General features: G+C 42.3%; 176 protein-coding genes and 2 tRNA genes (1 of these 178 running past the window's edge). 83 read left to right on the top strand and 95 right to left on the bottom strand.

What is annotated here, in order from left to right:
• From BMW98_RS04150 to BMW98_RS04115, 8 genes are all read right to left on the bottom strand, one after another.
• A protein-coding gene (locus tag BMW98_RS04150) for a vanadium-dependent haloperoxidase (RefSeq protein ID WP_090258205.1) crosses the window boundary here: on the bottom strand, positions 1-53 show its start. The gene continues 1,276 nt to the left of window position 1, outside the view; only the first 53 of its 1,329 coding nucleotides appear in the window; it begins with the start codon at positions 51-53; the stop codon falls past the left edge of the window.
• A 162-nt stretch (positions 54-215) separates the two neighbouring features.
• Positions 216-1,883 carry an amidase gene (locus tag BMW98_RS04145; RefSeq protein ID WP_090258204.1) on the bottom strand — a complete coding sequence of 556 codons (1,668 nt, stop codon included), beginning with the start codon at positions 1,881-1,883 and terminating at the stop codon, positions 216-218.
• 76 nt (positions 1,884-1,959) lie between these two features.
• Positions 1,960-5,241, bottom strand: a complete 3,282-nt coding sequence (locus BMW98_RS04140) for a VCBS repeat-containing protein (protein WP_090257159.1) — start codon at positions 5,239-5,241, stop codon at positions 1,960-1,962.
• Positions 5,242-5,246: 5 nt separating this feature from the next.
• Positions 5,247-8,558, bottom strand: a complete 3,312-nt coding sequence (locus tag BMW98_RS04135; RefSeq protein ID WP_090257158.1) for a VCBS repeat-containing protein — start codon at positions 8,556-8,558, stop codon at positions 5,247-5,249.
• A gap of 12 nt (positions 8,559-8,570) precedes the next feature.
• A complete protein-coding gene (locus BMW98_RS04130; protein WP_090257156.1) occupies positions 8,571-9,155 on the bottom strand; it encodes a hypothetical protein in 585 nt (194 codons plus the stop codon).
• Between the two features lie 3 nt (positions 9,156-9,158).
• The gene (locus tag BMW98_RS04125; protein WP_245733474.1) at positions 9,159-12,470 is read right to left on the bottom strand and encodes a VCBS repeat-containing protein; all 3,312 of its coding nucleotides are present in this window, start codon (positions 12,468-12,470) and stop codon (positions 9,159-9,161) included.
• An 80-nt stretch (positions 12,471-12,550) separates the two neighbouring features.
• Positions 12,551-14,041 (bottom strand): RagB/SusD family nutrient uptake outer membrane protein, encoded by a 1,491-nt coding sequence (locus BMW98_RS04120; RefSeq protein ID WP_090257152.1) that lies wholly within the window; start codon positions 14,039-14,041, stop codon positions 12,551-12,553.
• Between the two features lie 14 nt (positions 14,042-14,055).
• A complete protein-coding gene (locus tag BMW98_RS04115) occupies positions 14,056-17,037 on the bottom strand; it encodes a SusC/RagA family TonB-linked outer membrane protein (protein WP_090257151.1) in 2,982 nt (993 codons plus the stop codon).
• A gap of 373 nt (positions 17,038-17,410) precedes the next feature.
• Between BMW98_RS04115 and dgt the strand changes: the two genes are divergently transcribed.
• The 7 genes from dgt to BMW98_RS04080 all read left to right on the top strand — a co-directional run bounded on the left by dgt (position 17,411) and on the right by BMW98_RS04080 (position 29,576).
• On the top strand, positions 17,411-18,727 hold the full coding sequence (gene dgt / locus BMW98_RS04110; RefSeq protein ID WP_090257149.1) for a dGTP triphosphohydrolase: 1,317 nt from the start codon (positions 17,411-17,413) through the stop codon (positions 18,725-18,727).
• 73 nt (positions 18,728-18,800) lie between these two features.
• Positions 18,801-21,221, top strand: coding sequence for an efflux RND transporter permease subunit (locus BMW98_RS04105; protein ID WP_090257147.1), 2,421 nt, complete (start codon positions 18,801-18,803; stop codon positions 21,219-21,221).
• A 28-nt stretch (positions 21,222-21,249) separates the two neighbouring features.
• Positions 21,250-24,555: an isoleucine--tRNA ligase gene (gene ileS / locus BMW98_RS04100; RefSeq protein ID WP_090257145.1), complete on the top strand. Its 3,306-nt coding sequence runs from the start codon at positions 21,250-21,252 to the stop codon at positions 24,553-24,555.
• 5 nt (positions 24,556-24,560) lie between these two features.
• Complete coding sequence (locus BMW98_RS04095; RefSeq protein WP_090257143.1) at positions 24,561-25,157, top strand: lipoprotein signal peptidase; 597 nt, start codon at positions 24,561-24,563, stop codon at positions 25,155-25,157.
• Positions 25,158-25,282: 125 nt separating this feature from the next.
• A complete protein-coding gene (locus tag BMW98_RS04090) occupies positions 25,283-25,633 on the top strand; it encodes a hypothetical protein (protein ID WP_090257141.1) in 351 nt (116 codons plus the stop codon).
• 117 nt (positions 25,634-25,750) lie between these two features.
• Positions 25,751-28,594 (top strand): M16 family metallopeptidase, encoded by a 2,844-nt coding sequence (locus tag BMW98_RS04085; RefSeq protein ID WP_090257139.1) that lies wholly within the window; start codon positions 25,751-25,753, stop codon positions 28,592-28,594.
• Positions 28,595-28,706: 112 nt separating this feature from the next.
• Positions 28,707-29,576 (top strand): pirin family protein, encoded by an 870-nt coding sequence (locus tag BMW98_RS04080; protein ID WP_090257138.1) that lies wholly within the window; start codon positions 28,707-28,709, stop codon positions 29,574-29,576.
• 95 nt (positions 29,577-29,671) lie between these two features.
• Here BMW98_RS04080 and BMW98_RS04075 read toward each other — a convergent pair whose 3' ends face one another.
• Positions 29,672-30,754 (bottom strand): alkene reductase, encoded by a 1,083-nt coding sequence (locus BMW98_RS04075; RefSeq protein WP_090257136.1) that lies wholly within the window; start codon positions 30,752-30,754, stop codon positions 29,672-29,674.
• Positions 30,755-30,921: 167 nt separating this feature from the next.
• Between BMW98_RS04075 and BMW98_RS04070 the strand changes: the two genes are divergently transcribed.
• The 3 genes from BMW98_RS04070 (at position 30,922) to BMW98_RS04060 (ending at position 34,567) form a co-directional block, all read left to right on the top strand.
• A complete protein-coding gene (locus BMW98_RS04070; RefSeq protein ID WP_090257135.1) occupies positions 30,922-31,368 on the top strand; it encodes a hypothetical protein in 447 nt (148 codons plus the stop codon).
• Between the two features lie 2 nt (positions 31,369-31,370).
• Positions 31,371-31,865: a hypothetical protein gene (locus BMW98_RS04065; RefSeq protein WP_090257133.1), complete on the top strand. Its 495-nt coding sequence runs from the start codon at positions 31,371-31,373 to the stop codon at positions 31,863-31,865.
• A gap of 302 nt (positions 31,866-32,167) precedes the next feature.
• Positions 32,168-34,567, top strand: coding sequence for an ABC transporter permease (locus BMW98_RS04060; protein WP_090257131.1), 2,400 nt, complete (start codon positions 32,168-32,170; stop codon positions 34,565-34,567).
• 239 nt (positions 34,568-34,806) lie between these two features.
• Here BMW98_RS04060 and BMW98_RS04055 read toward each other — a convergent pair whose 3' ends face one another.
• The 6 genes from BMW98_RS04055 to BMW98_RS04030 all read right to left on the bottom strand — a co-directional run bounded on the left by BMW98_RS04055 (position 34,807) and on the right by BMW98_RS04030 (position 52,542).
• Positions 34,807-36,429, bottom strand: a complete 1,623-nt coding sequence (locus tag BMW98_RS04055; protein ID WP_090257130.1) for a S8 family peptidase — start codon at positions 36,427-36,429, stop codon at positions 34,807-34,809.
• On the bottom strand, positions 36,430-36,933 hold the full coding sequence (locus BMW98_RS04050; RefSeq protein WP_090257128.1) for an asparaginase domain-containing protein: 504 nt from the start codon (positions 36,931-36,933) through the stop codon (positions 36,430-36,432).
• 26 nt (positions 36,934-36,959) lie between these two features.
• Entirely contained in the window at positions 36,960-38,204 is a 1,245-nt protein-coding gene (locus BMW98_RS04045; RefSeq protein WP_162844673.1) for a TlpA family protein disulfide reductase, read from the bottom strand.
• 118 nt (positions 38,205-38,322) lie between these two features.
• Positions 38,323-39,843: a TlpA family protein disulfide reductase gene (locus tag BMW98_RS04040; protein WP_090257126.1), complete on the bottom strand. Its 1,521-nt coding sequence runs from the start codon at positions 39,841-39,843 to the stop codon at positions 38,323-38,325.
• A 65-nt stretch (positions 39,844-39,908) separates the two neighbouring features.
• A complete protein-coding gene (locus BMW98_RS04035) occupies positions 39,909-40,937 on the bottom strand; it encodes a PorP/SprF family type IX secretion system membrane protein (protein WP_090257125.1) in 1,029 nt (342 codons plus the stop codon).
• Between the two features lie 7 nt (positions 40,938-40,944).
• Positions 40,945-52,542, bottom strand: coding sequence for a PKD domain-containing protein (locus BMW98_RS04030; RefSeq protein ID WP_090257123.1), 11,598 nt, complete (start codon positions 52,540-52,542; stop codon positions 40,945-40,947).
• 456 nt (positions 52,543-52,998) lie between these two features.
• Here BMW98_RS04030 and BMW98_RS04025 point away from each other — a divergent pair, with 456 nt between their 5' ends.
• From BMW98_RS04025 to arsB, 12 genes are all read left to right on the top strand, one after another.
• A complete protein-coding gene (locus BMW98_RS04025) occupies positions 52,999-53,988 on the top strand; it encodes an AAA family ATPase (protein WP_090257121.1) in 990 nt (329 codons plus the stop codon).
• 134 nt (positions 53,989-54,122) lie between these two features.
• Positions 54,123-55,637 (top strand): autotransporter outer membrane beta-barrel domain-containing protein, encoded by a 1,515-nt coding sequence (locus tag BMW98_RS04020; RefSeq protein ID WP_090257119.1) that lies wholly within the window; start codon positions 54,123-54,125, stop codon positions 55,635-55,637.
• 75 nt (positions 55,638-55,712) lie between these two features.
• Positions 55,713-58,586, top strand: coding sequence for a TonB-dependent receptor (locus BMW98_RS04015; RefSeq protein ID WP_090257117.1), 2,874 nt, complete (start codon positions 55,713-55,715; stop codon positions 58,584-58,586).
• Between the two features lie 99 nt (positions 58,587-58,685).
• Positions 58,686-59,588 (top strand): TIGR01777 family oxidoreductase, encoded by a 903-nt coding sequence (locus BMW98_RS04010; protein ID WP_090258203.1) that lies wholly within the window; start codon positions 58,686-58,688, stop codon positions 59,586-59,588.
• Between the two features lie 34 nt (positions 59,589-59,622).
• Positions 59,623-60,327 (top strand): LOG family protein, encoded by a 705-nt coding sequence (locus BMW98_RS04005; protein WP_090257115.1) that lies wholly within the window; start codon positions 59,623-59,625, stop codon positions 60,325-60,327.
• Positions 60,327-60,974 carry an HAD family hydrolase gene (locus BMW98_RS04000; protein ID WP_090257113.1) on the top strand — a complete coding sequence of 216 codons (648 nt, stop codon included), beginning with the start codon at positions 60,327-60,329 and terminating at the stop codon, positions 60,972-60,974. The genes BMW98_RS04005 and BMW98_RS04000 overlap by 1 nt, the downstream gene beginning before the upstream one ends.
• 11 nt (positions 60,975-60,985) lie before the next feature.
• Positions 60,986-61,813: an AraC family transcriptional regulator gene (locus tag BMW98_RS03995; RefSeq protein ID WP_090257111.1), complete on the top strand. Its 828-nt coding sequence runs from the start codon at positions 60,986-60,988 to the stop codon at positions 61,811-61,813.
• A gap of 71 nt (positions 61,814-61,884) precedes the next feature.
• Entirely contained in the window at positions 61,885-63,021 is a 1,137-nt protein-coding gene (gene chrA / locus BMW98_RS03990) for a chromate efflux transporter (protein WP_090257109.1), read from the top strand.
• Positions 63,022-63,119: 98 nt separating this feature from the next.
• Positions 63,120-63,455 (top strand): ArsR/SmtB family transcription factor, encoded by a 336-nt coding sequence (locus BMW98_RS03985; protein ID WP_090257107.1) that lies wholly within the window; start codon positions 63,120-63,122, stop codon positions 63,453-63,455.
• Between the two features lie 52 nt (positions 63,456-63,507).
• Positions 63,508-64,398: an arsenite methyltransferase gene (locus tag BMW98_RS03980; RefSeq protein ID WP_090257106.1), complete on the top strand. Its 891-nt coding sequence runs from the start codon at positions 63,508-63,510 to the stop codon at positions 64,396-64,398.
• 14 nt (positions 64,399-64,412) lie between these two features.
• On the top strand, positions 64,413-65,039 hold the full coding sequence (locus BMW98_RS03975) for a low molecular weight phosphatase family protein (RefSeq protein WP_090258202.1): 627 nt from the start codon (positions 64,413-64,415) through the stop codon (positions 65,037-65,039).
• A complete protein-coding gene (gene arsB / locus BMW98_RS03970; protein WP_090257104.1) occupies positions 65,039-66,094 on the top strand; it encodes an ACR3 family arsenite efflux transporter in 1,056 nt (351 codons plus the stop codon). Before BMW98_RS03975 ends, arsB begins: the two co-directional genes overlap by 1 nt.
• A gap of 3 nt (positions 66,095-66,097) precedes the next feature.
• Here the strand turns inward: arsB and BMW98_RS03965 are convergent, their stop codons facing one another.
• From BMW98_RS03965 to BMW98_RS03945, 5 genes are all read right to left on the bottom strand, one after another.
• Positions 66,098-66,607, bottom strand: coding sequence for a hypothetical protein (locus tag BMW98_RS03965; RefSeq protein WP_090257102.1), 510 nt, complete (start codon positions 66,605-66,607; stop codon positions 66,098-66,100).
• A gap of 83 nt (positions 66,608-66,690) precedes the next feature.
• The gene (locus BMW98_RS03960; RefSeq protein ID WP_090257100.1) at positions 66,691-67,938 is read right to left on the bottom strand and encodes a hypothetical protein; all 1,248 of its coding nucleotides are present in this window, start codon (positions 67,936-67,938) and stop codon (positions 66,691-66,693) included.
• Between the two features lie 73 nt (positions 67,939-68,011).
• Positions 68,012-68,647: a hypothetical protein gene (locus BMW98_RS03955; protein WP_090257098.1), complete on the bottom strand. Its 636-nt coding sequence runs from the start codon at positions 68,645-68,647 to the stop codon at positions 68,012-68,014.
• 21 nt (positions 68,648-68,668) lie between these two features.
• Positions 68,669-69,643, bottom strand: a complete 975-nt coding sequence (locus BMW98_RS03950) for a FecR family protein (protein WP_139177408.1) — start codon at positions 69,641-69,643, stop codon at positions 68,669-68,671.
• 47 nt (positions 69,644-69,690) lie between these two features.
• On the bottom strand, positions 69,691-70,281 hold the full coding sequence (locus BMW98_RS03945) for an RNA polymerase sigma-70 factor (protein WP_090257096.1): 591 nt from the start codon (positions 70,279-70,281) through the stop codon (positions 69,691-69,693).
• 84 nt (positions 70,282-70,365) lie between these two features.
• On the opposite strand from BMW98_RS03945, the gene BMW98_RS03940 reads away from it, so the two are divergent.
• From BMW98_RS03940 to trhA, 11 genes are all read left to right on the top strand, one after another.
• Positions 70,366-70,983, top strand: coding sequence for a hypothetical protein (locus BMW98_RS03940; protein ID WP_090257095.1), 618 nt, complete (start codon positions 70,366-70,368; stop codon positions 70,981-70,983).
• A 2-nt stretch (positions 70,984-70,985) separates the two neighbouring features.
• The gene (locus tag BMW98_RS03935; protein WP_262501581.1) at positions 70,986-71,279 is read left to right on the top strand and encodes a winged helix-turn-helix domain-containing protein; all 294 of its coding nucleotides are present in this window, start codon (positions 70,986-70,988) and stop codon (positions 71,277-71,279) included.
• 60 nt (positions 71,280-71,339) lie between these two features.
• Complete coding sequence (creD, locus tag BMW98_RS03930; protein WP_090257094.1) at positions 71,340-72,749, top strand: cell envelope integrity protein CreD; 1,410 nt, start codon at positions 71,340-71,342, stop codon at positions 72,747-72,749.
• Positions 72,736-73,722 carry an endonuclease/exonuclease/phosphatase family protein gene (locus tag BMW98_RS03925; protein WP_090257093.1) on the top strand — a complete coding sequence of 329 codons (987 nt, stop codon included), beginning with the start codon at positions 72,736-72,738 and terminating at the stop codon, positions 73,720-73,722. Before creD ends, BMW98_RS03925 begins: the two co-directional genes overlap by 14 nt.
• Positions 73,723-73,970: 248 nt before the next feature.
• Positions 73,971-76,835 carry an excinuclease ABC subunit UvrA gene (gene uvrA, locus BMW98_RS03920; protein ID WP_090257092.1) on the top strand — a complete coding sequence of 955 codons (2,865 nt, stop codon included), beginning with the start codon at positions 73,971-73,973 and terminating at the stop codon, positions 76,833-76,835.
• A gap of 403 nt (positions 76,836-77,238) precedes the next feature.
• A complete protein-coding gene (locus tag BMW98_RS03915) occupies positions 77,239-78,555 on the top strand; it encodes an NAD(P)/FAD-dependent oxidoreductase (protein WP_090257090.1) in 1,317 nt (438 codons plus the stop codon).
• Positions 78,556-78,636: 81 nt separating this feature from the next.
• A complete protein-coding gene (locus BMW98_RS03910; RefSeq protein WP_090257088.1) occupies positions 78,637-79,686 on the top strand; it encodes a sensor histidine kinase in 1,050 nt (349 codons plus the stop codon).
• A 10-nt stretch (positions 79,687-79,696) separates the two neighbouring features.
• The gene (locus BMW98_RS03905; protein WP_090257086.1) at positions 79,697-80,419 is read left to right on the top strand and encodes a LytR/AlgR family response regulator transcription factor; all 723 of its coding nucleotides are present in this window, start codon (positions 79,697-79,699) and stop codon (positions 80,417-80,419) included.
• A gap of 188 nt (positions 80,420-80,607) precedes the next feature.
• On the top strand, positions 80,608-82,251 hold the full coding sequence (locus tag BMW98_RS03900) for a mechanosensitive ion channel family protein (protein ID WP_090257084.1): 1,644 nt from the start codon (positions 80,608-80,610) through the stop codon (positions 82,249-82,251).
• Positions 82,248-83,051, top strand: a complete 804-nt coding sequence (locus BMW98_RS03895) for an ion transporter (RefSeq protein ID WP_090257082.1) — start codon at positions 82,248-82,250, stop codon at positions 83,049-83,051. Before BMW98_RS03900 ends, BMW98_RS03895 begins: the two co-directional genes overlap by 4 nt.
• The gene (gene trhA / locus BMW98_RS03890) at positions 83,048-83,701 is read left to right on the top strand and encodes a PAQR family membrane homeostasis protein TrhA (RefSeq protein ID WP_162844672.1); all 654 of its coding nucleotides are present in this window, start codon (positions 83,048-83,050) and stop codon (positions 83,699-83,701) included. The genes BMW98_RS03895 and trhA overlap by 4 nt, the downstream gene beginning before the upstream one ends.
• Here trhA and BMW98_RS03885 read toward each other — a convergent pair.
• Complete coding sequence (locus BMW98_RS03885; RefSeq protein ID WP_090257078.1) at positions 83,688-84,695, bottom strand: RluA family pseudouridine synthase; 1,008 nt, start codon at positions 84,693-84,695, stop codon at positions 83,688-83,690. The genes trhA and BMW98_RS03885 overlap by 14 nt on opposite strands.
• A gap of 1,242 nt (positions 84,696-85,937) precedes the next feature.
• Between BMW98_RS03885 and BMW98_RS03875 the strand changes: the two genes are divergently transcribed.
• Complete coding sequence (locus BMW98_RS03875) at positions 85,938-86,828, top strand: 1-aminocyclopropane-1-carboxylate deaminase/D-cysteine desulfhydrase (protein WP_090257075.1); 891 nt, start codon at positions 85,938-85,940, stop codon at positions 86,826-86,828.
• Here the strand turns inward: BMW98_RS03875 and radA are convergent.
• The 4 genes from radA to rbfA all read right to left on the bottom strand — a co-directional run bounded on the left by radA (position 86,817) and on the right by rbfA (position 93,036).
• Positions 86,817-88,190, bottom strand: coding sequence for a DNA repair protein RadA (radA, locus tag BMW98_RS03870; protein WP_090257073.1), 1,374 nt, complete (start codon positions 88,188-88,190; stop codon positions 86,817-86,819). The two genes, BMW98_RS03875 and radA, sit on opposite strands and share 12 nt — an antisense overlap.
• Before the next feature lie 235 nt (positions 88,191-88,425).
• A complete protein-coding gene (locus BMW98_RS03865) occupies positions 88,426-91,353 on the bottom strand; it encodes a DEAD/DEAH box helicase (protein ID WP_090257070.1) in 2,928 nt (975 codons plus the stop codon).
• A 76-nt stretch (positions 91,354-91,429) separates the two neighbouring features.
• On the bottom strand, positions 91,430-92,656 hold the full coding sequence (locus BMW98_RS03860) for an FtsX-like permease family protein (RefSeq protein ID WP_139177404.1): 1,227 nt from the start codon (positions 92,654-92,656) through the stop codon (positions 91,430-91,432).
• Entirely contained in the window at positions 92,653-93,036 is a 384-nt protein-coding gene (rbfA, locus tag BMW98_RS03855) for a 30S ribosome-binding factor RbfA (RefSeq protein ID WP_090257067.1), read from the bottom strand. The genes BMW98_RS03860 and rbfA overlap by 4 nt, the downstream gene beginning before the upstream one ends.
• Before the next feature lie 78 nt (positions 93,037-93,114).
• Between rbfA and BMW98_RS03850 the strand changes: the two genes are divergently transcribed.
• Complete coding sequence (locus BMW98_RS03850; RefSeq protein WP_090257066.1) at positions 93,115-94,143, top strand: DUF6427 family protein; 1,029 nt, start codon at positions 93,115-93,117, stop codon at positions 94,141-94,143.
• Here BMW98_RS03850 and rpiB read toward each other — a convergent pair.
• The 4 genes from rpiB to BMW98_RS03830 form a co-directional block, all read right to left on the bottom strand.
• On the bottom strand, positions 94,136-94,579 hold the full coding sequence (gene rpiB / locus BMW98_RS03845) for a ribose 5-phosphate isomerase B (RefSeq protein WP_090257064.1): 444 nt from the start codon (positions 94,577-94,579) through the stop codon (positions 94,136-94,138). The genes BMW98_RS03850 and rpiB overlap by 8 nt on opposite strands.
• Complete coding sequence (gene tatC / locus BMW98_RS03840) at positions 94,576-95,409, bottom strand: twin-arginine translocase subunit TatC (RefSeq protein WP_090257063.1); 834 nt, start codon at positions 95,407-95,409, stop codon at positions 94,576-94,578. Before tatC ends, rpiB begins: the two co-directional genes overlap by 4 nt.
• On the bottom strand, positions 95,410-96,684 hold the full coding sequence (locus tag BMW98_RS03835) for a serine hydroxymethyltransferase (RefSeq protein WP_170836504.1): 1,275 nt from the start codon (positions 96,682-96,684) through the stop codon (positions 95,410-95,412). It abuts the gene before it with no gap.
• Positions 96,685-96,761: 77 nt separating this feature from the next.
• The gene (locus BMW98_RS03830; RefSeq protein ID WP_090257060.1) at positions 96,762-97,244 is read right to left on the bottom strand and encodes a response regulator; all 483 of its coding nucleotides are present in this window, start codon (positions 97,242-97,244) and stop codon (positions 96,762-96,764) included.
• A 230-nt stretch (positions 97,245-97,474) separates the two neighbouring features.
• Between BMW98_RS03830 and BMW98_RS03825 the strand changes: the two genes are divergently transcribed.
• Together BMW98_RS03825 and BMW98_RS03820 are read left to right on the top strand one after the other, a co-directional pair.
• Entirely contained in the window at positions 97,475-98,020 is a 546-nt protein-coding gene (locus BMW98_RS03825; protein ID WP_090257058.1) for an RNA polymerase sigma factor, read from the top strand.
• Positions 98,020-99,024 (top strand): hypothetical protein, encoded by a 1,005-nt coding sequence (locus BMW98_RS03820; RefSeq protein WP_090257056.1) that lies wholly within the window; start codon positions 98,020-98,022, stop codon positions 99,022-99,024. Before BMW98_RS03825 ends, BMW98_RS03820 begins: the two co-directional genes overlap by 1 nt.
• A gap of 47 nt (positions 99,025-99,071) precedes the next feature.
• Here BMW98_RS03820 and BMW98_RS03815 read toward each other — a convergent pair whose 3' ends face one another.
• The gene (locus tag BMW98_RS03815; protein WP_090257055.1) at positions 99,072-102,110 is read right to left on the bottom strand and encodes a CHAT domain-containing protein; all 3,039 of its coding nucleotides are present in this window, start codon (positions 102,108-102,110) and stop codon (positions 99,072-99,074) included.
• Between the two features lie 99 nt (positions 102,111-102,209).
• Here BMW98_RS03815 and BMW98_RS03810 point away from each other — a divergent pair, with 99 nt between their 5' ends.
• Both BMW98_RS03810 and BMW98_RS03805 read left to right on the top strand, forming a co-directional pair.
• Complete coding sequence (locus BMW98_RS03810; protein ID WP_090257054.1) at positions 102,210-102,653, top strand: SRPBCC family protein; 444 nt, start codon at positions 102,210-102,212, stop codon at positions 102,651-102,653.
• A gap of 87 nt (positions 102,654-102,740) precedes the next feature.
• Complete coding sequence (locus BMW98_RS03805) at positions 102,741-103,958, top strand: aspartyl protease family protein (protein ID WP_162844671.1); 1,218 nt, start codon at positions 102,741-102,743, stop codon at positions 103,956-103,958.
• A 52-nt stretch (positions 103,959-104,010) separates the two neighbouring features.
• Here the strand turns inward: BMW98_RS03805 and BMW98_RS03800 are convergent, their stop codons facing one another.
• The 3 genes from BMW98_RS03800 to BMW98_RS03790 all read right to left on the bottom strand — a co-directional run bounded on the left by BMW98_RS03800 (position 104,011) and on the right by BMW98_RS03790 (position 108,081).
• Positions 104,011-106,521: a zinc-dependent metalloprotease gene (locus BMW98_RS03800; RefSeq protein WP_090257052.1), complete on the bottom strand. Its 2,511-nt coding sequence runs from the start codon at positions 106,519-106,521 to the stop codon at positions 104,011-104,013.
• A 160-nt stretch (positions 106,522-106,681) separates the two neighbouring features.
• Positions 106,682-107,578, bottom strand: a complete 897-nt coding sequence (locus BMW98_RS03795) for a UbiA family prenyltransferase (protein WP_090257051.1) — start codon at positions 107,576-107,578, stop codon at positions 106,682-106,684.
• Between the two features lie 59 nt (positions 107,579-107,637).
• Positions 107,638-108,081, bottom strand: coding sequence for a hypothetical protein (locus tag BMW98_RS03790; protein ID WP_090257050.1), 444 nt, complete (start codon positions 108,079-108,081; stop codon positions 107,638-107,640).
• Between the two features lie 203 nt (positions 108,082-108,284).
• Between BMW98_RS03790 and BMW98_RS20320 the strand changes: the two genes are divergently transcribed.
• The gene (locus tag BMW98_RS20320; protein WP_139177402.1) at positions 108,285-108,575 is read left to right on the top strand and encodes a hypothetical protein; all 291 of its coding nucleotides are present in this window, start codon (positions 108,285-108,287) and stop codon (positions 108,573-108,575) included.
• A 24-nt stretch (positions 108,576-108,599) separates the two neighbouring features.
• Here the strand turns inward: BMW98_RS20320 and BMW98_RS03780 are convergent, their stop codons facing one another.
• On the bottom strand, positions 108,600-109,196 hold the full coding sequence (locus BMW98_RS03780; protein ID WP_090257048.1) for a nitroreductase family protein: 597 nt from the start codon (positions 109,194-109,196) through the stop codon (positions 108,600-108,602).
• Position 109,197: 1 nt separating this feature from the next.
• Positions 109,198-111,465: a TonB-dependent receptor gene (locus BMW98_RS03775; protein WP_090257047.1), complete on the bottom strand. Its 2,268-nt coding sequence runs from the start codon at positions 111,463-111,465 to the stop codon at positions 109,198-109,200.
• A gap of 101 nt (positions 111,466-111,566) precedes the next feature.
• On the opposite strand from BMW98_RS03775, the gene BMW98_RS03770 reads away from it, so the two are divergent.
• The 3 genes from BMW98_RS03770 to BMW98_RS03760 are packed head-to-tail and all read left to right on the top strand — an operon-like array spanning position 111,567 to position 116,266.
• A complete protein-coding gene (locus BMW98_RS03770) occupies positions 111,567-114,698 on the top strand; it encodes a S41 family peptidase (protein WP_090258200.1) in 3,132 nt (1,043 codons plus the stop codon).
• The gene (locus tag BMW98_RS03765; protein ID WP_090257046.1) at positions 114,698-115,018 is read left to right on the top strand and encodes a Rieske (2Fe-2S) protein; all 321 of its coding nucleotides are present in this window, start codon (positions 114,698-114,700) and stop codon (positions 115,016-115,018) included. The genes BMW98_RS03770 and BMW98_RS03765 overlap by 1 nt, the downstream gene beginning before the upstream one ends.
• Positions 115,019-115,027: 9 nt before the next feature.
• Positions 115,028-116,266, top strand: a complete 1,239-nt coding sequence (locus tag BMW98_RS03760; RefSeq protein ID WP_090257045.1) for a DUF418 domain-containing protein — start codon at positions 115,028-115,030, stop codon at positions 116,264-116,266.
• Positions 116,267-116,636: 370 nt separating this feature from the next.
• On the opposite strand, the gene BMW98_RS03755 is transcribed toward BMW98_RS03760, so the two are convergent.
• The gene (locus tag BMW98_RS03755; protein WP_090257044.1) at positions 116,637-117,611 is read right to left on the bottom strand and encodes an isoaspartyl peptidase/L-asparaginase family protein; all 975 of its coding nucleotides are present in this window, start codon (positions 117,609-117,611) and stop codon (positions 116,637-116,639) included.
• A 96-nt stretch (positions 117,612-117,707) separates the two neighbouring features.
• Between BMW98_RS03755 and BMW98_RS03750 the strand changes: the two genes are divergently transcribed.
• The 5 genes from BMW98_RS03750 (at position 117,708) to BMW98_RS03730 (ending at position 124,585) form a co-directional block, all read left to right on the top strand.
• Positions 117,708-119,963, top strand: a complete 2,256-nt coding sequence (locus BMW98_RS03750) for a family 20 glycosylhydrolase (RefSeq protein WP_090257043.1) — start codon at positions 117,708-117,710, stop codon at positions 119,961-119,963.
• A 186-nt stretch (positions 119,964-120,149) separates the two neighbouring features.
• On the top strand, positions 120,150-122,573 hold the full coding sequence (locus BMW98_RS03745) for an ABC transporter permease (protein ID WP_090258199.1): 2,424 nt from the start codon (positions 120,150-120,152) through the stop codon (positions 122,571-122,573).
• Positions 122,566-123,183 (top strand): hypothetical protein, encoded by a 618-nt coding sequence (locus BMW98_RS03740; RefSeq protein WP_090257042.1) that lies wholly within the window; start codon positions 122,566-122,568, stop codon positions 123,181-123,183. Before BMW98_RS03745 ends, BMW98_RS03740 begins: the two co-directional genes overlap by 8 nt.
• 66 nt (positions 123,184-123,249) lie before the next feature.
• A complete protein-coding gene (locus BMW98_RS03735; RefSeq protein ID WP_090257041.1) occupies positions 123,250-123,615 on the top strand; it encodes a YccF domain-containing protein in 366 nt (121 codons plus the stop codon).
• 76 nt (positions 123,616-123,691) lie between these two features.
• Complete coding sequence (locus tag BMW98_RS03730; protein WP_090257040.1) at positions 123,692-124,585, top strand: phospholipase D-like domain-containing protein; 894 nt, start codon at positions 123,692-123,694, stop codon at positions 124,583-124,585.
• Positions 124,586-124,587: 2 nt separating this feature from the next.
• On the opposite strand, the gene BMW98_RS03725 is transcribed toward BMW98_RS03730, so the two are convergent.
• The 19 genes from BMW98_RS03725 to BMW98_RS03635 all read right to left on the bottom strand — a co-directional run bounded on the left by BMW98_RS03725 (position 124,588) and on the right by BMW98_RS03635 (position 147,814).
• Positions 124,588-125,466: a phosphorothioated DNA-binding restriction endonuclease gene (locus BMW98_RS03725; RefSeq protein ID WP_090257039.1), complete on the bottom strand. Its 879-nt coding sequence runs from the start codon at positions 125,464-125,466 to the stop codon at positions 124,588-124,590.
• A gap of 115 nt (positions 125,467-125,581) precedes the next feature.
• The gene (locus BMW98_RS03720) at positions 125,582-127,390 is read right to left on the bottom strand and encodes an acyl-CoA dehydrogenase family protein (protein ID WP_090257038.1); all 1,809 of its coding nucleotides are present in this window, start codon (positions 127,388-127,390) and stop codon (positions 125,582-125,584) included.
• 48 nt (positions 127,391-127,438) lie between these two features.
• On the bottom strand, positions 127,439-127,789 hold the full coding sequence (locus tag BMW98_RS03715; RefSeq protein ID WP_090257037.1) for a four helix bundle protein: 351 nt from the start codon (positions 127,787-127,789) through the stop codon (positions 127,439-127,441).
• Between the two features lie 53 nt (positions 127,790-127,842).
• A complete protein-coding gene (locus BMW98_RS03710) occupies positions 127,843-129,018 on the bottom strand; it encodes an acetyl-CoA C-acyltransferase (RefSeq protein WP_090257036.1) in 1,176 nt (391 codons plus the stop codon).
• A 37-nt stretch (positions 129,019-129,055) separates the two neighbouring features.
• Positions 129,056-129,412 carry a four helix bundle protein gene (locus BMW98_RS03705; RefSeq protein ID WP_090257035.1) on the bottom strand — a complete coding sequence of 119 codons (357 nt, stop codon included), beginning with the start codon at positions 129,410-129,412 and terminating at the stop codon, positions 129,056-129,058.
• 45 nt (positions 129,413-129,457) lie between these two features.
• The gene (locus BMW98_RS03700; RefSeq protein WP_090257034.1) at positions 129,458-131,842 is read right to left on the bottom strand and encodes a 3-hydroxyacyl-CoA dehydrogenase/enoyl-CoA hydratase family protein; all 2,385 of its coding nucleotides are present in this window, start codon (positions 131,840-131,842) and stop codon (positions 129,458-129,460) included.
• Complete coding sequence (locus tag BMW98_RS03695; protein WP_090257033.1) at positions 131,839-132,276, bottom strand: MarR family winged helix-turn-helix transcriptional regulator; 438 nt, start codon at positions 132,274-132,276, stop codon at positions 131,839-131,841. Before BMW98_RS03695 ends, BMW98_RS03700 begins: the two co-directional genes overlap by 4 nt.
• A 102-nt stretch (positions 132,277-132,378) precedes the next feature.
• Positions 132,379-135,018, bottom strand: coding sequence for an SLBB domain-containing protein (locus tag BMW98_RS03690; protein ID WP_162844670.1), 2,640 nt, complete (start codon positions 135,016-135,018; stop codon positions 132,379-132,381).
• Between the two features lie 141 nt (positions 135,019-135,159).
• Positions 135,160-135,360 (bottom strand): hypothetical protein, encoded by a 201-nt coding sequence (locus BMW98_RS03685; protein ID WP_090257031.1) that lies wholly within the window; start codon positions 135,358-135,360, stop codon positions 135,160-135,162.
• An 18-nt stretch (positions 135,361-135,378) separates the two neighbouring features.
• A complete protein-coding gene (locus tag BMW98_RS03680) occupies positions 135,379-137,217 on the bottom strand; it encodes a tetratricopeptide repeat protein (RefSeq protein WP_245733525.1) in 1,839 nt (612 codons plus the stop codon).
• A 376-nt stretch (positions 137,218-137,593) separates the two neighbouring features.
• Positions 137,594-139,219 carry an Ig-like domain-containing protein gene (locus BMW98_RS03675; RefSeq protein WP_090257029.1) on the bottom strand — a complete coding sequence of 542 codons (1,626 nt, stop codon included), beginning with the start codon at positions 139,217-139,219 and terminating at the stop codon, positions 137,594-137,596.
• Positions 139,216-140,085 carry a class I SAM-dependent methyltransferase gene (locus tag BMW98_RS03670; RefSeq protein WP_090257028.1) on the bottom strand — a complete coding sequence of 290 codons (870 nt, stop codon included), beginning with the start codon at positions 140,083-140,085 and terminating at the stop codon, positions 139,216-139,218. The genes BMW98_RS03675 and BMW98_RS03670 overlap by 4 nt, the downstream gene beginning before the upstream one ends.
• A gap of 7 nt (positions 140,086-140,092) precedes the next feature.
• Positions 140,093-141,958 carry a tRNA uridine-5-carboxymethylaminomethyl(34) synthesis enzyme MnmG gene (gene mnmG, locus BMW98_RS03665; protein ID WP_090257027.1) on the bottom strand — a complete coding sequence of 622 codons (1,866 nt, stop codon included), beginning with the start codon at positions 141,956-141,958 and terminating at the stop codon, positions 140,093-140,095.
• Between the two features lie 88 nt (positions 141,959-142,046).
• Positions 142,047-142,475 (bottom strand): rRNA maturation RNase YbeY, encoded by a 429-nt coding sequence (ybeY, locus tag BMW98_RS03660; RefSeq protein WP_090257026.1) that lies wholly within the window; start codon positions 142,473-142,475, stop codon positions 142,047-142,049.
• Positions 142,476-142,478: 3 nt separating this feature from the next.
• Positions 142,479-142,880 (bottom strand): ATP-binding protein, encoded by a 402-nt coding sequence (locus tag BMW98_RS03655; RefSeq protein ID WP_090257025.1) that lies wholly within the window; start codon positions 142,878-142,880, stop codon positions 142,479-142,481.
• Between the two features lie 3 nt (positions 142,881-142,883).
• Entirely contained in the window at positions 142,884-146,258 is a 3,375-nt protein-coding gene (locus BMW98_RS03650; protein WP_090257024.1) for a DUF4175 family protein, read from the bottom strand.
• 86 nt (positions 146,259-146,344) lie between these two features.
• Entirely contained in the window at positions 146,345-147,103 is a 759-nt protein-coding gene (locus BMW98_RS03645) for an exodeoxyribonuclease III (RefSeq protein ID WP_090257023.1), read from the bottom strand.
• On the bottom strand, positions 147,100-147,465 hold the full coding sequence (locus tag BMW98_RS03640) for a hypothetical protein (RefSeq protein ID WP_090257022.1): 366 nt from the start codon (positions 147,463-147,465) through the stop codon (positions 147,100-147,102). The genes BMW98_RS03645 and BMW98_RS03640 overlap by 4 nt, the downstream gene beginning before the upstream one ends.
• Position 147,466: 1 nt before the next feature.
• A complete protein-coding gene (locus BMW98_RS03635; protein ID WP_090257021.1) occupies positions 147,467-147,814 on the bottom strand; it encodes a carboxymuconolactone decarboxylase family protein in 348 nt (115 codons plus the stop codon).
• A 31-nt stretch (positions 147,815-147,845) separates the two neighbouring features.
• On the opposite strand from BMW98_RS03635, the gene BMW98_RS03630 reads away from it, so the two are divergent.
• Positions 147,846-148,538 (top strand): ComF family protein, encoded by a 693-nt coding sequence (locus tag BMW98_RS03630; RefSeq protein ID WP_090257020.1) that lies wholly within the window; start codon positions 147,846-147,848, stop codon positions 148,536-148,538.
• Between the two features lie 48 nt (positions 148,539-148,586).
• Here BMW98_RS03630 and BMW98_RS03625 read toward each other — a convergent pair whose 3' ends face one another.
• Positions 148,587-150,176, bottom strand: a complete 1,590-nt coding sequence (locus tag BMW98_RS03625) for an SUMF1/EgtB/PvdO family nonheme iron enzyme (protein WP_090257019.1) — start codon at positions 150,174-150,176, stop codon at positions 148,587-148,589.
• A 302-nt stretch (positions 150,177-150,478) separates the two neighbouring features.
• On the opposite strand from BMW98_RS03625, the gene BMW98_RS03620 reads away from it, so the two are divergent.
• The 3 genes from BMW98_RS03620 to BMW98_RS03610 are packed head-to-tail and all read left to right on the top strand — an operon-like array spanning position 150,479 to position 152,945.
• Positions 150,479-151,636 (top strand): sensor histidine kinase, encoded by a 1,158-nt coding sequence (locus BMW98_RS03620; protein ID WP_090257018.1) that lies wholly within the window; start codon positions 150,479-150,481, stop codon positions 151,634-151,636.
• 3 nt (positions 151,637-151,639) lie between these two features.
• On the top strand, positions 151,640-152,362 hold the full coding sequence (locus BMW98_RS03615) for a LytR/AlgR family response regulator transcription factor (RefSeq protein WP_090257017.1): 723 nt from the start codon (positions 151,640-151,642) through the stop codon (positions 152,360-152,362).
• 1 nt (position 152,363) lies between these two features.
• Positions 152,364-152,945 (top strand): hypothetical protein, encoded by a 582-nt coding sequence (locus BMW98_RS03610; protein WP_090257016.1) that lies wholly within the window; start codon positions 152,364-152,366, stop codon positions 152,943-152,945.
• On the opposite strand, the gene mfd is transcribed toward BMW98_RS03610, so the two are convergent.
• Entirely contained in the window at positions 152,942-156,286 is a 3,345-nt protein-coding gene (gene mfd, locus BMW98_RS03605; RefSeq protein ID WP_090257015.1) for a transcription-repair coupling factor, read from the bottom strand. The two genes, BMW98_RS03610 and mfd, sit on opposite strands and share 4 nt — an antisense overlap.
• A 274-nt stretch (positions 156,287-156,560) precedes the next feature.
• Here mfd and BMW98_RS03600 point away from each other — a divergent pair, with 274 nt between their 5' ends.
• Entirely contained in the window at positions 156,561-157,187 is a 627-nt protein-coding gene (locus BMW98_RS03600; RefSeq protein WP_139177398.1) for a cytochrome c oxidase subunit 3, read from the top strand.
• Between the two features lie 64 nt (positions 157,188-157,251).
• Here the strand turns inward: BMW98_RS03600 and BMW98_RS03595 are convergent, their stop codons facing one another.
• The 5 genes from BMW98_RS03595 to BMW98_RS03570 form a co-directional block, all read right to left on the bottom strand.
• Positions 157,252-158,475, bottom strand: coding sequence for a hypothetical protein (locus tag BMW98_RS03595; protein WP_139177396.1), 1,224 nt, complete (start codon positions 158,473-158,475; stop codon positions 157,252-157,254).
• A gap of 377 nt (positions 158,476-158,852) precedes the next feature.
• A complete protein-coding gene (locus tag BMW98_RS03585) occupies positions 158,853-159,608 on the bottom strand; it encodes a LytR/AlgR family response regulator transcription factor (RefSeq protein WP_090257011.1) in 756 nt (251 codons plus the stop codon).
• Positions 159,609-159,646: 38 nt separating this feature from the next.
• Positions 159,647-160,663: a sensor histidine kinase gene (locus BMW98_RS03580; RefSeq protein ID WP_090257010.1), complete on the bottom strand. Its 1,017-nt coding sequence runs from the start codon at positions 160,661-160,663 to the stop codon at positions 159,647-159,649.
• Between the two features lie 11 nt (positions 160,664-160,674).
• The gene (locus BMW98_RS03575) at positions 160,675-161,919 is read right to left on the bottom strand and encodes a hypothetical protein (RefSeq protein WP_139177394.1); all 1,245 of its coding nucleotides are present in this window, start codon (positions 161,917-161,919) and stop codon (positions 160,675-160,677) included.
• 131 nt (positions 161,920-162,050) lie between these two features.
• On the bottom strand, positions 162,051-163,133 hold the full coding sequence (locus tag BMW98_RS03570; protein ID WP_090257008.1) for an amidohydrolase family protein: 1,083 nt from the start codon (positions 163,131-163,133) through the stop codon (positions 162,051-162,053).
• Positions 163,134-163,217: 84 nt separating this feature from the next.
• Here BMW98_RS03570 and BMW98_RS03565 point away from each other — a divergent pair, with 84 nt between their 5' ends.
• Both BMW98_RS03565 and BMW98_RS03560 read left to right on the top strand, forming a co-directional pair.
• A complete protein-coding gene (locus BMW98_RS03565; RefSeq protein WP_090257007.1) occupies positions 163,218-163,976 on the top strand; it encodes an SDR family NAD(P)-dependent oxidoreductase in 759 nt (252 codons plus the stop codon).
• A 39-nt stretch (positions 163,977-164,015) separates the two neighbouring features.
• Positions 164,016-164,270, top strand: coding sequence for a hypothetical protein (locus BMW98_RS03560; protein ID WP_090257006.1), 255 nt, complete (start codon positions 164,016-164,018; stop codon positions 164,268-164,270).
• Positions 164,271-164,348: 78 nt separating this feature from the next.
• Here the strand turns inward: BMW98_RS03560 and BMW98_RS03555 are convergent, their stop codons facing one another.
• The gene (locus tag BMW98_RS03555; protein WP_090257005.1) at positions 164,349-164,804 is read right to left on the bottom strand and encodes a hypothetical protein; all 456 of its coding nucleotides are present in this window, start codon (positions 164,802-164,804) and stop codon (positions 164,349-164,351) included.
• 73 nt (positions 164,805-164,877) lie between these two features.
• Here BMW98_RS03555 and prfA point away from each other — a divergent pair, with 73 nt between their 5' ends.
• Entirely contained in the window at positions 164,878-165,951 is a 1,074-nt protein-coding gene (gene prfA, locus BMW98_RS03550) for a peptide chain release factor 1 (protein WP_090257004.1), read from the top strand.
• On the top strand, positions 165,951-166,370 hold the full coding sequence (locus BMW98_RS03545) for a secondary thiamine-phosphate synthase enzyme YjbQ (RefSeq protein ID WP_090257003.1): 420 nt from the start codon (positions 165,951-165,953) through the stop codon (positions 166,368-166,370). The genes prfA and BMW98_RS03545 overlap by 1 nt, the downstream gene beginning before the upstream one ends.
• Here the strand turns inward: BMW98_RS03545 and BMW98_RS03540 are convergent.
• Together BMW98_RS03540 and BMW98_RS03535 are read right to left on the bottom strand one after the other, a co-directional pair.
• Positions 166,367-167,398, bottom strand: coding sequence for a patatin-like phospholipase family protein (locus BMW98_RS03540; RefSeq protein WP_090257002.1), 1,032 nt, complete (start codon positions 167,396-167,398; stop codon positions 166,367-166,369). The two genes, BMW98_RS03545 and BMW98_RS03540, sit on opposite strands and share 4 nt — an antisense overlap.
• Before the next feature lie 161 nt (positions 167,399-167,559).
• Positions 167,560-167,775, bottom strand: coding sequence for a helix-turn-helix transcriptional regulator (locus tag BMW98_RS03535; RefSeq protein WP_090257001.1), 216 nt, complete (start codon positions 167,773-167,775; stop codon positions 167,560-167,562).
• 186 nt (positions 167,776-167,961) lie between these two features.
• On the opposite strand from BMW98_RS03535, the gene BMW98_RS20390 reads away from it, so the two are divergent.
• On the top strand, positions 167,962-168,099 hold the full coding sequence (locus tag BMW98_RS20390) for a hypothetical protein (RefSeq protein WP_162844669.1): 138 nt from the start codon (positions 167,962-167,964) through the stop codon (positions 168,097-168,099).
• Between the two features lies 1 nt (position 168,100).
• On the opposite strand, the gene BMW98_RS03530 is transcribed toward BMW98_RS20390, so the two are convergent.
• Complete coding sequence (locus BMW98_RS03530; RefSeq protein WP_090257000.1) at positions 168,101-168,652, bottom strand: hypothetical protein; 552 nt, start codon at positions 168,650-168,652, stop codon at positions 168,101-168,103.
• Positions 168,645-170,063, bottom strand: coding sequence for a pyridoxal phosphate-dependent decarboxylase family protein (locus tag BMW98_RS03525; RefSeq protein ID WP_090256999.1), 1,419 nt, complete (start codon positions 170,061-170,063; stop codon positions 168,645-168,647). Before BMW98_RS03525 ends, BMW98_RS03530 begins: the two co-directional genes overlap by 8 nt.
• Positions 170,064-170,156: 93 nt before the next feature.
• Between BMW98_RS03525 and BMW98_RS03520 the strand changes: the two genes are divergently transcribed.
• The 3 genes from BMW98_RS03520 to BMW98_RS03510 are packed head-to-tail and all read left to right on the top strand — an operon-like array spanning position 170,157 to position 171,998.
• Complete coding sequence (locus BMW98_RS03520; RefSeq protein WP_090256998.1) at positions 170,157-170,750, top strand: LemA family protein; 594 nt, start codon at positions 170,157-170,159, stop codon at positions 170,748-170,750.
• Positions 170,750-171,190 carry a TPM domain-containing protein gene (locus BMW98_RS03515; RefSeq protein ID WP_090256997.1) on the top strand — a complete coding sequence of 147 codons (441 nt, stop codon included), beginning with the start codon at positions 170,750-170,752 and terminating at the stop codon, positions 171,188-171,190. The genes BMW98_RS03520 and BMW98_RS03515 overlap by 1 nt, the downstream gene beginning before the upstream one ends.
• Position 171,191: 1 nt before the next feature.
• On the top strand, positions 171,192-171,998 hold the full coding sequence (locus BMW98_RS03510) for a TPM domain-containing protein (RefSeq protein WP_162844668.1): 807 nt from the start codon (positions 171,192-171,194) through the stop codon (positions 171,996-171,998).
• Positions 171,999-172,265: 267 nt separating this feature from the next.
• Here the strand turns inward: BMW98_RS03510 and BMW98_RS03505 are convergent, their stop codons facing one another.
• Positions 172,266-172,931 carry a LytR/AlgR family response regulator transcription factor gene (locus BMW98_RS03505; protein ID WP_090256995.1) on the bottom strand — a complete coding sequence of 222 codons (666 nt, stop codon included), beginning with the start codon at positions 172,929-172,931 and terminating at the stop codon, positions 172,266-172,268.
• The gene (locus BMW98_RS03500; RefSeq protein ID WP_090256994.1) at positions 172,928-174,448 is read right to left on the bottom strand and encodes a sensor histidine kinase; all 1,521 of its coding nucleotides are present in this window, start codon (positions 174,446-174,448) and stop codon (positions 172,928-172,930) included. Before BMW98_RS03500 ends, BMW98_RS03505 begins: the two co-directional genes overlap by 4 nt.
• A gap of 162 nt (positions 174,449-174,610) precedes the next feature.
• Here BMW98_RS03500 and BMW98_RS03495 point away from each other — a divergent pair, with 162 nt between their 5' ends.
• Positions 174,611-175,027 carry a VOC family protein gene (locus BMW98_RS03495; protein WP_090256993.1) on the top strand — a complete coding sequence of 139 codons (417 nt, stop codon included), beginning with the start codon at positions 174,611-174,613 and terminating at the stop codon, positions 175,025-175,027.
• Positions 175,028-175,179: 152 nt separating this feature from the next.
• Positions 175,180-176,424, top strand: a complete 1,245-nt coding sequence (locus BMW98_RS03490) for a metal-dependent hydrolase family protein (protein WP_090256992.1) — start codon at positions 175,180-175,182, stop codon at positions 176,422-176,424.
• Positions 176,425-176,436: 12 nt separating this feature from the next.
• On the opposite strand, the gene BMW98_RS03485 is transcribed toward BMW98_RS03490, so the two are convergent.
• From BMW98_RS03485 to BMW98_RS03475, 3 genes are all read right to left on the bottom strand, one after another.
• The gene (locus BMW98_RS03485) at positions 176,437-176,775 is read right to left on the bottom strand and encodes a hypothetical protein (RefSeq protein ID WP_139177392.1); all 339 of its coding nucleotides are present in this window, start codon (positions 176,773-176,775) and stop codon (positions 176,437-176,439) included.
• 155 nt (positions 176,776-176,930) lie between these two features.
• Positions 176,931-178,889 carry a M56 family metallopeptidase gene (locus BMW98_RS03480; RefSeq protein ID WP_090256990.1) on the bottom strand — a complete coding sequence of 653 codons (1,959 nt, stop codon included), beginning with the start codon at positions 178,887-178,889 and terminating at the stop codon, positions 176,931-176,933.
• A complete protein-coding gene (locus BMW98_RS03475; protein WP_170836503.1) occupies positions 178,876-179,250 on the bottom strand; it encodes a BlaI/MecI/CopY family transcriptional regulator in 375 nt (124 codons plus the stop codon). The genes BMW98_RS03480 and BMW98_RS03475 overlap by 14 nt, the downstream gene beginning before the upstream one ends.
• Positions 179,251-179,517: 267 nt before the next feature.
• Here BMW98_RS03475 and BMW98_RS03470 point away from each other — a divergent pair, with 267 nt between their 5' ends.
• The 4 genes from BMW98_RS03470 (at position 179,518) to yjjX (ending at position 187,332) form a co-directional block, all read left to right on the top strand.
• A complete protein-coding gene (locus tag BMW98_RS03470; RefSeq protein WP_090256988.1) occupies positions 179,518-181,980 on the top strand; it encodes a S9 family peptidase in 2,463 nt (820 codons plus the stop codon).
• A gap of 107 nt (positions 181,981-182,087) precedes the next feature.
• Positions 182,088-185,393, top strand: coding sequence for a WD40/YVTN/BNR-like repeat-containing protein (locus BMW98_RS03465; protein WP_090256987.1), 3,306 nt, complete (start codon positions 182,088-182,090; stop codon positions 185,391-185,393).
• 243 nt (positions 185,394-185,636) lie between these two features.
• Positions 185,637-186,812: a tetratricopeptide repeat protein gene (locus tag BMW98_RS03460; RefSeq protein WP_139177390.1), complete on the top strand. Its 1,176-nt coding sequence runs from the start codon at positions 185,637-185,639 to the stop codon at positions 186,810-186,812.
• Positions 186,799-187,332, top strand: coding sequence for an inosine/xanthosine triphosphatase (gene yjjX / locus BMW98_RS03455; RefSeq protein WP_090256985.1), 534 nt, complete (start codon positions 186,799-186,801; stop codon positions 187,330-187,332). Before BMW98_RS03460 ends, yjjX begins: the two co-directional genes overlap by 14 nt.
• 126 nt (positions 187,333-187,458) lie before the next feature.
• Here yjjX and BMW98_RS03450 read toward each other — a convergent pair whose 3' ends face one another.
• Together BMW98_RS03450 and BMW98_RS03445 are read right to left on the bottom strand one after the other, a co-directional pair.
• Complete coding sequence (locus BMW98_RS03450; protein WP_090256984.1) at positions 187,459-188,994, bottom strand: M20/M25/M40 family metallo-hydrolase; 1,536 nt, start codon at positions 188,992-188,994, stop codon at positions 187,459-187,461.
• Between the two features lie 159 nt (positions 188,995-189,153).
• Positions 189,154-190,224 (bottom strand): hypothetical protein, encoded by a 1,071-nt coding sequence (locus BMW98_RS03445; RefSeq protein ID WP_090256983.1) that lies wholly within the window; start codon positions 190,222-190,224, stop codon positions 189,154-189,156.
• Positions 190,225-190,296: 72 nt separating this feature from the next.
• Between BMW98_RS03445 and BMW98_RS03440 the strand changes: the two genes are divergently transcribed.
• The 3 genes from BMW98_RS03440 to BMW98_RS03430 are packed head-to-tail and all read left to right on the top strand — an operon-like array spanning position 190,297 to position 193,401.
• Positions 190,297-191,208: a M20/M25/M40 family metallo-hydrolase gene (locus tag BMW98_RS03440; protein ID WP_222843599.1), complete on the top strand. Its 912-nt coding sequence runs from the start codon at positions 190,297-190,299 to the stop codon at positions 191,206-191,208.
• 4 nt (positions 191,209-191,212) lie between these two features.
• On the top strand, positions 191,213-192,691 hold the full coding sequence (locus BMW98_RS03435) for a DUF5687 family protein (RefSeq protein WP_139177388.1): 1,479 nt from the start codon (positions 191,213-191,215) through the stop codon (positions 192,689-192,691).
• A gap of 11 nt (positions 192,692-192,702) precedes the next feature.
• Complete coding sequence (locus BMW98_RS03430) at positions 192,703-193,401, top strand: ABC transporter ATP-binding protein (protein WP_090256981.1); 699 nt, start codon at positions 192,703-192,705, stop codon at positions 193,399-193,401.
• A 179-nt stretch (positions 193,402-193,580) separates the two neighbouring features.
• Here the strand turns inward: BMW98_RS03430 and BMW98_RS03425 are convergent, their stop codons facing one another.
• The 11 genes from BMW98_RS03425 to BMW98_RS03375 all read right to left on the bottom strand — a co-directional run bounded on the left by BMW98_RS03425 (position 193,581) and on the right by BMW98_RS03375 (position 205,175).
• Positions 193,581-193,937: a helix-turn-helix domain-containing protein gene (locus BMW98_RS03425; RefSeq protein WP_090256980.1), complete on the bottom strand. Its 357-nt coding sequence runs from the start codon at positions 193,935-193,937 to the stop codon at positions 193,581-193,583.
• Between the two features lie 2 nt (positions 193,938-193,939).
• A complete protein-coding gene (locus tag BMW98_RS03420) occupies positions 193,940-194,233 on the bottom strand; it encodes a type II toxin-antitoxin system HigB family toxin (RefSeq protein ID WP_090256979.1) in 294 nt (97 codons plus the stop codon).
• 134 nt (positions 194,234-194,367) lie between these two features.
• Entirely contained in the window at positions 194,368-195,282 is a 915-nt protein-coding gene (locus BMW98_RS03415) for a class 1 isoprenoid biosynthesis enzyme (protein ID WP_139177386.1), read from the bottom strand.
• Between the two features lie 205 nt (positions 195,283-195,487).
• Entirely contained in the window at positions 195,488-195,997 is a 510-nt protein-coding gene (locus BMW98_RS03410) for an SRPBCC family protein (RefSeq protein ID WP_090256977.1), read from the bottom strand.
• Positions 195,998-196,036: 39 nt separating this feature from the next.
• Positions 196,037-197,767, bottom strand: a complete 1,731-nt coding sequence (locus tag BMW98_RS03405; RefSeq protein ID WP_222843598.1) for a DUF885 family protein — start codon at positions 197,765-197,767, stop codon at positions 196,037-196,039.
• Between the two features lie 160 nt (positions 197,768-197,927).
• A complete protein-coding gene (locus BMW98_RS03400; RefSeq protein WP_090256976.1) occupies positions 197,928-198,548 on the bottom strand; it encodes a porin family protein in 621 nt (206 codons plus the stop codon).
• An 86-nt stretch (positions 198,549-198,634) separates the two neighbouring features.
• Complete coding sequence (locus tag BMW98_RS03395) at positions 198,635-199,555, bottom strand: Cbp1 family collagen-binding glycoprotein adhesin (RefSeq protein ID WP_090256975.1); 921 nt, start codon at positions 199,553-199,555, stop codon at positions 198,635-198,637.
• A 48-nt stretch (positions 199,556-199,603) separates the two neighbouring features.
• Positions 199,604-200,110, bottom strand: coding sequence for a hypothetical protein (locus BMW98_RS03390; RefSeq protein ID WP_090256974.1), 507 nt, complete (start codon positions 200,108-200,110; stop codon positions 199,604-199,606).
• Positions 200,111-200,262: 152 nt separating this feature from the next.
• Positions 200,263-201,621, bottom strand: coding sequence for a sigma-54-dependent transcriptional regulator (locus BMW98_RS03385; protein WP_090256973.1), 1,359 nt, complete (start codon positions 201,619-201,621; stop codon positions 200,263-200,265).
• 41 nt (positions 201,622-201,662) lie between these two features.
• Positions 201,663-204,131, bottom strand: coding sequence for an ATP-binding protein (locus tag BMW98_RS03380; protein ID WP_090256972.1), 2,469 nt, complete (start codon positions 204,129-204,131; stop codon positions 201,663-201,665).
• A 120-nt stretch (positions 204,132-204,251) separates the two neighbouring features.
• Positions 204,252-205,175, bottom strand: coding sequence for a DUF4382 domain-containing protein (locus BMW98_RS03375; protein WP_162844666.1), 924 nt, complete (start codon positions 205,173-205,175; stop codon positions 204,252-204,254).
• A 393-nt stretch (positions 205,176-205,568) separates the two neighbouring features.
• On the opposite strand from BMW98_RS03375, the gene mutS reads away from it, so the two are divergent.
• From mutS to BMW98_RS03345, 6 genes are all read left to right on the top strand, one after another.
• Positions 205,569-208,169 carry a DNA mismatch repair protein MutS gene (gene mutS, locus BMW98_RS03370; protein ID WP_090256970.1) on the top strand — a complete coding sequence of 867 codons (2,601 nt, stop codon included), beginning with the start codon at positions 205,569-205,571 and terminating at the stop codon, positions 208,167-208,169.
• Positions 208,170-208,257: 88 nt separating this feature from the next.
• Positions 208,258-208,330, top strand: a tRNA-Gly gene (locus tag BMW98_RS03365).
• Positions 208,331-208,459: 129 nt separating this feature from the next.
• Positions 208,460-208,543 (top strand) — tRNA-Leu (locus BMW98_RS03360).
• Between the two features lie 210 nt (positions 208,544-208,753).
• Positions 208,754-209,020 (top strand): helix-turn-helix domain-containing protein, encoded by a 267-nt coding sequence (locus tag BMW98_RS03355; RefSeq protein WP_139177384.1) that lies wholly within the window; start codon positions 208,754-208,756, stop codon positions 209,018-209,020.
• Positions 209,020-209,322, top strand: coding sequence for a hypothetical protein (locus BMW98_RS03350; RefSeq protein WP_170836502.1), 303 nt, complete (start codon positions 209,020-209,022; stop codon positions 209,320-209,322). Before BMW98_RS03355 ends, BMW98_RS03350 begins: the two co-directional genes overlap by 1 nt.
• 17 nt (positions 209,323-209,339) lie before the next feature.
• On the top strand, positions 209,340-210,866 hold the full coding sequence (locus tag BMW98_RS03345) for a type IV secretory system conjugative DNA transfer family protein (protein ID WP_090256967.1): 1,527 nt from the start codon (positions 209,340-209,342) through the stop codon (positions 210,864-210,866).
• Positions 210,867-210,880: 14 nt separating this feature from the next.
• Here the strand turns inward: BMW98_RS03345 and BMW98_RS03340 are convergent, their stop codons facing one another.
• Both BMW98_RS03340 and BMW98_RS03335 read right to left on the bottom strand, forming a co-directional pair.
• The gene (locus BMW98_RS03340) at positions 210,881-211,294 is read right to left on the bottom strand and encodes a hypothetical protein (RefSeq protein ID WP_090256966.1); all 414 of its coding nucleotides are present in this window, start codon (positions 211,292-211,294) and stop codon (positions 210,881-210,883) included.
• A 52-nt stretch (positions 211,295-211,346) separates the two neighbouring features.
• On the bottom strand, positions 211,347-212,720 hold the full coding sequence (locus tag BMW98_RS03335) for a hypothetical protein (protein ID WP_090256965.1): 1,374 nt from the start codon (positions 212,718-212,720) through the stop codon (positions 211,347-211,349).
• 213 nt (positions 212,721-212,933) lie between these two features.
• Between BMW98_RS03335 and BMW98_RS03330 the strand changes: the two genes are divergently transcribed.
• From BMW98_RS03330 to BMW98_RS03300, 7 genes are all read left to right on the top strand, one after another.
• Positions 212,934-213,374, top strand: coding sequence for a hypothetical protein (locus tag BMW98_RS03330; RefSeq protein ID WP_139177382.1), 441 nt, complete (start codon positions 212,934-212,936; stop codon positions 213,372-213,374).
• Positions 213,367-214,035 carry a hypothetical protein gene (locus BMW98_RS03325; protein WP_121505224.1) on the top strand — a complete coding sequence of 223 codons (669 nt, stop codon included), beginning with the start codon at positions 213,367-213,369 and terminating at the stop codon, positions 214,033-214,035. The genes BMW98_RS03330 and BMW98_RS03325 overlap by 8 nt, the downstream gene beginning before the upstream one ends.
• Before the next feature lie 27 nt (positions 214,036-214,062).
• The gene (locus BMW98_RS03320; RefSeq protein ID WP_090256962.1) at positions 214,063-214,824 is read left to right on the top strand and encodes a hypothetical protein; all 762 of its coding nucleotides are present in this window, start codon (positions 214,063-214,065) and stop codon (positions 214,822-214,824) included.
• A 92-nt stretch (positions 214,825-214,916) separates the two neighbouring features.
• Complete coding sequence (locus tag BMW98_RS03315; protein ID WP_090256961.1) at positions 214,917-215,678, top strand: hypothetical protein; 762 nt, start codon at positions 214,917-214,919, stop codon at positions 215,676-215,678.
• Positions 215,679-215,792: 114 nt separating this feature from the next.
• Entirely contained in the window at positions 215,793-218,540 is a 2,748-nt protein-coding gene (gene mobF / locus BMW98_RS03310) for a MobF family relaxase (protein ID WP_090256960.1), read from the top strand.
• Positions 218,464-218,880 carry a hypothetical protein gene (locus BMW98_RS03305; RefSeq protein ID WP_139177380.1) on the top strand — a complete coding sequence of 139 codons (417 nt, stop codon included), beginning with the start codon at positions 218,464-218,466 and terminating at the stop codon, positions 218,878-218,880. Before mobF ends, BMW98_RS03305 begins: the two co-directional genes overlap by 77 nt.
• Before the next feature lie 20 nt (positions 218,881-218,900).
• Entirely contained in the window at positions 218,901-219,371 is a 471-nt protein-coding gene (locus BMW98_RS03300) for a hypothetical protein (protein WP_090256958.1), read from the top strand.
• A gap of 481 nt (positions 219,372-219,852) precedes the next feature.
• Here the strand turns inward: BMW98_RS03300 and BMW98_RS03295 are convergent, their stop codons facing one another.
• From BMW98_RS03295 to BMW98_RS03260, 8 genes are all read right to left on the bottom strand, one after another.
• Positions 219,853-220,059: a hypothetical protein gene (locus BMW98_RS03295; protein WP_090256957.1), complete on the bottom strand. Its 207-nt coding sequence runs from the start codon at positions 220,057-220,059 to the stop codon at positions 219,853-219,855.
• A gap of 79 nt (positions 220,060-220,138) precedes the next feature.
• Positions 220,139-221,707: a hypothetical protein gene (locus BMW98_RS03290; protein WP_090256956.1), complete on the bottom strand. Its 1,569-nt coding sequence runs from the start codon at positions 221,705-221,707 to the stop codon at positions 220,139-220,141.
• A 674-nt stretch (positions 221,708-222,381) separates the two neighbouring features.
• Positions 222,382-224,880, bottom strand: coding sequence for a heavy metal translocating P-type ATPase (locus tag BMW98_RS03285; protein ID WP_090256955.1), 2,499 nt, complete (start codon positions 224,878-224,880; stop codon positions 222,382-222,384).
• 16 nt (positions 224,881-224,896) lie between these two features.
• Positions 224,897-226,198, bottom strand: coding sequence for an APC family permease (locus BMW98_RS03280; RefSeq protein ID WP_090256954.1), 1,302 nt, complete (start codon positions 226,196-226,198; stop codon positions 224,897-224,899).
• Positions 226,199-226,209: 11 nt separating this feature from the next.
• Entirely contained in the window at positions 226,210-228,552 is a 2,343-nt protein-coding gene (locus tag BMW98_RS03275) for a multicopper oxidase domain-containing protein (protein ID WP_090256953.1), read from the bottom strand.
• Positions 228,553-228,643: 91 nt separating this feature from the next.
• Positions 228,644-229,402: a hypothetical protein gene (locus BMW98_RS03270; RefSeq protein ID WP_090256952.1), complete on the bottom strand. Its 759-nt coding sequence runs from the start codon at positions 229,400-229,402 to the stop codon at positions 228,644-228,646.
• 28 nt (positions 229,403-229,430) lie between these two features.
• Positions 229,431-229,883: a DUF2231 domain-containing protein gene (locus BMW98_RS03265; protein WP_090256951.1), complete on the bottom strand. Its 453-nt coding sequence runs from the start codon at positions 229,881-229,883 to the stop codon at positions 229,431-229,433.
• A 15-nt stretch (positions 229,884-229,898) separates the two neighbouring features.
• The gene (locus tag BMW98_RS03260) at positions 229,899-230,357 is read right to left on the bottom strand and encodes a YybH family protein (RefSeq protein WP_090258196.1); all 459 of its coding nucleotides are present in this window, start codon (positions 230,355-230,357) and stop codon (positions 229,899-229,901) included.
• Positions 230,358-230,686 lie beyond the last annotated feature (329 nt).

Raw genomic sequence — 230,686 nt, 5'->3', positions numbered from 1 at the left:
CCTACAAAACAAAATGCTGCCACCACTAACATTAAAAAATTAAACTTCTTCATCTTTTCCGTCATCGATTATAACCTCCAATTTTGGCTAAAGCTTTGAAAGCCACAAATTAAATCGAGAAAAATTCGATGAAATCGTGAGATTTTTCTTCTCAAAAATTGACTCAATAATTAATCAGTAAGCCTAGCCAAAATATGGTCTAAAAGCTCCCTCGTTTATTGCCCCACTTTGTAAAACAATGGCGGGTGCTTTTCATCAAAATCAGTGAATAGTTGATAGGTTTTGGCCAGGTTTAAAATCTTGCCCTCTTCATACAAATTGCCGATTAAAGTTAAGCTGGTTGGCCTTCCCTTTTCATCGAATCCGGTAGGTACACTCACCACGGGATGCCCCGTAAGATTGGTAATATACAATTGGCGCCCTCTGAAAGAAGGTGCAATAATGACATCATAGTCCTTAAATCTCTGGTGAATATCTTCAATCAACCTTCTTCGTTGTCGGTTAGCTTGCAGGTATTCTACGGCAGGAATAAAACGGGCCTGACGAAGAGAGTTCGCCCGAGAACCCGCGTGCTGCTCTACCATTACATCTACCTCACCGCTTCTCACCAAATCGTCAAAAAAGGCTCCTGCTTCAGCCCTTAAAATTATGTCGAAAACGCTATACGGAAAATCTTGCGGCAAGCTTATCGCTTCTGGCTCCACGCCCATCTTTTCTTTCATCAATTTTAGTGCTTCGCGCAGGTTGTTGCCCATAGCCGAAGAATCACCATCAATGTCTTCCTTCAAATAGGCTACTTTCAAGGTAGAAGTTGCTGTAAAATCAGGTTCAAACGGTACTCGATTGGTAGTAGGGTCTAGCGGATCGTAACCATAAATGGCTGCAAAAACTAATTCACAATCTTCAGCAGAGCGGCAAATTGGACCAACTTTGTCCATGGACCAACTCAAACTCATTACGCCATGGCGGCTTACTCTGCCGTAAGTTGGTCTTAGCCCGGTAACGCCATTTCTGGTAGAAGGGGAAGTAATGGAACCCAGCGTTTCGGTACCTAGGGAGAAGGCAACCAAACCAGCAGAAGTTGCTGAACCAGAGCCAGCAGAAGATCCGCTTGCCCCTTGGCTAAGGTCCCATGGGTTCTTGGTCTTTCCACCAAACCAAACGTCTCCACGCGCCAATGATCCCGAAACCAGTTTCGCAATTAGCACAGCACCCTGCTCCTCTAACTTTTTTACAACTGTTGCAGTATGGTCTATCTGTTGCTCTTTATAAGGTGCGGCACCCCATGTTGTTGGGTAGCCCTCTACAGCCATCAAATCCTTTACGCCATAGGGAATACCATGTAAAACGCCTCGGTAATTGCCGGCAGCAATTTCATTATCGGCCTTTTTGGCTTGCTCCAATGCCAGGGCTTTAGTTACAGTTATTACACTTTCCAACTGACCATCGTACTGTTCAATCCTATCTAGGTAAATATTGGTCAGTCTTTCCGAAGTGAGTTTTCCATTCTTGATTAGCGATGCCAGTTCGCTAACGCTCATAAAAGCAATCTCTTCATCGGTTGCGGGTAGGGCAATGTTATTTGCAACTTCAGGCTGATAGATGCTTTGTTCGCCAGCAGGAATTTGGAAACCACTTGGGTGAGGGTTGAACAGTAGGGCAGGAAATGTCTCGTTGTCTACTTCATACTCGCGCATTTGCTCATAACCACGCTTATTTCTGCCCAAATAATTGTACATGGTATCGATAGCTGGCTTTTGGAAGTCAAGACCATAAAGCCGTTGACCAGCCTTTATATCTTTAGTGCGAAAACCATATTCGGGAGACTTGCACGAAACAATGAGGAGAGATACTAGGGCGAAAAGTGTAATTCTATTAAGCATTCGGTTGAAATTGATGAGCCTATTAATCTCACCAATTTCTACCAAAAACGCTTAACCGTTGGTCATGAAATCGTTATCAATTGCTATTTGGTGCTAGCAAGATAGGTTTGTCGTTGTTTCTAACCGCAATTACATGCTTCACTCCGTTTACCTCTATGCTTTGGGCATGGCGATATTCACCCCAGGTTTCAGCTGTGTTCAGGTAAGCATCAATTGTACTGCTAAAGTGTCCGTTGCCTTTGCCCAACAGCAGGGTTATTGGTTTGGCATCTGCTCGGCCATAATCGTTTCGGTAGCTATAGTTGTTGCCAAAAAGCAGCAAATCTAGCGTTCCGTCACCATCAAAGTCATCTGAAATTATATCCATTACTGGACTATACTGCGCTTCTTGTGGCAGCGCAATTTGCTCGAATTCTCCATTGCCTTTATTAAGGAAAACGGCTGACTCAAACGTTACTGCCTCCTTTTCTACTGCGCGTTCCATGCTTTCGCCCAAAAGCTCCTGCGGGCCTTCTAGCTTAGAATAGGTTTTATAATCAGGGTGCTTTTTCTTAAAGGCACTTACCTGTTTTATCAGATCGTCTCGCGTGGCAAAAGGGGTTAGTTCACCTTCCTGATGGTGGAAAATAACCGGATCAACCTGGCCATTCTTATCTACATCGCTTACGTAGAGTTTCAACGGGGCTTCAGCAGAAGCCTTCAGTTTAGTATTCAAGCCGAGATTTCCAGCGACAATGTCCATTTTGCCATCATTGTTCACATCGGCTAAGTGTAGGCTGTACCACCAACCGCTAGTGCCTTTTAGCGACTCACTTTCCACTCTTTCGAAGTTCCCGGTACCATCATTTTCCAACAGTAAAATGGACGTCCACTCTCCGGCAACCAATAAATCGAGGTCACCATCATTGTCATAGTCGTACCATTTTGAATCGTTTATCATGCCCAAATCCTTCGGCAATCTATTAGCCGACTCATCCCTAAACCGTGCTTTGCCATCGTTAATCAGCAAATACTGATTTGGGTTGGTGCCATAAGCTCCGTTTACCACATTGCTTCCAACAAAAAGGTCTATATCACCATCGCCATCCACATCGGCAGCGGATACCGTTTTGGCCTGAGCCCCCAACTGAGGCAAAGACATAGGCGAGAAAGTGAGTTTTCCATTAAAATTGAGGAAGAGTTTGTCATTGTTATACAGATGCCCGTCTTTATGCTCGTTGCCAGCGCTAGTCACATATAAGTCCAAGTTACCATCACCATTCGCATCAAAGAAGGTAGCGGCAACATCTTCCGATATGCTTAATTGCTCCATCGTTGGCACCTTTTGTTTTGAAAAAGTGCCGTTGGCATTCTGCAACCAAACCTCCCCTGCCTGTCCTCTCGCACCACCAAAGTAGGCATCATCCAAACCATCTCCATTAATATCGGCAACAGCTAGCGCAGGGCCTTCGGTATTGTATTTTCTAGGAATAAGGTATTCCTGTTTGAAGTCACTATAAGCATCTTCTTGATGCGAATATGCCATAGGAAACGTTGTGTTGGTTAATAACGCACGATTCGAAGCGCTAAGGTTAAATGCTTTTGTAGCGGTGGTGTTTTGCGTTATTTCGAGTAGTTGGTTGGCCTTTACATTTTCCAACTTTTGGTAAGTGCCATTTGGCCAATAAACTTCTACGCTACTCAGGGTTTGAATACTACCCAAACCAAAATGCAGCACTGGCGCTACTGAAGATTGAAAGCCCCGCGTTGGGTTGTTCTCTCTTATAAATGTTTGGCCTTGACTCTTTGCAACTACTTTGGCACCCAAGGCCATGGTATTTAAGCCATCTCCTTTTAGCGCTATTTTTAGGTAGTTGTTATCGGTAGATTTGTTCTCATAAATGAAGGCTTCTTGCTCAGTATTATTAATGATCAGATCTAAGTCTCCATCATTATCCAAATCGGCATAGGTCGAACCATTTGAGTAAGACGGCTGATCAAGCCCCCATTCCTCAGCCATTGGCTCAAGGTTGAACCGCCCAGTATTGCGAGCAGTAAGATTAGCAATTTTAACCGTTGGCAAGGTCTCTATTAAGAAAGCATCGCGCTCCTCTTGGCTCAAGGTTTTATCAACATTGGAGAGGTAATTCAAAAAGTCGAGGTCGTTTGGGCGCTTGTAAATACCGTTGGTAATGTGCAAGTCCTGAAAGCCGTCATTATCCATGTCGAAAATTAATGGCGACCAGCTCCAGTCAGAAGCATAAGTATTGGTATACAAGCTGACATCAGAAAACTGGCCGTTACCCAAGTTGCGCTGCAAAGTATTCCGCACGTATTGGTGATTATAACCAAAACCCAGTTTAATATCGTAAACCTCACTTTTGTCTTCGACCACCGACTTGCGCCAAATCTCAGGGTCTGAAGGCAACATGTCCGTAGTTACAATTTCAGGGCTTCCGTCATTATTCAAATCGGCCAATTCATTGCCCATTGAAAAACGACTGGTGTGTCGAATTCTATGCTGCAGATCATCTTTGAAAGTGCCGTCTTGCTGATTGATGTAGAGGTAGTCGTTCTCGGTAAAATCATTGGAAATATAAATATCAGGCCACCCATCATTGTTTACATCGCTAATACCCAGCCCCAAGCCAAAGCCAATTAAGCTGCTGTAAATCCCCGACTGCTCAGTTACATCTACAAAAGTATTTTCGCCTTGGGCCAGCTGGCTTTGCATGAGTTTATCGCCACTTTCGAATGACTTTTCACGACTATCCGCTTTAGAGAAAACCTCTGGATTCTTTACCGAATGGTTCAGTAAGTACACGTCCAAGTCACCATCTCTGTCATAATCAAAAAAGGCTGCTTGGGTAGCAAAGCCTTCGAAATCGAGGCCGTAATCTGCTGCCGACTCTGTAAACGTTCCATCCTGGTTATTGATGAACAACTCGTTTTTCCCTTGGGCTTCTTTGTAGTTTCCTACGTTGGACACATAGATATCCAAAAAACCATCGCCATTTACATCGGCCATGGTTACACCACTAGACCAAGTCCCCGTGCCTGCAACACCTGCTTTTTCGGTAATGTCTTCAAACTGAAAATCGCCTTTGTTGAGGTAGAGTTTATTTGGCCCTTGATTGGCTGTGAAATAAAGGTCGACCAAGCCGTCATTATTGATGTCGCCAGCCGATACCCCTCCACCATTGTAGTAGTAGAGGTATTCCAAAATATTAAACCCTTTGGTTGGTTTTAGGCTGTTTTTAAAGTCGATTCCCGTTTGTTCGGCCGAAAGCAAAGCAAACCTTTTGGGTTGTTCGGGTGCTTTTTGGCAGGCAAAAGCGCTGAGCAAAATGCTCAAACAAAGCAATGTTGTTTTCTTCATTTGCCTTAGAATTTAAAGGCCCTAAGTGCTTCATCGTTCATGGCTACAAGCAGTACCTTATTGCCATTAATTTCGGTTATGGTAAAGTCCCTTACCTGCCCCACGATTGACAATCCCGTTTCTGCCTTACCCAAGCTTTTAAAGCCGCCTTGACCATCGCCCAAAAGTAAAACACCATAGTTGGCATCGTACTTACCTGCCTGAGGCTTAGCCTCATAAAGGTTCCCACCCAAAAGCACATCAAGGTTTCCGTCTTTGTTAAAATCGTGCACCTCAATAGCATATACCGGAGCAAACTGTGCCATTGCTGGTAGCGCCTGAACCGTAAAGGTTCCGTCTCCATTGTTCATCATTACGGCAGAACTCAAAAAGCTCACCTCAGATTTTACAGCTTGACTCAACTGCTCTTCTGTAAAAATGTCTCCTATGGTTTGGTCATTATAAGCCTCGTATTTGAGGTAGCGCTTTTTAATGATAGGAATCTGCATTTGCAGCTCGTGTTTGAGCACATATGGCAAGTCTTGGCCATCGACCACTCGTGTGAAAATCTGCTCTGGACTTCCGTTTTTGTCAAAGTCATTCACATAAAGACGAATAGGCTCTTCTTCCGAAGCCCTGAAGCGGGAGTTCAAACCGTGGTTGCCTAACACAAAATCCAGGTCGCCATCACCATCTAAATCTGCCGCCTTTAACTGATTATACCAACCAGCGTACTGCGCTAAACCAGCTTCATTTGTAATGTTGGTTAGTTTGCCATTGTCGTTTCTAAAAACGGTTGGTGCCATCCATTCTCCCACTACAATCAAGTCTTTGTCACCATCTCCATCAATGTCTTCCCAGGTGGCATCGGTTACCATACCAAATTCCTCCATTTCGGGAGCAACCTCATTAGTGGCATTGGTAAACCCACCCTTTTTATCATTCATGTAAATAAAGCTAGGTGCGGGCACGCCATACAAAAATGGCCTTACGCGAGACCCCACAAACAAATCCAAAAATCCATCGCCATTAATATCATAAGGAATAGCCACCGCGGTACTCCATCTTTGGCTACTCAAGAATGTGTTGGCCGATTTTGCCAAGTTGCCTTTGCCATCGTTAATGTAGAGCCTGTCAGCTAGGTCGGCAGAACCAACACCGTGTTCATTTCCTCCACTGGCCACAAATAGGTCAAGGTCACCATCATTATCTATGTCGAAAAAACTAGCCGATAGATCTTCCGAAAGCTTGTTCTTTTCAAAATCGGCAATGTTTTTCGCCTTGTAAGTTCCATCGGCATTTTTCAAGAATAGGCTTCCTGAAAAACCCTTTGCCCCACCAATGTAAAGGTCTTTTAGTCCATCTCCATTTACATCTCCTTCGGCCAGTTTAGGACCTTCCGTTGAAAGCATGTGGTAAGTAAGCCTGTCTCTATCGAAATCTACAAACTGGTTTTCTTGATGCGTAAAGTCGATAGATTTACTAAGATCAACTTCGCTAAAAATGCTCAATTTAGCCTCTAAAGTTTTTGGTGCCGCAGGCATTGCTTCTGCCCAACTCAGCTTCAAAGTTTGGTTTGCGGGTACGTCTGTCTTTCGAGTAACGGAACCATCAGGCCAAACAACCTGCACCAAATCCAATTGGCTATGTTTACCAACGCCAATCACAGGATGGCTGTCTACAGTAGACTGAAAACCTCTGATCGGAATTTGCTCTAAGTAGTAAGTGTCTTGCCCAGCGCTAACGGTAATTTTGGCCCCCACTGAAAAAGGATTCATCTCTTTTCCGACCAAATCGAATTTCAAATAGCCGTTTTCTGGCAGCAGTTCGTTTGTTTTGTTTTCGAAGATATTCGAAGGCACATTCACGTTATTCACCACTAAGTCCAGGTCACCGTCATTGTCCAAATCGCCATAAGCAGCACCGTTTGAGTGTACTGGTTTGCCCAAGCCCCATTGGTCGGCTACATTCTCAAAGTTAAGGTTGCCCTTGTTTTTGTAGGCATAGTTTGGAATTGGGGTTACCGGAATTGGGTCAATCAGAGCGTCATAATCCACACCATCACCGCTAATAATCGCCTGCTTGGTTTCGCTATTGTCAATAAAGTTCAGGTAATCTAAATCTGTAATATCTTGGTAAATACCATTGGCCACAAATAAGTCTTTGTAGCCATCATTGTCCATATCGAAGAGTAATGCGCCCCAGCTCCAATCAGTAGCCTCCACACCAGACAATCGACCTACTTCGCTGTAAGTGCCATCGCCATTGTTTAGGTGCAGCATGTTTCTAGAAAACTGATAGTGATAGCCATTCTGTACACCGTAATGGTGTCGGTCCCAGCTTTCAAAAGTAGTCACCTGCTTTAATCGCTTGTCAGGCTCTGGCAGCATATCCGTTACAAAAATATCAGGCTTGCTATCGTTATTGATATCGGCCATATCGGCACCCATAGAAGCCGCACTGATTGACTGCATGCTGTTTTCGAGGACCTCTGAAAAAGTGCCATCTTGATTATTGATGTACAGATAATCACGCTCGAAGAAGTCGTTCGAGATAAAGATATCCAGCCAGTTATCATCATTTACATCGCCCACAGTAACCCCAAGCCCAAAGCCAATAACGCTACCGTAAATTCCGGCTTCTTCACTCACATCTACAAACTTTCCATTGTCATTACGATAGAGTTTATCGCCCCCCACAGGATCGCGCTTAGGGCGCTCATTTCTCTGCAGGTTGAAACTACCAATGGCCTTGTAAGAGTTGTTCAGTAAATAAACATCCAAATCGCCATCACGATCATAGTCAAAGAAGGCAGCATGGGTTGAAAAACCCTGATCTGCCAAGCCATACTTCTCGGCATCTTCGGTAAAGGTGCCATCTCCATTGTTAATAAAGAGTTCGTTTTGCTTGTTGTCGCCAGAAATATCGCCAGAGTTACAAACGTAAATGTCTACAAAACCATCTCCGTTTACATCGGCCATACTCACACCGGTACTCCAGGCCTTCTGACCTGCAACACCGGCCGACTCAGTAATGTCCTGAAATTTCATTCCGCCCAGATTCTTGTACAATCTGTTCGGCACTCTGTTACCGATAAAGTAGATATCACTCAATCCATCGTTGTCGATATCAGCAATACCTACACCTCCGCCATTGTAATAGTTGCGGTAAGTGTAAATGTTAAACTTGTCCTCGTTAGTCAGTTCGTTGGTAAAATCAACGCCTGACGAACTTGCTGGAAGACTCTCAAAAAGTGGTGGTTGCTCATTTTCGCTTACGCTTGAGCATCCTAGGGTAAGAGCCATTAGTCCAAAAAATGTAAGCTTCTTGTATTCCATAAAAAAGTTAGTCTAAGCGGCCTGCTCTTTCAGCCTGTTCAGTTCTGTTAAATCGCTAATTTCTACACGCACCGTAGAAACGTTTTTCTTGTAAAGTCGAATCTGTCGATTTCCATCAACCTTTACCCAAACACGTAAGGTCTCGTCTTTATTCACTATTTCGGTAAAGTCGTTTCCGCCATACCATTCTAAAAATACCTTTTGAACATCTTCAATGAGCACCTCAACACTGGCCTCTTCGTTCCAAAGTGCCCAGTTTTTATACTGAAACTCCACCGGCATAGTAACTATTCGGTCATTTACATATTTGGGGTAAAAGCTCATATTGGTCGGGTGCTTAAAGTAGTCGGATGGATCGTATTTAATCGAAAGCTCACCTGCACCATTCACCAGCACACGTTGGTTATTTAATTCCCAGCAATGGGCAAAAAACTCCTTTTTCGGCATGTCAAAAGATATGCCTAGGAAAAGACTATCGAGTCGTATATTTCTGCTCAGCTCTTTATCCACAAGCTTTTGATATTCCGATTTTGGCTGACAACTGAAAGCCACAATAGAGTAAACAATTATTAATGCTCCTAAAATTCTTCGATTCATACGCTACTTATTTCTCCTATAGGCCAAGGCCTCTTCATTACTTCTTACAAAGAGGTAAATTTTCTCTCCACCAATTTCGATAGGCTGGATACTGCGGGTATCATTCTTCACCAAAAGTCCGGCTTGCTGTAAACTTAGCGCAGTAAATGTTCCACTCCCGTTCCCCATTAAAGTTAAGCCATACGAGGCATTATTAATACCCATTTCAGGCTTCATTCGGGTTTGATTTCCTGCCAACAGTATATCGAGGTTTCCATCTCCATCCAAATCCTCAATATGGCTTGCAAAAACTTGCGAGATTTGTGCCTCCCATGGCAACTGCTTTTGCTCAAAACCATCGGCTGTTCTAATGAAAACCGCATGCCCTAGCTCTTTTACCTCAGACACAACTGACTTGCTAAGAATGGCCGGGTCAAACATATCTTCAATTGTTTGATCTTTGTACAACTCGTGTTTTATATACTTCTTCCTGAGCATTGGCAACTGCTTGGTAATGTCCATTAGCATGGCAATTGGGTATGCCTGCTCACCACTGTACATGGTAATTATCTGCTCAAGGCTACGGTTCTGGTCGTAGTCATTCACATACATTTTTAGTGGCTTATCAGCAGATGCCTTCAGTCTGGTATTCAAGCCTTGGTTACCAGCCAATAGATCAAGTTTGCCGTCACCATTAAAATCGGCCACAGACAAGTGGTGCCAAAGGCCGTTGGTTTGGTCCAAACCATAAGCCTCTGTTCTATTGGTAAAAATGCCGTCACTATTTTCAAACACGGTAATAGGCATCCACTCCCCTGCTACAACAAGGTCGCTATCACCATCATTGTCTATGTCAAAAACAACTCCATCAGTAATCATTCCCACTTCCTGAAAGGCTGCTACGGCATCTCCGCGTACTTTTTTAAATGCACCTGACTCATTTTGATACAAATGGAGCCCCGCCTTCATACCATAAGCAAATGGAATACTCCTCGTGCCTGAAACCAAATCCAAGTCGCCATCGCCATCAAAATCTATTGGCAGTATAAACGATGAGCTTTCAAAAGCTGGGTTGAACTCGTTATAAGAAGCTAATTCGAAATCGCCCTTACCATCGCCCCAATAGATTCTGTCTCTCAGGTTCCTATCATTGTATGCGAATTCATACCCTCCGCTGGCTACAATCAAATCCTGATTTCCATCACCATTCAAGTCTGCAAAATTAGCGGCTACATCTTCGCTCAACTCATGTTCTTCAAATGCCTCCACGCTAGCTTTCCTCAAATCGCCATTACTTTGCTGAAAGTACAACTTACCGCTAAAGTCTTTGGCACCACCTACAAACAAGTCTTCTAAACCATCACCATTTACATCGGCTACGGCTACAGCAGGCCCTTCATTAGAACTCATCTGAAAAATGAGTCTATCCCTGTCAAAGTCAGAGTACATATTTTCGGTATGCACAATTGCTTGGTTTAATTCAACCTGTGCAAACATTGGCTTTGCAGGGGATTCAGTAGGCACCTCTTTTATTTGCAACTCCGATTTGTCGATAACCAAAGTAGCATTCAGCTGCGGTTGGTCAATGATGGATACTGTACCATCCACCCATGAAATTTCTACCGCATCTATGGTAGCCACTTGGCCAAGACCAAAATGCAGTTCGTGTGTCATAGAAGACATATATCCCTTTACTGGGCTGAACTCTCTAGTTTGTCGCTTACCATCCGCAATCACGGTAACCTTCGTTCCGAAATACCTATGCGACTGCTCGGCCTTAAACTTAACCTTTACAAAATTATTGGCCGTTTTTTCACGGCTTAGGTTCTTGTAAAGTAACAATGGACTGTTAATATTATTTACCACCAGCTCCAAGTCTCCATCGTTATCTAGGTCAGCATAAGCTGCACCATTAGAAAAAACCGCTTCATCCAAACCAATTGCTGCTGCTTTGTTTTCGAAGTTGAAGTTGCCCTTATTTTCATATAAGTAGTTTTGCAACGGCACGGAAGGAATGGCGTCAATTAGCTTGGTAACCACCAAACTATCCTTTCTATACTGATCGAAGAGCAATGTATTATTGGCATAAAAGTTAATGTAGTCGAGGTCAGTCAAATCTTTATAGATGCCATTTGCTACAAAAATATCTTCGAGCCCATCATTATTGTAATCGAACAGTAAAGCTCCCCAACTCCAATCTGTTGCCTCAATACCGCTGAGTCTAGATATTTCGCTGAACATCGGCTGGTCAGTACCTTCAAGTCCCCCTCTGTTCCATTGTAACGAATTGCGCGTAAACTGGTGGTGATACCCGCTCTTGACATTAGACTGATATTTATCCCAGTTTTCGAAAATTGTTTTTGTCTTAATTCTCTCAGGATCTTCCGGCAACATTTCTGTCACATAAATTTCTGGATGACCGTCATTATTAAGGTCTGTAATATCGGCTCCCATTGAGCCCATGCTCGTCTCCGAAACAAGCTCTTCTAATCGCTCAGAAAAAGTGCCGTCTTGGTTATTGATGTATAAGTAGTCTCGCTCAAAAAAGTCATTCGAAACAAAAATGTCCGGCCAAAGGTCATTGTTCAAATCTGCAATTGTAACGCCAAGCCCATAGCCAATGGCACTACCATATATTCCCGCTTGCTCACTTACATCTGTAAATTTGCCAATGTCGTTTCTATATAGTTTGTTTCCTCCTAGGGTATCTCTAACCTCTCGTTGGCCTTGTCTTAAATCGTAAATACCGACAGAGCGAGTACTGTTGTTGAGCAGGTACATATCCAAATCTCCATCTTTGTCATAATCAAAGAATGCAGCGTGGTTCGAGAGTCCAATATCGGCTACTCCAAACTCTTTGGCTCTTTCAGTAAAAGTTAAATCTCCATTGTTTATAAACAGCTCATTGTACCTATTCTCCCCTTCTAAAGGTCCAGATTTACAAACGTAAATATCTATTAGTCCATCACCATTTACATCGGCCATACTAACACCGGACGACCATACTCCCGCACTGGCTACACCAGCCTTTGCCGTTATATCTTCAAATTGAAGGTTGCCCTTATTCAGGTACAGTTTATTGTCAACAAGATTTCCTGCTAGGTAAATATCTTCTAGGCCATCGTTGTTAATATCCCCAATAGCCACTCCTGCACCGTTATAAAAATTTCGGTACGTATACGCATTTAGTTGTTCGTTGTATTCGAGTTTGTTTTCAAAAGTTATACCCGAATCTCCGGAAGGAATAAGTTCAAAAAGTTGATTGTTCTCTTTAGGCGAACAAGACCAAATGCCAAAAGAAAGCAACAGAGTAAAGCTTATGATCTTCTTTAGCATAACTGAAAAAATGAATTCTAAAGGATAAAAAAAAGGACTCGCGATTGCAAGCCCTTTTTGCTTTATCATAATCGTTTTTACTAGTATCCAGTGTTTTGTGTCAACCCGTTGTTCACATCAAGCTGACCTTGTGGAATAGGGAAGATATTTCTGAATTCATCAGAAGCTTCTTTTTCCCACCAAGCCTCGTTGTACTTGCCAAAGCGAATCAAGTCAGATCTTCTGTAACCTTCAGCAAACATTTCGCGACCTCTTTCTGCCAATAAAATATCAGCATCAACTGTAGTTAAGGCGGCAACACCTGCTCTTGTTCTTACTTGGTTGATGGCATCTAAAGCTGCAGCATCATTTCCAAGCTTCCACTCAACTTCCGCTTTCATTAGCAATAAGTCTCCGTAGCGGAATAGTGGCCAGTCGTTACTCAAGCTTTGTCCAGCACCAGACTGAATCTCGAATTTACCAACACGTACACCCGCCTGACGGAATGAGTTAGGCTCTAACTCGTTAATTTCAGGGGTGAAAGTCAATGCTGGACCATCAGGATCATCTGGCTCTGCACTAGAGTCCATCAAGCGCTCTCCGCTAGATGAATACTGAGGACCTTCTAAGAATCCATTTTTTCTTGTATCAGCATCCTCATAAGCATTATAGAACTCTTCCAAAGAAGCATAACCATTCCAAGGCTGCTCCTGAAGATCAAAAGTAAACTGAGTCAAGTAGTGACCAGTCATTTGTGCTAGGTTGAAACCACCAGCGTTGTTTTGATCATAAGGAAGTGTAAGAATGTTCTCTGAAGAACCACTGTTGTTAGTAGCAAATGGAGCAAAGAAGTTGCTTTCCAAACTGAACGGACCATTGTTAACGATCATATCAATTTGGGTTTTAGCAGCTGACCATTGCGCTGTTCCTGTATAAATTTCGGCATTCAAATATAGTTTAGCCAAAATCATTCTTGCAGACCACTGGTTCAAAGTGGTTTTAGTATCATCAGTAGTAAGCGATGCTATGTTATCCAATACAGAACTTTCAATGAAGTCGTAAACCTCTTGTCTTGAATTAGTATCTGGAGTTGGATCGGTATCTGTTTCCAAAATAATTGGCACATTACCGTAAGAGTCGATCAACCAAAGGTAAACTAAGGCTCTAAGCACTCTTAACTCAGCATTCAAAGCATCTACATCAGGGTATTGCTGCAAAAGCAAGTTGATGTCACCAATTGCAGTATAGCAATAATTCCATCCGCTTTCAATCGCTCCATCCTGAGCATTGTACTGGTGTCTGTGCATTCTTAGCCACAAACCACCATCAAACCAGTCACCACCTTTTTGGGCGATGATCATTTCATCCGAAGCAATTTCTTGCATTGACCAAAGAGAGCCATGACCACCCCAGTTACCAATAATACGTTGGTAAGCAGAAGCTTTAAGGACATCAATCAAAGCAGGGTTATCGCTATTCGACACCTCTTCTGGGGTTAATCCCGAAAAGATTTCTTGCTCTGGTTCTTTACACGCACTTACAACAAGTAGTAGTGCAGCGAACCAACATAAGCTTTTATTAAATCTAGACATATCTGTTCTTTTTCTTACTTGATGTTAACATTGAAACCAATGGTGAACGTCCTTGTTGGCAAGTACGTATCACGTCTTTCAATACCAGGAGTCAAAGCTGCACCAATAGCATCACCAGATTGCTCTTGGTCAACCCATCTTACCTCAGGATCAATACCGGTGTAATTTGTAATGGTGAACACATTTTGTGCGGCCACATAAACTCTCAGGTTAGATAGGTACTCTGATCTTGTAGGGATATTGTAACCCAACTGAAGGTTATCTAATCTTATAAAGGTTGCATCTTCAATATGGGTATCGTTGAACTGCGGAGATGAAGTGATATACTCCGTTTTATCAGTTACAACACTATTCCAAGTGTTCGATCCAGTATCTTGGTTCTCATAGAAATCTCTGAATGAGTTGAACAAGTCGTGTCCAAAGCTACCTCTCAAGAAGAAAGAGAAATCCCAGTTACCATACATAAACGAGTTATTCCAACCGAAATCACCTTTTGGTAAACCATTACCAATAATTTCGAATTGATCAATCTCATCAATTTCAGCTGAAAGTGTCCAAACACCGTTCTCATCAATACTTAATAGTCTAGGACCCCAGAAGTTACCAAGGGTTGAACCCACTCTGTTTTCAATTGTTGCATTGTCATTCTGACCAGGAGAACCAGGAGCAGAACCACCAGGACGAATAAATTCGAAACCTAAACCATCAGTAACTGACAACGACTCAATTTGCGTTTTGTCATAAATGGTAAAGTTCACTGAAGGTGTCCACATTACTGGACCAAGGTTTACACCATTAAAGCTAGCTGCAAACTCAAAACCGCCAGACTTAAGATCTGCAAGGTTTACCCATGTAGTTGTAGCCGTATTGAAGTTTCCTGGATCGAATGGGTTAGGAGCACCCACCGGAACAGTGATAGGGAACAATAGATCTTCTACATTTCTCTGGTAGTAATCTACTGTACCAGTAATTTTGCTATCGAATAAAGCAAAGTCAAAACCAACGTTAAACTCTTTCTTAGTTTCCCATTTCAATTCTGGGTTAGGGTTTTGCTGCTGGCTTGGTGCTACATAAGTATCATCAGTAGTAGTTACGTCACCGTCCAAATCAATTCTACCACCATTTTCAAAAATAGGCAGTGCCAAATCAGAATCTGGAGGAAGTGCACCTGTAATACCGTAAGAAGCTCTAAGCTTTAAAGAGTTTACTGGGCCTAAGTCTGCAATTTCGGTAAGTTCCGCCCCTGCTGAAATCGCTGGGAAGTAACCTGTCTTTTCATTTTCACCAAAACCTGAGAAAGACTCAGATCTAACACTAGCAGAAAGGAAATAAGCACCTTGGAAGTTAAAGTTCGCTCTAAAGAATGCAGAGTTTAAAATATCTCTTGACTTATAAGAGTAAATATTAGTCTGGTTACCTAATCTAATAGCACCAGCACCCAAGTTGTTCCAGGTAAACTCATCGAACAAGAATTGTCTTACTCTAGTACCAAAACCTTCGTAAGTTCTAGTCTGCTGCTCTAAACCACCTAGTAAGGTCATGTTTAAATCATCAGACAATGTAGTTGAGTAGTTCAGAGTACCAGTAACGATCTGCGTAAAACGATCATCGGTAGTTCGCTGTGCAATACCTCTGTTACCAAAACCCGTTTGAAGGTCTTTTCTAGAGTAGTACTCACCATTTAAGCCTGTAAACCTATCTTGCGTGTATTGTGCAGAAACCGTAAGGTTCTCGAGAATGTCAAACTCAGCTCTATAAGTTGTAAGGAAAGTCTTGCTTGTTCCTCCGAACAGTTGCTGCTTTCTAATTGCCTCAGGGTTATAGAAGTCAAAAAGGTCTCTTTGGAAGTAAGGACCAACTTGCTCTAACCTGTCGCTAGCATAAACAGGAGCTGTTGGGTTGTAAATCATAGCATAACGGAACAACTGGTTGTTCTTTCTGTTGTACTCTCCATTAGTCAATGAAAGATTTACATTAAGTCTCAATCTATCATCTATAGCACTATGGTTAAGGTTCAAACGAGTATTTAAACGCTCGTTATCCACACCTTTAATAATACCGTTATTCTTACGCCAGTTAACTGAAGCTCTATAAGATGTTCCACCAAAAGAACCACTAACAGAAGCATTAGTAGAGTACGAAAGCCCTGTTTGAGTAATAACATCCATCCAGTCTGTATCAGAACCAAAGTCTGTACCACCGCGTGAAACGAACTCGTCAGCACTTAGTACCTCCATCTTATTCAACACCTTGTTATCAATAGACATGAATGAACCGAATGAAATATCGGTAACACCCTGCTCAGAACCGGCCTTAGTGGTAGTTATAAGGATTACACCAGAAGAACCTCTGGCACCGTAAATAGCCGCAGCCGAACCATCCTTCAATACATCAATAGAAGCAATGTCATTCGGGTCAACGTTAGAAAGGTCTGCACCAGGCACACCATCCAATACGATAAGCGGAGAAGAGTTAGCACCGAAAGTAGAAACACCTCTTAGGCGGATATTAAAACCACCGTTAGGGTCACCACCCGGACGAGTAACAGAAAGACCTGCAACCTTACCAGCCAAAAGCTGAGTAGGGTTCGAAACGTTACCTTTGTTAAAGTCTTCTGGCTTTACACTAACAACTGAACTTGTGATCTCTTTCTTTTCTTGAGATCCGTAACCAACTACAACAACTTCATCAAGCTGTCCGTAATCTGGCTGCAATACAACATTAATAGTAGTTTGGTTACCAACAAGGATTTCTTGCGATACATAGCCTACAAAAGAGTAGACTAAAGTTTCGCCCGAACTTACCTCAATGGAATAGTTTCCATCAAAGTCTGTTGCTTGACCTCGCGTGGTACCTTTTACCGTAATGTTTACTCTGGGGATTCCGAGTCCGTCATCCCCCCCCGTAACAACTCCTGTTACGGTTCTGGTTTGTGCCATGAGCGCCCCTTGGAAACCCACCGACAAAACAAGAAGGATTAGTAAAAACTTTTTCATACAATCATTTTTAATATTACTTGGCTATTGGCTTTCGACACCAATAAAGTGCAATCGAATGCTTAAAGTACAAGGACTGTTGGGTAATTCATAATGATTCATTCTTAAAATTAACGCAATCGTTTGCAAAATTTAACAAATCATATAGTCAATGGCAAATCAGGGAGTTAGCCCTTTCAGCTTAAGCGAAGGGTTAAAATTGGGGTTGAGGAGTATGTTAAAAAATTGTTAAAAAACAGTAGATATTTGCGCCACCTCTGAAAAGGTTTGCATTAAGGAAACATCCAATTATTGACTTACCCTTACTCCCAAAGACCAATAAATATTTTGGTAGCGCGAGCGACTTCAATATTTTTGAAGCTTAATCAGTAAAATGAACTGGCAACAACTATTTGCATCCGATATAAAAGAGGGCAACAGCCCACTCCGCTCTCCATTCGATAGAGATTTTGACCGCATTATTTTCTCCCACCCCTTCCGCAGGCTGCAAGACAAAACACAGGTGCATCCCCTACCAGAGCACGACTTTGTGCATAATAGGCTTACCCATAGTTTAGAGGTTTCTTCAGTTGGTAGATCCTTAGGGCGTGCTGCTGGTCAGGTTATTATAGAAAGAAACCCCTCCTTGGCCAAAACGCTTTCAGCATCGGACATCGGAGTTGTAGTGGCTTCTGCATCGCTTGCCCACGACATCGGCAATCCACCATTTGGGCACTCTGGCGAAACCAGTATCTCTGACTTCTTTATTAATAAGGAGTCATCTTTGAAAACATTGTTTAATGAAGAAGAATGGGCTGACCTTATAAACTTTGAAGGCAATGCGCAAGGCTTTAGGCTAATAGCCCGCTCTGGCAACGATGGGCTCAAACTTACTAATTCAACCATTGGGGCATTTACCAAATACCCACGGCCAGCACTGGTACAAGATGCCATGAAAGGCAGACGCAGCCAGAAAAAATTCGGCTATTACCAGTCAGAAGCTGAAGTTTTTCACAAACTGGCGGGAGCACTTCAACTTAATTCCTTTTCCGAAGTACAATGGGGCCGACACCCGCTGGCACTCTTGGTTGAAGCTGCCGATGATATCTGTTACCATATTATAGATTTGGAAGACGGCTGCAACTTAGGCCTAGTATCTCACCAAACCACTATTGATTTACTTGCACCCATAATTGGTAAAAGGTTTGATGCTCAGAAACTTCACTCGATTGCAAGTAAAAAGGAGCAAATAGGGTTGCTAAGAGCGCTTACCATTGGCGAACTGATTCAACAATGCGTACAACTGTTTTTAGACGAAGAGCAGAATATTCTCAGTTCAGACTTCGACAAGTCGCTAACAGACCTAATTCCGGCAGCAGAACAATTATCGAATATCATTGGTGTAAGCATTGATAATATTTATAGATCGGAGAAGGTTGTTGAAACGGAAGCGGCCGGCTATCGCGTTATCAATGGATTATTAGAGGTGCTAGTGCCCGCTGCACTTTCGGTTGTTCAGCAAAACTCAAAAGCAAAGGACAAAATTTACCTGCGACTGCTACCTACCGACACCCAAAATGAACTAAAAACAGCCACTACAGCTTATGAGACAATGCGCGTGCTACTCGACTTTGTTTCGGGGCTTACAGATTCTTACGCTGTTAATTTATATAGAAAGATAAATGGCACCTCTCTGCCCGGAATAGGCTGATTTGCTGCGCAATAAACTGCCTCATAAATATGATTAAAAGGCAGAAGTATTACCTTTGTGTCCTTGTTTTAAAATGTGGTCTAAACTTCCTCATATCGTACTGAAATACAGGCTGATATTAATCATCAGTTTATTGCTATTCACAGCCTTTATGGGCTATATGGCAAGAGACGTAAAAATGGCCTTTAATTTCAACACAGCGGTACCCGATACCGATGTGAACTATCAATACTTCCAAGAATTTAAACAGAAGTTCGGGGAAGATGGCAACGTACTGGTTATTGGTACCAAAGACAGCGCGCTTTACGAGCTCGAAAACTTTAACCGCTACAAAAAACTCAATGAGGACATCAGTAATTTGCCCGGTATTACCAATGTAATTTCGTTGGCTACTCTACAAAACATTGTCAAGGATTCTGAAACGCGCTCTTTCGGCCTTGAACCACTCATTAAAGACTACCCTAAAACCCAAGAAGAACTAGATTCTTTATTGGCAAAAGCACTAGACCTTAAATTCTATTCGGGTCAGTTGCTCAACCCTGAGAACGGAGCCACGCTTACGCTCATTAACATGGAGCGTGAGGTGCTAAACTCCAAAGAGCGGAACAATGTAATAGATCAGCTTAGGGTAATTGGCGCTGAGTTTTCAGAAGAATCAGGCATTGAGCTCCACTATTCAGGAATGCCATTTGTGCGTACCGTTATGCAGCAAATGACAAGCGTAGAACTAAAGCTTTTCATCGCACTGTCTATCGGTATTACGGCACTTATCCTATTCTTGTTCTTCAGGTCATGGACAGCCGTTGTAGTTCCACTAGTTGTAATTGGCTTTGTGGTTACTTGGGTGCTGGGTACGTTGGGTATTCTCAACTATCAAATCAACGTACTTACGGGAATAATCCCTTCTATTATAATAGTTATAGGTATTCCGAATGCTGTTTACCTGCTCAACAAATTTCACCAAGAGTTTGCCAAGCACGGTAACAAAATAAAAGCGCTCAGCCGCATGATCCGTAAAATTGGGATGGTAACACTTATTACCAACTTTACAACGGCCATCGGTTTCTTGGTACTGGTAACTACCGACATTAAACTATTGAAGGAGTTTGGCCTGGTAGCCGGAATCAACATTTTGGCAACGTTTATTGTCAGCATGGTTTTGATTCCCGGAATCTTTGCCTACCTACCGGCACCAAAAAAGGAGCAGCTTAAGCACCTAGAGTTCCCAATTGTCACCAAGTTTCTAACACTGTTAGACCTATTGGTGCACCGTCATCGGTATAGGGTTTTTGCTGTTACGGCCATCATAATCACGGTTGCCGTAATCGGCTTAACCAAGCTATATTCTGTAGCCTACATGGTGGATGATATTCCGGAGCATTCACAGCTTAAAAAGGACCTCTATTTCTTCGAAGATAATTTTGCAGGGGTAATGCCGCTCGAGATCATCATAGACTTTGGCGAGCCTAAATCAACGCTAAATGCCAGAAATCTACGTAAGGTTGAGCGACTAGAAGCAGCACTTGAGCCGCTGGAGCATGTGTCGCAACCAATCTCTATTGTCACTTTTGCCAAAGCGGTAAGACAGGCGTTTTACAATGGTAACTCCCGTTTTTATGGTTTACCAAGCCCTAGCGACAGAAACGTAATTTTAAGTTACCTAGCCAACCAGCAAGACAACGCCAATTTCTTGTCTTCATTTGTTGACAGTACCGGCCAAACCATGCGTGTATCACTAAAGGTTGCCGACCTTGGTTCCGTAAAAATGGACTCGCTGATTACGAATGTTATTGAACCAGAAATTGACAAGGTTTTTGGAGACGAAGTAGAAACGGCCGTTACTGGCTCTACCCTACTTTTTGTTAAAGGCAATAAGTTCTTGATCGAAAACCTAAAGCAGACTTTGCTTTTAGCCTTCGCTATTATAGCCGTGATTATGGGAATCTTATTCGCCAATGTGCGCATGATACTCATCTCGCTCATTCCGAACTTTATTCCATTGATAATGACGGCCGGAATTATGGGCTATTTTGGCATTCCGCTAAAGCCAAGTACCGCGCTGATCTTTAGTATCGCCTTCGGTATTTCTGTAGACGATTCCATCCACTTTTTGGCAAAGTACCGCCAAGAGTTGTTCAACAAGAACTTCTTTGTGCCAATTGCCATAAGCAACAGTATTAAAGAAACAGGTTCCAGTATGCTATATACTTCCATTATCCTGTTTTTTGGTTTTATTATTTTCGTATTCTCCAACTTTGGAGGTACCGTAGCTTTGGGGCTTTTAACCTCGCTCACCTTGTTTTTCGCTATGTTAACCAACCTAACCTTGCTACCGGCTCTGTTAATGGTTTTCGATAGCGGAAAGAGAAACAAAAACTTTCACCCGCTTATTGAACACTATGAGTTCTATATTGAGGATGAAGACGAGGAAATTGACACTCAAGGTCTTTCAATTAAAGCAAACGACCCATTCTTGGGGTCTACCGATAAATAACTTTTAACGATAGTTTTAAGGAGTAAGCGTGAAAAAGTACACTGAATACAAGCAGTCTGATTTTGCCGGAATAGGCGAAGAAATCCTTCAATTTTGGAAAGAGAACGGCATTTTTGAAAAATCAGTAACAGAAAAAGAAGGCCAACCAACTTTTACCTTCTTTGAGGGGCCGCCATCCGCCAATGGTACACCGGGTATTCACCACGTAATGGCCAGAACGGTAAAGGATATTTTCTGTCGTTACAAAACGCAAAAGGGCTTTCAGGTAAAACGTAAAGGCGGTTGGGATACGCACGGCCTTCCTGTAGAGCTTCAGGTAGAAAAAGAACTAGGCATTAAAAAAGACGATATCGGCAAAAAGGTATCGGTAGAAGAATACAACCAAAAGTGCCGCGAAACGGTAATGCGTTTCAAAAATGAGTGGGACGACCTAACCGAGAAAATGGGTTACTGGGTAGACCTTAACGATCCGTACATCACCTTCGATAAAAAGTACATTGAAACGCTTTGGAGCTTGCTAAAGCGCCTTTACGATAAAGACCTACTTTATAAGGGTTACACCATTCAGCCGTATTCTCCGGCTGCAGGTACCGGACTTAGTTCACACGAACTGAACCAGCCTGGCACTTATCAGGACGTGAAGGATACTACCATTACGGCCATGTTTAAGAAAGAAGGTAGCGAAAACGACTACTTCCTAGCTTGGACAACCACACCTTGGACTTTGGCTGCAAACAATGGTTTGGCTGTTGGGGCCGGCATTACTTACGTTAAGGTGAAAACCTTTAACCAGTATACTTTCGAGCCAATTAATGTCATTTTGGCCAAGGATCGTGTAAACGCTTACTTCAACCAAAAGGCAAAAGACTTAAAGCTTGAAGATTACAAAGCAGGTGACAAACTGATTCCATTCGAGATTGTAGAAGAGTATAAAGGAAAAGACTTAGCCGGAACAGATTACGAGCAATTATTGCCTTACGTAAAAGCAGCTAAACCTGCCTTTACTGTAGTTGTGGGTGATTTTGTAACTACTGAAGACGGTACAGGAATTGTACACATCTCTCGCACTTTCGGTGCAGATGACTACCGCGTTTCTGTGCAGAATAACATGCCGGGCATCTTTGTAAAAGATGAGGAAGGCAACGATGTGCCGATTGTAAACAAGCAAGGTAAATACGTGGACGAGATCACGGATTTTGCCGGCATGTACGTAAAGAACGAGTACTATTCAGACGAAGAGCGTCCTGAAAAGTCGCTTGATGTACAAATTTCCATCAAGCTGAAGGAGGAAAACAGGGCCTTTAAAGTAGAAAAATACGAACACAGCTACCCACACTGTTGGAGAACTGATAAGCCAATTCTTTACTATCCGTTGGACTCTTGGTTTATCAAAACCACAGCGTATAAAGACCAATTGGTTGAGCTGAATAAAACCATTAACTGGAAGCCTGCCTCTACAGGAGAGGGTCGTTTTGGTAACTGGCTTGAAAACTTGGTAGACTGGAACCTTAGCCGTTCGCGCTACTGGGGTACGCCATTGCCAATTTGGGTCTCTGAAGATAAAAAGGAGCAAATCTGTATCGGTTCTTTAGATGAACTAAAAGCAGAGGTTGCTAAGTCTATTGAGGCTGGTTTTATGACCGAGCAAATCGGTGAGGACTTCGACCTACACAGACCTTATGTAGACGACATTGTGCTGGTAAGTGCAGATGGTCAGAAGATGTTCCGCGAGCCAGACCTGATTGACGTTTGGTTCGACTCAGGTGCTATGCCTTATGCACAGTGGCACTATCCGTTCGAGAATGGCGATATTTTCGAGAAGAACTTCCCGGCAGACTTTATTGCCGAGGGTGTTGACCAAACCCGTGGTTGGTTCTTTACCCTGCATGCTTTGGCCGTAATGCTTCACGATAGCGTGGCCTTTAAAAATGTAATTGCAAACGGTTTGGTGCTCGATAAAAGCGGCAACAAAATGTCTAAGCGATTGGGCAATGCGGTAGATCCATTTGAAACCATTGGCAAATTCGGGCCAGATGCCACACGCTGGTACATGATCTCGAACGCCAACCCTTGGGATAACCTTAAATTCAATATTGAAGGTGTGGGCGAAGTGCAGAGAAGGTTCTTCGGTACACTTTATAATACTTATAACTTCTTTGCGCTGTACGCCAATTTGGACGGTTTCACTTTCGAAGGAGAGACCATTCCTGTAGCCCAAAGAACGGAAAGCGACCGCTGGATTCTTTCGAGACTAAACAGTTTGGTGCAAAAGGTAGATCAGGCGTACAATGATTACGAGCCTACTCGCGCTACCCGCTTGATCATGGATTTTGTGACAGACGAAGTGAGTAACTGGTATGTGCGTTTGAACAGAAAACGTTTCTGGAAAGGCGAGTACAACGAAGATAAAAAAGCAGCTTACCAAACGCTTTACACCTGTTTGATGACGGTGGCTAAGTTGGGCGCTCCAGTAGCTCCTTTCTACATGGAGCACTTGTATCAGGATTTGAACAAGGTGACCGGCCTAGAGACAGCTGCCTCAATTCACTTGACAGATTTCCCAGTTTCTGACGACAGCTTCATCAACTTGGATTTGGAGCAGAAAATGGAATTGGCACAGACCATTTCTTCTTTAACGCACTCTTTGCGTAAAAAGGAAAAGATCAAAGTTCGCCAACCACTTTCTAAAATCATGATCCCTGTTTTGGACGAAAAGATTAGGCATCAAATTGAAGCAGTAGACGAACTGATTAAGTCCGAAATCAACGTGAAGGATATTGAATTCCTTGATGATGCTTCTGGCGTATTGGTTAAAAAGATCAAGCCGAACTTTAGAACTATTGGTAAGAAATTCGGCCCGAAAGTAAAGTTTGTGGCGGCCGCTGTAAACAGCTGGGGACAACCAGAAATTTCGGCCATTGAAAGAGACGGTAAGTACGATATTGATATTGATGGCGAAACTGTAAGTCTTGATATTGAGGATGTAGAGATCTCTAGCGAAGATATTCCAGGCTGGTCTGTAGCATCGGAAGGTAAAACTACCGTAGCGCTAGACGTTACCATAACTGACGAGCTAAGAAAAGAAGGCTTTGCCCGTGATTTTGTGAACAGATTGCAAAACCTAAGAAAAGACTTAGGGCTAGATGTTCAAGACAAAATTTCGGTAAAAGTAAGCAGCGAAGAGGCTTTGGTAAACGAATCGCTTACCGATAACAAGGCCTACATATGCGAAGAAACGCAAGCTACTACGCTCGAACTAGCTGCAACCGGTACCGAAAGTCACGAGGTTGATATTGATGGACATATCCTTAAATTGGAATTGTCCGTTAACTAAACGATTTGAAGTGGAATAAATACTTCCTGCTAACCATTGGAGTGATTGTTGTCGATCAGGCAATCAAACTCTGGGTGCATTTTAACATGCCCATGGGCGCAGGAGGTGAAATTTCCGTAGTTGGCGAGTGGTTTAAACTCCATTACATTCTTAACAAAGGCATGGCTTTCGGCATGAGTTTAGGCTCTAGTTACGGAAAGCTCGGCCTTACACTTTTTAGGCTTTTTGCCATGGTGGCTATTGGCATACTGCTTTATCGCCTATCCAAAAAGAACTATCATGCCGGCTTACTCTGGTGTTTGGCTGCCATTTTAGGTGGCGCTATTGGCAACCTTATCGATAGTGTTTTTTATGGTGTATTTCTAGAAAATGCCCCGTATGAAAGCATTACGCCTTGGTTTCACGGCCAGGTTATCGATATGTTTTACTTCGATGTTTGGGAAGGTTACCTGCCCAATTGGCTGCCACTTTGGGGCGGAAGAGAAGTAGCACTTTGGCCAATATTCAATGTAGCAGATGCCGCCATATTTATAGGTGTGCTATCACTCGTCTTATTTCAAAGAAGGTTTCTGACCCCCCAGAATCAGCCTTCGCGCAGCTGAAACCGACTTTTTGTCGTTCCTAATAACTTTCTTGCTATTCATTGTGTTATCCTAATGTTAATTCAATGTTACTTGAAGTTTACCACGCATTAATGTAAATTAGATTTTTAGTTGAAAGGATAATCATGAAAACTGTGCAGGAAATAGAAGAGAGAATAGAGCAGTTGCGCTGGAAGTCTTTGCCTCCTTTCAAACGAATTACCGGAAACAAAGAGGAGGTTTTTAAAGATAAATTCGGCACAAAAGAACGCAAAAGAGAGCTCAAATGGCACCTTTTGTCGTCAAACATATTATTGGCAATATTAGCAGCGGGCATGCTTACCTCCATACTTTTTGTGGAAGTGAACGATGAAATTTTACTCTTTTTGCTGCTTTCTATGGCTTTGGTATTTGCCCAACGCATAGAAATGAGCCAACGCCTCAACAACCTAAATGAGGCCAAATTTCTCAAAAAACTACTTAAGCAGCTTAAATAGAACTGTTTAAGCGGTAGTGTGCTCAATTCCATTTAGCCTTTATTAAATAAAGTTAAAGTTTATCGTGTTTAAATAATATTCCGTACCTTAACTAACTCACTAGTTAAACACGGACACATGAAACATAACTTTCAAAAACTCATTGGGGTGTTCGTAGCTATTTTGCTCACACCCCTTTTTTCAATCGCACAAGAACTGCCCACCGATCCATCCGTTAAAATCGGTAAACTAGAAAATGGGCTCACCTATTATTTAAAAAGCAATGGCCTACCGGAAAACCGCATAGAGTTTAGGCTAGCGGTTAAGGCTGGTTCCATTCAAGAAGATGACGATCAGCAGGGACTGGCACACTTTACGGAGCACATGCTCTTTAATGGCACCAAGAATTTCGAAAAGAATGAGCTCATCAACTTTCTCCAAAAAATGGGGCTCGAATTTGGCGGTGACCTTAATGCCTACACCAGCTTTGACCAAACGGTTTATATTCTGCCTATTCCTACAGAAAACCCTAAAAATGTTGACGATGCTCTCACAGTGCTCAGCGACTGGGCCAGCAATGCCACTTTCGACAATGAAGAAATTGATAAGGAACGTGGCGTAGTTATGGAAGAGTGGCGCCTTCGCTTAGGCGCTTACGAGCGCATGAGACAGCAAATTTGGCCGGTTACCTTGGCGGGCTCACGCTATGCGGAAAGGCTACCAATTGGTAAACCAGAAATTCTGGAAAACTTTGAATATGATGCTGCCAAGCGTTTTTACCGAGACTGGTACCGCCCGAACCTAATGGGTGTAATTGCCGTGGGCGATTTTGATGTGGACGAAATGGAAGCCAAAATAAAGGCGTACTTCTCTGGATTAAAGAATCCTAAAAATGAAAGAGAACGCATTTATTACGGCAAGCCCGATTTTGAAGGAACACGCGTAGCCATTGCCACCGATGATGAAGCCACAGGCAACACCATCAACGTAAACTTTATTACACCGGGTACTGTAGAAACAGAAAACACCAAAGCCAGCTTTAGAAAAGGACTTTTAAGAGGGCTTTACTCTCAAATGATCAACCAAAGACTATCAGAGCTTACCAAACAAGAAAACCCTCCATTTCAGTTTAGCTATAGTGCTTATGGTAGCTCTTACGGTAAGGACAAATATGAGTATACTGTTTATGTAAGCGTAAGCGAAGGCAAGTTTGAAGAAGGCCTGAAAGCCGCCATGACAGAAAACGAGCGTGTAAGACGATACGGCTTTACCGAAGGTGAGTTTGAGCGCGCAAAAGCCGCTTACCGTAACAGCTACGAACGACAAGTAAAAGAGGCCGACAAGGCAGAATCATGGAGATTGATCAATCGTTATGTGAACCACTTCTTAAATGAAGGAACACTGCTTAGCGAACAACAGCAACTGGATTTGCTTGACGAACTTTTGGCCGGCATTCAGTTGACCGAAATTAACGAGTTGATTAAAGGTTGGATCCGCGATGACAACCGTACCATTGAGATTACGGCCAAATCGGAAAATGAGGCTACTATACCTACCGAAACCGAACTAATAAACATTGTTGATGGTGTTAAAAACGACAACTCTATTGAGCCATATGCAGAAGAGGAACTAGCATCGACCCTAATTGCTGATTTGCCAAGTCCAGGCAAAATCACCAAAACGGAAAAGGACGATGTTACAGACATCACGCATTTCACACTCTCTAACGGAGCCAATGTATATGTAAAACCAACGGACTTTAAGAATGATGAAATCAGAATGTCAGCCTACAGTTTTGGCGGCAGCTCACTTTATTCTGATGATGAATTCTGGTCGGTTTCTAACGCTGGCGGTATAGCCAACGAAACAGGCTTAGGAGAATTCAGCAGCACAGACCTACGCAAGTTTCTTACTGGTAAAACTGCCAGTGTATACGCCTCAATCGGTTCCTACCAGGAAAGCGTTTCGGGTTTCTCCAGTATCAAAGATCTGGAAACTTTCTTCCAAATGGTTCACTTAAAGTTCACTTCTTTCCGCGATGATAAGGCCGCTTTCAATAGCTGGTTGAACCGCACCAAAAACATGTACGCCAACTACATGGCCAGTCCAGATTTGCAATATCAAATCAAACTGCAGGAGTTACTCTATGACAATCATCCAAGGGTAGGATTTCCTACACCGGAAAACTTTGATGCAATTGACTATGAACTTTCCAAAAAGGTATACTTAGAGCGCTTTGCCGATGCAAGTGACTTTCAATTTGTGTTTGTGGGCAATGTAGACATGGCAACTTTTAAACCATTGCTTGAGCAATACATTGCCAGTTTGCCAGCCACCTATAGCAAAGAGTCTTACAAAGATGTGGGCATTGATGTGGTAGAAGGTAAACTAGATGAAGAAATCTATGTAGGGGTTGACGATAAGAGCCAAGTATACATAATGCTAAGTGGCGACTACGACTACAACTTAGGCGACAATGAAAAAATGAACGCCATTGCGGAGATCCTTTCCAACAAAATGATTGAAACCCTGAGAGAAGAGATGGGTGGCGTCTATGGCGCTGGCGCAAGGGCTTCCGTTTCAAACTATCCTAATGAGAACTTTAGGTTCACCATTTCATTCCCTTGTAAACCAGAAAATGCAGAAGTACTAGCCAACGCAGCAATTGCCGAAATGAGAAAGATAAAAGCAGGCGAGTTTACCGATGAAGATGTGGAAAAAGTGGTAACTGCCAGCGTTCAGAACTTTGATGAGCAAATAAAGCAAAACCGCTATTGGGAGAGCATGATTTCATCTTACTTGAGAAATGGCAACGACCTTTCCGAAATTCTAAATGGCAAAAAAAGAGCAGAAGCCATTAGCAAAGATGAACTCGTGAAATTGGCTAATCAGTACCTAACCGAGCAAAACATGGTTAAAGTAGTTAAGCTGCCAGAAAAGTATAAAGAAGGTGATTTGGGCCAAGAAATAAAGAAGAATTAACAGACTAAAGATAATGGTAATCCTGCCGGAGTGGTATCGATTTTTCGATGGCCGCTCCGGTTTTTTTATGCACAAGATAGAATCTTTAACTTACCATAACAGTTAAGTTATCATGTCCAACACAGGTTTAATTATAGAAGAAAGAAGTCGTGATCTTGGCGATTTTCTCGTAGGCCGTTTAATTCCATTTCGCAAAAAGCGTATGGTTGGCCCGTTTATTTTCATCGATCATATGGGGCCGGCTACCGTTAAGCCTGGGCACTACATGGACATTGGCCAGCACCCACACATTGGGCTTTCCACTCTCACCTATTTGCTCGAAGGGCAAATAATGCACCGCGACACATTAGGCACTCAGCAGTTGGTAGAAGCCGGAGCTGTTGGCTGGATGACTGCCGGCAAGGGAATAGTGCACACTGAACGAACTCCCGAACAGCTGCGCGATGGTGGAGAGCATGCCGTACATGGTTATCAGATATGGGTAGCACTACCAAAAGACAAAGAGTTTATCGACCCGCAGTTTTCTTACACCAAAGCCGATGAGCTGCCCAGTTGGAGTGAAAACGGCACAAGCTTTAAGCTGGTAGCCGGCAAAGGTTTTGGCAAGGTCTCTCCTGTTCCTGTATTCTCAGATTTGTTTATGGTAGAGGTGAAATCCACCACAAAAGCCGAACTAAATATTAGCGGCCAGCTTTCCGGAGAAATTGGTGTGTGCATAGTAGAAGGCTACATTGAGGCCTGCAGCGAAAGAATTGACAAGGGCAATATGTTGGTTTCGAAAGAAGAAGACATCTGCAAAATTACCCTAGGCGAAAACAGCCACGTATTGCTTTTCGGTGGGCAGCCCTTTGCGGAAGAGCGATATATCTTCTGGAACTTTGTGGCGTCTGACAAGGCCACAATTGAAGATGCTAAGGAGCGCTGGCAAAACAAAGCTTTTGAAATGGTACCTGGCGAAACCGACTACATTCCATTGCCCTAAATCAACGTCTCCCTGAATTTATTTCAGGACCTCATCACAGAACCCTCAAAAATAAAGTCGTCCGACCACTAGCAGCGGCCAGACGACTTATACAATTACTTAGCTGTTGGGTAATCCGTATACCCCTGTTCACCCGGAGTGTAGAACGTACTCTGGTCTGGTGCGGCCAATTCAATACCTTCTTTCATTCTGGTAACCAAATCAGGATTAGCAATAAACGGCACACCAAAGGCTACCAATTCTCCCTTATCAGCTTTCAAATCAGCTTCAGCTCTTTCTTTGTTGTAACCTCCACTTAAAATGTAAGCGCCATTAAAGTTCTTACGAATCAATTGTTTTACTGAATCCTTTACTTCTGGCGCACCTTGGCTGGAGTGGTCCACAATATGCATGTAAGCAATGCCTATTTCGCTCATTTGGCTGGCAATGTAACCGTACTCCTCTTCAAGCCCTTCAAACTCGCCCAAACCGTTAAAAGCACCATAAGGTGATACGCGCAAACCTACATGTTCCTTGCCAATAGCCGCTACAACCGCTTTCGCTACCTCAACTACAAACCTCGAACGGTTTTCAATATTCCCACCGTATTCATCCGTACGTTGGTTTGAAATAGGGTTAATGAATTGATCAATCAAATACCCATTGGCACCGTGAAGTTCCACACCGTCAAAACCCGCTGCAATGGCATTTTTGGCTGCTGTTACATACTCTTCAATGGCATGATCGATGTCCGATTTAGTCATCTCCTTAGGCGTTGTATGTGGCAACATGCCCTTTCCATCTACATACATATCGCCAACAAGTGTAATAGCACTAGGCGCCAAAACTTCTGCACCCTCTGGCAAGTTGTCAATGTGGGTAACACGACCCGTGTGCATCAACTGCATAAAGATCTTTGCTCCATTGGCATGCACACTTTCTGCAGTTTGCTTCCACCCTGCTGTTTGTGCTTCGCTAAATGCACCAGGAATTCTCGAATAGCCTAAGCCATTTGGCGAAGGAGAAACTCCCTCTGTAATAATCAATCCCGCTTCGGAACGCTGACCGTAGTAAGTTGCCATTAAAGCATTCGGAATATTATCAATTGCTCGCGATCGGGTCATTGGTGCCATTACCACCCTGTTTTTAAGGGTAATAGAACCAAGTTTGTACTCGCTAAATAGTTTTGATGTTGACATATCGTTTTTAGTTTTTTTCTAACAAATCGCCCGAAGGCATTTGGTAAACCACATGTTCCAAAAATTGATTTCCTGCAGCCTGCATTTTGTACTTACCTTTTAGTAAGTGGAATATCCGCTCCCTTAATCGCATTTTCCCCAAACCAGATTAATGGTTAATATTATTCATGCAATCCATACCCGACCTTATTGCGCAACTAAAAGCAAGCATAAATGCCGAAAACGAAAAGTTGATCAAACAAATCGTTGCACTACTAGAAATGATTGATGATGCCAAGTACAAGCAAGCCGACTTTGAGCAGCACCTAGAAAGAATCCCTCATCAATTCGCGCTTGAAAAACCAAACTACCGACAACTTCAAAGCATAAAAGCGGATTTGCTCAAGGTTTTTCAAAAGGAGTATGGAATGGTTGGCCCAGGCCATTATAGAACTTTATGGCTTTCCATAGGCATGGCTGTCTTTGGTATTCCTTTCGGGCTAATATTCTCTTCTGCTTTGAATAATTTCGCATTTTTAGGAATCGGTTTGCCCATAGGTTTATCCATTGGTATTGCCATTGGCACAGCTAAAGACAAACAGGCTCAACAAGCAGGAAAAGTCATTCACATTTAGGTATGTCAAGCTTTCACATTCGCCCCCGGTTTAAAGAAACACTGCACTTAACGGTGGCAGAATACTGCGAGCAGTTAAAGCAAGCGCTCGATACAACCGAGGAATTCTCTGGTATGGTTTCGGAAAACTACGCCAACATTAAAATTCCATTGGCCGAAAGACATTTTTGGTCGCCACAATTAACCCTAAGCATTGACGATGAAAAAGAGCGAGTGACCATTCGGGGGCTTTATGAGCCTAAACCAAGTGTTTGGGCAGCCTTTTTTATGGGCTATGCAGCCATTGGCGTGCTTATTCTCTTTGTTGGGGTATATGGGCTTTCGCAAATACTGCTCGATAAAACAGCGCCTATTCTGTGGGCCATTCCGGTTTTAGCCGGTCTTGCACTAGTACTCTACTTAGTAGCACAGGCAGGCCAAAAAATTGGTGCCGAACAAATGTTCCGCATCCACCATTTTTACGAAGGCATTTTTAAGGATAAGGTGGCTATTCATTAAAAGGCAAAAAATAAACCCGAGGTTAACTACTCCTCGGGTTCCAAACAAATAAACTACTAACTGTATGAAGAGGATTACTCACTCGTAATCCAAAATTTCTATCTCTTTGTACTCAACAACCGTACCATACTTACGAAGTGAACACACTATATAGATGGTTTTTTCATCCGAAAAGTTTCATTCACTATGTTAAATTAACTTTAATTAACGCATTCGTTTTCTAAAACCTAGACACCACTGAGTAACAGAGGGTTGTTTTGAGAACTGGTTTTTTTCATTTACATTGAACGAAACTCTTAGTTATGCTCAAAATATCCCTCACTCACGCCTTCAGGCATCTATTTAAACATCGTTTCTTTAGCTCGCTAAACATCTTTGGCCTTGCCTTGGGGTTATCGGCAACGCTATGGCTGGTGCTTTTTCTTAAAAACGAACTCACCTTCGACCAACACCACCCCAACCATGATAGGGCCTACCGCATAAGTCACATTATGAGTGCCCCCGGTGTTGAATTCAACACGGCCTATTCGGCATCGGAATTACCTCCCATGTTGATGGAAGAATTCCCGGAAATAGAATCTTTTGCTCGTTTTGTAAATGTGGGCGAAACGGAAATTACCAGAGACAATGAAAAATTCACTCAAGACCAAGTCTTTTACACCGACCAAGGTGCTTTCGATATTTTTAATATTGATTTAGTGGCTGGCAATAGTGCCGAAGCTTTGAGCAGCCCCGGGTCGGTAATCATAGCCAAATCGGTAAACGATCGGCTCTTTGGAAACAGACTTGGCCTTAACGAAACACTGAAGATTGATGGTCAGCAGCTTCAGGTTACCGGCATTTTTAAAGACTTACCTGAGAATTCACACTTTCAGTTTAAAGTACTGATGGCCGGCATTCGTGACCGCGGCTTTGCTATGGTAGACGGTGTGTTTAATTCCGAAGTACTTTGGAATGCCGACTGCCTTAACTATGTGCTCTTTAGTGAAGGCTTTTCAGAAGACAATTTTCGAAAGAAATTCGAAGCCTTCAACGAAAAATACTACATGCCTTTTGGCAATCAAATTCAGGGAAATCACGTCCTCAGGCTGCAAAAGCTAGCCGACATTCACTACGATCAAACGCCAATTGACGATGACTTTGCCAAAGGCAACCCTACTAACCTGATTGTTTTTTCGGCCATTGGCCTATCTATTTTGCTACTGGCCTGCATAAACTACATTAACCTGGCTACTTCGCAGGCTGGTTTAAGGGCAAAAGAAATCGGCATTAGAAAAGTGCTGGGCTCTAACATTAATGCCCTCAGGCTTTCACTCATTTTGGAGTCGCTTATACAGGTAGTGTTTGCTTATTTGCTCTCCATAGCTGCCGTTTGGGCACTCATTGAACACTCTCCTTTTCAGAATTGGTTGGGTGTAAACTTTAGTTTTACCCTGTTCCAAAATCCAGAGTTATTGGGTCTTTCCTTAATTGTTGTTTTGGCAACAGGCATTATTTCGGGGCTTTACCCAGCGATTTACATTGCTAAAATTAGGCCTGTTAAGGCTCTAAAAGGCACTTGGGTAGCCGGTAAAGGGGGCAGCATGCTTAGGAAAAGCCTTGTGCTTATGCAGTTTGTTATATCCATTGGCGTGCTTACCGCCACACTCCTCATGAAAGACCAAATCAGCTTTTTACAGCAAAAGAATATGGGCTTTGACCAAGACCAAATTTTGCTGGTAAATATGCGCGACTCTGTGGCTCAGGCCAACTTTCAGGTGCTTAAAAACAAGCTAGAACAAAGCCCTTCGATTGAAGGTGTAACCACCTCCAACTTTGTACCAGTAGAGGGCATTGGCCAAATGGTTTTTAGGGTGGAAAAAAACGGCAAAATGGAGCAGCAAGAGTTCAAATACATTCATGGTGGTGCCGATTATTTGACAACCTTAGGCATTGAATTGGCCGAAGGCAGGTTTTACGACAAAAACCTGAACAGCGGCAATCAGCAATTTGTAATTAATCAAACTGCGGCAAAACTGCTGGGTTGGAATGATCCGATCGGAAAAAAGATGGGCTTTTTTCACCAAGAAGAACCAGGGCAAGTAATTGGTGTTTTGAAAGACTTCAACTTCTTTTCGCTACACAACCCAATTGAACCATTGGTGATTGTTTTTAACCCCAGCCCAGGCCGACATATGATTGTTCGCTTTAACCAAAATAGCGAGCCCCAAACTATAGCGGCTATTGAAGAAGTGTGGAATGAAGCCGTTCCGAATTACCCACTGGATTATAGGTTTTTGAACCAATCGTTAAAGGCGCAATACGAATCGGATGCTACTCAAAACAAACTCATTGGCTTTATGACGGCCCTATGCATTGTTATTTCCTTAATTGGCCTTACGGGTCTTACCGCCTTCAACGTAAACCAAAAACGGAAGGAAATAGGCATTAGAAAGGTATTGGGAGCCATGTCGACCCAAATTGTGTCGCTTATTTACTCCTCTACTTTAAAGTTGATTTTGCTGGCCGGCCTCATAGCCTTACCACTAACCTATCTTGTAATGCAATCTTGGTATGCCAACTTTGAGTACCGCACCAGCCTGAACATTGGCCTAATGGTTTTAGGTGTAATTATGGCGGTTATCCTCACCTTTGTGCTGGTAGGTTCTTTGGTATTGAACACTGCCCGCAAAAACCCAACTGAAAGTTTGAGGCATGAATAGGTTTTGGTGAGACAAAAGTCTCAAAAAACACCTCCAAGTTTTTATGTAGTTGAGCCGAAAAAAGGAAGAGGCTGTTTCAAAACCTAAACGTCATTCCCGACACTGATCGGGAATCTCTTTAAATTAGGGCTCAAAGCCTGAAGGAGATTCCCAGTCAAGCCTGCCTGTCGCAGGCAGGCTAAGAATGACGAAAACAGTTGGCTTTTGAAACAGCCTCTTCTATACCAAGCAGGGTATTCCTACTTCTTACCTTTTAAGGACATTGATTCAGCCATTTTTAGGGCTTCGTAAGCGTTTACAATTCCACCCGAAACTGATAGGTCAGAAAACTTCACCATTTCGCCTGTTCCTGGCTGAGAAACCTCAAGGTTATTCAAACTGCGTGACGATTTGATCATGATGTCTTTTACTTGTTCAGGGTTTAAATCGGGGTAGTAAGATAGCAACAGCGCAGCCACACCAGCCGTAACCGGAGAAGCCATACTTGTTCCCTGTGCATCTTTATACTCATTGCCAGGAGCCGTAGAATAAATAGCCACTCCCGGGGCAAACACATCTACATTGTCTTTTCCGTAGTTAGAGAAATTCCCAACATAGTTACCTTCTCCACCCCACGAAGAGGCTCCTACTTCAATCCAGTGCGACCAGTTGCCCTTGCGGCCAAAGTAATCGTTAGGGAAGTTCGGCACTTCGTCATTATCCGCAGCACTGTTACCCGCGGCATGCACCAATATCACGCCTTTTTCGTGCGCATATTGAATGGCCTCGTAAACGTATTCCGTGTTTGGCGAAAAGGCCTTTCCAAAGCTCATATTCACTACTTGCGCTCCATTATCAACTGCATATCGAATGGCATTAGCAACATCTTTGTCGCGCTCGTCACCATCTGGTACAGCGCGAATGGCCATAATTTCTACGTTGTTGGCCACGCCATCTATGCCTAGTCCATTGCCTCTTTTGGCAGCGATAATTCCTGCTACGTGCGTGCCGTGAAAGTTGTCTGTGCCTTTTCCGATCACATCATTATTACCGTAGCCTTTCTCATCTAGTTGGTCAGGGTTATCGCCCACAATTTCGCGCGGATTATAGTCCAGGTTATAAGAGTAATCGGCACCAGCGGCATAGTGCTCCAAATCTTGCTGTAAGTACATGGAAAGCGTATCCAAATGTATTGTGGTGTCCGTCATCATGTACAGCTGGGTAAGAATATTCTGCCCCATTAATATCACTTGATCGGTAGAAGAAACACTTTTTACATCTTCATAAGTCAACTCATCTGTAAACAAATAAGCCTCAAATAGCTTTTTGTAACGCGTTAATTGCATGTCGATGTTTCTGAGTAGTTGAGACTGCCCAACTGCCTCGTTCGCATCAGCCTCGTAGGCCTCTTTTACTTCCAACCAATACTCAAATTCCGCGCGTTCTTTGCGCTTAAAATCATCGGCTGTTTTGCCTTCGTATTTAGGGCGAAGTCTTTTGTACTCTCGGGTAACCTCGTAGGTGTCTTTGTCTACGTTTTCTCCATTCTTTCCACCAATAAAATTCCAGCCATGAATATCATCGATATAACCGTTGTTATCATCGTCAATGCCGTTGCCAGGTATTTCATCGGTATTCACCCAAACCACATCTTTTAGATCTTCGTGCAACACATCAATGCCCGAATCGATTACGGCTACTAGCACCTTTTTTGATTGTTTACCTACCAAAAGTTCTTTGTAGGCCTTTTCCGTACTTACTCCATTTACCTTGTCGTTTACTGGGTCTAGGTTGAACCAGTTTTTTGGTGGAGCTTGATTTCCTTCTTGTGCCTGAACACTCAGGCCAGCACATAAAAGTGCCAAAAGCATATATTTTTTCATCTATTCTAAATTGTCTTTAAGCGTTATAAACTGACCCGAAACCGGATCTTTCTCACAGTTTTCCGGAATCATTACCAAACCATTCATGGCAATAAATGTGCCCTCTTCCAAAACATTAATGGCTCCCAAAGCCAGCCCAAGGTTTACATCGGCATCTGAATCTTTGAACCTTTCGGGCTTGAATGCCCCAGTAAAAACGATGGTTTTACCAGGAATGGTACCCAAAAATTTCGCTGTTTGAATCAGCGTATCCGTTCCATGCGTAATCACCACCTTTTGTTCTGGCCGGGTTGAAAGATACACTTTCAATTGTGCTCTATCTGCATTGGTAATTTCTTGGCTGTCCTTTTTAAAAAGCGACACCACATCGAACGTAAAAGCCGGCTGTATACGCGACAAAATTCTGTGCACGGCAGGTTCGGTTATTTCAAAGGCAAAGCCCTGATCTGTTTTGGGGTAGTCCTTATCTATTGTTCCTCCTGTTTGAATAAATAGGATTTTCACGCGGTGAAGATAGGAAGAATCTTTTGTTAGAAATACTTTGAAAGCTCATTGTATAGCTGCTCTCCACTACTCGGGTATGGCGCCCGACTATTCACAAGTCCACCTTCTTTACTCACGATAAAATATCTAGGAATAGAGTATATGTTTGTGGGTTCTCCCAAGTAATTCAAGGCCTCTTTTACCTGCTCTGTGCTTAAACGGTAATTGTGAGAGTTTAGCCTTAATTCTTTGGCCATCTCTTTCCACCGTTCGGCTGCATTGTCCTTATCTACCGACAAATAGATGATTTTTACAGGCTTGTCTTTGATAAACTCTTCTAGCGGCTTTTTTGAGGAAGCACCCATTTCAGCAATACAAGGCTTGCACCAAGTAGCCCACATATCAAAAAACAAAACCTCCCCTTTGAACTTCTCCACAATATCAGCTATTGACAGACTGCTGTTTTCTACCAAAACAAGGTCCTTGGTAATTGGTGTATTCACTCTATAAAGCTCGTCTTCCAACCCAGTCAAATACTTATGGGCATACGCCAGTAGCGCTTTATTATTAAACCTATTGCTATACAACTGGTAAGCGTTTAACAAGCTAAAGTCTATTTCTTCTTGCTGCGACATCTGGCGAATATCATACGCCCAAAACAACTCCAATATGCCTTCGGAAAGGATTTCGGCAAAGGCGTTATACCGCTCTTCTTGAGACTTTTCTTGAAAAGCCCGCAGCCCATAAGCCCTTAAAAATCGAAAGTAGTTTATGCTTCCAATAGCCTTACTATTAGAAAGCTTTGTTTTGCTGAGTACATCTTCCGGAGAAAGCTGACCACTCTCCAATCCTTTGGCCAACCAAAAGAATTTGGCATCTAGCGACATAATGCTGTGAAACTCGAAAGAAATATGGCCCGCTTTAAAAGCGCTGTTGATTTGTGTAGACTCCTTTGTTAAAGCCTCGGTATACATGGTCTGGCTAGTCTTTGTACTACTGGCAAGCAACACTTCCCGGTTAGCATCAATGCTATTTAATAGCTCATTCTCATTAGACCCTTGGCCATCAAACCTTATTGAGGAAGCTGGATTTTGCCAATCGAAACTGGTTTTCAATTGGCTATTGGGAGCTAGCCAAAACCTAATGTATCTGGCCGTTTCGTAATGGTAAAAACCCACAAACCCATTACTGGACATTCTCTGATTAAACCTGAAAGCCCCATCATCATCAACAATCAGGCGAGTGGTAAAAACTGGTAAAGCTGAATAATCATAACTTAAATCTATGTCCAAAAAACTTGGGTAAAAGTTCTTAATCGTACTCGAAAAGATGCTTGAGCTTTGCTCTTCTCCAAAAGGAAAATGAGCAAGAAGCAGCATGAATAGCATTCTACTTAAAAAGTGGGCACCTTTAATCATCGACAGATGCCATCAATTGTTCGGCCAACTGATCGTAAAGCGCCTGACCATCGCTTGGTCTTTTAGCCTCTTTAACCACCATATTGCCTTCTCTGTCTACTATTAAGTAACGTGGTAAACTTGACATTTTTTTGTCATGAATCATTCCCCAAATCTTCCAATACAAGTCTTGAGAGATTCGCATATTCTCTCCCTCCAAATCATAGTATTGAACCATTTCCTTCCAACGGTCTTCATACTCATCCCTGTCGGACGACACATAAAGCACCTTAATCGGCTTGTCTTTGATAAACTCTTTTAAGCCATCTTTATGCTTAAATTCATCTTTACAAGGTCCACACCAAGTTGCCCACATATCTACATAAATTATCTCACCTTTGTGTGGTGCCACAATTTCTTCCCAGCTTGTATATTCCATAGCATCTGCACGAAATATTATATCATCATCCATAGGCCTTTCCAACTTCTTGTAATAGTCAGCTATTGGGTCAATGTATTTACTTACATGAGATAAATATGCGCTTTCAGGATATACCTGTTTAAAATCATCAAACGACTTTAAAAGAGACTTCTCAAACTTCTTCTGTAGACCTTCATGAGCCAAATAGCCGGCCCATACATACTCCTCCACTTGCCCCTCGTAACTATCTCTTATTATTTCTATGTTTTGATTATGATAAGCATCTGCTGCATCACTGGCATTCAATGTTGTATCTCGTTCGTATCCATTCCATTGTTGTGTAATCAGCCTGTAGTCTTTTAAAAAGTCCGAATAGTATCTTGTCATCAATGCTTCAGAATTGTTCAAATCCTCTTCTTCAAAAAGTTTCTTATAAACAGCTTCCCAGTCATCGTTGTAAACACTCTTACGCTTTAGTAAATTTTTGTAGTAATAGTGATGCCAAGCAACTGCCGAAAACAGGGTCTTCCAATGGTAGCGTGAATCATATTTCAACCCTCTAGCGAATTCTTCCGAAATGGACTCTTCCGCCAACATTTGGTTTATTGTATCAAGCTCCAACTGATACTCTTTCATTATCTTCTTATAAGTATCGGTAGCCAAAGAATCCTTCATGTATTTATTCTCTAGAACACTCCAAGCATGATATATGAACATTCTAGGCCTAGTGTAGTAGAAGTTCAATGCCTTTTCATGGTCTCCATAAAACTTTGGTGCGTCCTTTAATGCCCAATCCATTACGACAGAATCCTTCTTTCCTGCCTCTGCCCAAGTAGTTATATAGTTGCCATATGCAGGAGAATAAAACGTAACAAATGCATCTAATTCATCGCTTACCTCTAAAGTAAACTGTCCAGTTGCTGTATCTATAGGCACCTTTACGGTATTTGCCCCAGCCATATATTTACCATTAAGCGGTAAATAGAAACCAATCGAGTCTGACTTGTAATTGTCAATCGTACCTACTAATACATAGGGCTCTCGCTTATCGCATGAGATAAAGGCAATGGATATAAGTAGCAGAATTATGAAGTTCCTCTGAATATTGTGCATATCTAATTTTGTTTGGTCTGAAAATAAGAAATATTATTCAAACCTAAAAAATTAGTTCTACACTTCTAGTACTTAAAACAAGGCAGGATAGTATCGCGTCTGGTGCGTTTTACAATCTTTCCGAATTCGAGGGTAAGTGAGAATTCGTGTGCTCCACCTGTAGAACCTGCCAACTTAGAAACAGTAAAATCATAGCTATAACCAAAAGACAGGTTGCTGTTGATCTCGAGCCCCACAAGTACAATAATAGACTCGTTTTTAACCACGCGATCTACATTCTGAATAGGAATACCGCGATACCAACCGCCAATTACCAATGGCTGAAAGTAAAGTTGTAGTCCGGCATCGAGCTGATTAAAGGCACCTTGCTTTTTATAGTTTAAAGCCACTGTGGCCGATCGTTCTTGAAACTGATAAGAAACCGTTCTAAGCCTACGCCCGCGCGTAAAAGGTATTTTAATACCCGTGTGGAAAGAATACTTACGCTCAAGCCTACTCTCCTCCCCAATAAAGGATTGATTGGGCTGATTAATGTGGTGTGTAGAAAAGCCCAGCCACGCCTTATCCGTGTATAGCAAAGCTCCTGCTGAGGCGCTGAGAAAGTTAACTGCCGCCCCTTTTTCAAACACTTCTCCACTCGGGCCAATTACCTGCCCGTTTACAATGTCTATTTGATTGCCGAAGATGAGGTCGTCAAAGTTGAGGTCTTTTCTAAAGTATGACAGCTGCACGCCTGTTCTGAGCACAGCGCCAGAGCTAATTTGCAGCTTATAAGAGTACAAGCCACCAAGCTCCTGTGCCTTGTAGTTCAAAAAGCTCTCTTTGTGTTCTGTTACTATCACCCCAAAACCACTTTCGGCAGCTTTGGAAAACACATCTACATAAGCCGACATGGTAGTAAACGAATGCTGTAATGAAGGCCATTGGTTTCGGTAGTTAATACCCGCTCGCCCACGGTCGGTGGCTCCGGTAAGGGCCGGGTTTAAGTAGAGTGGTGAGGCATAGAATTGGGAGAACTGTGGATCTTGAGCCATAGCCCTTTCCCCACAGAACGTCCCAATTACCACACATACAATTACAATAATTCTTTTCATTGTTGTTTTAGTGAATTAGTGCAAACACGCCATCGCGCTCTACGCTGAGTCCGTTAAAACTCTTCCCTATAATTTTGTAGACATAGTTGCCGTTTTCAGCGCGCTTACCATCGACCATACCATCCCAACCTTTGGTTTCAATGTCATCGGTACTGAATACCACTTCGCCCCAAGTGTTATAAATGATTAGTCGCATTTGCGTTAGGCCAAGCAAACGCGGCCTAAAGAAATCGTTGTTACCATCGCCATTTGGTGTAAAGGCGTTTGGTAGCATTACGCGGTATCCTTCACCAATATCCAGCACAGCAGTTTTGGTAGAAGTACAACCCGTTCTGTCGGTAGTTGTGAGTGTAACTGTATATGTTCCGGATGCATCATAGGTGTGAATTGGGTCGATCTCGTCAGAGTCGAAACCATCACCAAAATCCCAATGCCAGTCAAGGATCTCGCCCACGGATAGGTCGAAGAAACTCACTGGATCATTCATGGCCAAGTCGCCTGTTTCGTCAAGCGAAATGGCATTGTACTCAAAGTCTGCCTCACCCAATTCTGGAATATCAATATCGATTGAATTCATCTGGAAGCAGCCTCTGTCATCCGTAATTTCTAGGGTTAGTCTACCAGGTGTAGTTAGCAGAATTTCATCTGTTCCGCCATCTTCACCACGCGACCAGCTGTAGTTATAGTTTCCTACGCCACCTTTTACATCGGCAGTTACCAAAATTCCGGCTACTCTTCTGTCACAGTCAATGTAAGGCTGTGTACTTAAGCCAATTTGAAGCGGCTCTGGCTGTAATACCGAATAAGTACCTTGGATAGAACAACCAAACTTATCGGTTACTTCTACTACATAAGTGCCCGGCAACACATTCTCTATGGTTGAAGTAGTATCTCCATTCGACCAGCGGAATCTATAAGGTTCGGTTCCTCCCGTAACAATTACATTCACCTGACCACTGCGTGGGTTATTACAAGCCGTGGCATCTTGTACAAATGCATCGAGCATTAATTCCAATGGTTCGAATATGTTGAATGTACTCTGAAGCGTACAGCCATTTTTATCGGTAACCAATACATTGTATTCTCCCGGTGTAAGGTTAGAAATGGCTTCGGAAGAAGCACCATTACTCCACCTGATTGAGACCGGATCGATTCCACCAGCAATGTTTAGGGAGATTGAAGCATCACCAGCACCAATACAGCTAATTGGGCTTACATCCGGGTTCATTTCGAACAGCTCTGGCGAATCTAGACTGTAACTACCCTGCACCTGACAACCATTAGCATCGGTAATCGATACCGTGTAGTTTCCTGAAGAAATGCCAATGAGGTTTTTGGTGGTGGCACCGTTACTCCATTGGTAACTATATGGTGCCGTACCACCTTCAATGTTCAATTCGATTGAGGCATTTCGGTCGTTATAACATTGACTCTCATTCACAATAGCATTCGCAATTATGAGTTCTTCAGGTTCTTTAATGGTAAAGAGCTTTTCTTGCACACAGCCTTTGGCATCTCTTACTCTTACTGTGTAATCGCCTGCCGACAGGTTACTGATAGAAGATGCTCTGCTGCCTGTACTCCACAGAATATCGTAAGGGCCTTCGCCACCTTCAATGTCAACTACTATTCGGCCATCGTTGGCATCCTTACAAGAAAGGTTGAGTTTACCTTGCGCATGAATTGAAATTGGAGAGGTTGGTTGTGTAATGGTGTGAGTAAGTTCTACTACACAGTCGTTGGCATCGCGCACAATTACGTTGTAAGTACCAGCACCCACATTGGCAATAAGGTTTGTTCGAGCTCCATTGCTCCAAGTGTAAGTATAAGGGCCAACGCCACCCACGGCATTTACTTCAATTACACCTGTAGTTTCTCCGTAGCAAATAAGGTCTAGCGTACCGCTAACTGTGGCAGAAAGTGCCTGAGCAGGTTCAGCAATAACGACTGACGCAGTGGTTGAACACCCTCCGGCATCTGTAACTAACACCTGATAGACACCCGCAGTAAGATCGGTTAGGGTTCCTTCGGAAGCCCCATGATCCCAAGCGTAGGTGTATGAACCACTACCCCCAGTCACCTCCAGATCAATATATCCGGAAGCATCTCCTTTACACATTACATCGCGCTTGTTCACATTTACGATCAAGTCGCTCGATTCGCCAACTACCACCGCTTTGGTTACCGTACAGTTGTTGGCATCAATCACAGTGAGGTTATAAGTACCTCCTGAAATTCCGATTAGGTCTTTACTTGTGCTTCCGTTTGACCAAACGTATGAATATGGCCCCGTGCCTCCTTGTGGTGTAACCACCACGGCACCGTCTGCATCGCCAAAGCAGGTTACCGGTGTAGTTGCAAAGGTTACATCTAGTGCATCTGGCTCCACAATAGTATAGCTAGCTACAAACTCACAACCTTTAGCATCGGTAACAGTAATTGAGTAATCACCCGCATGGGCATTTACCAAGTTTGGTTGGTTAGAACCATTACTCCAGCTGTAATTGTAAGGGGCCGTTCCACCCGTTACGTTTAAGGCTACTCCGCCATTTGGCTGACCATAGCAGGTAACATCCTGAACCGTTCCGGTTACATTAAGTGGCGCACTTGGTGCATTTACCACAATGTTGGAAGTAACGGTACAGCCTTTCGCATCTACCACTTTCAACTGATAAACACCTCCCGCAAGGTTGTTCAAATCTTCAGAACCTGAACCATTAGACCAAGTGTAGGTGTATGGCAGGTTACCGCCACTTACAGCCACATCGATGGCGCCATCGTTGGCACCAAAGCATGTTACATCCGACACTTGCTGGTTAATGGTTAGTATTAAAGGTTCGCTTACCGTATAGCTTGCAGAAACGGTACAGCCATTAGCATCGGTAACTACTACACTGTAGTTGCCCGGACCCAAATCCTCTAGGTCTTCAGTAGTAGCTCCGTTGCTCCACGCATAAGTGTACGGAGCGGTGCCTCCCGCTAGGTTAATGTCTATAGCACCATCATCGGCTCCGTTGCATGTTACATCGGTTTCGTTGGCCGAAATTGTAAACAAGTCTGGCCCTGCCACATTGTAAGTATGCTGAATTTGGCAACCATTAGCATCGGTAATGCTCACCTGATAGTCGCCACGGCTAAGTCCGTATATATTTTGTGTAGTGGCCCCGTTGTTCCACTTGTAGTTATAAGGAGCTGTTCCTCCACTAACCAAAAGCTCAATTTTTCCCTGATTGTCGCCAAAGCAGTTTTCATCTGCTATGGTTTCTAAAGCTGTTAAAGGAGCTGCCGGCTCATTTACAGTAATGGTTTGAGAAATTGTACAACCGTTGGCATCGGTTACCATTAAGTTATAGTTGCCACCCGCTAGTCCGGTTCTATTAGAACTTGTGGTACCATCACCCCAGCTATAATTGTATGGGGCTGTTCCGCCAGTAACATTTACCAAAATGCTGCCATCATTTGCACCGTAGCAATCCACATCGTTTGCCGTATAGCCAATGGCTAAGGCTGAAGGCTGCGTTACATTAAAGCTGGTACTGATAGAACAACCATTGGCATCGGTTACAATTACATTATAGCTTGCTTCGTCAAGGTTTTGAAGGTCCTCTGTAGTTTCACCATTGCTCCAAACGTAGGTATAAGGGCCTGTTCCGCCAGAAACGGTAAGGTCTATTGCACCATCGGCAGCATTATAGCAAGATATGTCGCTTACCACACCACCAATTGTTAGTGCCGAAGGAGAAGAAACAAGGTAAGTTTCGATTTGCTTACACCCATTTGCATCTGTAACCTCTACCTGATAGGAACCTGCACTTAGGCCGGTTAAGTCTTTGTTAGTAGAACCATTACTCCATTTATAAGTATAAGGGCCTGTTCCGCCAGTTACATTTAAAGTAATTGTTGCGCTGTTGGTGCCAAAGCAAAGTTCATCCGAAGTATTGCCAAGCACGGTTAGTGGTGAAGCTGGTTCGCCCACTGTAATGGTCTGCGTGATTTCGCAGTTATTGGCATCTTTAATGGTAACAGAATAAGTTCCTCCATCGAGGCCTGACACGTTTTGAGTTGTTGCTCCAGTACTCCAAGCATAGGTATAAGGCAGCGTACCGCCACCGACTGTAAGCGTAATACTTCCGTTGCCGGCATCATAACAATCCACATCGTTTACCTTATTAGAAGCTGCCAAAATGGTTGGTTGCGTTACGTTAAAGGTTCTGGTTTTGCTACATCCGTTGGCATCGATTACTGTTACTGAGTAGGTACCTGCAGCAATATCCACCAAATCTTCTGTGGTCTCGGTACCCCAACTATATGTGTATGGGCCTACACCACCAGTAACGGTCAGGTCGATGGCACCATCGCCTGCGCCATTACAACTAAGGTTGCTTACTGTACCTGAAAGTATTATCTCCGTTGGACCACCTACGGTATAGTTTGCTACCAATTCACACCCATTGGCATCGGTAATAGTAACCTGATAGGTGCCTTGTGTAAGCCCACTAATGTCTTTGGTAATGGCATTATTGTCCCAATCGTAAGTATACGGTCCTGTACCGCCACTTACTGTAAGTTGAATAGCTCCTTGTGCATCATTATAGCAGTTCTCGTCAGTTACCGTTCCGGTAACGGCTAGCGCAGTAGGTTCGGCAATGGTAAAGGCCTGCTCAATCACACAGTTATTGGCATCAGTTACTCTCAGTGTATAAGTGCCTCCATCAAGCCCGCTACGATCTTGTGTAGTTGGGCCGTCTAACCATTCGTATTTATAAGGTGTTACTCCACCAGAAATGCTTGCATTAATACTACCATCGCCTGCGCCATTACAAGTTACGTCTGCAGTAATACCCGAAAGATTCAATGCTAAAGGCTCAACCACTGTGAAAGACCTAGTCACCGAGCATCCATTGGCATCGGTTATAGTTACCGAATGATTTCCCGCATCAAGTCCACTTACATCTTCGGTACCATCACCAGTACTCCATGAATATGTGTACGGAGTAGTTCCGCCTGATACGGTTAAATCAATTTCCCCATTACCTGCACCGTTGCAAGTTAAGTTGGTTACCGTACTAGCCACTACTAAGGCGGTTGGTCCGACAACTGTGAATGTTTCAACTAAAACACAGTTGTTCGCATCGGTAATATTCACTTGGTAAGTTCCCTGAGATAGATTACTAATATCTTGTGTAGTGGCTCCATTGTTCCATGAGTATTTGTATGGTCCAGTTCCACCGGTTACGGATAAGTCAATTGCTCCTAGGTTATCGCCAAAGCAAATTTCGTCCGTCACTACTGCCGTTCCCGCCAAAGCATCAGGCTCGGCTATTGTAAAGGATTGATTGATCTCACAACCGTTGGCATCTGTTACTTTAAGTGAATATGTGCCACCAGAAAGCCCTGAAAGGTCTTGCGTAGTTGTGCCATCTGCCCATTCGTAGGTATAAGGCGTAACACCCCCTGAAATAATCGCATCGATACTACCATCGGCAGCGCCATTGCAAGTCACATCACTGGTAACACCAGTTAAGTTAAGTGCCAAAGGTTGTGTAATTGTGAAAGACCTAGTCACTGAGCACCCATTGGCATCTGTTACAGTTACCGAATGATTTCCTGCATCAAGTCCGCTTACATCTTCGGTACCACCACCAGTACTCCATGAATATGTGTAAGGTGTAGTTCCTCCCGATACGGTTAAGTCTATCTCTCCATTGCCTGCACCGTTGCAGGTTAGGTTAGTTATAATGCCTGAAACGTTTAATGCTGTTGGGCCACCCACGGTAAAGGTCTCTACCAACACACAGTTGTTATCGTCAGTTATGGTTACCTGATACGTACCTTGCGCAAGGTTACTGATGTCTTGTGTGGTAGCTCCATTGTTCCAAGAGTATTTGTATGGTCCAGTTCCACCGGTTACGGATAAGTCAATTGCTCCTAGATTATCGCCAAAACAGGTTTCGTCAGTTACTCCTCCTGTACCCACCAGTGGATCTGGCTCGTAAATAGTAAATGACTCGGTTACCTCACAGCCATTGGCATCGGTTACTTTTAGTGTATAAGTTCCGCCCGATAAATTGGTACGGTCCTTTTTGGAGCTTAAATCATCCCACTCAAAAGTGTATGGAGTAACACCACCCGATACACTTGTGTTGATAGCACCATTTGCGGCACCATTACAAGTAACATCAATAGTAGAACCGGTAAGGTTTAAAGCCAGCGGCTGCGATATGGTGAAAGATCGGCTTACAATACAGCCGTTAGCGTCTGTAATTTGTACTGAATAATTCTGTGCCGTAAGACCAGAAATATCTTCAGTTGTTTCTCCATTACTCCAAGCAAATACATAAGGACCATCGCCACCTGTTACCGTAAGGTCAATCAGGCCATCGGCACCACCGTTGCAACTTACATTGGAAGTAACTGCGGAGGTAAGCACCTCTGTTGGGCCACCTACGGTATAATTGGCCACAATAGTACAGCCATTGGCATCTTCAATAGTTACCTGGTAAGTTCCTTGAGATAAGCCGCTCAGATCCCTAGTTGTTACGCCATTATTCCAGCTATATTTATAAGGGGTTGTTCCGCCAGAAACGGTCAAATCAATTTCTCCTGTATTATCACCAAAGCAGGTTTCGTCTACAATGTTAGCCGTTACTGCTAGGGCAATAGGTTCTGCCACAGTAAATGATTGGGTAATTATACAGCCGTTAGCATCGGTTACCTTTAGTTCATACGTTCCACCAGAAAGCCCTGTGCGGTCTTGCGTTGCAGTGCCATCAGTCCACTCGTAAGTGTAAGGCGTTACACCACCCGATATACTAACATTAATTTCTCCATCGGCTGCGGTTTCGCAAGACACATCGTCTACACTGGCCGTCATAGAAAGTGCTAAAGGCTCTGTAACGGTGAAGGACCTCATTTCACTACAGCCATTAGTATCTGTAATGGTAACTGAGTAAGTATTTGGCGCTAGCCCAGAAACATCTTGAGTTGTTGCTCCATTACTCCATAAATAGGTGTATGTGCCTGTGCCCCCAGTGGGGTTAATGTCTATACTTCCATCATTGGCTCCATTACAGGTAATATTAACAACACTTCCACTAACACTAATCTCGGTTGGGCCCGAAACGGTGTAGTTATTTACCACGAAACAGCCATTTTTGTCTGTTACTTTCAGTTGATACGTGGCTTGACCTACTCCACTAAGGTCTTGGTTGGTAGATCCATTATTCCATACATAAGTATATGGTGCAGTACCTCCGGTTACGGTAATGTCAACAGCACCTTGGTTGTCGCCAAAGCAATTTTCGTCTGTAATAACACTGCTAACCGCCAATGCCGCGGTTGGCTCTGTAACAGTATAGCTATAGCTAGATACACAGCCATTTCCATCTGTAATATCCAACGTGTAAGTTCCTCCCGAAATATTAAAGAGGTCTTGTGTGGTTTCTCCATTACTCCACAAATAGGTATATGGCGCAATTCCACCCGAAACCGAAAGGTCTATCGAGCCATTCGCATCTCCAAAGCAGCTTACATTTGTAACTATTGGGTTTGCGTTAAGCTGCAGTGGTTCCACAATAGTAAAACTTCTGTTTACTGAACAGCCGCTGGCATCCGCAATGGTTACCGTATAATTTCCACCATCTAAACCTGAGCGGTCTTCTGGGCCAACGCCAATATCGCTCCACGTAAAGGTGTAAGGGCCGGTTCCACCAGTTACTGTCAAGTCAATGGTTCCATCTGCATCTCCATTACAATCTAAATTAGTTTGTGATGCGGTTACCTGAAGAGCTGTTGGCATATTGATGGTGTAGGTTTCTTCAATAAAACAGCCATTGTCATCAGTGATTTTTACGGTGTAGGAACCTTGTGCCAAGCCGAATACATCTTTTGTTGTTTGAAGATTACTCCACTCATAAGTATAAGGTGCTGTTCCTCCGGCAGGCGTTAGTTCAATGTAACCATCACTACCACCAAAGCAGCTAATGTCCACCACGTTTGCAGTAGTTGATAAGGTGGCAGCAGGCTCAGCAATTGTGATGGTTCGAATGAGCTGACAACCATTCAAGTCCGTTACAGTTACCTCATAATCTGCCGCTGCCAAGTTTGTGCGGTCTTCGGTGGTTGGTCCGTCTGTCCATTTGTACGTGTAACCTCCCGAACCGCCTGTTACAGTAATATCAATCGACCCATTGTTCTCGCCAAAACAAAGCACATCGGACGAAGTATAGCCAAAGGCCATTGCGGTAGGTTCTGTAATTACAAAGTTGCGAATCACAGAGCAGCCTCTATCATCCTGAATGGTTACGGAATAGTTTCCAGGTCCAAGACCGGTAAGATCTTCTGTGGTTTCTGTGCCAGAAGGGGTCGTCCATACGTAAGTATAAGTACCTCCTCCACCAGAAACGGTTAAGTCAATTTCGCCATCGGCAGCGCCATTACAGCTCACATCGGTTTCAACGCCAGAAGCTACGAGCAATGGCGGATCGGTAATTACATAGCTTGCGGTTACTTGGCAGCCCTTAGCATCTGTTACAGTTACATTATAGTTGCCGGCAGGCAAACCGCTTCGGTCTTCATTGCTGTTGCTATCTGACCAATTATAGCTGTACGGGGCTGTTCCACCTGTAATTGTCAGATTGATAATACCGTCTGCAGCGCCATTACAAGTAATATCGGTTGCAGTGCCGGTTAAGGCCAATGGAGCAGCAGGCTCAATTATGGTAAATCTCCGTGTTACTTTACAACCTCTAGCATCAGTAATGGTTACTTCGTAATCATCTGCAGGTAAGTTTGTTCTATCTTCAATATCACCTCCCCCATCGCTCCAAGAGTAGGTATACGGGGTCGTACCTCCAGAAACGGTAAGGTTAATCGACCCCGTACTTTCACCAAAACAACTAACTTCGAATGCAGTGCCAGCGGCAGTTAAAACTGCCGGTTCAGCGATTGTGAATGTCTTTACGAGCTGACAGCCATTGCCGTCTCTAATGGTAAGTGTATAATTTGCTGGCTCAAGTCCAGTACGATTTTTAGTGGTTATTCCAGCATCATCGGCCCAAGAGTAAGTGTATGAGCCTGTGCCTCCCGAAACGGTAAAATCAATGGTTCCATCATTGGCACCATTACACGTAACATCTGTCTTGCTTTCAAGAGCAGTGATGGGAGCTGGCTCCGAAATGGTAAAGCCAAGTGACTTGACACAACCGTTGGCATCTGTAACGGTTACAGTATAATTTCCTGCTGTTAAGCCAGTTACATCTTGAGTAGTTGCCGTAGTGCTCCAAAGGTAAGTGTAGCCAACACCACCACCAGTTACATTTAGATCTATCGCACCATTTGAACCTCCATTACAAGTAACATCAGTTTCGGTACCAGAAAGCACCAACTCTGTGGCCGGCTCGGTTAAGGTTACAGATGTAGAAATGGTACATCCTCCTGCATCAGTTACTATAACTGAATAGGTTCCAGCAGGCACATTCGTCAAATCTTCGGTTGTGGTGAAGGTTCCGCTACCATTATCCCATGCGTATGAATATGGAGATGTTCCACCAGTAACGGTAATATCAACCGAACCCGAGGAGCCTCCTTTACATACCAAGTCTACATGTGTATCAGAAATACTCATGGTAGCTGGATCCACTATGTTGAAGTTCTCGGTTGTTACACACCCTTTACTATCTGTAATATCTACCGAGTAGTTACCTGGGCCTAAGTTTAATCGATTCGAGTTTGTTGAGCCGTCATCCCATAAGTAAGAGTAGCTACCTGAGCCACCTGTGGCCGTTAAATAGATGCTACCATCGCCAGCACCACTACAAGAAATCACATTGATAGTAGCATTACCTTGTATTACATCTGGCTGAGTAACGGCAATGGTTTCCTTCACCACGCAACCTGTTACTTGGTCGGTTACTGTAACGGTATAGCTCCCCGCTATTAAGCCCGAAATGCTATTGCCAGAAGGGCCATGATCCCAACTGTATGTATAAGAACCTGAGCCATTCGAAGCACTTACACTAATGGCACCATCTGCACCGCCATTACAGGTTACTGGGGTAATGCTTGGTGTTACTGCAATTTTTGCTGGATTATTTAAGGTGAAAGACTCGGTATAAGTACAACCGTTATCATCGGTTACAGTAACCGAATGAATGCCCGCAGTTAAACCAGTGGCTGTTGCGCCAGTATCTCCATTAGACCAATCAATATCGTAAGACCCCGTACCGCCCTGCATGGTAATGGTAATAGAACCATCCGCCCCACCAAAGCAGGTTGGGTTTGTAAGCGACTCGCTCTGTTTACTAAGAGCAGCGGCTGGTTGGGTTATTGTAATTCCATTAACTGTAACAGAACAGCCATTGTAATCAGTAACGGTTAGGCTGTAAGTTCCGGCTGGCAGGTTGTCAATGTCTTCGGTAATAATTCCGCCATAGGACCAGTTGTATGTGTAAGGAGCAGTACCACCCGTGACGTTGCTGTCTATCGATCCAGTGCTTTCACCAAAACAAAGCACATTGGTAACAGAAGGAGAAGCAGCCAAAACGGCTGGCTCACCAACAACATAAGTTTCGGTATCCGTACAGCCAGCACCATCGGTTATGGTTACGGTATAACTTCCAGCGGCAAGTCCTGAAATATTTCGAGAGGTTGCTCCGTTCGACCATGAATAGGAATAAGAACCCACACCACCAGATCTACTAAGATTAATACTACCATTCGAGTCACCATTACAAAGGGCATCGGTAATAGTCGCAGATTGAACAATCTCTGGTGGGGAATCGATAGTTTGGATAGGTGTACTAATAGAGCAACCCGTACCGTTTCGATCTACAATATCAAGTCTATAATCACCAGGGGCCAAACCTGTAACTGTAGCAGTAGTACCTACTACCGTACCAGTTGAAACTTCAACCCATGAATACTCATAGTCGCCCCAGCCACCAGTTCCTGTTGCACTAAGCATTCCATCAGTTGAATTGAAGCAAGTGGCATCACTAGAGGCACCAATTGAAAAGCCTAAATCCTCCGATGGCTCTGTAATAGTGAAATTAACTTGACCAGTACATAAATCGCTATCTTCGACATTGACCGTATAATCTCCTACTCCTAGCCCCCCTAAAGTTATGGTTACGCCCATTACACTTCCAGTACTGAGTGAGCCTCCTCCCGAGTCAAACAACTCCCAATCATAACCTGGGTTACCATTACCCATCGTTATTATTACTTGTGCATCTGAATCTCCTCTACAGGTAACATCATTCACAACAGCAGACCCTATAAGGTCTGGCGGACTAGATACTTCATATGTTTTAGATATAGTATTACCTACTTGGTCCTCAACGGTTACTTTATATAAACCAGGAGTAAGGTTGTTAATAAAAAAGGAATTAACACCTAAGTCAGTACCTCCACCGTCTTCCCATGTATAAGTATAAGGACTTGTTCCGCCAGTAACACTAACGTTGATACTACCCACACAACTGTTGGTAGCTTCAGAGGCAAAAGATAAAGTTTGCCCGAAAAGTGCAGTGCTGTTCACACACAGAAAAGCCACGAATAATACTATTATTCGAGTGAACGACTTTTTGATTGTGACTATCTGCATTTTGTTATATGTTGAGTTCTAGTGAAGGAAACGCACAATACGAGCTGAATATCAACGTTTTGATATTATGAAACAATAAATGCGGACACATCTATTTCATAAGAATAGTACAATTTAAGCTTTATGAAAATTGTGCCATTTTAGGTCAACGTGGTTTTGATAGAAGTGCCATTCAATTTTGAAAGTGCAAACAACAAAAGGCTGTGGGTGAGCTATTTTTTACTTATTCCTGAAAGCTTATGACAGTTCTTATGAATTGAACCGAAAATTTTTTGAAAATTTTTTCTGCTGTTAATTCTTGTTAAATGATAACTGCGGTGTAGAGCAACCCATTAAATAAGAGATATTTGGGGTAAAATGAACCGAAGGCCATCAAACCTTCTGCATTCATATAAGTATTATGCTTTAGTAATACTTAATTTTTTATTTTGCGCGCTTTCTGAAAGATGAATTATTATGGAAGAGGTACTTTCTAACGATATAAGAAAAGAACATCAAGAGAAGATCAACCGTGTTGCCAGCGAGGTTAGCAAGATTGTGGTTGGGCAAGAGTATATGGTAAACCGCCTAATGGTGGGCCTATTTACTAACGGACACATTCTATTGGAAGGTGTACCGGGCATTGCCAAAACCCTAACGGTAAATACACTTGCCAATGTGCTTCACTTAGATTTTCAGCGTATTCAGTTTACGCCCGACTTACTTCCTGCCGATTTGATCGGTACTATGATTTATAATCAGAAAAAAGCGGAGTTCGAGGTTAAGAAAGGGCCAATATTTGCCAACGTAGTACTTGCCGATGAGGTAAACCGTGCTCCGGCCAAGGTGCAGTCGGCTCTTTTAGAAGCCATGCAGGAAAAAACCGTTACCATTGGTGAGCATAGTTATCAGTTAGATAGACCATTCTTAGTACTGGCAACACAAAACCCAGTAGACCAAGAAGGAACCTATAGTTTGCCAGAAGCACAAATTGACCGATTTATGCTTAAGGTAAAGGTAAACTACCCAACCAAAGAGGAAGAGCTTGAAGTAATGAGACGTATGTCGAACATGAAATTCAAGCCGGAATTGGAAACCCTATTGACAAAGGAAGACATCTTTGCCATTCGCGATGAGGTGAACCAAGTAACCATTTCCGATTCTTTGGAGCGCTATATAATTGAAATTGTATTTGCCACCCGTAACCCAAAAGAGTACGGGCTTGACGAAGAAGCATATTACATGCAGTTTGGTGCATCGCCACGTGCCAGTATTAATTTAAACCTTGCAGCCAAGGCAATTGCCTTCTTTAACCAGCGCGATTACGTGCTACCAGAAGATATTAAGGAAATAGCTGCGGACGTGCTTAATCATAGGATAATCTTGAATTACGAGGCAGAAGCGGATGGAATCACTACTGAGCACATCATAGAAAAGCTGCTAAAAAAGATACCTATCAACCACTAATTTCTTGGTAACATTCCGTTAACACCGTTAACTTTTTGTTAAACGGAATGACAACTATTCTTAACACTCGGATAAAAGCTTTCTAGGGTCTTTCATGTTGTTTTGTAACCAAATTTCAAAACCTAATCAAAAACATGAAAAACTCTTTGAACAAATTATTCAGCCTATTCCTTGCTGCGGCAATGGTTTTTGCTGTTTCTGCGTGTAATGATGATGATCCAGCTCCATCTCCGGATGCTCCTACAGTTACAGCTTCTACTTCAAACCCAGGCAATGTAACTGTTGATGCTTCAATCACTTTGAACTTTGATGTTACAACTCCAGGTGGTTTTGCTACTTCAAGCGTTTCTGCACAAGGTGGTAGTGCTACAATCACTACTGACATGGAAGCTGACGCTACTTCTGGTACTATCGCTGTTAGCTTTTCTGCTACTGCTGTAGGTGCTGGTTCCGTTGTACTTACTGTAACAGATGCTGAAGGTTCTTCAGACGATGCTACTGCTGTTCTTACTATCGATGCTATTGCTACAACTCCTGTGGTAACTGTAAGAGGTAACATTACTGAAAACACACTTTGGACTGCCGATAACATTTATGTACTAGATACAAGAGTTACTGTAGAAGAAGGTGCTACTCTAGAAATTGAGCCAGGTACTGTAATTAAAGGTAACACTGGTCAGCAAGCTGCTGCTACTGCACTACTTGTTGCTAGAGGCGCAATGATTGATGCTGAAGGTACTCCTGAGCTTCCAATCATCTTCACTACTATCGAAGACCCAATTGATCCTTCTGATATTGCTGCTGGTACTTACTTCTCTAGCGAAATGAGCCCTGAAAACGCTGGTCGTTGGGGTGGTGTTATCATTCTTGGTAAAGCACCTATCACTGCAAAAAACACTTCTGATGTAGAAGACCTAGCTGAGCTACAAATCGAAGGTATTCCTTCTTCTGACCCTAACGGTCTTTACGGTGGAAATGAGCCAACTGATAACTCAGGTACTCTATCTTATGTTTCTATCCGTCACGGTGGAACTAACATTGGTGCTGGTAACGAGATCAACGGTCTTACTTTAGGTGGTGTTGGTTCTGGTACTACTATCAACAACATTGAAGTTGTAGCTAACGCTGATGATGGTATCGAATTCTTCGGTGGAGATGTTTCTGTAGAAAACGTAGTTATCTGGAACTCTTACGATGATTCAATGGATACTGACCAAGACTGGAACGGTACTGTTTCAAACTTCATCATTATCACTCCAAGAACTGGTTCTGCTTTCGAACTTGACGGTCCTGAAGGAACTAGAACAAGAGGTGAAAACCACATGTTCACTGAAGGTGTAATCTACGGTGGCGATGACATCGATGCTATTGTTGACTGGGATGATGACACTAACGCAACACTTACAAACCTTTACTTCTTCGGTATCACTGCGGGTAGAATCGACTCTTTCGGTGGTAACGGTGCAGAAGCTAGTACTAACTGGGAAACTGACCTTGCTGACAATGCTGATGGTTACTTTGACGGTGTTACTGGCAACATTATTACTTACGGAGTAGCTGTAGCCGACAAATCTTACGGACCTACTGCTGCTGACTTTGCTTGGACTTGGGCTGCTAGCTCTGGTGCTCTTGCAGAACTTGGACTATAGAATTAATTAACATTAAATATAGAAAGCCCACTGATGCTATACAGTGGGTTTTCTCTTTACCAGTAAAATTTAGAAATGAAAAACTTTAAGCATGTAATTATTCTACTTGTGCTCGGCCTATCGCAACTGGCTTTTGCACAAAATGGAACAATTAGAGGTACCATTATTGAAGATTCTAATGGTGAACCGATGTACGGTGTTACTGTCATTTTGTTAAGCACAGGCAATGGTGCTATTTCAGACTTTGACGGTAAATTTAGTGTGAATGCACCTGCAGGCACCTATCAGCTTCAAGCATCCTTTATTGGGTTTCAAAAGGTGGTTATTAACGATGTAGTGATAACAGCCGATGAAGTTACAGTAATTGATCAAATCAGGCTTAAAGAAGACACTGAAGAACTGGAAGAAGTAGTAGTAACTGCTCAGGCCATAAGAACCTCAGAAGTTGCTCTTTTAACACAAAGAAGAAAGTCTGCTAACGTAATGGACGGTATCTCATCTGAAAGTTTCAGAAGAATTGGTGATAGCGATGCCGGAGCAGCAGCAAAAAGAATTACAGGTGTTTCTGTAGAAGGTGGTAAGTACGTTTATGTACGTGGTTTAGGAGACCGCTATACCAAAACAACCCTTAACGGAATGGACATTCCTGGTCTTGACCCAGACAGAAACAGTATCCAAATTGACGTGTTCCCTACGAACATGATTGACAATATGTTGATCGTAAAATCCTTTACTCCAGAATTGCCTGCAGACTTTACGGGTGGTCTTGTGAATATTGAAACAAAGGATTTCCCTGATCAGAAAATATTCGATATCTCACTATCGATCGAGTACAACCCTTCTATGCACTTTAACTCTGATTACATTACCTATGATGGTAGCGGTACCGACTTCTTAGGTTTTGACAATGGAGAAAGAGACCTACCAAGCGGCTACGATCTTGCAGATATTCCTACACCGTTTAACTCTACTGATGCTCAGGTTTCTGAATTCTTGAATGAATTTAGCCCGAGCCTAGGCGTTAACCAGCAAACAAGCCCTATGAACTACAACTTCGGGGTTACTTATGCAGATCAAAAAGAGCTAGCAAACGGACACACACTTGGTTACATGTTTACAGGTAACTACAAAAACAACACAACCCTTTACGACAATGCTATCTACGGTGAATATCAGAACGATATCGACCCGGACATAAACGAATTCCAAAGAGCTGCCACTACACAAGGTGTTTTAGCTGAGAATAATGTATTACTTGGTGGACTTGCCGGCTTGGCTTACAAAACATCAAGTTCTAAGTTCAGATTAACGTTAATGAGACTGCAAAACGGTGTAAGCCGCGCAGGTGATTTCGACCTTGTGGACGATGAGAACGCTGTTGGTAAGTCTGGTTACACTGGTATTTCAGAAAACTTGGAATACAATGAAAGACAGATCACTAACTTATTCTTAAACGGTGAACACCACCTTGCGGATGGCAAGTGGACAATAGACTGGAGAGGTGCTTCTACTTGGTCTTCTCAAGATGATCCGGATATCAGAAGAACTGCCTTTACTAGAATTAATGACAACCTACGCTTTGCAGCAGGTGCTGCTGGTAACCCAAGCAGACTTTGGAGATCTCTTGAAGAGGTGAACACTGTAGGTAAAGTAGATATTACCAATGACAGAAAAATTTTCAACAGAGACGGTAAGATCAAATTTGGTGTAAGCCATGTATACAAAGAGCGTGACTATAACATTGTAGACTTTAACGTTAACTTCTTCAATGGTCAGCAGCTTGACTGGACTGGCAATGCCAGCGAGGTTTGGACTCCAGAGACACTTTATCCTAACGGATCTATATTCTTAGTATCAGGATTTAGCGAGCCAAACCCTAACCAGTACAACTCTAACATCAACAATACTGGTGCTTACATTTCTACCGAGTTTTCTGCCACAGAAAAGCTTAAGAGTATTATTGGTGTAAGAGCAGAAAACTTTGTTCAAAGACACACTGGTAGAGATCAGCTACAAACACAAGTTTTGGATAACGATGTAGTACTAGATAATCTGCACTTCTTCCCTTCAGTTAACTTTATTTACGCCCTGCAAGAGCGTCAGAACCTAAGACTGTCATACTCTAAAACCATTGCGCGCCCTTCTTTCAAAGAGCTTTCATTTGCTCAGATATTAGACCCCGTATCAAACAGAATCTTTGATGGTGGTTTGTTCGCTATTGACGATTGGGACGGCAACCTAAGAGAGACTCTTATTGACAACTTTGACTTGCGTTGGGAGCTGTTTATGAACAGAGGTCAAAACGTTTCTTTCTCTGCTTTCTACAAGTCATTCCAAGATCCGATAGAATTGGTATTGTTGCCTCAAGCACAAACCAACATTGAGCTACAGCCTCGAAACGTAGGTGACGGACAGGTTTACGGTATTGAAGCAGAATTTAAAAAGTCTCTAGACTTTATTAATGACAGATTTAGCTTGTACGGTAACTTTACTTTGGTAAAATCAGCAATCGAACTGTCTGAAACTGAGCTTAGAAACAGAAGAAACAATGCCAGAACAGGTGAAGAAATTAAAGACACCAGAAACATGGCAGGTCAAGCACCGTGGATTGTAAATGCCGGATTGGCTTATGATGATTACGAAAGAGGTATAGATGCTGGTTTATTCTACAATGTAAAAGGTAAAACCCTTGTAGTAGTAGGCGGTGGTATTAACCCTGACGTATTCGCTCAACCATTCCATAGCTTAAACTTCAACTTCAACAAAGTATTTGGTGAGCAAGAAGAATGGGCGCTTAACTTCAGCATCTCAAATATTTTGGGAGACAAGCTTGAGCAGTTCTACGAAAGATCATTCTCTAACTTTAGTAGCGAACAAGAGAGTGCGCAAGTTTTCCAAAGCTTTAACCCAGGCACATCTGTTGGCCTTGGTATCAAATACTCTTTCTAAAGAATTTTAATCACCACTTAAAAGAACCTCGGCCATGGTCGGGGTTTTTTTATGCCCAAATATTTCAAACAACAGGCTACTCTTATAACTTACTATTCCATGAACAAGAAAGTGCTCATTACAGGAGGCACCGGTCTGGTTGGCTCCGAACTTACACCTATGCTGCAAGCTGCCGGCTGGCAAGTAGCTGTATTAAGCCGCAGCAAAGATGCAGCTGCACCCTACGAAATATTTGAGTGGGACTATCACAAAGACTACATAGAAGAAGGCGCCTTCAACAACGTTTCGGCCATTATACATTTGGCTGGCGCCAGTGTTGCTGGCCAACGCTGGACGGCCGAGCGCAAAGAAGAAATCTTCAACAGCCGCACCAAAACCAGCCACCTGTTGTTCAAAAAGCTCAGCGAAACCGAACATGAGGTGAAAACCTTTGTGGCTGCATCGGCCATTGGGTATTATGGCAACGACACCGGCAACGCCACCATTAAAGAAAGTGCGCCCGTTGGCCACGATTTTTTAGCCCACGTTACCGATGCCTGGGAAACAGCCACCAGCAGGGTTAGCACTTTGGGCATTCGCTTGGTACAATTGCGCATTGGTGTGGTGCTGAGCCAAAAAAGTGGCGCTCTTATGGAACTGATAAAGCCACCAATTACTGCTCCGCTAGGCAAAGGCAATCAATACATGAGCTGGATACATATTGAGGACCTATGCCGTATGTTTATGCATGCGCTGGAAGAAGAAAAATACACTGGCGCGTACAATGCTGTTGGCCCAAAACCAACGACAAATAAAGCACTAACCAAAGCAGCCGCAAGCGCCTTCGGAAAACCTTTTATGCCCATACCCGTTCCTAAGTTGGCCTTAAAAATTTTTCTGGGTGAAATGGCCCAAATTGTACTCGGTGGTAGCAGAATAAGCTGCGAGAAGATAATGACTGAAGGTTTCGAGTTCAAGTTTCCTAAACTTGAAGAAGCGCTGAAAGACTTAAAAAGCCGGTAACACTTTATTCACCCTTAACATTTAACTTTTCGATATGACAAACGAAGATAAAATTAAACAAGCGTTTAAAGACCGCGACTGGAATGAGATTAAAACGCACGACTCTTGGGTGATTTTTAAAGTAATGGCCGAGATGGTAGAAGGCTTTGAAAAACTCGCCAAGATTGGCCCTTGTGTTTCAATCTTCGGTTCGGCACGCACCAAACCAGAAGACCCATACTACAGCATGGCCGAAGAAATTGGCGCCAAACTAGTTCGCCACGGCTATGGCGTAATAACTGGCGGTGGCCCGGGTATTATGGAAGCCGGTAATAAAGGTGCCAAAAGCGAAAGTGGTAAGTCAGTTGGTTTAAATATTGAACTGCCGCACGAACAAGGCAACAACCCATTCATTGACCCAGACAAACTCATTTCTTTCGACTATTTCTTTGTACGCAAGGTAATGTTTGTAAAGTATTCACAGGGTTTTGTGGTAATGCCTGGCGGCTTCGGAACGCTAGACGAACTCTTCGAAGCAATCACCTTAATTCAAACGAATAAAATCGGCAAATTCCCAATTGTATTAGTGGGAACTAAGTTCTGGGGCGGCCTGTTCGAATGGATAAAGAACACTATGCTCACGGCAAAAAACATCAGCCCAGACGACCTGAAGCTGGTACATTTGGTAGATACACCAACCGATGCCGTACGCGTAATTGACGAGTTCTATTCTAAGTACCTACACTCTCCAAACTTCTAATGATCAAACACATTTTGTTCGATTGCGATGGCGTGCTCATCGATACCGAAATTGTTGCCGCTGAGGTAGTCAGTGGCTGGTTAAACACCCAAGGAATGAGCATCACCGTAGATGACTTCATCCTTAACTACACCGGCAAAACCTTTACCGACATCATCGGTATTTTAAAGGCAGAAAAGCACTTGCCCGAATCGCTCGATACCGTAACAATTGTGCCCACACTAGACCGCGGTATTAAAGACAATATGCGCCCTATTAACGGTGTGCACCAAATGCTGGCAAGTATAAAAACGCCCGTTTCTGCTGTTTCCAACAGTGCCAAAGACTATGTATTAGAGGCGCTAGAAATGCTGCACGTAAGCGAGCAGTTTGGTGGCCGCGTATTCAGTGCCGAAATGGTACCGAAAGGCAAACCAAACCCTGCCGTTTATGAGCTCGCCCTAGAGACACTCGGCTTAAATAAGGACGAAGTAATAGTGGTAGAAGACAGTGTAGCAGGTGTAACCGCATCGGTTGGAGCTGGCTTAAAAACCATTGGCTATTTGGGAGGAAGCCATATTAGAGAAGGCCATGCTGAAACCTTAGAAGCGCTCGGCACCAGTGGCCTAGCTACTAATTATGACGAGCTATTGGAGTATTTGCAGTAATCAATAGTGCAATGAATGGCGAACAATCAATTAGCGTAAAAGACAAATCGAGCCAAAGCGACCTGCTGAAGATTGAGCCATTCAAAAAGCACATTAGAGTAACAAAACCACATAAACACAAAAAGTACTTCGAGATCGTTTTTCTTTCAGGCGGAACAGGAAAGCATAGTATTGATCATCAGACTTTCGATATCAAACCGCCCATACTTTTCTTTATTCGCAGAGAACAAGTACACCATTGGCAGCTCGAAAGCGAGCCAGAAGGCTACGTCCTAATTCTGAAAAAAGAGTTTTTCGACCAAAGTAACGATGCGGAACTAAGCCAGTTGCTCTCTCAGATTGCTAACCTCAGCTGCATTGCCTTAAAAGAAGCCAAGGCACTAGAGCAACTTTTTAAGTTGCTCGAAGGCGAGTTTTCGCAAAAGAGCTCCTTTCAAAAACCAATCATCGAGGGGCTACTAAAAGCCATTTTTGCTAAAGTGCTAACCTATCCGGTAAACCAGCCAAAAGGGAAAACCACAAACGATACTTTTCAGGCGTATTTAGAAATGCTCACCGCTACTGAAGACATTAAAAACCAAGTAGCCTACTATGCCGAAAAGTTAAATACCAGTCCACAAAACTTAAGCGCCATTTGCCGTAAACAAACCGGACAATCGGCCTCCGAACTATTGGCAGAGCACATAATTAAAGAAGCCAAAAGGTTGCTAGAGTATAGCTCGTTATCTGTGGCTAGCATTGGTTATCAGCTCGACTTTAAAGACCCTTCTCACTTTATCAAGTTCTTTAAAAAGCATAGCCAAGTCACCCCGAAAAGCTATCGCCAACAGCTTAATTAATACCATTCCATTTTCAAATAGACCATTTTCAAAACTCTGTGTGGTTTATTTTTGTATCGATTCAATAGCAAATGGAAAGCAAAAACAAATATTTAGAGGTAGTTCAGGTATTCTTTAAGCTTGGGCTAATCGCTTTTGGTGGCCCAGCGGCACATATTGCGATGATGGAGCAAGAAATTGTGGAAAAGCGCAAGTGGATGAGCCGCCAGCATTTTCTAGATTTAGTAGGTGCCACCAACCTTATACCAGGCCCCAACTCCACCGAAATGACTATGCACTGTGGCCATGAACGTGCTGGTTGGCGCGGCCTTTTTCTTGCCGGGGCATCATTCATTTTGCCAGCCGTTGTGCTAACGGGCTTGCTGGCTTGGCTGTATGTAACCTATGGTGAGGTGCCCGCGGTAGAACCCATTCTATACGGAATTAAGCCGGCTGTTATTGCCATTATTATTGGCGCTATACTCAAGCTGGGTAAAAAAGCACTAAAAAACTGGCAACTCGGGGTAATTGGTGCTGCCGTTATTGCAGCCTCGCTATTTGGCCTCAACGAAGTACTGGCTATATTAGGTGCAGGTGTTTTGGGCTTATTATGGTTCGGCATTATCCAAAACCCTAACAGTGGCAACTTAAAATCCTTTGCTCCCTTTTTGCTTTTCAGCCTTGGCAATTTAAGTGCCGAAGGTATTTCAACCACTAAACTCTTTCTCGTTTTCTTAAAAATTGGAGCCGTATTATTCGGTAGCGGCTATGTTTTGGTAGCCTATTTAGATGGCGAATTGGTAGAAAAACTCGGCTGGCTTACCCGCCAAGAATTACTCGATGCCATAGCCATTGGTCAGTTTACACCAGGCCCAGTACTTTCTACGGCTACATTTATTGGCTACCAGGTAAATGGTGTTTGGGGTGCCATGGCCGCCACTGCCGGAATATTTCTTCCTTCCTTTTTCTTTGTGCTTTTACTCAACCCAATTGTGCCAAAATTAAGAAACTCCAAGTTGGCTGCGGGCTTCTTAGATGCGGTAAACATAGCAGCGGTGGGCATTATGGTGGCCGTAACTTTCAACCTATGCCAAAACATTTTAGTCGACTGGAAAACAGCTCTGATTGCCATACTAAGCACCATTGTAACCTTTAAGTCTAAAAAGGTAAGCGCACTATGGATCGTAATTGGTGGTGCTATTTTGGGCTTTGTCCTTACTTTACTCTAGCCTTCTAGTTCAGAAAAAAACAAACATTGATGAACTGATTTACTTGATGTTTGTTATTCATTTAGTTTCATCGTAATATTGCAATGAGCTAATTAAAAATGGGAGTTACTAAAACCAATCTCTTTTCAGATGTACAGAATGAAATAGCCGTGGCGGCCAAAGCTTTTGCTCACCCTGCCCGTGTAGCCATCATTCAGTACTTGCTAAAAACCAACGCCTGCATAAATGGCGATTTGGTGCAAGAGTTAGGTTTGGCTCAGGCAACCATAAGCCAACACTTGCGCGAGCTCAAAGACATCGGCATAATTCAAGGAACAATAGAAGGTTCTCGTATTAGCTACTGTATAAACCCAGTTCGTTGGGCTGAGATCAGTAAACAATTCAGTGAAATATTCGATCAGTTTGCCGCACAGCAAGGCGATAACTGTTGTTAAAAAAATTTGCCTTTAACCATCGTAATATTGCAATAACATAAATCAAAAAGTCATGAGTAAGGAACAAGAACTAAAAAGCGTGGTGAAAGAGAAATACGCTCAAATAGCCCAACAAGGTAAAGCCGAAAATGCCGCCTCGTGCTGTGGCGCCACCGATGCATCTAACAAGGTGTACAACATTATGATGGACGACTACACTGGCACCAACGGCTATGTAGAAGATGCCGATTTAGGCCTTGGCTGTGGTTTACCAACTCAGTTTGCCCAGATTCAAAAAGGCGACACTGTAATTGACCTAGGTTCTGGTGCCGGAAACGACTGCTTTGTAGCGCGACACGAAACTGGAGTTGAAGGAAAAGTTATCGGTATAGACTTTACTCCGGCCATGATTGAAAAAGCACGTGCCAATGCTGAAAAACTAGGCTATAACAATGTTGAATTCCGTGAAGGAGATATTGACGATATGCCGGTGAACAACGATGTGGCCGATGTTATTGTGAGTAACTGCGTGCTCAACTTAGTACCTAATAAACCAAAAGTAATTGGCGAGATCTTTCGTGTGTTAAAACCTGGTGGCCATTTCAGTATTTCTGACATTGTACTGATAGGCGACCTGCCTGAGGCCCTTCGCGAAGATGCAGAAATGTATGCTGGCTGCGTGGCTGGTGCCATTCAAAAGAGCGATTACCTTCAGCACATTGTAGACGCTGGCTTTACCAATATTACGCTTCAAAAAGAAAAGCCAATCTCGATTCCTGACGATATTCTGAGCAAGTACCTTTCTGCAGAAGAAATTGCCGACTTCAATAAAGGAACAACCGGAATATTCAGCGTAACGGTATTTGCTGAAAAACCAGGAGGTAAAACCACCAAGCCAAAAGTAAATCTTGCCGACTTGCAACAAGATCCCAACGCCTGTATACCTGGCTCTGGTTGTTGCTAAACTATTTAGACAAAATGAAAAACGAAAAGATAAAGCTACTCAGCCCTGTGCTAGCTTCTTTAGAGCAAGCCGCACAGCAAGAAATTTCCGCAGAACGAAAGTCAATTTTGCAGCCATTGATCAACTACGTGCAAACTAAACTGGATAGTGGCGAGGCTGTAAACCTTAACTTTATTTGTACACATAACTCGCGCAGAAGCCAGTTTTCGCAAATATGGGCGCAGACTGCTGCCGATTATTTCGGTATTCCGATTAAAAGCCTTTCTGGTGGTGTAGAAGTTACTGCTTTTAACGAGCGCGCAGTGGAAGCTATAAAGCGCAATGGCTTTAGGGTAAGCAGCAAAGGCCAAACTAACCCAGTGTATTTTGTTTTCAACTCTGACGACAACGAGCCTCTTAGTGCTTTTTCCAAGCTATATGACGATTCGGTAAATCGTACAGACAAATTTGCTGCGGTAATGACCTGCTCGCATGCCGATGAAAACTGCCCATTTATACCCGGTACAGAAAAACGTATTTCGGTGACATACGAAGACCCAAAAGCCTTTGATGGCACGGCCGAAGAGGCAGAAAAGTATGATGAGCGTTCGCTACAAATTGCTAGCGAAATGCACTATGTATTCTCAAATATTAAATACTAATGAGTAACAAAAAGAAGCAACTCGGTTTTTTAGATCGGTACTTAACGCTTTGGATATTTTTAGCCATGGCCATTGGAGTGGCCATTGGCTATGTTTTTCCATCTAGCGCCACCGTTATCGATTCTTTCAGTTACGGTAGTACCAACATTCCCATAGCCATTGGCCTTATTTTAATGATGTATCCGCCTCTGGCAAAAGTGAACTATAAGCTTTTACCACAGGTATTTCGCAATGTTAAGATCTTATCCATTTCATTAATTCTTAATTGGATAGTAGGCCCTGTACTCATGTTTGTGCTGGCCCTTACATTTTTGCACGATTACCCAGAATACATGGTCGGACTGATACTGATTGGTTTGGCCCGCTGTATTGCCATGGTGCTAGTATGGAACGATTTGGCGGAAGGCAGCAGCGAATATGGCGCTGGCTTGGTTGCGCTAAACAGTGTTTTCCAAGTGTTTGCTTACAGCTTTTACGCTTGGCTATTTATTACCAAATTACCCCCTCTTTTCGGCTACGAAGGTGCCATTGTAGATATTTCTATTGCTACCATTGCCGAAAGTGTGGCCATCTATTTGGGTATTCCGTTTTTGATGGGAATACTCAGCAGAAGCATTTTGGTGAAACTAAAAGGAGAAGATTGGTACGTGAACAAGTTCATTCCAACCATTTCGCCAATAACATTAATTGCACTGCTTTTTACTATTGTGGTAATGTTCTCGCTAAAAGGTGAATTGATTGTGGAAATACCAATGGATGTGGTACGAATCGCTATTCCGTTACTTGTATACTTTGCACTTATGTTCCTAATCGGCTTCTTTTTTAGCAAAGCCATGGGAGCAGAATACGATAAAAACGCATCCGTTGCATTTACGGCAGCGGGCAACAACTTTGAACTGGCAATTGCAGTAGCCATTGCCGTATTTGGGCTTAATTCGGGGCAAGCATTTGCAGGGGTAATTGGCCCGCTTGTAGAGGTGCCAGCACTTATATTGTTAGTGCGCGTGTCTTTCTGGTTAAAGAAGAAATACTACGATAAACCAGCTACAGCTTAGGCATTATACATTAACATAGTGCCTAACTAGGTAAGTAATTAGCCCGGAGAAGATGACTGCAAATACAAAAATTGCATAATCTCTTCGGGCATTTCTTTTACGCATTTTCGCAATACTCTCCTCAAATAGTTTTTGGGTCTCGTCTGGCGATTCGCCCATAGATTCCATTTTCGATTTTAGGTTTTCTTCCTTTCTAGAAAGCACTTCCACCTGCTCTTTCATTACCAGAACACTCGCCTCTTTTTCACGCAGTAGCTCATTAAAATCTTCGGTGGCGTGCTCCACCTTTTCAAATGCCTTCTGCAGCTTCTCAAAGTTTTCTTCTAGTCGTTTATCGAAGGATTTCTCTTCGCCCACTTCAATATCAAGTAGTTTGGCAACTGACTGATGGAATTTTCCATATTTACCTTTGGCGTAGAGCTTATCAAAGCGGCTTTTAGCGAACTTTCTAATTAGTGGAAAAAGCCCGCCAAGCACAGTGGCAATTATCGCGGCAAGTATCTCTATAATCATATGCTATAAATTGAGGGCGTGCAAAGGGTACAGCTTCGCCTCATTCAAGATAAGAAAAGAAAACCTAACAGCTGATGCTTAAGCTAGAACCTGCCAAGTTTCAGGTTAATCATTCCACTAAGCCCACTTAAATCCTCGGTGGCAAAAATAACTCCTCCACCGTTTTCTTGGGTATAACGCAATGCACCATTAGAGGTGTGCCTATAAATAGCACCTAAGCCAATTCTAAAAAATGGGAATATATTCACTTCAAGTTCAACACCACCTTCGGCTACAAATATTGGCCGCGTATCCTCTGGCGTTAGATCAGGACTAGTTATATCATTTTTAATGTAGGTAACGCCTCCACCACCAATTAACAAAGGCAAGTTAACGTGCACTTTGCTTCTAGGAAAAGCCGTGTACTCAAAAAGGAATCCACCATAACCACCCGAAATACGGTGGTTGGTATCAAAACGTTGGTCTAATATTTTAGGTGAAAGAAAGCCTGCCCCGGCAAAACCCACCCCAAAACTCGGACTCGACTTAAAGTTGAATCGGCCACCAATCAAAATGCCTGTTTGATCAACTATAGGTGTGGCAGCTACATTTAGAGAGGCGGCAAACCTAAAGCCTCTACGGTCGGCTAAAGTGCGTATTTCTCGGCTTTTCTGTGGTTTAGCCTCTGCTACGGGTTGTTGTACAAAGGTTCTGTACCTTCTCAATAGAAAATCCAACTGTTCTGCCAATTGGAGGTTATAACTCGTAGAGTCGGTTTTTAAGGCCAATGGCGCTCTTCCATAAACTGAGGTTGAAGCCACAAAAGCCGCAGTATTCAATTCAGTGCGCTCAACATCTGCTCCTACTCCACCAGTGCCTTCTGGTTCTGGCGTTTGCTGAACCTGAACTGTGTCAGGCTGCGCTACTTCAGCAGTACGCAGCGAGTCTTGGGGATTAGTCTTCGGTTCGCTAGCAATAGTTGGAGCAATTGTAACCGCTGGCTTGAGCGAGTTGGCGGTAGTGTCTGGCTCTTCTTTTGCCGGAGCCTTCTTTTTTCTAATCAGCACTTGGCTGCCCATTACCACCATTTCCATGTCTTGCGCGCGAAAGAGTGTTTGCAGAATAACACTTAGTTTTTCTTGCCTAAAGTTGACAGTGACTCTGCGTTTAACATCAAAAACCTGCGGAGAATATGTAAAGCGCAAATCGTCAGATTCCAGCTTCTTCAGAATGTCTTCTACTGCGGTATTCTGCTCATTTAGGGTAAAGGGCCTGTTCAAAAGTCCATCGGCTTGGGCAAAGGCCTGAACTGAACCGATAAGCAATAAAAATGTAAGTATGTAACGCGCCATGGAAATGTGAAAAAGCCCGGCTATTCACCGGACTTAATTGTGCTACGAAATTACGGTCTAAATAATTGTATCACTAAAATTTACCAAATTTTAAAGCCACAGTACCAGTGAGGCCACGCAGTGCATCTTGCTCTAAAATGCGGTCGCCAGAGTTTAAGTATGTCAGGTCTATGTCTGAAGTAAAACGATATTTCACCCCAAACGACAAACGCATAAAACTGATAACATTCATTTCTATTTCGGCACCTGGTTCTACCACAAAGAATGCTTGGCTATCTTCAGAAAAACCCAATTCGTAATCTCTGGTAGAACGAGAATAACTTACGCCACCAGCACCTACTACAAGCGGAAAGCTCAGGTGGATTGGGCTTTGCGGAAACGCAATAAATTCGAGCATTAAGCCACCGTAGCCACCGGTTACCAAATAGCGATTGTTCAGTTCACTATCGAATTCGCGTTCTGTCATAAAGCCTGTTCCGGCCAAGCCAATTCCGAATTGATGGTTGATTAACCAAGCGCCTTGCCCTCCGACCAAAAGGGCATCTCTATCGGCAATTTTCGAATAACCAGTGGTAATACCTCCATAACCACCATTGCTGCGCTCTCCTTTAGAGTCGAAAATGGTTCTGATGTCGGAGTTTTGAGCCTTTGCGCTTACCGCTACGACAAGCAAGACCATTACGAAGAGTGTTCGTTTAACGTTGTTCATAATATTTGAGTTAAAAATTGCTTAGTTACACTGACCACCGATGATCGTAACCTGATCGCCTGTTTGGGTAATTTGCGCACCAAACAGTACTTCGAGCGAAAGGAAGATGTCCTCGAGCGATTCTTGCTCATACTTACTTGTAAGCGGACATGAAGAGAATGTAGCAGATTGGAATTGGTAATTAAAGCCATAAGCATTTGCCAAGTCAGCCATTACCTGTTCCATTGATGTGTTTTCGAAAACAAACAAGCCAGTTCTCCAAGCCAAGTAGTTCACGTTGTCGTTCGCAGCTTTGGTAATAAAGCCCGAACTGTTTAACGCCACTTTTTGGCCTGGCTGCAAAATCACCATTTCGTTTTCGGTACTAAAACGCACTTTTCCGGTTAAAAGCACCAACTCTAATGGAGCGATTTCACTAGCACTTCTTAAGTTAAAAGAAGTACCCAAAACCTCGGTTGTGGTTTCACTTGCCTTAACCTTAAAAGGCTTTTCGGCATTGTGAGCTACATCAAAGTAAGCCTCACCAGTTAGTTCTACCGGTCTTTCGCTCCCAACAAATTCTTGCGGATAGCGAATTGTGGCTCCTTCTTTTAACCAAACCTGTGTGCCGTCAGAAAGCGTAACCAAGTCGTCATTAGCTTGTGCCTGATAGTTTATCCACGTTCCGCTTTCATTTTGTCCATTATACTTTACAATTATAAAAGCGAATACCGCTACAAGCAGTAATGAAGCCGCCACTTTCCAAGCACTCCAGAAGCTTTGCTTACCAGTGCCGACACTTTGCTGAAAACGCTGCCAGTTTGCTTCAACATCAATCTTTTCAAAATCTTCAACCGCATCGGCCTTCTGCCATATGCGCACCCATTGCTCATACGCTTTGCTGTTTTCTTCCTGCTCCAGCCATTTATCCACAGCCGTTTTGGCTTCCTGATCTAGCTGGTTCAGGTAGTACTTCAATAGCGTAGTTTCATCGATATGATCTCTATGGTCATTCATATCATTCACAAGCAAGACGGGCGGCAGCTTTCATACACGTATGCAGATTAAAAATATTTTTGAAAAAAATAGATGAACAATATTACAAGCACCTGTAAATAGTCGAATACTTCTGTTTTAAGGCGTTTTAGGGCTTTGGAAATTTGTGTTTCCACCGTGCGTTTTGATATGCCCAGCTCATCGGCAATCTCCTGATTCTTCTTTCCATCAAAGCGATTCATCTTGAAAATAAGCTGGCATTGCTCTGGCAGTTCGGCAATTACTTGATAGATCTTGTGTTCCAATTCGGTTTGTTCCATCAAATCGGCTGGATCAAAGTCCAGTGTTTCGGCTGTCTCCTTAATATAATCGTGATGACCCTGTTTTGATTGTTGGGACCGCAAGTGGTCCAAACATTTGTTCCGCACCGATTGAAACAAGAAGGATTTAAGCGAACCGTGCAAATGGAGGCTATCCTTTTTATCGTACAGTTTGATAAAAACCTCTTGCACCATGTCCTCAGCGGTTTCTAAATCGCCAACCATCTTTTTGGCAAAAACGGCAAGCATCTGAAAGTACGTTTTGAACAAAGATTCAAACGCTGCTGGCTCACCTTTAGCGAGCGACTGCTTGAGTTGTACTTCAGCCGAGGAGTGCATTTGAAAGCAAACCAAAAAAATAATTCTTGAAAAAGGCTTATTTCACATCATTTTATTTACTTTGCAATTCAAAGTACTTTTATAATGGAAAAAGATTACTTGAAAGACATTTCGGAGATCCGCTCAATCATGGAGCGGTCGTCTCGCTTTATTTCGCTTAGTGGACTTTCCGGAATAATGGCGGGCATTTATGCACTTATTGGCGCATATATAGCCTACGAGGTGGCCTACTCTTACGAAACCGTAGGCTATACTGAGCAACTGGTGCGCAGTGTAAAAGAAAATGTAACGGTTCTTTTGCTCGATGCGCTCGGTGTTTTGAGCTTGGCCATAATTACCGGTGTAGTTCTTTCTAAAAGAAAAGCCAAAAAACTAGGCTTGGTGTTTTGGGATAAAAATGCCCAGCAACTGGTAATAAATCTATTAATTCCTTTAGCGGTTGGTGGTGCTTTGGCCGTAATCTTTTACAAAGAAGGCTACATTAAATTTGTAGCTCCTATGACATTGATATTCTACGGACTTGGCCTACTAAACGCCAGTTACTTCACTTACAGAGACATACGCTTGCTTGGGCTTTCTGAAATACTTTTAGGCCTGATAGCCTGCGTTTATACCGGCTATGGGTTGTACTTTTGGGCGGCCGGATTTGGCCTGCTACATATTATTTATGGGGCAGTAATGTATTACAAGTACGAACGCTAAGCGTGGATATTCACAAACTAAATAAGGCTTTTGAAAATAGGGTGCGGTTAGGCATAATGTCGGCACTAATTGCTGGCGATGCCATGGACTTTAACCGCCTAAAGGAGTTGCTTGCCGTAACCGATGGCAACTTGGCAAGCCATTTGAAAGCACTGGAAAAAGAAGCATTCATTCAAGTGAACAAGACCTTTATAGGGAGAAAGCCCAACACAAAATATGCCGCTACAGCTGATGGCAAAAAAGCATTCAAAGCACATATAGATGCACTTGAGGCATTGATAAAAGGACAGAAATAATGAACTAAAAAATTTTACTCACTCACTTTGAAAAACAAAGTACTTTTAAATAAACAGATTATGGAACAGCAGCCAGAAACCACATTTGAAAAGATCAATCATGCGATCAAAAACTCGGTAAGCGTAAAGCTACTTTCAATAGGCCTCTTGATCGCCATTTTGCTTATTCCCAACGCGATGATAAAGTCGCTGATAAGAGAAAGGCAATCAAATCAAGAGTTTGCAGCCCAAGAGGTTTGGAAAAAATGGGCTGCACCGCTAGAGCTCACTGGCCCTATAATCAGCATTCCTTTCGAAAAAGAACTTAGCGGAGAAAAAGGCGCATATACAGTGCGCAGCTATGCACACTTTTTACCAGAGGAACTCAATATTAATGGTGATATAGCTCCTGAAACACGCAAAAGAGGTATTTATGAAGTGATCGTTTATTCCACCAGCCTGAAAATTGCCGGCAGCTTTTCCGAGTTCGATTTTTCAGAGTTTACAGATCAGCCCGAAAACATTCTGTGGAACGAAGCAACCATATCCATGGGCATACCCGATTTACGGGGCATTCAATCGAACATAAAATTTTCGCTAGATAAAGGTAAGTACAACATGGAGCCGGGAGTTCCTGCCTATCTCTCGCTAGACTTAGGGCAATCGAATAATGAATACGGAATAGCAAGCCCTGTTTCTATCGATAAACAATCGGGAGTAAATGCACGAATCGCCATAGACCCAAGCAAATCTACCATCGCTTTTAATACCACTTTAGACATTAGGGGCACCAAAGAGCTGCTTTTCAACCCGGTTGGAAAAAGCACGAGCATAGCGCTAAAGTCAAGCTGGCAACACCCAAGTTTTACGGGGCAATTCTTGCCTGACGATTACACGACTGACAAAAGTGGATTCGCTTCAGAATGGTCTGTTTTTGACCTCAATAGAAACTACCCACAAAAATGGATTGGCAGAACGCACAGCATCAAGCAATCAGCATTTGGCGTAAGTCTTTTTCAACCGGTAGATAACTATCAGCAAAACACACGTTCGGCCAAATATGCGGTGCTTATTCTCTTCCTCACCTTTATTACATTCTTCTTTATTGAAATTCTCAACAAGAAGAAAATTCACCCTATTCAGTACATTTTGGTGGGTTTGGCGCTCAGCATTTTCTACACTTTGCTTTTGTCCTTGTCGGAAGTAATTGGTTTTACACCAGCCTACATTTTGGCGGCACTCATTATTATCGGAATGCTTTCGGTGTATTCTGCCTCAATACTTCAAAGCAAAAAACTAGCGCTGACAATGGCCGGCTTCTTTTCACTCATTTACACATTTATTTATGTGATTTTACAAATGGAAGACTTTGCTTTGCTCGTTGGTAGTTTTGGCCTGCTTGTTGTCTTAGGAATATGCATGCATTTGTCCAGAAAAGTTGATTGGTATAACATTAAACCCACAAAAAGAATAGCACATGAAAGCCTATAAGTTAAAATTTTTGATGAAGGCCATTCTATTCTTAGTTCGCTGGTATTGCTGGTTTAGGCAACCGGCCAATAAAGAGCGAATTTGGGCTGCATTGTTTATGATTCCGGGCATCTTTCTATTGGTGCCCACCTTTAACTATTCACTTACCATGCTCCAGTCATTCTTGTTTCAGGCCATGTTAGCCTACGGTTTGCTCAGCATTTTCTGGATTTTTAAGCGCCACTACCGTGTGTCTACAGTCAACTTTGTGGTATACTTTTTACTGCTTGTAAAAGTAAACACATCCATTGGCGTTCGCTCTCAATTTGAACAGGGCGATGCCAAATTGAAAGTAATGCAGTTCAACGTGCTGTCATCAAACACCGCCTATGACCAAACTATTGAAAATGTGAAAAATCTCTCCCCAGATTTCATTTCCTTTCAGGAAGTAAGCAATAAGTGGGCAGATGAATTAGAGGCAAAACTAGCCGATGAATACCCTTACTTTAAGGTTTTAAGACAAAAAGATGCCGGACAAGGCATTGCCGTATTCAGTAAATTTCCTTTGCAAAACATAGATGAACACCTCTGGGAAGGCACCGCCAACCTGAGTGGCCAAGTTTTGATTGAAAATGAGGCCATCAACTTTCTGACTTTGCACACGCGCTCTCCACGCAACAAAGCCAAGTGGCAGCATCGGAATGCGCACATAAGACAAGCCAGCGAGTTTGTGCAGCAAAACGGGGGTGAATTCTTAGTGTTGGGCGACTTCAACACGGTACCATGGGACAAACGCATGAAGGAGTTTAAAGCCTCGACCGACTTAGAAGACAGCCGCAAAAAGTTCGTACCCACCTTCCCTGCTTGGAATCCGTTTGTGGCACAAATCCCAATAGACTACATTTTTCACTCAAAAGGCATCAATTGCAAATCGCTCGACTCGGTGAAAATCACTTCAGATCATTTGGCCATTATGGGGAGTTATCAGTTCTAACCACCCCTAACCCCTCCTTAAAAATGAGGGGAATAGGTTCTACAACATTTATAAATCATTTTCCGCCAAAATATGATCTATAAATCGATACCTTTTAAATCAACCTGTCCAATAGCTCCTAGCTCCTAGCTCCTAGCTCCTAGCTCCTAGCTCCTAGCTCCTAGAATAAACTTTAATACCACAACCACTGTTGTAATTGCATTGCTAAATCTCGACCTTTGTCAATTCTGCGATTTAGCCCGCAATTCATGGAAAAACTTAAGGAAAACGCATCCATTTCACCGGCACCGGTTGACCTATCAGGACACGAACAAATCGAGATTTTTGGGGCGCGAGAGCACAACCTAAAAAATATCGACACCACAATTCCGCGCAATAAACTCGTGGTAATTACTGGTATTTCTGGTTCAGGTAAGTCTTCGCTGGCTTTCGACACCATTTATGCTGAAGGCCAACGCAGGTATATGGAAAGCTTTTCGGCTTATGCCCGTGCCTTTATTGGCGACATGGAGCGGCCCGATGTTGACAAGATCAACGGCCTAAGCCCGGTTATTTCCATTGAGCAAAAAACCACTTCGCGCAACCCAAGGTCTACCGTGGGTACGCTTACGGAAATCTACGATTTTCTGCGATTGCTATATGCTAGAGCAGGCATTGCCTATTCTTACCACACGGGCAAGGCGATGATTCGTCAGTCGGAAGACCAAATTGTAGAGCACATTATTCAAACTTTTGAGCGAAAGAAACTCATTCTTTTGGCTCCAGTAGTAAAAGGTAGAAAAGGGCACTATCGCGAGCTATTTGTGCAGATTCGCAAAATGGGCTTTACCAAAGTGCGTGTGGATGGTGTGGTAATGGAAATGGTGCCTAAAATGCAGGTAGACCGTTACAAAACACACGACATCGAAATCGTAATCGACCGCATTATAGCCGATGATGGAGACCGTTTCCGCATCACAAAATCGGTGCAAACAGCGCTCTCGCACGGCAATGGCGTAATGATGGTGCGTGATGAAGACGGCAAGGTTCACCACTTCTCCAAGTACTTGATGGATCCAGAAACAGGGCTTTCGTACGATGAACCTGCGCCAAATAACTTCTCATTCAACTCGCCATATGGCGCTTGCCCAACTTGTAACGGGCTTGGCCAGGTAGAAGAAATTACCCGCGAATCGGTAATTGCCGACCCGAACCTCAGCATTAGCCGTGGTGGTTTGGCTCCTTTGGGCGAATACCGCGATATCTGGATTTTCAAAAAGCTGGAAGCAATTCTTAAACGTTATAAGAAAAGCCTTTCAACCCCAATAAAAGACTTGCCGGAAGAGGTGGTAGAAGTGATCCTTTACGGTGATGATGTACCCGTAGCGGTTAGCTCCAAAAAGTACCCAGGCACTAACTGGAACACCAAGTTCGAGGGAATTATTAAGTTTTTGGAAAAGCAAAAGTCTGAAGGCACCGAAAAAACACGCAAGTGGATTGAGGACTTTATGACCGTAAAAACCTGCCCAACTTGCGATGGTGCTAGACTGAAAAAAGAATCGCTGCACTTTAAAATTGCCGACACCAACATTTCGGTATTGGCCAACATGGACATTGAGTCGCTGGGTGAGTGGTTTGTTGGTTTGGAAGACAGGCTTACAGATAAGCAGAACAAGATTGCGCCAGAAATTCTGAAAGAGATTAGAAAGCGCATTGGCTTTTTGCTTGATGTTGGGCTTGATTACCTAACATTGAACCGCCCATTAAGAACACTTTCGGGTGGTGAAGCACAGCGTATTCGATTGGCCACGCAAATTGGTACGCAGCTGGTTGGCGTGCTCTACATTATGGATGAGCCGAGTATTGGCCTCCACCAACGCGACAACGAAAAGCTTATAAATGCCCTGCGCGACCTGCGCGATATCGGCAACACCATTATTGTTGTGGAGCACGATAAGGATATGATGTTGGCATCGGACCACATTATAGATATTGGGCCAGGCGCAGGCCGCCATGGCGGTACTGTAGTGGCTGCAGGAACACCAGAAGAATTTTTGGAGCAAAACGGAGTGACTGCCCAGTACCTAAAAGGCACCAGAAATATTGATGTGCCGAAAGAGAGAAGAAAGGGCAATGGCAACAGCATTGAATTGAAAGGAGCAAAAGGAAACAACCTAAAAAATGTTGACCTCACGCTTCCATTGGGACAAATGATCTGCGTTACGGGTGTTTCTGGTTCGGGAAAATCTACCCTAATTCACGACACGCTCTTCCCTATTCTAAACCATCATTTCTTTAGGTCGAAAAGGGCTCCGCTTCCTTACGATTCAATTGATGGGCTGAAAAATATTGACAAGGTGATTGAAGTGGATCAGTCGCCAATTGGTAGAACACCAAGGTCGAATCCGGCCACTTATACTGGAGTATTCTCCGATATACGCACGCTTTTCACCGAATTGCCTGAGGCGAAAATCCGCGGTTACAAAGCCGGCCGATTCTCCTTCAACGTAAAAGGTGGCCGCTGCGAAACCTGCGAAGGTGCCGGCATGAAGCTGATTGAAATGGACTTTCTGCCGAATGTTCATGTGCCTTGCGAAACTTGTAAAGGCAAGCGTTACAACCGCGAAACCTTGGAGGTGCGTTTCAAAGGAAAGTCGATCTCCGATGTGTTGGACATGACAGTAGAGCAGGCTGTAGAGTTCTTCGAGCATCAGCCGAAGATCTTGAGAAAGATACAAACGCTAAACGATGTTGGCCTAGGCTACATTTCGCTTGGCCAGCATGCCACTACCCTTTCCGGTGGTGAAGCACAGCGTGTAAAACTGGCTACCGAGCTTTCTAAGAAAGATACCGGCAAAACCCTCTACATTTTAGATGAGCCAACTACAGGCCTACACTTCCAAGACATTCAGCACTTGCTCGATGTGTTGAATCGACTGGTAGATAAAGGCAACTCAGTACTTATTATTGAGCACAACTTAGATGTAATCAAAGTGGCTGATCACATTATTGATCTTGGCCCAGAAGGTGGCGAAAAAGGCGGAACTATTGTAGCTGAAGGTACTCCTGAAAAAGTAGCCAAAAGCAAAAAGAGCCATACCGCAAGGTTTTTGAAAGAAGAGTTGAAGGCATAACTGCAATCCAATCGGTGTCCTCACCGATTGTGGCGGCTTGGTCAAATGAAGTAGTTTCCGACCTCATCCTCTATTCCATCCATGGTGTAACAAATGCTCGTTTTTAATCCACTTCGCAACAGTCCAAAAAAAAGATGCTGCCACTTTCGCGACAGCATCATCTTCAACCAAAACATTAAAATCAACACACTATGAATCAACTTCACTTGGTCAATGTCTCCATTAACCTCCACCGATTTTAATTACTTACATTTCTTATCCGTGTGTCATTTAAATAACGCTAAGCTTTCAATGCTATTATCTGCGTTATTCGTTTTATCATATTTTAACAAATTCGCTCAAATATGTTACAGTTAAGGAACGGTATATCAGCCCATTTCGTTCCTTATTTAACATTTTTTATATGAGCCCATTCGATCATCTGCACCTAGATATCCCCCGCTCAAACAAGCCTCGCCTTGTTATTATTGGGGGAGGGTTTGGTGGCATTCAAATCGCCAAATCATTAAGAAAAGCCAACTTTCAAATTGTGATGCTCGACCGTCACAATTACCACACCTTCCAACCATTGTTATATCAGGTGGCCACGGCAGGTTTAGAACCTGACTCTATTGCCGAATCGCTGCGCAAAATCTTTGATAACCATAAAGACTTTTACTTTAGAATGGCCCGGGTTACAGGCCTTAACCCCGAAAAGAAAACCATTACCACGCTTGTTGGCGAGCTCAGTTACGATTTGCTCGTAATAGCCAACGGCTCTAAAACCAATTACTTTGGCAATAGGGAATTGTACGAAAGAACCTTCCCTATGAAACAAGTACCACAGGCACTAGACTTGCGCAGCCACATGCTACAGAATTTTGAGCAAACGGTAATGACACAAGACCTACGCGAAAAAGACAGACTCACCAACTTTGTAATTGTGGGCGGTGGTCCCACTGGGGTAGAAGTAGCGGGAGCTTTGGGTGAACTGAAGAAGCACGTACTACCAAAAGACTACCCCGACATTGATTTTAACATCATGAACTTGCATCTGGTAGATGGTGGTCCTCGCTTATTGGCTGGTATGTCCGATAAATCCAGTAAAAAAGCCCTTGAGTATTTGAACAAGTTTGATGTCAAGGTTTCGCTCAACACCGTGGTAAAAGACTATGACGGCCAAAAAGTAACCCTATCTGATGGCACTGTAATTCCTGCTAAAACCGTGATTTGGGCTGCTGGAGTTACCGGTAACATAATTGACGGTCTGCCAGAAAGTTCGCTGCACAAAGGGCGAATAAAAGTAGACGAGTACAGCAGAGTAGTTGGAGTAGATGATGTGTTTGCCATTGGTGATATTGCTGGCATGCTATCGGATGAGTTTCCGAACGGGCACCCAATGGTGGCACCTGTAGCCATACAGCAGGCACAAGCTTTGGGCAAAAACCTGGTACACCAATCAACAGCCGACTGGAAATCATTTAAATATCGAGATAAGGGATCTATGGCCACCATTGGTAGAAATAAAGCTGTAGTAGACTTACCCAAATTCCACTTTGGGGGCTTCTTTGCGTGGATGGTTTGGATGTTCGTTCACCTTATGTCAATTGTTGGTTTTCGGAACAGATTGGTAACCCTGAGCAACTGGGTTTGGAATTACATGACCTACGATCGTGGTACACGCCTGATCATCAGAACATTTATTCGAAAGAAGTCTCATAAACCAAGCGACAGCCTTTAATACCAAATTTTCAACGCTCTGAACCACTGGCACGAAAGATTGCCGTTATTCAAGCGAACTTTATTTATTTTTCGCGCTGGAATGAGGAAGAAGCGCTTATACTGGACACTACAAATTCTAGGCTGGGGAGTCTATTTTTTGGCTAACTACGCGCTCATTATTTCTAACCCACAAGAGCTTAACTCCGAAACGCAAGCCATTCAGCGAACAGAGCTCATTATTCATTCATTGCTGCTCTTTTTCGTCTCGCATGGCATTCTTCGAAAAAGCATTATTAAGCGGGCGTGGGTACAAATCAATATTAACAGGGTAATTCCGCGATTGCTGGCAGTAATTTTTGCCGCAGCGCTATTGGTTTTGGTTGCTTCGCTCTTGCTTTACTCTGTCTTTCACGAGGTATATTTAAAAGAAGCCATTTTTACCGAGGTGGTTTTACCCTATTTGGCCTATGTGGTCATTTATATTATTTGGACCACCGTTTACTTTTTATATCACTATTTAGAAAGCAATAACCGCTCGCTGAAGTACGAGGCGGCCATGAACGAAATGCACCTAAATCAGCTCAAAGCGCAGCTAAATCCGCATTTTATATTCAATGCACTTAACAGCATGCGAGCTTTGGTTGATGAGGAACCGAAGAAGGCCAAAATTGCCATTACGCAACTATCTAATATTTTAAGGAATTCTTTAATTACCGATAAAAAAAGAGTTGTTAACTTCCGTAGCGAACTCAATACCGTAAGAGATTACCTCGCATTAGAGGGAATTCGGTTTGAAGAAAGACTAAAAGTAAAGTATTCGATTGATAAACAGTCGGACCACTTTGAAGTGCCACCAATGATGCTGCAAACCTTGGTAGAAAACGCCATTAAGCACGGTGTTTCTAACCTAATGGAGGGCGGCCTAATTGAAATAGCAACCAAGGTGGAAGATTCTGTGTTAAGCATAAGAATCAAAAACAGCGGCCAACTGGTTTATGGCCGTAAAAGACCGCGCGAACGGTCTGGGGTTGGCTTAGTAAACACTAAAGAAAGGCTAATGTTGATCTATGGTGAAGAAGCCTCCTTTAAAATGTACAATGAAAATGATAAGTTTGTCGTGACTGAGGTAAGAATACCTCAGCGCATCTAATAAGTTGAATATGAAAGCACTGATTGTAGATGACGAAAGACTGGCTCGCAAAGAGCTCAGCAATCTGTTACAAGAGTACCAGGAAATAGAGATTGTTGGTGAAGCGGTAAATGCAGAAGATGCAGAGGAGAAAATAAAAAGCCTTAAGCCAGACTTACTCTTTTTAGATATTCAGATGCCGGGCAAAACCGGTTTCGAACTGCTCGAATCGCTCGATACCGTTCCGGAAGTAGTGTTTACAACTGCTTATGACGAGTACGCCCTAAAAGCATTCGACTTTAATGCGCTCGATTATTTATTGAAGCCAATTGAGCCAGACCGTTTAAAAGAAACCGTAACCAAACTGGTTAGCAAAGCCCAAAAAGAAGAAGAGCCAGAAAACAGTGAGCCTAAAAAGCTTGGACCACAAGACCGCGTTTTTGTAAAAGATGGCGACAAATGCTGGTTTGTAAAGCTAGAAAACATTCGCTTGTTCGAGTCGGACGGTAACTATATCAAAATCTACTTCGACAACTTTAAACCAATGATTCACAAGTCGCTGAACGCATTGGATGAAAAGTTAGACGATCGCTCATTCTTTAGAGCAAGCCGCAAGCACATTATTAACCTTACTTGGGTAGAAAGCATTGAATCTTGGTTCAATGGCGGCCTTATGGTGGTGTTACGTGGTGGCGACAAAGTAGAAGTTAGCCGCAGACAAGCAGCGCGCTTTAAAGAAATGATGAGCCTGTAAAAGCTCAAAAGTCGCGTGGAATGGAACCTAACCCTGGCGAAGTCGTCAGGGTTTTTTTGTAGGTTGAAGAACCAACCCAAACACTTCCCTATTAAAGGCGTTCTATTAACAAATTTTGAAAAAATTGTACCTTCCCATAAGTTCGGTTCAGTTTTACATGTTACGCTTTTTACTATCTTGACCCAGTTATGAAAGTGCTTTTACTTTTATTGAGCCTTTGGTTTCAGAGCGGTAGTTCTGCACAACCACAAACTACAGGTGTTAGGCCAACACAACAAACTGCCACTGTTGCAGACACTACCGTTTTAGGTCAACCGGCCGATCAAGACTCGCTGGTAATGATATTCAATGGTATTGGCCCCTATAGCCGAGAGGCACGAGCGCTGCGTGTGGGTAACAAAATCAAGAAACTTCGTGAATCTACGTTTACTGCCGAATTGACCATTAAATACGGTGAAGTTGTAAACGAAATAATGCATGGTGAAGAACTGGTAATGACCGTAAACGATGCCGATGCCAAAGCACTTGGCTTAAGCCTGAGTGGTGCTACCAGTTTTTACAAAGAACAAATTGAAGAGGCTTTAACCATTAGCTCTTTCAATCCCAATAACAGCTTCTTTATAAACGTTGGAATCGCGCTGCTCATCATAGGACTTTTCATTTTTGGGCTTCGCTATTACAACAGGCTGTTCCGTTTGGTTTACATGAAAATACATGCCAAAAAAGGCATTTGGTTTAAAGGCTTTAAGGTTAAAAACTACGAACTCATATCGGAGGATAAGCTTATAGTATACATTGTATTTTTGGCCAAAGCGGCTCGCTTGGCGCTGCTTTTGTTCATTGTTTACCTCTTGTTGCCTACTATTTTCTCGCTCTTTCCGTGGACACAAGGCATAGCCAATACCCTGTTTGGTTACATCTTAAATCCTTTAAAAAGCATAGGTTCAAAGTTTTTAAACTTTATACCAAACCTACTGACCATACTGGTAATTATTGTTGTAGTACGGTACTTACTCAAAGGGCTAGCTTTTTTTAGAACCGAAGTAGCAAAGGGCAGATTGGTACTACCTGGCTTTTACCCTGAATGGTCCAAGCCAACTTATAATCTGATAAAGGTTATAGTTATCGCTATATCCTTTGTGGCTATTTGGCCGCTTTTACCAATGTCAGAATCACCAATATTCAAGGGGGTTTCAACCTTTTTCGGTCTGTTGGTAGCACTTGGTGGTGCTGGTGCCTTTTCAAACGTAATTGCCGGCTTAGTAATTACGTATATGCGCTCATTCAAAGTTGGTGATAGGGTAAAAATTGCAGATGTAATGGGCGATGTGACTGAAAAAACACTGCTGAATACAAAAATTAAAACACTCAAAAACGAGATCATCACTATTCCGAATTCGCAAATGCTCAATAGCCATACCATTAACTATACAACGGCTAACGAGGAGGAAGGTCTGATTTTGCATACCACCGTAACCATTGGCTACGATGTGCCTTGGCGCGATGTGCACAAATGTTTAGTCGAAGCCGCATTGGCCACAGAGCATGTGAAAAAACTGCCTAAACCATTTGTATTACAAACTAGCTTAGATGATTTCTACGTGAGTTACCAGATAAACGCCAGAACGCGTGAAATCAAGAAAATGTCTTCTATTTACTCTGAGTTACACCAAAATATTCAAGATAAGTTTAACGAGGCGGGTATCGAGATCTTATCGCCACACTATGGTGCGCACCGCGATGGCAACCAAACCACCATTCCGCAAAGCTACTTGCCAGAAGATTATCAGGCACCTTGGTTCCGCATTCAAAACGATCAACCTAAAAAATGACGCTAAGACAAAGGCTTAACATCATAATTTTTGGTACCGACACACCTGCCGGCAGAACCTTTGATGTGGTTTTGCTGGTAATTATTCTATTGAGTATAGTTACCGTAATGCTGGAAAGCGTGCCTTCGCTACAGCAAAACTATGGCAATTATTTTCGTTGGGTGGAAGGTGCACTTACCATTATTTTCACCCTAGAGTACATCACCAGAGTTTGGGTTACCGAAAACAGTAAAAAATACATCTTTAGTTTTTACGGTATCATCGACTTACTCTCAATTTTACCTTCCTACCTCAGCCTGATCTTTGTAGGAACCCAGTATTTGCTCATTATAAGAGCGCTGCGCTTATTGCGCGTTTTCCGAATACTGAAGCTAGGCAGGTTTGTAGGCGAGGGTGAACAACTCGGCAGGGCAATTAAAGCCAGCAGGCACAAAATCACTGTATTTATGGGCACTGTGTTGGCCACAGTAATCATTATGGGTACGGTAATGTATTTGGTTGAAGGTAGGGCAAATGGTTTTACTAGTATTCCGCGCAGCGTGTATTGGGCCATAGTAACACTCACAACTGTTGGCTATGGCGACATAGCTCCGCAAACCATCATTGGTCAGAGCTTGGCTTCTTTTGTAATGATTCTTGGCTATGCCATTATTGCTGTGCCTACCGGCATTGTAACGGTGGAACTTCAGAAAGAAAAGAAAGAGGCCGAGGACAAAATTAAATGCTCAAAGTGCGAACTTGCAGGCCATAGTGCCGATGCAAACTACTGCAGACGCTGCGGAGAAAAACTGAGACCTTGAAAAAGCCTATAAAACTAGATGCCTATACGTCTGAAGAAGAAAGAGCCAATGTGCTCACCCATTTTCCGGGCGTAGTCTTCGGAATAATTGGGGTTTATTCAGCCTTAAGCAGCAATGCTGCAAACTACCAAGCTTGGAGCACGGCTGTTTTCTTTCTCACTTGCATTGTTCTTTATGCTAGCTCTACGCTTTATCATTTAGTGAAAGCCAAAAAGCAAAAGCTGCTTTTTAAAAAGCTCGATCATATTTCTATCTACTTGCTTATTGCAGGCACATTTACGCCTTTTTGCTGGGGTGTTTTGGGCAATGAAGCAATCGGAAAGAACCTATTGATAGCAGTTTGGGCCATTGCAGCGCTGGGCACCATCTTCAAAATATTCTTTACCGGCAGGTTTGAGTTTATCTCACTCCTATCGTACCTAGGCATGGGCTGGCTTGGATATTTAATGTTCGATAGGTTAGCCGAAGTAATGGGTAACCAAGCCGTAAACTATATGCTGTACGGAGGGCTTTGTTATACTGGCGGAGTGGCCTTCTACCTTATGAGAAAGCTAAAATACCACCACGCCATTTGGCATATTTTTGTGCTAGGCGGAACCGCCTTTCATGCCGTAGCCATTTTGCAAGTGCTCGATTTTACTCGTGCTTAACGTAGTTCTCCCACTTTTCTAATACTGCCGTAAAATCCTGTGGCAACTCCGAGTCGAACTGCATAAACTTATTACTTATTGGGTGTACAAAGCCTAAGGATTTTGCATGTAGTGCTTGCCGTGGCATTAGCTTAAAGCCATTTTCTACAAATGCTTTGTATTTAGAAAACTGAGTACCCTTTAGCACTTTGTTGCCACCGTAGGTCTCGTCATTAAAAAGCGGATGCCCCAAGTATTTTAGGTGCGCCCTAATCTGGTGAGTTCTACCTGTTTCTAAATTGCATTGAATAAGCGAAACATAGCGTAGGTCCTTCAGTACCTTATAATGTGTAATGGCATGGCGGCCCCTAGAGCCATCCTCAATAGCAACAGTAACTCTCCTGTCCTTTTCACTACGGCCAAGGTGCACGTTTATGGTGCCGCTTTCTTGCAAAGGCACGCCCCACACTAAAGCGTAATAAGTCCGCTCAATACTATGGTCGAAAAACTGTTTGGCCAGACCCGTCATAGCCTGCTCTGTTTTGGCAATTACGAGCAAGCCCGAGGTATCCTTATCAATACGGTGCACCAAGCCAGGCCTACCCTCATTGTCCTTCATGGTGGGCAATTGTGTAAAGTGATAGGCCAGCGCATTCACCAAAGTACCCGACCAATTATTATATGCAGGATGCACCACCATACCAGCCTCTTTATTCACCACAAGCAGGTCGTCATCTTCATAAACAATGTTTAGGGGAATATCTTCAGGAATCACTTCGGTATCGCGTGGTGGTTCGGGTAAAGCCACTACTACCACATCGTTTGCCCGTACTTTAAAGTTGGGCTTAATCTCTTCTCCGTTTACCGTTACAAAACCGTCCTTAATACCCTGTTGCACCTTGTTACGTGTAACATTTGGCAACCTGTCCATCAAAAACTTATCAATTCTGTAAGGCTCTTGCCCCGGATCGCAAACAATGCGATGGTGTTCAAAAAGGTCTTCCTGCTCTTCCATTGAATGGCAAAGTTAATGAATATGCCGTTGTTGTCGTTATATTCTGGCCAAGTGAAGAAAATAGTAGAACCCTGCTTCGACAAACTTTAAGCAAGTGAAAGTTCGCAAAGCTCAGGTAACACGAAACTTGATGAACCAGTTTGTCGAAGTTTATGACCCGGCATCAACTTTGACAAACTATAAACTCCAGCATAAGCGTAGTACAAACGCTCTGCCTTCCAACAACCGAAAGTTTATCAAAGATATGTTTCAATACAATCTGAGCAGTTTGATAGCTTGTTTCGACAAACTTTAAGCGAGGGAAAGTACGCAAGCTCAAATAGCACAAGATTTGATGAACCAGTTTGTCGAAGTTTACGAACCAGCATCAACTTTGACAAACTGTAAACTCTAGCACTAGTGCTGTAGAAACACTGTTCTTCCAACAACCAAAAGTTTGTCAAAGAGGGCTTACTCCAAACGACTTTCTGTTTCAATAGTACGGTGAAAGTCGATAAACTCCTCTTTATTCTGAAACCATTCAACTGCGAAATCACTCGTAACAACCCTTGGTACCTCATTCAATAATTCCGAATAGGAGGACCATTCCCAACACCTAAAATCATCTGAGTATCCGTGCTTTTCCGGGTTTTGATGAATGTATCTTATCAAACGAGTCAAGTGGTTATCTGTCACTAATATTCTCTTAAATGGTCTTTCCATCAATGTCCCTCTCCTTCTAAACACCTTATTGTAAGCAAGCGCATAAGATTGAAATAAACACCGGAATCGTCTACTAACTAATTCTTGATTTAAAACCTTGATACAGAAATGAAAATGATTTGGTAGCAGACAGTAAGCTACTGTATCTACTGAGTCACTCATGTACTTACGATATTGTCGAAGGAAGAACTCGTAATTATCTGGGTTACGAAACAACAACTCGTTACTTATCGCTCGATTAAAAACATGATAATACTGCCCATTGTGAAATTGTGTTTTATAAGAATCAGTATGTGCCATTGTAAAATCAATTTACAAAATACGAACTAGCATCATTGTCTAGGCTTCGACAAACTTTAAGCAAGTCAAAGCACTCAAAGCCCAGGTTACTCTAAATTGGGTAAACCAGTTTGTCGAAGTTTACAGCCAACACCAACTTTGACAAACTATAAACTCCAGCATTAGTGCTTCAGAAACACTGTTCTTCCAACAACCAAAAGTTTGTCAAAGATGAGTTTCAATATTCACTAACTTCGGCAGATGGAATTAGGCAATGCACCTGTACAGCAAATTCATGCACCGCTTTTTGAGCAAATGGAGGTAAGCGTTTTCGTAAAACGTGAAGATTTAAACCACCCCTTTGCCTCTGGTAACAAATACCACAAGCTGAAATACAACTTACAAGAGGCCAAAAAACAAGGCCATGACACACTGCTTACTTTTGGGGGAGCATACTCCAATCACATTTATGCCGTGGCGGGCATTGGAAAAGCAGAGGGTTTTAAAACTATCGGGGTAATTCGGGGAGAAGAACATTTGCCTCTCAATCACACCTTACAATCTGCCACGGAATTCGGTATGCACTTGCATTATATGGATAGAAGCACCTATCGGTTGAAAAACACAGAAAAAGTAAAACAAACATTACAAAATAAATTCAATGACTTCTACTTAATTCCTGAAGGTGGAACCAATGGGCTAGCCATAAAAGGCACTTCAGAGATGCTAAAAGAAGAATCCAATTATGATTACTACGCCTGCCCTGTTGGAACAGGCGGAACAGTGGCTGGAATTATCCACGGTTTAAATGGTCAAGGGAAGGTTCTAGGTTTCTCTGCACTTAAAGGAAATTTCCTAATTGAGGAAGTTACCAACTTGCTTACACAAGTAAATGGACAGCATTTGAAGAATTGGTCTATTAAAACCGATTATCACTTTGGAGGCTATGCCAAAACTAATTTTGAATTAATGGACTTTATGAAGGCTTTTGAAGAAGCCTACGACTTTCTGTTAGAGCCTGTTTATACGGCAAAAATGTTCTATGGTCTTTTTGATAGGATAGAAAAAGGCGCTTTCCAAAAAGGCACGAGTATTTTGGCTATCCATACTGGTGGCCTCCAGGGTCGAGCTGGTTTCGGCCTAGCCCATTAGCTCTTCAAAAACTTCTTTCAACTTATTGAAGGATTTCACAACGATTTTCTTTGGCTTCTCCAGCCCCTTCATATTGTGGGTTGAAATGTAAATTTCTTCAAAACCTAACTTCTCTGCTTCGGCAATTCGGCTATCAATCCTATTTACCGCTCGAATTTCTCCTCCCAAGCCAACCTCTGCAGCAAAAGCCACTTTATCGGTTACGGGAACATCATGATATGCACTCACCAAGGAGGCGCAAACGGCAAGGTCCAGCGCAGGCTCATCTATTCTAATTCCTCCAGCCACATTCAAAAACACATCTTGGCTACCAAAACGCAGGCCTCCGCGTTTCTCCAAAACTGCCAGCAGCATATTCATTCGCTTAGCATCAAAACCTGTGGTACTTCGCTGTGGGGTTCCGTATGTAGCGGGACTCACCAAAGATTGAATTTCGATCATTAGGGGGCGGTTTCCCTCAATAGTGGCACCAATGGCCACTCCCGGTAAGTCTTCTGCTTTTTGCGTAATGAGTATTTCCGAAGGGTTAGAAACCTGACGCAAACCACTGCCCAACATTTCGTAAATGCCCAATTCGGAGGTAGACCCAAACCTGTTTTTTATTGTTCTAAGAATTCGATAAGTCATGTGCCTATCGCCTTCAAATTGCAGCACGGTGTCTACCATATGCTCCAAAACTTTTGGACCAGCAAGGCTGCCTTCTTTTGTAATATGACCAATTAGAAAAACCGGTGTGTTTGTTTCTTTAGCAAAGCGCAGCAATTCGGCAGTACATTCGCGCACTTGCGATACCGAACCCGGTGCCGACTCAATTCTATTCGTTTGTAGGGTTTGAATGGAATCAATAATGACCAACTTCGGCTTTAACTCTTCTATCTGCTCAAAAATTTGTTGCGTGCCGGTTTCTGAGAGAATGTAGCATGAGGGTGATTTATAACCGATTCTATCGGCTCGCATCTTTATCTGTTGTTGGCTTTCCTCGCCCGAAACATAAAGCACCTGTGTGTTTTGAGCGCTTAGCGCCAGCTGCAGCATAAGTGTAGACTTACCAATGCCCGGTTCACCACCAATTAACACCAACGAACCACCCACAATACCTCCACCAAGTACACGGTTCAGCTCGGCATCGCTTGTATTCAGGCGCTTTTCTACTTGGCCTTCTACCTCAGAAATTTTTACGGGTTTGCTGGCTATTTTAGAACGGTTACTTTCCGTTCGCCAGCTAGGTTTAGAACTATCCTCTTTAGTGATTTTTTCTTCTACATAAGTATTCCATTCGCTACACGAGTGGCACTTCCCTATCCACTTTGGAGCAGTTGCTCCACAACTCTGACATACGTAAACCGACTTTGTTTTAGCCATGCGGAAAGATAGCGAATTGCATAAAAAAAGCGGGTACCTTATGCACCCGCTCAACCGAATTAAACATTTTTTCTATTTCACTATGAAGAGAGTATGAATAGAATAAAACGTCCTTCATAGTTAACTCCTAAAACGAAAAAAGGATACACCTCTCGGAGAAAAATTTCTCCATTTAACACAAAAAACGCGGTTTTTGTAGTGAATCGGGATATTTCAGGGATGAACGGGAAAGCCCTTAAGCCAACAACTCACCAATATCTTCGGCCGATAGCTTTTTAATGAAGCTTTCTTCTGTCGTTATAAGGTCCGAAGCCAAGCGAAGTTTGCTCTGCTGCAAAGCTAAAATTTTCTCCTCAACAGTATTTCTACTAATAAATTTATAAGTGAAAACAGTTCGCTTTTGCCCGATTCTGTGCGCCCTGTCTACTGCTTGCGCTTCAATGGCAGGGTTCCACCATGGGTCGAGCAAGAATACGTAATCTGCACGGGTAAGGTTGAGCCCTAAGCCACCTGCTTTAAGCGAAATAAGGAAAACATTTACGCTATCATCATTTTGGAAAAGCTCTACCTGGCCTTGGCGATCTTTAGTGGCACCATCCAAATAAGCATGCTTAATTTCCTTCTCGTTCAGGTATTTTCTGATGATCGATAAATGCTTTACAAACTGGCTAAAAATTAGAATCTTGTGCCCTTCGCTAAGCGCAGAGTCAATCATGTAGGTAATGTCCTCCATTTTGCCAGAATCGCCATCGTAACCTTCCTCTACCATTAGCGGGTGATTGGCCAGCTGGCGCAGCTTCGTGAGTCCTTGCAAAAGCAACATCTGCGACTTTTTAATACCGCTCTTCTCAATGGTATCGAGAATTTTATTGCGATAGTAAGTCTTAGCCTCCTCATACTTTTCTTCCTGCTGAGGCGACATGGTGCTATACTTCACGTTTTCAATTTTCTCTGGCAGATCCGATGCTACCTGAGACTTTTGCCTGCGCAGAATAAATGGTTTGATCATTACATTCAGCTTGCGCATTTTCTCCACATCCTGACGTTTTTCAATCGCCATTTGGAATTCATCGCGGAAGAAGCGCTGCGTGCCCAGCAAGCCCGGATTAATAAAGCTGATTTGCGACCAAAGATCCATGGTACTGTTTTCTAGCGGAGTACCCGTAAGAATTAGGCGATGCCTTGAGTTCAACTCACGCACCGATTTTGAAATGATGGAATCAGGGTTTTTAATAGCCTGAGACTCATCCAAAATCACATAATGGAAGTAGTATTCCTTTAGAATTTCTATGTCGAGCCTGGTAATACCGTAAGAGGTAATGATGAGGTCGTAGTTTTGAAAAAGCTCCGGATTCTTGTCTCGGTTTGTGCCGGTATACACCAAAACCTTCATGTTTGGTGTGAATTTAGCCGCTTCGAGCTGCCAGTTATAAATAAGCGATGTAGGCATTATAAGCAAAGAGGCGTTCTCCGCCCCAGCAGCTTTCTGTGCCTGCAAAAGCGCCAGAGTCTGTACGGTTTTACCCAAACCCATGTCATCAGCAAGGCAGCCACCAAAGTTATATTCGCTCAAAAAGCGCATCCAGTTGTAACCGGCTTTTTGGTAAGGCCTTAGTGTGCCATTAAAGCTTTCGGCCAATGGATAATCATCAATTTCTTCAAAGCCTTCGAGCCTTTGCAACTTGCGGTCCATGGTTACCTTGGCAAGGTTTCCATTCTGCAGGTCCTGAATCAAAGCCAAGTGGTGCTTTTTAAGCTTGTGTGTATGCTGGTCCGGTTCAATCAAGGAGAACAATTCCGAATAATCGGTAAACCAAGACTCTGGAATTACGGCAATTTCACCATTTGGCAGCTTCAACTCCTTCTTTTTAGCCTTAATAAGCTTGCGTAGTTCTTCAAAAGGAATTTCGAATTCGCCAAAACGTATAATCGCTTTGATATCGAACCAATCAATCCCTTCGCTTACTTCAATATCAATGGCCGATTCGCCAATGAAATACTTCTTGCGGTCGGATTGGCTCTGCTCTACGGAAATTCCGAGTTCTTCAAGTTTCTCAGAATTATCGGCCATCCAGGTAAAGGCTTGGCCTCGTGGCAGGGTCATACGCCCATTTTTTAGGGCTAAACCCAAGCTGCTTAACTCGGTAAGAATGCTCTTCTCTTCTTCTCCCTTGCGGTAAATTTTATGGAAGGTGTAAGAATCATCCGTTTTTTCCATTTCTACGGTAGAAACCGGATTGGTTTCGTAGCCAAACTGGTAAGGCCCGTAGTGCCAGTTTATTTTAAACAGAATCTTACAATCTTCGGCATCGGCATGGCCGTTGCCATTGGTTTTGCCAAATAATGTACCATTCGAAGATTCTGATAACTCAGAGAACGAAAGCGATGGCGCCAAGTCAAACTTCTCGGTCTCTATTTCAAAACCCTTAGCATATACATCGAAAGAGGAAACTAACTGCGTGACAAACTTTTTGTAGTAGGTTTCTTCCACCTTGCGTGGCACCACTATAAATTTCTTGTTCAGGAATGGCTTAAGCTTGTTGCCATCTACGTTCTTTTCGAACCTAATCAGTTTGTTTTGGCAAATAAGTCCGGCTGGCTCATTGCACATTAGGTAAGAGCCGTTGTATTGCCACTCTAGTTTTTCGCCATGCAGCTTTATGGTTGGAAAGTAATGCGTGTTTTCCTCGTTTCTCCTAAAGTGGAAAAGCACTGTTGCGCGTTCTTCTACCCACTCAATTTGCTTCCAGGCAGGTTCGCCATCACGGCCCATCTCAAAGATCATTTTACCCCCTAGCAAATCGAGAATTTTCGCTCTGCGCTGTTCTATGTAGCCATGAATTACCTCTTGAAGCGCCTTATCCCCATTCTCTTTGTCATAAACCTTCAAAAAGAATTCATCGGGCTTTACTTTCTTCTTGTAAAACTTCAGCATGATAGACTCTTGCTGAATTTGATCCATTAGCTCAATGAGTTTGATGTCTCTTTCATCGACCCCATTAGAGAACTCTCTGGCATTTTTCGAAGAAATATTTTGGTGTTGTAAAGTGAGTCTTCCCTTGTCATCGAGCTGAACCACAAAGGATTCGAACAAATACCCAAGGTATTCATGTTGGAAAAGTGAATAGATTAATTGGTAGGGTTGAGCAGTAGAAACCTTCATTTTTGCAAAAATCCGATTCGCAAATTAAAGATTAATGGCTGTTTCCAAAAAGAGATTTTAGGTTCTTGGCGCTTATTTAGTCCAAATATTTGATGGGTTCAATGCGAGATGCTAAAAGTGCAGGACGATATGAGGTAAGTACAGTAATTATTGCAATGCTGAGCCCAACCAAAGCCACATCTGACCACACCAACTTAACCGGATAGGCCTGTACCAAAGAACTAGACATGCCCATGCTAATGAGTCCGTAGGTTTCTTGCAGCCAACAAATGACTACGCCTAAACCAATGCCAAATATGGCTCCCGTTAAGGCAATTATTCCGCCCTGCTTAAGAAAAATGCGTTTGATCAATTTTTGATCTGCACCAAAGGCAAAAAGCACCGAAACGTCCTTGCGTTTTTCAATGGCCAGCATGCTAAGGCAAAAGAAAATATTGAATGAAGCGATGGCCGTAATGAATGACAGTGCGATATAGACGAAGAGCTTTTCAATTTTAACAGCCCTCAGAAGATCGGCATGCTGTTCATCTCCATTTAAAATATTAAAGCCAGCACCCAGTACTTGGTTTAGGCCAGCTCTAACCCGACTCTCACTGGCTCCTTCAGCATAATAAATTTCTAAGCTTGTTCGCTTATCACCAAAGTTGGTAAGGTCGCTAGCAAAGTCGAGTGAGGTCATTACGTATTTTTCGTCAAAGCTTTGTTCTACCTGAAAAATAGCGGCCGGAAAAATTCTCTTTCTGTTTAAAGAATTAGCCGACATAAGGGCTCCTGGCCTTATCTTTCGCGGATAGATCGCTTCTATTTCCAAGGAGTTGCTTTCCATTAGCACCCCCAGTTTGTAAGCCACACCTATGCCCATTACGGCAAAGTCTTTGCCTCGTTCTTCAAACCGAACGCGACCAGTAACCAAAACCGTATCTAATTGATTATGGGCTAAAAACTCATCGCTAATGCCCTTAATTCGCACCACCGTTTGGCTTTCTTGATAGCTGAAAACCACGTTTTCTTCAATTACCTGGGCTACACCAGCGACACCGTCTATGGCCCTAATGGCATTTAGCTCGTCTTCTGAAATCGTAAAGTTTTTGCCCTCTGCTATTTCTACTTTTAAGTCGGGGTCAAACGTACCATAAACGGTGCGCAAAACGTGTTGCAAGCCATTAAAAACGGAAAGCACAATTACCAAAGTCATGGTGCCAATGGCCACGCCAATCATTGAAACCCAAGAAAGAATCTGGATAAAGTTGTTCGACTTTTTAGCAGTAAAGTACCGCTTTGCTATAAAACTGGAGACATTCAATCTTCTTCGGTTTCGCTATCGCCTTCTTCAGGAATTTCGAGAGAATCTAGCAGCTTATCTATTGACTGCGCATTTTCGGCCGTTGCGTCTAAGAAGAACGCCAGCTCTGGTACAATACGCACTTGCTTGCCAATTTTTCGACCTAACTCGCCACGTACTTTGCTCTTTTTGTCATTAATTAAATTCAGTGCATCGTCTGAAAAGCTGATAGGGAATACGCTGATATAGATTCGTGCAAGACCAAGGTCTGGGCTCATTTCAACATCGGTTACCGATACGAGTTTTCCATTGAACTCGCTGTAAAACTGCGATTGTAAAATGGCACTGATCTCTTGCTGAATTAATTTAGAAAACTTGAGTTGTCGCTTGCTTGCTGTCATGGGGCAAATATCCGATTAAAAACTGTATTTTCCTTATGCGTCAAATTTAGCTTATTTGCACTCGCAATTAATTTCGCCTTGATAAAGCTCTTCCGAACAAACGACCCTTACAGACTGGTATTATTAACCATTGCGTTAATAGTCGGTCGCGTGGTGATTTTTGCCATACCCTTGGCAGAAGTAACAAGACCTGATTTAGACTTTGCTGGTGCGATAAGTGACGGTTTGCTCAATGGAGTTGATAAAGAGGTTGGCCCGCTTTATATGCTATTGTGGCAATTGGTTGATTTAACCAACGGCATTTGGCTTTCGGCTCTGCTTGCTGGCGTGTTTGTATTAATTAATACGGTATTAATTTCTGACCTTTTCATTCGCAACAATGCGCTAAAAGATAATACCTACATCCCTGGCCTTTTTTACATTTTACTTACTCTGGCAAGCAAAAGCAGCCTTCTGCTATCGCCCCAATTGGTCGGCATGACGTTTTTGTTGCTGGCGCTTGGCTTTTTGCTGGATCACATAAAGTTCAGAGGTAGCGAGGAGAACATTTTAAGCACTGGGGTTACCATTGGCTTAGCTGCGCTATTTTTTATTCCCTATGCGGTGTTTTGGTCAATTGTTATTCTTATATATATCTTTTATTCAAGCACTTTGAGTAGAAGGTATTTTCTGATGAGCTTCGGCTTTTTGCTACCGATAATCGTTGTTTTCACCTACTTTCTCTATAGCGATAAACATGTTGAATTTTTAACCCACATTTGGTCTTCAATCACCAATATCGGGTTCAAGCCGCAAGCGCTTACCATGGGTAAAGTGGTGGTTTTACCATTAGTGTTTTCGCTATGGGGGGCGCTCACAAGCTTCTCAGGAGCAAGAATGACCAACCACCAGATTTACGTACAGCGCATAATGACATGGCTGCTCTTTTTCGCGCTATTCGTAGGTACATTCTATTTAGTAAAGGGCGGAATTATCCACTATGAATTTCTATCACTGCCAATGGCCTATTTCCTTTCGAAAAACGTTCTTGGCTTTAATAAGAAGTGGAAATCAGAAGCACTGGTGTGGTTAGTGCTTCTGAATGGAATTGTCTTTCTATTTATTTAGTGGCACAGGCGATTTTACTCACCCTTCTTTCATGTCTACCACCCTCAAAGTCGGTAGTTAAAAAGGTCTCCACCATTTCTTGAGCTAAATCGTAGGATACGAACCTTTCAGGAATACACACTATGTTGGCATTATTGTGCTGGCGCGCCAAAGCAGCCAACTCGGTATTCCAAACCAAGGCACCTCTTATACCCTGATGTTTGTTTACAGTAATGCAAACGCCATTTCCGCTTCCGCAAATAGCTATTCCAAAGTCCATTTCACCAGCTTCCACAGCGGTTGCCAATGGGTGTACAAAATCTGGGTAATCGGCAGACTCTGAAGAAAACGGACCAAAGTCCTTTACTTCATAGCCTTTAGATTCCAAATAGCCTTTGATTTTTTCTTTGTAGCTGAAACCAGCGTGATCTCCTCCTAATCCTATCTTTTTCATTATGCTAACTTTTCGTCCATCTGTTTCTGAATGCGTCTCGAAATAACAATACTCACCTCATAGAGGAACACTAGCGGAAAGGCAATGAGTACTTGGCTAATAACATCGGGCGGTGTAATGACTGCCGATACAACCAGTATTACCACAAAAGAGTGCCTTCTGTAGGTTTTCATAAGCTCTGGAGTAACCAAGCCTGTTTTAGACAAAAAGTAGGTTACCACGGGTAGCTGAAACATTAACCCACAGGCCAAGGCAAGGGTAACCACTAAGCTAACCAGTGACTTAATATCTATTAAATTGACTATCGAAGAGCTAAGCGAATAATTACTTAAAAAGTTAATACTGAGCGGTGTAACAATGAAGTAACCAAACAGAACCCCGCTAAGGAATAGAAAGGACACCACAACTACCGCACCTCTCGAAGCTTTAGCTTCAGAACCTCGAAGCCCTGGCTTAATAAACCTCCATATCTCCCAAAAAGCATATGGAAAGGCCAAAATTAAACCAGCTATAAAAGAGGAAAGAATGTGCTGTGTAAACTGCCCCGTAATTTCCCTGTTTTGCAAGTCCATAGGAATATCCTTACCAATACATAAGCTAGGTGTTTTAACCGCCTCGGCCAATTCGCAAAGCTTCTGGTAAGTCCAAAAATCAGGCTTAGTAGGCCCGAAAATGACCGTATCCCAAATAAAACTTTTGGCCAAAAAAGCTGCTATAGTAAAAACGAAAATGGCCGCTACAGAGCGTACCAAATGCCACCTCAATTCCTCGAGGTGGTCTAAGAAGGTCATTTCCTTCTCTTCTGTATTTTCAGAAATCTGATCGAGTGCCAATTATTTTTTGAAAAGCGGATAAGAACTCATCCAGTTGTTTACTTCCGATTTAATCGATGCAAGTTTTGCCTCATTCTCATGATTCATTAAAGCACTATCAATTAAATCAACTATTCTCTGCATATCATCTTCAACCAATCCACGAGTGGTTACGGCTGGGGTTCCCACCCTCATACCTGAAGTAACAAACGGTGACTTATCGTCAAAAGGCACCATGTTTTTATTAATGGTAATATCAGCCTTACCTAAAGTTTCTTCAGCAATCTTACCAGAAAGCCCTTTAGATCTAAGGTCAATTAGCAACAAGTGGTTATCTGTTCCACCAGAAATTATCTCATAACCCTTGTCTACAAATGCTTTGCCCATTACGGCAGCGTTTTTCTTAACCTGAAGCACATAGTCCATGTAATCATCGCTAAGTGCTTCGCCAAAAGCCACTGCTTTTGCTGCAATTACATGCTCTAGCGGTCCACCTTGCGTGCCAGGGAAAACCCCCGAGTCTAGCAATTGAGACATCATTCGAGTAGCGCCTTTTGGGGTTTTCAAACCCCAAGGGTTTTCAAAGTCTTCTCCCATCATAATTAAACCACCTCTTGGCCCACGCAAAGTTTTGTGGGTTGTGGTAGTTACAATATGGCAATGCTCCAGCGGATCAGTTAAAAGACCTCTAGAAATTAGCCCTGCTGGGTGAGAAATATCTGCCAAAAGCAAAGCACCTACCTCATCGGCAATGCTTCTAAGTTTTGCATAATCCCAATCTCTACTGTAAGCCGAAGCACCGCAAATAATCATTTGTGGCTTTTCCTTCTTAGCGGTCTCTTCTACTTTATTCCAGTCGATTAAACCTGTTTCCTTTTCTACTCCGTAGAACAAAGGTTGATAAAGTTTACCTGAGAAGTTAACTGGCGAGCCATGTGTAAGGTGCCCTCCATGAGAAAGGTCGAAACCCAGGATTTTATCACCTGGCTTAAGGCAAGCCAGCATAACGGCAGCATTTGCCTGAGCACCAGAGTGCGGTTGCACATTTGCCCAAGTGGCGCCAAACAACTGCTTTACTCGCTCAATAGCTAAGGTTTCAATTTCGTCTACTACTTCGCAACCGCCATAATACCGCTTGCCCGGTAGGCCTTCAGCATATTTATTGGTGAGAATAGTACCCATGGCAGCTATCACTTCTTCAGAAGCATAGTTCTCTGAAGCAATTAGCTCAATACCATTGGTTTGTCTTTCCTTTTCTTTAGCTATTAAATCGAATATTGCTTGATCCTTTGGCATACCAGTAGTTTTTGCCAAAAATAGTTTTTGGAAAGCGAATTACAATAAGAATTGTTTAATGAATGACCGCGGGTAGGCTATTTCTTCTTTTGAATCGAAGCAATAATAGTTTCCACAACATGGGCTTGCGTAAATGGTTTACCGATGTAACCATCCAAACCATATTTTTTTATGGCCTCTTTTACCTCGCTGTAAGAATAAGTTGTATAAGCTAATATAGGAATGGGGTTATTTTGAAACTCTTTAGTTTGCTTTATAAGCTTTGTTGCTTCAAATCCATCGATAAGTGGCATGTGTAAATCCATCAACACAATGTCTACTTGGTTTGAAACAAACTGTTTTATTCCGTCCTTTGCCGAATAAGACTTATAACTAACAGCTCCAAATTTGGAAAGGGTTTTCTCAGCTACACTAAGATTAATAGGGTTATCATCGATTACCAAGATTTTTACACCCTTGAGTAAATCTGCGTTTCCGGAAACTTCCTGCGACTTATCTACAAAAACCTCATCGGTAGATGTGATCTCGTCATTCAATAAAAAGTATGATCTAGCGCCCATAAACTTTTCCTCTGTAAGTTTAAGTGATTGGGAAACCCCAAAGGTCACCCATTTGACCTATTTATTTTCTGATTTTTTTTCGTTACTTCAGGCTTTTATTACTATTCTACGTGTACACATGAATTTTTCTTCAAAATTTAGCTTGGTGGGGGAACCAATGTTTTTTTTCAAAAAAAAATTCTTCCGAATGGGTGACCTTTCGATTTCTAAATCACTAAATGATATAGAGTATGCGTGAAGACTCTTGGATTTTCCGATTGCAACGAGGTGATCGAACTGCGCTCGAGGAAATTTATAAGACGTACCGTCCCAGCTTTATTAACTGGATTGTGTATACGCACAAATGCAGCAAAGACGAAGCGATAGACATTTACCAGTACTCTATTATTACGCTCTATGAGAATGTCATAGACAAAAGTGTTGAGGAAATGAACGATGCGGGAATAAAGACATACCTGTTTTCTATAGGAAAAAACAAGTTGCTCTCTGATACCCGTAGGCAATCAAAATTCACTTACCAAGACTCATTAGATGAAAATGACTTGATAGAAGTGATTGATTCCCCAAGTTCCAATCGAGGAGAAAGATTGAGGCGGTTAGAAAAGATTATTCAAGAACTTGGATCTCCATGTGCAGATATACTAAAGCTATTTTACTTCAATAATTTATCGACAGAAGAAATAGCCGATGTATTAGATTACAAAAATGGAAACACTGTAAAGAATTTGAAATACAAGTGTCTCCAAAGAGTTAAGAAGAAATTGAATAACCCATAATGAAAAATTTAGAGCTAATTGATCGTTACTTTCAGAATGACCTATCGCCTAGCGAACTGGCCGATTTTAACGAGGCTTTGAAAAACGATGTTGATTTCAACAAAGAGTTTCAAGAGTTGAAGGAAATTCGTTTAGCCACTAAGGCAAATGCTCAAAACGACTTGAGCAATTTTTTGAATGCGCTCGAAAGAGACATTCAAAAAGAGGAAGAATCAACCCTAACCAAACATACAATGAAGAAATATGTATCAATTGCTGCATGTGTAGTGCTTATCGCAGCGGTAAGCTTCTTCACAATTACGCAGAACTCGAAACCTACGGGCTCAGAGATTTTTAGTGAGTATTACACCTCCTACGACAACTTGGCTGGTCAAGTAAGGGGTGCTGCTACCATTGAAACTTTGAGTGCGGAAGCTTACGGTGCTTATGATGCTGGTAACTACATCTTAGCCGCTGAAAACTTTGAATCTCTTGTTGCTGAAGACAAGTCTGCTACTAACTACTTCTATATGGGTCTTTCTAATATAGAAAATGGCGACTTTGAATCAGCAGTAACTAACCTAAACGTAGTAGTTAACAACTTCTCTGACCTTAGCGCTCAAGCTAAATGGTATATGTCTTTGGCGCTTATTGCCAATGGTGCTGAGGAAGAAGCTTTTGGTAACCTAGCAGGCCTTACGCTCGAAAACTCTGCTTACAAAGAAAAAGCAAAGGCAATCCTTAAGTCATTAGGCGCTTTCGCAAACGACCTTGACGGTGGTGTTATTGTGGCTGTTGAGCAAAGACCTAAGGAGGAAGAAGCCGCTCCAAGCGGAGCAAGTTTAGATTTTGAAGGAAGAAGACAATACCAGTTCGGAACCGTTGTTTCTGAAACTACTGGTATCAAATATAGATTTTTTACAGACGACCCAATCGATGAACTTGAAGAAGGTGCAGAAGTAGAAATGATTGTTCTAAGACAGAATAAAAACAGAGGATTCGCCTACATACTTGGTAGACGATAAGAAAGCATTCTTTCCAAATACACACACATCACACGCGAGAAGGAGAATCAAATGGTTCTCCTTCTTTTTTTGCGATAGATAAAAATGGCCAAAATCGCAAGAAGCACTCCGGCTGATAAAACAACGACTAATAAGCCATTTCTTTCACCTTCATTGCTCTCTACATTTTCTCCTAACTGAATAAATGCACTCCAGTAATACGGATGTGAGAGATAGGCATCGGAGTTGTTTAAGTAGTTTAACTTTGCCTGGCGCAGCGCTTCATTTATTGGCTCACCTTCTTTATTAAACTTCTCGTGCATATCAACCATCAAACGAGAGGTAATCTTATCATTCACTTTCCAGAGGCTCATTACAATTGAGGGCACTCCTACTAAAGAAAACCCACGGGCAATACTAAATGTACCCTCACCCTTTGTAATTAGACCAACACCGCTTTCACAAGCACTGAGTACAGCCAGCCTGGCGTTTAGTCCGGCTAAATAGAGATCACTAGTTTGTAATTGGGTATTGCCAGATCCACTAAAAATAAGGCTCGACTGGTACTTGTTAACCGTATCTGCCTCCCCATGAATTGCTAAGTGCAGAATATCATAGTTTCTGGCATTTTCTAAAAAGTCTTGCTTTGTTCCTCCCAAAAAATAAGTGCCCTCAACAGAGGCTTTCAAAAAATTAATCTCTCTCTCTGTTCCGGGAAGATCTCCATATTGTGATCGACTACTTGCCAAATCGCCAGATCGGTACCCTATTCCCAACAAACCAGAGACCTCCTTCTTCCTTTTTTTATAATTATGATTATTAATTAAAGAATTCGACAGTTCATACTGAACACTATACTCTCGAATCAAATATGGTAGTGAATTAAAACTTGATGGCTCTATATCAGATGTAATTAGTATTTCAAAAGGCAGTCTTGATAGATAGTCATCCGGGATGATCGTCAAATACTTTGTTTTGCTAGAAAAACTGTCCAGTACAGGCTTAATGATTGATTTATATACATAAAAGGAGTGCTTATTAAAGTGGTCTAGCTTCTTGTCGAAATCCTTAATTTCTGGTGCCTGAGAAACACTTGAAAATATGTTTAGCAAGCCATTTTGAATACTATCCAGTTCATCAATTTTAACGAATACTTTATTCTCTGAATCCTGACCGAGTGCAAAAATGGACTCCTCTCCATAGAAATACTCTATAATTCCTTCACCACCCTTTATAGACCTTGCAGAAATTGGGTTTTCCAGATCTTTGAAAACGGTATTTGGCTGATTTTCAAACTCACCCAAGTAAACCCTAAGAGAGTCTACCACATTTTGAAATCTGTTTCTAGCGCTATTCAAAACATCATTTATCTGTGATAATGAATCGCTCGTAATGTTAGAGTCGATCAGTGCATAAAAACCACCTTCCAAGCTGTCCAATTGAGTCTTAGCCATATAAAATGACTCCTTTAAGTCTTGTGTTGCCAAGTTGTTGTTTACCAGCTCAAGTTCTTCGGACTGCTCTAAAAAGAGAATGGCCTTGCTATACCTAGAAAATTGCAGGGCATCATAAAAGTATTTTTCATTACCAGTAGCTTTCCAAAGCCCATAGCATGCCTCAATAGCCGTTTCATATAGCGGCTTAAACTGTTTGGACAAAAACAGTTTACCTTCAGATGCTGAAAGATCTTTTCGCCTATCAAATAAAAGTTTGTGTGTTCTCTCAGCATAGCTTTTTGAAATACTAAGCCTTTCTACCTCGCTTAAAGTATCAACTTCTATGTTAAGTAACGTGGACGCCTTTTTCCTCAATGCTTCCAAATCATAATAAGAAAAGTTTTCACCTTCAGGAAAGCTCAAAGCCCCTTCATTATAATTACCCAAACTATTTCTTAGAGCAGAATCATACTGAATAAATGCCTTATTAAACTCTGTTTCCTTTACATAGAAATTACCTAGGTTCTCATGAGGAAAGTAATAGTCTGATGATGGGAATGACACAACCTCCTTTAAAACCGCAAAGGACTTATTCAATATTTCATAAGCCTTTTCCTCCTCACCCATTTGTAGATAACAATTGCCAATGTTCACCAGATTTATTCCATAAAACCTTTTAGCAGCACTTGTTTTAATATCGATTTCTCCTGCTTTTTCAAGGTACGGAAGTGCCTCCTCGTACTGTCCAAGCGATACATAAATAACTCCAACACCTTGATAGTAAGCATGGTAATTTGGGAAAGACTTAGGCCCATATTTATCTATTATAGGTATGATTTGTAGCGCTACCTCAAGTGCCTTTGTATAGTCTTTCTTGTTTCTTAAAACACCCGCCAATTTGAACATAGTGAACGATATTGTTCGCTTATTCGAAATGTCTATGTTTACATCATTTTTTGGGTTCGGCTGTAGGTTTTCTGTCGCAAGCTTATACGCCCTTATGGCATAGAATAGTGCTTGCTCAAAGTCACCTAGATTGCTATAAAAATCAGGGTAATCTTGCAGAATATACAGCTCCTCTTCCTTATCCTTATTTTGTTGAGCAATCTTCAGTCTTATGTCTAAGTACTTTTGTAAAGTATCCGAATTGCCATTTGTGGAGTTTAGCGAATAATATTTATAGTCAACTAAGCTCTTATAGAAGGCGGAATCATAAGAGTCAGAAATCTGATAAACCGCCTGGGCTGTATCAAGGTAGTAGAGTGCATTGGTAAATTCATAGTCTCTATATTGAATCACTCCTGCTCTAAAGTAGAGCCGAGAAAGCAGCATGTCATTTTCATCAAGCTGGTTTTTTGCGCGAGCTATGGCTTGAGAGATAGTAATTAAAGCCTGCTCAAAGTCACCACTCCTTCTTTCAGCGTAGGCTTTTCTTTCCATGGCAAATATCGCCAGCCTGTTGTCTCCCGCATCGTTTGCTCTTTTCAAAAGACTATTAAACTCCTCTATTGCTTCCGAAAATTTTAGGCCTTGAATTAGACTATTACCCTTAGTTGCCTCTTTTGGTGCATACTCATACTTCGATTTTACGGAAAAATCTTGAGCCTTAACATTGAATGAAAGACAGGTAATTAGCCATACAAGGCAAACAAGGCGAGTCGGTAACACCATTTAGCTATAAGGTGAGTAGTCTGAATTTACACATATTAATTTCCTGTGTCAAGATTAAAAAAATCAGAACACATTAATCCGTGCGGTGTTTAGTTGAATATGCGGATAAAATTAAGCACAGAAGTTGGAGCATCAATGGAAGAAGTGATTAAAGGCTTTGACGATAAATTATTTAAAAAGCTCTCTCCTCCTTTTCCAAAAGCCAATTTGCTACGCTTTGATGGCTCTAAAATAGATGATTTGGTTTGCTTAGAACTCGATTTTCTCTTTTTCAAACAAAAATGGGCTAGTAAAATAACTGACGCCAAACAATCCGATGATTATTACGAGTTTGTAGATGAAGGCATAGAATTACCCTTTTTCCTCAAATTTTGGAAGCACCGGCATACCATTTACAGGAAAACAGATAAAACGATTATCGAAGACAATATTGAGTTCCAAAGCAACAATAAAGTAACCACTTACATTCTTTTTCCGTTTTTCTACCTACTGTTTTTTTACAGAAAGCCAATATATAAACGCACATTTAAGGCCAATGGATAAAATCTTTCAGAACATTTATATATTGTTATGAGTATAATGTTCTACTAGAGGGAAACTATGATACGTCAGGGGGTCATCTTATTTTGCATGCTTTGCACTGTGCTTTCAGCAGGTGCTCAAAACCCTTTGGGCTTTTCTCTCCTCAAAAAAAACAATGAAGTAGAACTCAGCTTTCAAAACGAGAGTAACCTAATAGTTGTCCCAATAATTCTGAATGGAAACGGCCCTTACAACTTCATACTCGACACCGGTTCCGAATCGGGCATAATATTCGACAAGTGGGTGATTGCAGACCACAATATGGTTAATGCCAGAACTATACCCATTTATGCCAGCGATGGTGTAAAGATTACGGACTTACTGGTAGCCAATGACTTAAGTGTTCAGTTAAAAGGCGTCTCGGGCAAGCAACAGAGCATGTTGGTCTTTCAAGAAGAAAGTCAGCTAGATATAAAAAACACACTAGGGGTAGAAGCTATGGGTGTTTTGGGCTCCGAGATTTTCAATCGCTTTGTGGTAAAAGTGGACTATCAAAAACAAACTATTCGTTTATACGAACCTGAAAAATTCACCAAGCCTAGGGGCTTTAAAAAAGTACCCATAGAAGTTCGGGATTTGAGGCCTTTTGTAAAAGTTACGTTAAAACAAAAGGGACAAAAACCGGTAGACGTTAATTTGTTGATTGACACCGGAGCTAGCAGTGCCCTGTTTTTAGACGAAGAAAACAATCCAGAAATAGTTTTGCCCGAAAACAATATTAAACACATTGTTGGCAGCGGCCTTACTGGAGAGATAAAAGGACGTGTTGGCAGGGTGAACAAAGTAAGAATTGGTAAGCGTTTTAAGTTCAGAAAAGTTGTGGCTTCTTACCCTGAGAACTGGAACATCAGAAAGCAAATTGATGGTACCAATGGAAACTTTGTTCGTTATGGCACCATAGGCTCCGACATGCTCTCTAAATTCATTGTGATTTACGATTACATGCACAACTGCATGTACATTAAGAAGGCCGATGGCTATAAAGATGCCTTCAGGTTTAATACCCTGGGCCTTAGAATAACCGCTATTGGTGAAGATTTAGATCAGTATTTTATTAATGAGATTATACCCAATAGCCCTGCGGAAAAAAATGGGCTTTTAAAAGGTGATGAAATTATAGCACTTGATGGCAAACCTGTTTTCTTCTACAAGTTCTCTGAGATAAACAACATCCTGAGAGAGTCTCCAGGAAAACGAACGGTAATCATTATTAGAAGAGATGGACAACTAATTAAGAAGTCCATAAAACATAAAAAGCTGATATAAATAAAAAGGGCGCTCGATCGAGCGCCCTTTTTATCTTATCGCAATCCAACTATTATTTAGGATCAAGAATATTATTTACTCTCTCAAGCGCATCTTGCAAGTGAATTTTAGACATTCCGTCTCTTGTTCTTGGAATAGCCGCTTTAATTGTTGACTGAAGCGTTTTTAGCTCTGCTCTAACAACCGGACGAATATCTGACTGACTCGCATCGATACCCGGGCCAAAGTATGCTCTGAACTGAGAAGGCACAGGAGGCATTTCCTCTGTCATTAACTCCTCAAGTTTTTCAATGTGAGCTCTCTGAAGGTTTCTTCTGTAAGTATCGATGGTTTTGCCTGCGCTAAGCTCAGACCATACACCTTTTCTTACATCGCCAAATAGCTCAAGAATACCGTAGGCATCGCTGCCGTTTAGTGCTTCGTTCTCAATCACTCGGCCAAGTTTTCTCCACTCTAGCAAAGAACTGATGTAACGCGACTGTAAAGAACGCATATCTTCTACCGCACCATAATCTTGAAGTCTGTCCAAAATTTCTTTGTCAAGCATCCACTCTGGGGTAGTGAACAACTGCTTGTTTAAGAAAGCAACAGCCTCTTTTTGTTTGGCTTTTGGTGCATGTGTATAAACCGCTCCTTCTTGGTCAGTGCTTTTGTAGTCTTCTTTAACACCACCAACATAGCGACTTACGTGCCCCATGTATCTGTTAAACTGAGATTGAACCTCACCGTACATCTCACCAAGCTCTGTATAATCAGAACCTTCTACGTAAGTCCAGTCTCTCAAATTGTTCATAATTACCTTTAGGTTGCTGATACCGTAAGTACTTGCTTTCATGGCATCATCTCCTAAGTCTTCACTCTGTGCAGTGTAGTCATTCGAGTTACCCTGTCTGCCGTAACGATACAAAGGATCACCCTTCTTCTCATCAATCCAGCTTCTCAAAGTTGGCAATTCATCCTCTGGAGTTTTTGCATCCAAAATAGGTCTGTAACCCCATGCAACGGCATATTTATCGTAAATACCAATGTTTGGCATTAGTGCAACACCCTCATCGCCTGGTTGTGCAATGTAGTTAAAGCGTGCATAGTCCATAATTGAAGGAGCTGTACCCATTTTTTGCGTAAACTCAGCAGAACGCAAAGAATCTACAGGGTATGCAACACTTGACGCAAAGTTGTGTGGTAGACCAAGTGTGTGACCAACTTCGTGAGAAGACACAAAACGAATCAGTCGAGACATTACAGCATCATCAAATTCTGGGCTTTGTGCTTGTGGGTTAATGGCTGCAGTTTGAACAAAGAACCATCTTCTCAAAAGTGTCATTACGTTGTGGTACCAGTTGATATCACTTTCCAAAATTTCGCCAGAACGAGGATCACTTACGTGAGGGCCGTTTGCGTTTGGAATTGGAGAAGCTAAGTAACGCACTGTTGAATAGCGAACATCTTCTGGGCTCCAATCAGGATCTTCTTCTGGGCTTGGTGCCTCTTTTGCGATAATTGCCTCTTTGAAACCAGCTGCCTCAAAAGCTACCTGCCAATCTTCGATACCATCTTTAATGGCTTGAACCCATTTTTTAGGGGTCGCTCTATCGATGTAGTATACAATTTGCTTTTTAGGAACTACGAGCTCTCCTCTTTTGAACTTCTCAATATCCTCATCTTTTACTTCCAGTCTCCATCTGTCTAGGTAAGTAACCGTTTTAGACTGTTGAACATCCAAACCGTAGTCTGTTGTTCCTCTAGCAAACCAACCAACTCTTCGATCGTGCAGTCTGCGCATCATAGGCACTTCTGGCAATAAAATCATAGAGTTACTCATTTCCACAGTAATGGAACCATCAGCTCTTGAAGATGGCGAGTTACCTGCCAAGTAAGTTTTAACGTGGCGCAATTCAATATTTTCTGGGTAACTGCTCACTCTTTCAATGTAAGAACGCTCGCTATCCATACGTGTCACTCTGTAACCCGATCTTCTGTTGTCTGGTAAACCAAGTGGCTTCACATCTTTTGTCAAAAGTGGAGTAGCTTCAATTACAACACCGCTAGAGTCTTTCGACAACGCTTTGATAGGGAATGCAGCCAAAATTGGTGCAAAATTAGAGTTGTTAACAGCCTCGCTGATCGGCAAAGAATCGGCAGCGGTTACAGTAGTCGAAATAATCTTTAACAAGATGTTGTCTTTCGATCTTTCCCAGCGCAACATTTGTGTGTTGGTTTTTCCACCACCAAAACCAATACCTGAGGCAGTTTTAGCAATTCTGGTAACCATTAACATATCACGACCTAGTAGGTCGTTAGGTATTTCGAAGAAGTATTTATCATCCAAAACGTGCACATTGAACAAACCTTCGTCTGTTTCTGCATCGCTTGTAATAACCTTATCAAAAGGTTGAATTCCTCCTTTTTTAGCAGCAGGTTTTTGTGGTGTGGTTTGAGCAGGCTTCGCTTCCTCCTCCTTTTTCTTCTTTCTTCTCTGTGCTTCAGCATCTGGCGAAATCAAAAGCGCCATAGCCAACAGACATGGTAAGAAGAAACTCCTCTTTGTAAGTTTACTTATCATTTTTAATTAGGTTTATTAGGTTCTTCCTGTAAAAATTAAACTTAAGACCAATTGTAATATTCTATGGTTCATTTTACTTGAGTGGTGGCAACAATCGATGAAGGGAAATATTTGGTGTGGTGTTCTTAATCGAAAATTATGGTGGCTTTCTGCCCCTCAATTATGGAACAAGCTGAGGCAATTCAAAAGCCGTACTTTCTTCTAGAAAAAGCACCATAAAGAACAAACCAAAACATGTAGCAGCCAACAAATTTAACCTTAGTGAATTGGCATAGCTGGCATTCGATTTATTCCGCAATGCCTTAAAGCACCACCAGCTATAATACATAAATGCCGGACTAATCAACACCATAAATACAATGGCATGATTCATACTGTAGTAGTGTTTTAAAAAGAAAGAAAAGCCTGCCGCAGCCACTTTGTAAACAATGCCGGCAAAAACAAATGTACCCCTTAGGCCGAGCCATTTTGAAATTGCAAAATCGGCCTTTTCAAAGTCCTGCACATGATGGTGCACTTGGGTAATGGGAAAAGTCGCCAACAAAATTAATGTGGCTAACATGCCAGGCAAAAACACCCTTTGGTCGGCTACAGCACCAAAACCCTCTCCTGCCAAGCTTATGTATACCATCCAAACAATCCAAGCGCCCTGAAAAAACGAAACGATTACCCAGTTTAAAATCGGCACCGACTTAAGATGAATGATGGGGTGGCTATATGCCCGCGATGCAACAACATATGCAAACAACATAAGCGCCAAAGTATAGTTGCCGGGAAAGCAAACCAGGGCTAAAGCAATGCCCATAATATCTAAAAAAAGCGATATAAAATAAATCTGCCTTGGGGGCTTAGCACTGGACAAACGACCATCCTTTGGATTGAAATAGTTGTGATAAGCGTTACTAGCCGGGTAAATAAAAAAGTGCAGGATCACGAAAAGCCAAAGCATTTGAGCAACCCTATTGTTCGGGCTCAGTACCACACCAAACATAAACGCAGGCACCAAAAAGTACGAAAAAGGCAAGCGGAAATATGACCAGAATGTGGCTTTTTGCATAGGTGACACTTTGTGAATATAATTTAAAAAGAAAATCGGAATCAGCCGAGCGGCAAGGGTCAGTCTTCCACCTTTCCGTATAGGTAAAGGAACCTACCTAAAGCTGGGGTGCCATTGGAAATCAATTCGAACTTTCGTTTTTGATATTGATAGGAGCCTTTTTGTGACCAACCTTTGTAAGGAGAGTAGCCAAACATTAGCTTGCCTTGACTGTCTACAAAGCGCGGTCTGTCCAGTTCATCATCTTCTCCTAAAAAGATAAAAGAACCCGAAACTGTAGCGCCTTCCGGATAATCAGCCTTTCGTTCTATTGCTTCAGCCTCTTCCTCATCTGGTAGAAAAATATCCCTGCGCAGCGGGTAATAGGCCATTGGGTTTTTGTACTCCGACATTACCTTTAATATGAACTGCTCTGTCTCTTCTTGTTTATTAACCTGAGACATTAGGTCAATTCCAGAAAAGATGGTGTTCAAACTAAGAAATAATACCAGAATCTTGTTCATTTGAGCTAGCTAACTGTTACCCAATGTACGAAACAGTATTTGATATTGGTAATCCGAGCACGAGTGTCATTATAGGTAATTTTCTTATTTACACTTTGCAGACTGTTGTACTGGTCGCTTGCTGCGCAATTTCTGTAATACTGTTTAAGAGAAATCGGATGGTTAGCTTGGGTCTATTTGTGATAGTAGGGCTAACGATATTCATGAGTATTGCCTACCTACAAAAAAAGGCCTTCTTCAAAACACAACTCGAAAACAATAATTTACAAACTGTTGAAGGCAGGATAGAAAAGTTCGAGTATTCAGGTAAAATCGCTCACTTTCAAGTATCAAACACCTCATTTAAAGTTTCAGGCTACGGGTTAGTTACACCTGAATACCGAGGAAGAAATACACTAGAACGCCTAAGCCGAGACAACGCTTACGTTAGAATTAAGCACTACAGAGGAGCAATTCTCATACTTGAAAAAAAGTCACACCTCACAGGTAATTAGATTATCTGCGAAGTGTACATTTCATTAAGCCTCCACCCACTTCACTTTTTCTTCAATAGGGTTTCTTCTGCCAGCAGGCTTTTTATCTGTTTTGAGATTGCCCACGTATAAAAAGCCAAGCAGCTTATCGTTCGGCCCTAAGCCGAAAAATGCTTTGGCTTCCTCTTTATAGGTTACACCTCCAGAACCCCAATAGCAGCCAATTCCGTTGGCCTCGGCTGTCAAATACATGTTTTGCACTGCCATGGCTACAGATGCCACTTCTTCCACCTCAGGAACACTCTCTTTTGGGTCGCGGGCCATTCCAATAGCAATTACATGCGATGCCATTTGCGGCTTAGCAGCCAGCTTGTCGTATGTAGCTTCATTAAAATTGCCGTTTTTTTGCGCCAGTTCTTTATAAAGCTCCGATTGAAACGTTGCCAATTTCTTTAAGCCTTCACCCTTAAAAACCACAAACCTCCACGGTTCAGTAAGTCGGTGGGTAGGTGCCCAATTGGCATTTTCCAACATCTCGTTTATAATTTCATCGGCTACAGGCTCGCTACTATATTGAGCCGGATATGCCGATCTGCGGTTTCTAATAAGGTAGTTTATTTGTGCTTTGTCGTATGTACTCATATTATTTTCTCAGATTCAATTTTAGTCCAAAATAGAAATTACGGTCGGGTGCCGGTTGATAATAACGGCCACCAAAAGCGTTCAGGTCGTTGCCCAAACTGTACTTTTCATCCAATAAATTATTCACCCCTATAAACACTGAAAGTCCAATTTTGCCGGCAGCCTCTACATCGTAACCCAGTTTTGCGTTCAGTTGGTGAAAACCATCTGAATAAACAGAATTGGCATCGTTTAGGGGAATTTCATCGGTGTACTGATAGCTGGTGTTTACGTAAAACCTGTTGGCAAAAGCCACATCGGTAGAAAAGCCCAGCACATTTGGCGCTGTTCCGGTAAGGTCGTTTCCGCTAAAATCATCGCCCCCACTTGTATAGTCACCAAACTCAAAATTGTGGTGCGTATAGGCCAAGGTGGAAGTTATTTGGTCGAAAAAGCTTTCTTCTCCAAAAAACCACTTTTTAAGCACCTGCAACTCCAACCCATTTTGCTTTAAACTGCCAGCATTTCTGAAAAGCACTACCCCGTTCGGGTCGGTATAGGTGGTGATTGACTGATCCAAATCGAAATGGAAAAGGCTTAAATCGAAGGAAAGCCCCTTGAGCCCAATTGGGCCACGAAAGTTCAATTCGTAATTGGTCCCCTTTTCTGCTTCAAGGTCTTCATTTAGGCTACCCTCGTTGGTGCGTACCTCACTGGTAGTTGGCGCAGAAAACCCGTTCGAAATCGAGAAGTGCGCGTTCATGCCATTGTTGAAAAGCCTTGAAACACTCACCCTTGGGCTAAAAACATTGTCGAACCGTTTTTTAAGCCGCTGCGGATTATTGTTAATCTCATCTATGGTTCGGTCAATGTCATAGGTAAGTGAGTGCAGGCTTGCTCCTGCGGAAACCGTCCAAAAATCTGTTGGCTTATAACTTCCGTTCAGAAAGAACATGCTTTCTGTATTCGTCATTTCATCGGCAAAACGAATGGTGTCTGCGTGGCCACTTACATTGCCAAAGTTCTTACCATCGTAATCGGCACGTTGCAACTCCCATCCATAGTTTAGGTTAAACTGGACCGCCTCATCCAAACGGTGATCAAACTGCGTTCTAAAGCCATAACGCGTTTCTTCATCGCGCTTATAGTCCAGAATAAAAGGGTTCTCAAAATCCCTGTTGGTCAGAAAAAGGTTAGTTGTATTTGAGAGTTTTTCCGAAAACTCATATTCATGCCCCAAGTTTACCAGCAACATTTTATGGTCAATTGAAGCATTCTGTAAAACGCTGCCTGGTCTGGCTTGCTGTGGGTTTTCATCGTACTGATCTTTGTTTAGCCCCCCCGGAATGCCGTAGTACAAATCAGTGTAGGCTATGTCGGCCGATATGGTTTGCTTGTCGCTCGGAAAGTAAAGTCCGTTCAGTTCAAAAACACTTCTATCCATAAAGTTCTGCACCCGATAGCCGTCCGTTTTTTGGTTAGCAAACTTTGCCGTTATGCTAAATTTTTCGCCCGTGGTATTATGCTGAATAGAATATCTGCTTTCTCCATATGCTCCCCACAAAGCACCAAACCTTGTGGTATTGGCCAAACTAGCGTAATCGGTGCTGTTGAATTTCATAACACCACCCGTGCCCGCACCATACATACTTGCCGATGGACCCTTTATCACCTCAAGCCCAGAAAGGTTGTCCATATCGAACAAATTCAGGTATGTATTTCCACCCGGACCCGTAAAAGGCATGCCGTTCCAATAAACCTTAACATTACGTATACCGAATGGCGACCTTAACGAACTCCCTCTAATGGAAATGCGATAGCTCGCTGCAGCGCGCTCTTCAAAAGTGATTCCCGGTAATAAACTGATAGGATCTACCGGAGAAGTCTCGCCAAATCGAACAAGTGATTGCTTAGACAATTTCTCTATTCCCCCCGCTTGTTCGCGCAAGGTATTGTTGGCAGAAAAGCCCTCAACCACGGCATCATCTAGCGAAAGCACTTGCTGCGAAAGTACAACTGAGTAGCGCTTATTAGGGAAAAGTACCATAGACTTGGTGATGTGCGCTACATGAGAAATTTCCACAAGTGCAGCTTCATCAATCGCTACTTCCACCTTTCCGTTAACATCGGTAACTGCCTCAATTCCCAATTGTGCTGAAAACACAACAGCGCCATCTACAGGTTTCAACTGTTCATCAAGAATAATTAGCTTGGTTTGCGCCTGCACTACCAGTGATGTAAAAGCGCAAAAGCAAACCAACATGATTAGGGTATATCTTCTTAAATTCATGGTTATTCTGTCACTAGTAGTTAGTGGGTTCAAACAGCGAATGAAACGCCTTTTCCCCACAATACAAACGGCTATTTAATTAATTGGTAAAAGCTAACCTTATGATAAAATCTACGCTCATTGGTTTATGCCTTGTACTTTGCGCAACGCTCAAGGCTCAACAAGACGTTTACTTTACTTCTACCCCTGCCTTAACACCCGATGGCAGCCAAATAGTTTTCTCTTTCGACAGTGATTTGTGGAAAGTGAGCAGCTCTGGCGGAACGGCTACCCGACTTACCGGCATGGACGGTGTGGAAGAATACCCAAGAATTAGTCCTGACGGCAAATGGATTGCCTTTTCTTCAACCCAGTATGGCAATGCCGACATTTACATAATGCCTATTGACGGTGGAGAAATCAAGCAACTCACTTTCAATTCTGCTGGCGATAGAATGGAAACTTGGTCTTGGGACAGCAAAACCATTTACTTTCGCTCTGGCCGATACAACAGAACGGCTGCTTACACAGTAGACATTGAAGGCCGCACACCAAAGCGCCTATTCGATCACTATTTTAACTGGCCGCATAATTTGGCGCTTCATCCTGACGGCCGAGTATTTTTTAACGAAAGCTGGGAAAGCAGCAACCAAGTACATCGAAAGCGATACAAAGGTGCTTTCAACCCAGACATCAAAACCTTTAACATGCATACCGGTGAGTATGCCGAGCTAACCGACTATGAAGGAAAAGACATGTGGAGCACCATTGATAAAGATGGCAACGTGTACTTTGCTTCAGACGAATCAAACGGGCAATACAACCTTTATGCCTTTGTAAATGGCCAGAAAACAAGGTTAACTAATTTTAAAACCTCCATAAAAGACCCGCAGGTAAATGCCAATGGTGGTTTTGTGGTTTTCGAAAAAGACTATCAGGTCTACCTCTACGATGTAGCTAAAAAGCGAAGCCAAAAAGTGAGCATTTCCATTTTTAAGAATAACACCCTAGCGCAAGCACAAGAGTTTTCTACCGATAGAAATGTTTCGGCCTTTGATGTTTCGCAAGACGAAAAGAAGCTGGCCTTTGTAAGCCGAGGCGAATTGTTTGTGTCTGACATTTCGGGCAAATTCATTAAGCAGCTCAAAACCAAGCCTGGCGAAAGGGTGGTTGAAGTAAAGTGGCTAAAAGACAACAAAACTTTACTTTATAGCCAAACGGCTGGTGGTTACACCAACTTGTTCACCATTGATGCTGCTACGGGAACAAGCGAAAAACAGCTAACCAATGACCAAGGCTTTGACAGAAACATTGAACTGAACCCAACGCTTACGCATGCTGCATACTACAGTGGCCGCAACGAAGTACGCCTGTTAGACCTGGAAACTTTTAAGAGCGAAACCGTAGCCAATGAAGAGCTTTGGGGGCTTTACAATCCGCAGCCTCGCTTTTCGCCCGATGGCAAGTACCTCACCTTTACCGTTCGCAACGATTTTGAAGAAGACATTTACATTTATGATATAGCGGAAAAATCCGTGCACAACTATACCAAAACGGGCGTGCCAGAAACCAGCCCTTTTTGGGGGCCTGAAGGCAAGTACCTGTACTTTGTGAGCAACCGAACACAACCAAGCTACCCGTTTGGGTTGAGAGATGGCCGCATGTATCGCATTCCTTTGGTGCGCCAAGAAGGTGACTTTAAGTCTGATGAATTGGCAAAGGTTTTTGAAGAAGAGAAGAAAGAGGAAGAAGACAAAACCGAAGAAAAGAAAGCCGAAGGCCCAGCAACTCAAATAGACTTTGAGGCGGATGTTTTAAGAGCAATGGAACAGATTGGCCCTAGCTTTGGCAGCCAGAGCAATCCTTTTGTGGTTCAAGCGGGCGACAAAACGCAGGTTGTCTATTCATCGAACCACGATGAAGCCCAGCGATCGCTTTGGGTAACAACCTTTGAGCCGTTTGAAAGACCAAAGACTGAAAAAATTGATGGCTCTGCCCGAGCCGGAGAAATCATTCAGGTAAAGAAAAACCTGTACGTGAATAATGGCGGCCGCATAAGCAAACTCAACTTGAGCAGTAAAAAGCTAACGGCTATTGAAACTAAGTTCGATTTTAGAAGGTCGCTGAAAAGCGAATTCGAGCAGATTTACTACGAAACTTGGGCGGGTATTGAGCAGAACTTTTACAATGAAACTTTCCATGGAGAAGACTGGAAGGATTTAAAAACGCAATACGCTAAGTTTTTACCGCACATAAAATCGCGAAGAGAATTGCGAACCCTCATGAATGATTTGCTGGGTGAATTGAACTCTTCGCACATGGGTTTTAGCTCTTTTGGTAGAGACGAAAGCACCTACTACGGCAGCACCAGCATGAATTTGGGGCTTATGTTTTCAAACGACAATCCGTACGAAATAGTAAGTGTTGTTTCCGAAGGTCCAGCTGATTTTCCAGAAAAAGATATTCAAGCGGGCGACATAATAACCGCCATAAATGGTGAACCGGTGAGCCAAAGCACCAACCGTGAATTCTACCTTTCCAAACCATCGATTGATGAAGAAGTAAGCCTTACGCTCAACAGGTCGGGGAATTCAATCGAGGTGAAGATTCACCCAAATAGCACTGGCAGCCTTCGCACCAATTTGTACGATGAGTGGATTGCACATAACCAGCAGGAGGTTGACAGCAAAACAGACAAAAAGGTGGCATACATTCATATGAAAAATATGGGTGGTGGCTCACTTCAAGATTTTCTTATCGAAATGACTTCTGAAGCCTATAACCGCGATGCGCTCATTCTAGACCTGCGCTATAATACTGGTGGAAACGTGCACGATGAGGTGCTCAAATTCTTATCTCAAAAGCCGTACTTGCAGTGGAAATTCCGCGAAGGAAAGCTTACACCTCAAGGTAATTTTGGTGCGGGAGCAAAGCCAACCATTCTGTTGATAAACGAGCAAAGCTTAAGCGATGCAGAAATGACAGCCACCGGATTTAAAGAGCTAGGGTTAGGAACCATAATTGGTACCGAAACCTACCGATGGATCATCTTTACCAGTGGTGCCGGCTTGGTCGATGGCTCATTCTATCGCTTGCCAAGCTGGGGAACTTACACTTTGGACGGGCAGAACATTGAAAAAGTGGGCGTGAAACCTGACATTTATATTCGAACTACCTTTGAGGATAGAATTAAAGGGCGCGACCCTCAGCTGGATCGAGCCATTGAAGAAGCACTGAAGCAATTGAATAAATAATGCCTAACGTAAAAGTTTTTCAAAGTGAGGAGCAGCTAAAAGCAGCATTTACCGAGAAGAGCATTCGCATAGTTCGCATTGGAGAAAAAAAGGTTTGCCTGGCTAAACATGGGCAAGCCTTTTTTGCTTTTCAGCAGCTGTGTCCGCACCAAATGCACCCGCTGAAAGAGGCCAACATAACAACCTTTGGCGAAGTGGTTTGCCCACTTCACGAATACCGTTTCAACTTAAAAACAGGCCAAGAAGCCAACAATCGCTGTCAAGCCATGCAAACTCACCAGTTGCAAATAACAACTGATGGTGTATATTTAAACCTTTAAATATTTCTATTGGCAGGTTCTTCATACATCCTCTCTCCAATTAGTACCGGCAAAAGAGTAGCAACCATAGACATATTACGTGGTGTGGCTGTACTTGGCATGTTGGCCATGACTATCCAGTCTTTTGCCATGCCCATGTCCGCCTACTTAAACCCATCAACCTACGAACGACTTTCGGGCAACGACCTATATGTGTGGCTAATTAGCCATGTTTTTGCCGACCAAAAATTTCTGGGGATATTCTCTCTGCTGTTTGGTGCGAGCATTATTATGCTCTCGCAGAAAGCACAAAAAGAACACCTTCGCTCAACCGATTTACAGTATAAACGCTTTGTGTATTTAGGCTTGTTGGGCCTTATACACGCCTACCTGGTTTGGTATGGCGATGTACTCTTTATGTATGCCGTTTGCGGCTTGCTCATGTTTATTTTTCGGAATAAGAGAACGGCCGTTCAGCTTAGGGCAGGCATTATCTTTTTGGCTATTGGATCGGCCATTTCGCTGCTATTGGGCTACTCTGTAGCGCTTTGGGAACCGGGAGAATACGAGGTTCGAAGGGCTCAAATTTGGGATCAACCAGCTCAAGTGATGGCCGATGAAATTGAAGGCTACCATAGCAATTGGGAACGCCAAATTCTCACACGTGCACCTCAGGCTTTTAGGCTCCAGACAACAGGGTTTTTGCTGCGCTATTTTTGGAAGATCTCCGGGATGATTTTGATTGGTATGGCCCTTTATAAAAGGCGCGTTTTCAAAGGCAAACACTCTAAAAAGTACTACTTAAAAATGATTATCTATGGCATAGGCATTGGCCTGCCATTGGTCGCAGGGGGTGTTTTTATCGATTTTCTCTACAACTGGGATTATCGTATAAGTTACTTTTTTACATCGCAGCTCAACTACTGGGGCAGCGTGCTAATGTCGCTGGGTTATGTAGGCATAATCGTACTCTTTTGTAAAGCCAGTACACGCAGTTTTTTGGCCAAACGCCTAGCCGATGTTGGTCGAATGTCACTCAGCAATTATCTATTGCAATCCATCCTTTGCGGATTTATTTTCTACGGTCACGGGTTTAATCTTTTTGGCGATTTAGACCGCTCGGCACAAGCAGTTTTTGTGTTAGCCATATGGGTAGTGAACATTATGTTCTCCAGCATTTGGCTCAAATACTTTCAGTTTGGTCCTTTTGAATGGGTATGGCGATCGCTTACCTACGGAAAAATTCAGCCATTGGCCAAGGGAGATTAGCCCACTCCTAATTTAGGAGCGGATTGGACTTCGAAAAGCCGAAGGTTTTTACGAACTATTCCTCCTTTGACAAAAGTAATTTCCTAGAAAAAGACATTTAACTGAATGTTGAATTGAAAAACACTAAATGTGTTGCTCTTCAATCTTGCAGAGGCCATTCCCCCTTTTTCGAAAAGGGGGCTAGGGGGATTAGAAAACCATATTCCATTACTTAAAAGTCAATCCTCCCAACCTCCTTCGCCAAGGAGGAGTGTCTGTGCAAACATCGTTGGTCAGAATTCCATAGAAGTGCCACTTGCTAGGAAATTACTTTTGACAAAGGAAGTGTCCGAAGGGCGGAGGATTGAATACTTCAATTTTAAAAGGGTGGCTACCCATTATAATGCCCAGCGTCTATCAGCTCATCTTGATCAGAAGCTTTCACTGCAAAGTTGAACCCTTTGTGAATGGAGTAAGCGCCATATTCACCTTGTTTGTTCAAGGCCAAAAAGCCTACTTGTAGATTCTTATAGTCATTAGGGTATTTTTTCACAATGCGGTTTACCGCCTGCTCGCAAGCCTCTTGTGGCGAATAACCTTGGCGCATCAGCTCCACAATCATGTGCGAACCACATATTTTGATCACAAACTCACCAAGACCGGTTGCGGTAGCAGCACCAACTTCATTATCCACATAAAGGCCAGCACCAATAATTGGTGAATCGCCCACGCGGCCGTGCATTTTCCAAGCAGCACCACTAGTAGTACATGCGCCTGAAAGGTTGCCGTGCTCATCAAGCGCCACCATTCCAATCGTATCGTGGTTTTCGATGTTGATCTCCGGTTGATAATCCTGATTCTCCAACCACTTTTTCCACGCAGCTTCCGATTTTGGCGTAAGCAGGTTCTCTTCTTTAAACCCTTTTTCCAAGGCGAATCTTTTAGCACCCTCGCCTACTAGCATTACGTGTGGCGTATCGTCCATTACCTTACGCGCCACCGAAATAGGGTTTTTAATGTTTTGCAAAAATGCCACAGAACCAGCATTCTCGAATTCGTCCATTATACATGCGTCAAGCGTTACATTTCCATCTCTATCAGGAAATCCACCAATTCCAACTGTTGCATTTTCAGGATCGTTTTCGGTTACCATAACGCCTTGCTCTACGGCATCAACAGCGCGGCCTTTATCGGCCAAAACCTTCCAAGCGGCTTGGTTTGCCTCTTGCCCGTGGTTCCAAGTAGAAATTACAACTGGTTTTCTTAATGGCGCTTTTGGTGCACATGCTACACTTGAAAGACTTGCGGTGCTTACAGCTAGGCCACCATACAAAGATGATTTGAGAAATTTTCTGCGATTCGACATGATTAAAAAATTTCTTGAAGATAATATTTATTGAAAGCTCTTGCCGCCTTTAGGCAAAGCGTTTTATTTTTTTGGTTAACTGCCTAACTTGCTCGCATGACCCGAACCCTAGCCCTACTCACCCTAATTGTAGTATTACAGGCCTGTAATATTAAGCCTGAAACCATTCAACCTAACATTGTCCCTGAGCCACAATCTATGGTGATTGATGATGACCAAGCCTACACGATTACCGAGGCGCCCATCTTGGCTTATGACGATGATAAGGCAATATTAACTGCTGAATTTCTAAACGAATACCTCAATAGCGTTGGCTGGAAAAGTCAAATTGCCCAAAACGAAGAGCAACCGAATATCTCTTTTGAATTAATCAATGGTTTGGAAGCAGAAGCCTACCACTTTTCGGTAGACGATAATGGTGTACATATCCAGGCTTCTACTGAAAAAGGCTTTTTCTATGGGGTTCAAACACTATTGCAACTTTTACCTACAGATTCTCACAGCGCCAATTTGCCATTTATGGCCATTGAAGATGCCCCACGATTTAAGTGGAGAGGGCTTCATTTAGATGTTAGCCGACACTTTTTCCCTGTTGAATTCATTAAAAAGTACATCGATCTGATGGCCTTTTATAAGTTCAACACTTTCCATTGGCACCTTACCGATGACCAAGGTTGGAGAATAGAAATTAAGCAGTACCCTAAACTAACAGAGGTTGGAAGCCAGCGAAAAGAAACGATGGTTGAAAAGAATTTCAACCCCTACAAAGGCGATGCAAAACCATACGGTGGATTTTACACACAAGAAGAAATTAAAGAGGTGGTTGCTTATGCCGAGGCCCGACAAGTTACGGTGGTACCAGAAATAGAAATGCCAGGCCACGCTCTAGCCGCACTTGCTGCTTACCCAGAGTTGGGCTGTGGCCCTGGCCCATACGAAGTAGGCACTATTTGGGGCGTTTACGATGACATCTTCTGCCCTAAGGAAGAAACTTTTGCGTTTTTAGAGAATGTGCTAACTGAGGTAATGGATCTTTTCCCTAGCAAATACATTCATGTTGGTGGAGATGAAGCGCCAAAAACAGTTTGGAAGAAAAGTGCAGTTGCGCAACGAGTAATTCGCAGAGAAGGCCTGAAAGACGAATTCGAATTGCAGAGCTATTTTATTCAGCGCATGGAAAAGTTCTTAAATGCCAATGGGCGACAGCTAATAGGCTGGGACGAAATTTTGGAAGGCGGATTGGCACCTGGTGCTGCGGTAATGTCGTGGCGCGGAGAAGCAGGTGGTATTGAAGCCGCTGAAGCAGAACACAATGTGGTAATGACACCAAATGGCAGCATGTACTTCGATTACTATCAGGGTAATCCAGAAACTGAGCCGCTAGCCATAGGTGGAATGATAACCTTAGACAAAGTTTATAATTATGACCCGATACCTGCCGAACTGGACGAAGCCCACCACAAGTACATTTTGGGTGCGCAAGCCAATTTATGGACAGAATACATCAAAACAGCCGACCATGTAGAGTACATGATTTACCCACGTGCCGTTGCACTTTCAGAGGTAGTTTGGTCGCAGCCGGAACAGCGCGACTGGGAGCGTTTTCAGCAGAAGCTAACTAAACAATATCAGCTGCTTGACGCACGAGATGTGAACTATCATGTGAGCCCGCCAGAAGGTTTAAGCATGGGCCTAACATTGGAAAATGAAGTATCCCTTTCTCTAAGTTCGCCATACCCAAACAGTAGCATTTACTACACTATAGATGGCTCAACACCTGATGAAAATGCCACTAAATACACCAAGCCTTTTACTGTTAAAATTGATGGTGCGCCAGTGAGTGTTAAGGCCGTAACAGTTTTAGCCACGGGTGGCAAAAGCCCTATTGCAACGGGCATTTACCAAAAGGCTGCATTGAAAGAAGCTATTCAGCCACTTAAGGCTGATCCCGGGTTACAAACTACCATGCACCTGGGTAACTTTAGCAGTGTAAGCGACCTAAAAGGAGAAGGAAAAACCTCCGTTTACGAAGTAATCGAACTGCCGAAACCGCAGCCTGATCAATTCGGTTTGGTTTTCCAAGGAATGATCAACGTACCTACCGATGGCATCTACAGCTTCTACACCACCTCGGACGATGGAAGTACGCTTTCCGTAGCCGGTGAGTTGGTTGTTAACAACGATGGCCTCCACGGAGCCCAGGAAGCTTCGGGCCAAGTTGCTTTGAAAGCCGGGTACCACAACTTTGAAGTAAAGTACTTTGAAGCTGGTGGTGGTGAGTCTTTGTTGGTAGCCATAGCAGGCCCTAATATGGAAAAGCAGGCAATTCCTGCGGAAATGCTAAAGCATTAAACAGGGTCGATTACAAATCAACCTTTCAACATCAATTGGGATAGACTTAGAAAATGACCTTTAGTCTTCCTGGGCAGACCCTGAAACAAGTTCAGGGTGACGGTGCTAGGTGAAGAGTGCGCAATACTTTCACAACCCATTTATTTTAAGGATATTAGGGCAGGTCTAACTCAAAATAACTTAACCATGCTCTTCTCTTATATTCGCACGGCTTTCCGTAGCCTGGTCAAAAACAAAACCTTTTCTGTGCTCAACATTCTCGGCTTGGCGCTGGGCATGGCCTGTTGTATGATCATTTTTCAGTACGTGACCTACGAAAAGAGCTACGACAAATTTCACACCGACTACCAAGATATTTACCGAGTACAGTACAACTACTACCAAAACGGCAATACCATTTTTGAATGTGCTGCGGCCGTTCCGGCTGTTGGCCGCGATATGAAGGACAACTTTCCGGAAGTGCTGGAGTTTGCTCGCGCCTTTCCCATAAGCGGACTTATTTCGCAGGGTGACGTTAGCTACCGCGAAGAAAAACTACAAATTGCCGACCCTAGTTGGCTCACGCTTTTCGATTGGGGAATGGTGGAAGGTAACCCAGAAACCGCACTTGAAGGCCCAAACAAAGCCGTAATTTCCAAAAGAGCCGCCACTAAATATTTTGGGAATGAAAACCCAATGGGCAAGACCATCCGCTGGAATAGCTCGTGGATCAATGAAGACTTTATAGTCACCGGCATTATCGAAAATGTGCCTTCCAATTCGCACATCAAGTTCGATATTCTACTTTCTTACCAAACACTGGTAGATGCCACCGATAACGAGGCCGAAGTAGCTTGGGGATGGTACGACTTTAATACCTACGTTAAATTGGCCAAGGGCACCGACCCGATTGCTTTCAACAAAAAGTACGATGAGCACCTCCACAAAATAAGAGGCAATATGTTTGCTGAAAGAAACAACCGACAGGAGTTTCCGCTGCAAGCCATGACGGATATTCACTTGAAGTCGAAACTGTTGCAAGAGTCGGAGCCAGAAGAAAACGGTGATGCACAGTCGGTTTACTTTTTGGGTATTCTGGCCGTTTTCATTCTCATTATCGCTTGGGTAAACTACATCAACTTGGCTTCTTCTCAGTCGATGGAGCGGGCAAAAGAAGTAGGCGTGCGCAAAGTAATGGGCGCCATGAAGGGTCAACTGGTTTGGCAATTCATCATTGAGTCCATCATTGTCAATTTGGTGGCAGCATTTATTTCTGTAGGCTTGGTTAGTTTAAGTCTTCCGTATTTCAATCAACTCACCAACGCACCACTCTCATTGGCACTTATTTTCAACTCGGGCAATTGGCTTTTGGTGATTGGTGTTTTCTTGGCCGGAGCCTTTCTTTCGAGCCTCTACCCTGCTTTTGTGCTTTCTTCTTTCCGCCCAATCGTTACGCTAAAGGGCAAAATGACTACATCGCACAAAGGCATATTCTTAAGAAAAAGCCTTGTTACCTTTCAGTTTTTAGCCTCGGTTTTTCTGATCTCCGGCACCTTCATTGTTTACAAACAATTGCAGTATTTAAAGCAGCGCGACTTAGGATTTGAAATGGCCGAAACATTGGTTTTACAGGGCCCAGGCTATGTAGCAGTAGATTCGCTTTACCGTGGCACAATGCTCAACTTTAAAAATCAGGTATTGCACCACCCAAATGTGGAAGCCTTTACCACATCGAGCAATGTGCCGGGCGATGAGATATTCTGGACCAACGGAGCCAAAAGAGCCGAGGCACCCAATACAGACTTCAAAACCATTTATAATGTGGAAGTGGATTATGACTACTTTCCATCTTTTGAAATAGATGTGGTTGCCGGCAGAAACTTTGATCGCTCGCATGCCACCGATGTGGAAAATGTAATGCTGAACGAGGCGGCAACGCGCTTCTTGGGTTTCGAAAATGCTGAAGATGCAGTGGGTAAACGCATTACGCATTCGGGCAGAGATAAACTCGTTGTTGGTGTAGTGGACAACTACAACCAGATGTCGCTTAAAAATGATGTGGCACCAATTCTCTACTGGCTCAATGCTGCCAGCCGTGAGTTTATTGCCATTAAGTTCGATGGCATTCAGGCCAAACAACTTTTAGGTGAACTTGAAAGCGATTGGGACGCATTCTTCCCCGGCAACCCAATGGACTATTTCTATTTGGACACCTTCTTTAATCGCCAGTATGAAAAGGATAATCAGTTCGGAACAGTGTTTTCGGTATTTTCAGTGCTGGCCATAGTAGTTTCGTGCCTTGGGCTATTTGGGCTTTCGGCATTTAGCACCATTCAGCGTACCAAAGAAATCGGCATCCGCAAAGTTTTGGGCGCCTCTATTTCATCCATTTTAATGCTGCTTTCGCGCGAATACTTAATATTGATTCTTGTGGCCATTGCTTTGGGCGTGCCATTAACATTTTTTGTTATGAATGGATGGCTGGAAAGTTTTGCTTACCGTACATCTATTGGTTGGGTAGTTTTCGGGCTATCAGCTATTATTGTAATAGTGGTGGCACTGGTAACAGTGAGCTACCAAACGCTGAAAAGTGCGCGCAGAAACCCTTCGAACACACTACGTTATGAATAAGACTTTTAGAAAAAATGCATTGCTAGCCCTTGCGTTAGCCTTTTTTGCACTGTTGAGTTGCGACAGAAGATCTGAGGAAGAAAAACGCGCTGATGCCATTGCCGCCTTTGTAATGGATTATGCACACAACTACAACAGCTACAAAGTGGTTGACCTGAAGAAAATTGATGAAGCGTATTTAGAAGGCCAGCAGATTATAAAAAGCTCGCTGAAAATATTGCAAGATACCACGCGCACCAAGCTGAGTTACCTAGCACTTTCGAACAGCCAAATGGACATGAAACAGCTGGTAAGTTGGAGTGAAAAATTGCCGATTGATGCCGTAGACAGTTATTTGACTGAATCGGCCAAGGTAGACCGCCTTTTAAACCAGCACTGGGAAAATGCGCCAACCGAGCTTACGCTTGCCAGACAAAACGAGGCCACGGCACTCAATAGCCTAAACGATGCACTAGCACTTTTTAACCTATCCATTTACAGCATCAATTTAGGCGAAGGGAGCTCATCTCTGTATTACCATCAGTTTGAAGTAGACGGCATGGAAAAGGCCGCAATTTTTGAAGTAGACAATGAAGCCCTTGATGTAATTGCCTATAAAGAATTGGGCTAAGATTAGTTGGTCTGAATCTACGTGCTCCAACTTCCGATTAACTGATAACTGTTAACCAAACAACAAATGAGATTACTAGGAAATATTGTGTGGATTGTCTTTGGTGGATGGATGATCGCACTGGAATACATAATTGGCGGCATAGCACTATGCATGACAATTGTCGGAATTCCCTTCGGTATTCAGTGCTTTAAGCTGGCCATTTTAGGCTTTGCACCCTTTGGGCAAGAAATACAACCCGGCAGAACACTTAGCGGCTGTCTTTCTCTCCCCCTCAACATCATCTGGATACTTTTTGGAGGCTTTTGGGTATTCGTGACCCATATGCTTTGGGGCATATTTTTCTGCATTACCATTATCGGTTTTCCATTCGGACTACAACACTTTAAACTAGCAGGTTTAGCTTTTGCTCCGTTTGGGAGGTCTATTTAGACTTTAGATAATAGACGCTAGATTTTAGATAATTATTTAGTTGATTTAGGTCCATTAGAATTTTATTCCGATAAACATGGCAAAATTCATTTCAGGAAAAGAATTGGTAGAAGCGGTAGATGATATCATCTACAATGCTAAATCAAGGCTTTTAATCATTTCTCCCTACATAAGACTAGATGAACATTTCAAAAAGCTATTCGAAAAACATAAGAATAATTCGGACATTGAAATTGTAATAGGCTTTGGGAAAAATGAAGAAAACATATCAAGAAGTCTCAATTATGAGGATTTCGAATTTTTCCGAGACTTTCCGAACATTGGAATAGTATATATTCCTAATCTGCATGCAAAGTATTATTCCAATGAAAATATCGGTTTGGTAACAAGCATTAATTTGCTCGATTCTTCATTCAGGAATAATATCGAATTTGGTGTTCTTGGAGAATCAAGTCTTCTCGGTAATAACGATAAGTTCGATTTAGCCGCTTTTGATTTCAGTAGTAAAATTTTAAAGGATGGATACGCGGTATTTGCAAGAAGACCCAACTACAAAAAGAAGTTTTTAGGCCTTGCTAAGGATTATGTCGGATCTACTACTGAATGGGATATCATTGACGATCTAGTAAGCAATAGAAAGTACGAGAAACATAATATTTTCGAGTTTTTGGATAGAGAAAAGTTTGTAGCCTTTGATAAATCCCCAAAACCCGCCAGACAATTTGATCAAGATCAATATGAGGTACAAAGTGTCAAGAATACCTCAAGTGAAGACTCTGCTTATTGTATAAGATGTAGAACAGAACTCAGCTATAATACTGACAGGCCTTATTGTTATAGTTGTTATCAAGTATGGGTTAATTATGCTAACCCAAAATATCAAGAGAACTTTTGCCACTCATGTGGAAAAGAAGAAAGAACTAGTATGGAAAAACCTGAATGTTATACTTGTTATTCCTCAGAATACTAATTTCAGTCTCTTCCATAGCCTTTAAACACTTCTTCTTCATGCCATTGAAGAAAAGAATCATTTGGTTGGTAACTATGAGAATGAGGTTTTCTAATCTCTTTCGTGTGAAAAGCCAAGAGCCATTCATCTTTTCCAACTGTACCATTTACCCTGTCTGAAACTATCAACTGATGATCTCTATTAATAGTGAATGCCCCTAGATCAAATAACTTATGATGAAGTGAGCACATGGCAAAACCATTTTGTTGAACATCAGGGCCTCCGGCCTGATGCCATTTGATATGAGCCGCCTCCAACGCCAATGGTTGATGGCCCAATCTGACATTAAACCCACAGACAGCACACTGATATTCGTATGCAATCAATACTTTGTCTCTAAAAGCCAAGTCTCTCTTTTTCCTTCTAGTCGCAGTTTGATTGTTTTCTTCTAAACCAACTGTGTTAAGAATCTCTTCTTGTAGTGAGTCTGGAAAGGATTCTTCCAATACTTGATTGGCAATCTTAAAAATGGATTCTGGATGCTTATCAAAAAACTCTAGAAGAGCAGTATTAAATCCCCCGGATATATTATTCTCTATTAAAAATGGTCTCCCAGGATCCGAGGATTTATTTGTTAACAATTCCGGTTTGTCTACACTCCAAATACCGTCATTTTGCAATCGAACAAATGGGTACTCAGGTCTAGGTTTAGACGAAGTTCCATAACTAACCAATAGTTCCTTTAATTCTTCCTCTGAATCAGAAAAGCTAATGGATTTATTACCCTTTTGAAGTTGTGCTAAGGCATAAAGAATCAGCAACGGTTTATGCGGGGCTCGCCTGTCTCCATTTTTCCAAGCCCTAACGTTACTGAAGTTTTCAATTATATCACTCTCTGTCATTTCTTAAATATATGTAGATGAAACATAGGAAAAGAAAAAAGCCAACTCTCTCTTTCGAGAAAGTTGGCTTGAGTTTTAACTTCTCCCTTTAGGGAGATCTCCGAACACCAGAGGGTCAACCGAAGAAGTACGGATACTTGCCTTTGGCGATCATTGTATCTGCTACTTGTCTGCGGAGTTCTTTTACGTTCACTAAGTCCATTTTGGTGAAACGCTTCAAGCCCATCAGCATTACTTTTTGCTCATCGCCTTTGGTGAATGAACCAATAGCTTCTTTAGCAGCAGCTATAATCTTATCGATTGCGCCAGCCATATAGATGTGCGTCATGGCAATGTGGTCTGCACAAGCCTCCTCGCCTTTTTGGCTTACCAGCTTTTCTGTTCTTAGCATAGCAGATTCGCAAGCGTAAACCTCAATCAAGATATCGGCAAGGTTCATCATTACTTCCTGCTCGTCTTCAATCTTATCTTGCAAAGCCATGGCAGCCTTTCCACCTACCATTAAGAATACCTTTTTCAAGTTTTTAATCACTTCTTTCTCACCAGCAAAAAGCACCGACTTATCGATGGTAGAGAAAGTAGGCACTGAAGTCAGTTCTTTAGAAACATCCATTGCCGGACCGTAGATATCGATTTCGCCTTTCATGGCACGCTTCAAAAGCATGCCCACCATCAACATACGGTTAATCTCGTTGGTACCTTCGTAAATTCTAGCAATACGAGCATCGCGGTAGGCTCTTTCCATTGGTGCATCGGCCGAGTAGCCCATTCCGCCATATATCTGAACGCCCTGATCTACTACATAATCCAAAGCTTCAGAACCATGGATTTTTGCAATAGCACATTCAATGGCAAATTGCTCCACCCCTTTTAGCTTGGCTTTGGCATCGTCCATTCCATCGGCAACCAAGTCGTTAATCTTGTCTTCAATGTTTTGTCCGGCACGGTAGCAAAGCGATTCGGCTACATAAGTTTTGGCAGCCATTTCAGCTAGTTTGCCTTTAATGGCACCGAAGCTTGAAATAGACACGCCAAACTGCTTGCGCTCATTGGCATAGTTGGTGGCATGAGAAATGGTGGTTCTACAGCCACCCAATACTCCGGCACCCAACTTTACACGACCTATGTTCAAGATATTCACGGCAATTTTGAAGCCGTTGCCACGCTCAGAAAGCATATTTTCTGCAGGTACCTCGCAATCGTTAAAGAATACTTGGCGCGTAGAAGAACCTTTGATTCCGAGTTTCTTCTCCTCATCGTTCATTGTGATACCGCCAAAACCTTTCTCTACAATAAAAGCAGTCAGGTTTTTGTCGTCTTCAATCTTAGCGAATACGATAAAGATATCTGCAAAACCAGCATTCGAGATCCACATTTTCTGACCCGTGATCTTGTAGTGACTTCCATCTTCTGAAAGTACCGCTTTGGTTTTACCAGAGTTCGCATCAGAACCGGCATCTGGCTCGGTTAAGCAGTAACAAGCCGCCCACTCGCCAATGGCCAGTTTCGGCAGGTATTTTTGCTTTTGTTCTTCGTTGCCGTAGTACAGAATTGGCAAAGTACCAATACCCGTGTGCGCTCCATAAGTAGTAGAAAATGAACCAGCAGCCCCGATAATATCGGCTATCAACATACCCGTATTGAAACTCATGCCCATACCGTTGTAATTCTCCGGAACGGAAATGCCCAATAGGCCAAGGTCCCCTGCCTTTTTGAAAATACTTGGAACAAGCTCAGGGTCTTTCATTGAATCTATCTCCTCAACTTTCGGAGTAATCTCCGTGTCGATAAAGTCCTGGCACGCTTGCGCCATCATCTTCTGTTCCTCAGAAAACTCTTCTGGAATAAAGACTTCGTTTGCTTCTGTTTCTCTGACGATGAACTCACCGCCTTTGATTGATTTCTTATCTTCTGCTACAGACATTTTTGTAAGTATTTTAGTACGTAGTATTGAGTATTGAGACAGTTATCATCAGCGAATAGACTTCTTCAAACTATAAATCATTCGCTGCAAGCCGAGATAACCTGTTTCCAATTCCTCAAATGTTTGATCATTTATAAAATTCAATTTGTTGGCGATAATGAGTTGGGTATCTAGTTCACAAGATGAGCCATAAGCTATCCCGAGAAATTGATTGAACTCACCATTAGTATTTCGCCCGGCTCCTTCAGCAATGTTAGAAGCGACCGAAACGGCACTTCTTCTTATCTGGGAAGTAAGACCATATTTTTCCTCTGGAGGCAAGGATTTTGTCTGTTTGTAAACTTCAACTGCGAAGTCTACCGACTGTTGCCAAACCTTTAATTCTCTGTAATTGTGCATAGTTTTATTGTTTATCGGAACTAGTCTCAATACCAGCTACCCAGTACTAGTTACTAGTTTAAAAATTCGTAGATACCAGCAACTCCTTGGCCACCACCAACGCAGGCGGTTACCATGCCGTACTTGGATTTACGTCTTCGCATTTCGTTGAAGAGCTGAACCGAAAGCTTGGCACCTGAGCAACCTAGCGGGTGACCCAAAGCAATAGCTCCACCATTTACATTCAGTTTACTTCTGTCGAAGTCAAGTTCTTTGATAACAGCTAATGACTGCGCTGCGAAAGCTTCGTTCAATTCGATCAAGTCTAAGTCTGACTGTTTCAAACCTGCCTGCTTCAATGCTTTCGGCACTGCCTCCACTGGGCCAATACCCATAATTCTTGGGTGAACACCCATGGCAGTATAAGTCACCATCCTGGCAATTGGCTCAAGGTTTAGCTCCTTCACCATTCTTTCTGACATCACCATTACAAATGAGGCACCATCAGAAACTGGAGAAGAGTTACCCGCGGTTACTTGTCCTCCTTGGGCAAACACTGGTCGAAGACCAGACAATACATCTAAAGATGTATCTGCTCTTGGGCCTTCGTCTTTATCGACCGTGTAAGATTTCTCAGCCATTTTGCCTGAAGCATCTACAAACTTTTCAATCACGTTAATCGGCACAATTTCATCATCGAAAAGGCCAGCCTCTTGTGCTTTAATCGCTTTTTGGTGCGACTCTAAAGCAAACTGATCGGCTTCGTCTCTAGTGATGTTGAATTCTTTAGCTACTTGCTCAGCCGTTAGACCCATGCTCAAATAGTAATCGCTGTGCTCTGTGGCTAGTTTGTAGTTCAAAGCCGTTTTATAACCCATTACCGGCACCATGCTCATTGATTCTGTTCCACCAGCAATAATGCAATCTGCAGTACCCGCATGAATTCTGGAAGAGGCCAAAGCAATGGCTTCTAAACCTGAACCACAGTAGCGGTTGACGATCATTCCCGGAACTCCGATTGGCAATGAAAGCAAAGAGATCATTCGCCCCATTTGCATGCCTTGCTCCGCTTCGGGAACGGCATTTCCTACAATCAGGTCGTCTACTCTTGTCGGATCGAATCCATCAACTTTAGAGACCAAATGTTTTATTACGTCAGCAGCCATATCATCGGGGCGCACGCTTTTCAAAACGCTACGCTTACCTCGACCTACTGCTGTTCTATATCCTGCAACTATATAAGCATCCATATATTTAGATTTTAGATGTCAGACATTAGATGTCAGACTAGTTGTTTCTTAGTTTTTTTATTAATGCAACAATCATTCTTTCTATCTCAGATAATTCAGAAGTGAATTGGTCTAAAGTATCTTCAGAAAAATAGCCCAAATCGCATGAAACTATCAGTTGACTTTCAAGCTCATGCGCTGAACCTAATGACATATCCAGAAATCTGGCAAAATCAATATCTGATCCTCTACCAGAACCTTCCGCTATTGTAGACATAATTGAAACAGCACTAGATTCCATTTGAGATCGCAAGTTGTATTTCTCAGAATTAGGCAGCTCAGGGGTCAACAAGTAGACTTGCTTTACAAGTACTCTTGTTCTCTGCCATACCTTTAGTTCCTTAAAATTATGCATTGCGCTCTATCTGAAATCTGATGTCTGAATTCTCAAGTCTAATATCTAGTTACGAAGTGGTTTACCCTTAAAGAGAATTGAGTGAATACGCTCAAGCGTCTTTGGCTCAGCCGTTAATTCGACAAACATTTGTCGCTCCAAATCAAGTAGATATTGTTCCGATACTTCTTGCGGAGCAGTGAGGTCTCCACCACACATGATCCACGCTAGTTTCTTAGCAATCTTCGCATCGTGCTCGGAAATGTAGTTTCCGAGTAACATACCGTTAATTCCGGCATGGAAATTTGCCAAACCAACCTGGCCATGAACCTTGATATCCGTTCTTTCCACTGGCTGTGTATAACCAGCTTCATGCAGTTCTAGCACTTTGGCTTTTGCATCCGTAAGTAAACGAGCTCTGTTTAAAGTCACGCCATCTTGCGGACGAAGAATGCTCATTGCTCTCGCCTCCTCTGCAGAAGTAGCCACTTTTGCAGTCGCTATGTTCATAAAGGCTTCCTGTAACCTGTTCAACTCAGGATCACCTGCCGTTAGAGAATCTGCTACGCGAAGGGTAAGTTCTTTGGTTCCGCCTCCACCAGGAATTAGACCAACACCAACTTCTACTAAACCGATGTATGTTTCGGCATGGGCTTGAATAGCATCACAATGCAATGAAAGTTCACAACCACCGCCCAGTGTAAGGCCAGCAGGCGCAGCTACTACCGGAATAGAAGAGAACTTCGCACGCTTCATGGTATTTTGGAATTGGGCAACCATCAGGTTTACTTCATCGAATTCCTGATCGCCAGCAAACATGAATAACATTGCTAAGTTGGCTCCAGCAGAGAAATTATCGCCTTCATTTCCAATTACCAGACCTTTGTAGTCCTTCTCAGCCATAGCAATGGCCGTTTCAATTCCCTCGATAATTTCCTGCCCAATGGCATTCATTTTCGTGTGGAATTCCAGACAAAGCACACCGTCTCCGATATCGAAAAGTGATGCCCCTGCATTGCCCCAAACTTTATGGGTCTCACGAATATTTTCGAGAATCACCAAGTCTTCAGTACCCGGAATAGTTTTGTATGACTTCGAAGGAATGTCGTAGTATTTCTTAATGCCGTTTTCAATTTTGTAGAACGAGCTGTTTCCAGCATTGAGCATTTCGTAAACCCAGTCGGCTGGCTTCATATCCATGCCTTCCATTTGCTCAACTACCTTTTTGGTACCAAGCAAATCCCAAGTATCGAAAGGTCCCATTTTCCATGCGAAACCTGCACAAACGGCTTGGTCTATTCGATAAAGCTCATCAGAGATTTCAGGAATTCTGTACGAAACATATTTGAAGGTATCGAAGAAAGTTCTGCGATAGAACTCTCCAGCTTTATCATCAAAGTTGACCAACTTAACTATTCGCTTCTTGAGATCCTCTTCGTCCTTAACTGCTTCGAGCGCTTTGAAATTGGCTCTAGTTCTTGGGCCATACTCAAAGGTTTTTAGGTCGAGCTCAAGAATTTCTTTCTTCCCATCTTTGTCTTTTGTCTTTTTAAAGTATCCTTGGCCAGACTTATCACCGAACCAGCCCTTTTCATGAACTTCCTTAACAATGTTAGGCAATTTGAAAGCCTCTTTCGACTCATCGTTTGGAAGGCCCGCATACAAGTTGTTCGCTACATTCACCGTAGTATCCAAACCAACCACATCCATGGTTCGGAAGGTGGCAGACTTGGCACGACCAATTAGCGGACCAGTCATTCTATCAACCTCACCAACAGTTAAGCCCATGTCTTCAATAGTATGCATGGCCGACATGATGGCGTAAATTCCGATACGGTTGGCGATGAACGCTGGGGTGTCTTTACACAATACAGTCTCCTTACCCAAGTAAAGATCTCCGTAGTGCATCAAGAAATCGATGATGTCCTGATCGGTTTTTGGGCCAGGAATGATTTCCAATAATCTCAAGTACCTTGGCGGATTAAAGAAGTGAGTTCCACAGAAATGCTTCTGGAAATCTTCACTTCTGCCCTCGCACATCATGTGCATAGGAATACCCGAGGTATTTGATGTAATAAGTGTTCCAGGCTTTCTATACTTTTCAACCTGTTCAAAAACGATTTTCTTAATGTCCAATCGTTCGACTACCACCTCAATAATCCAGTCGACATCCTTAATTTTAGGCATGTCGTCTTCAAAGTTGCCGGTGCTAATAAGCGAAGCAAACTTCTGGTCATAGATTGGAGATGGTTTAGATTTCAATGCAAAAGCCAGTGCATCGTTCACAATTTTATTGCGTGCAGCTGGCTTAGATTTTTGATCATCAGGAAGGTCTCTCGGCACAATGTCGAGCAAGAGCACTTCCACACCAATATTGGCAAAGTGACAGGCTATTCGCGAGCCCATAACTCCAGAACCCAATACTGCTACTTTCTTAATCTTGCGGTTCATTTAGAATATGGATTTGATTCTATTAACTGATTTATCTTAACTATTACTTCGAAGAATGCTTCCAGTTTATCTGGAGCAATCGTTTGCTTAACGGCTTCATTAAAAAGAATGACGGTTTGTTTAGAAACCTGACGTTTTTCCTTTCCTAAATCGGTAAGGAATATTCTTACAGAACGACCGTCTGTCGGATCCTTTTGTTTGTAGATCACGCCCATCTCTTCCATGCTTTTGAGCATTCTGGTTAGGCTTCTAGATTCTAATCCCATCAATGGAGCAATTTTAGTTGCTGGTGTGCCATTAACCGGATCGATGTTCAATACCACAAATGCTTGTGATGTTGTGCTGTCGTGCTTGGCGGCCTCTTGATTGTACATTCTGTAAATGGCGTGCCAGCAAGTTTTTATATGGTGATCTACTGTTTCTTCTCTCTTCATATTCTCTTATGAGCCTTACGAAGTTAGAAAAAATTTGTTATGCATGCATACTATTTTTTCAGAAGAATCTGAGAATTGATTTTTGGGTAATACTAACTATGCTTATAAATCTTTGATAACCGCAATAGAAAGCATGGTGGAGCTGATGATAGCCATAATAGTTCCGAAGTCTTTTAGGAACTCACCATTATTAGGTCTCTCTTTCACTGGTTTTGCTGCAACGGTAACTACGGCACCGTCTAAAACCACAGGGTTCTGAAGCCACTTAACCCTTCGGGTAAAGCCATTTGGTTGGGTTAAGTAAATGCGTCTGCCGTTCTTTGTTCGTCCGCCTGAGTTTTTCAAATACGATCTTACTCTTACGCTTTCAACAAACTTCTGAAGCGAAGGGTTTGCAACTTCACCTTCAACCTTTACGGTATAAGTAGACTCTGGGAAATAAATGCTATCATTTGGTTGAAGAATAATATCAGCTTTGTCATTATTTGACAGTAGTAGTTCTTCAAAAGGGAAAGCCAGCTGTTGGTTGTTTCTGTAAAACCTGCCACCTGGCACATAAACGTTGGGAGATAGACCGCCCGCTCGTTCGATTATATCAGAAAGCTTCTCTCCTTTACTTTCCAGAAAATACGTTCCTGGATATTTAACCTCTCCTACCAAAACTACCTCGCGCTGTTCCGAAGAACCCGGTATATAGTCTACCGAAATAAAGTCGTTATGCTGAAGTAAAAAGGTTGATTCAGACTTTGCTTCGTAACCCAACAAATAGTTCATGTCGGTATTCAGGCGCGTAGTGTGAGCAATTTTGTTCCCTGTGAAATCAAAATTCTCGCGAGATATGGTAACTGAATCTTTGAACGACTTACGCAGGAAACCACCAGCCTGAAGAATAACGTCTTCAATGCTCATACTATCATTCAGCACATATCGGCCTGGGTTTTTCACGGCACCTCGAATGGTCACATAAGTATCGAGCAATTCGTTAATTTCTCTGCTATACAAAATCACTTTGTCTCGAGGTCTTAAAAGTGCATTAAACTTTTTATCCAAAACCTCATCCAAATTGAAAGGAATCACTTTGTACTCGGTTTCTCCAGCTTCATACCGCAAAAGATCCGCACGACTCGTCAAGATTCTGTTCTGATATTCAAGATCTTCTACATTTGCCGACATGAAAATGAGATCGTAAAGGGATAAGTTTTCTCTCCAGAGAATGCTTTTAGGCTCTGAAAGAAAACCTTCAATGGTCACCAAATCTTCTGTTTTCAATTCATCCAAACTATATACTTTCAAAGAATCATCTGGCTGTAAACGAATATTATCGTCAGAACTTGGGTTGTTCATTATATCAACTAATGAAAGCGATTGAAATTTCAAATCGCCATTTCTATCTCTTCGATAAAGGTCAATTTTGTCAAGGTAAGTTCTAGGGCGGAGGCCACCCGTTTTGGTTAAGAGTTGACCAACTGTTGGCACCTGCTCTAGTTGATAATCACCAGGTCGGAAAACCGAACCGGCAATGGTTACCATGTTATCAATTTTATCAAGTACTCTACCGAAGTCTATTTCATCGCCATCTTGTAGCTTAAAATTAGTGCCGTTTTCGAGTAACTCATTGTAGTTCAAGGTGATAATTTCTCTATCGAATGCAGAAGGGCTAGTGATTGAATTGACTGAGCGAATGCGTTTTACTGTTACGGTTTGCTTGTATGCCGTTGGTTTAAGTCCGCCTGCAAAACCAATCAAATCGGTTAAACCTTCATTAGCCTTTAGTTCAAATATTCCTGGCGTGTTCACCTCCCCTGAAATTGAAATAATGTTCATCCTTGTAGGAATAAACACAACATCATTATTCATTAATCTCAAATCCTCAGAAACTGATCCTTTGATTATGTAATCATACAAATCGATGGTAGAAATGATCTTATTATTTCTGAACACCTTGATTTCACGAAGGCTACCACTTGTTTTTACTCCACCAGAGGCATAAAGCGAATTTAGTGTAGTGGCAAATGCGTTGATCATTTGAGAACCTGGGTTTTTAGATTCACCCATTACCACTATTCTAATCGGGCGCAGTTTGGTTAAAGAAACATCTAAAAAGATTTTTGGTGGCGTTTTGTTCAAGCCTGAATAAAAGCGCGACAGGTACTGCTTCATTCTCAGGTTGAGGTTTTCGTAAGTAGTACCCGATACGAATACTTGGCCTACATTTGGGATGAAAAGGTTTCCATTAATGTCTACCTTTCCTTCAAACTGAAACTCTGCTTCACCCCATAGATAAACGCGCAATTCATCACCTGGACCAATTAGATAACCTGGGTCTATGTTACCGACCAACGCCTGTTGATTTGCATAAGGATTATTAGTGAATAAATCGTAGCCAAAGTATTTGAGACCATCGCTTTTCGGGGCTGCTACCTCTACTGGAGCTGCTACCTCCTCGGCTATATCAGGAATTTCTTGAAGATATTGTGTTGTGTCTACGGTGAGAGACTGAAGCGAGTTTGGGGTATCTGTTGCTTCTTCTTTAACTAAGTACTTTTGCACATACGCATCGTAATCCAAGCCATACAAGCGAGCTTGCCTTCTGGCATCTGCTTCAGTCATACCTCGTTTACGAAGCTCTTCCTGTACTTGCTCATAGGTTGTAATGCCTCTTTTATCCATTTCTCTTTTTACATCTGCTTCGGTTTGACCGTATACAAATGGAGATACGAATAGCGTTATTGCTACAAGCAATTTTTTGTGACGTGCATTAAAAAACATGTGTCTGCTCCGGTTAAGGAAGAGTTAGTTGGCGCTTGAAGATAATAATTTATTCATTTAATACTAAATGAATAAATGCGATTACGGCAGTTTTAAACAAGGGTTAATTTTGAGTTAAAGCTCAGATATATCAAAATCTTCGCCTTTTCCATACATAACAAGATCGTTCAAATTATATGGTTCAAGGGTGTGAATGTCCTTCAGTCGGCAGTCGCCATCTCCCATAATTTCAATTATCTCGAACTCAAAAGTTTCTCCAAAATTGATCATTCGAAATTTCTTGCCTACGCGAATGTTGTTGAAAGACTTAGCCATAAGGGATGCAAATGTAGCTTAGTTTGAGAAATCGCCACGGAGTTCCCTCAGTCTTTTTCTAGCTTCAGAAACAAATATACTTCCGGGAAATTTTTTCAAAAGTTGGGTATACGTTTCCATTGCCTTTTCGGTGTCATTTAAATCGTCTTGATAAATAACTCCGGTTAAGAATTGGGCATCGTCTCCCAAAATCTCATAATAATGCGTGGTGTTAATCTCGTTCAGCGAAGCCAGAGCCTCTTCCGATCTACCCAATTCTCTTAGTGTATTAGCCTTGAGGTATAAAAGCTCATCATTAAGAGAATGGTTTGCATATTTCATCATCATGGTGTCAATTTCCTGCAAAGCTTCAGTCTTTAAATTCTGAAAAAGTAGCAATTCAATATTGGCATATTGTTGCATGGCTACATCCGTTGAATCGAAAACCGTATTGTTCTTGATTAAAATGCTCAGGTCAATGGCATCGTTGGCAATTTCTCTAGAGGTGGCCAATTTCAGAATATCCAAATGACCCTGCGCTAGTTCAAATTCCCCCTTGTAGTAAGAGAGTTTAGCACTTTTTAACTTAGCCTCATATCCTAGCGGTTCGTCTTTAAACATACGTTCTACTTGACCATAAAGCAGAATACTTTCCCAAGGTTGTTCATCTAGCAGGTAAATATCTGCCAAATCCATTTTTGCTTCGGCAATTACACGGTGTTTTCCTACAGGCTGACTGACCAGATCGGTAAGCGTAGCGATGGCCGTATCTATTTCATTGAGCTGAAAAGCTTGTAATAACGCAACTCTTCTTTGCGCATCCATTGCGGCAAAAACATCTCTAGAATTCTCTTTGTAGTTTTCATAGTCTGTGATGAGCGAACGGATGGCACCGGTATCTAAAGGGTAGGAGCTCTTTAATACTTCCTCTCTAGAGAGCAGCGAGTACCGTTCTGCAAGTCTTCTATTCGGACTATCCGGAAAGTCGCTTAGAACGTAATCAAATGCTTTGTCAGCGGTTTTAAAATCTTCATTGCGAAAGGCAATCATTCCGACATTAAGAATATTCTTTCCATCATCTTGCAATCGCCTATCTAAAGCACGGGCTTGGCGCAAAGCGCCTGAAAAATTTTTTTGCTGTAAATGAGTCCAAATAAGTAGGTCATTATAAATCGGATTACCCGCTTCCTGCTGCATGAAGTCATAAAGGGTAATTTCCAGGGTATCTAAATCTTCTGGCTCAATGAGTAAACGCTGCAGCGAGTTCTTTACATGACCGATGTTATTTGGTTGAGACCGTGAAAAATTCAAATACTCCGTTATCATCAGCTGCTTTCTGTTCATAATTCTATAAACATTTGCTAGCTCTAGCGAAAACAAATCCTCTACACCAAGTTTCCTTCTTCCTTCTAAGTAAGTTTGCAGTGCATAAGGACGCAGGTTCTTTTCGTAAAAGGACTGCGCTAATATTCTCACTTTGTTGGTATTGCTTTCATCTACCGCCTCGGTGGTTATTCGATCGATTAATTCTTTAAAGGTAGTTTCTGCTTTTTCTTTCTCTCCTTGGTTTTGGTAAAGCACTGCTAAGTCTAACTCGTACCGAAAATTGTGTGGGTATTCTTTTAGAATTTTCTCGATATGTTTTTCGGCATCGGCAAATTCCTTTTCCTGTGTAAGCAGTTTCAAATAGTTGTCGTGAATAAGTGGTAGATTTCTTTTGTCTCGCGAAAGCTTTTCAAATTCAGTTTTTGCTTTCTCATAATCCCCTTGTATGTAATACTCATTTGCGAGCGCAATGCTTTCAACATCCTGTGCAAAAGTATGCGGATTAAAAATCAAAAGAAGTAAGAGCGATATGGTAAGAGACTTTATTAACACTTTCAACACGCTTATATTATATTATTTAAGATTATTTAAAATTATCATTATTTACTAGGGCTGTGGATTTGTGAATAACTTTTTAATCCACAGTTGGTATTCACATTAGGTGAATGGTATGTTGAATAATATTTGTTTGTCCACATTCTATTCAATTATAAGTGATTGAAAATCAATTAATAATTTTAGGATGTTTACAACTCAGGGTTTTGGTGGATAAGATTACAACTGTTTTTAGAGTGTGAATATTTAGTACACGAAATGTGTATTGAAGATTCAAACTTTTGACAGGTACATGAACTTATTGACCTGTGGGTATAACGCGAAAGTAATTCACAGTGTTGTAATGAATATCCACACTGTTAATCCACAGTTATCAACGTAGGAGAATGTCGATTTTGTCGCGCTCCCAAAACTTACGAACTTCTATTTCGCTCGTTTTGTAATAGGTGTCAAAGTAGAAAGTGACTGGTTCTGGAGGTGTGTTGGTAAGTATATTGCCAATGTCCCATTTGCCATTTTGGTTTAAGTCTTCAATAACTCTTACCATGTACTTGCCGGCTGGTAGGTAATCAAATACAAACTGTTTATTGGTGGTTTCTGAGATGACGTTAAGGTTGGAAGCATTGAGTAATTGTACAATGATGTTATCACTCGTGGAAGTAACGCTACCTCTAATAATGGCAGCTTCATCTTTGTTGGCAATGGTAAATGGCTTTTCGATGAGCTTTGTTGTATCTAAGTCGTAACTAATAAAAGTCTGTGGTCTCAGCTGTAGTTTAAGTGTTTGTTGTGGCTCAGTGATGTAGTCTGTAATATTAATTGGCCATGTAATCTCAGTACGGTTATAGTTCCAAGCAAAGGCGGTATTCTTAAGACTCACTATGTTGGTACTATCGATGTAGTAAAAAGCACTATCGGGTAGAAAGTCCTTAATCGGCTTGTCGAATCTTAACCTGATTTCTTGATTCGGTTTAAGGGAAGATGTCTTTGGGAATATTTCAGTGCTAAGTGCTTTGGGTTCAATTTCCGACTCCGAGAAATAATAATTGGCGGTATCTAAAAGTGTAACGCTTAAACTGTCTGTTGCCTCAAAGATCATTTGGGTTGTGTCACCTATTGCCTCTGTGGTTTGGTAAAACCTGATTTTGTCTGGAGTAATTTGGTTGTAAACTGCGGTTGCTGGGTTTACTAGTTTAAAGGAGTCAACTGCTTTGTTGAAAGTTAGTTCGTAGTAAGTAGCAAAGTGCCTTCCAGATATCAGTCTTAAATCTTTTGTATTCAATTTCTGTATAGAGAAGTTAACGTTATTGATGTTTGAATTGAGCTTTAGGGTATCGGGATAAAAACCATAAGCTTCACCATCTGAGTCGGCTTTACTATTGCCGTTTTCATCTTCAACGGCATAAATGCGAAAGTTTTTTGAGGGCAGGTTATTAAAGGTGAAAAGTCCGGCAGTGTCGGTTTTGGTATAATAAGATGCTGAACCATTCAGAATATTTGTGGTGTCCTCATCTGAGTAAAGCGTTACCAATACATCTTCTATCGGATCCTGGCTGTATAAATCTACAATGCTACCTGTTATCCTAAGTGAATCGAGATAATCTCCTGTTGAGAAACTAAGGCTTAAATTTGGCGGAACATTTCGGTTTGTAATGTCTTGTATGGTATTGCCAAAGTTTAGGCTATAAGTTGTACTATCTTTTAAAGGTTCTTGAAATGTAAGGGTAACTGTGGTTTTGTTCACCTTGGTTCTAAAGCTGCCTTCAATTTTTGGAGTGATAATGAGATTGCTTTCAATCTGATTAGTTTGAACCATTTCATCAAACTCCAACATGATTACATCTCCGTGGTAGTTTAACTGGTTTGGTTCGGGCACTGAGCGAATTAATGTTGGTGGAATTTCATCTTCATCTCCACCTGTGGGTGAAGATACACGTGCGCAAGAAGCTAGTGTTAGTAAAATAACCGAACCAATATATAAACTGTACCTTTTTATCACTTTGTCAAAATATAAATCAAACTACTGTACTCACCGGTATGCTTTGCCTTTCGGTTTGAAACGAAACCATTCTTGAAAGCCCTTATGTAGTTTTTGCTTCCGGTTCTGTACTCCTCCGAGAGCAAACTTACATAGTAGCTATCAAACACAAGCGGATGTGTTGCAACAATATTCAAACCAGTTTTTTGAGCAAGTGTATGGACACTCTTTTGAGAGAAATGGTAAAGGTGTCGAGGTACATCGTAACCCGCCCAATGTTCACCATAATGCTGTGCATCCCACGATTTGTAATTAGGAAGCGCCATGTGAAACACACCGTTTCTATCTAGTTTGTCAGATAGGGCATTCATCGTTTCCATCAATTGATGAACATGTTCAATAACATGGTAAGATGTTATTACATCGAACTTGGATTTACTGTGCTCGCTGATGTCGGAAACAACAGGAATATTTGATGGAATATGGTTTCGTGCATCTGCATCTGGCTCTACTCCAGATACCTTATATCCTTTGGTTTGCATGTGGTTTAAGAAAGCTCCTGCCCCACAACCATAATCGAGCAAATTTTTACCGAAACTGTACTTGTTTATAAGCTTGTGTTTATAAGCGAAGTTACGTTGTTGCGCTATACTATAAAGCTTATCTATTATTCCACCTTTTTTATCCCCGTGAGACTTATAACTATTTGATTTATAGTATTTTATGATGTTTTCCTCGTCAGGACGGGGAACAGTATATACGGTAGTGCACTGTTCACAAATAGCTGTATTGAACACTTCTTTTTCACCGAAATAATCAGTGATGGGAAGATGTTCCTTTAGGTTGGAATTACTGCAAATGCGGCAGGTAGAAAATTGCTCTGTCATAAATGTACTATCTGCCCATATAAACCATTAGCACCGAGATATCAGCAGGCGATACACCACTAATGCGAGAAGCTTGTCCGATGGTCTTCGGTTTTATCTTCAGTAGTTTCTCACGTGCTTCCGATGAGAGTGCTGGAATCTTTTTGAAGTCGATTTTATCTGTAATCTTCAAGTCTTCCAGGTCATTCATCTTCTGAACAAGTTTAGATTCTTTCTCAATGTAGTCTTCGTACTTAATGTGAATGTCTGCTTGCTCTAATAGCTGAGGCGTATACTGATCCAAATATTCTTTAGTATCTGAATTTATGCTTGCCAATGAACCAACGCTTATTTGTGGGCGCTTTACCAACTTGGCCAAGGTGGTTCTATGCTGAATTTCTGCATTGTTTTGAGAAGCTAGGAAAGGATTAACAACTGAAGGATCTACCTTTTTCTGGTTCAAATCGTTTCTTAGTTGATTGAGTTGTTGCTTCTTATTCAGCATACTGTTGAGACGATCTTCTCCTGCTAGGCCAATGTTGTAACCTCTTTGAGTAAGGCGTAAATCGGCATTGTCTTGTCTCAGCAGAATGCGATGCTCTGCTCTTGACGTAAACATGCGATATGGTTCTTCGGTACCTTTATTAATAAGGTCATCAATAAGTACACCTATATATGCTTCTGATCTAGTAAGAATGAATTCTTCTTGCTCAGTAATCTTTAGGTGCGCATTAATACCAGCCATTAGGCCTTGAGATGCTGCCTCTTCATAACCTGTGGTTCCATTGATTTGCCCAGCGAAATAGAGGTTCTCGATCAATTTGGTTTCGAGGGTATGGTTCAATTGTGTTGGCGGAAAGTAGTCGTACTCTATGGCATAGCCTGGTCTGAACATTTTTACATCTTCAAAGCCTTCGATTTTTCTTATGGCTTCGTACTGCACATCTTCTGGAAGCGAGGTCGAGAATCCGTTGACATATATTTCAACGGTATCCCAGCCTTCTGGCTCCACAAATATTTGATGTCTATTACGTTCAGCAAATCGGTTGATTTTGTCTTCAATTGATGGGCAATAGCGAGGGCCTACTCCCTGAATACGACCGTTGAACATAGGAGATTGATCAAATCCTTTCTCTAAAGTAGCGTGTACTTCTGGGTTGGTATAGGTTATGTAGCAACTGCGTTGTTGCGAAAGCGGCTTTGTTTCATCCAGGTAAGAGAACTTTTCAGGTACTTCATCACCTTTTTGTTCTTCCATCTTATCGTAGTTCAGGCTTCGTCCATCCACTCTGGGTGGTGTACCTGTTTTCATTCTACCTGCTTCAAAGCCAATTTCTACGAGTTGTTCGGTAATTCCGGTAGAAGCTCTCTCGCCTGTTCTACCTCCACCAAACTGTTTTTCACCTATATGGATGATACCATTTAAGAATGTACCTGAGGTTACAATTACCGCCTTAGCTTTAAACTCTAAACCCATGGCCGTTTTTACGCCAGTAACACGGTTGCCATCCATTAGGAAGCCTGTGACCATTTCTTGCCAAAAGTCTACCTTAGGGTTTCTCTCAAGAGCATATCTCCATTCTTCGGCAAATCGCATTCTGTCGTTTTGAGTCCTAGGACTCCACATTGCAGGGCCTTTCGACTTATTAAGCATGCGGAATTGGATCATAGATTTGTCTGATACGATACCAGACATACCGCCAAGGGCGTCAATTTCTCTCACAATTTGTCCTTTGGCAACGCCGCCCATTGCAGGGTTGCAAGACATTTGGGCAATGGTATTCATGTTCATTGTTATCAATAGAACAGATGAACCCATTTTAGCTGCGGCATTTGCTGCTTCGCATCCGGCATGTCCGGCTCCCACTACTATCACATCGTAATTCGGATACATAGCTATATAATCAAAGTGTTCCACGTGGAACACAAGAAGGTTTAGTTTCTAAATGTTTCACGTGGAACAGTTAAAGTTTTCTGAACGTTCAAAGTTGTAGCAAAGATAAGGAAGCTTCCTCGCTTTTTCTCATTTGCTGTTTTGCAGCTTCGGTCTTATCATCTTCTCCTAACATATGGAGCATGCCATGAATCATGACACGGTGAAGTTCTTGTGTAAAGGTTGTACCCACAGTTTTAGCATTGTCCTTTACCCTATCGACTGAAATGAAGATATCTGCGGTGATTGGTTCACTCAAATCTTCACGTTCATCAAAGGTGATGATGTCGGTGAAATAGTCGTGATCTAAGTAATCTTGATTGATTTTTAGTAGATAGTTGTCTGAACAATAAATGAAGTTCACACTATCTATTTTTTGCCCATATTGGGTACATATCTGGTTAACCCACTGTCGGATGATTCTTTTTTGCTTTAACACAAAAGAGACATCCTCAGAGAAGAAGTTGATAGCGCTCATTCGCTAGTCTAAATAAAAGGTAAGTTCTACTGTGCGGCCTTCGTTTGAAAAGCTTACTTCATCTGCCAGGTGCTTCATTAAGAAAATGCCTCTACCTCCAGGGTTCTCAATATTCTCAGGTGCTGTTGGATCAGGCAAATCATTCGAATCGAAGCCTGGTCCTTGGTCTGAAATGACAAACTGTATGTTTGCCTCATTCATAATGGCCTGCAGTGAAACGGTTTTTTCCTTGTTTGCTTTATTGCCATGAACAATGGCGTTGTTTACAGACTCTACCACGGCAATCATTATGTTTCCATATAGATCGTCCGTAAGCGCATATTTTTCTTTGGCGTTGTCGACAAAGCTCTCAACGATTCGGATATTGTCCGGAAGTGAGGGGATCTCAATGCTAATGTTTTTCATTCACTACTTCTGATTCGTTTCCTTTATTTTCTTGAAGTATTTGTTGGTTTCCTTCTTATAGTAAGGGTTGAGTTTTGCAGGTATTGTTCTGAGTAATTCTATTTCCTTTTCTTTTTGCTTTAGGTATTCAACCATTGATTGTGGCACTGAAAGCTCATAATCATTGGCTGTTTCTCCTTTACGTTTTTCATCCTCTCCGCGTTGCTCCATGGCATTTTCAGCATCTAGCATACGGGTTAAAATGTCGCGTTGCCTTTCAATGGTTTGATCAGAAACGTTCTTATTGAGCAAGTCCATTTCATTCAATTCCATCTGCTCAATCAGTTTGTCAATCTTATCGCCCAATTTATTTCCATCCAAACCTGTTTCAAAATTTTCTAGCGCATTTCTAATTCTTTCTTGCTGAGCAGCTAGTTTTGCTAGCTCTTCAGAGAGTTCTCTCCCCGATTTACCACTACGTTTTAGTTCCTTTATTTGTTCGCTTAGCTGTTGTTGTAATTCACTAAGGCCGTTCATGGTTGGGCTGTTCTTTTTGTTCTTTTGACCTTTACCTTGTCCATTCATGCTTTGGGCCATTTGGTTTTGCATTTGTTGAACAACATCGTCTAATAGCAAGGCTAAATTATTAATGGATGTCATGGTGAACTGTTGCTGGCCTATAGCTTGGCTTACGCGCTTTTCTTTAAGCGATTCTACAGCTCCGTCCATTTGGCGATTCATTTCGCTGAGTTCTTTCATTACAAACGAGCTGATCTGAAAAACACGTTCTGAAAGCGCTACAAGGCTATCTTGTATGATTTTAGAATCGTCCTTCAGTTTAAGTTGTTGCTGGGAAAGCGTAACAAACCTTGGGTCGCTCTGGCGTATTTCTTTGAATTCGTCCATGAGGGTTTCTTGGCTGAAAGAGAGTGTAACAAGGTTGTCAACTAAGTCCTGTAAGTGTTCTAGGTTTTCTTGCATTTGCTCCATTTGTGCCGAAGCTTGCATGGATTCAAGGCTTTGTTTTACTTCCTTCATCTTCTGTGCAGCTCTTTGCTGGTGCTGTGCCGATTTCTGCCTTTGGCTTGATGAAGGCTTGGCGCCCTCCTGCTCCTCTTGTTGTGCTCCTTCTTCTTGACCCTCCTGTTGCTCTTCTGCTTGTTCCTCACCAAGCTCTTCTTGAGCTCTCTCCTGGTCTTCTTGGATTTCCTCTAAATCACCTTTTACATCTTTGGGAAGTGCTTCTGGGTTTTTTCGGTCTTGATTAAGTTCGTTTAATTCATCAATCCTTTCCTTTAGGTCGTCTATTCCCCTTTTTTCTTCCTCCAGTTTTTCCAGCAGGTCATTTTTACTGTCTGGATTCTGTTCGTTTTCAGTGTCTTTCGCTAGTTGTTCTTGATCTTGTATGGCTTCTTCTAGTTCTTCAAGTGTCTGCTCCATTTTCATGTCGAACTGTAGTTTTTTAAAGAGTTCCAGGGTTCTTTCTAGATCATCTTCTAAATTGCTGCTGTTCTTATTGAGCTCATCCATTTTGTCTCTAAACTCTTCTATATCAGACTGTTGTTGGAGTAATTCACGCAATTCCTCATAGAGCTTTTTAGTTTCATCGTCCAACACATTATTCATTATGTCTTGAAGTTGCTCCATCTTTTGTTTTACCTCTGGAGACTTTTCGTTGAACTGATCTTGCTTCTTATTATTCAGCTGATTTTGTTGTTTCAGGTCATCCAGTTTTTTGGATAGGTCGTCTTTTTGCTGGAGGATTTCTTCCATGAGCTTCTCATCTCTCCAGTCCATTTCCTTTTTGGTTTTCAAGCGCTCGTCAACTTCTTGAATCTTTTTACTTAAATCTTGCGCTTGCTGAATGCTCTTATCAATCTCTTGCTGCACTTTTTGATTGCCTTTGTCAATCTCTTCGGCTATTTCTTCCTTTGATGGAATTTTGAAAGAATATGTGCCGGTTTTGCTCGCCTTTATTCCATTAACTCCATCATTATCAACTACTTCAACGTAATATTGAAGCTCTCCACCTGCCTTAATTTTTGAAGAGTCTAGTTTGAATATGTGATAATAGGTTTGTGAATTGAGTTCGCTATTAATGCTTACTTTTTGCTGATGAAAGCTTTCTTCACCTTCAAACTTATACCTTACCCTTAGAGCCGAGAACCCATAGTCATCATCTATTTGGCCTGCTAATACCAGCTCACTATACAGTACCGTATCTTGGTATTGGTCTAGAGTGATTTTTGGATATTGATCTTTTATTACTTCGATCTTAAAGGCGAGGGTGTCTTTATTATTGCTAAGATCGTTTTGCAGTTGAATGCTGTAGGGAGTTGGTGCGGTAATTTGCTTGGTGTTTGAGAAAACACCGTTTTTGGCTTCTTCAAGCGTGTCTATGGCATTCAAAAAATGCATAAATATGATGTCGGTGGCCTTCGTATTCAGTTTCCAGGTAACTTCTGTTCCTTCAGGTATCAACAGGTTGCCTGAGTTCTTGATCTTCTCAGCTTCTTTACCAGTATATTTTGGGTAGTTAACATCAATATCAAAAAGTTCCAGGTTTGGGCGTTCTTCAACGTTTAATCGCACTGTGCCGGAAGTAATGCTTTCGGCCGTAACCTCAAAGGCCACATCTTCATTCAGGTTGTTGAATCGATAACTGAAAGAGCCGTTGCCCTCCTTTTTCGCCTTTACCGTACGGTTGTTTATGTTTAGGTATACATCGGCCGGTACAGCTGTTCCTTCAGTCGCAATCTTAAAATTATAGGCTTCACCTTTAAAGGCTGTAGGGTTTTTATCGATAATAAATCTAAAAGGTGCTTCAGGCACAAACTCTTTGTCGAAGTTGACAATACGGGTAGAGCTTTCCGTAATAAATTGAGGTATAAAGATGAGCAGCAACACCAAAACAAACACTGGTGGGTACAGCCACTTTAAGTATTTGCGATTCACTTTATAGTCGATAGCGCTTGTGAATGAAACGTGATTTATGCTTGCACTTTTTTGCTTAATGCTGGCAATAAGTAAATCATTCTGTTGGTTTGAAAGTGATTCTAACTGAATGAGGTTCAGAAGCTTATCCGAAACTTCAGGAAAGAATTTTCCTATTTCTTTAGCGGCTTCTTCATTACTTAATTGCTTATCGCTACGATTGAGAACGAGTAAATACCGACCGACCAATTGATAAAAGAGTACGAGAATTAATAGGACAAACCCAAAAAAGAGTATGCTACGACCAGTGGAGTTAAAGCGTGCGCCAAACTCTATGGTATTAATAAGTAGATATAAACCGAGTATGGCAGCACCCCAAATAATACCGCCTTTTATGGCCTTGTTTAGGTAATACTTGCGCTTGTACTGCTTTAATTGCTCGAAAATGTCGGCATTGGTCCCCATAGCCTGTCTTTTGTCTTTACTTTAATACGAATTGTTTTGCAGAAGGATTGTAAAACAATTGACAAACAAGGGAATATACGATATAATCAGTCAATTTCCAGTACTATCGGGCAGTGGTCTGAGTGTTTTACGTCTGGTAAAATTCGGCCTGCAGAAAGCCTATTCTTCATTTGTTCGGTAGCCATCAGGTAGTCAATTCGCCAGCCTTTGTTATTGGCACGTGCATTTGCCCTGTAACTCCACCATGAATAATGGTGCGGATCCGGATTAAACTCGCGGAACGAATCTATAAATCCAGAGTCTACATACTTAGTAAGCCATTCGCGCTCTTCCGGCAAAAAACCAGATGAGTTTTTATTCGATACGGGATTATGGATGTCAATTTCCGTATGAGCAATGTTATAATCACCACAAATGATCAGGTTTGGCTGTTCTTTACGAACCTCTTGGGCATAATCGTAAAAGAAATCTAGCCACTCGTATTTAAAGTCCTGTCGAATGTCTCCGCTGGTGCCACTTGGCATGTACACACTCATTACAGAGAAATCTTCGTAATCGCAGCGGATTACGCGGCCTTCATTGTCGTAAAGCTCGTTTCCGCAGCCATTAACCACTTGTTTAGGGCTTTGTTTGGTAAGGATTGCCACACCGCTGTAGCCTTTCTTTTCGGCACTTTCCCAGTACATTTCGTAACCAAGCTCGGAATAAAAATCAGGTACTTGTTCAGGTAGTGCCTTTAGCTCTTGCAAACACAGAATGTCTGGGTTTTCTTCTGTTAGCCATTCTTCAAAGCCTTTTTTAAGCGCTGCTCTTATTCCGTTTACGTTGTACGAGATGATTTTCATGCGGTAAAGCTGATTTGGTATTCTTTTTCAAAATACTCCAAAACATGGAGCTTGAGCAGTTTTTCTTGCTCTAATAAGTCGAAGTGCGGAAGTTTCTTCAGTGGTTTCCAGTGTGGCCAGCCTTCTGCATCTTTTCCTTCCAGTTCATAATAGCCAGAAAGGCTCAATACCCTACAAATGGCAATGTGCATCAGGTCTTGTTTTTCCTCCTTAGAGAAAGTTTGTACGCCATTGCCAAGTTCTTGCACACCGATAAGAAAAAGCACCCCGTTAAGGTCCTTGGGGCGCTTTCCAATGACGTCTTTTAAATGGGTAAGCAGTTTTACCCATCGAACCTGAAGCTCGAGGTCCTTTTTGTACATACTAAGCTTCTTGTTGTTCTAGGGCATCCCAGTACTCTACGGCTCTGCGCAAATGAGGGATTACAATGGTACCGCCAATTAGGTTGGCAATAGAAAAAGCCTCAAAGACTTCTTTCTTGTTTAGGCCTGCTTCGTGGCATTTACCCAAGTGGTATTTCACGCAGTCATCGCAGCGCAAAACCATTGAACAAGCTAAGCCAATCAACTCTTTGGTTTTCTTGTCTAATTCTCCCGGAGAGAATGCGTTGGTATCCAAATTGAAAAGGCGCTTAAGCACCACATTGTTGCCATCCAGAATTTTTTCATTCATTTTGGCGCGGTAATCATTGAATTCTTCTACTAGTTCCATGATTTTCAAAAGGTTATGAATATATTAATACATGGAGCTGAAGGAGTACTTTGCTGACTTTGTTTCGCTGTTCTTCCCCGCTATTTGTGTTGGTTGCGACAGTCCGCTGCCCAAGGGCACGCAACACATCTGTCCGAGCTGCCAGTATAATTTGCCCAAAACTAATAACCACAAAGCTGAAATTGCTGCTTTCCGAGAAAAGTTTGATGGAATTGTCAGCGTTGCACATGTTTTGGTTTACTGCAACTTTCATAAAAGGGGTTTAGTTCAAAAATTGCTGCACGAATTAAAGTATAACAACTGCCCCGAACTTGGCGAAATGCTTGGTCGCTGGTATGCTCATGAATTATTGCTCAATGGCTTTGCTGAGGAATTTGACTTGGTAGTCCCTGTACCCTTACACCCTTCTCGCTTAAAACAACGCGGATATAATCAGAGTATGGCTGTTTCACGTGGAGTCGCAGAAGTATTCAAATTACCTATAGCCGAGGAATACCTTATTAGAACCAAAAAGAGCTCCACCATGACCAAGATGAATAAGGTTGAGCGCATTTTGAATATGCAGCAGTCTTATAGAATGATGATGCCTGAACGGCTAAAAGACCAACGTGTGCTGTTAATTGATGATGTGTTAACCACAGGCTCTACCTTAATTGCCTGTGCAGAGCAGTTGCATTTGGCCAAACCCAAGTCGGTAAGTATTCTTACACTGGCTGCTGCATAAAAAAAGGCTACCGAAAAGGTAGCCTCTAAATTTATCTAAGTATTAATCTTATTCTTCTCCACCGATTCCTAAGAATCCGTTTGATTGGTCTAACTGCTGCGTTCCGATAGAAATCATAGCGCAACGGAAACCAATAGTGTTAGTGGCTTTGTCCATGTCTAGGTATCTTCTAGTACCTGGAGCCATCCAATAGGCTACATCTTTCCAAGAACCACCTTTGTACACTTTAGATCTATCGTTTACCAAAGATCTATAGGTTGCATCAGGAGTAGTTTTAGTGATTTGGCCTTTCTTCTCAGGATCTGCTTCTTCCCAACCATAGTTAGATTGAGGGTCGCTCACATCATTGTCACCTAGTGGCTTTCTCACTGGGTTCATGTCTTCAAACTCTTGGAAGGCAAGCGGTCTGTAGGTATCGAAAACCCACTCGCTTACGTTACCAGCCATGTTAAATAGGTTGAAGTCGTTTGGCTCTCTACCACCCACTTTTTCTGGGGTAACGGAACCATCGTTATTTACACCACCAGCAATACCAGCATAGTCACCACGGCCACGCTTAAAGTTAGCTAACTGGTCACCTCTGTTTTTACCATAAGGGTTACGTGTTCCTCTACCATCCCAAGGGTAAATTCTACCGTACTCTTCGTTCTCATCTAGGTAAACAGTACCAATAGTCGCTTTAGCAGCATATTCCCATTCCGCTTCGTTTGGTAAACGGAAATCAGGCAAATAAATACCTCTTTCAATGAATGTACCGCGGTTAGCAGGCTCGTTTATGTATTGGATAACCTCTTGCTGCCAACGGTCAAACTCATCCATCGATACCATTTGGCTACCTGCACCTGCAGCACCACCGCCTGTACCGGTTAATGGAGTTCCACCTACACCAAAGAAGTAACTATCGTCATCTTGCTTAACAAAAAACTCTTCTACAAAAGCATCAGGAAGCATTTCAATTTCCATATCGAAGATGATTCGCATGTTCACGAAATCGGTTCTCCATTTACAGAAGTCAGAAACTTGTCTCCAGGTAACACCTACTACCGGATAGTCATTGAAGCCCGGGTTGCTGTAGTAGTTTTCTGCATAAACATCGTTAAAAGAGAAGTCTGAAGACCAAACTGCATCGTTTGGTTCAATTTCTTCTTTGCTCTGGCCGTTGTGTCCTCTTGTCCAATCAGGAATGTAAGGAGGAATTTGGGTGCCACCGCCTTGAGCGTTATTGTTTGCTGGATCTTCGATCTCAACATTTCTTGGAAGCGGAATGTCCATTGGGTAAAACTGGTAGTGCACATATTCCTTCCAGTTTTTGTTGGTTACCTCTGTTTCATCCATAAAGAATGAGTTCACAGTTACCGTTCTCTCAATGTTGTCTCTAGATCCGTAAAGATCTTGTTCGAATGAACCTAAAACAGTTCTACCCCCTTGAACAAACACCATTCCCGGAGGATTTGGCAACGCTTGATCATCGTAAGGTTTATAACCAAGTAGGTCATTTTCAGTTGCATAAGCCGCACCTGTTGTGGAGCTGGTTCCTCCCTTATTGCCCCCAATACCGAGCAATTTACATGAGCTAACAGCGCACACCATGAGGCCGCAAGCTATGATAGTTTTTATAGGCGCATTGAAGTTTTTCATTTTTAAGGCGTTATTTCTTAATGCTTAGGTGTTTTGAACTTGCTAATATACACTTTAGCATAAGTATCGCAAAGTTCTATTTTCTTTGAAAAACGTGAATTTCTTGATGTTATTTTAAAATTAAACATTGATGCCCAGATATTTATTGCATTAAGTAGTTGCTGCTTTTACAAAGAAATATCTACTATCATCAAATTACCGTATTCAACAAGTTCAACAGGAGTTTTAACTGCTAATCAGGTCGATTGACCTTTCACTGCCTGTTGTATAAATTTTAGCTCAGAAATAAATTTCTTTGGAACATGAATAAATCTAAACTGTACTGGCTTTTGCAGTTTGGCGGGTGGTCCGGCCTAATGTTCACCTCCTTTTTAGCAATGATTATGCTAACGCCTACTTGGTTGGCACTTAGCATGAATTTGCTGTTTGTGGTTTTTGGTGTTCTTATTAGCCACTTGTACAGGCGATATGTTAAGAAAAAGGATTGGAAAAATCTGGAAATCAAGCAATTGGTGCCAAGAGTTTTTTTGGCCAGCATACTGCAGGGGCTTGTTCACGGGGTAATTAGTTTGTTGCTTATAATTGTTGGCTTTGCCCTAATTGCGCAGTCAAACCCAGAGATTTTGGAAGGAATGACGGGCTTGCCAAAAATTGAGGGGGTAGATGAAGAAACGCAGAAGTTGCTGCAAGAGGCTAGCATGAAAAGCTTTACGCCAACTAAAATCATTGTGTTTCTAATCAGCTTTATAATCAGTTTTGCTGTCTATTTTATCTCTTGGTCTTCCATTTATTTTGCTTACCAATACCTGCAAAGAACCCGCGAAGTGGAGATTGAAAAGTGGAAGCTTTCTGCCTCGGTAAAAGATGCCGAGCTAAGTGCCCTAAAGGCTCAAATTAACCCTCACTTTATATTCAATAGCCTAAATAACATTAGGTCGCTGGTTATTGAAGACTACGAAAGAGCGCGCGATTCCATTACGCATTTATCCGACCTTTTGCGCTTTTCTATCCAATTCGACCAATACGAAAGGGTTTCACTAGACAAAGAGCTGGCAGTTGTAAAGGATTATTTGAACTTAGAGGCCATTCAATTAGAAGAGCGCCTGAAGTACGATTTTAGAATTGATAAATCCACCAAAGAATTTCAGGTGCCGCCAATGATTGTGCAAACGTTGGTAGAAAATGCCATAAAGCATAGCATTAACGAATTGCCAAACGGTGGCGAAATAATCATTGAAACTAAGCTGGATGTAGACTTCTTGTATATTTATGTGAAGAACACAGGCCAGTTAAAGGTAAACAGAATACCAGGCCATAGGCGTGGTATTGGCATTAACAATTCCAAAGAACGATTGCGACTGCTTTATGGCCAAAAATCGTCTTTGGTGGTGGAAAATATGAACGAAAAAATGGTCTGTGCGACCGTAAAAATACCCTTAGACCAACATTTGAAAGCTTAAACCATGAAGACATTAGTAATTGACGATTCGAGATTAGCGAGAAACGAACTGAAACGACTGCTTAAAGAGTTTGACAAAGTACAAGTGGTTGGTGAAGCAGCCAGTGTTGACGAGGCGATTGAAAAAATTGGCGAATTGAAACCGGACCTGATCTTTTTGGATATTCAGATGCCGGGTAAAAATGGTTTCGATTTGTTGGAAGAACTGGAGGCTGTGCCGGAAGTGATATTTTCTACTGCCTACGATGAGCACGCTTTAAAGGCTTTTGAATACAACGCCTTGGATTACTTGGTAAAGCCCGTGCAAAAAGAACGCTTGGCGGGTGCTGTGGCGAAGGTTTTCGATAAAATTCAAAAGAAGAAGGAAGAGAAGGAGAATCAGGATGATATTCTGACAATAAACGACCAAGTGTTTGTGAAGGATGGCGAAAAGTGCTGGTTCGTACAGTTAAGCGATATTCGCTTGTTCGAGGTGAGCGGTAACTACACCACAGTCTACTTTGGTGACTCCAAACCGATGATTACGCGTACGCTCAACTATTTGGAATCTCGATTGGACGAAAAAACCTTCTTTAGGGCCAACAGGCAGCAAATTATAAACCTAAAGTGGATTGAGCGAATTGAACCGTGGTTTAGTGGAAGCTTGCGAATTTACCTTAAAGGCGGTGAGGAAATTGATGTTTCGAGAAGGCAAACGCTTAAATTCAAGGACATAATGAGTTTCTAATTTGGCCAAAGTCAACTTCAAACGTCCCCTATTCGAATTTATCTCCATTGTGGTGGCAGTAGTGCTTGCCATGGCCCTTACGGAGTGGCGCCAAAACCAGCTTAACAGAAAGCTGGCAGAAAAGTCGCTGCAGAATATCATTGCTGAAATTCAGGATAATAGAGATGACCTGGCCATTGATTCTGCAAAAATTGCAGCAGACCTCAGGTTTATGAAGGCTTGGATTACCGACTTTGAAGAAAAAAGCGAGAAGAACGATTTCAGCCTCAATTTTGACTATTCTTTTCTGAATAGAGCCGCGCTAGATGTTGCCATAAATAACCAATCTATGACTTACATAGATTTCGAAATTAACATGGCGCTTGCCGAGATTTACAATACCCAGGAGTTTTACAGCCAAAAAGCACTCGATGTCTTCGATGCCATGGGCGAACTAACTACCAGCACTCATCATCCGGAAAGTGCAGAGTTTTTGGCCAAGGTGAAGGGCTTCAACTTTCAGCTTGGCCTAGTAATGGGTAGCATTCGAGCCTATATGGTAGAAACCGAGCAGTTTTTGAGCACCTATAATTCAGAGAACTAGATTGCTGCTAGTAGCTCGATACCCTGTTTTACTGCAGAAACATCGCTAACCGTTAAAATTAAGCGGGTTTTGTACTCGCGCATTTTAAAACGCTTTGGCTGCTGTTGCACAAAAGCAATGATCTTACCGAAGATTTCCGATTGGAAATAGGCCTCTTTTTCAGATGGCACAAAGTAGCACTTCATTGCACCGTTTTTCAGTGCTATTTTCTCAAAGCCTAATTTTTCGCCCAACCAGCGCAATCGCACGGTTTCAATTAACTGCTCAACCGATTCTGGCAAAGGCCCAAACCTGTCAATCATCTGTTCAATAAAACGCTGGAGCTTTTCTTCATTCGGAATGTTATCCAGTTTTGAATAAAGGCTTAAGCGCTCCGAAATATTCGAAACGTAATTGTCTGGAATAAGAATTTCCAAGTCGGTTTCTATGGTAGTATCCTGTGTTACGGCCTTGGCAGCTTCTTTTACCAAGTCTTTTTGGAAGAGATCTTTGAACTCCGTTTCCTTCAGTTCCTGTACAGCTTCATCCAAAATTTTATGATACATATCGAAGCCAAGATCTGAAATAAAGCCGCTTTGCTCTGCACCAAGCAGGTTTCCGGCTCCACGAATGTCTAAATCGCGCATGGCCACCTTAAAGCCATCACCTAAATCAGAAAATTCTTCAAGCGCACTCAAACGCTTACGCGAATCGGACGAAAGCCCAATGGTTGGCGGTGTAAGAATGTAGCAGAAGGCTTTTCTGTTAGAACGCCCCACACGACCACGCATTTGGTGCAAATCGGAAAGCCCAAACATGTGCGCATGGTTGATAATAATGGTGTTCGCGTTCGGAATATCAAGCCCCGATTCGATAATGTTCGTAGAAACGAGCACATCATATTCACCTTCAATAAACTTAACCATGCGGTTTTCTAGCGTGGCACCGTCCATTTGGCCATGTGCAATACCAATGCGCGCATCTGGTACCAAACGAAGAATGATGTTTCCGACCTGTTCAATATCACTAATACGATTGTGCACGAAGAAAACTTGTCCGCCACGCTTTAGCTCAAAACTTACTGCATCGCGCAGTAGCGTTTCATTAAAAGTGTGCAGCTCGGTAGTAACCGGCTGCCTGTTTGGCGGAGGAGTGGCTATAACACTCAAATCGCGTGCACCCATTAAAGAGAAATGCAGTGTTCGCGGAATTGGTGTTGCCGTAAGCGTTAGCACGTCCACATTTACTTTGAACTCCTTCAATTTATCTTTTACGCGCACCCCAAACTTTTGCTCTTCGTCAATAATCAAAAGCCCAAGGTCTTTAAACTGAACATCCTTATTCACGATGCGGTGGGTACCAACTAAAATTTCTGTTTTTCCCTCCTTAACGCGCTGCAGGGTCTCTTTTATCTGCTTTGTGGTTTTAAAACGGTTAATGTATTCCACCTTAAGCGGGAAGTTGGCCAACCTTTCGGCAAAGGTGCGATAGTGCTGCATGGCCAAAATAGTTGTTGGCACAAGTACTGCCACTTGTTTGCCATTAACAGCCGCTTTAAACGCTGCTCGAATGGCTACTTCGGTTTTACCAAAGCCTACATCTCCACAAACTAATCGGTCCATAGGGTGTGGCTGTTCCATATCGGCCTTTACGTCTTCTGTTGCGCTGGCTTGGTCTGGTGTATCTTCATAAATGAAAGAAGACTCTAGCTCTGCTTGTAAATAACCGTCTCTATCGAATGCAAAACCAGGGGCTGTTTTTCGTTTAGAGTAAAGCTGAATTAGGTCTTTGGCAATGTCTTTGACCTTACCCTTTACTTTTTTCTTTTTGTTTTCCCACTCTGGCGAGCCTAGTTTACTCATGGCTGGGGGCACGCCTTCTTTACCAGTATACTTCGAGATTTTGTGCAGCGAGTGAATACTTACATATAGCAAATCATCATCGCGATAGACCAAACGGATGGCTTCTTGCATCTTTCCGTTTACATCTACTTTCTCCATTCCGGCAAATCGGCCTATGCCATTGTCAATGTGGGTAACGTAATCGCCTGGCTGTAGCGAACGAAGCTCTTTTAGTGTAAGCGCCTTCGATTTTGAATGCTTTGTTTTGGTTTTGTATTTGTGGAAACGATCGAAAAGCTGGTGATCGGTATAGCACAAAATATCCCTCTGCTTGTCAATAAAGCCTTTTCTTAACCCAATTTGTAATGGCTGAAATTTAATGTTGGGATCAAGTTCGGTAAAGATGGTGTCCAGCCTATCTGTTTGGCTAGGCGACTCTGCTGCGATAATTAACGATGTCGAGTTTACTTGCCATTCTGAAAGATTTTCAACAATCAGATCAAAATTCTTATTAAATGACTGTTGTGGCTCTGTATCAAAGGGGTATTCAAAATCTGCTTGGGCGTAGAACCGGTTGCCAAACTCTACCTGATGGTAGTGGTTTATTTCTTTTTCGAATGAATCAGTGGTTTCAAAAAGCTCTTCAGGGCTAAGCACCACTTGCGTGTCGGTAACCGAAAGCACTTCATCAAAACTACCGCCTGCTTTGGCAAAATACTTCTCAATGGTATCGAGCGTATGCTGATAGTCTTTAAACCAAACCTTGGTGTTTTTAGGAATAAAGCTTAGGAACGACTGCCGCGTTTCTTCCAACAACTTGGTTTGAATGTTTGGAATGATGTTGATTTCCTTAACCGTTTCTTGGCTAAGTTGACTTACGGGATCGAAGGTTCTAATACTGTCCACTTCATTTCCGAAAAGCTCTATTCTGTACGGTAGCTCGTGTGCATAAGAGTACACATCAATAATTCCGCCTCGCACAGAGAATTGACCTGCCTCGTAAACAAAGTCGGCTGGCTCAAAACCAAAGGTTTGCAAAAGCTCTGTTAAAAAGCTTACGTCTATCTTTTCACCAATTTTGGTTGAGAAAGTGTTAGAGCTAAGCGATTTCTTGTTGATTACCTTTTCCGTAAGCGCTTCGGGGTAAGTAACGATCAACTCTCCCGAGCTGGCTTTATGGTTAATGCGGTTTAGGATTTCCGCACGCATTAGAATGTTGGCATTCTCAGTTTCGTCAAACTGGTAAGGCCTTTTGTAACTGGTAGGGAAAAGCAGCACTTCTTTTTCGCCCATCAGGTTTTGCAGGTCGTTGTGGAAGTAGGCCGCCTCTTCTTTGTCGTGCAGCACAAAAATCATGGTTTGTTTATTGAGCTGATAAACAGCAGCAGCTACCACGGCATCTAAGCTGCCAACCAAACCTTTTAAGCGCAGTTTTCCGCCCTCGTTGGGCTTTAGCTTTTCAGCGATCGTCTGAATCACTGCGTCTTCGCGATATATTCTTAGAAAATCTCTTACTTTCAAACCGTAAAACTTTGCAAGGGTGCAAATGTAGCGATTATTCAGGCGAAGTAAATTACCTGTTCATTCATCCTACATTAATTCAACAGTTTACAAACCCTTTTGCGCGTAAATGAGTTTATGCAAAAAAGGCATTTAATGAAAAAAGGAACACTACTTCAATTGGTTTTGAGTGTTTACCCCGACCCTAAAGGGGGAGGATCAATTCCTTTTGTTTACCCTTTAGGGTTAGGGAAAAAAGTAATAATGAGTTGGTAGAATTATTGATGCGTAAGTCATGCCACAGGAGAAAAAACGTGTGAGTTTGCGAAGGGAAACCTTCAAGAAAATGGAGGAGTTGCATCCACACCAGATCATACTGTTTGTGGCTATGGTAGGTAGTGGCATTCTATTCTTCTTTTTGTTGGTAGCTTTTGCCGTGGCCCGGCCGCCTCAGCTAGAGCTTATCCGCATGGAATTTCCCAAATCTTTTGTGGTCAGTACGTTTGTAATGCTGTTATCCAGCTTTTCGGTGGCCAAAGTTTTGCCAATGTACAAAGCCGATAATCAGGAGGAATTGAAGAAATGGCTCGGCATTACTTTTTTGCTCGGGTTGGCCTTTTCCACTTTGCAGTTTTTAGGCTGGCGTGAACTACAAAGCCATCAAATACTGTTTTCTGGCGAACGTTCTGGCGCTTATCTCTATGTGCTTTCGGGTTTGCATGTTGCGCACGTGCTCGGCATTATGGTTTACCTGCTGTACTTGCTTATGCAGTGCCACAAAACCTCTAAAGATGCCGTGAAGGAATTGCTGTATGCTACCAACCCATACCAAAAAGTGCGCTTTAAACTACTCACCAGCGCATGGCACTTTGTAGATGTGGTTTGGGTGGTTGTTTTCTTTTACTTTCTATTTAGTTTTTAAACTAAAAAGGCCAGAACGGCTGTCCTGACCTTTTTGGAACTTGACCTATGAAAATTAAAATTCTTTAGTTGATCGTAATTTCTTCTATGTCTTCCCACAGCACGTAAGTTGGGTCGCCACTGCCAGTAAATACCAGCACACCGTCATTGTCTTCGCTCACATCGCGGGCTTCGCCAATGGTAACTGTTGTGCCATTTTTCATGGTTACGGTAGAGTACTCATAGTTTTTCGGTACGATGCTCCTGATGTTTTCCATCGGGATAATGTACTTTACATTGTCATCTTCGCCTTGCAGCATTTCAAAACCGTACTCCTCGTCTAAGTCGTAAATCAATTCTCCAGAAAGCGTTTTACCGTCAGTTGTTTTTACTGTTCCCGAAAGCTTTTTCATGTTAGCGAAACTGCTGTAGCTCGGTAGGTTGGCGGGTGCATCAGAGAAAGTCACTTTCTTGAATTCCCTCCATGGAATATCTACGCGACCAAATTCGGTGGTAACGATAATGCCGCGATTTTCACTGTTTACATCGTTAGAGCCTCTCAAGTACATATCGCGACCCGATTTTAGCAATACCTGGCTTCCTCCTCCTTCTCTTTCAATGGATGCAATGTTACCGAATTCGATTTTTACATCACCATCGCGGGTATCACCATCTAAAATATCGGTTGATAATCGCTCATCGTGGTCCCACTGAATTACACCTTTGTATTCGCCACCATAGAATTCTACCGTTCCGTAGAGTACATCGCCCATTTTTTCGAATGATGCTGGCGTGTCCATAAATTCTACCGATTCTACCCTGCTCCATCTGAAAGTGGTTTTGCCTAACTCAGCATCCATTACGTGAATGTCAGACCCAAAGTCGTTCGATCCGCCATCTACATACATCGTTTCGCCATTGCGCATGGTGAGCCTTACTTCGGATCTACGCGTGATTTCCAATTTGGAAATATCGCCAAATCGGGCTTGAAATTCGTGCGTTGTTCGATAGTCGTCAGAGTTCCAGCTTACTCGGAAACCACCCCAGCTGCTTCTTACTCTGCTTCGATCGCGCAATTCATCACGATCTTCTCGCGATAGGTAACGATAGTTGTCGTTTTCTTCTTTGGTACCATTTAATAGATCTGTCCAGTAGGCTTCTTCTTTTCCCCACCTAATCTGACCGGTATAAGTATCGCCATCTATGGTAGTGAGTTTTCCATAAATAAGTGCGGCATCTTGTGCCTTAGCACCCAGGCTGATGACCAATGCAACCAGGGCTAAAGCGAGTGTTTTAAATTTTGAGTTCATGACCTTTTTTTTGATTTGATGTTTTGTAATTAACTGAATCAAAGGTGGGTTTTTATGAATTCGCAAGAAATACCTCGCAGTTCTATCGGGGATTTTTAGTGCCGAATCGGGAAGAGTGGATACTGAATAGGAATGCCTGATTGGGGGTTAGTTGATTGGTTGTCAGAAATCAGAAAAACAAGGGGGGTGATTTAATGGAGGCAAAACGGTTTGTGAGCCTAATTGAGAGGCTTTTTGTTATAGGGTCCCATCTGACCTGCGGTACTGATGGGGCTTTCCGTCAGTACCGTAGGTCAGACGGAAAAGTGAAACTGATAAAGCTAGCGCTTCAATATCCGATTGGTCTGGCCTAGGTATGGGGATAGAATGGTCTTTCTCTAACTATCCAACCACTGCTTAAATACGGGGGTTTTTTCAGAGCTTACCACAATGTCTTCATCAATTTGTGGTTCTAAGCCAAGTTTTACGCGGCCTTTAAAGTAAGGGTGAATGTCTGCCACGGCATCAAAATGCACCAAGAACTTACGGTTTACACGGAAGTAGTTTTTCGGATTAAGCAGTGCGTCAAGCTCTTCCAGCGTTTGGTCAATTGGGTATTTTTGATTTTCGAAAGTGACCAAGAATGTGAGTTTGTCTTGCGAATAGAAATAAGCGATCTTTTCAACGGGAATAGCACGAATGCGCTGGCCCAGTTTTACCAGAAATCGCGATTTATATTCCACAGTTTCGCTCTTCAGCATTTCGCGTATGCTGTCAATATCTAAACTACTGGCCGATGATTGTTGCGCCTGCAGTTTGCTGAGCGCAACTTCCAACTTTTCCTTCTGAATTGGCTTAAGCAAATAAGCAATGCTGTTCACCTCAAACGCCTTGATGGCGTATTCATCGAAAGCTGTGGTGAAAATGACTGGGCACTCGATTTTGTGTTGCTCAAAAATTTCGAAGCTGGTGCCATCGAGCAGCTGAATGTCGCTGATGATCAGGTCGGGTTGTTCGTTGTTTTCGAGCCATAGCAATGCTGCTTCCACCGACTTCATCGATGCTAAAACTTCGGCATCGGGTCTTATGGACTGCAACAATTGTATCAGCCTTTCTGAGGCTAACTTTTCATCTTCGAAAACAACTACTTTCATTTTTTAAAGCTTCTATTTTTGAGACGGTATTATCCGTTTTACCCCTCCATTTCAATCAGTGGTACTTTTACTATAAAATTATCGGGGTTGCTAAATACCTGCACCTCCTTATCAGTAAAATAGGAATATCTTTTCTTAATGTTGGTAAGTCCGGTTTTACCACTGTTTCGGGCTTCCACCTTTTTAGGCTGATAGTTGTTCTTAATTGAGATAAACCCATTTTGGCTCGAAATGTAGATCTTCAAAGGTCGCACCTCAGTAATGGTATTGTGCTTAATGGCGTTTTCAATCAGCATTTGTAGTGTTAATGGCGGCAAATACTTTAGGTGTTCTTTGCTATCTACATCTATAAATGTCTGTATGGTGTCTTCAAACCGAATGTCGAGCAGGTAAAGGTAAGAAGTGATAAAGCGCAATTCTTGGTTGAGCGTAACAAGTTCCTCTTTGCTGCTTTGCAAAATGTTGCGATACACCTCGGCAAATTTTTCCAAATAGGTTTGCGATAGATCTGGGTCTAGCGTAATAAGCGAAGAAAGAATATTCAGGTTATTGAACAGAAAATGTGGATCGAGGTGGTGCTTGAGTGTGGCCAGCTCGGCTTTAATGGTTTCTTTCTGAAATTCCTCTGCCTTTAATTGTGCGTTTTTCCAATTGCTTAAAAACTGAATGCCAAAATTGATCGAAATAAGCGGTAGCAGTACCAATAGCCCAATTACGTTCATGCTAATCACCTGAATTTCATCGGGCGGATCTTGCGTAAGTCCGAACTTGAGTACTAAATAACTGATGTTGATGATGAGCAGTGAAAGTAAAATGCCCAAGCCCAACTGCCAATAAAACCGCTTGTTGCCATACTTTAACCAAGGTAACCGCTTGTCGAGCTTACGGGTTAGCAGTTTGTTCGAAGCCCAAATAAGCAGAAGTGTGGTGGTGATCCAGCCTGCTGTAAGGTACAGTTCGCGCGAGGCATTGGTAAGGTAAAGCGCCAAAAAAGCACCACCTACCAATACTACGCTAACAATTATTTGAATAAGGTTCTTTCGAAAAAAGGCCACTTATAGCTGATTTAATCGAAGATAATTTCGTCAATTTTTGACCAGCGAACATACACTGGGTCATCATTTTTCGAGGTGAAAACTAGCACCCCATCATTGTCCTCGTCAACATCGCGGCTACCGCCCAATAGCAGGTTCATACCGTTTTTGAGTATTACCGATGAGTAGCTGTAGTTCTTAGGAATAATGTTTTTAACGTTTCGCAGCGGAATGTGATACTCCACATCATCATCGTTTCCATCCAAAATTTCAAACTCCCAAGCTTCGTCCAAATCGTAGGCCAACAAGCCAGTGTACTCATCGCCATCAACGGTAACCACCGTACCCGATAGCCCTTCCGATACCGGAAAATCGCTGTAAGCAAAGCCTTCAAAATTGCCTTCGGTAATTTCTAGGTCGTTAAATTCCCTCCAAGGGATTTTAACCTGCCCAACATCCGGAATTAGCATTACAATGCCGCGGTTCTCGCTGTTTACATCGTTGCTGCCGGTAAGGTAAAACTTGCGGTCAGAATGTAGGGTTACTTCAACCCCGCTTCGCATTTTTTCTATGCGCTTTATGCTTTCAAACGGAATCTTTTTATCACCGTCTCTATCTTTTCCATCCAGAATATCCTCTTTAAATCGCTCGTCATTATCCCACTGAATAATGCCCGAAAAAGTACCTTTACGACCTGCGTTTACCGTTCCATAAATTGGTGTGCCGAATGCTTTGCCACTATTTGGGCTCGGCAAAAAGTTTACTTGTTCTATTCTGCTCGACTTGAGTGTTACTTCCCCAAGCTCATCGTCCATTAGGCGAATGTCTGGGTTAATATCGCTGTAGGTTGTGCCACCAACTTCTAACACCACCCCGTTTTTAAGCTTGATTAATGCCCGCGAACCTCTGCGGAACTCTATGGAACTGATGTCGCCAAATCGGGTGTCGAACTGGTGGTTGCTTCCAGAGTACTTGTCTTCCCAAATACTTAAAACGCCCGCAGCAATGCCAGACCAGCCGTTTCCGGAGCTCTTTTGCTCTATTTCAGCCTTTTCTGATCTAGAAAGAAAGCGATTAAAATCGTTCGATGTTTTAGAAGCGTTGTACATATCGTGCCAGTAAACCTCATCGGTTCCCCAGCGCAAAAAGCCTTGGTAGCGATCACCGTCAATGGTAATTACTTCGCCATACATAAACATGTTGGTTTGAGCCTTTGCCTGTGTGGTGATAATGATCAACCCCACGGCAACCCCTACAAACAGCAGCACTTTTCTCATAACACTATGTTTTTGGTTCTCTGTAACCATACTACAAACATAGGTTGGTAGTTGCCACAGAAATAGCTAAACAGGATGTAGTCGCCCATTCTCAAACTGAATCGGGAATATTGCTCGCTCATTTAGGCCTTCTATTTGGGGAAAATGCTGGCGTCTATGTCGGGAATAATCCGTAGCGCATTTTTGTAGTAAAGCTTTTTCAATATCTCGTCTGGTAGGCCCAATCCATACATGCGCCAAAAAGCATGGTACTTTTTATAGTATGGAAAATATTCGTCTTCGGTTTCTAGTACACGGAAGTAGGTAAAGTACTCATCAGGGTTGTAAGCGTCTTTGCCAAAGAGCACTCTATCTTGATATTTTTGAAAAAACTGATTGGCAAATTTTGGCTGTCGGCCTAGCTCGGCTATTACTGCGCCAATTTCCACCATCATATTCGGCATTTCGTCTAGCAGTGTACCTAGCTTGGCCAAATCGTTGGCGTACCAGCCCATGTGCGCAGCAATAAAAGTAGTGTTCGGATGCTTTTTGAAGACATTATGCTGTTCTTCAATCATTGTTTCCCAAGGAGCCGGATCGTTGTCCTCACGCTTTCTTCTTGGGTGTGTTTTCAGTTCTAGCCAGCGCTCATTATCCGCATCAAAAGGCTCCCAGAATTGTTTAGGGTCGGCTGTGTGAATAAGCACCGGAATACCGAGTTCGCCACATTTAGCCCAAACAGGATCTAGCCTTGGGTCGTCAACCGCTACCCTGTTGCCTTGCGCGTCTTCTACACTTAGGCCAAGGTTTTTGAAAATTTTAAGTCCACGCGCACCTTGTTCGTAATCTCTTTCTAGCTGTGCAGCAGCTCTTTCGCCCCAAGCATCGTCTAGATTGCTAAAATTAAGGTTGGCAAAAACCAAAAAACGTTTCGGCTGGTTTTCACGAATGTTTTTCATGGCATCAGCAATGGCCTTGCCACTTCCCCCCGAAAGGTTAACCATTAAACCCATGTTTAAGGCGTCCATTTCTGCGGCCAATTTATCGAGGTCTTTTTCGCCCATGCGCCATTGGTGGCTGTGCACATCTATAAACGGAAACTTAGCGCGTGTAGTAGGGTGCTCTGGTACAACCAAAGAAGAAGGCGGATTGTACTCTTCGAACGAAACGGTTTGTGCATTAAGCGAAATGGCTGCAAAAGCCACGGTCGCCAGCAGGATTGATTTCTTTAACATAGCCAGTAGTTTAGCGTATTTTCCACCAATTAGTTTTAGTGGACGGATTAAGAATGTAATATATTCGACTAAAAGCGGGAAAACATGAAGATTTCTTTAAAAGGAAAAGTTGCCTTAGTTACAGGAGGTTCGAGGGGAATTGGCGAAGGTATTTGCAAGGCTTTAGGTGAAAGCGAAGCAACTGTGGCCATACACTTTAACCAAAATGCAAGTAAGGCCGAGGCTGTTGCGGCACAAATTGGTAATGGTTCAAGGGCCTTTCAGGCTGACTTATCAAATACCGCTTCTGTTACTAACTTGTTTAAGCAAGTAGAAGAACATTATGGTAAGGTTGATGTGCTGGTGAACAATGCAGGAGTGGCCATTTCTTCGGCTATGAATGGGGATGATGAGGATTGGGTAAGCGATTGGAACCAAATGTTTGCAGTAAATGCTTTGGCAACAGGCCTATTGTGTAAAAAGGCGGTGAATCATATGCAGACAATTGGTGGAGGCCGCATTATTAACATTTCATCGCGGGCAGCTTTCCGTGGCGATACGGAAGGTTACTTAGCCTATGGTGCTTCTAAAGGAGCAGTGGTATCACTTACCCGAACAATTGCCCGTTATTACGGAAAGCAGAATATTATGGCTTTTAATATTGCGCCAGGTTTTGTGCGCACCGATATGGCTCGGGATTTTATGGATCAATACGGTGAGGATTATGCGCTGAACGACATTGCGCTGAATAAGCTTACAGAGCCAAAAGACTTGGCCCCAACAGTGGTTTTTTTGGCCAGCGGCTTGGCCGATCATGCCACAGGTAGCACAATAGATATTAATGCAGCGAGTTATGTGCATTAATTTCTCTATATTAATCATTCAACCTTAAACATAATTATAATGACAGAATCAACAGAACAACCTATGAAAGTAGGCGATTGGTTAGTAACCATCCTACTTACTGCTATACCACTGGTAGGTATAATTATGCTTTTTATTTGGGGTTTTGGAGGCAATGCACCCACTACCAAATCAAATTTTGCCAAAGCAATGCTTATTTGGTATGCGATAGGAATAGTATTGACGTTTGTCTTCTATGGAGCAATTGCTGCACTGTTTATTGCCTCTGGAGGAATGGACGGTGGAGGTTTTTAACCACCAACATAATTCGAACGAAAGCGCCTCTCAACAGGGCGCTTTTTTTATGCATTAAAGCAGCGTGTGGTACTTAAGTCATTCAATAGCCAAAACCACCTCTTTTCTGGGTAGTTCAATGGCCCACATGCCGATTGGCACGTTTGCTTGATTGAATGCTGGTTTTGAATACAAAATAATTGTTGGGTCTTCCAAAATCTGCACATTCGGCTCAGAGGCAATATCGTTTGCGGCATTGTATTTATATGCCGCCAAAATTTGCTGGGTTTTTCCACTGGCCTTGCTATCGAATAAATAAAGCTTGCTGCTAAATTGAGCATCTGTTTCTAAAACCGTAGCGTCTGTGCTATAACTGAAGTCTTTTGCCAGCTCATTACCCATTTCCATGGCCTTTTCTAATATTTCGGCATCAGAAACTTTCTTAATTTCACGCGCTTTCATTTCGGCCTTGGCCTTTTCGGTGTCAATTTTCTGATCGCCACACGCGTTAGCAAGCAAAAAGGAAAGGGTAATTAGGAATGTGTATTTCTTCATCTCAAACGAAGCTTTTCACAAATGTAACATCGATTGGTTTTGTTTGTTAATTTTACGCACTAATTCAAAATATATGCTCGATAAGCTGCAAGCCATAAAACTACGTTTCGAAGAAGTCGGACAACTGATTGTTCAACCGGACATTGCGTCTAACATCAAGGAATTCACTAAGCTGAACAAGGAATTCAAAGACCTTGAGAAGATTGTGGTGGTTTACGATGAATACACCAATGTGCTGGGCAATATTGAATCTTCTAAGGAAATCATCAAGAATGAGAAGGATGAGGAGTTTCGCGACATGGCCAAAGCCGAGTTGGATGAGCTTGTTCCGCGCCAAGCAGAATTAGAAGAGCAGCTTAAATACATGCTGATTCCGAAAGATCCGGACGATCATAAAGATGTGATTATGGAGATTCGGGCAGGAGCTGGTGGCGATGAAGCGGGAATTTTTGCAGGCGACCTTTACCGCATGTACGATCGCTTTATTCAGGAAAGAGGCTGGAAAAAAGAGCTGATCAGCTTAAGCGAAGCTTCATCGGGTGGTTTTAAAGAGATTGTTTTCAGTATTTCGGGCGAAGATGTTTATGGTTCGTTAAAGTTCGAATCAGGTGTTCACCGTGTGCAGCGTGTGCCGGTTACAGAGTCGCAAGGGCGAGTGCATACTTCGGCAGCTTCGGTAGCGGTATTGCCAGAGGTTGAAGATGTGGATGTGAACTTGGACATGAAGGACGTGAAGAAGGACACTTACCGTGCTTCTGGTGCGGGTGGTCAGCACGTAAACAAAACGGAATCGGCCGTGCGATTAACGCATATTCCTACGGGTATTGTGGTGGAATGTCAGGATGGGCGTTCGCAGCACAAAAACTACGATAAGGCCTTGCAAGTATTACGTTCGCGCATGTACGAGCAAGAGCTTAAAAAGCAACAAGACGAAATTGCAGGCGCCAGAAAATCATTGGTAGGCAATGCCGATAGGTCTGATAAAATTAGAACCTACAACTATCCACAAGGGCGTGTTACTGACCATAGAATTGGTTATTCTGTGCACAACTTACCAACCGTAATGGACGGGCAAATTGGTGATTTCATTGATAACTTGCGTATGGCAGAAAATGCCGAAAAGCTTCAAGACGGTAGCCAAGACTAATGTTCTTTCAGCATGAAATAACGCTGAAACCTAGGCGCAGAGGCTTCCACTTAATTACCCACGAAGTGGTGGAGGCCTTTCCTGAACTCAGGCAAATCAAAGTTGGCCTGCTACACGTGCACATTAAGCATACTTCGGCCAGCTTAACCATCAATGAAAATGCTGACCCAACGGTTCGAGAGGATTTCGAAACGCACTTTAACTATTTGGTGCCAGAAAGTCTGAATCATTATCAACACACTTTTGAAGGACCTGATGATATGACTTCGCATATCAAGGCAAGCTTGTTGGGGCCATCGGTTACTATACCTATTACCAATGGCAGACTGAACCTCGGTACTTGGCAAGGTATTTACCTCTGCGAACACAGAAACTATGGTGGTGCCCGCAGGTTGGTAATTACGGCTCAGGGCGATTAATCGGCCAAAATCTGATCGATCACTTTGTTGATCTTCTCCTCATTGTTTGCAATGTAAACCAAACCTGCCTCGTGCAAGGCATTTAAGTTTTGAGGAGAAACATCGTCCATTTGCGATTTGGCGTTGTGCAGGCTTGGCTGAATTCTGTGGTAACTACCCTGCTTTTTTACGGCCTTAAACATTTGCTTTAGCTGGTAATCAACAGTTTCCGAATTACCCGACATCATAATGTCGATAATCGGTTGAATCCAACTTACCATTCCCCAGTTTTTGGCTTTGTCGTAGTAATAAGGTTCTTGTTCGGTGCCTGTTCCTAAAGAGAGCACAAACATATCTTCAGCACTTGGAAAAGCTATATCGCCTGGTGTGTCTTGTTTGCCAAAATCCAGTGTTCTTGCTTCAGCATAAGCACAAAGGGTTGGGTTGTTGGCAAAAACGCCACCATCAACCAAAACCAAAGGCGCATCAATGGCCGATTTTATTCTGGCGGGCTTAAAGTAGGTAGGCGCGGCTGAAGTTGCTCGCGCCACATCTTTTACCTTATAGTTTCTAACTGGGTTATTTACGCCATCTACTTTGTTAAAGAACACGGCTTTTCTATCGCGAATATCATACGATGTAATAATGCAGGGCCTTTTCAGGTCGGCTGTCATAGTATCCCCAAAATAATCGTGTAGGGCACTTTCTAGCGCATCTACTGAATATTTGGGGCGTCTAATACCAAAAATTGTCCACAGCTTTCGCCAAAAGGAAAGGCTGAAAATATCTCCGCCCCTCTCTAGGTAAATATTCAGTGCATCGGCTGCCGAGTATTTCGACTGGCCGTTTTCATCGCACATTAAATAGGTGCAGGTAAGAATGCCTCCTGTGCTCGTTCCGGCTACCAGATCAAAATGGTCGGCCAAGCGTGAGTCAGGATTATTGGTTCTTTTCTGAATTTCAGACTCGATGTAATTGAGAATGGTGCCGGGAATAATACCTCTTATTCCGCCTCCATCAATGGAGAGGATCTTGATTTTCTTGCTCATGGTAAGTGTGGTTTATTGGTGTTGTGGTTAAACGCACAAAGTTCAGGCTATTACATAGGTTGGCTTTTCCAGCCTTGTAAAAACCTGTATGCGTTATATTTAGCTTCATCAGTGTGTGTTTGTTGAAGCTATTAATTTAGTAAAAAAAGATGTGAATACGGCTAGTTCGACTTTTCGTAATCCACTGGCTCCAGCTCAAAAAGTTTGTTTACGCTGGTATTGAAGATTTCTGAAATCTTCATAGAAAGCACGGTTGAAGGCGTGTACTTTCCTCTTTCAATGGCGTTGATACTCTGTCGCGATACACCCACAAGGTTAGCTAATTGTTCTTGGGTGATTTTTCTTTTCTTTCTCTCAGTCCTTAATGAGTTCTTCATTAGGTTCAAATTTTTCAGAGCACAAGATAGTGCGTGCTATTTCTTTAGTCGCCTGCAATTTGGTTAACTTTATATTACATTTTGGGGCGAAAGATGAGCCTTTTGTTAGAGTGTTGTTAAAAATGTGTGAACTACTTCTTAACATATGTAATTTGATTTATCTTTGCTCGCGTAAAACGAAAGACTATGTTGTTTGATCCTCCTATTGCTAGTGGCGCGAATACTTTCATCTGGATTGTTGTAATCCTAATTGGTGTTGTGGGTGCATTGAGCCAAAATGATGCCCTATTCAAAGGCAAGAAGAAAAAGAAAGAGCAGCACTAAGCTACAGTCTTAGTGTGAGGCGATAATAATCGTAAACGGTGGTTGTAAAAGCATCGCGCTGTTCCTGCGTATGCAATATCCTGTGCCACTCATTCTCCATTTTTATTTCTAAGCGGCTATTCGCTGTTAACTGCTCATATACTTTTGAGGCAAAAAGCTGGTGACTCTCTTTGTTGCTAGCAGTAAATTCAATCAGGCCCTTTTCCTCTGTGGTCGGGTTTTCCCATTTTACTAGAATCGTATTTTGCTTGATGAAATCATTCGGCTCTATGAGCAGGTATGCTTCATCAAATCGCCAGTTTTCTACCAAAGCCAGATTGAGTACGGGAATGTGCTGCTCTTCCAAGCGCTTTTTGTACCGATAGATATTCAGCTTGGCGGCAGTCAGCTCTTCTTTGTCGTAAGCTATTTGCCTTACATTTCTGAAAAATAGCCTTGAAGAATCATCTGTTTTGAAACTGATTGTTTCAGGGCTTTCAACTTGCTGCTTTTGGTTGTTACAAGCCAGCAATAAACAGCTCAATATTATGATTAAGGAGTAGAATTTAGGCATATTTTTCCATCACTTCCACAGCCTTCTCCTGAATGAGGTTCCAAGCGTTTTCCACATGATAGGCCTCTAAATTGGTGTTTCCAAACGCTAAACGTAAAGTAAACACTCCATTTATACTGGTTTGTGTGAAAAACAGTTTGCCTGTGGCATTCACACTATTCATAATCTCTTTGTTGATGTCGGCCAGCTTTTTGGCCGAGGCACTTTTGTATCGAAAGCATACGGTATTTAACGGAACCGGAGCGAGTAATTCGAAGTCTTTGTGTTCATTTACTTGTTCGGCTAACCATTTGCCCAGTGCAATGTGTTTTCTGATTTTTTCTTGAATGCCTTCCACTCCCATTTCGCGAATTACGAACCAGAGTTTAAGTGCACGGAACCTTCGGCCTAAAGGTATTCCCCAGTCGCGATAGTTTTTCACTTCATCGTCAACCGAGGTTTTCAAATAATCGGGCATTATGGCAAAGGTGTTCACCAAAGTGCTTGGGTCTTTCACAAAGTAAGCGGTGCAATCAAAGTTTGTGAACATCCATTTGTGTGGATTGAAAACAAATGAATCGGCAGATTCTACACCTTCGGCCATCCAGCGCATTTCTGGCAGCACCAAAGCGGTGCCAGCATAAGCCGCATCTACATGATGCCACAAGTTGTACTGTTCACAAATTGCTCCAATGGCGGCAATTGGGTCTATAGCCGTGGTGCTGGTGGTGCCAATGGCAGAAACCACTGCCAATGGTTGTAAGCCGAGTTTGATATCAGCCTGAATTTGCTCCTTCAAAACCTCTGGCTTTAAAGCGAAGTGCTCATCTACTTCAATTTTGCGCAATTGCTCAATACCAAAGCCGGCAATTTTCACGGCCTTATCAATAGATGAGTGAATCTCTTTTGAAGCGTATACTACGAAGCGCTCATTTTTGAAGCCCTTCTCGTTGATCTGATACTTAGTTGCTCTTTCCCGAGCTGTAATTAATGCAGACAGTGTGGCGGTGGAGGCCGTGTCTTGAATTACTCCGGTGAAATTTTCTGATAAACCAATCATTTCGCGCAGCCATTCCATCATTTGCTCTTCTAACTCGGCAGCAGCGGGCGAAGTAAGCCAAACCATGCACTGTGCACCCAATGTGCTCATTAGCATTTCGGCTAGCACGGAAGCTTTACTTTTATTGGCAGGAAAGTAGGCCATAAAGTTGGGGCTTTCCCAGTGCGTCATGCCTGGCATAATGATGTCTTTAAAGTCTTTAAAAATATCATCGAAGCCTTCGGCACTTTGCGGAGCCGATTTTGGCAACTGCTTTAAAATATCGCCTGGTTTTACCTGTGGCATTACTGGGTAGTTTTCTACCTCTGTAAAGTAATCTGCCATCCAGTCTACTAACTCATGTCCGTGCTTGCGGAAAGATTCTGCGTCCATATGCTAACGTTTATCTGTCATATTGTCCGATAACAAAGTTAGCATATATCTTGCGGGTGCATTCACGTAGTTTTTATAAAACCGACATTGATTATGAAGAAAAAATGGATTGTGCTAATTGTGGTTGCCTTGGTGGTACTCATTGGCTATTCAACTTTTAAAGGTACATACAACGGGCTGGTTCAGCGCGAAGAAAGCATTGATGGTGCTTGGGCGCAGGTAGAAAACCAGTATCAGCGTAGAGCCGACCTAATTCCCAACCTTGTGAACACGGTAAAAGGCTATGCAGATTTTGAGCAAGAAACCTTAACCGGTGTAATTGAAGCACGTGCAAAAGCTACTTCAGTAAGCATCGACCCGAGTAACTTAACGCCTCAGGCTATTGCCAACTTTGAGCAAGCCCAACAAGGGTTGAGCGGAGCACTTAGCCGATTGATGGTAACCGTAGAGCGTTACCCTGACCTAAAGGCTAACACCCAGTTCCAGCAATTGCAGGTACAGTTAGAAGGTACTGAAAACCGCATTTCAGTAGAGCGAAGAAACTTTAACGGCATTGTACAAGAATACAATACTTACATAAGAACCTTCCCGAAGAACATTTATGCCAACGTGTTTGGCTTCGAGAAGAAAGCGTACTTTGAAGCTTCGGCAGGAGCAGATACAGCACCAGAAGTAAGTTTTGACTAATGGCTGAAGCGAGTTTTTCAAAAGACGAAAAGGCAAGGATTAAAGCAGCCATTGAAAAGGCCGAGCTGAACACGAGTGGTGAAATTCGAGTGCACCTTGAAAACCACTGCAGTAAGGCTAACGTGCTCGATCGTGCTGCACAGGTTTTTGCCCAACTAGATATGCATAAAACAGCCGCCAGAAATGGCGTGCTGGTTTATATGGCTGTAAAAGATCACAAATTTGCCATTATTGGCGATGCCGGAATCAACGCCAAAGTAGCCGAAGATTTTTGGGATGTAACCAAAGAAAAGATGTTAGCGCATTTTAAAGCGGGTAACTTAACCGCTGGGCTCGAAGAAGGCATTTTATGTGCAGGCGAACGCCTGAAAGAATTTTTCCCGTACCAGAAAGACGACAAAAATGAGCTTTCTGACGACATCTCATTTGGCAAAAACTAATATGCGATATACTCTACTCCTACTTACATTTTTAATTAGTTCAGTTGCTTTTGGGCAAACAGGTATTCCCGATCCGCCAAGTCCTCAACGCTTGGTAAACGATTTTACAGGAAATACATTAACAGGTTCTGAAGCTGCTGCTTTGGAAAATAAGTTGCTCAATTATGAGGATACAACATCTACCCAAGTGGCCATTCTTATTGTGGAGTCTTTGGGCGGTTACGAAGTAGTTGACTTTGCGCAGAGAACAGGACAGAAGTGGAAAGTAGGTACGGCTAAGGATAACGGTGTTTTTATTGTGGTTTCCATAAACGACAGAAAAGCGGCCATAGTAACAGGCTATGGGATGGAAGGCGCTATAACAGATGCGGCTACCTATACCATTCGTGAGGAATATATGAATCCGCGCTTTCGCGAGGGCAGGTTCTACCAAGGTTTGGATGACGCGACAGATGTGATCTTTAAACTGGCCTCGGGCGAGTTTACTGCCGATCAGGTGGCTCAAGGTAGAAGAAGCGCAAAGAAGAAAGGCGTTCCGTTTATCTTCATCTTCATTCTGTTCTTCTTTATTATTCCTGCTATTGCCGGCCTAAGAAGAGGTAACAGTTTTGGTAGCCGTGGTTTGCCTTGGTGGGCTTGGTTTATGATGGGCAGTGGAATGGGTGGCCACAGAAATGATGACTGGGATAACTTCCGCGGTGGCGGAGGTGGTTTTGGTGGTGGTTCCGGCTTCGGTGGTGGAGGCGGAGGCTTTGGCGGCTTCGGAGGCGGCTCCTTTGGTGGAGGCGGTTCTGGCGGTAGCTGGTAACTCTCGCAAGCTCAAACTCATTAATGATATTGGAAGGCTACTAGTTAATTCCCACAGATAAATCTGTGGGTTAAATCGCCTTCTGAGTTCTCTCCGCTGTTGGTGTTATCACCAACAGCCCTTTGCTCTACTCGTTGGTATTGTCCCAACGAGGGATTGAAAGCTATTCGTTAATGCAGCTTCCCCCTTTTTGAAAAGGGGGTTTGGGGGATTAGAGAGTAAAGACTTAAGGCTAAATAACTTCTGTCTCCGCTGTCGGTGTAAGGTTTAAAGAGCTTGCTGAATTTTATCGAAACCTTCAGCAGTTATTGGCACCAAGTGTTCACCAAAGTGAATCTGGTGCTTTTCTATTTTATCGGCTAGCTGAAAGTTGGCTAAGTAAGATCGGTGCACTTTAATTAGCTCAGAGTGCTTGAGTATTTCCTCTGTTTCTTGCAGCGTGAGCCGTGAAAGCACGGTTTGATCCTTGCACACGAACTTCATGTAGTTGCCTTCTGCCTTCACAAAAAGAATGTCCTGAAGCTCTAAGCGCACATATTCATAACCTGATTTTAGAAAAATGTAGGTTTGAGGCGATTCATTCAGTCGTTCACTGGCCTTGTTAATAGCCTTGAGAAACCGGCCAAACTCAAAGGGTTTTAGCAAATAGTCAACGGCATCGTGCTCATAACTTTCCAGCGCATATTCGCTGTAAGCCGTGGTGAAAATAACCAGCGGTTTCTGCGTAAGCGTTTTTAGAAAATCCAACCCGGAAATATCGGGCATGTTAATGTCGAGTAAGAGTAAATCGACCGTGTGCTTTTTTAAATACTCAATTGCATGAAAAGCATTGGTAAACGAAGCGTCAATCTGCAGAAAGGGAATTTTCGAGGCGTGATCCTCAATGATCTTTAGTGCAATTGGCTCGTCATCTATGGCAATGGCTTTTATCATGCTAGCTCAATTTTAATAAATGCCTCGTAGGTTTCCTCGTTTTCGTAGACTTGAAACAAGTGTTTTTCTGGGTAAAGTAACTCAAGGCGTTTGCGCACATTTTCTAGCCCAATGCCGCTTTCCTCTGCTGCTGTTTTTTCTTTATGATGGTTGCTGTTTTTGACGTTTAGGCTCACATAGTGCTCATTACACTTTAGCGCAATATCGATAAAACTCGGTTTATCAATGCTCACACCGTGTTTAAAGGCATTTTCGATCATGGGGATTAGCAGCATTGGGCTAATGTTTCCATCGCACGGCTGTTCGATGGAAACATTTAATTGTACGTGTTTATTGGTATCCAAACGCAGCGACTGCAGGTCGATGTAGTTATGGATGTACTCAATTTCTTTGTTCAGGCTGATCTTTTCCTGTGTGTTTTCTTTGAGCATAAAGCGCATCATTTCGCTGAGCTTTTGTACGCCATCGGCTGTTTTCGGACTTTTTTCGGCCAAAGCAATACCGTAAATGCTGTTGAGCGAATTGAACAAAAAGTGCGGATTGATCTGAGATTTAAGAAAGGAGAGTTCGGACTTGGCTGTGCTAAGGGCTGCTTCTGTTCTAACTCCTGCAATGTTGTACTTCCATAAGGCAATGGCTATTAAGCCAGCGATTACAATGATGATAAAAAGGAGTAGTATGGTCGATGGGAATGTTTCTAAGGCACTAAAAAATGCGGAGTCAAAACTAAATGAGAGTACAAACAGAAGAAAGCCAACAGAGTATATACCAAAGCTTGAGAGGATTGCTTGGCTAATGCGTTCTATTGGTTTGCTAAAGGTTAATTGCCCCTTGCTCAGAAATGAAATCAATACTAGGGAACCAGCTTTTGAGCTAAGTATGCTAAATATCACCATTGAAGTCAGTAACCCAATAGTGCCAAAAGAAATGGAGAAGTTCGGGTTTCTAATGATGTATATGACTAAAAAAAGCGTAAAGTTACTTGAGAAGTTGATGGCTCTAAATTTGGAGCCCAGGGCTTTTAGTGATATGCCTTTAACTTTTTTAGAGCATTTAATTATTGTGTATGTGGTTGAGGCTAATAGTCCTGCTAATCCAATTATTGAATAATAAATTGCTGAAATGATTGCTTGAGCTGGTACGTAGGTAGGTGCTTGGCTCTTTAATATGCTAAAACTGAATGATGTGTTCAATAGCTCATGTGTCATAGTGCAAACAGAACTATAAAACATTAGGTAAAGTAGAAATATTGGGAGTGCAAATTTAAGCTGGCCTACCTGAAATAGTCGCTTTGTAGTTCTGGCCCCAACAAAGAAAAGCACCAGTAATAGCGCAGCTGAAATAGACTTTGCAATATTGGTATTAATGTATAACTGTCTTGCATCTATTTCTGCATACCCATCCTTCACTGCAGCTTCAACAAAATAGTGTCCTTGGTTAACCTGAAGGATGATTCCTATTGCAACGGCAAACAGAAAAATGGAGACAACAATTGATATAGGAATTAGATTCTTCATGCGTTTATTTTTCCTCAATCTTACTGCAGAGTTAGCTGTCACTCAAAAAACTGTGACCAATCAACCCTTAAAAGTGACGAATTTCAAACAATCTATTCAATTGATCATTTTACGTTTAAATTGACACCAAATTACAGATTACTGATAACCAAAAACTGAAACATGAACACCCCTTTTCATTTAGCTTTTCCTGTAAAAGACATTGCATCTACTCGCGCCTTTTTTGGCGATTTGCTGGGTTGCGAAATTGGCCGCTCTACTGATAAGTGGATCGACTTTAACTTCTTTGGCCACCAATTGAGTGCACACGTAAAGCCCGAAGAGCTTGTGCAAGCACAAACCAATGGTGTAGACGGTAAAAACGTTCCGGTTCGTCATTTTGGGGCCGTGTTGGAGTGGAACCAGTGGCACGATTTGGCCGATAAACTAAAAACCGAAGGTATTGACTTTGTAATAGAGCCTTACATTCGCTTTGAAGGAGAAGTAGGCGAACAAGCCACCATGTTCTTTCTAGATCCAAGCGGTAATGCTCTGGAATTCAAGTCTTTTAAGGATCCAAGCCAGATCTTTGCGAAATAGCCCTTTCAATTAACCCAAAAAAGGTGCGTCATTCCCGACTTGATCGGGAATCCGCTCGGTTTTTTGCTTATATCAGGAGTGAACCCAGAATTTTAGGGAGTGATAAACTTTTGTCTTTTTTGGGTTAATATTGAATCGATAAACAACACACCATGAAAAATACCTTAACCTTCTTCCTTCTTATAGCAGCTTTTAGTCTAAAAGCTCAGCACGATTATTTATTAAAACCCGACCGCGTTTTCGATGGAACGGAAATGCATTCCGATTGGGTGGTAGCCGTAAAGAGGAACATCATAACCTATGCCGGCCCAGCCAAAGACATTAGCGCAAAGCAAATCATCGAATTGAAGGGCAAAACCTTGATGCCGGGAATTATCGAAGGCCACTCCCATATTTTACTTCACCCATACAACGAAACTTCATGGAACGATCAGGTTTTGGTAGAATCGGTGGCAGAGCGATCTGCAAGGGCGGTTAATCACCTAAAAGCCTCATTAATGGCTGGCGTAACCACCATGCGCGATTTAGGTAGCGAAGGCGCAGGTTATGCCGATGTGGGTTTGAAGCAGGCTGTAGAAAAGGGGGTAATTCCTGGCCCCCGTCTGTTAGTGGCAGGCAAGGCCATAGTGGCCACTGGAAGTTACGGGCCTGCGGGATTTCATGAGGGCGTAACGGTTCCGTTAGGTGCAGAGGCAGCAGACGGGACAGATTTAGTTCGTGTTACACGAGATCAAATTGGGCATGGAGCGGATTTTATAAAGGTTTATGCCGATTACCGTTGGGGGCCAAATGGGGTGGCGGCTCCAACCTTTACGGTGGAGGAGTTAAAAACCATAGTAGCCGTTGCCAAAAGTAGTGGACGATATGTGGTGGCGCATGCCTCTTCGGATGAAGGTATGCGCAGGGCCATTGAGGCCGGTGTTGAAACCATAGAGCATGGCGATGGTGGTAGCCTCGAAACTTTTAGGCTAATGAAGGAGAAGAGCGTTGGCTTTTGCCCCACAATTGCTGCCGGTCACTCCATCTCTCTTTACAGTGGTTGGGACGGTTCCGAGGCCAATGAGCCCGGACGAATTCGGAATAAAAAGGCATCAATAAATCGAGCAATTGAGGCGGGTGTTACCCTTGTATTCGGTGGAGATGTCGGGGTTTTTCCACATGGAAAAAATGTAATAGAGGCTATTATGATGGTAGAATACGGTATTAATGTAAAACAAACATTACATTCAATGACTGCTGGAAATGCCGATCTGTTTCACCTTGCAGACTTGGGAAATATAAAGAAGGATTTTTTGGCTGACCTGATTGCTGTTGACGGAAACCCACTAGAGGATATTACGGTTTTGGAGCAGGTGTCTTTTGTAATGAAGGATGGTGTGGTGTATAAAACTAATTAGCAGGCAAAAAAATTAATGTATTTGCTCTTTTTGTTCAGCCAGGTTTTGAAGGGCGTTTTCAACGCGCGACTTGAATGCCGAATAATCAGAGAATATTGGGGTTTTGGTACTCGTTTTTTCGTGCAGTTTGCGTCTCTGTATAGCTAGTGAATGAATGCCCAAGTACTCCACACTGGGCTTTAGCTTGTGTAAGATCTTGGCTTGGGATTCAAAGTCGGCCGAAGCGATTTTATCCTCGAGTAGATGAAGTTCTTTAGGTACGGATTTTAGAATAGTTTCTATCAAATCTTTCATAAACTCTGTATCCCCCAAAGTCAAATCCCGCAACGCACTTAAGTCTACCTTTTCCACTCGTTTCTGCCAATAAATTTATAGGCTTTGGGTTTTTAGCCCTTAGCCGCATCTTTCCATATTGTAAGTTAAGTATTTTAAGGTGAATGCCTTGAGAAGAAATAAAAAAGCCACCCAAACAGAATGTGGGCGGCTCAACTTGGCGTTGTTTTAAATTAATTGGTGGTAATACGGATAACTGACTTAACACCCTTAACCTTTCGTTTAGGGTAAATCTTTCTCATTTCATCATTCGCAAAGTATTCTACTTTTTCAACTGTCGTTAGGTCGAGTTGGTCAAGGTCGAAAGTAGCTGCATCAATTAGTTCTCCGTCTAAATCAATCAACTGATCCTCTTTACCATACTTTGAGTAGTTCAGGGCTTCCAAGACATACTGTTCTTTAACTTTACCTTTGGCATCTCTAAAAGTGTATGTGCCTAGATCATTGCTTTTTACTACACCTCGAAAAATTTGCGTTCCTTTTTGGATTTCCTTCATGCGCGCTTGAATCTGCTCTTCTACTTCACGCATTTCTGCCATGGTCATGCTGTCTAACGACTGGTTAATTTCTTGTAAAAGGAGCTGCTCGTTTTGCCGCTTTAGAGCAGTTTTTTGTTCAATCGAAATTCTGATGAGTTCACGCTTGAGTTCAATCTCTCGTTTCATCAGTTCTAGTTTCAAATCTTGCTCCAGTTCTTCTTTTTGTATAAGCTCCCGTGCTTCTATTACTTGTTGAAGTTCCACTTCTTTCTGTCTTTCAAGTTCGGCTCGGGCGTCCATTTCCTTAAGCCATTTATCATTGCTTTTTTCTATTCTACTGAAGGTATATTCATTTAGCTGCTCGTGCGCTTTTTTAAATATTTTAAACTCAGCGCCAGTTAGTGGCTTGCCGTTTTTAGTTATTTCTTGCACTTCACCTTTTTCATCAAGCTTAATGTCAATTGCTGAATTAGGCTGAATAATCTCTAAAACGGCTTGGTTTAGTTTGGTCGTGTCGCTTTGAGCATTAGCAACTAACCCATTAAAACCACCTAATGAATCGGTTTTGATGGAATTAGGCTTAACCGTACCATTAATGGATTTTGGCTCGGCCTTCTCATACTTAGGTGATTCTTCGCTTTGCTGTGTCTGCATACTTGTCAAAGCAAGTATGCCGCTGAGGGCAAGTACCGTAACCAAGGCACCCGACCAATTGAATTGTTGTTTTTTGTTCATGATTTTATAGATACGTTTGAGTAATTGACTTTTGGAACGGCCTGCCAAGGCCAGTTGCATGCCTAACATTTTATATTCCTGCGTTTTAGCCAAGGCACTTGCCAGTGAAGCGCAGTTTGGTTGGCGGCTGAGTGCCCATTCGTCCGTGGCAAACTCGCGTTCATTATCAATTTGGCTTTCCAACCACCAAAAAACGGGGTGGAAGAAAAAGACGGATTTCAACCCGTTGATAACCATGTGGATAAGCAAATCTCTTCGCTGCAGATGTGCCAATTCATGCAACAGAATCATTTCTATTTCTGCTGTTGAAAGCCCTTGAGTCAACCCTATTGGAAATAGAATTATAGGTTTGAATACTCCGGCTACCAAAGGGCTGGCTACTCGCGAGCTCTCTTTTATAATTATTGATGCCTTTAGTGAAAATTGTGCCTTTAATTGCTCCATTAGCTTGTTTATGCGCTCATCTGTGCAGGCGGTTGCTCCTGCCTTAAGGCTTTTAAGCTGAAGAAATGCTGTAGATGTTTTTAGGAAAAAGCACATTAAGCCGAGTAGCCAAGCCGCTCCAAACCAAGTGCTTATATTCCAGGTAGAAAGGCTTGAAGAAGCCCTTTCTGGCATTGTGGATTGTGCTGTTGGTAACTGATTATTAAAAGTATTGACAACCTGTGAGTTAGCACCCTCGATAGTTTGGTGCAAGCTATTGGTGGATAAGTTTTGATAGTGCGTTATAGCCGAATAACCGAATCCAATGGGCAAGGCAAGCAGGCAAATAAGTAGCCAGTTGTGACGCTGTTTAGCCCCTTGTTTTTGTAGCGCCAGCAAGCCGATTAGGGCAATAATAAAAACGATCGCACCTTGCCAAAGTGAATCTAGCACGGTGGCGCCTATTAACTCGAGTAGTTGATTACTTTGCATCATTTTCTAGTTGTTCGATTAGTGCTTTTATCTCGTCTAGTTCTTGCTTAGAGGCTTTGCCATTGCCCAGGGCGCTTAAGGCGAGCTGGCCAGCTGAACCGGAAAAAACAGCATTCATAAGTTTACTCACCATAGTTTGTTGCAAATCTTTGGCTTTTACTGCGGCATTGTAAATATGTGTACGCTTGCTTTCGTCTCGCTTAACCAAGCCTTTTTGAGTCATTAACTGCATCAGCTTTAAAGTAGTTGTGTAGCCAACTTCTTTTTGTTCATTCATTTTTTCATTCACAATGCGCACACTGCTTGGCCCTTCTTGCCAAAGTATGTTGAGTATTTCGAGCTCGGTTTCGGTAGGTTTTATCATCACTTGCGCTTTAGAACTTTGTCTACGATAGATTTCGTACTACGATTATATACGAATAAATTCGTAGATGCAATTTTTAATACGAAATTGTTCGTATAAAGAGTGGGTTTTAACTCAATTTGACATTTAAAACAACCAATAATGGAGGCTTGGCCTATTACAAGCTGCTAGAATTGACCGTTTAAAACCTCAAAACACTGCCTTAAATCAGCTGAGTTGACTATACCCTGCTATAGCCTAAATTCAACTGTCCTAAACCCTATAATTATGTCGAAATTCAGCACATTCAAAAAACTCTTCATGGCCATTTTGGTGGCTATTTGCATGAGTACTGAGCCAGCTAGTGCTCAAGAGGGCTATCAAAAACCGCCCGAAGTAATTGCCAAACTGATTGAGGCGCCTTCAACGCCTTCTGTAAGTATCGATTCTAAAGGAGAATGGATGCTTTTGATGGAAAGACCAGGATACCCAAGTATCGAAGAGGTTTCTTCTCCTGAACTACGAATTGGAGGAACGCGAATTAACCCAAGAACAAATGGAAGAAGCCGCGCCTCACACATGACGGGCCTTGAGATGCAAAACATTAAAACTGGCGATAAATTCCGTTTTGATGGCATGCCAAGCAACCCGCAAATCGGTAATGTAAGTTGGTCGAACGATGAATCGAAGATTGCTTTTACCAACACCGTATCGAATGGTATTGAGCTTTGGGTGGCCGATGTTGCCAGCCGAAAAGCCAGCAAACTAACTAATGCGATTGTTAACAATGCTTATGTAAAAGCCTTCGATTGGTTGCCAGACAACCAAACCTTATTGGTGAGTACTATTGTACAAAACAGAGGTGGTGAGCCGCAGAAACCTCAAGCGCCTAAGGGGCCGGTAATTCAGGAGACTGCCGGTGCAGAAGCGGCTTCAAGAACTTACCAAGATCTTTTAAAGAACAGCTATGACGAAGATCTTTTCGAATATTACACCACGGTTCAGTTAATGAAAATTGATGTAAACGGAAATGCCGAGAAATTCGGTAGTCAAGACATCATTAAAAATTACAACCCTTCGCCTGATGGTAGCTATGTATTGGTGCAAACTATTCAGAAGCCGTTTTCTTATTTAGTTCCTGCCTCTCGCTTTCCATTCAATTACGAAATTTGGGGTGCTAACGGAAAGCCAGTAAAAACATTGGCACAAATTCCTTTAGACGAGGTTCGACCAAAAGGTTTTGATGCTACGCGCCTAGGTAAAAGAAGCGTAAGCTGGAGGTCTGATGCACCAGCAACACTTTACTGGGCAGAGGCCAAAGATGGTGGCGACCCAGCTGTTGAAACCAATGAAAGAGATGCTGTTTATACCTTGCAAGCGCCATTTACTGCGCAACCAACTTTATTGGCTACTACATCGCTACGCTACGGAGGAATAGACTGGGGCGATGAAAACCGCGCCATTGTAAATGAAAGATGGTGGGCACAGAGACTCGATAAAAGAACACTAATTGACCCATCGAACCCTTCTGCCGAAGGAAAAGTAATCATAGACAGATCGACTACTGATAGATACACAGACCCGGGTAACCCAATGATGGTTAAGAATGCCTACGGTCACTATGTATTGAAGATTGAAAAAGACAATCTCTTCATGTCGAGTATTGGTGGTTCTCCGGAAGGTGATAGACCATACTTGAGCACCTTCAACTTAAAGAATGGAAAAACCGAGATCCTTTTCAGATCTGAGGCACCTTATTACGAACGCCCTATTGACATTATCGACAAAAAAGCGAATACCATTATTACCATTCGCGAGTCGGAAAACGACCCTCCAAACTACTTTGTAAGAGACCTTAAAAAAGGCAGCCTAGAGGCCATTACCGACTTTGAGCATCCGCAGCCAGAAATGATGCGTGTAAACAAAGAGATTATCAAATATAAAAGAGCTGATGGTGTGGACTTAACGGCTGTGCTTTATACACCAGAAGGTTACGATAAAGATAAAGACGGTCCATTGCCAGTATTAATGTGGGCTTACCCAAGAGAGTACAAGTCGGTAGCCAATGCAGCGCAAGTTAGAGGTACTCCTTATTCATTTACGCGTGTAAGCTCTGGCTCTCCACTATTTTGGGTACTTAGAGGCTATGCTGTAATGGCCAATACGGAGTTTCCAATTATTGGTGAAGGCGATAAGCAGCCAAATGATACATTTAGAGAGCAACTGGTGATGAATGCCGAAGCGGCTATCGATGCCGTGGTTGAGCTGGGTGTTGGCGATAGAAACAGAGTTGGTGTTGGTGGACACTCTTACGGTGCGTTTATGACAGCCAATCTATTGGCTCATTCAGATTTATTTGCAGCAGGTATTGCCCGTAGTGGTGCCTACAACCGTACCCTTACGCCTTTTGGTTTCCAAAGAGAGGAAAGAACTTACTGGGAGGCGCCAGAGCTTTACAACTATATGTCGCCATTTATGCATGCCGATAAAGTGAATGAGCCATTATTACTAATTCACGGTGAAGCAGATAACAACTCTGGTACTTTCCCAATTCAGAGTATTCGCTTCTATAATGCGGTAAAAGGCCATGGTGGTACTGCCCGTTTGGTAATGTTGCCAGATGAAAGCCACGGTTACAGAGCCAAAGAGTCAATTTTACATATGCTATGGGAAATGGACACTTGGTTGGAGGAGCACGTGAAAAATGCTGCTACCAAGCCGGAGTCTACCAAAATAGATTCCAAGCAATAATAGCTATTGGCTAAAAGCGCCTTTGGGCGCTTTTTTTATGCCTTATTTATACGGCATTCGGTCATTCAAAAACTCCACTATCTTTAGTGTATCAAACAAAACTAGAGATGAAGAGAATACACTATGTACTCAGCCTTGTTTTCTTGCTGGTCACATTTGTCGATTCGGCACATGCACAGCGCAGAAAATCTAAAAACAGCGAACCCGCTGCAGCAACAAACCCGTTGGAGGGCTATTCCTTAAGCAGTTTCAAATTTCGCAATGTTGGTCCGGCATTAACCTCCGGCCGAATTGCCGATTTTGCGGTAAACCCCGATAACCCAAGTGAATTTTATGTGGCAGCGGCTGCCGGAGGCGTGTGGAAAACCACCAATGCCGGGACTACCTTCACCCCAATTTTCGATAATTACGGTAGTTATTCCATTGGTGCTTTGGCCATGGATCCCAATAACCATAATGTGATTTGGGTAGGAACGGGAGAGAACAACAACCAACGTTCGGTTTCTTATGGAGACGGCCTTTACAAATCCATCGATGGAGGTGCTTCATTTAAAAAAGTTGGGCTTGAAAAATCAGAGCATATTGGAATGATCGCGATAGACCCACGAAACTCTGATGTGGTTTATGTAGCAGCCGTTGGCCCGCTGTGGAGCTCAGGTGGCGATCGTGGCCTTTATAAAACCACCGATGGTGGCGAAACTTGGAGCAAGGTTTTAGAAATAAGCGAACACACTGGTGTGAACGAAGTGCATATGGATCCTCGAAATCCTGATGTATTATATGCTGCGGCTCATCAACGCAGAAGAAGACAATGGACCTACTTAGGTGGAGGCCCTGAGTCGGGCATATACAAGTCGACCGATGCCGGAGAGACTTGGGAGAAGATAAACAAAGGATTGCCTGGTGGTGACAAAGGCCGTATTGGTATGGCTATTTCTCCTGCCGATCCGGAAATTATTTATGCCATTGTTGAAGCACAACGTGGCCAAGGTGGTTTTTATAAAAGTACCAACAGGGGCGCTTCCTGGCAAAAACAGTCTTCCTATTCAACCAGCGGTAATTATTACCAAGAAATCGTAGCCGATCCCGTTGATGTGGACCGTGTGTATTCGCTCAATACTTTCACTAACGTTACAGTAGATGGTGGTAAGAACTTTTCTAACCTGGGTGAAGAAAGCAAGCACTGGGATAATCACGCCATGTGGATTAACCCAAAGAACAACAAGCACATTTTGCAAGGATGTGATGGTGGCGTATACGAATCGTTCGATCAAGGCAAAACTTGGAAGTTCTTTACAAACCTGCCTGTTACTCAGTTTTACAAGGTTTCGGTTGATAATGCTGAGCCATTCTACAACATTATGGGTGGTACGCAAGACAACTACAGTTTAAGAGGTCCATCGCAAAATGTTTCGAGCCATGGTATTACGAGTCCCGAGTGGATTGTAACCCTTGGTGGCGATGGCTTTGAATCTGTACCAGATCCTGAAGACCCAAACATTGTTTATTCTCAGTATCAAAATGGAGGCTTGGTGCGGTTCGATGTGCAAAGTGGCGAAACCGTAACCATAGTACCAAGGCCTGAAAAAGGCGAAAAGCAATACAACTTTAACTGGGACTCCCCTTTAATGGTAAGTCCGCACGATCATAAGACTATTTATTTTGGCGGAAACAAGCTGTTTAAGAGTACAGACCGTGGCGATTCGTGGGAGGTAATTTCTGGAGAAATAGATCAAGATATTGATAGAAACGAGCTACCGATAATGGGCAAAATTTGGCCAATGGATGCGGTGGCGAAAAATGGATCAACATCGCGTTACGGTGCTGCGGTTTCTCTGGACGAATCTCGTATTCAGGAAGGCCTAATTTATGTAGGTTCTGATGATGGCCAAATTAGCGTTACTGAAGATGGTGGCGACAATTGGTTCAAAATAAATAGCTTCTCTCGTGTGCCAGCCAATACTTATGTGTACGATTTAATTGCTTCAAAGCACGATGTGAATACAGTTTATGCAGCATTCAATAATCACAAAAGTGGCGATTTCAACCCTTATGTTTATGTGAGTAATGACAAGGGCAGAACGTGGAAGAGTATTTCCAATAACCTGCCAGAAGGTGCTGTTTATGCATTGGAGCAAGATCATGTAAATGAAAACATACTCTTTGCTGGTACAGAATATGGAGTGTTTGTATCGGTAAATGGCGGTGAATATTGGTCTGCCTTAAAAGCAGGAATGCCAACGATCAACATTCGCGACTTGGCTATTCAAGAAAGGGAGAACGATTTGGTGGCAGCATCATTCGGCCGTGGATTTTTCGTGCTCGACAACTACGCAGCCCTTCGCGACCTAACACCAGACTTAAAAGAGCAGACTGCAGCGGTGTTGCCAATTAAAGATGCTGTAATGTTCAATACTTGGACTCCGCTGGGTAGCCTTGGTTCTAGAGAACACGGCTTCCAAGGCGAAATGCACTACACCGCACCTAACCCAACGCAAGGAGCCATTATTAAATATTGGATAAAAGAGGGTGTTACCACATTGGCTGGTGAGCGTTCAAAACGCGAAAAAGAGCAGTTTAAGAACGGAGAAACTATTCCTTACCCAACAATTGATGAGTATGAAGCAGAGCAAAACGAGGCGGCCTCTTACTTAGTTTTCACTATTAAAGATCAAACCGGAGATATTGTAAGCGAGCTTCGCGGTCCTGTAAAGCAAGGGCTAAATCAAATTGTTTGGGACATGACGTACATGAACTTTGATGGAGTAAGTGCACGCCAAGCCAGCCCGACTTCGAGCTTAGGCTCTTCTGGTATTTTTGTGGTGCCAGGGACCTATACCGTTTCGGTAAGCCAAGTGCTTAAGGGCGAATTGTCTGAGTTGGTAGGCCCTACTGCTTTTACTGTGAAGGAGCTTGACAACAGAACAATTCCTGCCGAGGATTGGGCAGCCATGGCCAACTTTAAAAAGAAAGCTGCTGCTTTGGCCAGTGCAATAGGTACCACAGGCCGTGTGCTTTCGGGCTTAAACTCAGATTTAGACGAGCTGAAAGCCGCTGCTAAAACATTGCCTATTAACGAGTCGCTTACATTCTTGAGCGAAATAGAACAAGTGGAGCAGCATTTAGAGGAGGTAAATCGCCAAATGAATGGCAACCCAACTTTGAGCAGACTCGACTTGGATGGAGAATACAGCACAAGACAGCGTGCGCAAAATGCAGCTTACGATGTGTTTGGCAACCTTTCCAACGTAACAGGCACTTCTTTGCGCAATTATGAAATAGCTGCCGATGAATTTGCCCCAGTACTAGAGCAAGCCAAAAAGTTGGTGCAAGAAGTTAAGGCACTTGGAGATAGAGTTGGTAACGGAAAAGGCCCAGTAACCTTAGGCCAATTGCCAAACTGGAAGAAATAACTTTTGAAACTTAAAGTAAGGCCACACTAAATTTTAGTGTGGCCTTTTTTATGAAACTGATTACGTTTTCCTGTTAAACCGAACAGCGACCGTTTAACTATGACTTCTTAATTAATTTATTTAAACTACATTTTTTCGTATTTAAATACTGGTTTATACGTGATATATTTGAAATCAAAGGCTCTGCTGTTTTCAATCATCGCTAAACACCGTAAATTTACTGTGGGTTATTTAAATAAATCGTTGAGGCTTTTATTATTCATATTTTTCTGCTTTTCGGCTGAGAGCGTAAGTGCGCAGGATTTAATATCCATTGCCAATACGTTTTTGAACGATAAGAACTACGTGGAGGCCAAAGATGCGATTGATGAGGCTTTTGAAGCACCCGATGCCGCCCAAAACCCTAGAGCCTGGTACACTAAGGCCAGAGTTTATCACGAAATTTTAAAAAGTAACAATGCGGAGCTAAAAGCTACCAAGGCAAACCATACTGCATTTGTTGCTGCTGTGGTAGAAGCCTACACTAAAACGGTAGAATTAACCCCCGAAACCAACAACTTGCACGTATTGGCCAACAATCAGTTAGAGCTTATGTGGGCCGATGCCATTAACAAAGGAGTCTCCTCATTTCAAGAAGGTAAATTCGACAAGGCCTATACTTCATTTCAAACTGCGCAGGTTTCTAAGCCGGCCGATACCACAGCCTATATTTATGCTGGTTTAAGTGCCCAAAATGCTGGGCTTTACGATGAAGCAATTGCCACATATTTGGCGCTGAAAGACTTTAGCAAACTCGATAAATCAGTTTATAACGGGCTTATCCTATCTTCTCAGGCTGCTGAAAAACCTTTGGAGCAACAGCTAGACTTTGTGGAGGATGCGGTTTACAACTACCCTAACCACGTACCTTACATAGTTCAGCAAGTGCGGTTGTTAGTAAACCTAAACAGATTTACTGAGGCTGAGTCTATCCTGAACACAGCCATCAAACGAAATCCTAACAACGGCCAATTGGTGCTGCGCCAAGCCGATTTGTACGATCGTATTTTTAAAGAGGCCTTTGTGAATGGTGAACCGGAGAAGTCGGACCATTACTTTGAAATGGCCAGTGAAAAATATGAGCGATACCTCAGTGCTTTTCCGAATGAATTTACCGCTAACTACAACTACTCGGTAATGATCAACGAGCGGGCCAACCGCGTTTATATTCGCATAAATTTAATGAGCAAAGATGAATACGATATTCGAGGTAAAGAGGTAGAAGAAGTTGGCCATGAGTGGACAAGAAAAGCGTTGCCCTATATGGAAAAAGCCAAATCCATAAAGCCTGATGACGAAAAAGTAATCACTGCCCTTAAAGTGTATTATGAACGACTATCTTTGGTGGACAAACTGAAGCAGCTAAATGACGAGCATTAAGGTAGTAGTCGCCTCAAAAAATCCAGTAAAAATCAATTGTACCAGCCAAGCTTTTAGCAAGGCTTTTCCAAGTGCAATACTCGATGTGCAAGGTGTTTCGGTACCTTCTAACGTTAGTGATCAACCAATGACAGACGCTGAAACATTGGAAGGAGCGAAAAACCGCGCTAAAAATGCCTGGTCAGCCCAGCCCGATGCGGATTATTGGGTGGGCATTGAAGGCGGAATTGATCAAGAAAGCGGCACAATGGAAGCCTTTGCGTGGATCAGCATAATGGGTAAAACTAATGAAGGTAAAGCCAGAACGGCATCTTTCGACCTACCCGAAAAAATTAGGGCTTTAGTAAACCAAGGTGTGGAACTGGGCCATGCGGATGATATGGTTTTTGAACGCACTAACTCCAAACAAGGCAATGGCGCTGTGGGTATTCTTACCAATGGCCTTATCGATAGGGCGGCATACTACGAGCCTGCAGTGGTGCTAGCGCTTATTCCTTTTCTCAACCAAGAGTTGTACTAGCTTAAAGTATTGACAAAGAAAAGAGGCTGTCTCAAATGCTATGAGCTTCGTCATTCTCGACTCCGATCGGGAATGACGGCAAGCATTTAAGACAGCCCTTTTTTACTGTCTTCTAATCGCTATCGATTATCTGTTTTCGAAAACCTTTGGTTTACGAGGCATTTTCTCATCCATGTTGGCAGTTTGCATTACCATAGTAGCAATAATCACTGCGTTCTTTTTCATGTCAGCAGCTTGCAAACGCTCGTACAAGTCCATGTTGGTGTGGTGCGTTCTTGTACCATAGTCAATTGGGTCTTGAATGAATTGGTAACCAGGAAGACCAATACCATCGAAAGCTTGGTGATCGGTACCGCCAGTGTTTCTGATAGTAACCGTGCTAGCACCAATTTCGTGGAAAGGCTTGAACCACTCTTCGAACAATGGTCTTGCAGCTTCGTTTTCTTGCAAGTAAATACCGCGGATAGCACCAGTACCATTATCCATGTTGAAGTAAGCAGAGAATTTCTCCCATTCGCCATTTGGGGCTTTGTCGTTCATAAAAGTATTCTGAACGTAGTTTCTTGAACCATAAAGACCTTGCTCTTCACCACTCCAAAGTGCAACTCTCACTGTTCTCTTTAGCTCAACACCAGACTCTTTCAAAATTCTGATAGCCTCCATCATAGCAGCAGAACCAGCAGCGTTATCAGTGGCACCAGTTCCTGCAAACCAAGAATCAAGGTGAGCGCCAAGCATTACTACTTCATCTTTCAAGCTTGGGTCCGAACCAGGGATTTCGGCAATTACGTTGTAACCTTTTTGGTCTTTTGTGTGGAAAGAAGTCTTAGTATCGGCTTCAATCATTACTTTCTCGCCTTTAGTTACCAAACGCACCATTCTGTTGTAATGCTCAGGAGCAATTTCCATTTCTGGCAAAGCACTGTCATCGTTTCTAGATCCGTTAGAAGTAAAGAAAGTACCTTGGCCACCACCTCTGTGCGTGTTCAGTACCATGGCTACACCTTCGCTTTTGAACAGTTCGTAAGCAGCGTTTCTCATTCTTGCAGCTCTTCTGTACTCAGCAATTCTGCTGGCAGACCAGCCGCTGCCACCGCCACTTACATTGCGCTTTGTCATGCCATCAAGCTCTTCGTCAGTAAACCTTCTTGCATCAGCTTCAAAAGTGGTTTTAGCTTCAATTGAAGTAGGAAGCATCACTACTTTACCTTTTAGTTTGCCTTTGTATTCAGACAAGGCAGCCTCGTCAGCAGCATCAACATAAACAACCTCGGCAGAAACAAGCTTGTTTGTACCTAGAGTCCATGCTTTAGGAATACCAATTAGTGCTTGGTAGTAAGGCACTGTCATAGCGATGTATGCTTTGCGCACATCCCAACCTTTACCAAACTCACCCCAAGGCTGAACTTCAACATTAGAAAGTCCCCACTCCTTAAAAGTAGCGGATGTCCAGTCGTATGCGTTTTTAAGACCTTCAGAACCCGTAAGTCTTGGTCCAATTCTATCAGTTAGGTTCCAAGCAATGTCCATTACCTGACTGTTGTTGAAACCTTCGTCTTTAATTCTGTAAACAGCATCGTAGTCTACTTGGGTATTCTGAAACCCAAGGGCCTGAATGCTAACTGCTAATAGCAGTGCAAAAAATAGTGTTCCTCTTTTCATTGGTTATTGAATTATAGTTGTAACGGTTTTAAGTTAACGGGTAAAGTGAATTTACAGCCCCGCTTTTTTATTGGCGGAAAATAAACGGGAATTGGGGCAAAACAACGGCTTGGTTTTGTGCCGTTAGCTGCAGAATTAAGCAAGGCAGGTTATTGGTAATTAGTCGTTGGCCTCGGCCATGCGTGCCTTAATTTGAGCCAAAAAGCTGAAAAGAGCTGTTTGCCAATCGGCATTGGCGTCCCATTCTTTACCAATGTAGCGTGTGTTGGTCCTCAAGTCGCTCAGGTAAAACTTGGTTTGGTAGCCTTCAAAGGCATAATCGGCATTTTTTGACGGAAAAAAGTTTACCATTTGCTCAGCTGTAGTGGTCACATAGCTCAATACCAAGTCATAACCGGCCCTTCTCAGTTCGTTGGTTTCAAGCGGAGCGTCCAAATAGGTAATGGTATTGGTGGAATCAACCCCAACACTTTGCAGCATTTGGTCCCTGTCGGTGAGTTTGTTTAAGTAGTTACTTTCGTTAAAAAGCATGGCCTGCGAAAATCGCTGTGCACCAGCCAGATTATACAAGCCAACATTCAGCTTATTTAAAGCCACTTTGGCCTTGGCAATGTTGCTAGGAATGCTGCGTGCCGTAAGTCCGTCCGAATCTAACTGTGGACCAAAGAATTCGGGGCTGTCATTAACGAGTAGGTTTTCTCTACGCAGTGCTCCTGTTTTAAAATAGGTGTCTAGTTCGCTTAAAATGGGAGCTAACTCGGCACCTGTTCTTGCCCAAAAAGTAGCACTTTGAGAGAAAAGAGATGGTTTTTCGTTATGTGGTCCAAAGGCCAGAAATACAGGGCCTTCTGCGCTTACTTTGTAAAATAGAATGATGTTTTTAATGCCTCTATTGGCTAAATAATTGGGCAATGGCTGTACCTGGTTAGGTAGCATAAGCAGGCTTTTTTGGTGTACGTAAGCCACGGCATCAATGCCCTGCTCTGCGAAAAATTGCTGAAGCTCATCTACCGATTCGCGCCACTCACTGCTGTTATCATCCTCAGGTACAGAAAGAAGCACCAAAGATTTAGTACTTAAAATATCTTGAGGAGGATAAAGCGCTGCATTAAGCCGCAGCTTTTCTAAAATCTGCTCGGTACTGAGTGTTTGTGAATTGGCGCTATGCCCAAACACGAGTGCTAATAGCAGAATGCAAAAATTTAAGCCATTGGTACGCAAAACTTGCACGGGTATTTCGCTAAGTTTAAAGACGGTTAATCCCTAAATATGTAAGAAAATATGCTTCTAAACGCTATAACGATGCAAAAGAATTCAAATTTCATTCGCTACGCTTTCTTGTTAATGTTCTTGGTAAGCTTGGCCAATGCCCAAACAGATAGGCTCGATAATGAGTACATGCTTGAAGACCTGAGAAAGCTATCGCACGATGCTGCCGAAGGTCGAAAAACCGGAACTGAAGGTGCCGAAGCTGCGCGTTTGTTTATTGTAAAACAAATGAAATCGCTAGGCGCGAAAAGCTATGTTAAGGGCTATAGACACGACTTTACTTATGAGAACAGAGCCGGTGAAAGTAAAGACGGAATCAACATAGTTGGATACATAAAGGGTAGCGAAAAAAGCAGCGGTGTCTTTGTAATCACAGCTCATTACGATCACCTGGGAATTATTGATGGTAAGGTGTTCAACGGGGCCGATGACAATGCATCGGGTGTAGCGGCCTTGTTGGCTTTGATGGAGTATTTTGAAAACAACAAACCACGCCACACCCTTGTGTTTGCCGCACTAGATGCCGAAGAATCTGGCTTGCGTGGTGCCCGTGCTTTTGTAGAAGATGAGCGCGTTCCGCTAGAAGCAATTAAGCTGAACGTGAACATGGATATGATAAGCATAAATGACAAAAACGAGCTTTATGTGGCTGGCACTAGCCATTACCCTGAGTTAAAACCAATCATTGAAAAAATTGATGCTACACCGCTTAAACTTAGGTTTGGGCACGATACGGAAGACTTAGGACATGACGACTGGACGAATTCTTCGGACCACGGGGCTTTTCACCAAAAGGGAATTCCGTTTTTGTATTTCGGGGTTGAAGACCACGCCCATTACCATAAAGAAACAGACGAGTTTGCCAATGTGAATCAGGCTTTCTATGTAAAGGCTGCACATGCCATACTCGACTGCATTATTGCACTCGACACATCACTTAACTAAAACCATGATTTCAAGCTTAATCAGCCATTCCTGGAAAGAGAAAATGCGGTCGCCCATTTGGGCAAAGAACATGCTGGCCAATTTGTTTTTGGCTTTTGCAGCCATTATGATTTGTAGTTATATGCTCATTTTGGGTATATCGCTAAAGCCGCTGCTCTACAAGTTTTTTCCCGATGAGGATCCAATTCAACTAGTAAATGGAGCGCTTATCTATTACTTCTTTTTTGAATTCACCATCAGGTTTTTTCTACAGAATGTTCCTGTATTAAGTATTCAGCCTTATCTGCATCTGCCAATAAAAAAGGGAAGCATCATTCACTTTATGCTGCGCAAAAGCCAGCTCAGTGTTTTTAACCTAATGGCCATTTTTACCTTTACCCCATTTGCTATAATGGGTGTTGGTAGTGAATATGGCGCACTTGCCGGTTTTGTGTGGTGGCTCACCATTGTTGGTGTAGCCATGACAATTCATTTTGCCACCATCTTCTTTAAAAAGAAGCTGAACGATATGCCGAATTTATTGGTAGGCTTATGGGCAGTTTTTCTAGGACTTGGTGCACTCGATTATTTTGAAATAGTTTCGCTTTCTAGCGTGTCCGACATGTTGTTTGGAGCGGTAATAGGCCAGCCAGCTTTTGCTGCTGTGCCCATAGTGCTGTGGCTTGTTTTTTATAGGCTGAACCACGGTTACCTGTTTAACAACACCTATCCTGAAGAGCTGGCCACCAAAAAGGAGCAGGCCAAAATTTCGGGCGACTTTGCCTTTCTTAAAAGGTTTGGCCGTATTGGGGAGTTGATCGCGCTTGATTTAAAGCTTATTCTGCGCCACAAAAGGCCAAGAAACACCCTTGTTATGGGGGGCTTTCTACTTTTCTACGGGCTTATTTTCTACACACAAGACACCTACATGGAAAAGTTTGATCACATGTTTCTGTTTGTGGGCATTTTCATAACCGGTATTTTCTTGATTCAACATGGGCAGTTTTTGCTCAGCTGGGAAAGCAGCTATTTCGATTTTGTGTTGGTAAGAAAAACCACTTTTAAGGAGTTCTTCGAGGCCAAGTATTACATGTTTGTCGCTTTTGCCACCATTGCTTTTGTTGTGTCATTGGGGTACGCCTACTTTGGATGGCGAATTGTGCTTTTCAACCTAGCGGCTTACTTCTTTAATATTGGGGTGAATGCTTTTATAATAATGCGCCTGAGCATGATGAGCCCAAAGAAGATTGATCTGAATAAAAGGGCGGCTTTTAACTACGAAGGTGTTGGTGCTGCACAGTTTATAATTGCCATTCCGGTACTGCTTTTACCTTACTTGTTTTATGTGCCGCTGGCCATAGCAGGCTATGCCAATATGGGCTTGGTGCTTACGGCAGTAGTTGGCCTAATCGGCTTTTTGCTTCGCGATAAACTGCTGGACTGGCTAACGAAAGAATTCACTAAAAAACGACATGAGATTGCGGCTGGTTTCCGCGCACAATAAATGCTATAACTATGATTGAAGTAAAAGAACTTAGCAAAAAATATAAGGGGGTAGAAGTTGTGAACATCCCTCAATTGAGTATTCCTAAGGGCGAAAGCTTTGGGCTTGTGGGCAACAATGGCGCAGGAAAAACCACCTTTTTCCGCATGATACTAGACTTGGTGCGCCCAACGTCTGGATCGGTAGATTCTAAAGCCGTGAACGTAGCAAAGTCTGAAGACTGGAAGAACTATACAGGTTCGTTTTTGGACGAGTCTTTTCTGATAGACTACCTAACTCCAGATGAGTACTTTGAGTTTTTGGCCTCGCTGCATGGCTATAGCACAGGCGATTTGAAAGAGTTTTTGAATCGCTTTGAAGAACTGTTTAACGATGAGATTACGGGTAAGAAAAAGTACATCCGCGACCTGTCTAAGGGTAACCAAAAGAAAGTGGGTATTGCTGCTGCACTTATGGGCAATCCAGAAGTGATTTTGCTGGATGAGCCATTTGCCAACCTGGACCCAACTACGCAAATCAGGCTAAAAAACATTCTTAAGGAGTGGAAAGAAACGCATCAGTTAACCATGCTTATTTCGAGCCATGACCTTAACCACGTTACCGAGGTTTGCGAACGAATTGTGTTGCTCGAAAAAGGTCAGATAAAGCAGGATATCCATACCAGCGAATCTACATTGAAGGACCTGGAAGAGTACTTTGCGGCTTATTAAGCAGGTTACAAACCTGCTTTCCTATCATCCCCGATTTAATCGAGGATGAGCAAGAAGCTTGCGAAGTTTGTTTCTGTATTAAATAAAAACCTTCCAAAAGTTTATCCTAGGAGATGGAGTAGCTTTTGGAGGGGTTCCAGAAACACAAAAACCAGCGAAAAGTGTGAGGCGAAAGAGTCTTAATACTCCTGTACCAAAACTTCGGTAGGTATGTGGAGGGAGGCATTTAGTTTTCGAATCATATCTAAAGTGAGTTTTCGTTTTTTGTTCAAAACCTCACTTACTCTACTTTTAAAGCCTACGACTTCGGCCAGGTCTTTTTGCTTCATACCCATTTGTTCCATGCGAAACTTAATGGCTTCTATTGGGTCGGGCATTCCGATTGGGAAATGCTCGTTCTCGTAACGGTCTATTAGAATGGACAGAATTTCTAGCTCATCCCCCTCTTCAGTTCCCATTTTTGCATCAAAAATATCTTCAAGTCGCTCAAGCGCTTGTTGATAATCTCTTTCATTTCTTATTGGGGCAATTTTCATTTTCAAATTGTGTTTGCGTCAATCTTGTCATATGCTGCATGCGTACCGATAAACCTTATCCAGCAGATCTGGTACTCAAAGTTAAGTTTTACAATAAGTCTATAGTTGTTGCCTTTAATATTGTAAACCACTCGATTGTCTTTGAGAATACTCGCACTGGGGTAATCTTTCTTTAGCTCATTAATGCTCTTCCAGTTAGACTTTTCGGTTTCTCGATACCATGCAGTCAACTGTTGCTCACAGTCTGCATGCTTTTCCCAAAAGTCTCTTAAAGTACGTTTAGCAATTACCCTCAAGTCGTATTCAATTGACGTAAAAGTAATTAAAAAGTTACCAAATTGGTAATTAAAGATAGTGATGTGAAATCCTAGATAGATAAGTCTTGGTGAGGACGCTAAGAATGGAGAGCGTTATTCCTTAACATTGCTTTTTAGGCCTTGGCATTCCACCGGAGATAATAGGCCACCCAGCGCATAATGTTTTTTGGTGCTCCCATGTTACAGATTAGCTGTTTTCGGGAATAACGGGAAAGCTCAAATACGCCTTTGTGCTCTAATTTCTCGAGCTGGTCAAGGCATACAAGTCCTCTAGTGGTAACCGCTGCTAGCATTCGGGCGAACTTCCTTTTATTCGATTTTGGAAAGTTAGCTTGATTGATCAGAAGAAATGTTTCGCTTATTATCGATTCGTATTGTGTTCTAAGGGCGGGTATAGATTTTGAAATAGTGGCCAAGGTGCGGATACCATCTTCACGATCCTTATAGATATCGAAGAGGTCGTTTTCTAGCTGGCCAATAAACCCGATATTAAGTAGTAGCTTTTGTTCTGTTTCATCAATTTCACCCTCAAGTGCTGTTCTATAAAAAAGTATAGATGCGCCTCCTTTTTGACGGGTAATGTCAACAATCTCCTGGGCTGATGTGGCAATGTCCGTTTGCTTTTTACTCTGTACTTGGGCATCGAATACCGAGTTGGCAGCTTGCTTAATTCTTGTTACAAAAGGGCTTTGGTCCAGGGCTTTAAGGTAGAGTTTAATCAGCAGTTTATCGCGGGTGTTTCTGGCCAGTTCAAGGCTAGGGTTGTTGATTAGCTCCTTTAGGTGCTCTTTTGAAGTGCCTGGTTTGTCAAAAGAATCGTCAAATAAACCAGTTGTTCCACCTAAATAAGTAAGCGCAGTTCTTTCGGCATGTGAGATTTTGAAACCCCTTAATAAACAGTACAGCTCACCAATAACTGGCACAGCCAATCCATAATAAAACGTGATTTTTTCAAAGTCCTCTTCGGTTAAGTCATGTTCATTTGTTCTTTTGAAATCCTCTAAATCCGAAAGGATAGTATGCTGCATAAACTGTTTTTGTTGCTTATAATTTTTAAGCACAAAAAAGAATATCGAGGGGATTTCAATAAGGTTTTTAAGGTAGTTTATCACCCAAATATGGTTTGGCGCAAGGGCCTCCTATCAGTCAAAATTGTGAATTGAAAATTCGCAATTACAGCTTTTAACTAAAAACAAAACCCTCCAAAAATTAAAGAACCATTATTAAACTCATCTAACGGGCGCTATTTGACTCTTCACTAACAGAAGCGTCAACCACCACTTGCTTCCATTTGTCTGATTCAGCGAACTCTTTAATAATTGAATTTCTTGTTTTAAGTAGGTTCGCCATATAGGTTTTTAGAAATAGACTGTCGACCATCTTTCCCAATAAACCAAAGGGCGATTTGTATTCGAATATGTCAGTCATTAAAGTCTGACCTTCGTCATCTTTGAAAATGTGCTGATGTTTAAAACTGACAAATATTCCCTTCACCATTTCGTCTACAAAGCTGTTCGGCTTGTCTAAAGAGGTTATTTTAGAAGTTAGTGTTTGATAAACACCAAAATGCCTAGCTTTCCAGGTAACAGATTCACCCATTTCAATTAAACCAGACGTTTTGCCAGCAATTGCTTCTTCATTGGTGTGAGCTGTTGAAATCTTGTGTAGGTCAATACTTCTTGAAAGGTCAAAGACTATTTCTTTTCTAGCCTTAATAATAGTTCGTAAGTGAATTATTGGCATCAAGAAATAGTCTTTGTGTTAACAGTATTAACTAGGTACTTACTTATCATAAAACCTCCAAGAGGTTTCAAAATTCTTCTTTAGGTTTTTGTCGGTAATAAGGGCACGTACCATTTCTACTGGCATGCTATTTTCGCGTAGCACGGCATCGTGGTATTCTTTAATGGTCATTTTTCCACCATCAACAAGCTCCTTTTTCATGGCATAAAATTGCATGCCGCCAATCATATAAGCTAGCTGGTATAGTGGGCCGTAGTTAGCGGTAAAAGACCTTCTAACTTCTCCCTCTGCATTGGCGCGCTCATGGCCTACACGATCCACCAAAAAGTTGATGCACTCTTGAGGTGTCCACTCGCCTAGGTGGTAGTTAAGCGAGAAGATGATTCTGGCACAACGGTGCATTCTCCAAAACAGCATGCCAATTCTATCTTCAGGCGAGCGCGGAAAATCCATGTCCCACAATAAAAGCTCCCAATACAGCGCCCAGCCTTCCGTCCAGAAAGGAGTGCGGTAGTAGCGGTAATCTTTGTAGCGTCTGTTCATAAAGCCTTGTAAATGGTGGCCGGCAATGAGTTCGTGGTGTACCGTGGCGCGAGAAAAATGCGGGTTGTTGCCGCGCATGCTCATCATTTTATCATTGTGCTCCATTTCGTCTGTTGGGTAAGAGATTTGCAGTGTTTCGCCACCCAAAAAGAATGGGCTAATAAGCTGCCTTTCTGGCGAGATCATGCTCATTCTCCAGCTTTCTTCAGCAATTGGCGGAATGGTTAGTAAATCGTGCTTTTTCAAAAACTCAACCGACTGGTTATACAGATCGAGCATGGCTTCTGGCTGGTGACCAGGAGGCACAAAGCTCATTTTTACTTTTTCTTGGGCGCTTTTCCAGTCATCACCAAAACCCATTTCGCGCGAGGCTTTAAGCAGCTCAGCATCGCACCAAGCAAACTCCTTGTTGGCAATTTCCACAAGCTCTTCAGGCGTGTAAGGAATCATCTCCAGCTTTAGCTGGCGAATTAACTCTTCTCTGCCAATTGGGTTGCCGATAATGCCGCTGCCATCGTCTGGCGGTAGGGTAGATTTATCAACCTGGGCAGCAAAGGTTTTGCTGTACTCGTCAAGCGCAGCGTTAAGCGATTGGTAAGGTTTTTCTACCCACCAAGTAAATTGAGGGTCGTAACCTTCATAAAACTCAAATACGCTTTTTAATGCTGTTTTGTAGCCTCTGATTACACCACTAGCCCGCCTTGTTAGGTTTCTTGGAAAAGTCGGGTTCTCTGCTTTTAGTTTGGCTGTAGTGCTTTCAATTTGCTTTGCAATGTCGTCAAGCTGCTTTGCAATTTTATCGCCATCCATGTGGAGGCCTCTTCTGCGCTTTTGCTCGATTTCATAAATTGGAGTGCCGAAATCTACCCAAGCTTTAATGGTGTTATATTCTTCTTTTTCCTCGTTTAGTTGAAAAAGGTTATCGTCTAAATATCGCTTGGTGAGCGTATAATCTACTTGGCCTCCGGTTGACAGTCTGTTGAAGGAGAATTTCTCCAGTTTGTCGGTTTGATTTTGGAAAAAGGTAACGAAGCGTTCTCTGCGTTCGGGTGAATTTTCTATAAAGTAGAATCTGCGCAGGCTACCATAGTCGGCCCTCATTTGAACTATAAACTCGTAAAGCTCGGTTACGGGCGCATCTTTTTCTGCCTGAAAAGCCTTGACAGGCATACAAATGGCCAATGCCAAGAGTAGCAAGCTCAGTGGTTTAGCGGTATGTTTCATCATATAATTAAGGTTGAAGAGTAATTTAGTGATGAACCGCTTAAGCACAAACTGCTTAATTAGCTAGTTGCCTGTGCTTTGGATAAATGGTAAAGAAAAAGCCATTCCCAAAACTAATTGAGAATGGCGGGTGCCCATAAAGGGATTTATATATAGGGGTTAATTACTCGTTGAATTTTAAACCCAAACTAATGGTGAAGGTTTGGTTTTTTGCATCAGAGGCTGCTTCTCCGGCAAATGAGCCTTCTTCGCCAATGTTGCGCATACCATAGTTATATCTTGCACCAATTTCGCCACCAGCAAAGCCAAAGGCCAAACCAAAGGCGGCACCGTAGTCTAGGGTATTAAAATCGTCTCTATCTAGCTGTTCTACTTCATTAATAGTTCCATCACTGTCCACATCTTTTACATTTGCGCCAATTAAATAGCCAAAGTAGGGACCTGCATGGAAGTCTACCGGGCCGGCTTTAACCGAAAACATTACCGGTAACTTAATGTAGTTCAGGTTGAACTTGTACTTACCGCTACCTTGAATAAAGTTGTTGTAAGTTACTTCTGCACCTTTAGATGAATAAAGCAACTCGTAGCGCAAACCAATTGGTTCGGCAAATGAGGTACGGCCGAATATTCCGGCTGTAAAGCCGAGTTTAGAGTTTTCATCGTCCACATCTTCTACATAAAGGTTAGAAAGGGTACCACCAATTTTAAGGCCGCCAACTTGAGCTTGTGCCGAAACGGCTAGTAAAAGCATTGGCAATACGGCTAATATTATTCTCTTTTTCATTACTGTCTGTTTTGTTGATTAAAAAATGGTTCGGCTGAATAGGCTGCCCCAATCGACTGGAGGATTGAGGCTAGCCTACTTGTCTATTACTTAGTGCTTACCACCAAGTAGTTCGACATTTCCCAGAATTTTTTAGGGTCTTTAACTTTTAGGATCACGATGTCTTCTTCAATTTCATCTGCCACCATTTCGTAAGAACCTTCTGGGTGGTCCGTTACTAGTTTTACACGGTTTCTTTTTCCTTCAATTTTAAGTTCATCGAACTCGCGAATGTCGGTTTCTACAAAGCTTTCTTCTTGTGCAGAAGCTTGCAAGTCAATTGTTCTACCAATCCATAGAAAACCGCCTTCCTTGTCAACAAGGCCTTTTTCTTTCAACTCTTTATAAGGGCCTACTGCGTAGTGTACTTTGTTAAAGTCGTTTTTAACTTCAGTCAATACATCAATTTCATCGGCTTGCTCGGTAATCAATCTTTTCTGATCTACATTCTCAATTTTAATTGAGTCGTATCGCGTAGCAAACACTTGCAATTGGTTGTCTTTCTGTCTTATCTGCGCTTTTAAGTCGGTAATTGTACCTTCTTGCTCACGCAAAACGGTCGAAAGCTTATCGAGTCTGTCTTCGAATGCTTGAACGTTTACTTGGCTCTTTCTCAATTGAGTTTTAAGCTTCTGAATCGATTGGTTCGATTCGGCAACCAAGCTGTCAATCATTGCTAGCTCATTTACCAGTTTAGAGTTACCAGCTTTGCCACTTTCGTTCGAAGCGTTTACCGCTAGGTTCTCTCTTCGGGCAATTTCGGCCACCTGAGATTCTGCTTGGTTTAGCAGGCCAATTAGCGAGTTATACGTAGAGTCTTTCTGCGCCAACTCTTGCTGCATCATGTCTATGGTGTTCGACTGCTTGTCGATTTGTTCTTGCTTGTTATCACACCCTACAACCAACCCGGCAGTCAGTGCCACCGCGATGATTTGTGCGGATAATCTTTTGGTTTTAATAGTTTTCATTTTTGTTGGGTTATGGGTTTCGTGTTTTTAATTCTGATTAATGTTCTTTTAGAAGAATAGCTTAACTCCTAAACCTGGATCCATACCGAAGTAGGCATTTCCTGATGTGGCAACCTCTATAAAGGGTTTTACATCTAAGCTGATGGCCAAAGGAGTATCGGGCACATACAGCTCCAGACCGAGAATGAAGTCGGCACCTACGCCAAATTCATCATCTACATCGTCAAACCGTTCTCTGTCAACCCCTAGGTTTGAATCGGACTGGAAGATTACGTGACCACCAAATCCGTAGTAAAGGTTTACAATGTTGGTATCGAAGGGAGATGAATATTTTTCTGTTAAAAGGGTAGCGCTAAAGGAATTATGACCAAAGCCAAGAATAGCTTCAAGCGCGTTTCCTCTTCCGTTAAAATGCTTGTAGGTAAGCCCGGTAGTACCAATGGCTCTTAACCCTAATGCATTTGAATAACCTGTGGTTGATTGTGCGTTGGCTGTTTGTGCTGAAAAGAAAAAGCCAACAAGTAGTGCGATTAATAGTGCTTTAGTTTTAGTCATTTCTTATTCTGTTTCTTTTTCGCATATACTTATGCCAAAACAGAACCAGAATGAGAAAACCCAGTTAAAACATTGTAAAACAGTGGTTTAACTGGGTTTTGGTAAAATAAATCTCTACAATTGAGAGCGAAATTTTCAGATTGAAAGGAATTTTAGCCTTCCGAATCCATTTCTTTTAGCATGCGGTAAATGGTAGACTGGCCAATGTCTAACTTTTGTGCTACTAGCTTAATGTCGTCATCGTAAGTTTTTAAATAGTGCTTTACAATGCGTTGGTTATACTCTTTTAGTGTAAGCTCTTCGCCCGAAAACTCGGCTACTACATCTTTGGTACCAAATGCTATGTCATCAGCGGCAATGGTTTCGCTGTCCGACATAACTACCGAAAGTTCTACTACCGATTTTAGCTCACGAATATTCCCTGGGAATGCATAACCCATTAGCTTTTTATTAGCCGTTTTGTCGAGCTTTTTGTTTGGCAGGTTATTCTCTTCGCAAAAGGCCTTAATAAAGTGATTGGCCAAAAGTAGAATGTCTTTACCTCGCTCTCTAAGCGGTGGCAAGTTTATGGTTAGACCAAACAGCCTAAAGTAAAGGTCTTCTCTAAAGTTGCCTTCTTTTACCTCGCTTAAAAGATCGCGGTGAGTGGCAGCAATTATACGGCAGTTTATTTTTATGGTGTCTTTTCCACCTACACGCACAATCTCTTTCTCTTGCAGTGCACGTAGTATTTTTGCCTGAAGAGTTTTGTCCATTTCACCCATTTCGTCCAAAAACAGGGTGCCGCCTTCGGCCTGTTCAAACTTACCAATGTGCCTGCTGGCCGCTCCGGTAAATGCGCCTTTTTCGTGCCCAAACAATTCGCTTTCGGCCAGTTCTTTTGGTATGGCACTCATGTTTACGGCTACAAATGGCTTATCGCTTCTGTCGGAATTATAGTGAACGGCCTTGGCAACCACCTCTTTACCAGTACCGGTTTCGCCATTTATAATTACGGAAATATTGGTAATGGTAGCCTTTTGAATAAGGTTGAATACCTTTTTTAAGGGTTCGCTATTACCAATAATAGTTTTTTGAAAATCGTACTTTTCGGTTACCTCGGTTTGTAGCACTTCTATGCGCTCTTCTAAAGAAGATTTTTCGCGAATGTGCTTTATAATGTTGTGGAGGCGTTCCTTTATGTCTTTGGTTTTGGCAATGTAATCGTAAGCGCCAAGTTTTAGCAGGTTTACAGCTGTTTCAATTTCGCTTTGCTCGCTAATTACAATCACCTTGGTGTTGGGCGAAACGGTTACAATTTTTTTGAGCAGCTCCTCTCCATTAGTATCGGGTAGGCGGTAGTCTAGCGTAAGTACCTGCGGAGGATCTGCCTTAACCGCGGCCAATAAAGATTCGCCATCTTCAAAGGCTTTTACGGCAAAATCGGGGTTTAACTCTAATGTGTAGACTAACAGTTTGCGGTACCATTCGTCATCTTCAACAACGTAAATGGAGAAAGCGTTTTCGCTCATAGTTTCTGGTTGATTACAGGAATAAATTTAGCGCCTTTTTGTTAGGCGTCTAAATCTTTTTTTATCAGTGTATAGATACTCTCTACACGGTCAATCTGATTACTAATTTGCTCGAATGAGGCAGTGTTGGCCATATTCTGCAATTTTTCAATGGCAGTTACCAGTGTTTTGGCACTTAAGTGCCTGGCTGGTGGAAGCATTTTGTGGGCTTCGTCACTAATGCCATTTCTAATTTGCAGTTTTACGGCTTTGCGCAAATTCTTTAAACTAGTATTGGCGCTTTGCTTAAAGGTGTGAATCATTTCGTCCACAAAGTCCTTGTCGCCAATAGATTTTAATGTGCTTAAATCAAAAAGTACTTCGCCTGCAGCTAAACCTAGTTGGCTAGCATTTGGCTCTTTCGGTTTGGAGCTGGTATCTGGTTTTTTCTGCGTTACGTCCTTAATGGTGGCTAGGAGTTCTTGCTCATCAAACGGTTTGCGCATTATGCTATTAAAGCCAGAGTTTTTGCTCTGTAGTTTTTCTTGGTCGGAAATGGTTGCGGTAAGCGCAATAAACGGAGCCGATTGGTTTGGCCCTTTTTCATTTCTAATTTTTTCAACGATTTCGAAACCGCTAAGACCTGGCATTTTTACATCGAGTATAGCTAAATCGAAATGCTGGTTGGCAAGCTGTTCGTAGGCTTGAGAGCCATCGTGGGCCAGCACAAGCGAAACATCATGCGATGAGAAAACCGCTTCTAGCAACTTTAAGTTGAATGGCTCATCGTCTGCAATTAAAATGTGCAGGTTCGAGAGTTCAATTTTAGGTGCTTTTGGTTCTTTCTCAGGCTTTTGGTTTTTTCTGCCTAGTTTGTAAGGAATAAGCAAGGTCATTTCCGTACCCTTGTTTTCTTCACTATCTATAAGAATGCTGCCTTTGTGTAGGCGCACCAACATATTAGTAATGGCCAAGCCAAGGCCGGTGCCTTGTTGTTGGTCGGCCGTATGGGCTTGTTCAAATTCCTCGAAAATGCGTTTTTGTTTGGCCTTTGGAATACCGTTGCCGGTATCTTTTACGGCAATGCGCATGGTCATTTGGTTGTTGTCTTTGCGCTCTACTTTGGCATGCAAGGTAACCGAACCATGGTCTGTGTATTTAATAGCGTTGCTAATCAGGTTGGTCATCATTTGGCGTAAACGGTGTGGGTCGCCCGTAACATAGCGTGGTACGGTTTCAAACTCCGTTTTTAGTGCAATGCCCTTAGCTTCGGCCTTGTCTTCAAAAATGCGCATCGATTCGAAAAGCACGCTTTTTATATCGAAGATCTCTTCTTCCAACTTCACCTTATTGGCTTGTAGTTTAGAGAGGTCTAGAATGTCGTTAAGCAAATGGATCAGGTGGTCAGAAGAGTTTTTCACTACTTCCAGCTGGTCGCGCTGCTTGGCTGTCATGTCGGTTTTTAGCAACTGGTTGGTAAAACCGGCAATGGCATTCATTGGTGTGCGAATTTCGTGGCTCATGTTGGCCAAGAATTTCTCTTTGGTAGATGCCAATTCTTCGGCATGTACTTTGGCATTGCTTAGTGCTCGTTGATACTTTCTGTTTCGGGCAATGTAGTTGAGCTGGCTGATGATTGTGATAAGCAACAGGGCGCTAGATAGTGCAGAGAAAACCACAATCTCTTGGTTGGTGCTTTTGGCCAAGGCTTCTACACTTCTTACATTCTCGTTGCTGTTTTCAATTTCAATTGTTTCCAACTGTTCAATAAGCGCTACAATTTGCTCTTGATAAACTGCTGCTTCTTGTTCTAGCTGATGTATTTCGAATCGGAGCTCACTGTTCTTTTTAAGGCTTTGTGTTTTGGCAGCCTCCAGTTCGGCAAGAATTTCTCTCTGTAGTAATTCCGATTGGGTTGGGCCTTGGTCTACCGAATCGGGCACCAGGGCTTCTTCATTCACTTTGTTCTTTCTGCCAAAAAGCCTTTTAAAGAAGCCGTTTTTCTTTTCTTCCGCGCTAAGCGTATCGGCATCGGGAGTGATCTGCGCATTTGGCTGGCTTGGGTTATTGGAAAGGTTCTGAATTTTTTGCGTTAGCTCTTCCAAAGTGCTACCGAGTAAATCGGAGTTAACGTTGGCCATTTTGGTCTGTATTTTGGCCCACTCTTTAATGTTATACGAAAGGCTGTCGTATAGTTCGAGCGACTCTTGCGAAGGTGTCTGGTTTTTAAGAGAGTCTATTAAATAGTGTGTTTCCTCAAGGGCATCATTGAATGTCCTGAGGTATACAGGTGTTAGGTCATTTCTGTAAATGTCTATGGTTCGCTCCATTTCATTAATAAAGAAGGTTACCTCCTTTAGAATTAATAAGTTATAGTTCGGCTCTGCACTCTTTTCGAGGGTATGCACCATTGTATTCAGCCTTTGGTAGCCTTGGTAACCCGTAAAAAGAATTATGAATGTGATGACGAGAAGGGCTATGTTTATAATCCAAGCAAGAACTCTTCTCTTTAAAAATGGCAGTTTGGTCATATTAAGCAGTAAAAAATCTGGAGTAACCAGTTTAATATACTACTATCAACTCGCAAGTGAGAGCATTGTTATTTGAAAAGCCCTGCTTTTATTTAGCAGGGCTTTTTTTATGATTGTTTATTAGAATAAGTCAATAATAAGGTTCGTAGTGCTTCTGGCTTCTACCGAGAAGATGTCTAATAAAGAACCGTTGATTTCTACTTCTACTTTAGTAGCAGAGGTGAAAGTGAACCCATCTTCGTCCATTGGGTCTTCCTCGTAGCTGGCTACAATAATCTCGTAGTCACCTTCTGGCATAAAGGCCAAAGTAAAGTTTCCGCTAGCGTCTACAGTTGCACTGTTTACTGATCCTTCAAATCTGGCAGAACCTTCAGCTGGTTCGCCCATTTCGCTATCAGAGTAAGAACCTTCAGCATAAGCATACACTACAGTTTTAGAATCAGCACTCATTTGAGATACATCTACTGAACCCATAATGGTACCAGACTCAGACTTGCCAATTAAACGGGCAGTTGGTCTCAATTTATATTCACCGTTTCCGGTCATAACAAGTGCTTTTCTCAAGTCAACATCAAGTACTACTTCAGAAACACCGTTAGCAAGTACTTCAAATTCACCGTTAATTTTGTAACCTGACTGAGAACCGCTTGGCACATCAATTTCTTGTGTTGTACCATCAGTAAACTCAATAAATGCTTCGGCACCGCTAGTAAGCATCAATCTTACTTGGTCGTAAGCACCGGCATCCAAATCAACTTCACCCATAAAATAGGTTTCACCATTTTGGTAAGCCATTATATCGAATACTTCTGGCTCATCGAACATAATTGAATTCTCTACTTCGCCATTGGCAATTACTTGAACCTCGTCTACAGACAAGAATACTCCGGAAACATTCTCTGCATCAACTGCGGCATCTGTTGCCTCAATTCTGGCAGATCCTTGCCCCGACATTTCATTGTTGTTGTTATCATCGTCACAGCTCATGGTAATAAGCCCCGTACCGATAAATAGCGTTGCGATTAATGTTTTAAAATTTTTCATGGTAATTCCGTTTTTAGATTTGCCATTACTTTTACCAATCGAATGCCAAAACATAACTTACTGTTAATCAGTGTTTAAAAGATCGATCGAGCCAAGTTTTCTTTTCATTGTGAAAATTTATTTTTCATTATGAAAGAACTAACCTATTTCCGAATCGCTTTTTCTCCTTGATAGGATTATCATTTAAATTGCATAGGAAGAAAGCCATTACTTCACGCCACAGGCAGGCACAAATGATGGCAGCAGGTAAGATGCATCTCTCGAGGCCTCAGTAAGTAGCCTTATCTCTTTATAAAGTTTTGTGCGCTTTTAGCCTTTAAATAATATGGCAAGCCAACTACCTTTTTCTATTTTTGAAGAATTCATAAAACCGACCAATCAGTAGCGAACACTATGGCTAAGGCAACCAAGGAAACCCCGTTAATGAAGCAGTACAATGCCATTAAGGCCAAGCATCCAGGTGCTTTATTGTTGTTTCGGGTGGGCGATTTTTACGAAACCTTTGGTGAAGATGCCATTAAGGCGAGTAAAGTGCTGGAAATTGTGCTCACCAAACGCGCCAATGGTGCCGCTAGCCATATAGAACTTGCTGGTTTTCCACATCATTCTTTGGACTCTTACCTGCCCCGTTTGGTGCGCGCAGGGAATCGCGTGGCCATTTGCGACCAGTTAGAAGACCCTAAATCTGTAAAAGGAATTGTAAAACGCGGGGTAACCGAATTGGTAACTCCAGGGCTTTCTTTTAACGACAATGTGCTCGAACAAAAGCGAAACAACTATTTGGCTTCACTGCACTTTGGTAAAAATGAGATTGGCGCTGGTTTTTTGGACCTTTCTACCGGTGAGTTTTTATGCGCCCAAGGCAATGCCGCTTATATCGATAAGCTCATTCAGGGCTTGAATCCTTCAGAAATTATTTACTCTAAAGGGCAGAGAGAAGCTTTCGGCAATCAGTTTAAAGACAGCTATAATACTTACCACATAGATGAGTGGGTTTACGCCTACGACTATACTTACGAGCGATTAACTGCTCATTTTGGCACTTCAAACCTCAAGGGTTTTGGTATTGAAGAAATGGAGCATGCCATTATTTCGGCTGGCGCTATTCTTTATTACTTAGAAGATACCGAACACAAAGAGCTTGGCCATATTTCTTCGATTAGCCGAATTGAGGAAGATAAATATGTATGGCTCGATAAATTTACCATTCGCAATTTGGAACTTGTTTATCCGCAGCACGAAGGTGGCGTTCCGCTTATCGATATTCTTGACCAAACCCTTACACCAATGGGCTCGCGAACGCTTAAACGCTGGATGGTGCTTCCGCTGAAGGAAAGGGCAAGAATTGAAGAGCGCCTTTCCATAGTAGATGCTTTTGTGGAAAATTCGGAACTGAGTGATGAGATAACCGAGCACCTTCGTGGCATCAACGATTTGGAGCGCCTAATTTCTAAAGTGGCAGTGGGCAGAATAAACCCGCGCGAAATGCTTCAGCTTAAAAAGGCGCTGGAAAATATTGGCCCTATTAAAGGGTATTTGGAGAATTCTGGCAATAAAGCGCTTGAAAGACTAGGCGACCAGCTAAACAACTGCGCCAAACTTTTGGAGCGAATAAAAGCTGAGTTGAAGGAAGATGCGCCAATGTTGATGCATCAGGGTGGAATAATTGCAGATGGTATAAATGAAGAGTTGGATGAACTAAGAAAAATTGCCTTTAGTGGTAAAGATTACTTGGTTCAAATTCAACAGCGCGAGGTTGAGGCAACCGGCATTACTTCCCTCAAAATCGCTTATAACAAGGTTTTTGGTTACTATTTAGAGGTAAGCAATACGCACAAAGACAAGGTGCCTCAGGAGTGGATTCGAAAGCAGACTTTGGTAAATGCAGAGCGCTACATTACGGAGGAGCTAAAGACTTACGAGGAGAAAATCGTAAATGCAGAGGATCAATACAAGGTAATAGAGCAACAGCTTTTTAGCGAATTGGTGGCCTATGCCAATGATTTTGTGGGGCCAATTCAGCAAAATGCACGTGTAATTGGTACACTCGATTGCTTGATTTCTTTTGCCACCGTAGCGCAAATAAACAAGTATTGCCGACCCGAGATCAATGACAAGATGATCCTTGATATTGAAGAAGGTCGACACCCAGTAATTGAAAAGCAACTGCCTGTGGGCGAAACCTACGTGCCGAATGATGTTTTTCTGGATGATCAAACGCATCAGATTCTGATTATTACCGGTCCGAACATGGCGGGTAAGTCGGCACTATTGCGCCAAACCGCGCTGATAGTAATTATGGCGCAAATGGGTTGCTACGTACCGGCCTCAAAGGCTTTGTTGGGCATTACCGATAAAGTATTTACCCGTGTGGGTGCTTCGGATAACCTTTCAAAGGGCGAATCAACATTTATGGTGGAGATGACCGAAACGGCTAGTATTCTCAATAACCTTTCCGAGCGTAGCTTGGTACTGATGGACGAAATTGGCCGTGGAACCAGTACTTACGATGGTATTTCCATCGCCTGGTCTATTGTAGAATATTTGCAGAACCATGATAAATTCCGCCCAAAGACACTTTTTGCTACGCACTATCACGAGTTGAACCAGCTGGAAGAGGACTTCCCGGGTATTAAAAACTTTAATGTGTCGGTAAAGGAAGTGGGCAACAAGGTGATTTTTATGCGCAAGCTTATGAAGGGCGGCAGCGAGCACAGCTTTGGTATTCATGTGGCGCAAATGGCGGGAATGCCCAACCCAGTAGTTATTCGGGCTGCGGAAATCATGCATCATTTAGAAAAAGACAAGATCCGCAACCAAACGGAAGACAAGCTTAAAGAGGTGCCGAAAAATAATTTTCAGCTTAACTTATTCGAGGCCGATCCAACATTTAATGAAATCAAAGAGCTTTTAGAGGGGCTCGACATCAATACAATATCGCCTGTAGAGGCACTTTTGAAGCTAAATGAGCTAAAAGGGAAATTAAAAGAATAATTTTTTTCGATTAGCCGTTGCATATTCAAACCCCTTCATTAAATTTGCACTCCCATTCGCAATAAGAGCGGATTGAAAGTTGAAATAAGCGAGAGTAGCTCAGCTGGTAGAGCACGACCTTGCCAAGGTCGGGGTCGCGGGTTCGAATCCCGTCTCTCGCTCTTAACTAAGGAAGCGTGAACGCGATTTTCCCTTACACAAGGGCCAATCCTTTCTCGCTTTTTTAGTTTAAAGACAATCCAACTACGCTGTAGTTGCCGTCAAAAAAAGCCTAGCTTTTTTAGAGACGAGCCGGAGTGGTGGAATTGGTAGACACGCAAGACTTAAAATCTTGTGAGCATCTGCTCGTGCGGGTTCAAGTCCCGCCTCTGGTACATTTAAAGCCCCTTTTTAGGGGCTTTTTTTATTGCTCAAAAACTGGGTACAACATAGGTACAACAAAATTAGATTCCCCCCTTCCGTAAGAGATGAATACTCATACCTTATGACCGACCGGATTAATTATAATTTCCTAATGTCAAAATTCGTTTTTGATTATCAAAAACATTAGAATTGGAATTCAACACAGTACCAAGAGAAAAGATATGGAGGTAATAGTTATAGAAAGCAAAGCCTTTCAAGAACTACTGAATCAATTGGTTGAAAGACTCCAGCCTACAGAAAAGGAGTTGAACAAATGGATTGATGGCAAAGAAGCCATGGAAATCCTGCATATTGGTGCGAAAAGCACACTTCAGAAAATGCGGGATAACGGAGAAATCGAGTTCTCCAAAATCAATGAGAAAAATATACTCTACAATAGATTCTCAATTGAGGAATTCATAGAGAGTAAAAAATCCAAAACCTTTTGATGATGGGAAATCAGGAAAACAAAACCGATAAAGAGCAGCTTGAATTATCTGCCTTATATAAAAGAGCATATAATGATGCTGAATTAGTGATTAATCAGTTCCCAGACATCATTAATCAACTTGAAAGGCCTAAGGGGGAGCAAAGCGACTATACTAAAGGGTTTGAAGATAGAATAAATGAACACAGAAAAGTACAGGAACTCATGAAGGATAATCCATACCAGCGTATGAACCAGAGATATGGTATATCAAAGGAAAACCCGGAAAAGCCTAAAGATATTGGAAAAGATGATCGGAATTAATACCTAACCGTACTTCAATGGGTCTCTTTGGAAAACGTGATCAACAGTCTAATCTCGAAAAAATTCTTAACCATGAACTATACAGGGTTCCAACTACTGATACTTCTATTTCATGGGCTGACAGTCTTGAAGGAACATTAATTACCGGAGCCACCGGTAGCGGTAAGACTTCGGCTATTGGAAAGTATGTGGGGTTAGCCATGCTTAATAAGGGCTTTGGGATGGTTATTTTCTGTGCGAAGAAGGAGGAAAGAGAGCGATGGGAGGCTTACATAGAACATTGCGGTCGTGCGGATGATAAGATCGTATTTAATAAGTCAAGTGGTTTAAAGTTCAATTTTCTTAAATATGAGTTAGAACGGGAGGGTGATGGCTCAGGAGATGTATTGAATGCCCTAAATATTTTAATGAACCTCAATGAACAAAGCCGAATATACCAAAGCGGTAATTCGGGTAATAAAGATGAACGCTTCTGGGATGAGTCATTAAGGAGATTGATTTCCCGAACAATTGCCCTACTCCGTCTTGCGGGTGAAGAAGTTAGTATATACAACATGCGTAAAATAGTTGTGAACTGCTTTCGAGAAGAAGAGGCCAAGCGTTATTTTTATCTTACGAAAGTCGCCTTTAGTAACGAACAAATAGATAAGAGAGTCATAGACCAAGCCTTTCAAGATTTAACAGAGTGGAAGTCATCCAACTATTTTATTGAGGTTATTGATACAATTATTAGTAGCTCGCACTACGGCTCTGAAGAAACAGACATCATCTTGGATTATTGGCTTAAAGAATTTGCTAATATATCAGAGAAAACAGCCTCAATCATAATTGAGAGTTTCATGGGGTGTGTAGAAGCGTTTATCGGAAACGGGATTTTAAAGGAACAATTCTCTCAAGGGTTGAGTGAGGAATTGTCACCTGAATCCATAATTAAAGAGAAGAGTATCTTAATTATTGATTTCCCAGTAAAAGAATTCGGTTTGAGCGCTATTTATGCTGCCACTATATATAAAACAGCGTTCCAAAATGCTTGCGAAAGACGGGATTTGAAAAGTGAGATAGACCCTAAACCTATTGGGTTATTCATTGATGAATATCAAAGTTTTTGCAATCCGGTTTCCGATAGTCTATTTCAGGCAACGGCACGAAGTTCATGGGTTGCATGTGTTTATATTACTCAGAACCTCAATAACCTTTTCTTTGTAATGGGAGATAGTCAGCCTCAAGCTAGGGCATATAGCCTTTTAGGTAATTTGAACCTTAAATACTTTGCAAACAATGCTGATATCACTACCAATGAGTGGGCTTCAAATCTAATTGGAAAACATTGGATTGATGTTTACTCGTCCAGCTACAGTAAAGACAGTGATTTAACCAAGTCCAAATCAATGCAGTTTCACTATAAGGTTACTCCTGATCATTTTACTACTCTAAAAACAGGCAGAAAAGAAAACGGAAATAAAGTGGAGGCTCTTGTCTTTAAGTCCGGAAAGCTTTGGGGTGATAAGGATTCCAATTTTGCAGTAGTGGAGTTCAAGCAATAGTTTCAAGTTTAACTCTATAACATCTCGGGCTTCCTCAAAAATGGTAATTCATAGGCCTCACTTCTTAAATAAGAGAACGCGCTCATTAGATCATTGCTTGATATATCAGTTCCATCAACTGTGCCATTATTACCTTCAATTAGATCAATAAACGACCTAACCTTCTCCATAGGAGAAAGCTGAGGCTTAGGCTTTAAAGTTGCTTTTAAATTAAATAAGTCTCCCAAAAGCCTTTTTTCAGCTATTGTCGCCTCACTCAAAGAGTCTTCTATTTTCCAGCTCAGTCCTAGCAACAGTGGATCATTACCATAGAGCTCTAAGAGGTCTGTGCAAGCCTTGTATTCTTGAAGTAAGACTTTAAGGCCCGTTTCGGGAAACAAGCGTGAAAAAGCATGAAAAAAAATTCGTTCTTCTCTTGAAATATGCATTTCGTTCTCTCCTAAAGGTTTCTAGAGTACTTACATGAGAGAAGTTGTTATGTCAAGAAAAATCACCAATGAAACTAATAATCCATTGTTTGATGGAAGGAAAGTCTTCCACAATACTGTTCTTAAAATCCTGTACCCGCACATGTCTTGACTCAACCATTTTAAGCTCTTCTATCTTTTTTGAAACTGTTCCAGCTTTGTGAAGAATAAGAACATACTTACATTTTGCCAAAGCAAACCCAAGTTCTACTAAGGAAAAGGAAGACTTTTGGGTCTCCTCAATGATGATTACGAAAAACCTAGTGCCCTGAAGCTTTTCGAAACTTTCAAGATTTATGAGACGAAACTCATTTTCCTGATCTTGTAAATGACGCCTATTTCTTTCATTCAAATCAACAATTAAGTTGGGGAATCCAGTTTTAAGCTCTGTCTGCAAGTCTTGAAGAATGTCGATTTCTCTGGAACTATGTTGCGCAGTTAATATAGGGCATGCTAGGAAAAGGCGCGGGTTTTCAAAGTCGAAGAACCTCCTTTCAATATGCTGAAATGGCCCAGAATCTTTTGTTTTGGCTTTAATACCATTTAATGTGCCGTTTGAATTCGGAACCATTAGATAGTTTTTGTCGCGTTGGGACAAAAACTCTTGAATGGAGTGATCAACGATGGAATCGAAGCCACTCGTAACATCCCTGCCCAGTAAAACTGATTTTAAATCATCCTTATTTTGTGAATCAATTCTTCTTAAAACAATTCTTCCGGAGTAAATCTTCTCAGAATCGAAAGTTGTATAAGCTCCAATAACAACTCTATACTTAGTGTTTGGAAAATGAATTTTAAAGTAAAGCTTCCTGTTTCTCTTTTTATTCCATAGGTCAAAAGCGTAAACTCCACTTTTACCTATTTCATCATACCTTCCTTGGTAATCTTCACTTTGCGGATCTTCGAGATTGATTAAAACAGCCTCTTTTGGGCTATTTGAAACTTTTAACAAAGTCCTTGCAATTTTAGGACGTTTATCTGCACCACCAGGTGGTGTTACATGTAGGAAATTAAAATGCCAGTAATGGTATTTGATTGATTGACTCTCCGACTTCACCAACTCCTCAGATGCAAATTCGCTTTCTTCAAACTCGAGGATTGTCTTTTCTAAAAAACGTGAGAGCTTAGTTGCCTTTTGAGAGTACTTCTCAATTTCAACTTCTGAATAGTTTTCAACTCTCGACTCATTTCTTACCTCATAGACCACTTTAAGCCAAGAGAGTGTTCCTGAAATAACTGAATAACTATATCCGTCATCACTGTGACTGTTGTCTTTGAGCCACCGTGCCCACTCGGGTTTGCCTCCTATTAATGTTTTGATCTTATCCCAATTCCTATTTAAAGATCTGTATGACTCCTCTAATTCTTCCCTTAATTGTGTGTACATATTACCAGCCAAAATAGACTTTTATTTCCTAATAATTCCTGAAAACTCCGAATAATTCCTGCTCGAGAACCATGTTCCTAATTCCCGGAAATTATCGGTTTCAGGAATTATTGCGCTTCCTGCTCATACCTGAGTTGAGGCCTGATTATCAGGGGGATAAGCAATAGGTTTGTTAGAATCAATCTTGAAATTAATATGAAACTTATTCCAACTATGAAAAAGTGGCTACTTCTCATACTGCAAGGTGGTAACGTAGAAGAGTCCAAAAAGAAAGAAAGGTACCAAAGACTGTCAAAGTCTAAAGTGACTGCCGAATGGCGGAAAAAATCTTTTGACAGTGCCTCTAAAAACATTGAAGACACAGAAGTTATCTCTCAAGCTCAGACTGCTATGTCTGAAATGAAGGTTTCTACCTCTTCAATCTATGATCAGGAAATTATAGAAAGCAATAACTCCTTAAAAGCAGATAAACAGGAGTTGGAAAAAATCAGTGCTGATCCTGATGCTTATCTCAAAAGGCTCATAAATACACTACCGGAAGCTGACCATCAAAGTGTCACAAAGCTTATGGTAGAGTTAACTAAGGTTCAGGATGAACTTCAAAATACTACAGTAAAATTATTAGAGCTACAAAATGAAAATAGCCATGATTAATGAATTAGAAACCACCGGAAATAACAGTTTGTACAGAAAGTCATACTTGTTTGTTGTAATAGTGTATGTCATTTTATGCACTGTTTTGAATCGTCCTACATTCGAGGAGTTTTCAGGAGGGGTTTACTTCTTCGGTTTAGTCCTTTCATTGTGCATGAGCATTGTTGAAATGAAACTTGCACAGTTCATTGGGAAGTCTTTAGCACTCAAGAGATGGAAAAGGGCCATAATTTCATTCATGGTCGGCTTGGGTATGGTGCTATATCTTGTAAGTAAACAAGTCGACTTTGGTTTCGGCCTGATCATTCTTCTCGTCTTTATGGTAGGTATTCTTTTCTCTTATGGATATGCCATAGATGAAGAGAAATACAGAATTCCCAGACTCAAAGCCTTTCTAAACAATAAAATTAATGCGCTCAAAGGGAGTAAAATCCAGCTGAAAAATGACCTTAAAAGAGCGCAAGATCAATTGCTGATTAAAGCCCAAGTATCCATGGATAATAAGCTTGAATCGCTCAACAAAAGCATTGCCTACACCTCAAACAGAATTGAAAAGTTGGCCAAGGAGAAAGAGGCCGAGTTAAAGTCTATTGAACACCTCGAAAGAGAGATCATAGCTGAAATTAAAAGAGGTTACAGTGATTACCGTGACGTAGCCTGATTATTCAACCCTTAAAACTCTATATCCATGAAACTATCAAACAAAAATATTTTCAATGCATTGTCACTAATTGGGGCAATGCTAATACTATCAGCCACTGTCATTTCTTGTGAAGAGAAAGAACAATTGATAGGAGACAACTATGAGTATGTTTTGCTGATTGATGTATCTATGTCGTATGAAGGCTCAAAGGCCACACTAAATGGGAATGACCTACATGCTTCACTAATGCAAGAAATGGGGATCGAGCAGAATTCCCCAACCAGTAATGGGGCCAGAATTCACTTTTCATACATGGGCAAGTCCTATCTACCAATTGTGAGTAAAGCCGAGTTAGAGCCGAAGATATGGATGTTAAACCCCAGAGATGATAGAATAAATGAAGTCAATGCCTTTTATGATCTATCTAGGCAACGAACCAATGATTTACTGTCTCGAAATGCCACAGATCAAATAAGTAACCTCTACAGAGGGATGCTAAATGGTCTATCCCAAATAGACCATTCCGCTCAACATCGAAAAATGATTGTTTTTGCAGACTATATAGAATCGTCGATAACGATGGAAATGGGAGAAGACTATTTTAAGGAGCCTGGAAAACTTCAAACTGATTACGAAAAACTCAAAGACCTGTTGGTTGCATCAGAAACTGTTTCAGATGCATTCGAAGGTACTGAGATTGTCTTGATCTGTCCTGAGAACTCTCTCGTTACTTATGAAGCTGCCAAGTTTTGGAAGCGTTTTTATGAGGAACATAATTTAGTCGTGTCCATAAGGTCTAGCTACTAAATAATCCCCAACTCTATTTAAAGTACTCTCCAAGGCTTGGTAAAGGCCTTGCCTTGGATCGCTTTGCCTTCTCAAAATCAAACCTTACAGCTATGATAACCAAGAAATCAAATCAAGACTTCAAACCCAGAAAAAAGTGTTTTGGTGACAGTTCCGTTTTTTTCGGTGCCACCAAGACTGAGGTTTACAAACTCCTATTCAATAATCCACCCCTGGCTCTTTTAAGGCTATTGGGTCAATGGGTCGAATTTACGACAGCAGTGTTGGCCAATTGTCAAAACACAGTCTTTAGATATCGGTTTGGATTATTAAATCAAGGCATAATACTCACTTTCTGTTCTGTAGGACTTGCCCTGATTGCCAATTCGGAACATTCTTATCTGGTCTTAGGCTCTTTTTCTTTGCTGATATTGCCCTTTCTACCATTCATACAAGATTGGGATACCCTATATTCTTGGATATTTGTTGATATACGAAGCCTCCCTCTTCTTGTGTATTCCTGCCTCTTACTTCTGGCAGGTCTTGTAAATACAACCATGATTTACATCGGAAAAGGCAATCCGGATGACATGAGTAAATCTGGAGAAAGCTTGATTCTATTAGGGCTAAATAAACTTTTCTCAAAAATCAAAAGACTCACCAAAGGGCGGCTGAAGCTGAAAGCGAATGAGTTTGTAGTTAATACTTTTATTGAGTGTGGAATCACGGCATCTATCGGCTACTACTTTTGGTCGGTGGCACAAGACCAAACATTTGGATTATTCTGCTTCTTAATGTCCAGCGCTGAGTTCATTACTCAAATCAAATCTAAAACAGCTCAGCTTAATCGTCAGGCTTATTTGAATGCTTCGTGAAAAGCATTCTTACAACCTTGACGTGTATGTCAAAAACAGATACAAACTATCTATCAACAGCCGGACTCCGTCCAGCGACCGTAAACAAATCACCTACATATTAAGACAAGAACGATGCTTGGAATTAATGTTTTCAAGGATGTGAAATCTGCATCCGATTACTATATCAACCTTTCTCATGAGAGTGCTTATTATTTAGAGCATGAGGTTAAGGCGACTTGGTTTGGTAAAATCAGCAAGCGCATTGGCTATGATGGTGTCCAAGTCAAAAAATCAGATTTTATCAGCTTTGGCAAAGGACAAGTTCCAAATTCAGATATCAGCTTTAAAGTAAGAAAGGTAGATAATGCCAGAAGCTATTACGACTTCACCTTCTCCGCTCCCAAGAGCGTATCATTGCTTTTCGGATTGACCAAGAATGTAGCCATCCATGAATGTCATATTCAGGCATATAAATCCGTTTTGACGGAGATCGAGGCAAACGCCCAGAGTCAGCATAATTCAGCGACTCAAAGAGGATGGGAAACCTGTGGTGAGCTCCTAATTGCCAATTTTGACCACTTTTTGAGCAGGCCCAGTGAGATAAAAAAGGATGGAAAAACTATATATGTATCAGATCCTCAAATGCATACGCACTGTCTAATCCCAAACGTAACATTTAGCCATATCAATAACAGGTTTCAGGCCCTTGAGCTAGGCAATTCAGTTCATCGACAGGCCAAATATTTCGAAGCTGCTTACCACTCACATTTAGCCAAAAACCTTGAAAAATTAGGCTTTAGGACTAGGATCACCCGTGATCGTTTCGAGCTTGTTGGCATCACTCGCGAACAAATCATGCTTTACTCAAATAGAAGCAAGACCATAGATCAATTCGCTTTAGAAAATGGAATTTCAGACAAGTCCAAACTGGCACTTCTAACCAGAAATGCCAAAGCAAAAGTAGTTGGAGAAGAAGAGCAGTACGAGAACTGGAAGAGCCGATTGAGTGAGAAGGAATTTGAGGCGCTATTCAAGTTAAAAAGCGAGACAATACATAAAATAGACAGTGTTTCAGCTGATCAGGCCATTGAAAAATCAATTCAACACCACTGTGAAAGGAACTCCGCTTTTAAGCAAAGTGATGTCCTCGCATACGCGCTCAAATTGGGTTATGGCACATTGTTGCCTGAAGATGTTAAAGCAGCTTTAGGAAGGAGGGGTGACGTTATCAAAGCTGAAATTGACACGGTTCCTTTTCTAACAACAAAGGAAATGATCAGGCAAGAATCTGAACTTGTCATGCGGGCCAATGAGGGAAAAGGTACTTTCACTCCAATCTTTCAGGACTACACGCCTAAGCAACACCTATTGAACGATCAGCAGAAAAATGCAGTCAAACAAATTCTGAACTCCAGGGATTTTATAACAGCCTTAAAAGGGAGTGCCGGGGTAGGAAAAACAACATTATTGACTGAAGCTAGGGATGCCATTGCTCTATCCGGGAAACAATTATTTAGCCTAGCACCCTCTTCTCAAGCTGTCTCAGTTTTAAGGGGTAAGCATTTCAAGGCTGAGACAATCGCTGGGTTCCTTAAGAATAAAGCTCTTCAAGAGAAAGTTTCCGGACAGGTAATACTGGTTGACGAAGCAGGAATGTGTGGCACCAAAGTTACCAATCAAATTTTGGCCATTGCCAAAGAGAAGAAGGCCAGGTTGATTATGTCTGGAGATACTTCCCAGCATGTTCCGCCTGCTCAGTATGGTGATGCTATGCGGCATTTGCTTGAAAAGGCAAAGGTCAATACTGTTACGGTCAATAAAATAGTTCGGCAGCAAAATGAGCCTTATCGTTCAGTTGTACAGTCCCTCGCCAAGAATAGAATCTACGAAGGCTTCAAGAAGCTGGACAAGTTGGGAGGGGTAATTGAAGAGCCTGATAGGGATAAAAGACTCGACAAAATTGCAAATGCCTATCTCGACACTATTAAATCTAAAAAATCATGTCTCGTAATCAGCCCAACTCATAAAGAGGTCAATCTGGTAAATAACATCATTCGCCAGAACCAAAAAAAAGAAGGGCTAATTAAAGGAAAAGAACGTGAATTCAACAGACTACAGACTTTATCCTTCACAATAGATGAGAAAAGAGAAAAGGCCAATTATGAGCCTGGAATGGTTCTGAGGTTTATTTCCAATAGCAAGGGTGATTACCGTGCCGGTGTTGAATTCGAAGTCATATGTGGCAAGAAACCAAATGAGCTCAAGGTCAGGGATAGAAAGCATGGTATGATCAAGCAATTACCCTTGCAACATGCCGATAGATTTGAAGTCTACCAGCAGTCAAAGATTCATTTAGCAAAAGGTGACCAGATAAGGCTCACGATAAACACCAAAACACAGCAGGGTACGAAAGCCCTAAATGGTACATCTTATCATGTAACAGGGTTTACTAAAAATGGCGACATCAAACTTTCCAATGGAAAGACTTTGGCTAAGGACATCGGACATATTCGTTATTCAGCATGTGACACCAGCCATTCGAGCCAAGGAAAAGATGCCGACCATGTCCTTATTTCAGTTGACCCTTCCAATGGAAGTTTTTCAAGAGAAGGTCTGTATGTTTCAGTCAGCAGAGGAAAGCATTCCGCGAAGCTCTTTACATCTGATAAGGCAGAATTGAAAAAGGCAATAGCCAAAAGCGAACAACGAATAAGCGCACATGAAATAGTACAACAGCATCAACAAACTTTGGTGAGATATCAAAGAAATCACCATCGTTCTCTCAATGAGAAGATAAGGGAACATGACCAGACCAGAAGAAGAGCACAATGGGCTTCACCGGGTATTTCAAACCAGCCAAAACCGAAAGGACATGGATAATAATGAGGGTTCCTTGGCAATACTGGATTATCAGCCTTATGCAGTGGCTCATTCTAACGAATTGGTCAAGCGCTTCTATATCCATATGAGAAGTGGCGAACGATATAGTATTCCCTACTCTCTTCTTCCCATTTTTATCCTTAAGGATAATCAGGAGCTGATCATTAAAGCCTATGAGGTTCAAATCACAATTTCCGGTAGAGGATTATCGGCCATTGAGGATGCTCTATCCAAGGAGGTTCTAACCTACATCAAAACCCACCCTTGCGGAAAGGATGATGGAGACTCATCTGTTTTTATTGAAAATATAACGCTCGAAGGAGAAAATCTTATGCACTAAATCATTTTAACCCACTAAATATGAAAAAGAATCCAGATCAAAGGGAAGACCATCTAGCACCAACTCAAATCCCCTCCTCGAATGACAACAAGGAAGTTGAAAAGGCAGGTTTAACAGATCATGAATTAAGAAACAGGTTGGATATGATAAATAAGTACAGCAGAACACCTGAAGAATCTTTCGGCATACAGAAGATTCAAAAAGAGTACATGGAGGAACTTAGAAAACGCGAGGAAGTTCGCGGAAAGGTAGCATTAAACTATTCGATGAGTGTTGAGAAAGAATTGTTGCGCGCTCCTTACGAGCAGATCCAACTTGGATATGAAAGTCAGGATCAGGAATTAAGGGATGACATTACTGCCAAGGCTAAGGCTCATTATAATACCAATAATAGCCTTTCCAAAGACTTCAGGGAGTCCAAACAGCCTGAACCTAGCTTGTTCAAGCATAGTTTTGATAAGGCTAAATATGAAAGGGCGATGGATAAGTAGATTACTTAGTAGTAATTCTAATCCGGAATGTAGAAAGTAGGCAGTACTTCCACTAATTTACGAACACTAGTATAGAGTCATTTCTTCTTTAATAGGAAAAAGGGATAGCCTTTTAAATGATCCATTTGTCTAAAAAGTGCTTTTTAATAGTTGAATTTTCTCTTCCGGAATATCTACTTAATCCCTTTCTGTGATTGGGATTTCTACCAAAAGTCTGAATAATCCCTGCTGACGAAAGAAAAACTGTAATACAATTAAGGAAAGCAAAAAAATAATCTCTACTGTCTAGTAGAAGTGCTTTGTTAAAGAAAAAGTATAAGCCAAATGAAATAATTAAGGCAAAAAGAATTAACATCCGTCTTGGAATATTCACAACCATATATAATGTCTGTGTTAGTAATAGTACAGCTGCAATGTAAAACAGTTCTGTAGTTTCGGGGTTAGTATCCATTAAATCTAGTGAGTGTTATTGTGGGATTTATTATTTGATGAATACTTCGGGTGTTGAGGCAGAAAAAACCACTTCCATATCCTTCTTTGTAGGTTGCATACTTTTATGGATTTTACCAATCCGTTTCGTAATACGATCAAACTCTTTCAAAATACTTTTAACCTCCTTTTCAGAAAGGTCTTCTTCTCTAAGTTTGGGGAAGTTATTGTGTATAAAATTAATTTCGCTTGTTTTCATATATGTCCTTTTCGTAAAATGGAAGTGCAAAGTTACACAATTTTAGTGTTTTAACAATATTTAATGTACTGAAAGTCAGTTAATAAGTGTTTTCGTACTGGTACTCAGAAAAGCTGCCATGGTCGTCTTTATCCTTAATGGTGTTTCTAGCTTTTTCGATTTTAGTCATCAAATCCTCATCCAAACAGTTAATTTGTAAAAGGATATTGTCATTAGGTAGAGCTGATGCATCATATACAAAATCACAAAGCACGTCATCCCCATTCATCATACGTGCTAACCAAATATACTTGGGGTAACTGAATAATCTTATTTTTTGTTTAAGGTTGATAAACCTTTGATCATCAGTAGAAATACTTGCATATTCTTGCTTATAGTTTACTGCTCTTAAAAGAGCTATATCCCATTGAATAGACTTTAAAGAACTTAAAAATTGTTTCTTCACAATTAGTGCTTCAATTTTCTCAACGGCAAGTTTGATTCTATAGTAGCTTACTCTAATACTTTTTTCTAGTGGTATCCACATATTCATTGCCGTAGAAATAGTGGAGGACTCTCCAGAAATTTGAAATGTTTTAAGTTTAATAGTACCATTAATGCTTTGAGGGAGGATATCAATTTTACTGAATGGACCCAACATGTCGTTGTGGGAGTATATTCGAAAAATATCATGGGCGACAAATTTAGTTTTCCCAATAAAGCCTCTTTTTGAGGCCTTACTTTTGATCCTATATCCAACAATTGTCACTAAATGGCTGTCTAGTATGTTTTCAGGGTTTCCGTAGCCAAGGAGGATAGGTATACCTGATTTATTATAAGAATAAATTAACTCTTTTAATTCACCGCTACTTATTTCTTGGTTATTTAAAGTAAACACTAGACTTGAAATATCTGAATTTTGTAGGACAGATGTAATTTGAACAGCATCAAATCCCTCTATCATGGACGTATTTGGGTTTGATAAAGAGGTACCGGCCATTTGGCTTATTTGATATGGAGACGGTAACTTTGTTTTGAACAAATGGGCAAGTTTATGGTAGGCTGACCAAATTGCAAAAGTGGCACAAACTCCTACCGTTTTATCCTGTTGTTGAAAAGCCAGTGAAGGCAGGTTTATTTGTCTCCCAAAAACATCAAGTCTTAAGTTTGGTATAACAGAATTTATATACCTCCTCCGAACATTTTCAATATAAGGGTATGGTTTTACTAGACAGACACCAAAGGGAGACACTCCTAATGGCCTTACTGTAACATATCCTAAGTAACCACTCCAAATTTCCTCCCCCTTATTTTCTTTAATGCCCCCAATAGCATTTGATACAAAGTCACTTTGGTTAAATGGACTATGAAAGAAGTGGATGCGGGAAGAAAACTTAGATATATTTCTAAAGGAGGTTGATGAATAGAACTTAAAGTCTTCCAGGTAGGATTCGCTTACATAGTTCTTTTCTATTACTATGGTTTTAGCCTTACAATGGTCTTGGTTTCCATTTCCTCCTTGATACTGGTAATCAAAGTATTTGATAAGATATCTGAATGTGAAGCTACTTTTTAGTTTGATTTCTGACTGCAGTGGATTACACTCCATTATTGCCTTAATGAGGTTCTCTTCGTTGAAGTCAAGAACTGGTGGTTTAGTGATTTCCAACCGTTATGTGTTTATTACTGAGAATTATAACAATTAATATCCTATGAATTTAGTTAAATACAAAATATAATGTATGCGTTTTTGTTGGGTGTGTGTATGTCAAAACTTAAGGATTAACATAGTTTTTACTCTACATCGATGTATACGCTGAGAGCATACTGAAACCTTGACGGATTAATCTCATGCGGTTGGTGGCATGTTAAACAACTCGAAATATGTTATTCTGAAATTCGTTTTCGGAGAGCACGTTTATTTTTCTGCACGCATATCATTTGGTTAAATTTGGGCTATTAGCATTGAGTAGTTTAAAGACAATTAAGAGTGTTTTGATTTAACAAACATATTATGGTGGAGTTTGACTAAAGTCTCACTTTTAATTTAAATAATCTTTCTTTTACCCTGGGTAATCATTTTCTTCCATTAAGCAAAGCTAGCCCCGCCCAAGTAAACACCAAGAGACTACGGCATAAAGCCAACGCTCACAAACGGCCATGCATGTTTATTCCGTTTCCTCTTGCTTTATCCCTTGGGCTTAGCAATTGGCGGCCTAAGGAAAGAAAATGGGGAGGTGTGAATGACATTGGCTTAATTGGTGGTTGCTCAAGATGGTTTTGAGATAAACTTCTATTTTTGATAAAAAGCTTGGCTTAAGCTATCAGTAGAGTTTATCTAATTTATTTTCCTCTAAGCCTCAAACTATTACCTATGACACTTACAGAACTTAGGCTCATTGCTAAAGCAGCTAGCATTGGGCTTAACAGAAGGCCAAATACAGGGAATAGAATGCCTGCGGCAATGGGTACTCCCAGCACGTTATAAACAAAGGCGAAGAATAAATTCTGCTTGATGTTTCGCATAACGTCTGTGCTCAGCTTTCTAGCCCTTGCTATGCCATCGAGTTCCCCTTTTACTAAAGTCAGGCTGGAACTTTCAATGGCAACATCTGTTCCGGTGCCCATGGCAATTCCCACATTAGCTTGTGCCAATGCTGGAGCATCATTGATCCCATCGCCAGCCATCGCCACTATTTTTCCAGCTTCTTGCAATGCCTTGACTTTTTCGTATTTATTTTCTGGCAACAAATCTGCTTCATATCCATCCAACCCTAGTTTATCAGCTACTGCTTTGGCTGTATTTTTATTGTCACCGGTCAACATGATCACCTCAAGCCCCTGATCTTGTAAATGTTTAATGGCGGGTGCAGATGTTTCTTTGATTGGGTCCGATACACCAATAAACCCGGTAATTTTCTTATCAATAACCACAAACATCACGGTTTCGCCCTCTAGCTGTCTTTTCTCTACATCTTTGTCTTGTTCAGTTTCCAGCTTAATGTCAAATTCTTCCAGCAATTTTTTATTCCCTATGGCCACCTCTTTTCCTTCAGTAATTGCCATTATTCCTTTACCGGTAATGGAGTTGAAATTGTCTATTTTTTGAGGTTTAAATCCTTTTTTCTCTGCGGCAACAACAATGGCATGTGCCAAAGGATGCTCACTGCTAGATTCTAAAGAAGCTGCTATTCTCAGTATATCGTCTTCGCCATATTTCTCCGAAATGGATTGCACATTTTGCAAGGATGGCTTGCCCTGTGTAATGGTGCCCGTTTTGTCAACCACCAAGGTAGTGATCTTGTGCATTTCCTCAATTGCTTTGGCATCTTTGACCAATATGCCCTGTTTGGCCCCCTTCCCTGTTCCAACCATAATAGACATTGGTGTGGCAAGGCCTAGAGCACAGGGGCAAGCAATTATTAAAACTGTGACGGCACTGGTAAAAGCGTACACAAATCTCGGATCTGGCCCCCAAATGGCCCAAACCGTAAAGCAAACAAGGGCAATTACCACCACAATAGGCACAAAGTAGCCTGACACTCTATCGGCCAAATTTTGAATTGGTGCTTTGGTCCGGCTGGCCTTATTTACCATCTCAATGATTTGCGAAAGCAGCGTATCACTTCCCACTTTAAGGGCTTTCATTTGAAAAGAGCTAGTGCCATTTATTGTGCCTCCAATCACACCATCTCCAACTTTCTTCTCTACGGGAACGGGCTCCCCCGTGAGCATGGACTCATCAATGGCGCTATTGCCCTGTGTAATTTCCCCATCAACAGGGATCTTTTCCCCCGGTTTGATTTTAATAATGTCATTCAGCTTGACGTGTTCGAGGGGGATGGTAACTTCTTCGCCATTGCGAATGACTGTAGCCTCAGGTGGTACCAGATTGAGTAACTCTTTAATGGCCGAGTTCGTTTGGCTCCTCGCTTTTGCTTCCATTAGTTGACCCAATAAAATCAAGGTAAGAATGACCACTGCTGCCTCAAAATAGAGATGAACGGCACCACCTTCTGATTTAAACTGGTCGGGGAATATCTCAGGAAAGAGTAAGGCGACAATACTGAAAATGTAAGCCGAACCAGCTCCCAGCGTTATGAGTGTCCACATGTTTGGAGAACGGTGGATGATTGATTTAAAACCTCTAATAAAGAAGCTTCGGCAGGCATAAAAAATGACAGGAGTACTGAGTACAAACTGAACCCAGCCCCAGGTTTTATGGCTGGCAATACCTGATAGTGAAATACCAACCATTTCACTCATGGCAATAAATAGTACAGGTAATGTAAATATGACGGAAACCCAGAACTTGTTAAGCATGACTTTATAGGCTCTAAACTCTTCCTGTTCATCATTGCCGGTTGTTTTTCTCGGCTCAAGATCCATACCGCATTTAGGACAGCTCCCCGGGCCACTTTGAACAACCTCTGGGTGCATAGGGCATGTGTATTCTACCGTTTCCGATACTGATTTTTCCTTTTCCAAATCCATACCGCACTTAGGGCAGTCACCCGGCTTGTCATATTTTTTATCTCCTTCACAGAGCATAGGACAATAATACTTTCCCTTCTCACCCCTATCCCGTTTTTTGATTTCGGGCATAGGTTTAGATTCTTTTTTGTAAGTTCCGGGAAGGTGGATGCCATAGCGGCCACCGTCATTTTTGAGTGCTTCTTTTAATGTTTCAATCGAAACATGCTCTTTCATGTAAACTGTGGCTTCTTGTTGTTCCAAATCCACAGAAACATCAGAAATACCCTGCACTTCTTTGAGGGTTTGCTCTACATGATTTCTGCAACCGCTGCAGGTCATTCCGGTAATTTGGTAGGTATGTTTCATGTTTTTGCTTTCATAATTAGAAGGAAATATTCTTGGTTTTCAGAAACCATTTTTCTCCTATGAAGATAAGGATCATTGAAATAAGCCCCACATAAATGATAAGTTGGTCGGATGTTGCCTTTAACCACAAAAATGCTCCAAGGACTACACTGTCCAGTATTATTGCGGTTACGACAATTGGAGCTTTAGCATTTACTTCCTTGCGAAGGTATCTCAACACTCCCCAATGAATAATAATGTCCATGGTTAGGTAAAAAATAGCTCCAAGGCTGGCTATTCTGCTAAGGTCAAAAAATATGGCAAGAACAATCGCGATTACAGCAATATAAACCAACATGTGTTTTTGAATTCCTCCAGGCATTCCAAAGTGGCTATGAGGAATCAAACCCATATCTGTAAGCATTGCCGTCATTCTTGAAACTGCAAAAATACTGGCTATAATGCCTGAAACTGTAGCAATAATTGCAATGCCGACTGTAAACCATACCCCGTATTTACCAAATGCCGGGCGTGCTGCCTCGGCCAACGCATAATCTTTTGCTTCTATTATTTCAGGGATAGTTAAATTGGCTGAAACTGCAAGTGCAACAAGCATGTAGGTGACCAAGCAGATGGCCAATGAAATGATAATGGCCCGCCCAACATTTTTGTTCGGCTTGGTTATTTCTCCCCCACTATTGGTAATTGTCGTAAATCCTTTGAAGGCAAGAATAGAAAGTGCCAAAGCACCAAGATAACTAACAGCGGAATAATTTTCTGACTTTTGGGCCACTACCACATCATCTAATGAAAACCCGGTTGCCCAAAGGCCTCCTAAAGCAAAAATGACTATACCGCCAATCTTTAGAATGGCCATTACGAGTGAACTTTTCCCGATAAAGTTATTGCCTGAAATATTGACCAAAAAGGCAATTACGATTAAAGCAACTGCGAGAATCGGTACAAGGAGTTCCGAATTGTCCACATCAAACAATTGTAGTACATATGTACCGAAAGTTCTGGCGACAAGGCTTTCGTTGATGATCATTGAAAATGCCATGAGCAAAGAAGCAGCGGCTGTTATGGTGGTTTTACCATATGATTTTTTCAGGATCATTGCTATTCCTCCAGCCGAAGGATATTTATTGGATACTTTGATGTAGGAGTAGGCACTGAAACCAGAAATGATCGAGCCAAATATAAAAGCGACAGGGAAGAATGTTCCCGATAGTTCTGCCACCTGACCTAACAAAGCGAATATACCGGCCCCGATCATAACGCCAGTTCCCAAAGCAACTGCCCCAGTAAGCGAGAGGCTATTTTTGTTGTATTGATCCATTCTACTCTGATTTAAAATCTTATTGATAGACCAGCCCCCATACCGAAGCGATTATCATAGCTACCTACAAGCGAAACATTCTTGGAAAGCATATACTCGGCCCCTGCGCTCCAAACCACTTCATCCGAATAGTTGGCACCATTCTCGAAGTCGTTCACTAAACCAAAATCGGCCTGATATTCATAATAGCCAAATAGGGAGACCTTTGGAAAAACCATGACCGATCTGGCCAAGCTTATTCTAGGCCTGAGCTCATTGTCCAGGCGTGCGTCCAGGCTGAACAGGTAGGGGGTTAAGTAGCGTATACCAGCTACAGCCGTGGTATTGGTGTCGTCCAAGCTTTCAGGAACAGTGTTTTCAACATTAACACCCGCAAATACAGTAAGGTAGTCATATAAATACCGCTCATAGGTGAACTCTGCTTCAAAATTGTTGTTCCAACCATATTCTGCAGAGAGGTTAAATTGATTTCGAATATTAGCAGTGCTTAAATTGATTGCCGTCATATGGGAGGCCATATCGAGCATATTGAAAGAATAGTATTGATCGGTTTCATCAATCAACTTAGACACCGGATACTCATCCATCCTTGGATCTCTTGGAGTATCGTAACTGACAATGCGCGCCATTCCCGACATCATATGGTAAAGGATATGACAGTGAAAGAACCAGTCCCCTGTTTCTTCACTACCATAAAACTCAATGGTTATTTTTTGCATTGGGGGCACATTTACTGTGTGTTTTAACGGTGAGTATTCGCCATTTTCATTGATTACCCTAAAGAAATGGCCATGCAAGTGCATAGGGTGATGCATCATGGTGAGGTTGTTAAAGGTAATTCTGGTCACTTCCCCACCATTGATTTTTATTTTGTCGGTTTCGGACAGAGGAATGCCGTTCAAACTCCAAATGTACCTTTGCATGTTTCCTGTTAGATTGAGTAGAATCTCTTTTACTGGTAAATCGGAAGAGTAAGTGGTCTTCTCAGGCGCTTTTAGATAATCGTAATTATATTCTGAAAACATAGACATACCTTCCATGTTCTGCATTTTTCCTTCTTCATCTGCCATATCCATCTCATGCATGTTATGATGTGCCATGGTTGTATCTTTAGCCATATTCATGCTGCCCATCTGGTTTTTTGAATGAGCACCATGCATGCCATGATCCATTTCCTGCATGGCCTCCATTTCGTCTTTCATTTGCATTCCCCACTTTTCCATCATTTTGTAGGGTTCGTCTTTTTTGGGATTAAACTTAAGTGCAGGCGCACCCATTTTCATGTCCATTTCGGCCATTTTCATCATCATTCCTATTTTATCAGGCCTGGGTACGTCTGGCGCAAGAATTGCATTTCCCTGTCCAAGGAATGCAGAGGTTTGGCCGGAACCGTCTTGAGCGGTAGCCCGGAACTCAATTTTTCCTTGCTCAGGTATGGTGACGATAAAATCGTAGGTTTCGGCTACTCCTATAAAGGTTTTATCATGTTTTACCGGCACAACATCAAGACCATCCGCAGAGACTAAGGTTGGGGATTCTCCTCCAAATGTCATCCAGAATGACGTTGAGGCAGCACCATTAATCACCCTGAGCCTGACTTTTTCTCCCGGCTTAAAATCCGGGTATTCTTGGGTTGTGGCTCCGTTGGTTAAAAAAGCAGGGTAGTAAATGTCTGCAATGTCAGCTCCTTCCATCCGTTGTTTCCAAAAATTCAATTGGGCTTTCAGCCCCCCTCTTGCTATTACTTGATTGAGCGGGGTTGCCGTGCCTTTTTTTATGTTGTACCACTCGGTCCCGCCCCTTAAAAAGCGTAGAATGTTATGAGGTTTTTCATTTGTCCAGTCAGACAGAACCACTACAAGTTCTTTTTCGTATTGAAAGCTTTTTTCCTTAGGCTGAATCACGATAGAACCATATACCCCGCTCTGTTCCTGGAGCATGGTATGGGAGTGATACCAATATGTACCAGACTGCCTCAGGGGAAACTCATACTTTTGGGTATGCCCGGGCTCTATGGGAGGTGTGGTAAGATAAGGAACACCATCATAAAAATTAGGAAGTAAGAGCCCGTGCCAGTGTATTGAAGTCTCCACACCCATTTCATTCTTCACATAGATCACAGCGTAGCCCCCTTCTTTAAAAGTAAGCGTTGGACCAGGGATTCCACCATTCAAAGTCATCCCCATAACCTGCTTACCGGCTTTGTCCACCATTTCTTTCCGAATGGTCAAATGATATGTGACAGTATCTGTTTGGGCGTGGGCGATGGAAACGTAGCCAAGCGATAGGATATATAGGAAGCAGATATAGCGAATGGCTTTCAAATGGCTGGCGTATATTTGTAATGTTTTCATTCTTCAATGTCTTTAATTGGTAACTGTTCAACTATGGATATTGATTATGAGAGGCAAGGCTGCACTTTGCAACCTCACCTTTACTCAAGGGTTATTCGTCTTCTAACTGCGCAATTTCAATTGAACGCAACATTAGTTTTCCGGTACCCTCTAGCATGATCCCAACAAATCCGTTTGGCATTTTGTCGCCATGACCATGCGTAACCATCTTATCGTTGAGGTAACCTTTAAAGTGTGTCCCAGCGGCAGATGCACGAAGGTTTATCCAGCCGGATGTGCTTTCAAAATCACCCTCATCAAAAATGGTTTCCTTTCCATTTACAATTCTCCCCAACTTCAGGTGGTTACCATTTATTGATACAAACTCATAATTCTCAGTGCTTTTGGCATGGTGTATCAGTTTCAATGTTCCATTAAAATTGCTGGGATCAACAGCGGCAATCATACCAATGTTGCCGTAGGTTTTGTGGAATACAAAGGCTGTTGGAGTTCCATCTGCCGTAAGTTCCAGTGTACTAACACCTTCGGTTTCCACCATTTTGGGTGCAATGTTCTGCGTTGCTCCTGTTATGTAGTGAAAGTCTGAGGCCAGCAAGGCAACAGCATCACCGCTAGGAGTCCAAATACTGGAACCTCCATTGTCCGGTGCTTCCTCGCCATGTGCATGTCCACCCATTTCTTCACCATGTGCATGCTGGGCAGTCTCATTCTCAGGTTGATGGTGAGCCGAAGCTTCCTCATGTTCAGGCATAGATGAGCTATCGGTCTTCTTTTTACCGTTACAGGAGCTCAAACTCAAAATGCCCGCTAAAAACAGTACTGTATAAACTATTGTTGTTCCTTTTTTCATCGTTGATGTAATTAGATTTTCGTTAAAATTATTTTGTTGTACCCACTCCATACTTATAGACCAGCTTTCCTCCCAGATCGGCTGTTTTGGCAACCAGCACCATGCCCGTTGCACCAAGTATGAACAGAAGGATCAGCACCCATTTTTTCTTATCAAGTCGCTGCCAAAAGATAAATAATCGCAGCAGGGCATAGCCACCCAGGTAATAGAGCGTATAATGTGCCCAGTCAGAATGCTTGCTGGCTGTTACCTCCCCTTGCATGGGTACAGAAACCAAGTCAATGGCCTGGCTACCACTTAGAAAAGCTGCCAAAGCTGAAATGGCCCCTATGACATACATCCATATAGCTGCCCTTCTAAGCCATTCTTTGGTCCTGAAAACCAAAGAAAAATCGAACAGGACCGCCACCATCCATAATGCTATTGGAAAGTGGATGATCATTGGATGCAAGTTCGGAGCCCAATCTGGTATAAAATCCATGTCGATCTGGGTTAATTATTTGGCATTTCTTGAAGAGGTATGGGTCATCATTATTTTCCATTCCCCATTTTCCTTCTTTAGAATAGAAGTGGCCACACCTGATTTCTTTATTGTTCTATCACCTTCGGGTAATACTATGGTGTAGATGTAGGTTTCGGTAGTAAAAGCATAAGGTAGATCCAGCTTTGTCTCTACTTTATAATCCGAGAACTTGAAAGATTTGAATTGACCAAGTTCCGGCCCCAAATGATGCTCCAGGTAGTGGACAAATGTACCTTCAACTCCACCCGATTCAAATACTTCAGAATCTTTAGTGAAAAAGTTTGTCAGCCCTTTAGTACTCAAGCTCTCAACCCCTTCTTTATAGGCTTTCATTACTTGTTCTGCAGCTTTTGTATCGTTATTACTTTGTGCGTTAACAGATACAGCTCCTATTAATAATAGAGCGATGAATATGGATAATTTCGTTCTCATGGTTTTGTTTTTAGTGGTTACTAATGTTTGATATCTGATGATTCTATCTTGCTCATTCTCACTTCGGAAAACAGCGTTTCGAATCAAATTAATTGCGCATGCCACCCATCTTCTGGGTACTGCGTTTCTAAATTTTACATGTAAAGTATGGTGACTCTATTTTCTGAAAATCATCATAAAACTGAGTGATCAGATGGTCTGAAGTTAGACCAAAGAGTATAGTAGATATGGGCAATATTTAGTAAAGCCAAATTGGCCTATCCTTGACAATGCCGTTAGGGTATTCTAAATAAGAAAAGTTTGAAACAAGATCTGTTTACTATGATCCT

This window comes from Roseivirga pacifica, from assembly GCF_900111145.1.
Lineage (GTDB): Bacteria > Bacteroidota > Bacteroidia > Cytophagales > Cyclobacteriaceae > Roseivirga > Roseivirga pacifica.
Note: the sequence above shows the minus strand (reverse complement) of the source record. Positions and strands in the feature narration are given on the sequence as shown.

What these genes read in the sequence shown, in the direction of transcription:
- BMW98_RS03995 (WP_090257111.1), top strand. Translation starts at nt 60,986, where the DNA reads ATGAATGGCGAACAATCAATTAGCGTAAAAGACAAATCGAGCCAAAGC.
- BMW98_RS03895 (WP_090257082.1), top strand. Translation starts at nt 82,248, where the DNA reads ATGACGCTAAGACAAAGGCTTAACATCATAATTTTTGGTACCGACACA.
- BMW98_RS03775 (WP_090257047.1), bottom strand. Translation starts at nt 111,465, where the DNA reads ATGAATTTAAGAAGATATACCCTAATCATGTTGGTTTGCTTTTGCGCT.
- BMW98_RS03385 (WP_090256973.1), bottom strand. Translation starts at nt 201,621, where the DNA reads ATGAGCGAAAACGCTTTCTCCATTTACGTTGTTGAAGATGACGAATGG.
- BMW98_RS04030 (WP_090257123.1), bottom strand. Translation starts at nt 52,542, where the DNA reads ATGCAGATAGTCACAATCAAAAAGTCGTTCACTCGAATAATAGTATTA.
- BMW98_RS03695 (WP_090257033.1), bottom strand. Translation starts at nt 132,276, where the DNA reads ATGAAGAGAGAAGAAACAGTAGATCACCATATAAAAACTTGCTGGCAC.
- BMW98_RS03525 (WP_090256999.1), bottom strand. Translation starts at nt 170,063, where the DNA reads ATGGACGCAGAATCTTTCCGCAAGCACGGACATGAGTTAGTAGACTGG.
- BMW98_RS03575 (WP_139177394.1), bottom strand. Translation starts at nt 161,919, where the DNA reads ATGAGAAAAGTGCTGCTGTTTGTAGGGGTTGCCGTGGGGTTGATCATT.
- BMW98_RS04145 (WP_090258204.1), bottom strand. Translation starts at nt 1,883, where the DNA reads ATGCTTAATAGAATTACACTTTTCGCCCTAGTATCTCTCCTCATTGTT.
- BMW98_RS03560 (WP_090257006.1), top strand. Translation starts at nt 164,016, where the DNA reads ATGACAGAATCAACAGAACAACCTATGAAAGTAGGCGATTGGTTAGTA.
- BMW98_RS03830 (WP_090257060.1), bottom strand. Translation starts at nt 97,244, where the DNA reads ATGGGCGCTAGATCATACTTTTTATTGAATGACGAGATCACATCTACC.
- BMW98_RS03425 (WP_090256980.1), bottom strand. Translation starts at nt 193,937, where the DNA reads ATGAAAATTGCCCCAATAAGAAATGAAAGAGATTATCAACAAGCGCTT.
- mnmG (WP_090257027.1), bottom strand. Translation starts at nt 141,958, where the DNA reads ATGTATCCGAATTACGATGTGATAGTAGTGGGAGCCGGACATGCCGGA.
- BMW98_RS03450 (WP_090256984.1), bottom strand. Translation starts at nt 188,994, where the DNA reads ATGAAAAGAGGAACACTATTTTTTGCACTGCTATTAGCAGTTAGCATT.
- mobF (WP_090256960.1), top strand. Translation starts at nt 215,793, where the DNA reads ATGCTTGGAATTAATGTTTTCAAGGATGTGAAATCTGCATCCGATTAC.
- BMW98_RS04120 (WP_090257152.1), bottom strand. Translation starts at nt 14,041, where the DNA reads ATGTCTAGATTTAATAAAAGCTTATGTTGGTTCGCTGCACTACTACTT.
- BMW98_RS03400 (WP_090256976.1), bottom strand. Translation starts at nt 198,548, where the DNA reads ATGAAAAAGAGAATAATATTAGCCGTATTGCCAATGCTTTTACTAGCC.
- creD (WP_090257094.1), top strand. Translation starts at nt 71,340, where the DNA reads ATGGAACAGCAGCCAGAAACCACATTTGAAAAGATCAATCATGCGATC.
- BMW98_RS03980 (WP_090257106.1), top strand. Translation starts at nt 63,508, where the DNA reads ATGAGTAAGGAACAAGAACTAAAAAGCGTGGTGAAAGAGAAATACGCT.
- BMW98_RS03615 (WP_090257017.1), top strand. Translation starts at nt 151,640, where the DNA reads ATGAAGACATTAGTAATTGACGATTCGAGATTAGCGAGAAACGAACTG.
- BMW98_RS04025 (WP_090257121.1), top strand. Translation starts at nt 52,999, where the DNA reads ATGGAAGAGGTACTTTCTAACGATATAAGAAAAGAACATCAAGAGAAG.
- BMW98_RS04115 (WP_090257151.1), bottom strand. Translation starts at nt 17,037, where the DNA reads ATGAAAAAGTTTTTACTAATCCTTCTTGTTTTGTCGGTGGGTTTCCAA.
- BMW98_RS03600 (WP_139177398.1), top strand. Translation starts at nt 156,561, where the DNA reads ATGCCACAGGAGAAAAAACGTGTGAGTTTGCGAAGGGAAACCTTCAAG.
- BMW98_RS04105 (WP_090257147.1), top strand. Translation starts at nt 18,801, where the DNA reads ATGTGGTCTAAACTTCCTCATATCGTACTGAAATACAGGCTGATATTA.
- BMW98_RS20320 (WP_139177402.1), top strand. Translation starts at nt 108,285, where the DNA reads ATGAGTATTGCCTACCTACAAAAAAAGGCCTTCTTCAAAACACAACTC.
- yjjX (WP_090256985.1), top strand. Translation starts at nt 186,799, where the DNA reads ATGACGAGCATTAAGGTAGTAGTCGCCTCAAAAAATCCAGTAAAAATC.
- BMW98_RS03825 (WP_090257058.1), top strand. Translation starts at nt 97,475, where the DNA reads ATGCGTGAAGACTCTTGGATTTTCCGATTGCAACGAGGTGATCGAACT.
- BMW98_RS03750 (WP_090257043.1), top strand. Translation starts at nt 117,708, where the DNA reads ATGACCCGAACCCTAGCCCTACTCACCCTAATTGTAGTATTACAGGCC.
- BMW98_RS03640 (WP_090257022.1), bottom strand. Translation starts at nt 147,465, where the DNA reads ATGTACAAAAAGGACCTCGAGCTTCAGGTTCGATGGGTAAAACTGCTT.
- BMW98_RS03500 (WP_090256994.1), bottom strand. Translation starts at nt 174,448, where the DNA reads ATGAAGAATCTAATTCCTATATCAATTGTTGTCTCCATTTTTCTGTTT.
- BMW98_RS03945 (WP_090257096.1), bottom strand. Translation starts at nt 70,281, where the DNA reads ATGCACTCCTCGGCTGAAGTACAACTCAAGCAGTCGCTCGCTAAAGGT.
- BMW98_RS04040 (WP_090257126.1), bottom strand. Translation starts at nt 39,843, where the DNA reads ATGCACAATATTCAGAGGAACTTCATAATTCTGCTACTTATATCCATT.
- arsB (WP_090257104.1), top strand. Translation starts at nt 65,039, where the DNA reads ATGAGTAACAAAAAGAAGCAACTCGGTTTTTTAGATCGGTACTTAACG.
- BMW98_RS03515 (WP_090256997.1), top strand. Translation starts at nt 170,750, where the DNA reads ATGGCTGAAGCGAGTTTTTCAAAAGACGAAAAGGCAAGGATTAAAGCA.
- BMW98_RS04085 (WP_090257139.1), top strand. Translation starts at nt 25,751, where the DNA reads ATGAAACATAACTTTCAAAAACTCATTGGGGTGTTCGTAGCTATTTTG.
- BMW98_RS04125 (WP_245733474.1), bottom strand. Translation starts at nt 12,470, where the DNA reads ATGCTAAAGAAGATCATAAGCTTTACTCTGTTGCTTTCTTTTGGCATT.
- BMW98_RS03430 (WP_090256981.1), top strand. Translation starts at nt 192,703, where the DNA reads ATGATTGAAGTAAAAGAACTTAGCAAAAAATATAAGGGGGTAGAAGTT.
- chrA (WP_090257109.1), top strand. Translation starts at nt 61,885, where the DNA reads ATGGAAAGCAAAAACAAATATTTAGAGGTAGTTCAGGTATTCTTTAAG.
- BMW98_RS03805 (WP_162844671.1), top strand. Translation starts at nt 102,741, where the DNA reads ATGCTTTGCACTGTGCTTTCAGCAGGTGCTCAAAACCCTTTGGGCTTT.
- BMW98_RS03915 (WP_090257090.1), top strand. Translation starts at nt 77,239, where the DNA reads ATGAGCCCATTCGATCATCTGCACCTAGATATCCCCCGCTCAAACAAG.
- dgt (WP_090257149.1), top strand. Translation starts at nt 17,411, where the DNA reads ATGAACTGGCAACAACTATTTGCATCCGATATAAAAGAGGGCAACAGC.
- BMW98_RS03340 (WP_090256966.1), bottom strand. Translation starts at nt 211,294, where the DNA reads ATGCATATTTCAAGAGAAGAACGAATTTTTTTTCATGCTTTTTCACGC.
- BMW98_RS03355 (WP_139177384.1), top strand. Translation starts at nt 208,754, where the DNA reads ATGGAGGTAATAGTTATAGAAAGCAAAGCCTTTCAAGAACTACTGAAT.
- BMW98_RS03755 (WP_090257044.1), bottom strand. Translation starts at nt 117,611, where the DNA reads ATGTCGAATCGCAGAAAATTTCTCAAATCATCTTTGTATGGTGGCCTA.
- BMW98_RS03585 (WP_090257011.1), bottom strand. Translation starts at nt 159,608, where the DNA reads ATGAAAGTAGTTGTTTTCGAAGATGAAAAGTTAGCCTCAGAAAGGCTG.
- BMW98_RS03285 (WP_090256955.1), bottom strand. Translation starts at nt 224,880, where the DNA reads ATGAAACATACCTACCAAATTACCGGAATGACCTGCAGCGGTTGCAGA.
- BMW98_RS03800 (WP_090257052.1), bottom strand. Translation starts at nt 106,521, where the DNA reads ATGATAAGTAAACTTACAAAGAGGAGTTTCTTCTTACCATGTCTGTTG.
- BMW98_RS03715 (WP_090257037.1), bottom strand. Translation starts at nt 127,789, where the DNA reads ATGCACAATTACAGAGAATTAAAGGTTTGGCAACAGTCGGTAGACTTC.
- BMW98_RS04130 (WP_090257156.1), bottom strand. Translation starts at nt 9,155, where the DNA reads ATGAATCGAAGAATTTTAGGAGCATTAATAATTGTTTACTCTATTGTG.
- BMW98_RS03545 (WP_090257003.1), top strand. Translation starts at nt 165,951, where the DNA reads ATGTTCTTTCAGCATGAAATAACGCTGAAACCTAGGCGCAGAGGCTTC.
- BMW98_RS03900 (WP_090257084.1), top strand. Translation starts at nt 80,608, where the DNA reads ATGAAAGTGCTTTTACTTTTATTGAGCCTTTGGTTTCAGAGCGGTAGT.
- BMW98_RS03710 (WP_090257036.1), bottom strand. Translation starts at nt 129,018, where the DNA reads ATGGATGCTTATATAGTTGCAGGATATAGAACAGCAGTAGGTCGAGGT.
- BMW98_RS03395 (WP_090256975.1), bottom strand. Translation starts at nt 199,555, where the DNA reads ATGAAAACTATTAAAACCAAAAGATTATCCGCACAAATCATCGCGGTG.
- BMW98_RS03950 (WP_139177408.1), bottom strand. Translation starts at nt 69,643, where the DNA reads ATGAATGACCATAGAGATCATATCGATGAAACTACGCTATTGAAGTAC.
- BMW98_RS03270 (WP_090256952.1), bottom strand. Translation starts at nt 229,402, where the DNA reads ATGAAAAAAGGAACAACAATAGTTTATACAGTACTGTTTTTAGCGGGC.
- BMW98_RS03380 (WP_090256972.1), bottom strand. Translation starts at nt 204,131, where the DNA reads ATGACCAAACTGCCATTTTTAAAGAGAAGAGTTCTTGCTTGGATTATA.
- BMW98_RS03320 (WP_090256962.1), top strand. Translation starts at nt 214,063, where the DNA reads ATGAAACTATCAAACAAAAATATTTTCAATGCATTGTCACTAATTGGG.
- BMW98_RS03965 (WP_090257102.1), bottom strand. Translation starts at nt 66,607, where the DNA reads ATGATTATAGAGATACTTGCCGCGATAATTGCCACTGTGCTTGGCGGG.
- BMW98_RS03565 (WP_090257007.1), top strand. Translation starts at nt 163,218, where the DNA reads ATGAAGATTTCTTTAAAAGGAAAAGTTGCCTTAGTTACAGGAGGTTCG.
- BMW98_RS03435 (WP_139177388.1), top strand. Translation starts at nt 191,213, where the DNA reads ATGATTTCAAGCTTAATCAGCCATTCCTGGAAAGAGAAAATGCGGTCG.
- BMW98_RS03315 (WP_090256961.1), top strand. Translation starts at nt 214,917, where the DNA reads ATGATAACCAAGAAATCAAATCAAGACTTCAAACCCAGAAAAAAGTGT.
- ybeY (WP_090257026.1), bottom strand. Translation starts at nt 142,475, where the DNA reads ATGAGCGCTATCAACTTCTTCTCTGAGGATGTCTCTTTTGTGTTAAAG.
- BMW98_RS03375 (WP_162844666.1), bottom strand. Translation starts at nt 205,175, where the DNA reads ATGAAAAATTTTAAAACATTAATCGCAACGCTATTTATCGGTACGGGG.
- BMW98_RS03910 (WP_090257088.1), top strand. Translation starts at nt 78,637, where the DNA reads ATGAGGAAGAAGCGCTTATACTGGACACTACAAATTCTAGGCTGGGGA.
- BMW98_RS03985 (WP_090257107.1), top strand. Translation starts at nt 63,120, where the DNA reads ATGGGAGTTACTAAAACCAATCTCTTTTCAGATGTACAGAATGAAATA.
- BMW98_RS03350 (WP_170836502.1), top strand. Translation starts at nt 209,020, where the DNA reads ATGATGGGAAATCAGGAAAACAAAACCGATAAAGAGCAGCTTGAATTA.
- prfA (WP_090257004.1), top strand. Translation starts at nt 164,878, where the DNA reads ATGCTCGATAAGCTGCAAGCCATAAAACTACGTTTCGAAGAAGTCGGA.
- BMW98_RS03595 (WP_139177396.1), bottom strand. Translation starts at nt 158,475, where the DNA reads ATGAACTCAAAATTTAAAACACTCGCTTTAGCCCTGGTTGCATTGGTC.
- BMW98_RS03305 (WP_139177380.1), top strand. Translation starts at nt 218,464, where the DNA reads ATGACCAGACCAGAAGAAGAGCACAATGGGCTTCACCGGGTATTTCAA.
- BMW98_RS03465 (WP_090256987.1), top strand. Translation starts at nt 182,088, where the DNA reads ATGAAGAGAATACACTATGTACTCAGCCTTGTTTTCTTGCTGGTCACA.
- BMW98_RS03335 (WP_090256965.1), bottom strand. Translation starts at nt 212,720, where the DNA reads ATGTACACACAATTAAGGGAAGAATTAGAGGAGTCATACAGATCTTTA.
- BMW98_RS20390 (WP_162844669.1), top strand. Translation starts at nt 167,962, where the DNA reads ATGTTGTTTGATCCTCCTATTGCTAGTGGCGCGAATACTTTCATCTGG.
- BMW98_RS03480 (WP_090256990.1), bottom strand. Translation starts at nt 178,889, where the DNA reads ATGATGCAAAGTAATCAACTACTCGAGTTAATAGGCGCCACCGTGCTA.
- BMW98_RS03495 (WP_090256993.1), top strand. Translation starts at nt 174,611, where the DNA reads ATGAACACCCCTTTTCATTTAGCTTTTCCTGTAAAAGACATTGCATCT.
- BMW98_RS04060 (WP_090257131.1), top strand. Translation starts at nt 32,168, where the DNA reads ATGCTCAAAATATCCCTCACTCACGCCTTCAGGCATCTATTTAAACAT.
- BMW98_RS03625 (WP_090257019.1), bottom strand. Translation starts at nt 150,176, where the DNA reads ATGAAAAACTTCAATGCGCCTATAAAAACTATCATAGCTTGCGGCCTC.
- BMW98_RS04080 (WP_090257138.1), top strand. Translation starts at nt 28,707, where the DNA reads ATGTCCAACACAGGTTTAATTATAGAAGAAAGAAGTCGTGATCTTGGC.
- BMW98_RS04015 (WP_090257117.1), top strand. Translation starts at nt 55,713, where the DNA reads ATGAAAAACTTTAAGCATGTAATTATTCTACTTGTGCTCGGCCTATCG.
- BMW98_RS03820 (WP_090257056.1), top strand. Translation starts at nt 98,020, where the DNA reads ATGAAAAATTTAGAGCTAATTGATCGTTACTTTCAGAATGACCTATCG.
- BMW98_RS03810 (WP_090257054.1), top strand. Translation starts at nt 102,210, where the DNA reads ATGCGGATAAAATTAAGCACAGAAGTTGGAGCATCAATGGAAGAAGTG.
- BMW98_RS04070 (WP_090257135.1), top strand. Translation starts at nt 30,922, where the DNA reads ATGCAATCCATACCCGACCTTATTGCGCAACTAAAAGCAAGCATAAAT.
- BMW98_RS03885 (WP_090257078.1), bottom strand. Translation starts at nt 84,695, where the DNA reads ATGGAAGAGCAGGAAGACCTTTTTGAACACCATCGCATTGTTTGCGAT.
- BMW98_RS03725 (WP_090257039.1), bottom strand. Translation starts at nt 125,466, where the DNA reads ATGACAGAGAGTGATATAATTGAAAACTTCAGTAACGTTAGGGCTTGG.
- BMW98_RS03300 (WP_090256958.1), top strand. Translation starts at nt 218,901, where the DNA reads ATGAAAAAGAATCCAGATCAAAGGGAAGACCATCTAGCACCAACTCAA.
- BMW98_RS04135 (WP_090257158.1), bottom strand. Translation starts at nt 8,558, where the DNA reads ATGGAATACAAGAAGCTTACATTTTTTGGACTAATGGCTCTTACCCTA.
- BMW98_RS03540 (WP_090257002.1), bottom strand. Translation starts at nt 167,398, where the DNA reads ATGAGCAAGAAAATCAAGATCCTCTCCATTGATGGAGGCGGAATAAGA.
- BMW98_RS03330 (WP_139177382.1), top strand. Translation starts at nt 212,934, where the DNA reads ATGAAAAAGTGGCTACTTCTCATACTGCAAGGTGGTAACGTAGAAGAG.
- BMW98_RS04010 (WP_090258203.1), top strand. Translation starts at nt 58,686, where the DNA reads ATGAACAAGAAAGTGCTCATTACAGGAGGCACCGGTCTGGTTGGCTCC.
- BMW98_RS03790 (WP_090257050.1), bottom strand. Translation starts at nt 108,081, where the DNA reads ATGAACAAGATTCTGGTATTATTTCTTAGTTTGAACACCATCTTTTCT.
- BMW98_RS03280 (WP_090256954.1), bottom strand. Translation starts at nt 226,198, where the DNA reads ATGGATCAATACAACAAAAATAGCCTCTCGCTTACTGGGGCAGTTGCT.
- BMW98_RS03345 (WP_090256967.1), top strand. Translation starts at nt 209,340, where the DNA reads ATGGGTCTCTTTGGAAAACGTGATCAACAGTCTAATCTCGAAAAAATT.
- BMW98_RS03795 (WP_090257051.1), bottom strand. Translation starts at nt 107,578, where the DNA reads ATGCAAAAAGCCACATTCTGGTCATATTTCCGCTTGCCTTTTTCGTAC.
- BMW98_RS03505 (WP_090256995.1), bottom strand. Translation starts at nt 172,931, where the DNA reads ATGATAAAAGCCATTGCCATAGATGACGAGCCAATTGCACTAAAGATC.
- BMW98_RS03770 (WP_090258200.1), top strand. Translation starts at nt 111,567, where the DNA reads ATGATAAAATCTACGCTCATTGGTTTATGCCTTGTACTTTGCGCAACG.
- BMW98_RS03875 (WP_090257075.1), top strand. Translation starts at nt 85,938, where the DNA reads ATGGAATTAGGCAATGCACCTGTACAGCAAATTCATGCACCGCTTTTT.
- BMW98_RS03960 (WP_090257100.1), bottom strand. Translation starts at nt 67,938, where the DNA reads ATGGCGCGTTACATACTTACATTTTTATTGCTTATCGGTTCAGTTCAG.
- BMW98_RS03440 (WP_222843599.1), top strand. Translation starts at nt 190,297, where the DNA reads ATGCAAAAGAATTCAAATTTCATTCGCTACGCTTTCTTGTTAATGTTC.
- BMW98_RS03410 (WP_090256977.1), bottom strand. Translation starts at nt 195,997, where the DNA reads ATGCCAATAATTCACTTACGAACTATTATTAAGGCTAGAAAAGAAATA.
- BMW98_RS03955 (WP_090257098.1), bottom strand. Translation starts at nt 68,647, where the DNA reads ATGAACAACGTTAAACGAACACTCTTCGTAATGGTCTTGCTTGTCGTA.
- BMW98_RS03390 (WP_090256974.1), bottom strand. Translation starts at nt 200,110, where the DNA reads ATGACTAAAACTAAAGCACTATTAATCGCACTACTTGTTGGCTTTTTC.
- BMW98_RS03765 (WP_090257046.1), top strand. Translation starts at nt 114,698, where the DNA reads ATGCCTAACGTAAAAGTTTTTCAAAGTGAGGAGCAGCTAAAAGCAGCA.
- BMW98_RS04035 (WP_090257125.1), bottom strand. Translation starts at nt 40,937, where the DNA reads ATGAAAAGAATTATTGTAATTGTATGTGTGGTAATTGGGACGTTCTGT.
- BMW98_RS03570 (WP_090257008.1), bottom strand. Translation starts at nt 163,133, where the DNA reads ATGTTAAAGAAATCAATCCTGCTGGCGACCGTGGCTTTTGCAGCCATT.
- rbfA (WP_090257067.1), bottom strand. Translation starts at nt 93,036, where the DNA reads ATGACAGCAAGCAAGCGACAACTCAAGTTTTCTAAATTAATTCAGCAA.
- BMW98_RS03530 (WP_090257000.1), bottom strand. Translation starts at nt 168,652, where the DNA reads ATGCCTAAATTCTACTCCTTAATCATAATATTGAGCTGTTTATTGCTG.
- BMW98_RS03745 (WP_090258199.1), top strand. Translation starts at nt 120,150, where the DNA reads ATGCTCTTCTCTTATATTCGCACGGCTTTCCGTAGCCTGGTCAAAAAC.
- mutS (WP_090256970.1), top strand. Translation starts at nt 205,569, where the DNA reads ATGGCTAAGGCAACCAAGGAAACCCCGTTAATGAAGCAGTACAATGCC.
- BMW98_RS04005 (WP_090257115.1), top strand. Translation starts at nt 59,623, where the DNA reads ATGACAAACGAAGATAAAATTAAACAAGCGTTTAAAGACCGCGACTGG.
- BMW98_RS03670 (WP_090257028.1), bottom strand. Translation starts at nt 140,085, where the DNA reads ATGACAGAGCAATTTTCTACCTGCCGCATTTGCAGTAATTCCAACCTA.
- BMW98_RS03490 (WP_090256992.1), top strand. Translation starts at nt 175,180, where the DNA reads ATGAAAAATACCTTAACCTTCTTCCTTCTTATAGCAGCTTTTAGTCTA.
- BMW98_RS03940 (WP_090257095.1), top strand. Translation starts at nt 70,366, where the DNA reads ATGGAAAAAGATTACTTGAAAGACATTTCGGAGATCCGCTCAATCATG.
- BMW98_RS03620 (WP_090257018.1), top strand. Translation starts at nt 150,479, where the DNA reads ATGAATAAATCTAAACTGTACTGGCTTTTGCAGTTTGGCGGGTGGTCC.
- BMW98_RS03815 (WP_090257055.1), bottom strand. Translation starts at nt 102,110, where the DNA reads ATGGTGTTACCGACTCGCCTTGTTTGCCTTGTATGGCTAATTACCTGT.
- BMW98_RS04065 (WP_090257133.1), top strand. Translation starts at nt 31,371, where the DNA reads ATGTCAAGCTTTCACATTCGCCCCCGGTTTAAAGAAACACTGCACTTA.
- BMW98_RS03685 (WP_090257031.1), bottom strand. Translation starts at nt 135,360, where the DNA reads ATGGCTAAGTCTTTCAACAACATTCGCGTAGGCAAGAAATTTCGAATG.
- radA (WP_090257073.1), bottom strand. Translation starts at nt 88,190, where the DNA reads ATGGCTAAAACAAAGTCGGTTTACGTATGTCAGAGTTGTGGAGCAACT.
- BMW98_RS03655 (WP_090257025.1), bottom strand. Translation starts at nt 142,880, where the DNA reads ATGAAAAACATTAGCATTGAGATCCCCTCACTTCCGGACAATATCCGA.
- BMW98_RS03700 (WP_090257034.1), bottom strand. Translation starts at nt 131,842, where the DNA reads ATGAACCGCAAGATTAAGAAAGTAGCAGTATTGGGTTCTGGAGTTATG.
- BMW98_RS03520 (WP_090256998.1), top strand. Translation starts at nt 170,157, where the DNA reads ATGAAGAAAAAATGGATTGTGCTAATTGTGGTTGCCTTGGTGGTACTC.
- BMW98_RS03865 (WP_090257070.1), bottom strand. Translation starts at nt 91,353, where the DNA reads ATGAAGGTTTCTACTGCTCAACCCTACCAATTAATCTATTCACTTTTC.
- BMW98_RS03265 (WP_090256951.1), bottom strand. Translation starts at nt 229,883, where the DNA reads ATGGATTTTATACCAGATTGGGCTCCGAACTTGCATCCAATGATCATC.
- BMW98_RS03740 (WP_090257042.1), top strand. Translation starts at nt 122,566, where the DNA reads ATGAATAAGACTTTTAGAAAAAATGCATTGCTAGCCCTTGCGTTAGCC.
- BMW98_RS04020 (WP_090257119.1), top strand. Translation starts at nt 54,123, where the DNA reads ATGAAAAACTCTTTGAACAAATTATTCAGCCTATTCCTTGCTGCGGCA.
- BMW98_RS04055 (WP_090257130.1), bottom strand. Translation starts at nt 36,429, where the DNA reads ATGAAAAAATATATGCTTTTGGCACTTTTATGTGCTGGCCTGAGTGTT.
- BMW98_RS03475 (WP_170836503.1), bottom strand. Translation starts at nt 179,250, where the DNA reads ATGATAAAACCTACCGAAACCGAGCTCGAAATACTCAACATACTTTGG.
- BMW98_RS03470 (WP_090256988.1), top strand. Translation starts at nt 179,518, where the DNA reads ATGTCGAAATTCAGCACATTCAAAAAACTCTTCATGGCCATTTTGGTG.
- BMW98_RS03835 (WP_170836504.1), bottom strand. Translation starts at nt 96,684, where the DNA reads ATGCCAAAGGATCAAGCAATATTCGATTTAATAGCTAAAGAAAAGGAA.
- BMW98_RS03905 (WP_090257086.1), top strand. Translation starts at nt 79,697, where the DNA reads ATGAAAGCACTGATTGTAGATGACGAAAGACTGGCTCGCAAAGAGCTC.
- BMW98_RS03925 (WP_090257093.1), top strand. Translation starts at nt 72,736, where the DNA reads ATGAAAGCCTATAAGTTAAAATTTTTGATGAAGGCCATTCTATTCTTA.
- BMW98_RS03535 (WP_090257001.1), bottom strand. Translation starts at nt 167,775, where the DNA reads ATGAAGAACTCATTAAGGACTGAGAGAAAGAAAAGAAAAATCACCCAA.
- BMW98_RS03735 (WP_090257041.1), top strand. Translation starts at nt 123,250, where the DNA reads ATGAGATTACTAGGAAATATTGTGTGGATTGTCTTTGGTGGATGGATG.
- BMW98_RS03645 (WP_090257023.1), bottom strand. Translation starts at nt 147,103, where the DNA reads ATGAAAATCATCTCGTACAACGTAAACGGAATAAGAGCAGCGCTTAAA.
- BMW98_RS03975 (WP_090258202.1), top strand. Translation starts at nt 64,413, where the DNA reads ATGAAAAACGAAAAGATAAAGCTACTCAGCCCTGTGCTAGCTTCTTTA.
- BMW98_RS03295 (WP_090256957.1), bottom strand. Translation starts at nt 220,059, where the DNA reads ATGAAAACAAGCGAAATTAATTTTATACACAATAACTTCCCCAAACTT.
- BMW98_RS03415 (WP_139177386.1), bottom strand. Translation starts at nt 195,282, where the DNA reads ATGCAGCATACTATCCTTTCGGATTTAGAGGATTTCAAAAGAACAAAT.
- BMW98_RS03630 (WP_090257020.1), top strand. Translation starts at nt 147,846, where the DNA reads ATGGAGCTGAAGGAGTACTTTGCTGACTTTGTTTCGCTGTTCTTCCCC.
- BMW98_RS04000 (WP_090257113.1), top strand. Translation starts at nt 60,327, where the DNA reads ATGATCAAACACATTTTGTTCGATTGCGATGGCGTGCTCATCGATACC.
- BMW98_RS03650 (WP_090257024.1), bottom strand. Translation starts at nt 146,258, where the DNA reads ATGGGGACCAATGCCGACATTTTCGAGCAATTAAAGCAGTACAAGCGC.
- BMW98_RS03780 (WP_090257048.1), bottom strand. Translation starts at nt 109,196, where the DNA reads ATGAGTACATACGACAAAGCACAAATAAACTACCTTATTAGAAACCGC.
- BMW98_RS04090 (WP_090257141.1), top strand. Translation starts at nt 25,283, where the DNA reads ATGAAAACTGTGCAGGAAATAGAAGAGAGAATAGAGCAGTTGCGCTGG.
- BMW98_RS03635 (WP_090257021.1), bottom strand. Translation starts at nt 147,814, where the DNA reads ATGGAACTAGTAGAAGAATTCAATGATTACCGCGCCAAAATGAATGAA.
- BMW98_RS03510 (WP_162844668.1), top strand. Translation starts at nt 171,192, where the DNA reads ATGCGATATACTCTACTCCTACTTACATTTTTAATTAGTTCAGTTGCT.
- BMW98_RS03325 (WP_121505224.1), top strand. Translation starts at nt 213,367, where the DNA reads ATGATTAATGAATTAGAAACCACCGGAAATAACAGTTTGTACAGAAAG.
- BMW98_RS03405 (WP_222843598.1), bottom strand. Translation starts at nt 197,767, where the DNA reads ATGATGAAACATACCGCTAAACCACTGAGCTTGCTACTCTTGGCATTG.
- uvrA (WP_090257092.1), top strand. Translation starts at nt 73,971, where the DNA reads ATGGAAAAACTTAAGGAAAACGCATCCATTTCACCGGCACCGGTTGAC.
- BMW98_RS04075 (WP_090257136.1), bottom strand. Translation starts at nt 30,754, where the DNA reads ATGTCAACATCAAAACTATTTAGCGAGTACAAACTTGGTTCTATTACC.
- BMW98_RS03720 (WP_090257038.1), bottom strand. Translation starts at nt 127,390, where the DNA reads ATGTCTGTAGCAGAAGATAAGAAATCAATCAAAGGCGGTGAGTTCATC.
- BMW98_RS03730 (WP_090257040.1), top strand. Translation starts at nt 123,692, where the DNA reads ATGGCAAAATTCATTTCAGGAAAAGAATTGGTAGAAGCGGTAGATGAT.
- BMW98_RS03705 (WP_090257035.1), bottom strand. Translation starts at nt 129,412, where the DNA reads ATGCATAATTTTAAGGAACTAAAGGTATGGCAGAGAACAAGAGTACTT.
- BMW98_RS03260 (WP_090258196.1), bottom strand. Translation starts at nt 230,357, where the DNA reads ATGAGAACGAAATTATCCATATTCATCGCTCTATTATTAATAGGAGCT.
- BMW98_RS03555 (WP_090257005.1), bottom strand. Translation starts at nt 164,804, where the DNA reads ATGAAGAAATACACATTCCTAATTACCCTTTCCTTTTTGCTTGCTAAC.
- BMW98_RS03275 (WP_090256953.1), bottom strand. Translation starts at nt 228,552, where the DNA reads ATGAAAACATTACAAATATACGCCAGCCATTTGAAAGCCATTCGCTAT.
- BMW98_RS04140 (WP_090257159.1), bottom strand. Translation starts at nt 5,241, where the DNA reads ATGAAGAAAACAACATTGCTTTGTTTGAGCATTTTGCTCAGCGCTTTT.